Here is a 224,705-nt window from a genome sequence, read left to right as displayed (position 1 = left end):
AGCACGTGGGGGACGTAGCGTTCGAGCCGCCGTCCGTCGGCCAGGACGATGGCCACGCGCGCGGACTCGGTGCGCGGCTCGCCGGGCTGCGCCTCCTGAGCGGGGTCGTGGCGGATCTCGACCTTGTCCATCAGCGCGCGGGCGGCGGGGTCCTGCGCCATGCGCTGCAGGCTCTGGGCCCCGACGAAGTCCAGGCGGCCGTCCAGCAGGATGATGGCGGCGAGGTAGCGCAGGTTGAGGGCCGGCATCGCGGCGTCGCGGAAGGCCTGCCAGCGGCCGGGCATCTCGATCAGCACAGAGGCGACATCGGCGCCGGCGACGTCCGACGCCAGGTCCAGCAGCGCCTCGACCGCCGGCTGGGTCGGGCCGCCGACCGGGTAGCGCTTGAACGCGGTGTGCGGCAGTTCCGAGCGCCGGCCGAGGTCTTCGATCAGATAGGCGCGGTCGCCGCCCGAGAACAGCGGGCCGCGCATCCAGCCGCCGGGATTGTCCAGGCAATCGCGCACGCCGCGGAAGCCGGCCGCGACCATCAGGGCGGCGTGCAGTCCGTCGCGCGCGCCCATGCCGGCGAAGACGAAGGCCTTCTCGATGTGCTCGACGTCCAGCAGCCATTGCCAGGAGCCGGACGCCTGCTGGGCGCAGAAGCTGAAGACGTCGGCGATCTTGTCCTGCGGCAGGCGCAGCAAGGCGGCGGCGGTCACGGCCGCGCCGAACTGCGGTCCGATGCCGTGGTTGGCGATCCCGGCGCGGCGCAGGTTGTCGACGCCGAGCGCCTTGGGCATGCGCCCGGCCACTTCATACCCGGCGATGACGGCGGAAAGCAGTTCGGCGCCGGTGGCGCCTTTGACCTCAGCGACCGCGAGGCCGACGCTAAGCACTGCGGGGCCCGGCTGGACGAAAGCCGAGGGGATGAAGTCGTTGATCTCGGCGCCGTGGCCGGTCATGGCGCTGGCGAAGGCCGCATCGACAATCCCGGCGCGCTCGTCGGTCCCCAGGATGGTGGCGGCGTAGCGGCTGGTCCCGCCGCTGAGCGAGAGCGCATAGCCCCGCGCGAGGACCGCCGGCTCCAGGTCGCGGCAGGCGACGATCGAGGCCAGGGTGTCGAGGATGTGCAGGAGCCCGAGTTCGCGGTCAGAGGCCGACGGGCGGGAGTGGAGCGCACCGGCGACGTAGGCGGCGAGAGCGTCGCCCACGGGGCGCGCGTCTTGGGCTGGCTTGGTCATCGCTGGTCGAGGGCCTCGGTCATGCGGGCCCGCGTCTCGAGCAGGGCTTCGATCAGCGCATCGCGCTTGCGGGCGGTCAGGCGTTCGGTGGGCGCCGAGATGGACAGCGCCGCGTCAGGGGGTGCGCCTCCGGCTGCAACCGCGGCGCCGATGCTCGTGACGCCGGGGCTGTAGCCGGAGAGCGCGTAGCCCCGCTGACGGACCTGCGAGAGCTCCGTCATCAGTGCGGGGACATCCAGATTGCTGACGGCGGCGACGCGCTCGACCACGGAGCGGGCGTCGGGGCGGAAGGCGAGCATCGCCTTGCCGCTGGCGGTCAGCGGAGCGGGCGCCCGGCTGCCGACGCGCGTGTAGAAGCGCACCGGCCGGGCGGCCACGATCTTCTCAAGATAGACCACGTCGTCGCCGGACAGGATGGTCAGGCTGACGGTCTCGGCGGTGGTCCGATGCAGCGCCTGCAGGAAGCCGGCGGCCACGCGGTAGATGGGCATGGACGTGACCACGCCGGCGCCCAGTTCCCAGGCCCGCAGCGTCGGCCCGTAGCGGCCGGTCTCGTCCTGGCGGGCGTGGCCCAGCGCACAGAGCGTGCCGAGGATGCGGTGGACAGTGCTCTTCTGCAGGCCGGTCTCAGCGGCGATGTCCGACAGGCGCGACGGCTGCCGCGCCCGAGCCAGGCACTCCAGGATGTCGAAACTGCGGGAAACCGCCCGGTCCATCGTCGCCGCCCACCTCCGTCGTGCGCCAGCTATGACACAGATATTCGTGTTGTTCCAATATATGAAATGATGTTCCATTCTGCGGAACTAATCGGCCAAAAAAAGAGGCCGCCCCGGAGATTTCGAGGCGGCCGAAGTGGGCAGGAAAGGAAGGGTCAGAAACGCTTGGTGACGCTCAGCTTGAACGTGCGCCCCAACGGGTTGGCGGTGGCCGGGTCGTAGCTGAGGTCGCGGCGCGCGAACGGCGGATCGGCGTCGAACAGGTTGGTGATCGTGACGCTGGCCGTGGTGTCCCAGGGCAGCAGCACCCGGTAGGACGCATCGGCGGTGACGAAGGCGTCGAGCTTTGCACCCTGGGGCAGGATGTAGCCGAACACCGCGCCGTTCTGCCCGAAGATGTTCGTGCCCCCGAACCGCCCGTCGCGCACGTCGGCCATGCTGTCGATGTAGCGCAGGGTGAGGCGCAGGTTGTGCACGTCCCGGACGTACTCGGCATAGAGGTTGGCGCGGAGCTTGGGATAGGAGGTCCCGCCCGCCGTGCCGCCGTGGGTTCCGGCCAGTTCCTGGCCCGCCTCGACCTGGATGCCTTCGATGAAGGCCGGGCCGGTGTCGTACTTCAGCAGGTAGGAACCATCGAGGCCGAAGTTCATCGCCCCGCCCCAGACGCCGTCGGCGCGGAAGGTGGCCGAGAAATCGACGCCGGAGGTCTTCACGCCCGTGCCGTTGATGGTGGTCAGCTTGACGCGCTGGATCGCGCCAGGCGCGCAGACGCCGCCCTGGAACACGAAGCGGGCGACCAGCGGCGCGAGGGCCGGGTTGGCGCAACCGTTCGGCAGGGTGGTGGACGAGCCGTTGGGGAACACGGTGGAGAGCAGACCCGAGCCGGACTCCGCCTCGATGGTGTCCTGGAAGTCGAACGACCAGTAGTCGATGGTCGCCTTGAACGCGCCGAAGTCGACGATGGCGCCGATGTTCAGCGTGTCGGCGGTTTCGGGCTTCAGGTTCGGGTTGCCGGTCGTGTCGAAGGCCCGGTAGCCGCTGGTCTGGGTGATGAAGGCCTGGGTGGTGTTGGCGTCCGGCACCAGGTTCATGTCGGTCGGCGCGCGGAAGGTCGTGCCGGCCGAGGCGCGGAAGGCCAGCCAGTCGACGGCCTGCCAGCGAACCGCGAGCTTCGGGTTGGTCGTGGAGCCGACTTCGCCGCCGTAGTCCTCGTGCCGCACCGCGAGCTGGAACGAGAGGTTGTCGGTGATCGGGACCTGGGCCTCGCCGAACACCGCCCAGACGTCGCTGCCGAGATCCTGCTCCGAAAGCGGGCCGAGGAAGCCGAAGACGCCGTTGCCGCGTCCGGTCGTGCAGTTGGTGACGTTCTCCTCCGGGCACGGGTTCAGCGCGATGTTGTTGATGTCGTTCACCTCGCGGCTGAAGGTGTTGTCGCGGTACTGAGCGCCCGCCGCCCAGCCGATCGGGCCGCCGCCGAAGTCGAGGCTGGACTGGCCGTTGATCACCGCATCGACGACGGTCAGCGTGGTCTCGGACTGATAGCCGTACGGCTGGAACAGCCACTGGCCGATGGCGCGGCTGTTGGCGTTGGCGGCGGCGGAGCCGGCCACGTAGTTCGGGTTGGTTTCGCCGGAGGCGGCGTTGGCCGGGACGCCCGTCGAGAACGGATTGTAATAGAGGCATGAGCCGACGCCCGCGACGCCGCCCTGGACGCCCGGCGTCACCGGATCGGTGTCACAGCCCGGGCCGCCGAGGCCGTTGAGGGCGTAATGGAGCCGCGCGACGGGGATGTCGTAGGTGACGATGTCGCTGCGGTTGATCATGTGGGTGACGGCGACATCCCAGCCGACGCCGTTGTCGAACTCGCCATTGAGACCGGCCGAGACGCGGAAGCCCTCGAAGAACCGCTGGTCGGGTTTGGAATCGCCGGTCAGCGGGTTGCCGCCGACGCCATAGGGACGCCAGAGCAGGATGTTGGCGGCGGTGAAGCCGGCGGTGTTGACGGCGGTCTGCTGGGCGGGCGTCAGCTGCGGGAGAAGGCTGCCGGGCAGGCAGAGGGCGGCTCCGGCCGTGCCGCAGAGGCCGGGATTGGTCCGCGGAATGATGAAGGAGCCGGAGGCCGCACCGGGGCCGAACGCCTGGGTCGGGCCGTATGACGGCGAGGTGCCTTCATGCGGCACGTCGTGGCTGGCGTAGAGCGCCTCGGCGTGGAAGCGGGTCTTCTCGGTCAGGTCCCAGTTGAACTGACCGTAGACCTGATAGTGCTCCTCCTCCTCGACCAGGTTGTTGAAGCGGCCGAACTGGAAGTAGCAGCTCTGGGTCCCGGCTGCGGCGGTGACGATGGTGTTGCCGAGCGCGGTGCAGCCCGGGTCGATGAAGCGGGTCGTGCCCGAGATGTAGGTGCCGGGATTGCCGAAGCCGGACCAGCTGCCGTTGGGGTTTTCCAGGTAGCTGTTGACCGCCCAGTCGCGCTCCAGGGTGTCGAGCTCCGAGCGATGGCGGTAGCCCACCGAGATCAGGGCGTCGCCGCGGTCGCCGACCCAGCCGTAGTTGGCGCTGAGCGTGTAGTCGCCGTCCGATCCGTCGATCAGCGTATAGCTGCCGTTGAGCTCCAAGCCGTTGAGGTCGGTGCGGGTGATGAAGTTGACGACGCCGCCGATGGCGTCCGAGCCGTAGGTCGCGGCCGCGCCGTCCTTGAGGACCTCGATCCGGCCGACGGCCGCGCTCGGCAACAGGTTGGTGTCGACGCCGGAGCCGCCCGGCGAGCTGGTCAGGCGCCGGCCGTTGAGCAGGACCAGGGTCCGGACCGCGCCCAGACCGCGCAGGTTGACGTTGCCCGAGCCGGTCGTCGCCTGGCTGGCGAACTGGTTGGTTTCGCCGAGCACGCTCTGCACGCCGGGGATCGCCTTGATGATGTCGACCATCGCAGGAGCGCCCTGCTTCTGCAGATCCTGAGCCGACAGCACATCGACGGGCAGGGCGGCGTCTTCCGGGGTGCCGCGGATGAACGATCCGGTGACGATGACCTCGGCGACTTCGCCAGTCTTGTCCTGTGCGTGAGCGGTCGTGGCGAGCGCGGTCCCAAGCATGATCGCCAGGACCGAGACGCCGCAGAGGCGTTCGGACTTCAACATGGTTCCCCCTAATGCATTGGCCGACCGTCATTCGGTGACGGAAGTTATGCGCGAGGATATGCAGCGATCGGATCGTGCGTCTACATATTAGATCGTTGTTCCATTATGTGGAACAAATGCACGTTTCAATATTTGGAACGGATCAGCTAGGCTGCTGCAGTCGGAGGGGCGTGATGGATACCACGGTCGCGAAGGGCTTTGCGGTCCTGGAGGTTTTGGCGCGCGCCAAACGCCCCATGCGCCTGAGCGCCCTGACAGAGGCGTTGGGACTGCAGAAGTCCAACGTCCACAGGCTTTTGAGCACCCTTATCGAGCTCGGCTATGTCGAGAAGGACGCCGAGACGGCGCGGTACTTCGCCTCGCTGAAAGCCTGGGAACTAGGCGTGGCGATTATCTCGACCAACAGCCTGCGCCGGACCGTGTCGCCCCACCTTCAGAAGCTGCATCAGCAGACGCAGGACACTGTGCTGCTGGCGGTCCCGGTTGGACACGAAGTGCTGTTTCTGGATCGCGTCGCGCCGGCCCGCGCGCTTCGCTACACGCCGCTGAACGGCACGCGCGCGCCGATGGCCCTGACCGCGGCGGGGCGCGTGTTCATGAGCGCGATGCGTAGTCCGGCCGCCGCCGTCGCCCAGGGCCTGGCGGAGCCGCCGGCCGGACAGCCGTTCTCGCCCGAGGAGATCCTGGCGGACCTGCCGCTGGTGAAGCAGCGCGGGATGGCGGTCATCGAGGGCGGACTGATGGAAGGGACACGGTCGATCTCGGCGGCGATCCATGGCCCGGACGGCGCGCCCGTCGCTGCGATCACGATCTCGGCCATGGCGGCGCGCATGAGCGGCGAGCATCTGCGCGAGGCTTCCGACGCCTTGCTGGCGGCATGTGGCGAAATCGGCGAGCTCGCGCCGGTCTGAACTAATCCCGCCGCGCCGATCAATGTCGCCGGCCGTTCGGGCGGTTCTGAAAAATAGATCCCTCGGTCTGCTGCTGGAAGCTTGAATCGCTGCGTCTAGTCGACGAGCAGGTACGCCGCATGTGGCGGAAGCGATCCGCTGGGGGCGTCGTCATTCTCAAGTTGTCAGCCTTGGCTTGCGCCCTGGCCGCGTGCGCTGCGCCGGCCGTCGCGTCGGACGTCGACTTCCATTGGGACGGCCGCCAGTTCGTAACGCAGGACGGCGGGTTCAGCCTGCGTCCGAAGGGGCGTTTGCTGCTGGACGCCTCAAGCACCGAGGGCTCGGCGTTTTCGGAGCGCAACTTCTACGGCGACGAGGTCCGCGCCCTGCGTTTCGGGGTCGAGGGCATGGTGGGCGAGCACCTGTTCTACACCGCCGAAGGCGATTTCGCGGGAGACAAGGCGATCCTGCGCGGCACCTATCTGGCCTGGCGCGACCGTTGGGCCGGCAAGGATGTCGAGCTGGTGCTGGGCAACCGGCTGAGCGAGCGCGGCGTCGACGGCTCCAGCAGCTCGGACGGCACGCCGTTTCTGGAGCGCAACGCCGTGGCCTTGGCGGTGATCCCGCTCAAGGGCTTCTATGGCTGGGGCGGCATCGCCAAGGTCTATGGCGCGGATTGGCACGTGACGGCGCAGGTCGCCGGCGACGATCCGGGCAACAAGGGCGTGGCCAGGGACGTGACCTCCTACCTGGCGCGCGCGCACTGGAATCCGGTCAAGTCGGGGCAGGGGATAATCCACCTCGGGGCCTGGGGCTTCTACGAGGACTTTCCGGCCGACCTGGCGAGCCACGCGCGCAACACCTCCTGGGCCGGGCACATCAACAAGGAGGTGCAGGTGCCGCTCGGCGCCCTGCGCGACCCGCTGCATGGTGCGGGATACGGGCTGGAACTGGGCGCGGTGCGCGGCCCGCTGTGGGGGTTCGTCGAGGCCGGGCGGCGGGAGATCGACACCCGCAGCGACCATGTGGCCGTCGACGCCACCGCCTGGACTGCAGGCTGGATGATCACCGGCGAGAACGCGGCCTATTCAAGCCGGGGCGGGACGTTCGTGAAGATTGGGCCGCGATCGCCGGTGTCCAAGGGCGGGCCTGGCGCGTGGGAGGTGGCGGTGCGCTACCAGACGCTCGACAACACCGATGCGCCAATGGGCGGCAAGGGCAGCGAGGCCGAGGTCGGCCTCAACTGGCGGCTGGAGGATTGGCTGCGGCTGATGGTCAATCTCAGCCACTGGGAGGTCATGCACCGCGCCGGCCCGTATGCCGGCACCGATGAAGGCGACAGCCTGGCCGGCCGTCTGCAGATCGTGTTCTGAAGTGAAGGGGCCGCTGGCGCGGCCCCCTCAAGTCTCGATCAGAGCTTGGACGGGATGATCACCTTCAGCTCTTCGTAGCCCTTCACGAAGGACGACAGGACGCGCCGCGGCTCTTCCTGGACTTCGATGGAGGGGAAGCGTGCGATGATCTCTTCCCAGAGGATCTTGAGTTGCAGTTCGGCCAGACGGTTGCCCACGCAGCGGTGGATGCCGAAGCCGAAGGACATGTGGTTCCGAGGGCGCTCGCGGTCGATGATGTAGTCGTTCGGGCGGTCGATGACCTCTTCGTCGCGGTTGCCCGAGACGTACCACATGATGACCTTGTCACCCTTCTTCATCTGCTTGCCCTGGAACTCGAAGTCCCGGTTCAGGGTGCGGCGCATGTGGGCGAGCGGCGTCTGCCAGCGGATGGTCTCGGAGACCATCGAGGGGATCAGGGCCGGGTTCTCGTAGAGCTTCTTCTTCTGGTCGGGGTTCTGGTGCAGCGCCAGGACCGAGCCGGTCATGGTGTTGCGGGTGGTGTCGTTGCCGCCGACGATCAGCAGGATCAGGTTCCCCAGGTACTCCATGCGGTCCATGTTCCGCGTGGCTTCGCCATGGGCGAGCATGGAGATCAGGTCGCCCTTAGGCGGCTCGTTGACCCGCTCGTTCCAGAGTCGCGTGAAGTAGTCCACGCACTCGAACAGCTCCATCTTGCGTTCCTGGTCGGCGACCTCCGGATCGGTGGAGCTGAACAGGCCCGATTCCGGTCCGGCGGTGGCGACGTCCGACCAGCGGGTGAGCTTGCGGCGCTCTTCCCAAGGGAAATCGAACAGGGTGGCCAGCATCTGGGTGGTCAGTTCGATCGAGACCTTGTCGACCCAGTCGAACTCCTCGCCGATCGGCAGGCTGTCGAGGGTCTTGCAGATGCGCTCGCGGATCAGAGGCTCGAGCATGTGCAGGTTGGCCGGCGAGACGATCGGGCTGACGGTCTTGCGCTGGACGTCGTGCTTGGGCGGGTCCATCGCGATGAACATCGGAAGCTGGAAGTCTTCCTTGGGGTCGAAGATCGTGATCGACGGCTCCGACGAGAACACCTCGTGATTGGTGTCGACCGCCATGATGTCGTTGTACTTGGTCACCGACCAGTAGGGGCCATCCTCGTGCAGACCCTCCTTGTGGTAGTGGACCGGGTCCTCTTTCCGGAGGCGCTCGAAGTAGGGCCACATCGTATCGGAGCGGAACAGCTCCGGATCGGCCATGTTGAACTCGTCAAGCGGCAGGGCGTAGGCCTTGGCGCGAGCTTCAGACTTAAGATCGACGGCGCCGTCGCTCATCACATTTCCTCCGAGTCCGGCCTTGAGTGACCGCTGTTCACCTGACAATGGCGCCGGAATGGCTTCAGGGGAAGTTGCTGGTGTGCAACAGAAAATCTGAACTGACAAAACGACCGGTCGTGCGGTAATTCGAATTCTACGAACACTTGTTTGAAACCGGAGCGACCATGTCGGCCGACAGCCTCTTCAAGCCCTTTGAATTCAAGGGCCTGCGTCTTCCCAACCGTATCGTCATGGCCCCCATGACCCGCTCGTTCTCGCCCGATGGCGTGGCGACCGATGAGGTGGCGCAATATTACAAACGTCGGGCCGCGGCCCAGGTCGGGCTGATTGTTTCCGAAGGAACGGGCGTCGATCGGCCCGCCTCGCTCAACGACAAGAACGTTCCGCGCTTCCACGGCGAGAAGGAACTGGCCGCGTGGAAGCATGTGATCGACGAAGTGCACGCGGTCGGGGGCGTGATGGCGCCCCAGCTCTGGCACGTCGGCAATGTGCGCACCCGCGACCCCGAGTGGAGCCCGCCGGGCCCCTATGACAGCCCGTCAGGCCTGTCGCGTCCGGGCAAGGCGTTCGGCGCGCCGATGACCGAGGAAGAGGTGGCCGACGCGGTCCGCGCCTTCGCCGAGGCCGCCGCCAACGCCAAGGCCCTGGGCTTCGACGCCATCGAGCTGCACGGCGCCCATGGCTACCTGATCGACCAGTTCTTCTGGGACGGTACGAACCTCCGCGAGGATGCATACGGCGCCAAGGACCTGCCGGGCCGCGCACGGTTCGCCGCCGACATCCTGAAGGCCGTGCGCAAGGCGGTGGGGCCGGACTACCCGGTGATCATCCGCATCAGCCAGTGGAAGCAGCAGGACTACGACGTGAAGCTGGCCCAGGATCCGGCGGCGCTGGAGGCCTGGCTGGGCGCATTGGTCGATGCCGGCGCTGACATCCTGCACTGCTCGCAGCGCCGGTTCTGGGAGCCCGAGTTCGAGGGCTCGGACCTCAACTTCGCCGGCTGGGCGAAGAAGCTGACGGGCGTGCCGACGATCACGGTGGGCTCTGTGGGCCTGTCGGGCGAATTCATCGCCGCCTTCGCGGGCGAGGGCTCCAAGCCCGCGTCGCTGGAGGAGCTGGAGCGCCGACTGGACCGGGGCGACTTCGACCTGGTCGGCGTGGGCCGCGCCCTGCTGCAGGACCCGGACTGGGTGGTGAAGATCCGCGAGGGCCGCACCGCCGACCTGAAGAACTTCGAGCGCGAGGCGCTGGCGAAATTGTACTAGGGCGATCGCTTGATCCCTCCCCCGCGTGGGGGAGGGATGCAGGCGTCTAGGCGTTGAAGTTCAGCTTCAGGCCCGGCCGCGGCCAGGTGGTCTTGTAGAGCTTGCCGGTCGAGGAGGCGGTGATCCACGCCGTCTTCATGTCCGGGCCGCCGAAGCAGATGTTGGTCGTGATGAAGTCGGGCACGGGGTAGTGCTCGACCGTGCCGTTCGGGTCGAAGGCGGTGATGCCGCCGTTCAGGATGGTGGCGACGCAGACCTTGCCCGAGGCCTCGACCGCCAGGCTGTCGAGGAACTGGACGCCCGGCAGGTTGCAGACCGAGCGGCCGGGCGCGAAGCCGGCCGGCGGGGCCAGAACGCCGGGCTCGACCACGTCGAACGCCCAGAGGCGGCCGAGCTGAGTGTCGGCGAGATAGACCGTCTTCTCGTCCGGCGAGAGGCCGACGCCGTTCGGGGCGATCAGGTGGTCGCGCTGGCGGCTGACATGACTGCCGTCGATCTTGGCGTAGTAGAGGGCCCCGAAACGGCGGCCGTCGGGCGTGCTGGCTCCGTGATCGGAGAACCAGAAGCCGCCCTGCTTGTCGAACACCAGGTCGTTGGGGCCGACGAAGGGCCGACCCTCGCAGGAATCGTAGAGAGTCTTGAGCTGGCCCGTGACGAGATCGAAGCGTTGGATATAGCCGCCCTTGTGGGTGTCGGGCGTCGGGCCGGGAATGGTCAGGCCGTCCTGGGTCGGCCAGGTGAACGAGCCGCCGTTGTTGGTGATGTAGATGGCGCCGTCCGGGCCGATGGCCGCGCCGTTCGGGCCGCCGCCGGTTTCGACCACCGTTTCCTTGCGACCGTCGGGATAGACGCGGGTCAGGCGCTGGCCCTTGATTTCGGTGAGGATCACCGAGCCGTCGTTCATGGCGATGGGGCCCTCGGGAAACTCCAAGCCCTCGGCGACAAGCTGCATGTCCATGGTCGTCCCTCCTGCGGCTCGCCACTCGCATTGGTGGCGTTGAGGGGCCGACTATGACCGATCAGCGGCGTTCCAACACCCGAATTTTAAACGCGTGTTCGTCGCCCTCGCCGGCGGGGTGCGACGTGCTGCTGACCTCGGTCCAGCGGGCCTCGTCGATCGGCGAGAGGGTGACGTCGCCGGGGACCTCGGCGTCCACATCGGTGAGATAGATCCGCTGCGCGCGGGCCAGAGCCAGCTCGAACAGCGAAGCTCCGCCGATCACGCAGAACTCGCCCACGCCATCCTCGGCCGCCTGCTCGCGGGCGATGGAGACCGCCTCGCTGAAGTTGTCGCAGATCACTGCGCCGTGAGCCTCGAACGAGCCGTCGCGGGTGAGGATGATGTTGGTGCGGCCGGGCAGCGGCTTCTTGGGCAGGCTCTCCCAGGTCTTGCGGCCCATGATCACCGGCTTGCCCATGGTCACGGCGCGGAAGTTGGCGAGATCGGTCTTCAGCCGCCAGGGCAGGGCGCCGTCCTTGCCGATGACGCCATTGCGGTCCCGGGCGATGGGCCCGGCGGTTAGGATCGGGGTGCTCATGCGCCGGTCATACCAGAGTCTGGCAGGGTAAATCTGTAAGGTTGGCTAGACCGCGATCGGGGCGTCGATCTTGTCGTGCGCCTTGTAGCCGCGCAGCTTGAAGTCCTCGAACTCGAAGGCGAAGAGGTCGCGCTTGTCGGCGATCTCCATGACCGGCAGGGGCAACGGCTCGCGGGCCAGCTGCTCGCGGGCCTGGTCGAGGTGGTTCAGGTAGAGGTGCGCGTCGCCCAGCGTATGGACGAACTCGCCAGGCTCGAGCCCCGTGACCTTGGCGACCATCATGGTCAGCAAGGCGTAGGAGGCGATGTTGAACGGCACGCCCAGGAACACGTCGGCCGAGCGCTGGTAGAGCTGGCAGGACAGCTTTCCGCCCCCTTTGTCATTTGGCGCGACGAAGAACTGGAACAGGCAGTGGCAGGGCGGCAGGGCCATGTCGTCCACGTCGGCCGGGTTCCAGGCCGATACGATGTGGCGGCGCGAGTTGGGCATGGTCTTGAGCCCCTCGACCACATTGGCGATCTGGTCGATGACCCGGCCGTCCGGCGCGGTCCACGAGCGCCACTGCTTGCCGTAGACGGGGCCAAGCTCTCCGTCAGCGTCCGCCCATTCGTCCCAGATGCTGACGCCGCGCTCCTGCAGCCACTTCACATTGGTGTCGCCGCGCAGGAACCACAGCAGTTCGAGAATGATCGACTTGCGGTGCAGCTTCTTGGTGGTGAGGAGCGGAAAGCCCTTGGCCAGGTCGAAGCGCATCTGGCGGCCGAAGACGCCGAGCGTCCCGGTGCCGGTGCGGTCGCCGCGCTGCACGCCATTGGCCAGGATGTCGGCCAACAGGTCGAGGTACTGCCGCTCGGGATGGTCGGCGGCGGCTTCGGCGATGGCGACGTGAGCGTTCATCAGGCGGGACCGCTTGCTGTTCAGGACGTGATTCGGTGGTGATTCGGCTCTCGCGTGAACGCCTCGATCGCGCCTCGTCCACAAGCTGGACGCCAAATATCGGATAGCGCAGATTGGTGAAAGGAACCCCATCGTCGCGCCCTCGTCTGTCGCGACGTCTGCAGGACTAGCTCGATGTTCGTATCGCTCGCCTTCGCCGCCGTGCTGGCGGCGTCCAGCGCCGCCCCTGAGACCGCCCCGCCGCCGGCCGCGCCGCCCGCTTCGGCGCCCGCGCCCGAGCCGGCCAGGACGGCCGCCAAGGAGGAGAAAGTCATCTGCAAGTATGAGGCGGAAACCGGCAGCCGGTTCTCCAAGAAGGTCTGCATGACCCCTTCGCAGATGAAGGCCCGGCGGGACGAGGCTCGCAAGGCGGTGTCCGACATCCAGACCAACGGCGGGATCGCGCCCTAGCCGGCGAAGCCGCCGTCGCTGAGGAACGCCAGCTCGTCGCTGGTGGCGACGCGGCCCAGGCAGGCGTTGCGGTGCGGAAAGCGCCCGAACTTGACGATGATCTCGCGATGCAGGTCAGCCCAGCGCAGCGACTCCGCATCGCCGGTCTCGTCCTTCAGGCGCGAGAACAGGGCGATGGCCTCGTCCTGGTCGGCGATATCCTCCGAATGCTCGAAGGGCAGGTAGAAGAACTGCCGCAGCCCGGGATCGGTGGCGCGGTCATGGCCGGCGGCGATGGCGTTGCGCGCGACGTGGCGGGCCTTGGGGTCGGTGGCGAAGGCGTGCCCCGAGCCGCGGTAGAGATTGCGCGGGAACTGGTCGAGCAGCAGCAGCAGGGCCAGCGAGCCTTCGGCCGAGGCCATCCAGGCGTCGTACTCGCCGCGGGCCGCGGCGTGGTGGACCGGTTCGAACCGCAGGGCGATCGCCTCGTCGAACTTGGCGCTCTTGGCGAACCACTTCTCGGGTCCCGCCGACGTCCAGAAGCCGACCACGTCCTTGGGTGTCGCCGCCATGAAGTGCCCTCCGGTTAGGATCGTCTATGTCCGACAGCGGCGGTTTCGGTTCAAGCGCGACCGCTCAAGTTCGGTTTTTCCGGCGAAACGCCGCATCGCCGCGAGCTTCCCTTGACCTCCGCGCAAAATTCCCCTCCATAGCCCGGCCTTTGCTGCGGCGCCGTTGCGTGGAACCGTGGCTACCTTCGACTTCAGGAGAATGATCATGCGCGTCTACTATGACCGCGACGCCGACCTCGCCCGCATCCTGGACAAGAAGATTGCGATCGTAGGCTATGGTAGCCAAGGTCGCGCTCACGCGCTGAACCTTAAGGACTCCGGCGTCAAAGACGTAGTGGTGGCGCTTCGCCCCGGCTCGGCCACCGCCAAGAAGGTGGAAGCCGACGGCCTGAAAGTGATGACCGTGGCCGAGGCCTCGGCCTGGGCCGACGCGATCATGGTGCTGGCGCCCGACGAACTGCAGCGCGGCATCTACGCCAACGAAATCGCCCCCAACATCAAGGACGGCGCGGCGCTTCTGTTCGCGCACGGCCTGAACGTGCACTTCAACCTGATCGAGCCCAAGGACAGCATCGACGTCCTGATGATCGCGCCGAAGGGCCCGGGTCACACCGTGCGCGGCGAGTATCAGAAGGGCGGCGGCGTGCCGTGCCTGATCGCCATCCACCACAACTCGACGGGCAACGCGCTGGACTTCGGTCTGGCCTACGCCTCGGCGATCGGCGGCGGCCGTTCGGGCGTCATCGAGACGACCTTCCGTGAAGAGTGCGAGACCGACCTGTTCGGCGAACAGGCCGTGCTGTGCGGCGGCCTGGTGGAACTGATCCGCGCCGGCTTCGAAACTCTGGTCGAGGCGGGCTACGCGCCTGAAATGGCCTACTTCGAGTGCCTGCACGAGGTGAAGCTGATCGTGGACCTGATCTACGAAGGCGGCATCGCCAACATGAACTACTCGATCTCGAACACGGCCGAGTACGGCGAGTACGTCACCGGTCCGCGCGTCGTGACCGCCGACACCAAGGCGGAAATGAAGCGCGTGCTGGAAGACATCCAGTCGGGCCGCTTCGTGCGTGACTTCATGCTGGAGAACGAGGCCGGCCAGCCGAGCCTGAAGGCGACCCGTCGCCGCGCCAGCGAGCACCAGATCGAGGAAGTGGGTCAGCGCCTGCGCGCCATGATGCCCTGGATCACCAAGAACAAGCTGGTCGACCAAGCCCGCAACTAAAGGGCGCTCAGCTTTCTGAGACGAGGAAGGCCCGGACTCGCGTCCGGGCCTTTTTCATTTGTCCGGCTTGGTCGCGCCCCGGACGCCGTTCACCGCTGCGTCAGGCCGGTGGGCGCGATGATGGGTCAGGGTCGGGGAATGCTCATTCCTCTCTTGATGCTTCAGGCCGCGACGCCGGCCGCCGCGGTCAGCGACTGCTCGACCGCCGAACACCGCCAACTCGACTTCTGGCTTGGCAGCTGGGAGGTTCGCGACACTCGGACCGGGGCGCCGGCGGGCGAAAGCGAGATCGCGCCCGTCTTCAAGGGGTGCGGTCTGCGGGAGACCTTCAAGGGCGTCGACGGGTTCGAGGGCGGCAGCCTGAGCCTGTGGGATCGCGCGCGCCGCGAGTGGGTTCAGTTCGGGTCAGGTTCCACCGGCGCGCGGCGGCTGTTCGCGGGCCGCTGGGAAGGCGGCCGGATGAGCCTGTTGAGCGAGCAGGCGCGTCCAGACGCACCGGTGGTGTTGATCCGCATGCACCTGCAGCCGGCGGCGGACGGCGCGGTTCGCCAGTGGTCGGAGAGTTCGGGCGACTATGGCGTCAGTTGGCGGGTTCGATACGACTACACGTATCGCCGCAAGGACTAAGCGCCAAAGCGGGTGACGTAGCGCTCGGTCAGCACGGCGGTGGCGTCCATGCGCTTCTGGTTGGGGCCCATCAGTTCCATGTGGACGTGGTCGGTCATGCCGCCCGGGTAGTGGGCCTGGAGGCTATGCGCGGTGCCAATCTCCTGGCCCAGTCGCACGACGTCGCCCTCGGCCACGTCGGGGTCCACGTAGAAGACGCGCGCCACATAGCTGATGGCTGGGTTGGTGATCTCGACGAACTTCAGGCGCTTGTTGTCGGCATAGGCCATGCCGATCTTGGTGACATAGCCGGAGATCGGCGCGGCGACCGGTTGCCCGGCCTGGGCCATGAAATCGACGCCCTCGTGCTTGCGCGAGCCGCCGTCGCGCGACGCGCCGAACGCGCCAAAGCCATAGGCGTCGTGCGTACGCGGGGACTGGCCGGTCGGATTGACGAAGTCAGGCGCGCCGTCGCCGTCGATATCCTTGCCCTGCCAGGCGAGGACCTTGGTCACCGCGGCGGACGGGGCGGCTTCGAGCGCCAGGGCGAGCGGCTTGTTCCCGGGGGCGCTGGTGAAGTCGGCGCGGGCGGCGGCATGCGCGCCGGCCTGCAGGAAGCCGGCGGCCAGAACGGCGGCGCCCAAGGTCAGCCAGGTCTGGGTCATCCAGATGTGGAACTTGTCGGGGGCAGGCGTCGTCGTGGCGCGGAACATGCGTCTGTCGTTTCCTCTTCACATGGCGGCTGACCGGCGTTGGACGCCGGGCCCCGACTTGGCCCCTGGCCGTCCATATGGAGACTCTTGAAGCCTTGCAGCATGTGACCGGGTGTCGCTGGTCTCTCCGCCTAATGTCACGGTTGCGTGAGGGCGCGAGACGCATCGCTGAGATGTGGTACAAGACCAAAGCGAGTTGTTCGCAGTAACGTCCCCATTTTGACGTGGGCGTGCGGTCGGACCGCTAAGCGCGATCTGACGATATCAAGCCGTGTGCGTTAGATGTTCTGACCGCGGCGAAGGAATGTCTCAAATACTGTCTCTGAACACGAAATCTATACGTGCGGACGGCCGTCTGTTGATGGGGTGCGCGCGATGAGCCGGCTGATCGTGGTGTCCAATCGCGTGCAGCCCCCAGGCGACGGCGGCGAGGGCGCGGTCGGCGGCCTGGCCATGGCGCTGGCCGCGGCGCTACGCGAGCACAGCGGGGTCTGGTTCGGCTGGAGCGGCCAGACGGTCGAGGAGTACACCGGCCAGATCGCCATCCAGAAGGTCGGCGGGGTCACCGTGGCGACCGTCGATCTGGAGGAGCAGGACCGCCAGGAGTACTACAACGGCTACGCCAATCGCACGCTGTGGCCGCTGTTCCACTACCGCGTGGACCTCAGTTCCTATGAGCGTTCGTTCAGCGAGGGCTATGCGCGGGTGAACGCCCGTTTCGCCGATGCGCTGACGCCGTTGATCGGTCCGGACGACTTGATCTGGGTCCACGACTATCACCTGATCCCGCTGGCCCAGGAACTGCGCCGCCGGGGGGTGCGCAATCGTATCGGCTTCTTCCTGCACATCCCGTGGCCGGCGCGGCGGCTGCTGCTGACGCTGCCGGACCATGCGGCGCTGGTCGAGGCGTTGTTCGACTACGACCTGCTGGGCTTCCAGACCGAGGATTCGGCGAGCGCCTTCCGCGACTACGTCACCGCCGAGGTCGGCGGGACGGTCGATGACGAGGGCGTCGCTCATGCCTTCGATCGCTCGACGAAAATCGGCGCGTTCCCGATCGGCCTGGACCTAGAGAGCTTCGAGGCTGCTGCGTCGGGGGAGGTCGCCAGAGCGGAACTCGAGCGGATGCAGGCCAGCCAGAACGGCCGGGCGATGATCGTCGGGGTAGACAGGCTCGACTACTCCAAGGGGCTCGAGGAGCGCTTCCTGGCCTACGAACAGGTCCTGCTCGACCACGAGGAACTGCGCGAGCAGGTGTTCCTGCTGCAGATCGCGACGCCGAGCCGTGAGGAAGTGGGCGCCTACCAGGAGATCCGCGCCCGGCTGGATGCGGTGACCGGAAGGATCAATGGGGCGTTCGCCACCGTGGACTGGGTGCCGATCCGCTATGTGAACCGCGGCTATCGTCGCGACGAGCTGGCCGGCGTCTACCGAGCGGCCCGCATTGGGCTGGTGACGCCGCTGCGCGACGGTATGAACCTCGTCGCCAAGGAGTATGTCGCCGCCCAGGATCCGGAAGATCCTGGCGTGCTGGTGCTGTCCCAGTTCGCCGGCGCCAGCGAGCAGATGACGCAGGCCCTGATCGTCAATCCATTCAACCGCGAGGAGGTCGCCGAGGCTATCGTACGCGGACTGCGGATGGAGAAGGCCGAGCGGATCGAGCGCTGGAGCGCGCTGATGGACGGGCTGCGCCGCACGGACGTGGCGGCCTGGCGTGACGACTTCGTCGGCGCGCTGATGTCGCGCTGAGTCGTCAGACCGGCCAGACGCCCTGGTGCAGGACCACGCGATAGCCGTCGGGGTCCTCATAGGTTACGCCCTCCCTGTCCCAGTAGGGATTGAAGGACTCCACCGGCCGGTGTCCGCGGCGCTGCATCACGCCGATCATCCGGCTCCAGGCGCGCGGATCGGGCATGTAGATGACCAGCAGGTTGTCCTGCGTCGGCGCGCGCCCCGCCGCGTGGCCGTGGGCGGCGGTGAACTCCAGGTGATAGGGCGCGCCCGGATAGCCCAGGATCACGCCGTCGAAGCCGTCGTGGTCCGAGAAACGCGTGAGTTCCGGAAAGCCGAGGCCGTCCCGATAGAAGCTGACCACCGCCTCCATCTGATCCGTCGGCCGCGCCACCCGCAGGATGCAACCGGCCAGGGGCGGTCGTTCAAGGGTGATGGTCGACATCGCGGCCTCCTCATTTTGGAAAGGTAATGCTTTCCTAAAATGGCCGGCTAATTTTGTAAATCATTTGCTTTGCAAAATACGATAGCGTTTCAGGTTATCGACGTTCACGAGAAGGCCGGTCATGCTGCGCTCATGACCGAAGTCCTCACTGCTCTGCACCCGCTCGATGATGCTGTCCGTCTGGAGGCCACCGGCCTCGGCGCCTACCGCGGCGCCACCTCGGCAGCCTATTGGAACATGGCTGGGCCGTTCGGCGGGACGACCGCGGCGGTGATGATGAAAGCGGTGCTCGATCACCCCGAACGCCGTGGCCGGCCCGTCGCGCAGACGGTCAACTTCTGCGCCGCCATCGCCGAGGGCGAGTTCGAGGTCGTGGTGCGTCTGATCCGTGACGGCAGATCGACCCAGCACTGGCAGGTGGAGATGCGGCAGGCGGGTGTGGTCGTCACTACCGCCAGCACCGTCACCGGCCCAGATCGGGAAACCTGGACGCACGCGCCGGGCGCCCCGCCCAGCGTGCCCGCGGCGGCGCAGACGCCGGTGCTGGACACCGCCGGGCGCGCCGGCTGGCGCGGCCGCTACGAGTTCCGCTACGAGCGCGGCGCGCCGATCCCGGGCGCCGCCAGCGCAGAAACGCCGGCCTCGGCCCTGTCGCACAACTGGGTGCGCGACGAGCCGCCGAGGCCGCTGGACTACGTGTCCCTGGCGGCGATCTGCGACACCTTCGTGGTCAAGATCCTCCAGGTTCGCGGCGACGTCCCGCCGGTCGCCACGGTGTCGCTATCGAGCTACTTCATGGCCGATGAGGCCGCGTTGGCCCGCCAGGGGGCAAGGCCGCTGCTGGGCGTCGCCGACGCCCGCGTCTTTCGCCACGGCTTCAATGACCAGAGCGCCGAGCTCTGGTCCGACGACGGCGTGCTGCTGGCGGTCTCCCACCAGGTGGTGTGGTTCAAGGGCTAGGCCCAGCCCAGCGCCGCCTCGCCGCGCAGGATCGCCTCGGCCTCGTCGGTATGCTTGGCGCCTTCGCGGGGGTGCAGGACCAGCGCCGGCAGCAGCTGCAGCGGGGCCTTGCCGGTCTTGATGGCGCGGACCAGCACGCGCTTGGCGGGAGCGTCCGCGTGTGAGTGGATCGGCCTGATCTGGAACGATCCAGCCTTGGGCGACAGCAGCGCCAAGATGTCCGCCAGGCGGTCGGCGCGGTGAATCATGGTGATCGCGCCGCCCTCGCGCACGGCCTTCAGCAGGAACGCGCTCCAGGCCGCCAGGCCGCCGTCGGCCATCCAGGCGCCGAGCTTCTCCGGCGTCGGCGCACGCAGGGCGGTGGGATCATCGAAGAATGGCGGGTTGGCCATCGCCTGGTCGAACGGCTGCAGCTCGAGGCGTTTGAAGGGCAGGGCGACGTCACCCTCCACAATCTCGACGCGGGCCGCCAGCCCATTCGCCTCGGCGTTCTGCCGGGCGAGGCCCGCGGCGGCTCCGTCGCGCTCGACGCCGACGAAACGTGCGCCCGGCCGGCGGACCGCAGCCGTGAGCAGGGCGCCCCCCGCGCCGCAGCCGGCTTCCAGCACGCGCGCGCCGTCACCGGCGTCGCAGGCGGCGGCCAGCAGGGCCGCATCCATGCCTGCACGATAGCCGCGCACACCCTGGCGTAGCAGAACTCGCCCGCCGAGCAGCCGGTCCTCTGAAATTGCGGCGTCTGTCAGGTCTGACACTGGTTCCATTTGCGCTCGGAGACGGCTAAGCCCGCCTTGACCCTGGTCTATCCCGTGACCATTGTCGCCCGCAAACGCCGGCCCCCTTTCAAGCCGACGTTGAAAGCCTTGGAGTTACGGTATTTTGGACGCCGCCAGCGCCGCGATCGCCCGCGAAAAACCCGTCTCGATCGACGGGCTCCTGGAGCTCGCGAAGCCCGACATGGCCAAGGTCGACGCCCTGATCCGCGACCGCATGCAAAGTCCCGTTTCGGTGATACCGGCCCTGGCCGAGCATCTGATCGGCGGGTCGGCCAAGCGCCTGCGCCCGCTGCTGACGATCGCCGCAGCCCGCGTGGCCGGCGCGCAGGACGACGCCTGCCTGAAACTGGCGGCGGCGGTCGAGTTCATCCACACCGCGACCCTGCTGCACGACGACGTGGTCGATTCCTCGCAGCTGCGCCGCGGCAAGGTCGCCGCGCACCTGATCTGGGGCGCGCCGGCCAGCGTGCTGGTGGGCGATTTCCTGTTCGCCCGCGCGTTCGAGCTGATGGTCGAGGCCGGCTCCATGCAGGCGCTGGAGATCCTGGCCCGCGCCAGCCGCGTGATCGCCGAGGGCGAAGTGCTGCAACTGACCCGCGCCCACGACCTGAATTTGTCGCAGGATCTCTACCTGGAGATCATAAAGGCCAAGACCGCCGAACTGTTCGCCGCCGCCGCCGAGGCTGGTGCGGTGTCGGCCGGCGCCAGCCCCGAGCGCCGCGAGGCGCTGCGAAAGTTCGGGCAGGACCTGGGCCTGGCCTTTCAACTGGTCGATGACGCCCTCGACTACAGCGGCGACAGCGCGACCCTGGGCAAGAACGCAGGCGACGACTTCCGCGAAGGCAAGGCGACGCTGCCGCTGCTGCTGGCGATCGCGCGCACCGGCGCCGCCGAGAAGCCGTTCTGGGACCGGACGGTCGGCCGTCGCGAACAGACCGACGAGGATTTCGAGCGGGCCCGCGGACTGGTCGCCTCCACGGGCGCGGACGGGGCGACGCTGGCCCTGGCTGCAGACTACGCCGCCGCCGCCAAGGTTCAGCTGGTCGATTTCGCGACGAGCAACAGCTGGCGTCCGGCCCTGGAAGACCTGGCCGACTTCGCGGTTCAGCGGAAGGCATAGGCTTCCCGCCGCCGAGCTACAAAAAAAGGCCGCCCTCGGGCGGCCTTTTTCCGTTGATGGGGCGATGATCAGCCGGGGCTGATCATCTTTTCCGGACGCACCAGGGCGTCGAACTCTTCGTTCGTCACGTAGCCGCCGCCGACGGCCTCCTCGCGCAGGGTGGTGCCGTTCTTGTGCGCCGTCTTGGCGATCTTGGCGGCGTTGTCGTAGCCGATCTTGCCGTTCAGGGCGGTGACCAGCATCAGCGAGCGTTCGAGCGCGGCCCTGATGTTGTCCTCGCGGGCCTCGATGCCGACGACGCAGTTGTCGGTGAACGAGATCGAGGCGTCGGCCAGCAGGCGGCACGACTGCAGGAAGTTGTAGGCCATCACCGGGTTGAAGACGTTCAGCTCGAAATGGCCCGAAGCGCCGGCGAAGGTGAGCGTGGCGTTGTTCCCGAACACCTGGGTGCAGACCATGGTCAGGGCCTCGCACTGGGTCGGGTTGACCTTGCCCGGCATGATCGAGGAGCCCGGCTCGTTCTCCGGCAGGGCCAGTTCGCCCAGGCCCGAACGGGGCCCCGAGCCCAGGAAGCGGATGTCGTTGGCGATCTTGAACAGCGAGCCGGCCATGGTGTTGATCGCGCCGTGGCTGAAGACCATGGCGTCGTGGGCGGCCAGGGCCTCGAACTTGTTCGGGGCGGTCACGAACGGCAGGCGGGTGATGTCGGCGATCTTCTGGGCGACCAGTTCGGCGAAGCCGACCGGCGCGTTGAGCCCGGTGCCGACGGCGGTGCCGCCCTGGGCCAGTTCATAGAGGCCGGCGAGGGTGTCCTTGATCCGGCGCACGCCATTGGCGACCTGTTGCGAATAGCCGGAAAACTCCTGGCCGAGGGTCAGGGGCGTGGCGTCCTGGGTATGGGTGCGGCCGATCTTGATGATGTGGTCGAAGGCCTTGACCTTGACCTTCAGGGCCGCGTGCAGGTGCTCCAGCGCCGGCATCAGCTCCTTGGCCACCTGCTCGGCGCAGGCGATGTGCATCGCCGTCGGATAGGTGTCGTTGGACGACTGGCTCATGTTGACGTGGTCGTTCGGGTGCACCGGGCTCTTGGAGCCCATGACACCGCCCAGCATCTCGATGGCGCGGTTCGAGATCACCTCATTGGCGTTCATGTTCGACTGGGTGCCCGAGCCGGTCTGCCAGACCACCAGCGGGAAGTGGTCGTCCAGCTTGCCGTCGATGACTTCCTGGGCGGCGGCGACGATGGCCGCGCCAATCTTCGGGTCGAGCTTGCCGAGCTCCATGTTGGCTTCGGCGGCGGCGCGCTTGACGATGCCCAGGGCCCGGATCACCGGCTTGGGCTGCTTTTCCCAGCCGATCTTGAAGTTGCCGATCGAACGCTGCGACTGCGCGCCCCAATAGACGTTGGTCGCGACCTCGATGGGTCCGAAGGTGTCGGTCTCGGTGCGGGTCGCGGTCATGGTGTCTTCAGCTCCGGTGAGTTCGCAGCGCCGGTTTAGCGAACGCGCGCGAGACTGCAAGGCGCGCAGGCCCTAAGGAGGGGCATGGACGGCGATTGGATATCCCACGGGAAGGTACGCGCGCGCGAGGCCGAAGGCGTCGTGGAGGTGGTGGTCGACGGCCTGACCACCCAGGCGAAGTACTACAAGCCGCTGGTCTATGAGTTCTTCCGCAAGGCCTGGCGCGGTTCGCGTCCCAGCTGGGGCGAGTTCTCGGTCGACATCGTCATGGAGTATGTCGGCGATCCCCCCTGGATCGACCTCGACAACCTGGCCAAGGCGATCCTCGACGCGATCAAGGGCTACACCTTTCACGACGACGCCCAGGTGGCGCGGCTGCTGGTGGAGCGGCGGGCCGGGGAGCGCGAGCAGATCGTGGTGACGGTCCGCAAGCTGTCGGACGTCAACCTGCTGGGCGCCGCCTACCAGCGCTGAAAACGAAAGCGGCCGCGCCCTTTCGGAGCGCGGCCGCGGTTCGCTGATCCCGGAGGGGTCTCGGGATCAGCGGTACTGCTGCAGACGGGTGGTGCGCAGACCGGCGAGGCCATGGCGGTCGATCGACTTCTGCCAAGCGAGGAATTCCTCGTTGGTCAGCGAGTAGCGTTCGCACGCCTCGTCCAGCGTCAGCAGTCCACCGCGCACGGCGGCGACGACCTCGGCCTTGCGGCGGATCACCCAGCGGCCGGTATCGACCGGCGGCAGGTCCCTCAGCGTCAGAGGCGCGCCCGTCGGGCCGATCACGTACGCCTCGCCGCGGCTGTTCGTGCGCGTCTGCTGTTGTTGCAACATGGCTTTACGCCTTTCCGACCATCACTGTTCACGCAGAACGTAGCCGGTGGGCCATAACAGCCGGTGAATCACGATAGTAAACAAATCCTTATTCATGATTCGGCGTTGTCCATTTTTGGTACAGTGTAAGTTGTTAGACAATGTTAAGAGTGCTTAACGCCAAGCATTACCTCTTAATATTGATCAACTCCTCAAGCATCTGGTCTGCAGTCGTGATGATCTTCGAAGATGCTGAATAGGCTTTCTGCGTGGTGATCAATCCGGTGAACTCGGCGGAGAGGTCGACTGTGGAGGCTTCAAGCGTGCCGGCGGCGATTTCGCCCGCACCGCCGATGCCCGGCTGCTTGATCACGAACTCACCCGAAGGGATCGTCGCGCGATAGGCATTGCCGCTGACCGCCGCCAGGCCGTCAGGATTTGCGAAACTGGCCAAGCCGATCTTCGCAATCTGGCGAACTTCAGAGTTGTCGAAGATCGCCGAAACAACGCCGTCCTCGCTGACTTCCACACCGACCACGTTGCCGACGTTGGCGCCGTCGGAGTTGGCCGAGTTCAAGGTCGAAGGCGAGGCGTACTGGGTGACCTTGCTCCAATCCAGGGCGATGTCGGAGCCCTCGATGCCGAGGTTGTCGGCCCAGCGCGGCGTCGCCGCGCTGCCCGAGGCGCCGAGGTTCAGTGTGGCGGTCGGACCGAACAGGGTGGTGCCAGCCGCGGCGAGGTCCAACTGGCCATCGGCGGTGAAGGCGACGTTGCCAGAGGCGATGAGACCGTTGGGGGCGTTAACGTCGGTCGCCGGAACGGCGTACATTTCCGCCTTCCAGAGGTTCGGCGTGGTGTTGTCCTTGATGAAGGCCACGGCGACCTTGTGGGTGGCGCCCACGGAGTCGATGACGTTCATCTCGAAGGTGAAGTCGGGCTGGACGCCGGTGGCCGGGTCCTGGTTGACGGCCCAGTTGGCCATCGCGCCCGCGCCGAGCGTCGTATAGGTCGTGTTCTTCGCGGCGTCGGCGGTCAGGGTCTTGTTGAGGTTGGCGTTGACCACGATGTTGTCCGTGGCGCGCACCGCCGCGCCGAGGTTTTTCACGTTGATCGACTGCATCATGTTCAGGTCAGACGGGTTCGTGTTGAACGTCCCGTCATCGGCGACCGGCCAGCCCTGCAGGTACAGCTTGGCGTCGTTCACGAGGTAGCCGTCGGCGTCGACGCTGAACGAGCCCGAGCGGGTGAAGACGCGCTCATCGTTCGCGGTCAGCGTGCCGCCCTTGGTCGCCACGACGAAGAAGCCATCGCCCGAGATGCCGAGGTCGGTCGGCGAGGTGGCGCTCTGGATCAGGCCTTGCTGGCTGATGAACTGGCGGGTGACAGCCTGCACGCCGCCGGCCGAGTAGCGGCCTTTAACGGCCTGCGCGGTGACCACGTTGGCGAAGTTCACCTGGTTGCGCTTGTAGGCGGTGGTGTTGACGTTCGCGATGTTGTCGGAGATCGCCGCCAGGGCCGAGGAGTTGGAGATCAGCCCGGAAACGCCGGAGAGCATGGCGCTGTTGATGCTCATGGGGTGTCTACCTTTCTAAACGAATGCTGGGATCAGGCGCCGTCAGACGGCCTGCTGGGACGTCGTGTCTTCGTCGTCGTCCTGGTTGTCGGGGTCGGGAGTGTCGGTGGAGGCCGTCTTCGGCACCTCGGCGATGGAAGTGACTTTCTCCCAGCCGATCTGAACGCCGTTGACGGTGATGAAGGTCTTGCCGCTGCCCTGCTCGACGCCGGTCACGACGCCCTTGATGAAGTTGGTGACGCCGACGGTGGCGCCTGCAGAGTCCTTGGCGGTGATGCGGAGGGTGTAGGTTTCGCCGTTCGGCAGCTGGGCGCCGGTGCGGTCCTTGCCGTTCCAGGAGTAGGTGTGGTCGCCGGCTTTCAAGTCATCGCCGCTGGTCTTTTCGACCTGCACGACCTTGCCGAGGCTGTTGACGACCTCGATGGTGACGTCGGTGGCTTCGCGGTCCAGCTTGTAGGACCAGTCGGCCTTGCCGGCGGTGAGCTTGGCTTCGTTGTGCACGGCGCGGACTTCGCGGCCGAGCAGGCTGACCGAGGTCTGGATGCCCGATCCAGTGTTGGTGACCAGCTTTTCCAGCAGGTCATTGGTCAGCAGCTGCTGCTCCACGCCCGTCATCTGCACGAGCTGCTGGGTGAACTGCGTGGAGTCCATCGGCGACAGCGGATCCTGGTTTTTGATCTGCGCCGTCAGGAGGTTCATGAACGTCTCGTAGCTGTCGGCCAGGCGCGTGCGCCCGGTGTCGGCTACGCCGGGGGCGCCTGCAGCTGCGGTAGGATCGATCGCCATAGAGGCCCCCTAGATCCGGATATCGACGCCGGTCTCGGACCGGCGGGCGTATTGAAGTGCGGCGACGGCGGCGGACTCGGCGGCTTCACCGGCGGTGCCGAGCACCGCCTGGAAGGCGCGTCCGCGCGAGGCGCCGTCGTTCTGTTGCTGTTGCTGGGCAAGGCCGCGGCCGTCGCCGCCACGCTCGCCGTTGACATCGAAGGTCAGGCCGCCGGCCAGGTCGAAGCCGGCCTGTTCGAGCGCGCGCTGCAGCTCGTGGGAGCGGGCGCGCACCTCGGCGGCGGCTTGCGGAGAGTCGAAGGACATGGCCGCGGTCATCTTGCCGCTGGCGGCGATCTCGACGGCGATGCTGACGTGACCGAGGCCCCCGGGGGTCAGCTCAACGTCAAATTTCGTGACCCGGCCTTCCAGCTTCTTGCCGATCTGGGCGGTCAGGTTGGCGATGGTCTCGGACGTCGCGCGCACCGGGGCGGCGTGGGCCGGAGCATGAGCCTGGGCGGCGGCGGCCGCAGGGGCGGCCGGCTGGGCGTCCGGGGTGTCGGCGGCCGCGGCCTCGGCCTTCGCTTCCTTGGGCGCGAGCAGCGCCGGCTCGGATTCCAGGCTGGCGGCGGACTTGCCGGCGTCGCCGGCGTTGGACGCGGCGGTCACGGCCGTCGGCAGGGCGGCGTCATTGGCGGGGGCCGTGGCGCTCGGCGCGTTCGCTTCGCCGCCGCGGCGGCGAGCGCCGTCGGCGTGGCGGGTGGAGCGCGCGGGCTGGTGCGGCTCGAGCGGAGCGGCCTCGTCCTGGGCCGCTCCAGCGGCGGCCCCGGCCTGGGCCAGTTCAGCCTGGGCTGCAGTCTCCGGCGGGGCGACCAGGGCGGGCGCCTTGGGCTGCTGAACCTGAGCGGCCTGGACGTGCTGGGCAGGGGTCGGCGCCGGCTTGGCGTCGGCCTTGGGGGAGGTTTCGGCAGGGGCGGGCTTGGCTTGGGCGGCGACGGCCGGGGCGGAGGCGAGCGTCTCGGCCCCGGCGTCCGGTTGGGCGTTCTGCAGCGGAGCGTCGGCGGGGAGGTCGGCCGCAGCGGTCTTGGCCGCCGCGGCGGGCGGGGCGTCGGCCGCCGCCTGCTGAAGCTGCGGCATGAAGGGCGCGCTGGGCGCCGCCGACGGGGCGGGCGCCTCGGCGTCCTGCGGCGGCGCGGCGGTCGACGCCGGTTGCTGCGGCGCGGCCAGCATCGCCGCCAGGGTCATGGCGTCATTGGGGACGGTCGGAGCGAGCGCGGTCGGATCGCCGGCGGCGCCTTCGGCGGCGGGCTTGGTGTCGCCGTCCGCCTTGGCGTCGCTCTCGGACTGAGCGGCGAACAGGCCTTCGCCAGCCGCCTGGTCGGCAGGCGCGCCAAAGAACGCGGCGAGCAGCGCCTCGAACCCGCCCAACGCGCCCTGACCGCCGGACGCTGTGGCGGTGGACCCGGCGATCGGGTTCGTAATCGGCAAATTGAACAGGGGCGCTGTCATGGCTTCCGGTGAATCCGCCCGGGCGTCGCCTGGGCTTATCGGTGGGAGCGCTTCTGCGCCGCGTACATTCGACGCCTTCTGAGCAACCTTTGCGCCAACTCTTCAATGCTTTGAAATATAAGGTGAAAATGTGATTTCGATGGGCGCCTGATCGACCCGCTCAGGCGTTTTTTGCCGAGCCGAAGTTGTTCGATGGGTCGTCCCTGCCGCCCTGGAAGAAACGCCCTGCCGAGGAGGTGGTCTGCGACTGGCGCCGGTCTTGCGCCGTGTTTTGCAGGTTTGACGAGCTCCAAAATGGATTTCGTTGAAAAGATTGGATTTTTGCATGGCCCTCGCGCGGGCGTTCACCATCATCTCGGCAGATTTGGCCGGGTCGCGCGTCAGGCTTTGCCGGGCGGAGGGTAAACCGTGTCACTGACGGCTATGCTGAAGACGGCTTCGTCCGGGCTGAATGCAGCCCAGATGAACCTGCGCGTCACCTCGGACAACATCGCCAACGTCAACACGCCCGGCTACGTGCGCAAGCAGGTCGACCAGGCCCCTCTGGTCGTCGGCGGCCAGGGCATGGGCGTCGACATCCAGGGAGTGCGGCGGGTCACCGACCAGTATCTCCAGCTGGCCTCGCTGACGGCGTCCTCGGACGCCTCGCGCTGGGACGCCTTCTCGCAGTATCTGGACAACGCGCAGAGCCTGTTCGGCAATCCGGGCAAGGAGACGTTCTACTTCTCGCGCCTGGACCAGATCTTCAACGCCTTCGCGGCGGCGGCCGACGACCCCTCCTCGAGCCTGCTGCGCAGCCAGGGCATCTCGAAGGTCGAGGACTTTCTTACCGAGACCGGCCGCATCAACGCCCAAATCAATGAGCTGGGCGAGACCGTCGATGCGCGCATCTCCTCGAACGTGAACCGCATCAACGATCTGCTGCGGCAGATCAATCAGATGAACGCCGACATCAGCCGCGCCAAGCTGACCAGCGGCGACGCCTCGGGTTCGGAGAACATTCAGAGCCAGTTGGTCGACGAACTCTCGACCCTGATGAACGTGCAGGTCGCCCAGCGCACCAATGGCGGCGTGACGGTCAGATCGGCCGAGGGGCTGCTGCTGGCCGGCGACGGCAAGGCCGCGACGCTCAGCTACAATCGCACCGACGCGACCAAGGGCTACATCGCGGTCGAGCCGGAGGGCGGCGTCGGCTTCCCGCAGCCGATCCAGATCTCGGGCGGCGAGATCCGCGGCCTTATGGACCTGCGCGATACGACGCTTCCGGGCATGTCCGACCAACTGGGCGAGTTCATCTCGCGCACGGTCGAGCAGATCAACGCGGCTCACAACAAGACCACGGCCTCGCCGCCGCCCAAGGCGCTGAACGGCCGCGACACCGGACTCGACCTGCCGACCGCGGTCGGCGGCTTCACCGGCAGAACCACGGTCGCAATCCTTGACAAGGACGGCATCGTCCAGAGCCGCGTCGACATCGACTTCGACGCCGGCACCATGGTTCCTGGCGGGGCGTTCACGCCGGCCAGCTTCCTGACCAGCCTGAACACCGCGATGGGCGGGGCGGCGACGGCCAGCTTCACCGATGGCGCCTTGAGCCTGACGGGGACCGGCGACAACCGGATCGCCATCGAAGAGGGAACGTCGGCCAAGGCCGGCCGCGGCTTCTCGCACTTCTTCGGCCTCAACGACCTCGTCCGCTCCGGCGGGATGATGAGCTACGAGACCGGGCTGCGGGGCACGGACCCGCACGGTTTCACGCCGGGCCAGACGATCAGCTTCCGCCTGGCGCAGGCCGACGGCAAGCCGATCCGCGACATGACCTTCACGGTTCCGCCGGCTCCCGCCAACAGCATGAACGACCTGCTGACGGCGCTGAACGATCCGGTGACCGGCGTCGGCACCAACGGTCAGTTCAGCCTGGACTCCAAGGGCGCGCTCACCTTCAGCGGCTCGGCGCCGCAGAACGCCACGCTTTCGATCACCCAGGACCAGACCCAGCGCGGGGCGTCGGGCCCGTCCATGAGCCAGTTGTTCGGCCTGGGCGTCATCGAGCGCAACGGCCGCGCGAGCCGCTACGACATCGACGCGGCCATCTCGCAGGATCCGATGAAGCTCGGCCTGGCGACGCTCGACCTCTCGGTCGCGGCGGGCAAGCCGGCGGTCACCGCCGGCGACGGCCGCGGCGCAAGGCTGCTGGCCGCGGCGGGCGACGTGACCACCACCTTCTCGCCAGCGGGCACGCTGGGCACGGTCAGCATGACCCTGTCCCGGTATGCCGCCGAGTTTGGCGGCTCCATCGGCCGTCAGGCCGAGGCGGCGGAAAACCGCAAGAGCGCGGCGGAGTCGGTGTCCAACGAGGCCCAGGCGCGCCGCGAGGCGGTCGAGGGCGTGAACGTGGACGAGGAACTCGTCCGACTGACGACTTATCAACAGGCCTTCAACGCTTCCGCCCGCATGATCCAAGCGGCGAAGGAGCTGTTCGACGTCCTGACGAACATGGTTTAACGGAGCCTGACGATGTATCGCGTCACGACCGGCGGCAATTACAGCCTGGTTCTTCGGAACATCATGCTCGCCCAGCAGAAGCAGATGGCTGCGGGCGACAAGGTGGCGACCCAGGAGAACGGGGCGAACCTGAAGGATTACTCGCGCAACGCCGAAATGCTGACGGCGATGCGCTCGGTGGAGACCCGCGTCGGCGGCTATCTCGATCAGAACAAACTGATCGCCGACAAGCTGACCACCCAGGACTTCGCAATGGGCCAGCTGGGCGACGCCGCCGCCTCCACCAAGCAGGCGATCGAAGAGGCCATCGCCACCGGCCGCACCGACACGCTGATGCAGGAAATCGAGGCGCAGTTCCGCAACGCGGTCTCGGCCATGAACTCCCGCTACGGCGGCAAGTACCTGTTCGCCGGCGGCAAGATCGACACCATGCCGGTGACGGCCCAGGCGCTTTCCGACCTCACCAACCCGTTGACGCCGGCGATCGCGGACTTCTTCCAGAACGACGACTTCATCACCGAGCACAAGGTCGACGACGCCACCACGGTGAAGACCGGCATGCTGGCGGACGACCTCGGAACAGACATTCTGCAGGCATACAAGACGCTGCAGGCCTTCCACGAGGCGACACCGTTCGGCGGCACCATGACCGACGCCCAGCGGACGTTCCTGACCGCCGAACTCGCCAGCTGGGACACGGCCTCCAGCGACATCATCGACAAGACGGCTCGCAACGGGATGGTGCAGGCGCGCGTGGAAGACGTGAAGGTCGATCTGACGGCTCGCCAGAACAGCCTGAAGGGCATGATCGGCGACATCGTCGACGCCAACATGCCGCTCGCCTCGGTCGAGCTGGAAAAGGCCACCCTGGCGCTGCAGGCCTCGACCCAGGTGTTCATCACCCTGCGCGATTCTTCGCTGCTGAACGCCCTGCGGTAAGGCGCGATGACGGGGGCGCCCTCGCAAATCGGGGCGCCAACCGCTACATAGCCCGCCATGAACGCGCTTTTCGCAGACACAGCCGTGGAAGCTGCACGCGCCGCCGTGGGCCTGAAGCCCGGCGCGCGGGTGGTCGCGGCCATGTCCGGTGGAGTGGACTCCACGGTCACCGCCGCCCTGCTGGCGAGGGCCGGCTATAACGTCGTGGGCGTGACGCTGCAGCTCTACGACCACGGCGCGGCGATCCAGAAGAAGGGCGCCTGCTGCGCGGGCCAGGACATCCACGACGCGCGGACCGCCGCCGACGTCATCGGAATCCCGCACTACGTCCTCGACTATGAAAGCAAGTTCAAGCAGCAGGTCATCGAGGACTTCGCCGACGCTTACCTGCGCGGCGAGACGCCGATCCCCTGCATCCGCTGCAATCAGACAGTGAAGTTCCGTGACCTGCTGGACGTCGCCCGCGACCTGGGCGCCGAGGCCATGGCCACGGGGCATTACGTGCAGCGCGCCGAGGTTCCGGGCGGGGCGCAGTTGATGCGCGCGGCGGACCCGGCTCGCGACCAGAGCTACTTCCTGTTCGCGACCACGCGCGAGCAACTCGACTTCCTGCGCTTCCCGCTGGGCGGTCTGCCCAAGCCCGAGGTGCGGCGGGTGGCTGCGGAACTGGGACTGGCGGCGGCCGACAAGCCTGACAGTCAGGACATCTGCTTCGTGCCGGAAGGCCGATACACGACCATCATCGACCGCCTGCGCCCGCACGGCGCGGAGGCGGGCGAGGTCGTGCACATGGACGGCAGGGTGCTGGGACGCCACGAAGGCGTCACCCGCTACACGATCGGCCAGCGGCGCGGCCTCAACATCGCGGTCGGCGATCCGCTGTTCGTGGTGAAGATCGACGCCGACAAGCGCCAGGTTGTGGTTGGACCGCGCGAGGCGCTGCTGACCAGCGCGCTGACGCTGAAGGAAACCAACTGGCTGGGCGAGGGCGACGACATGGCCGCTGCGGCCGGCCGGCCGGTGCTGGCGCGCGTGCGCTCGACCCGTGAGCCGGTGGCCGGCAAGCTGTCGGTGCGTGGTGGAGACATCGCCGTGGAGCTCGACACGCCAGAAGAAGGCGTCGCGCCGGGGCAAGCCTGCGTACTCTACGCGCCGGAACAGCCGGACCGCGTGCTCGGCGGCGGGTTCATTTCCGGGACGGTGCGCGCCCTCGGCTGACAGCTGCGGGCCTGACGCTGCGGGAGCATTTCATTTCGCCAGGCGGAGAATTATATCGGCGGCATGACCCAATCCGCCGATCCCGTCGTCATCGCCGCCTATGCCCGCACCCCGATGGGGAGCTTCCAGGGCTCGCTGAGCGCGCTCAAGGCCACTGAACTGGGCGCCGCCGCCGTGCGTGCCGCGGTCGAACGGGCCGGGGTGTCGCCCGAGGCTGTCGAGCAGATCTTCATGGGCTGCGTGTTGCCGGCGGGGCTCGGCCAGGCGCCGGCGCGCCAGGCGGCGCTGGGCGCTGGCCTGCCGAAATCGGTCGAGGCGACGACCCTGAACAAGATGTGCGGATCGGGCATGCAGGCCGCGATCATGGCGCATGACGCCCTGGCGGCCGGCAGCGCCGACATCATCGTGGCCGGCGGCATGGAGAGCATGACCAACGCGCCGTACCTGCTGAACAAGCACCGCGGCGGCGCCCGGATCGGTCACGACACGGCGTTCGACCACATGTACCTGGACGGCCTGGAAGACGCCTACGAGCCTGGCCGGCTCATGGGCTCGTTCGCCGACGAGACGGCGCGCGCCTATCAGTTCACCCGCGAGGCGATGGACGAGTTCGCGATCTCGTCGCTGGCCCGCGCCCGGGCGGCGACCGAGAGCGGGGCCTTCGCCCGCGAAATCGCCCCGGTGCAGGTGACCACTCGCAAAGGGACCGAGACGGTCTCCACTGACGAGCAGCCATTGAAGGCCGACCCGGCCAAGATCCCGACCCTGAAGCCGGCTTTCGGCAAAGACGGGGCGATCACCGCGGCGAACGCCTCTTCGATTTCGGACGGCGCAGCGGCGTTGGTGATGACCAGGGCTTCGGTGGCCGAGAAGCTGGGCCTGAAGGTCGTGGCCAGGGTGGTGAGCCACGCGGCTCATGCTCATGAGCCGGGCTTGTTCACCACCGCTCCGGTCCCGGCGATGCAGAAGGCCCTCAAGAAGGCCGGATGGAGCGTCGAGGACGTCGATCTGTTCGAGGTCAACGAGGCGTTCGCGGTGGTGGCGATGATCGCCGAGCGCGATCTGGGCATCGACCGCGCCAAGCTGAACGTCAACGGCGGCGCCTGCGCCCTGGGCCACCCCATCGGCGCCAGCGGCGCGCGTATCCTGGCGACCCTGATCGCGGCGCTGGAGGCGCGCGGGGGCAGGCGCGGACTGGCCAGCCTCTGCATCGGCGGCGGCGAGGCGACGGCCATGGCGGTTGAACTGGTCTGACCGCGCGCTGAGGAGGTGGACCAATCCTCGGTTGGGGGCGTTAGGCTACGATGAGCAATGAACTCCGAGACAACGAAGCCGAGCAGCGCTTCGAGATGACCGAGCAGGGCATGACATCATGGGCCGACTACCGGCTCTCAGGGGATCGCCTGTTCATCGACCATGTCGAGAGCCCGGTTCCCTTGCGCGGTACCGGCGCGTCCGGTCGCCTGATGGCGGCGCTGGCCGCGAACGCGCGCGAGCGGGACTTGAAGATCGTGCCGATCTGCGGGTTCGCGGCCGCATGGCTGCGGCGCAGCCACGAGTTCCGCGGCCTGCTGGCCTAGCTGCGGCCGACGAGCGCGCGGATCGTATTGCCGTTGGCCTCGCAATCGGCGGCCATGCGGCGGGCGATCTCGCGAACCCCGACCGGATAGGCTTCGCCGCCGTCGGCGACCTCCGCAGACAACCGTTCGACCTCGGCGATCGCAGTTTCGAGCGCGATGATGTGCTCGCGGGCCAGGTTCTTGGCCTGGGCCTGCAATCGGCGAATCCTGTCCGCGACGCTCGGCGCCGCTGCGACGGCGGTTTGATTGTCGGCCACAACGCTGAGGGCCGTTGACGCACGCATCCGAGTAACCATCTGGCGCTCCCAAAGCTGCACAGTCTGTGACCTGTGCTGCATGAGAGGCGCCAAAGTCGGGTCAGGCGCGCGAGGAGATCGCCTCGAGGGTCTGGACCTTGGCTTCGCAGTCTTCCGCCATCCGCCGGGCGAGGTCGCGGACGCCGGCCGGATAGGCCTCGCCGCCCTCGGCGATCTCGGCGGACAGCCGCTCGACCTCGATCAAGGCGACGCCCAGCGCGTGGACATGCTCGCGCGCCAGCGACTTGGCCTCGGCCTGCAGCCGGCGAATGCGTTCTGATAGGTCACGGCCGGTAAGCGGCTTGGTCTTGTCGGCCGAGTTGTCGGCCACCACGGAAAGCGGAGGCGTCATGGGATCATCCCCAGGAAGAGCGTCATGCCCGCGGCCCCCGTCGGACCGCGTCGACAGCGCTCCCCATCCGACGGACTCTACGCGCGAAGCGGGGCCGTGGTTCCGGGCCTCCAGAAGTTAACGATATCGTCTTTCGTACTGTGGAGTTTGGGTTACAGGCGTGCGGTCAAGCCGGCGCCACGCTCGGTTGTTTTGGCAGTGGGAACAAGGGCTTATCCCTATTGCGGAGCTAGCGTTTCCCCTTGCGGAACCGCTCTTGGCTCTCGGCCCGCGCCTCGGCCCGGACCTTCTTGACCACCTCGCGATCGGCGGTCTCGCCCTCGCCGGTGAGGGCGTCGTTTGCGAATTCCAGGTCGAGCAGTTTGAGGCGCTTGATCTCGTCGCGCAGGCGCGCGGCGGTCTCGAACTCCAGGTCCGCGGCGGCCTGGCGCATCTTGGCCTCGAGGTCGCGGAGGGTGGCCTTGAAGTTGTCGCCGAGGAACGGCTTGCCGGCGTCCTCGGCCACGCCGACCGGGACCAGCACGCGATCCTTCTCGTACGGGCTGGCGAGGATTTCCTTGATCTGGCTCTTGACGCTCTCAGGCGTGATGCCGTGCTCGAGGTTGTACTGCTCCTGCTTCTCGCGGCGGCGCTGGGTCTCGGCCATGGCCCGTTCCATCGAGCCGGTGATGTGGTCAGCGTAGAGGATGACCTTGCCGTCCACGTTCCGCGCGGCGCGGCCGATGGTCTGGATCAGCGAGGTTTCCGAGCGCAGGAAGCCTTCCTTGTCGGCGTCGAGGATGGCGACCAATCCCACTTCGGGGATGTCGAGGCCCTCGCGCAGCAGGTTGATGCCGATCAGCACGTCGAAGGCGCCGAGCCGCAGGTCGCGGATGATCTCGATGCGCTCCATGGTGTCGATGTCGGAGTGCATGTAGCGCACGCGCAGGCCCTGCTCGTGCATGTACTCGCTGAGGTCCTCGGCCATCTTCTTGGTCAGGACGGTGATCAGGGTGCGGTAGCCCTTGGCGATGGTGTCGCGGGCCTCGGCGATGACGTCGTCGACCTGGCTGTGATTGTCCTTGGAGACCGGACGCACCTCGACCGGCGGATCGATCAGGCCGGTGGGCCGGATGACCTGCTCGGCGAAGACGCCGCCGGATCGCTCCAGCTCCCAGGCTGCGGGCGTCGCCGAGACGTTGACCGTCTGCGGCCGCATGGCGTCCCACTCTTCGAACTTGAGCGGGCGGTTGTCGAGGCAGGAGGGCAGGCGGAAGCCGTACTCGGCCAGGGTGAACTTGCGGCGATAGTCGCCCCGGTACATCGCGCCGATCTGCGGCACCGCCTGGTGGCTCTCGTCGATGAAGAGCAGGGCGTTCTCGGGAATGTACTCGAAGAAGGTCGGCGGCGGCTCGCCGGTGCGGCGGCCGGACAGGTAGCGGCTGTAGTTCTCGATGCCGGCGCACGAGCCGGTGGCCTGGATCATCTCCAGGTCGAAGGTGGTGCGCTGTTCCAGCCGCTGGGCTTCGAGCAGCTTGCCGTTGGCGACCAGCCAGTCCAGCCGTTCCTTCAACTCGTCGCGGATCTGGATGACCGCCTGGTTGAGCGTCGGCCGCGGCGTGACGTGGTGGCTGTTGGCGTAGATCTTGATGCCTTCGAGATCGGCGGTCTTCTTGCCGGTCAGCGGATCGAACTCGCTGATGGCCTCGACCTCGTCGCCGAAGAGCGAGATGCGCCAGGCGCGGTCCTCGTAGTGGGCGGGGAAGACCTCGATGGTGTCGCCGCGGCGGCGGAACGAGCCGCGCTCGAAGGCGGCGTCGTTGCGCTTGTATTGAAGGGCCACGAGGTCGGCCATCAGCTGCTTCTCGTCGAGCCGCTGGCCGGGCTCGACGGTGAAGGTCATGGCCGTATAGGTCTCGACCGAGCCGATACCGTAGATGCAGGAGACCGAGGCCACGACGATGACGTCGTCGCGCTCCAGGATCGCGCGGGTGGCCGAGTGGCGCATCCGGTCGATCTGCTCGTTAATCGACGAGTCCTTCTCGATGTAGGTGTCGGTCCGCGGCACGTAGGCCTCGGGCTGGTAGTAGTCGTAGTACGAGACGAAGAACTCGACGGCGTTCTCGGGGAAGAAGGCCTTGAATTCGGAATAGAGCTGGGCGGCCAGGGTCTTGTTGGGCGCGAGGATCAGCGCCGGGCGCTGGGTCTCCTCGATGACCTTGGCCATGGTGAAGGTCTTGCCCGAGCCGGTGACGCCCAGGAGCACCTGGTCCTGCTCGCGCCCCTCCAGGCCGGCCACGAGGTCGGCGATGGCGGTCGGCTGGTCGCCGGCGGGCTGGAAGTCGCTGACCAGCTTGAATCGCCTGCCGCCCTCCGACTTCGCGGGGCGCGCGGGCCGGTGCGGCTTCCACAGCATCGGCATGGCGGTTTCGTCGTAGTCGAAGCTCGCCGACATGTCGGCGACGCCAGGACCGGGATCGGCGGAGCGGGGCATGGACGTCAAGGTAGGATCGTTCATGGCCCGATGCTAGCCGGGCAGGGCGCCAGAAACTGTCAGCAGAGTGTCAGTCGGTCCGCAGAAGCGCCGGGAGGTTGGCCTTCAGCGTCGCCAGGAACGCGTCGGGCATCAGCAGGATGGCGTTGTGGCCTCCGCCGGGGATGATCGCCCAGCGTTTGGCGGGGGCCTGGATTTTCTCGAAATAGGCGGCCGCCAGCGTGGTCGGCGTCTGGATGTCCTCGTCCCCCTGGATGATCAGGACGGGAACGGGGATGGCGGGCGCCGGGGTGTCGTCGCTGTAGGCCATGAGCCCGTCGAGCATGTGCGTGGTCGTGTGGCGTCCGGCCCCGACCCAGTCGCCGAGCTGACGCAGGCTGTAGCCAGGTGCGAGCAGCAGGCGTGTCAGCATCTTCGGCATCATGCCGCGTTCGCTGGCGGGCGGATGCGCCATCAGGATCTTGCGTTCGGCCAGCAGCGTCTTGACGCCGGCGTAGGGGGGAGGGCCGAGGGCGCGCAGGCGGGCCAGGGCCTTGTGCGCGCCGCGGGCCTCCAGGCGCTCGGACAGGCCCTGATAGCCGACCGCCTCGTTGGCGGCCATGTCGACCACCTGTCCGGCCCCGATATAGGCCTGGAAGAGATCGGGACGGCGGCGGGCCATCTCCACGCCGAGCACCGAGCCCCAGGAGACGCCCAGCAGGATCGCGCTGTCCTGGCCAAGCTGGCGCAGGGCGTGCTCCACCACCGCGATCCCGTCACCGGCGATACGGCCCAGCGAGAGCTCACCGCCGCCCTTCTCCCCGTGGCGGCCGAAGGTGCGGCCTGCTCCGGGCTGATCCCACTGGACCACGGTGAAGTCGCGCTCCCAGGCGCGAAACGCATCATAGCCGAGCGGCAGGAACGACGTGCCAGGACCGCCGTGCAGCAGGACCAGCACAGGATTGGCAAGGCTTTCGCCGCGGATCGAGATCCACTGATCCATGCCGCCGATCGAGACGAAGCCCGCCTCGTCGATCCCGGGCGGGACGAGAATCGCCTGGCGGCGCCGGGCGCCGGCCCGCGCCTTGGCTAACCAGAGGGCGAAACCTGCGACAAGCACGACGAACAGCACGGCGATGGACGTCAAGGGAACCTCGCAAACGTCAACGCCAAGCTTGTACGACGAGACCGCCGCCGCTTCGAGACCCACGCGGATCATCCGATGCTCGACGACGGCGTGCGGCTGTGGCCATCGTGCGGCGATGACTGAGCTGTCCGACGTCTACATCACTGGCACGGGCGCGTTCCTGCCGGGCGCGCCGATCCCCGTCGCGCGCATGGAAGACCATCTGGGCCTGATCGGCGGCCGCGCCAGCCTGCTGGGGCGGCGGGCGCTGCGCTGGAACGGGGTGGAGACGCGGCACTACGCACTGGACGACCAGGGGCGTGCGACCCATTCCAACGCGGGCATGTGCGCCCTGGCCGTGCGCGCCGCGCTGGACGACGCCGGCCTGGGGCCCGAAGATCTGACCTATCTCGCGGCGGCGACGACGCAGGGCGACTACCTGGTGCCCGGCCATGCGGCCAACGTCCACGGCGAGCTCGGGGCCGGTCCCTTGGAGATCGCCAGCTTTCAGTCCGTGTGCGGCTCGTCGCTGATGGCGGCCAAGGCGGCGTGGCTGTCGGTGCGCGCGGGAGAGCATGCGGTGGCGGTCGCCGGAGCCAGCGAGTTCTCGTCGCGCTGGTTCCGCCCAAGCTTTTACGAAGGCACGGCGCTGGTGGACGAGAAGGGCCGGTTGCGGGCTGAGGCCGACTATCTGCGCTTCACTCTGTCCGACGGGGCCGGTGCGGTGGTGATGGAGCCTCGGCCGCGACCGGAGGGGCTGAGCCTGAGGGTGAAGTTCATCGATCTGGTCTCGCTGGCCGACCGGTTCGATCCCTGCATGTGGGCCGGCGCCTCAGTCGAGCGACGCACCGACCCGTTGGCGACCTGGTCGTTCGCGGGCCCCGCCGAGGCCCATGCTCAGGGCGCCGTGGCGCTACTGCAGGACTTCGAGCTGCTTAAGCGGGTGATCCGCGCCTGGGTCGGGGTCTACCTCGGCAAGGTGGACGACGGGCGGATCGTGCCGGGCGAAATCGACCATCTGCTGTGCCACTACTCGGCTCGGTCGCTGCGTGAGGAGATCGTCTCGCTGCTGGAGGCGACGGCCGGGATGGTTCCGGAGGCCAAGTGGTTCTCCAATCTGGCCAGCGTCGGCAACATCGGCTCGGCCTCGATCTGGGTCATGCTGGAGGAATTCATGCGGTCAGGGCGCCTGAAGCCGGGCGAGCAAGTGCTTTGCGTCGTGCCCGAGAGCGGCCGCGCCTTCGTGGGTTTCATGCTGCTGGAAGCGCTCGGATGAACGACGTCAGTGACGTGATGCGGCGGCTGGCGGTCGTCTTCACCGAGTTCGAGGGGCGGCTGGAGCAGACGCCGTTGATCCGCAGGCTCACGCGCGGACGGTTCGTCCTGGACGACTACCAGGCGTTCCTGAGCGGCCTTCGCCAGCAGGTGAAGGACGGGGCGCTCTGGATGTCGCGCGCGGCCTCCAATATCGACGAGGAGCACCTTGAGCTGCGTTCGATCCTGATGCGCCATGCGGTGACCGAGCATCGCGACTTCCGTCTGCTCGAAGCGGACTATGTCGCTTCCGGCGGCGAGCTCGCCGCAATCCAGGGCGCGGAGAAGAACATCGGTTCGGAGGCGCTGTCGGCCTGGATGTTCCACGAGGCGTCGAAGCCCAACCCGTTCGGCCTGCTGGGCGCAATGTGGATCATCGAGGGGCTGGGCTCGATCAAGGCGGCGGAGTGGGGCGCGCTGGCCCGAAAGACGCTCGACCTGCCCGAGCATGCCGTCCGCTTCCTGCTCTATCACGGTGAGAACGACGCCGAGCACATCAAGGAGTTCGAGGAGATGCTGGGGCTGGTCTTGCCGGACGCCGAGACCGCGGAGCGCATCGTCAAGACCGCCCGCGTGACGGCGCGGCTGTACGCGCTCCAGATCGAGGAGATCACGGCGTGAGCGCGGTCGACTTCGATCTGACCAAGTACGATCCGCGCGATCCCGATCCTTGGCTGGCGCTCTATCTGGACCAGGGCCTGCCCATCGCGCCCGAGGCCAAGTCGGCGCTGCTGCGCGGCAACCGCTCGTGGTCGCGGCGCTGGCTGTTTCCGATCACTCGGCCCGCTGTGTTCGCGTTCTTCATCCTGGTGAAGATCCTTCGGGGGCTCTCGCCGCACCATCCGAACATGAACGGGGCGCTGCACCGGCTGATCCACTGGGGGCTGCGGAACTTCGCGACGCCCGACGCCAATACGCTGATCCTGCGCCACTTCCACATCGGCACCGAACTGCTGGCCTTCATCAAGGCGAACGCTGGACCAGTCGAGGTGGAGACCGTCCCGCTGAGGCCGCGCACGTTGAAGGATCTGGAGGACAACGTCTTCCTGCAGCACGATCTCAACATCTTCAATTTCATCATCCAGCTCAGCGCCAGCCTGCGCGCGCAGGGGCGCGACCTGGCGCCGGTCGAGCGGCCCGACTTCTCGATGATCTCGGACGAACCGTTCGACCTCGCGCCGCTGCCGAAGGGGCGGTTCAACTTTGCCGACGTGCAGACGGCCATCGAGGCCTACACCCCGCTCTATGCGCTGCTGCTGCCGCGGGCCGACTTCGTGCGGGCGGCCCAGTCGCTGCAGTTGGACGAGACCATCGCGATCTACATCGGCAAGATCCTGGGCACCGACTACCACATGGCGTTCGTGAAGAACGGCCACCCGATGGTGCCGCTCTCAACCCTTACCGCTGGGCACAGACTGATGATGCACGGCCTCGACTGCGAGGCGTTCCATGGCTGGCTGCGGTTGCTGAAGCAGCGGCAAGCGATGGGGCTCAGCCTCGATCCGCGCAATCCGATCGGCGCGACGCCGGGCTAGCGTTCGGCGCGCTGAGCGCGGCGCTCAAGCGCCTCGCACTTGGCGGGAGTGACCTGCGGCCAGGGGCCTGGGTCTCCGCCGATTCTGCGGAACGCTTCTTCCTGGGTGATCCGGTCTTGCGCAGCCAACTGGTCGACAGCGCGGTCGGCGAAGGCGCGGCCGGACCGCATGGCGCTGTCGAACTGAGCCCGCGCGGCGGCGTCTTCACGGCGGGCGAGCGTCGTGCGCGCGCCGCTGGTCGAGACGCTGGTCGCATCACGGCCCCAGTTGGCGGTGGGGAAGGCGGGGGTGGCGCGCAGATAGCGTTGCATGGCGCAGGCTTGCTGCACGCGCCAGCTTGGCGCGGCGGCGGCGGGCGACGCTAGCCCGACCGTGATGGTCAGCAAGATGGCGTACTTCAACATCAGCGTCAGTTTGAGATCAGAAATGGGGCGCGTCCGTGGCGAACCTCGCCTTACGCGCAACGTGGCATGGGCCACGGCCGTTAACCAGACCCCCGTTCGCCGAACGGGAGCCGAAAACGGGCGCGCGCCGCGTCAGACAGGCTTGGCCCGCCCTCGCGGCGCGCAGGTGATCCAATCCGGGGGGAGAGGATCCTGTCGCTAGACTACTTGTCAGCCGCCTTGCTGACGGCGGTGCCGGCGGCGGCGCCAGCCACCGCTCCGACCGGGCCGCCGACCACGGCGCCGGCGGCGGCGCCGGTGGCGGCGCGCTGCTCGACGTTGTGGCCGCAGGCGGCCAGCGTCACGGCCAAGCCGGCCGCCGCTAGCAGGGTGAGGGTCTTGCGCATCAGCAGTACGTCTCCGCGTGTGAAAGCTTCGCAGCAGGAACGGCGGGACCTGTTCGCGGTTCCGTGCGCGGGCCTCCGTCGTTAACGAAACCTGAAAAAAATCCCATGGTGCGACGCAATAGCGCCTTGCGAATCCTCTCGGCGATGGTCATAAACCACCTCAACTTCGCCGTAGCCTGTCACTCCACGTGTAATCGACGGGCTCTTGGTCACACGCCGCCAGCATGAGCAGGGGCGATCGTGACGACGATGTCGGGGGGCGCTTACGCCCTCGCCACACGGGACACGATCTTCTTGAATTTAAACAGTAAGACTCGCGCCGATTGGCGTGCGTCGACATGCGCCGCATTGATCGGTTCAGGCATTGGCCTGGCCCTGGGCGCGACATACATGGCCGGCGGCATGGCCCGCACAGCCACGGACGACGCTCGCAACGCGCGTCTCGCTCAAGCCGCCGCCGGTGGTTTCTCCGAGGCCACGCTGAACACCGCGGCCATGGATCCGGGCGTCCTGCGGGTCGCCAGCCGCCATGACCCGCTGACCATCAGCGGTGCGGCCCAACGCGATCGTCAGAACGCCATTCTCGCTGCGCGCCTGGAAAAGGCGCCTCAAGCCGCGGCGACCATTCCGCTTCGCGGCGTCATCGACGCGGCGGCCCTGCCCACTGTGGCTCCGATGCGGCTCGTCGGGGCCCTGGAGACGTCGCGTGAGTTGGAGTGCCTGACCCAGGCGGTCTATTTCGAGGCCCGCGGCGAGACCCCTTCCGGACAGGCCGCCGTCGCTCAGGTAGTGCTTAACCGCGTACGCCATCCTTCGTTCCCGAGCAGCGTCTGCGGCGTCGTCTTCCAGGGCGCAGGCAAGCGTGTCGGGTGCCAGTTCAGCTTCGCCTGCGACGGCTCGATGCGTCGTGGCCGCGAGACTGCGGCCTGGACCCGGGCGCAGAAGGTCGCCTCGCGGGCCCTGTCGGGCTCGGTGATGGCTTCGATTGGCGACGCCACGCACTTCCACACCACCAACGTCGCCCCGAACTGGGGTCCGCGCCTCGTGCGCACGGCCCACGTGGGCATGCACGTCTTCTATCGTCTGGGACGCGGCGGCGGTTCGGCGCCGAAGGCGCAGGATCGCGTGCTCTACGCCAGCTACGCCGCCAGCCCGTCGCCGGCCTCGATCGAGGTGGCCGACGACATGCGCGCGGCGCTGTTGAAGACCGACCGCAAGACCGATACGGCCCCCACAGCCGAAAAGGCCGCAGAGCTGGTCAAGGACGCCGACAGCGCCAGGACCGCCCCGCAGGTGCTGCCCATCGCGGCCCATCCCGCCAACGTCCCGTCGCAACGGCCGGTAGCCGAGGCCGACGCCATGGTCGGCGACGACTGACCCGTCGCTGACACCAGCGTTCTCCTCGCGCTCGCCTTGAGTCATGCTCGCTTCGCCGCGGGCAGGGCCGGGGCGAGCGGGAGGTGACGAGATGACCGATGCGACGGCGCGAGACGAGCTGGCGCGTGGGCTGCTGAATTGCGCCTATGACGACCTCAATCCGGTCCAGAAGAGCGTCATCGACCTGATCGTCACCGAGACCCCTAGCCATGGGCCAGGGGCGACTCACGACGATGAGCGCCGCTTCGGCGAGCGCCTGGCTGACCGCGTGGCGGCGTTCGGGGGCTCCTGGGCCTTCATCGTCGGCTTCGGCGTCGCCCTGCTGCTGTGGATGGGATGGAATGTCGCCACCAGGTCGCTGCACCTGTCCTTCGACCCCTATCCCTTCATCTTCCTGAACCTCTTGCTCTCGACCCTGGCGGCCTTGCAGGCGCCGGTGATCATGATGAGCCAGAACCGGCAGGCGGTGACCGACCGCAAGGCAGCCGAGTACGACTATGTGGTCAACCTGCGCGCCGAGCTGGAAATCCTGCGCCTGCATGACAAGCTGGACACCCTGAACGGGCCTCAGTTGATGGCCCTCGTTGTCCAGCAGAACGACCGCCTTGAGCGGCTCACGCGCGAGGTTGCGGCGCTGTCAGGCGCGCGGCGCTAGGTTCGGGCTGTCCGCCGCAGCGCCTGCGGCGGCTGGCCGAAGGCGCGCAGGAAAGCCCGCCGCATGCGCTCGGGATCGCCGAAGCCGGTGAGATCGGCGACTCGATCGATCGGTTCGGCTGAGTTTTCCACTCGCTCGCGGGCGGTCTCCAGGCGCAGGCGCTCCACGGCCTTGGCCGGGGTCATGCCGGTCTCGGCCGCGAAGGCGCGGGCGAAGTGGCGCGGGCTCATGGCCGCCTGGTCGGCCAGCCGCTCGACGCTGAGCGGCTCGGCCAGCCGCTCGCGCATCCAGTCGAGCAGCGTAGCGAAGCGCCCGCCCTGGCCGCCCATTTCCAGCAAGGCTGAAAACTGGGACTGCCCGCCCGGCCGGCGGTGATAGACGACAAGTTGCTGGGCGACGGCGCGCGCGAGGTCTTCGCCCAGGTCCTCGGCGATCAGCGCTAGCGACAGGTCGATGCCGGCGGTGATCCCCGCCGAAGACCAGACGTTTCCGTCGCGGACGAAGATGCGATCGGGCTCCAGCCGCACCTTGGGGTAACGGCGCGCGAAGTCAGGGCAGCGCTGCCAGTGGGTGGTCGCGCGCCGATCGTCCAGCAATCCAGCCTCGGCCAGGATGTAGGCGCCGGAGCAGACGCTGGCAGTGCGTCGCGCCTGGCTGGAGGCCCGGCGCACCCAATCGAGGGTTCGGTCGCAGATCGCCGGTGTCCGTGTGCCTTCGCCGCCGACGACGACCAATGTATCCAGCGACTCTTCCGACAGGGGGGCGGCGATCACCTGCAGGCCCGAGCTCGACGCGACCGGTCCCGGATCACGCGCCATGATGCGCAACTCGTAGGCGCCGGGGACAAATCGGGCCGCGATCTCGAACGCAGCGATGGGGCCGGTGGCGTCGAGGACCTGGAAGTCCGGAAAGACCAGGAAGCCGATCGCGCGGGTCATGACGTAAAACGAGGGATGTTTGTCATTTCTGCCGCAGGCTATGGCGCGCACTATCGGTCGTCAATTCCTCTGGAGGCCGTCATGTCCAAGCTGCAGATCGTCATCGCGCTCTATCCGGGCGTCACCCACCTGGACTTCACCGGGCCGCATCAGGTCCTCTCGCGGTTGCCCAATGCGGACCTCGCCGTCGCCTCGATGGGGGGCATCGACATCGAGGCTGAGGGGCTGACCTTCACCAATCTGGCCGATCTTGCGGCCATCGAGCGTTGCGACGTGCTGTGCGTGCCGGGCGGGCTGGGTACGACCGACGCCATGCTGGACGAGGCGTTCATGGCGCAGATCCGCCGCCTGGGCGCTGGCGCGAAGTACCTGACCAGCGTCTGCACCGGCTCGCTGATCCTGGCCGCGGCAGGGTTCCTGAAGGGTAAGCGAGCGGCCTGCCACTGGGCCTGGCGCGACCTGCTGGTCCCGTTCGGCGTAATCGTCGATGACGGCCGCGTGGTGCGTGATGGCGACATCATCACCGGCGGCGGGGTCACCGCGGGCCTAGACTTCGCCTTCGTGCTGGTCGCCGAACTGGCGGGCGAGACCTTCGCCAAGTCGATCCAGTTGGGTTTGGAGTACGCCCCGTCGCCGCCGTTCGCCTCGGGCCGGCCTGAACTCGCCTCGCCGGAGATTCTGGCGGCGGTGAAGGCGCGGATGGAACCGTTCGCGCAGTCGCGACTGGCTGCGGTGCAGCAGGTCGCGGCGCGCCTTGAGGCGGCTCAGTGATGATCCGCATCTGGTTGGCGGCCGTGCTGGCGGCCTTCGCGCTGCCGGCGTCGGCGCGGCCGGTGGTGGCGATCCTGGTCGATCCGTCCGGCGTCGAGACGACCGATCTGACGGCGCCCTACGCGATCTTCAGCGCCTCCGGCGCGGTGGATGTGAAGGTGGTTTCCCCGACGATGGAACCGGCGCCGCTGATGCCTGGCGTCGCCTGGGTCAAGCCGCAGGAGACCCAGGCCGGCTTCGACCGCCGCTACCGGCAAGGGGCGGACATGATCATCGTGCCATTCCTAATGAACCCCAAGGATCCGGCGCGGGCGGCCTGGCTGCGGACCCAGGCGGGGCGGGGCGCTCGGATCGCCTCGATCTGCGACGGGGCGTTGGTTCTGGCCGAGGCCGGCCTGCTGGACGGACGTCAGGCGACGGCGCACTGGGCCTCGCAGGGCGCGCGCGAGCGACGCTTTCCTGCGGTCGTCTGGCGACGGGACGCCCGTTGGGTGACCGACGGCCAGATCACCACGACGGCGGGTGTCAGCGCCTCGGCGCCCGCCTCCCTTGTCCTGCTCGGAGAGTTGGCGGGCGAGGCGGTGATGCAGGACACCGCGCGCCGTCTGGGCCTGGCTGCGCCGATCCGTGCGCACGACGCTGCGCGCTACACGTTCAGCGGCGACGCTGTGAGCACGGCCGCTGGCAATGTCCTGGGTTTCTGGCGGCACGAGCGCGTGGCGGTGCAGTTGAGCGAAGGGTTCGACGAACTGGCGTTTGGGGCGGCGCTGGATGGCTGGACCCGAACCTATCGGGCCAAGGCCTATGCGGTGGCCCCGCCCGGCGGGGTGACGTCGCGTGGCGGCCTGACCGTCTTCGCCTCAGACCGTCTGCCGAGCTTCTCGCGCCAGGTCCGGCTGACCGGCCGGGCGTCGATCGAGGCGATGCTGGACGACGTCGAGGCGGCCTACGGCGCGCCGACCGCTAAGTTCGTGGCGCTACAACTGGAGCACCCGCGCTGGCTGGACCAGCCCTAAGCCGCCAGGGCCCGCACCAGCGCGGCGGGCTCGATGGGCTTGCTGATGTAGCCGTTGAAGCCGAGGGAGAGCAGGCGCTCGCGCTCGCCGGCCATAGCGTCGGCGGTGAGGGCCACGACCGGCAGCGCGGCCCGTCCGCCCGCGCGGATCGCGGCCAGGGTCTCGATGCCGTTCATGTCGGGCATGTGGATGTCCATCAGGACAATGTCGAACTCGGCCTCTTCCAGGGCGGCCAGGCCCTCGGGGCCGCTGGACGCCGTGCTGACCGTCGCCCCGACGGCTTCCAGGAGCGCGCGGGCGACTTCCTGGTTGGTGTGGTTGTCGTCGACGACGAGGACGCGGAGCGCGCCGTTGAGCTCGTCGGCGCCGTCGTCGAGGTCCTGTTGGGCCTCGGCTTCCTGCAGCGGAAGCTCGAGCGTGAAACGGGCGCCCTCGCCCAGACGGCTGTCGACGACCAGGTCGCCGCCCATCAGGCGGGCGAGTTCGCGCGAGATCGCCAGGCCAAGCCCGGTGCCGCCGAAGCGGCGCGATATGCTGCTGTCCGCCTGGGTAAAGCCCTTGAACAGCCGTGTCTGCGTCGCTTCGTCGAGGCCGGGGCCGGTGTCGGCGACCGTGAAGGCTAGTCCAGTCGGCGTGCGGCCGATCGACAGCCTGACCTCGCCGCTGGCGGTGAACTTCACGGCGTTGGAGAGCAGGTTTTGCAGGATCTGGCGCAGGCGGGCGTCGTCGCCCGCTGTCCAGCGCGGGATGTCGGCGGGCATGTCGCAGATCAGGGTCAGGCCTTTGTCCTCGGCCGGATGGACCCAGAGGTCGATGGTGCGCGCCACCGTCTGGTGCAGGTTGAACGGACGTGTCTCGATGTCGAACTTGCCGGCCTCGATCTTGGCCAGGTCGAGCACGTCGTTGAGAATGGTCATCAGCCCGCCGCCGGACCGGAGCAGCGTCTTCACGTACTGGGCCTGGCGGGCGTCGAGCTCGGTGCGGTCGAGCGCGTGCGCCATGCCGAGCACGCCGTTCATCGGGGTGCGTAGCTCATGGCTCATCATCGCCAGGAACGCGGACTTCGCCTCGCTCGCTGCCCGGGCTGCGCGGGTCTGTTCGGCCAAGTCATCCAGTGCGGCGGCGAGGCTGCGCGAGGCGTGCACGCCGCGGGCCGCCGAGATGATCGCATAGCCGACATAGACCATGACGCCGAGGGCGACGAACGCCTGCTGGGCGCCGCTAAAGCGGGGGACCAGGAGAGGGGCGAGCAGGATGCAGAGCCCGCTGGGCGTCCCGAACACCAGGGCGGCCAGAGGCGAGCGATAGGCGTGGCTCATGCCGTTGAGCAGCAGCGCCGACCAGACCAGCAGTGCGAAGTACTCCGCGCCTTGGAAGTCGGCCATCCAATAGGCGAGGCCCAGCCCGACCCAGACCAGGTTAACCGCCAGGGCCGAGCCCATATAGGAAATGCGCTGCCTGCGCGTCGGCACGCCGCGTGCGTGCGGCGCGGTCGCGGCCATCGTCCAGATTTCGGCGATTGCGAAGATGGCCACCCAGCCGGCGGCTATGGTCGGTGACAGGGTCCACCCGACGAGCAGCGCATACACCGCCACTGTGATCCAACGCGAGGGCGCCATCCGGCGCGCCGCACGCGCGACGCCGTCAAAGCCTTCGTCAAACTCGAAAACCGGAACCTTCATCACGCCGCCCGACCAACTGCGGCGCAAGTTGCACGTGAATGCGCAAAATACACTTAACGCCCTAAGGGTGGTCTTCGGGTAACGTTGCTATCTGAGGGTGAGTGGTCAGCGGTCCTGCGTGCGGGCGTGAACGGTGTCGACGTTCTGGTGGATGTTGCCCTGACGGCCTTGGCTCTTGAGGTTGAAGTCGTCGCCGTGGCCGGCCGAATGCACGCCGGTCTTGGCGTCGCGGCGGTCGCGGTCATCGCCCTGGATGTCGGGGCGTTGACCGCGGAAGGACCGTTGTTCCTTCGGGATCGGGGGCGCCTTGCTCATGGGGAGCTCCTTTCCTTGATCAGGAAGGAACAGCCCGGGGAGCGGCTTGTTCCCGGCTCAGACCGCGTCCAGGCCGATGTCGAGCACGCTGGCCGAGTGGGTGAGGGCGCCGACGCTGATCACCTGGACCCCGGTCTCGGCGATGCCGCGGACCGTCTGCAGATTCACCCCGCCCGAGGCTTCGAGGATGACGGCGCCGCCGGTCATGGCCACGGCCTTGCGCAGGTCGTCGAGGCTGAAATTGTCCAGCATAATGACGTCGGGCCGGTGGGGCAGGGCTTCCTCAAGCTGGCTGAGGCTGTCCACTTCGACCTCGATCTTCATCAGGTGGCCGGCGGCGGCGCGGGCGCGCGTCAGAGCCTCGCCGACCCCGCCGCAGGCCGCGACGTGGTTGTCCTTGATCAGGATGGCGTCATCCAGGCCGAAGCGGTGGTTGAGGCCGCCACCGCAGCGCACGGCGTACTTTTCCAGGTGACGCAGGCCCGGCGTGGTCTTGCGGGTGTCGGCGATCCGCGCCCCGGCGCCGGCGCCGGCGACCGCCTGCACATAGTCGCGGGTCAGGGTGGCGACGCCCGACAGCCGGCCGAGCAGATTGAGGGCCGTGCGCTCGGCCGAGAGCAGGGCGCGGGCGTTGGCCTCGACCTTGGCCAGCACGTCGCCAGGCTGGACCTCGTCGCCGTCGGCGACCATGGCCTCGAATGTGGCGCTCGGATCGAGAGCCATCACCGAGAGGCGGGCGCAAGCGAGGCCGGCCACAATCCCGTTCTGGCGGGCGGCGAACACCGCCGAGAGGCGCGCATGCGCCTCGATGCAGGCCTGGGCGGTCACGTCGCCGGCGCGGCCGAGGTCTTCGGCCAGGGCGGCGGACACCACCGGCTGGATGAGCAGGTCGGGAATCGGAGCGATCATTCGGCGGCGAGGCTGGCGGCCGGGGAGGCCAGGTTGATGAAGGTGCGGGCGCGGGCGGCGTCGGCCGGGCCGTCGGCCCGGAAGTGCGCGCCCAGGCTGGCTGGACGGTCGAGGGCGGCCTGGGCGACCAGGCGCGCGGCGACCAGGGGCGGCGCCTGGCCATGGGCGGCTTCGAGCTGGTCAAGGAGCGCGATCAGCCGCTGCAGGCTGTCGGCGTCGCGGACGACGCCGGCTTCGCGGCTCATGGCGGCGCGCAGTTGCGCCAGCGCCTTTGCGGGCAGGTCGGGCGCGGGTGAGCAGCGCAGCGGCCGCGTCTGCGGATCCTGTGCTGCTGCGGCGGCCCGGCCGGCGCGGGTTCCGAACACAGCTGCTTCCAGGAGCGAATTCGACGCCAGGCGGTTGGCGCCGTGCACGCCGGTGGAGGCGCACTCGCCGGCGGCGAAGAGGCCGGGAAGGCTGGTCGCGCCGTCCCCGTCGGTGACGATCCCGCCCATGTGATAGTGGCAGGCCGGTGCGACCGGGATCGGCTGGACCCGGGGATCGACCCCGCCGGAGAGGCAGGCGGCGAACACAGCCGGGAACTCGTCCGGGAAGTGAGCGCCCACGGCGGCGCGGGCGTCCAGGAACGCGCCGCGACCGGCTTCGCGCTCGGCGTGGATGGCGCGCGCCACCACGTCACGCGGCGCCAGCTCGGCGTCGGGGTGATAGCGGGCCATGAAGGCTTCGCCGTTCCCATCGATCAGCTTGGCGCCTTCGCCGCGCAGGGCCTCGGTGGCCAACGGGGCGGGATCGCGGCCGATGTCGATGGCGGTCGGGTGGAACTGCACGAACTCGGGGTCGGCGATGGTCGCGCCGGCCAGGGCCGCAAGCGCCAGGCCCTCGCCCTTGAGGTCGGGAGGCGTGGTGGTGACGCCGTAGAGGCCGCCGATGCCGCCGGTCGCCAGGATGGTGGCTGGGGCGACGAACTCGATCAGCTGGCCGTCCTCTTCGGCCAGCACGCCGCGGATGCGTCCCTCGGCGTCGCGCAGCAGGCCGCGCAGCCGGCAGCCGGCGCGCACCTTTACGTGGCGCGACGACAGGGTGGCGGCGATCACCGCGTCCATGATCGCGCGGCCGGCCTGGTCGCCCTTCACTCGCGCCACGCGCGAGCGCGAGTGCGCCGCTTCGAGGCTGGTGGCGAACTCGCCGTCGGCGCTGCGGTCAAAAGGTGCGCCGAGCTCGGCCAGGTGGCGCACGGCCTCGGGGCCTTCCTGCGCCAGGATCGTGGCCATGGCCTGATCCACGAGGCCGGCGCCCGCGGCGATGGTGTCGGCGGCGTGCAGTTCGGGCGTGTCCTCGCCGCTCAGCGCCGCAGCCATGCCGCCCTGCGCCCAAGCCGAGGAACAACCCTGGCTCAGCGGTGCGCCGGTCAGGACCAGGGCCTTTCGCGGCGCGGCGGCCAGGGCTGCGGACAGCCCGGCCAAGCCGGCGCCGACGATCAGCACGCCGTCGAGCTTGATCCTTTCCATGGTCAGATCAGCTCGACGTCCACGTGGTGGCGCGCCTTCACGAGGTCATAGCGGGCCGGAACCGCCGGCGGGGGCAGGTCGATCATGCGCTGGACGGCCAGGCGGGCGCGATCGGCGATCGCGGGATCGACGGTGACCTCGTAGCGGTTGTGGAGCAGGGCGTCGTAGATGTTCTGAAGGCTGATCTTCTTCATGTGCGGGCACAGGTTGCACGGGCGCACGAACTCGGTGAACGGCGCGTCGGCGGCGACGTTGTCGGCCATCGAGCACTCAGTGATCAGCACCACCTGCTTGGGCTTGCGCTGCAGGACGTAGTCGTTCATCGCCGCGGTCGAGCCGGCGAAGTCCGACACTTCCAGCACTTCGGCCGGGCACTCCGGGTGGGCCAGGATCTCGGCGTTCGGATAGGAAGCCTTGAGCTCCAGGATGTCGTCGGCCGTGAAGCGCTCATGCACCTCGCAGCGGCCCTTCCAGGCGATGATCTTGATGTCGGTCTGGCGCGCGACGTTGCGGGCCAGGAACTCGTCAGGGATCAGGATGACCTTGTCGACGCCCCACTCCTTGGCGACGTGCTCGACCACCTGCACCGCGTTGGCGCTGGTGCAGCAGACGTCGGTCTCGGCCTTCACGTCGGCCGTGGTGTTCACGTAGGTGACAACCGGCAGGCCCGGATAGCGCTGCTTGATCAGGCGCACGTCGGCGCCGGTGATCGAGGAGGCGAGGCTGCAGCCGGCGCTCAGGTCCGGGATCAGGATGGTCTTTTCAGGCGACAGGATCTTCGAGGTCTCGGCCATGAAGTGCACGCCGGCCTGGACGATGATCGCCGCGTCCGACTTGGCCGCTTCCTTGGCCAGGCCCAGGCTGTCGCCGACATAGTCGCCGACCCCGTGGAAGATTTCGGGCGTCATGTAGTTGTGCGCCAGGATGACCGCGTTCTTCTCGCGCTTCAGGCGATTGATCTCGGCGATCAGGGGCGCATGGAGGCGCCACTCCATCGGAGTGACGTGATGCTTCACCTTCTCCCACATGGGCGAGGTGGCGGCTTCGACAGCAGGCGTGAACGCGAATTGCGAACCGTCAGCCATTGTATCCCTCCTTATGCTCAAATTGAGCATTTCTTCGGCCTCAAAAAACGCCGCGGGATGTCTGCAGCGCCCCGTCGGCGTCTTGATTATGCTCAAAACGAGCAAAACCGATGACTGATGATATAGACCCGCGTTCGGACGCGCACAAGCCCACTTTATCTTGAAGCCCGTTCAGGCCGCTTGGCTTTGCGAATCCACGCTTTCGGCCAGCGCGCGGGCCAGGGCGTCGGCCGAGTAGGGCTTGCGCAGCAGCGGCCAGGGCGTTTCGGCGGCGATCGGCTGTGCTTCGCCGGCGTATCCGGATGAGAGGATGACCGGCAGGCCAGGATGGGTTTCGGCCACGCTCTTGGCGAGATCCAGACCCGAAAGACCGCCTGGCATGACCAGATCGGTCAGCAGGATGTCGAGATCCTGTCGGCGGGCCAGTTCCTCGAGCGCCTGGTCGACTCCCTCGGCGCGCACCACCGTGTGCCCAAGCTCGGTCAGCATGGCGGAGACCATTTCCCCGACCTCAGCATCGTCCTCGACCAGCAACACCGTCAGCTGGCGGGCGGACGCCGGCTGTTCCGGGGCGGGCGGGGCCGGCGGGGGGAGCGCCGCGGCCTCAGCCGAGCGGGGCAGGTAGAGACTGACCGTCGCGCCTTCATCGGGGGCCGTCTGGATCGTGACGCCGCCGCCGCTCTGGCGGGCGAAGCCATACGCCTGTGACAGGCCCAGGCCGGTGCCCTTGCCGATTTCCTTGGTGGTGAAGAAGGGTTCGAACACGCGCGCCAGCACGGCTGGCTCCATGCCGACGCCGTCGTCCCGCACCTCGACCCGCACATAGGCCCCGGCGGCGACGTCCTGCACCTCGCCGTCCGCCAGTTCGCAGGCCTCGGTCGCGACCGTGATGGCGCCGCCCTGGCTGACGGCGTCGCGGGCGTTGACCACCAGGTTCATGATCGCGGCGTCGAACTGGCCCTGATCGAGCATCGCAACGGCTTCTGGCGCGCCGGGCCGCAGCGTGAAATGCACGGCCTCGCCGACCGCCCGGCGCAGCAGCGGTTCGCTCTCGGCCAGCAGGTCGTCGATGCGCACCGCCTCCGGCTTCAGGGCCTGGCGGCGCGAGAAGGCCAACAGCTGGTGCGTCAGGCGCTCGCCGCGGCGGGCCGCGCCCAGCGCCGCCTCGATCATCCGATTGCGCCGCTCGACGTCGTCGGGCTTGCGCTGGATCAGATCCAGCGCTCCGGTGATCACGGTCAGCAGGTTGTTGAAGTCGTGCGCGACGCCGCCGGTCAACTGGCCGACCGCCTCCAGCTTCTGGGCGTGATGCAGGCGGGCCTGAGCCTCGTCGCGTTCGGCCAGGGCGGCGGCGACGCGTTCGGCCAGCAGGTCGTTGATGTCCTGCAAATCGTGTTCGGCTTCCTTGGCGTCGCTGATGTCGATGCCGATCCCGATGAAGCCGATGAAAGCGCCCTCGGGGCCATGCCGCGGCTGCGACACCGAGCGGATCCAGCGCCAGTCGCCGTTATGGTGCTTGTAGCGGGCCTCGAGGCGGAACGGCTTGCGCGAGGCTTCGCCAGCGACCTGTTCCTGGAGGATGCGCGGCAGGTCGTCGGGATGCAGCCGCTCGCGCCAGTCGAAGTTCAGGGCGGCCTCGTAGGGCAGGCCGAGATAGTCGACATAGGCCTGATTGACGAACTCCCGGCGGCCATCGCTCCGGGTCACCCAGAGGAGGGCCGGCGCGCTGTCGGCCAGAGCCCGGAACCGCTCTTCGCTTTCGCGAAGTTTATCAAAGGCATGGCGTCGGTCGGTGATGTCGATGTTGACCCCGACCGCGCGCACCGCGCGGCCCGCGCCGTTCAACAGCACCTCGCCGCGGGACAGCAGCCAGCGGACGTCGCCGTCCGGCCGGACGATGCGATACTCGCAGGGCTCCATGCTGCCCGACCGGATCGCGGCGATGTTGTTCTGGCGCACCCGTTCGCGATCGTCCGGGTGAACGACGTCCAGCAGCTTGCGCACGCCAGCCCGATGGGTGACCGGCAGGCCGAGGTTGCGATAGAGGGTCGGGGACCAATAGCCCTCGCCGGTCGAGGCGTCCCAGTCCCACAGCCCGACGTCGCCCGCGCTCTGCGCCATCTGGAGACGGGTCTCGCTGCGGTCCAGTGCGGCCTGGGCTTCGTCCAGCCGCAGCACGATCTCGCGCAGGGCGGCGGCGACGACGACGGTCACGGCGCCTGACAGGGCATAGAGGATGACGCCCGCCCGGGCGACAGGCTCCACGGGCAAACCGCCGCGCAGCAACAGCGACGTCGCCAAGGCCGCCGCCAGGCTGATCCAGCCCCAGCGCTGACCGGCGAACAGGGTGGCGACGATGAAGGCGGGAAAGTGCGTGACGGAGAGCGCGAAGGCCGTGTCCCAGCCTGCCAGCAGGCCGCGGATGGCGACCGCGGCGGCCATGGCGCCGACGCCGATGGCCAGGGCCGCGAGCAGGGGCGGCGAGCGCCGGGGAATGAAGCGCAGCGGGGAACTGAAGAACGTCATTTCAGCGAGCGTACCCAGACTCCGGCATATCACGGAACGATGGCGCGAGCATGCGAGCCCCGGTCCTGGCGTGCAACACTCGATCTTGGCGGGTTTGGCCCCTATCTTGCCAGCTTCCGGCTGCATGAAGCCGGGCCTGAAACAGATTGGGACTTCGCCGCTGCCTCTTTCGCAGATCCTCTCCCAGCGTGGCCTGATTGCGGCCCTGGCGACGACCTGCGGGTTGGCGGTGGTCCTGCTTGCCTGTGCGAACCCCCGTTACGTCGATGGCAGCGACGGCAAGTCGCAGGGTCTCGCCCAGGTGACGCGGAATTTTTCCAGCCGCGGTCTGGACCGGCTCACCGCCGACATGGACCCGGCGATGCTGGCCTTGGCCAAGCGCCATGACCCGCTGGGCCGTCAGGCCGATGCCTGGGGGCGGACGATCGGTTGGACCAGCCTCGACATCAGCAAGATCCCTGACCTGGGTCTGGACACTTCGCAGGCGGCGACCGCCGAGGAAGTCAATGCGCTGCGGGGCTTCTCGAAGCTGCCGATCCGGCCGATGCGGCCCTTCGTGCTGCACGCGGGCGGCCAGGACGCCAGCCGCGCCCAGAAATGCCTGGCGGAGGCCGTCTATTACGAGAGCGCCCGCGAACCGCAGCTGGGCCAGGAGGCCGTCGCCCAGGTGGTGCTGAACCGCGTGCGACACCCGGCCTATCCGAAGTCTGTCTGCGGGGTGGTCTATCAGGGCTCGGCGCGGACGACCGGCTGCCAGTTCAGCTTCACCTGCGACGGCTCGCTGCGCTATGCGCCGGAGCCCGGCCTGTGGCGCCGCGCCCAGGATGTGGCGCGCCGCGCGCTCTCGGGCCACGTCAACAAGTCGGTCGGTTCGGCCACGCACTATCACGCCAACTACGTGGCCCCTTACTGGGCGCCGACCTTGGTCAAGATGAAGCAGGTGGGTCTGCACATCTTCTATCGGTGGACCGGCCCCTGGGGCGAGCCGCCGGCCTTCACCGGCCGCTACGCCGGGCGCGAAGCCTTTATTTCGCCAGCCATCCTCGGTGGATTGGATGCGCGCACGAACGGCCTGCTGGATCCAGAAACCCAGGGCATCGGCGGCGGGCGCCAGGTGACGCTGGCCGTGGCCGGCGAGGTGCGCACCTACAATGTCGCCGATGCGGGCGCCACCGGCGGCGAGCGCACGCGGGTGCTCGGCACCCTCTATGCGCCCCGACGCAAGCCGACGGCCGACGAGGTCCGCGAGATCAACAAGTCGCTGGCGGCGATGGAAGGCCAGCAGGACGAGAAGGTCGCCGTCCCGGCCCCGCCGAACAAGGCCTCGCCGGACACGGGCGCGGACGCGCTCCAGGATTGAGCTGAGCGGCCCGCTAGGGGGCTAGCCGCCGAACGCGTCCGGATAGGCGACCAGCACCGGCGCATCGAGCGCCCCGTCCTCAAGCGCCAGCGCCATGAAGGCCGGGCTGCCGGAATAGGGCGATTTCACCTTGGCCGCGGCCTGCGGGCTGAATCCGAATTTCGGGTAGTACTCGGGGTGGCCGAGCACGATGACGGCGTGGGCGCCGAACTCCTTGGCGGTCTCGATCGAGGCGGCTGTCAGGCGCTTGCCGACCCCGCCGCGTTGGCGGTCGGGGCGCACGGCCAGCGGGGCCAGGGCGGCGTAGAGGTTCACGCTGTCGGCCCAGAGGCGGCTGTAGACGATGTGGCCGACGATCTCGCCGCCGTCCTCCTCGACCAGTTCGAACATCACGTCCCCGGCGGCGCGCAGGCGCTCGACGAGATCGGCCTCGTCAGCTTGCCCGAAGGCGGCGGCGACGATCTCGCGGATAGCGGCGTGATCGGTGGGGCGAGCGTGGCGGATCATGGCCCAAGCATAGGCGCGGTCCTATTCCGCGGCCAGAGCCAGGGCGTGCGGGATGACGGTCGCTGAACCACGGCCCGCCGCGCGCGTTTCCCTAGACCAGCGCAACTCGAGAGGGGCGACCATGTCCATCAACAACCGCCGCGAACTCAGCCTGCTCAACCATGAGGAGGGCGAACTCGTCCGGGCCTCGCACCATCCGGCGATCGCCCAGCTCGATTCCAAGGACCTGGCCGAGACCCGCAAGCGCCTGCGCGACATGCGCGACAAGGAGCGGACCCTCGCGCGCCAGAAGGTCCGGCAGGTCCGCGGCAAGGGCGAGCCGCGCGGCAGCGGCACCGCCGAGCACCTGCAGGAACGCAAGCAGGTGTTCGCCAGCGCCTTGAAGCGGGTGAACAAGCAGGCCCATCGGATGGCCGTCGAGGATGCTCGCGCCGCTCATATCGAGGCGTCGAAGAAGGCCCTGGCCATGCGCCGCGCGGCCGGCGCGTCGTCGCATCCGGCGCCTGGCAAGACCGCCGGCGAAGGGATGAACCCGGTGGCGAGCAAGAAGGCCCTGTCGAAGGTGTCGCCCGCCAAGATCGGCAGCGTTTCGCAGGCGACCAAGAACGCCCAGGCCAAGCGGGACAACTAGCGATCAGTCGCCGGCGACCCAGCTGACGTCGGCGCCCAGCGCGTTGAGGTTCTCGACGAACTTCGGGTGGGCGCGCTGGATCGGCGAGGCGTTGAGGATGGTGCTCTCGCCCTCGATGCTGGCGGCCAGCATGAAGAGGGCGATGGCGACGCGGATGATGTAGGGGCTCTCGACCGTCGCCGGGGTCAGCGGCTTGCCGCCCCAGGTGATCAGCCGGTGCGGGTCGCAGAGCAGGGCGTGGGCGCCGAACTTGCCCAGTTCGGAGTGCCAGCCGAGCGCGCCGTCATAGACCTTGTTCCAGAACATCACCTGGCCTTCGGCGCGCACGCCCAGGGCCACGAAGATCGGCAGCAGGTCGGCCGGCACATAGGGCCAGGGCGCGGCCTCGACCTTGGTCAGGATGTTCGAGGTGAAGGGCTCGCGCACCTTCAGCTTGCCGTCCACGCGGGCGCGGCTGAAGCCGTTCTCGTGGGTCACCTCGACGCCGAACTTGGCGAAGGTGCGGTCCAGCAGCGGGAACTGTTCAACCGAGCCGTTCTGCACGGCGATCTCACCGCCGGTGATCGCGCCCATGGCCAGGAACGTCGCCACCTCGTGGAAGTCGTCGGCGAAGGTGAACTCGACGCCGCCGAGGCTGTCGACGCCCGAGACGGTCAGGCGCGAGCCGCCGACGCCCTGGATGCGCGCGCCCATGCCGGCCAGGAACTCGCAGAACTCCTGGACGTGCGGCTCGCAGGCCGAGTTGGTGAGCCGCGACAGACCCTTGGCGGTGGCCGCGCAGAGCACGAAGTTCTCGGTCGTGGTGACGGAGGCGTAGTCCAGCCAGTGCTGGGTGGCGGTGAAGCCCTTGGGCGCGGCGATGACCGTGGCGCCCGGCTCGCTGGTCACCTCGGCGCCGAACGCCCTGAACACATCGATGTGCGGGTCGATCTCACGCGAGCCGAGGGTGCAGCCGGTGACGTCCTCCTCCAGGCTGGCGCGGCCGAAGCGGTGCAGCAGGGCCGGGATCAGCATGATCGAGGAGCGCATGCCCAGCGGCAGGTGCGCGGCCTTGGGGTCCAGGTCGCGGCCATGGTGCAGCCGCAGGGTCCCGGTGGCGTAGTCCATCTCCACCGACGAGCCGAGCTTTCCGAAGAAATCCAGCAGCTTGCGGACGTCGGTGATGTCCGGCACCCGGTGCAGGACGATCGGCTCGTCGCTGAGCAGGGTGGCGCAGAGCACCGGCAGGACGGCGTTCTTGTTGGCGGACGGCGTGATGGTCCCACGCAAGGCGCGGCCGCCTCGCACGATCAGGTTCGTCATGGCGGCGCGTGGCCTCGTCTCTTGGGCAGGGGCGGCGTGTCGCCGCCCGCTAAGTTGAAATCGTCGACGCTCTCAGAGGGTCACCAGGCGCCGATGCGCTGGGCCTCATGATGGCTGATCGGGTGCTTGGCCTTCTCGTGATCTTCTTCAGCCAGCAGTCTTACAGCTTCGAGCGCGGCCATGCAGCCCATGCCCGCCGCGGTGACGGCCTGGCGGTAGACGTCGTCGGTGACGTCGCCGGCGGCGTAGACGCCCTTGATCGCGGTCGCGGCGCTGCCAGGGACGACCTTGAGGTAGCCCGAGCCGTCCATCTCCAGCTGGCCCTTGAAGAGCTCGGAGGCCGGGGCGTGACCGATGGCGATGAAGACGCCGTCGGCGGCCACTTCGCGGACCTCGCCGGTGCCCATGTCCTTCAGCTTCACGCCGGTGACGCCCAGGGGATCGGTCGTGCCGACCACCTCGTCGATGGCGACGTTCCAGATCACCTCGATCTTGGGGTGGGCGAACAGGCGTTCCTGCAGGATCTTCTCGGCGCGGAACTCGTCGCGGCGGTGAACGACGGTGACCTTGGAGGCGAAGTTGGTCAGGAACAGCGCTTCCTCGACGGCGGTGTTGCCGCCGCCGACCACCACGACTTCCTTGCCGCGATAGAAGAAGCCGTCGCAGGTGGCGCAGGCCGACACGCCGAAGCCCTGGAACTTCTGCTCGGTGTCCAGGCCCAGCCACTTGGCCTGGGCGCCGGTGGCGATGACGAGGGTCTCCGCCAGCCAGACTTCGCCGCTGTCGCATTCCAGGCGGAACGGACGCTGGCTGAGGTCGGCCTTGATGACGATGTCGTTGATGATCTCGGTGCCGACATGGGCGGCCTGGGCCTGCATCTGCTCCATCAGCCAGGGACCCTGGATGACGTCGGCGAAGCCCGGATAGTTCTCGACATCGGTGGTGATGGTCAGCTGGCCGCCCGGCTGGATGCCGGCGATCAGCACAGGCTTGAGCAAGGCGCGCGCGGCGTAGATGGCGGCGGTGTAGCCGGCCGGGCCGGAACCCAGGATCAGGCAGCGGGTGGTGCGAGGAGCATTCTGCGACATGGCGTCTATGTAGGGGAGATTCTGAGCGGTTGCGACAGGCGCGGGGCGCGGTTGGTCAGCGCAGTTTCCGCGCCGGGGCCGCGGGGCGCTATTTCCGCCGGCCACCGCCGCCGTTCCGGGGGGCGGAGATCACCTCCAGCAGGGCGCTGGCGACGCGTTCGGCGCCCAGACCGTCGCAGAGCTCCAGGCTGGCTGAGATCAGGCGCGCGCGGGTCGCCGCGTCGTTCAGCAGTCGCACCGAGGCGCGGTCGAAGGCGGCCAGGAAGTCGTCGGCGGTGACGTCGACCACCAGGGCGGCGCCGCGTTCGGCCAGGGCGCGGGCGGACGGGCGCTGGTTTTCAGCCAGCACCACCAGCACCGAGGGCAGGCCCAGGGTGCAGCGCTCCCAGGTGGTGGAGCCGCCGGCCCCGATCGCCACGTCGGCGTTCAGCGTCAGTTCGGCCATGTCCTGGGCGTCCACGTGCAGGGCGACGCGGGAGTCGTGGGCCGCCACGCGCGTCAGGCCCGGCAGGCTGGGCGCGTTGGCCCCCAGCACCACGTCGAAGGCCAGGTGGCCGTTACGCTGGCGCATGCGGTCGACGATCCGTGCGGTGACGCCGCCGACGTCGGTCAGCCCCAGGGCGATCAGCACCCGATTCACCGGCCCGCCCCGGCGGGCTATGGCCGCCTCGCGCAGGGCGGCGAATTCCGGGCGCAGGGGGGCGTAGCGGGGGCCCAGCAGCAGTTGGGCGTCCCCGGCCAGCGAGGCGTAGTCGGCCTCGACGCGCGCCGGCCCCGAGTCCAGGACCAGGTCGGCGGCCAGGGGGCGATCGGCCAGATCGTCGATCACCAGCGTCGGCCGGCCTTGCGCGACGGTTTCATGGTCTTCGCGGCGAAGGTCGTAATGATCGAACACGACGGCGTCGAACTTGATGCCGGCGATGGCGTGCAGCAGGTCCGGCGCGGCGATGGAGGCGACCTCCTCGCGCCCCATGTCCGGGGCGAAGGCGTCAAGGATGCCGGCGACGACGGGCGGGGCGAGGAAGATGCACTCCGCGCCGTGTTCGCCGAGCGCCCGCGCCAGGCTGAGCGAGCGCATCACGTGGCCTCCGCCGACCGCCGGGCCGGCGTTGGCGATGAAGAGGATGCGAGGCCGCAGAATCATCTTGCAGCCATGGGACGCTCAAAGCCGCGGCTTGGAAAGGGCGCGCTGTTTTCAGCCCGGCAGTCGGACGAAGAACAGCTCCGGGTCGCCGGGATCCAGGTGGTCCACCTGACCGGCGGGCAGGTAGCCGCGCGCCGGCAGCAGGGCGCGCATGACGTCGTTCGACAGGTTGGTCGAGACGAAAAGCTTCTGATCGGCGTGCGCCCGTTCGATTTCGTCCAGCAATGCGCTGGCGACGCCCCGGCGCTGCAGGCGGTCTGCCGTGACGATCAGGTCGAGGAACGGGTTGCTGAAGAACCAGCCGACCACGGCCAAGCCGGCCGGTTCGCCGTCCAGATAAGCGAGCCTGGCGACGCGGCCGTGTTCACCGGCGAAGGCGCGGCGCAGCCACGACGCCCGGTGCGGGCTGATCTGGGCGCTCGGGTCCAGCTGCAGGGCGATGTCGGCGTCGTCGGCGCCTGCCAGGCGGATCGCGACGGCCATGATCAGACCTTCCGCGCGTCGAACCGGCGCAGCACCTCGTCGGCGGCGCGCTCGGTCTCGGCCAGGGGTTCGTAGGTCCAGCGGTGGAAGGCGCCGCCGAAGGGCCGGGCCGCCCCAAGGCGCTCCAGGTCCTCATGAAACAGACCGAACTTCAGGCTCTCGCCGTCCATCTTCATCACGAAGACAGGCTTGCCGGTCGAGGCCGCATCGGTGGCGAGGTTGGTCGAATCCTCGGTGACCAGGATGTAGTCGGCGGCGGCCAGGTAGGCGAAGTACGGGTTGTCGCCTTCACCATTCCAGATCACGCCGGGCAGGTGTTTCAGACGCGCTTCCAGGATGGCCTGAGCCGGCGCGGGCGTGCGGCGTGTGAAGCTGACCATCACCGAGCCGCCTTCCTCGGTGACCGGCAGCTCGATCTCGCGGGCCATGGCGGCGGCGCGCTCGGGCGAAATGTCGTGCGCCTTTGACTTGCCGCCGATGATCACCGCCACGCGCGGGCGGGGCAGGGCGTCGAGCTGGGCCTCGAACCGCTGCAGGTCGGCCGCCATGCGATCGGCGTTCACACGCCCGGGCGAGCCGGTGATCGGAAAGACGTTGTCGCCTTCCAGCCGGTCGTGCCTGGGCGGAATGACCAGGTCGAACAGGCGCGTGGGCATACGCGGGTCCTGGACCTGGACCACGTAGGTCTTGCGGCCCGACCAGCGTTTCACGCGAATCGAAAGCGGCAGGGTGGCGCGGCCCGCCGCGATCCAGATATCGGGCCACGGCGCGGTCAGGTCGCTCTCAGGCGTCAGAAACCGCCGCGGGAACGGCGTCAGCCACCACGGGAGGCGTCCGATCCAGCTCTTCCAGCCGATCTTCTTGACGACGATGCGGGCGGCGCGCTTGCGCGCGATCGCGTTGGCCAGGCCGACGACCTGTGCCTCGATGCCCGCACGCCCGTCGGACACCGCCCAGATGGTCAGCGGCCGTTCGACAGGCGTCGGTTGGGGGTCTGGCAAGCGGGTGAAGCTCCGGGCCGAGGGCCTAGAGCCACTCGACCTTGAGGATCTCGTAGGCCTTGCCGCCGCCGGGGGTGTTCACCTCGACGACGTCGCCGGTCTCCTTGCCGATCATGGCGCGGGCCAGGGGCGAGACGATGGAGATCTTGCCCTGCTTCACGTCGGCTTCGTGCTCGCCGACGATCTGGTAGCGAGCCTGTTCCTCGGTGTCTTCGTCCACCACCGAGACGGTGGCGCCGAACTTCACCTGGCTGCCGGAAAGCTTGGAGACGTCGATGACCTGCGCACGGGCCATACGGTCTTCGATCTCGGCGATCTGGCCTTCGATCCAGCCTTGCCGCTCTTTGGCGGCATGATACTCGGCGTTTTCCGAGAGGTCGCCGTGCGAGCGCGCTTCCGCGATCGCAGCGATCACAGCGGGACGCTCTGCGGTCTTCAAACGCTTCAGTTCATCGTCGAGAGCTTGCCAGCCCTCGGCGGTCATCGGGACTTTTTCCATCGTGGATGAGGACTCGGGTTCGCCCTTTTGGGAGTTCGTGGCCGGCCGCGGGCGCAGGCGTCCGGGGGGGTAGAGATTAGATGTCGCAGCGCAAAAACTCAAGGGGCGCGGTTCGACCGGCCCCCGGGCGGACATCTTTGACGGGGTCGTGAAGCGCCGCGACGCCTGTGGCGTCAGGCGCTTTCGGAGATGACGGCGCCCTGCAATTCGGCGGCGTCGGGGGCCTCATAGACGCCCTCGATGAACTCGAACATGTCGGGGGTGACCCCAATCGCGAAGGTTTCTCCGCGCACCTCGTTGCGCTCCAGCACGCGTGCGCGCCGGACGTCCTGGGGCGCGGTGACGAAATGGAACTGCAGCGGCAGTTCGACCGCCTGGGCGATCTCGGCCACGCGGGCGCGGTCGGACTTTCGCATGAGGCCAAGGTCCAGCACCACGGAGGTGCCGGCGGCGATCACGCCGGCCGCCGTGGACCAGATCTGCGCCTCGCAGCGCTCGACCCGCTCCATCATCCACTGGAACTCGATCGGCTCGGGCATGTCGGCCGCGAACAGCCGCGCCATCCAGTCGTCGATGGCGAAGTGGACGGCCGGCTCGCGGCGGGCCAGTTCCTTGGCGTAGGTGGACTTGCCGGCGCCCGAGGGGCCGAAGATCACGTGAAGCGTGGCGGTCATGCCCCGCCCGTAGAGCATTTCCGCCCGCGCGGAAACGCCCACGGGCGTCGCAGCGGCTATTTCACCGACAGGCCGCCGTCGATGACCAGTTCGGCGCCAGTCACGTAGCGGCTCTCGTCGGAGGCCAGCCACAGCACGCCATTGGCGATGTCCTCGGGATAGCCCTTCACGCCCAGGGGCACGCCCTCGGCGCTCATGGCGTCCAAAGCCGCGCCGCGCGGAGGACGGGCGTTGTCGCCGATCTCGCCGGTGCCGACGATGGTGTCCCAGATCGGGGTCTCGATGATGCCGGGGTGGACGGAGTTGACCCGCACCCCATCCTTGGCCGCCGCGCATTCCATGGCCACGGCCTTGGTGAACAGGCGCACGCCGCCCTTGGTGGCGCAGTAGCCGGCGAGGATGGCCGAGCCCTTCAGGCCCGCCACCGACGACATGTTGATGATCGAGCCGCCGCCGTTCTCGCGCATCAGCGGGATCGAGTGCTTCACGCCGAGAAAGACGCCGTCGAGGTTCACCGCGGTCTGCTTCTGGAAGTCCGCGAGGGTCATGGTCAGGACCGAACCGCCGATGCCGATGCCGGCGTTGTTGACCAGGATGTCGAGGCGGCCGTGTTGCGCCTTCACCGCGGCGATGGCGTCGATCCAGGCCTGCTCGGACGTGACGTCGTGGTGCAGGTAGCTGGCCTTGCCGCCCATCGCCTCGATGGCGGCGACGGTCTGGGCGCCCTTGTCGTCCTGCAGGTCGGTGACGACGATCGTCGCGCCTTCCTGCGCCAGGCGTTCTGCGCATCCGCGTCCGATGCCGCTCGCCCCGCCGGTGACCAGCGCAATCTTCCCCTCGACCCGACCGGCCATGTTCGCTTCTCCCTAAGTGATCGTTGTTTAGTTTGTCCTACGCCTAGCCTAGCTCGACCGTGGAGGCCAGCGTCCAGCGCGATCGGAGGTTCGGCGGCCAGGCTCGTACAGGCCGCCGGCTGTGGATGTCGGAGATGGAGGAAAGGGGAGCGGGTGGCGCACGGGACCGGGCTGGGCGCACGCGCCATGGCGTTCTTCGCCGCCAAGGCTATGCCGAGGCGGGCGTCCGCAGGTTCGCGTGGACGCCAACGAGTACGACGGCCCAGTCTTGGCTAGGGCCAGGCCGCCATACTCGGATTGAGTGGCGTCCTACCAGGTGACCTTGCCGTTTGCGGTCAACAGGCCGATCAGCATGGCCGCGCCTAGGGCGATGATCAGACCCACAATGATAAGGTCTGTATACCCCTCGAAGCGCTCTAGCAGATGCCTGTTCTTCTTGTGATGGTGGACCTCACCTTCGTGGTGTCCGGATTGCATGGCGTTTCCCTTCGCACACTGAGACAGAGGACACGTCCTCGCCAGACTGCGACAGGCGCCCATGCGGGCCGACCGGCTGGTCATCAGGGGCCGCCGGAACGCGCCCACTACGCGCCTGCCGAAGCAAGGCGACGCTCTCAAGTTGCGCCCGCGAATAGCGCCGGTCAATCGGCAATTTGCGGCTAAGTCTTTCACAAACTTGAGGTTGCGAGGCGCTCGCATGGCAGCGCCTTCGCGTTCTGATAGAAGTGCCTACGGCGGAGCGGCGAGGGCGATGGACCGGAAAACCTATCTGAGACTGCTGCGCGACGCCCGCAGGCGGACGCGCCGCCTGGGCGAGGAAGAGGACCTTCTGCAAACAGCCCTGCTCGCCGCCGTAGAGGCGCAGCGAGCGGACATGTCCTGCGGGGAGAACCGCCGCTGGCTGAGCGGGGTGCTGCGCAATCGCGCCCTGCATGAGGCGCGCACCGCCGGGCGCCGGCGTCGGCGGGAAGCCGACTACGCCTCCGGGATCGGTGCAAAGGGCGAGACGCCGGCGGGCTATCCCGATGAGTTCATCGCTACGCTTCCCCAGGCCCTGCGCACGACGGCGCTGCTCGTCGTCACCGGTCACACGAAGCCGGAGATCGCCTGGCTGCTCGGCGTGTCGGACGCGGCCATGCGCAAGCGGGTCAGCGAGATCAGGCGGCGCTGCATCCAGTCTGGACTTCGCGGTGGGGCGGCGGAGCGCACCTTGCAGGGCGATCTGCCGTTCGGCCTTTTGCGCCGGGCCCTCATCGGGGCGGTACGATCGGCCGACGTCGCGATCGGGACGCACGATCCCGACGGCCATTTGTTCGTGGTGTCCTCACAAACCGGAGACGCGCGGCAACTAAGGACGTCCAGCATCTGAAAGGGAGAGACACATGTTCGGCAAAGTGCGGATTGGAACGATCTGCTTCTACGTGACCGACATCGCGCGCACCGAGGCGTTCTACCGGGACGTTCTCGGGCTCGAAGTCACCAACATGGGGGACGACGGCGGCGGAAACGACTGGCTTTCGGCCAATACGGAGGGCGGGGTCGAGCTGATCTTCTTCAAGGCCGAGTGCACGCCCGGCAACTCGCCGATCATTGTCTTCGATCTCGCCAAGGGCGGCATCGACACCGTTGTCGCCGCGCTTGCCGAGAAGGGGGCGACGATCGTGACGCCGGTCAGCCACGCCCCCGGCGGATGGTCCGCAGAGATCTCAGACCCCGACGGGCACGTGCTCTCGATGTACCAAACCGAAGAGGCGCCCCGGGCGTAGGGCGGCGGCGCGAGAGGCGTCAGCCGCCTCTCGCGCGCCTTGTCAGGCGTAGCTTTGCAGCGGACGGACGTCGAGGGTGTCCTCGACGGTCGCCACGATGGCCTGGGCCGCGGCCAGAGCGCCGGCGGCGGTGGTGAAGTAGGGCGTCTTCATCATCAGCGCCGTGCGGCGGATTTCGAAGCTGTCGGCCAGCGACTGCTTGCCCTCGGTGGTGTTGAAGACCAGCTGGATCTCGCCGTTCTTCATGGCGTCGACGATGTGCGGACGGCCTTCGAGGACCTTCTTCACCTGCTCGACTTCCAGGCCCTGTTCGGCCAGGTAGCCGCCGGTGCCGGCAGTGGCGACGATCTTGAAGCCCTGGCTCAGCAGCAGCTTCACCGGCTCCAGGATCCAGGGCTTGTCGGCGTCCTTCACCGAGACGAACACCTTGCCGGTCTTGGGCAGCTTCACGCCGCCGCCGAGCTGGGCCTTGGCGAAAGCGCGGGCGAAGGCCGGGCCCGCGGTCTCGCCGGGGCGGATCCAGTCGAGGCCCATGACCTCGCCGGTCGAGCGCATTTCCGGGCCCAGAACCGTATCGACGCCGGCGAAGCGGGCGAACGGGAACACCGCTTCCTTCACCGCGACGTGGTCGTAGGCCTTTTCGACCAGGTTGAAGCTGGCGAGCTTCTCGCCGGCCATCAGCTTGGCGGCGATCGAGGCCAGCGGCTGGCCGATGGTCTTGGCGACGAACGGCACCGTGCGGCTGGCGCGCGGGTTCACTTCCAGCACGTAGATGCGCGGATTGTCGGAGTGCGGTTCCTCGATGGCGAACTGCACGTTCATCAGGCCGCGCACTTCCAGCGCCCGGGCCATGGCCTCGGTCTGGCGCTTCAGCTCGGCGATGGTTTCGGGCTTCAGCGAGAACGGCGGCAGCGAGCAGGCGCTGTCGCCCGAGTGCACGCCGGCTTCCTCGATGTGCTCCATCACGCCGGCGACGAACACCTGACCCGCGTCATCGCAGAGGGCGTCGACGTCCACCTCGGTGGCGCGGCTGAGGTACTGGTCGATCAGCACCGGGCTGTCGCCCGACACCTGAACGGCGGTGTTGACGTAGCGCTCGAGCTGCTCGTCGTCGCGGATGATCTCCATCGCGCGGCCGCCCAGCACGTAGGAGGGACGGATCACGATCGGATAGCCGACCTTGTGCGCGCCGGCGAAGGCCTCCTCGCGCGAGCGGGCGATGGCGTTGATCGGCTGGGCGATCTTCAGCTTGTGCAGGAGCTGCTGAAAGCGCTCGCGGTCCTCGGCCAGGTCGATGGCGTCGGGCGAGGTGCCCAGGATCGGGATGCCGGCGTCTTCCAGCGGCTTGGCCAGCTTCAGCGGGGTCTGGCCGCCGAACTGGACGATGACGCCCAGCAGCTCGCCGCGGGCCTGCTCGACGGCGATCAGCTCCAGCACGTCCTCGGCCGTCAGCGGCTCGAAGTACAGGCGGTCGGAGGTGTCGTAGTCGGTCGAGACGGTCTCGGGGTTGCAGTTGACCATGATCGACTCCACCCCGATGTCGTCGAGGGCGAAGGCGGCGTGGCAGCAGCAGTAGTCGAACTCGATGCCCTGGCCGATCCGGTTCGGACCGCCGCCGAGGATGATCGCCTTCTTGCGGTCGCTGGGCTCGCTCTCGCACTCGGGGATCTGGCCGAGCGCGCCGGTCTCGTAGGTCGAGTACATGTAAGGCGTGGCGGCGCGGAACTCGCCAGCGCAGCTGTCGATGCGCTTGAAAACCGGGCGCACGCCGTGGGCGCGGCGTTGCTCACGCACTTCGGCTTCGGTGGTGTGGGTCAGCTTGGCCAGGCGCGCGTCCGAGAAGCCCTGCGCCTTCACGGCGCGGAACTCGGCGGCGGTGGCGGGCAGGCCGCGGTCGCGGATCCCGGCCTCGACGGCGATCAGCGCCTCGATCTGGCGCAGGAACCACGGCTCGTAGGAGCAGGCGGCGTTGACCTCTTCGACGCTCAGGCCGTGACGGAACGCCTGGGCGATCACCAGCAGCCGGTCCGGCGTCGGCTGGCCCAGCGCGCGGATCACCGCAGCGCGGCCGGTCTCTGCGTCATGGGCGCCTTCGATCTCGACCTCGTCCAGGCCGGTCAGGCCGGTCTCGAGGCCGCGCAGGGCCTTTTGCAGGCTCTCGGAGAAGGTGCGGCCGATGGCCATGACCTCGCCCACCGACTTCATGGCGGTGGTCAGGGTCGGCTCCGAACCCGGATACTTTTCAAAGGCGAAGCGCGGGATCTTGGTGACGACGTAGTCGATGCTGGGCTCGAACGAGGCCGGGGTCGCGCCGGTGATGTCGTTCATCAGTTCGTCGAGCGTGTAGCCGACGGCCAGTCGCGCGGCGACCTTGGCGATCGGGAAGCCGGTGGCCTTGGAGGCCAGCGCCGACGAGCGCGACACCCGCGGGTTCATCTCGATGACGACCATACGGCCGTCGGCCGGGTTGACCGCGAACTGGACGTTGGAGCCGCCGGTCTCGACGCCGATCTCGCGCAGCACGGCGATCGAGGCCGCCCGCATCTGCTGGTATTCCTTGTCGGTCAGCGTCAGGGCCGGGGCGACGGTGATGGAGTCGCCGGTGTGGACGCCCATCGGGTCGATGTTCTCGATCGAGCAGACGATGATGCAGTTGTCCGCCTTGTCGCGGACGACCTCCATCTCGTACTCCTTCCAGCCCAGCACGCTTTCCTCGATGAGGACCTCGGTGGTGGGGGACAGGTCGAGACCGCGTTCGACGATCTCTTTGAATTCCTCGACATTGTAGGCGATGCCGCCGCCGGTGCCGGCCAGGGTGAAGGACGGGCGGATGATCGCGGGCAGACCCACGAACTCCAGGCCTTCCATGGCCTCGTCCATCGAATGGGCGGCCTTGGACTTGGGGCTCTCGAGCCCCAGCTTGTCCATGGCGTCGCGGAATTTCTGACGGTCTTCGGCCTTGTCGATGACGTCGGCCTTGGCGCCGATCATCTCGACGCCGTACTTGGCGAGCGCGCCGGAGGCTTCGAGGGCGAGGGCGGTGTTCAGCGCGGTCTGGCCGCCCATGGTCGGCAGCAGGGCGTCGGGGCGCTCCTTGGCGATGATCTTCTCGACCATCTCCGGGGTGATCGGCTCGATGTACGTGGCGTCGGCCACGTCCGGGTCGGTCATGATGGTGGCGGGGTTCGAGTTCACCAGCACGATGCGGTAGCCCTCGGCGCGAAGGGCCTTGCAGGCCTGGACGCCCGAATAGTCGAACTCGCAGGCCTGTCCGATCACAATCGGGCCGGCGCCGATAATCAGGATCGAGGAGATGTCTGTGCGTTTCGGCATGTCCACTCGCGCGCATGGGCGGTCGCACATTCTAGCGCGCCCGGTCCCGGTAAAACTGCAGGTTAAGGGGGCCGTTTAGAGACGGAGTCGCTCACGCGCAAGCGTCGATGGCGGCAATCTCGCCGCAGGCGTGCGCGGCATGGCGGGCGGGGGGCGCCCCAAAGAAAACGGGCCGGCGTTTCCGCCGGCCCGCAGCCGTTTCGATGCTAGGGCCAAAAGGCCTTTGCCGAAGGCTTTAGACTTGCAGGTTGCCGGCGGCCATTTTGCCGCTGCGACGGTCCTGCTCGAGATCGTAGGTGATCTTTTGGCCTTCGTTCAGGCTGCGGAGTCCGGCGCGTTCAACGGCCGAGATGTGAACGAAGATGTCCGCGCCGCCATCGTCGGGTTGGATGAAGCCATAGCCCTTGGTTCCGTTGAACCATTTAACAGTGCCGGTAGCCATAGAAGTGTCGTCCTTGGGGTAAGTCGTTCCGCAACCCAAGCCTTTTGGGTCACGCATCAAATTTCGGGAGGGTCGGAGAGCAGGTTCGGTGCGCCAGGAATGTGGAGCGTCGAAAATCAGCCGAACCATACGAGTTTGACCCTTTGAGCCTAGCGCGCTTCCAGAGGCCCCGCAAGGCGATCCATGGAGCGCTGCTCGGTAGCCCAGAAGGGATTTCGCCCTGGTTTGGCGCCTCCAATCGACAAGAAAAAACGGCGGTTCGCGGAAATGTCGAGAAAGCTGCGCGGCCCCCGACATCAGTGTTCGGCCAGTCGCCGGCGAGGTGTGAAAAGTAGAGCGCAAACCCGCTGCGAGGAGAGGCGGTGCGTTGGAGGGCCGAGCGCACCCATTCAAGGTTGTCGGCAGTGCGGCGTTCGCCTCGACCGGATTCTACATTTTTGTATATAAAACAATGGAATGCGTCGACGTCCCGTCGGTCTGAGAGCGCCTGCTCGTGTCGCTCATGCAACAGTGGTGGTTCGTTTCGGCTTGACGGGAACCGCACACCGGCGGGGCGATTACTGGCGCGCGCAGATTTCAGTGTTTTCCGCGTGGAAGAGTCAGCCGCCTGCGAACCTGGAAACGGCGTGGCGCTACTATGCGGTGCTGGTGCAGCGGCCGAGGGCCGTCGTCGACCCTTTCCTTGCGATCGGGAGTCAGGCAGCTTCACCCCCATTCAGGTTTGGGATGCCCGCGATCACCACGTCCGACCCCTTGGCCGTACTGCTGCCGCGCATTGCATCGGGCGACCGTGCGGCGATGCGTCAGCTCTATGATGCGACCTCCGCGAAGCTTTTTGGCGTCTGCCTTCGTATCCTTTCCGACAGAGAGGAGAGCGAGGACGTGCTGCAGGAGGTCTATCTCACGATCTGGCGCAGGGCCGACCGCTTTGATGCGGGGCGGGCCAGCGTCATGGCGTGGATATCGACCATCGCCCGCAATCGCGCCATCGACCGTCTGCGCGCCCGCGGGCCGCTGGCCTACGCCGATCCCGTTGACGACCTGCAGATCGAGGACGAGGCGCCCGGCGCCGAAGCCTTGCTGCAGTCGGCGCAGGACGGCGCGGCGCTGGGCCGGTGCCTGTCCGAGCTCGACGACCGCACTCAGGCGGCGATCCGCACGGCCTTTTTCGAAGGCGTGACCTATGAGGCCCTGGCGCGGCGGCTCGACGCCCCGCTCGGCACGGTGAAGAGCTGGATCCGCCGAGGCCTTCTGAAGCTGAAGGGGTGTCTGGAGCGATGAGCGACATCGGCCCCGAACTCCCCGAAGACGAAGCCCTGGCGGCGGAACACGCGCTGGGCGTGCTGACGGCGCGCGAGCGCGCGGCGGCCGAGCATCGCATGGCTCGCGATCCCGCCTTTGCGGCCGACGTGCAGACCTGGCGCGCCCGCCTGGCGCCGCTGACCGACGAGATCGCGCCGGTGACGGCGCCGGCGGGGCTGTGGGCGCGCATCGAGCGCATGCTGGCCTCGAACGACAACGCCCTGGGCGTCCTGCGTCGGCTGCGGTTCTGGCGCGCGGCGACAGTCGGCTCGCTGGCGATGACCGCGGCCAGCCTCGCGGCGGTGGTGTTCCTGGCGGCGCGGCCGCCGGAGATCGTCACCCAGCCGCGCGCGCCCATGGGTCCGATGATGGACGCCCGCCTCATGACCGACGGCGGCCAGCCGTTGTTCCTGGCGGCCTATGACCCTGAGCGGAAGTCGATGCTGGTGGCGTCGCTGGTGCCGCCCGGCGCCGACCCTGACCATAGCCATGAGCTCTGGCTGATCCCGTCCGACGGCAAGCCGCGCTCGCTGGGTCTGATCGACCCCGGGGCGTCCAAGGCGATGCCGATGAGCGAGCCGATGGCGGCGATGGCCACCGAGGGCGCGTCCCTGGCGGTGTCGGTGGAGCCGCTGGGCGGCTCCAAGCTGGAAGGTCCGTCGGGCCCGGTCGCCGCGGTCGGTAAACTTTCACGCCTCTAGCGAGCGATCCCTGGCGCGGGGCGCCCGAACCGCCGTAGCTTCGCGGCCTGGTTGTGAGGTGCCTGATGAAGTCCTGCCTGCTCGCCGCGACGCTCGCGGTTCTGTCCCTGTCCGCCAACAGCGCGCTCGCCGCCGAGCCGCATAAGGACGGCATGACGGTCAAGGAGATCCAGAGCTGGCTCATGGAGAGCGGCTACAAGGCCGAGATCGAGAAGGGCGACAGCGGCGAATACATCCGCAGCTCGTCCGACGGGGTGAGTTTCGAGGTCTATCCCAACGACTGCCGCAAGGACCGCTGCGCGTCCGTCCAACTCGTGGCCGCGTTCGACCTCGACGTGAAGATGACGGCCGACAAGGCCAACGCCTGGAACTCGGAGAAGCGCTACGTCGACTGCTACATCGACGACGAGGGCGATCCCTGGTTCACCTACGACATCAATGTCAGCCCGGGCGGCACGCGTGCGGCGCTCGATGACGACTTCGGCGTCTGGCTGAGCTTCCTGCCCGACATCAAGGCGCATATCGGCTGGTAGAACGAAAAAGGCCGGCGCTGGGCGCCGGCCTTTTGACTACTTCTTGGCCTGGTCCATGTAACCGGCGAAGCGCTCGAACAGGTAGAGCGAGTCCGTCGGACCGGGCGAGGCTTCCGGGTGGTGCTGGACGCTGAACACCGGCTTGTCCTTCAGGGCGATGCCGGCGTTGGTGCCGTCGAACAGCGAGACGTGGGTCTCGACCACCGGCTCGGGCAGGCTGTCGCGGTCGACCGTGAAGCCGTGGTTCATCGAGACGATCTCCACCTTGCCGGTGGTGATGTCCTTCACCGGGTGGTTCGCGCCGTGGTGGCCCTGTTCCATCTTCACGGTGGTGGCGCCCAGGGCGCGGGCCATCATCTGGTGGCCCAGGCAGATGCCGAACACCGGCACGCCGCTCTCGACCAGCTTCTTGATCTCCGGAACCGCATAGTCGCCGGTCGCGGCGGGGTCGCCCGGGCCGTTCGACAGCAGCACGCCGTCGGGCTTGCGGGCCAGGACTTCCTCGGCGGTGGTCTTGGCCGGCACCACGGTGACGCGGGCGCCGATCGAGGTGAGGGCGCGCAGGATGTTGCGCTTCACACCGTAGTCCAGGACCACGACTTCGTACTTCGGCTCGCCGGCCTTGGCGTAGCCTTCCGGCCAGGTCCACAGCCCCTCGTCATAGACGAACGGCTGCAGGCACGAGGCGTCCTTGGCCAGGTCCAGGCCCTCGAGGCCGGCCCAGGCCTTGGCCTTTTCCAGCAGCGCGGGAATGTCGAATTCGCCGGTCGGCGAGTGGGCGATGACGCCGTGCGGCATGCCGTTCTCGCGGATCGAGCGGGTGAGGGCGCGGGTGTCGACGCCGGCCAGGCCGATGACGCCGCGGCGCTTCATCCAGGTGTCCAGGTCGCCGTCGGCGCGCCAGTTGGCCGGCGCGGTCGGCACGTCGCGGAAGATCGCGCCGCGGGCCGCGGTCTCGGCGGAACCGGACATCTGCTCGATATCCTCGACGTTCACGCCGACATTGCCCATGTGCGGGAAGGTGAAGGCGACGATCTGCGACATGTAGGACGGGTCGGTCAGGATCTCCTGATAGCCGGTCATGGCGGTGTTGAAGCACACCTCGCCGACCGCATCGCCGGTCGCGCCGACGCCGATGCCTTGCAGGACGGTCCCGTTCGCCAGGACCAGAACGCCCGTCACACCTTGGAGAAGTTCTACAGTCATCTCGGCGTCTCCATCAGAGTGTGCATGCTCGCAAAAAGGCGGGCCGGGGTGAACCCCGCCCGTTCCTTGACTCGTCCGCTTGTTCGGCAAACGGCGGCTACCTAATGACTACCGGAGGCCGGGTCAATGCGGCGCGGAGGGATTCTGGCCGCAGGAACGGCGGCGCTCAGTCGGCCAGCACGCCCGAGATCGCCTCGAACAACGCCTCGGCCCTGACCGGCTTGCCGATGTGGCGGTCGGCGCCGGCCTCGGTGGAGGACTTCAGGTCGTCGGGCGAGGTGTTGGCGCTGATCACGATGATCGGCGCGCGCGGCAGGCCGGCGCCCTCGGCCTTGCGGATCGCGCGGATCGCGGTCAGGCCGTCCATCACCGGCATGCGCAGGTCCATCAGCACCAGGTCGAAGCCGCCGCGCCGCCAGGCCTCCACCGCCTCTTCGCCGTTCTCGACGCTGGTCACCTCGGCCCCGGCTGCGCCGAGCATCAGCTCCAGCACCTTGCGGTTGGTCGGGTTGTCGTCGGCCGCGAGGATGCGCAGGGGCGGGGCCTCGCCGTCCTGGATCGGCTGATGGGCGGCGTCGGCCTCGTGCGCGGCGTCTCCGTAGTCCAGCAGCCCGGCGACCAGCCGGTCGAGTTGGCGGGCGGAGTCCTGGATGTCGGCGACCAGCCCGCGTTGCTCGGCCGACAACTTCGTGCGTTCCAGCGCCCCGATCAGTCCGACGACGCCGTTCAGCGGCGTGCGCAGTTCGTGGCTCATGTCGGCGACGAACTCGGTCTTGGCGCGGCTGGCGACCTCGGCCCGGTGCAGGGCGTCCTCCAGGGCGGCGGCCTGGCGCTTCATCTCGGTGATGTCGACGCGCAGGCCGATGACGCCGCCGTCGCCGGTGCGGCGTTCCTCGATCATCAGCCATCGGCCGTCGGCCAGCCGCTGTTCGTGCCGTTCGCCGGTCGGGTTCTTCAGCTTGTCCAGCCGCGCGGCCAGCCACTCTTCCTCGCGGCCGATGGCGTCGGGATAGTCGCCGCGCCGCACGCCGGTGCGCAGGGTGTCGGCCAGGGTGACCTGTGAGGAAAATAGGTCGGCCGAGCGGTGGTAGATCTCGGCGTAGCGCTTGTTCCAGAGCAGGTAGCGCCCCTCGGCGTCCAGGAACACGATGCCTTCGGGAAGAAGGTCCAGCGCCTCGCGCAGCCGCTGGCCGGCGACGTCCGCCTGCGCCTGGGCGTGGGCGAGGGCGCGCCCTCCGCGCAGGCGACGAAGGCCACGCGCGAGCTGTCCGACCCAATCCCGAAGACCCGCCTTCGGCATCCGCCACCCCAACGAAACAGTTCGACATCTGATGGCCCGGCGGGGCTTGAAGGGTTCCTGCCGACTTCGCGTCCAGCGTGTGAAACTTGTCCGGCGCCTATCAATTGGGCGCCGCGTGCGCATCCGCCTGCGGCATAGGCTTAATTCGGCGGCGGCGGGGGCGGCGGTCGTGCTGACAGCACAGCCGGCGTTTTTCACGCCTCGTCGTCCGCCGTCTTCGCCAACCGGCGCAGGTCTGCTAGATGGCGCGCCTCCTCCAGCGCAAGAGGCGCGCAAGTGACGATTACGACGGTCGGCCTCGATGCCGACGACACGCTCTGGCACAACGAGACCATCTTCCGCCTGACCCATGATCGGTTCAGCGAACTGCTGTCCGACGTCACCGACAAGGCGACGCTGGAGAAACGTCTGGCCGAGGTGGAGAAGCGCAACCTGCGGCTCTATGGCTACGGTGTGAAGGGCTTCACGCTCTCGATGATCGAGACCGCGATGGAGATGACCGGCGGCGAGCCGCCCGGCCACGTCATCCGCGAAATCCTGGCGGCCGGCCGCGAGATGCTGAGCGAGCCGGTCGAACCGCTGCCCGGCGTCGACGACACCCTGGCCGAGCTCTCCAAGCACTACCGCCTGGTCCTGATCACCAAGGGCGATCTGCTGCACCAGGAGCAGAAGCTGGCGGCTTCCGGCCTCGGCGACCTGTTCGCAGCCGTCGAGATCGTCAGCGAGAAGGACGCCTCGACCTATGCGCGCGTCTTCGCCCGCCACGGCACCGGCGCGGAGGAGGCGGTGATGTGCGGCAACTCGATGCGTTCGGACATTCTGCCGGCCATCGAGGCTGGGGCCTACGGCGCCTACGTGCCCTATCCGCTGATCTGGGCGCATGAGATGGCCGACGCGCCCGAGGGCCACGCACGCTTCGCCGAGCTGGCCAGCATCCGTGACCTGCCGGCCTGGATCGCCACGCTCGGCTGACGATTTTCTGCGCGGCATGTCACAGCCGCCGCCTCCAAACCGTCCTGTCTGCGATGGTTCGGAGAAATCACATGTCGCGCATCCTGGCTGGCGCTCTCGCCGTGCTGCTGGGGCTCAACGCCCTAGCCATGCTGTTCGGGTCGTTCTGGTGGTACAACGCCGTCCCCGGCGTGATCGCCACGGGCCCCTATAATCCCCACTTCGTGCGCGACATCGGCGCGGCCTACCTGGTCGTGGCCGCAGGCCTGGCCTGGTTCGCATGGCGTCCGGCGCAGGGCTGGCCCGCGCTCGCAGCCGGCGCGACCTTCCTGACGCTGCATGCGGGCATCCACGTCTTCGACGCCAGCTGTTCGTCGGACCCGGTCGCCAACCTCATACGCGACCTGCCGGGCGTCTATGCGCCGGCCCTGATCGCCGCCGCCATCGCCGTCTTCCGCCGCCCCGTCTGAAAGGACCGCCTCATGCTGAAAGCCCTGCTCGCCCGCCAGATCGGCAAGATGGAACGCCAATGGGGCTATGACGCCAGCTACATGCGCCATGTCCTGGCCGCCAGCCCGGCCAGCCTGCTCCGCTTCGGGCTGGTCAGCTCCATGGCCGACGCCAAGGCCGCGCCTGCCGCGGCGATCGCCGCCGCCAAGCTGGTCGGAACCCTGGCCGAGGACTGCGGCCCGTGCACCCAGATCGTCGCCGACATGGCCGCCGCCGAAGGCGTCGCGCCGCAGATCCTGCGCGCGATCCTGGCGGGCGACGAGGCGGCGATGGGGCCGGACGCCGCGCTCGCCTGGCGCTTCGCCCGCGCCAGCCTGGCGCGCGACATGGCCGCCGCCGACCCGCTGCGCGACGAGGTGGTCGGCCGCTGGGGCGAGAAGGGCCTGGTGGCGCTCAGCCTGGCGCTCACCAGTTCGCGCATGTACCCGACGCTGAAATATGCGCTGGGCTACGGCAAGGCCTGTTCCAGGGTGGTCGTGGACGGCGTCGCCGCCCCCGTGGCCCACGCGCCGCTGGCGGCGTAGGGTTCGCGATCATGGCCGCAGACATCGACATCTTCGAAGCCCAGCGCCCGCGGCTGCTGCGCCTGGCCTACCGCATGCTGGGCTCGGTCGCGGAGGCCGAGGACGTGGTTCAGGACGCCTGGCTGCGCTGGACCCGCTCCGAAGACGAGATCCTCGACCCCGCCGGCTGGCTGGTGCGCGTGACCAGCCGGCTCTGCATCGACCGCCTGCGCTCGGCCAAGGCCCAGCGCGAGGCCTATCGCGGCCCCTGGCTGCCCGAGCCGTTGATCGAGGAACTGACCGTCGATCCGGTCGAGCGGGCCGAGGACGTCTCGGTCGCCTTCCTGCTGGCGCTGGAGCGGCTCTCGCCGCTGGAGCGCGCCGTCTTCCTGCTGCACGACGTGTTCGACGAGGACTACGCCTCGGTCGCCGAGACCCTGGGCCGCAACGAGGCCGCGGTGCGGCAGCTGGCCGCCCGGGCCCGCACCCACGTGAAGGACAACCGCCCGCGCTTCACGGTCAGCCAGGAGGACGCGGCCAAGCTCGCCGCCGCCTTCATGGCCGCCGCCGCCCAGGGCGACATGAAGGCCCTGTCCTCGGTGCTCGCCGAGGACGCGGTGCTGATCTCCGACGGGGGCGGCAAGCGCACGGCGGCGCTTCGGCCGATGACCGGGCGAGACGACATCATCCGACTGCTGGAAGGCATCGCGTGGCGGTCGGGCTACTCCCCGCTCTGGCCGCTCAGCTTCCGCGCGGTGCGGATCAACGGCTATCCCGGCGTGATCATGGAGCGCGAGGACGGCCCGATGACCGTCGCCTTCCAGCCCGGCGAGGACGGCAAGCTGGCGGCGATCTACCTGGTCCGCAATCCCGACAAGCTGGCGCGCCTGCCGAGCGTCTAGTGCGCGGCCTTGCGCTTGGGCAGGAAGTGCATGACCGCGGCGATGATCGCGCCGATGACGAAGCCGACCACCGCCGAACCGACGGCGAAGGTCAGCCAGCCGGTCACCGGACCGATCGCCGGAACCTGGCCGGCCCAGTGCGAGGCGCCCTCGACCCAGACTGGGATCGGCGTGAAGTGGAAGTGCTCCAGCCCGTGGACGATGATGCCGCCGCCGACCCACAGCATGGCGGCGGTGCCGACGACGGTCAGCCAGCTCATCACTACCGGCATGCCCTTGACCAGGCCGCGGCCCAGGGCCTTGCCGGACCGCGTCTTGCCCTTGGCCATGTGCAGGCCGATGTCGTCCATCTTCACGATCAGGCCGACCACGCCATAGACAACGAGGGTGATGGCCACGCCGACCAGCAGCAGGGCGCCGGCCTGGATGGCGAGGGGCCGGTCGGAGACGTCGGCGAGGGCGATGGCCATGATCTCGGCCGATAGAATGAAGTCCGTGCGGATCGCGCCGCTGACTTTCTGGTTCTCCAGGTCCTTGCCCGACAGGGCCAGTTCCTCGGGCTCGTCGCTCTCGTCGTGGCCGCTGAACGCCTCGATGATCTTCTCGGTGGCCTCTAAGCAGAGATAGGCGCCGCCCAGCATCAGCAGCGGCGTCACCGCCCACGGCGCAAAGGCGCTGAGCAGCAGCGCGCCGGGCAGCAGGAACAACAGCTTGTTGCGCAGCGATCCGATCGCGATGCGCAGCACGATCGGCAGTTCACGATCGGGGGTGAAGCCCATTGCATAGCCGGGGGTCACCGCGGTGTCGTCCACCACGACCCCGACGGCCTTCGCGCCCGCCTTGCCGGCCGCAGCGGTCACGTCGTCCAGCGACGCAGCCGCGATCTTGGCTATGCCCGCGACATCGTCCAGCAGCGCGACAAGACCGGAAGCCATCGGGAACCTCTGCTGATTGAAAGACTTGAGCCTATGCCGGTACGAGGTAACCGCACGAGCGTAAAGTCGCTTCAGTCGCAAACCACGGCCGGCCGTCGCCTTTGGATGGGATCGGGTCGAATGCACTGGCCCAGTGAGGAGCCGCCGCCGGCGACCTTCGTGTTCGCCGAGGGTCGCATGGCCCACTTGGTGCGCGCGTTCGATTGGGAGACGACGCCGCTGGGACCCGTCGCGGCCTGGCCTGTCGAACTCAAGACCCTGGTGAACTTCATTCTCGAATCGCGTTTTCCCGCCGCCGTGGTCTGGGGACCGGACATGATCGTCATCTACAACGACGCGTTCCTGCCGATCCTGGGGGAGAAGCATGAGGCGCTGGGGCGATCCTTCGCCGAGGTCTGGTCCGAGGTGTGGGACGAGATCAGGCCGATCGCCCGGCGGGCCTATGCAGGCGAGGCCACCTTCATTGAAGACTATCCCCTGACCATCAACCGCGCGGGCCAACCGGAGCAGGCCTGGTTCACCTTCTGCTATAGCCCGTTGAGGCTCGCTGACGGCTCCATCGGCGGGATCATGGACACGGTGATCGAGACCACCGAGACGGTCCGGGCGCACGCCGACATGGACACACTGGCCCAGGAGATGGGCCATCGGTTGAAGAACACCATGGCCACGGTTCAGGCGGTCGCAGCCCAATCCTTAAAGGAGGTCGCCGAGCGGGGCCTGGTCGAAGAGTTCCTCGATCGCGTGGTCAGCATGAGCCACGCCCATGACGCGCTGTTCCGGCGAAACTGGTCCGCGGTGGATTTGCGCGGCGTGATGGAGGGTACGCTCGCGCCCTTGGCCAGCCTGGGGCAGTTTCATCTGACGGGCCCGAACCTCAAGATCGGCCCGCGCACCACCATGGCCCTGTCGCTAGTGCTGCACGAACTTGCGACCAATGCGGCGAAGTACGGCGCGCTGTCGACGCCGGAGGGGCGGGTCGATCTTGACTGGTCCGTGGACGCCGAGACGTTTCGCCTGCTTTGGCGCGAGAGCGGCGGGCCGCCCGTGCGCCCCCCGACCGCCAGCGGCTTTGGCAGCCGCCTGATCGACCTGGGGCTTTCGCCCGAGGGGACCGTCGCCCGGCGCTATCGGCCAGGCGGCGTGGAGGTCGAACTGGAGACGCCGGTCTCCGGATTGATGGATCGTTGAGCCAGGGGCTACGCCTGGGCCGCGAGCGCTGTATCATTGTCGCCGTGCGCGTCGACGAACACTTCCTTGATGAGATCAAATCCCGCCTCCGCCCCTCCGATGTGATCGGGCGGACGGTGAAGCTGCGCAAGCAGGGGCGGGAGTATGTGGGCCTGTCGCCATTCAACAAGGAGAAGACCCCCTCCTTCTACGTGAACGACGAAAAGGGCCAGTTCTTCGACTTCTCGTCGGGCAAGAACGGCGATCTGATCACCTTCCTGCAGGAAACCGAGCGTCTCACCTTCATGGAGGCGGTCGAGCGGCTGGCGGCCGAAGCGGGCCTGACCATGCCCGAAGCCGATCCTCGCTCGGCCGAGCAGGAACGCCAGCGTCAGGGCTTGTCGGATTGGATGGACGCCGCCGCCCAATGGTTCGAGGGCGCGCTGCGCCGGCCGGAGGGCAAGGAGGCGCGGGCCTATCTGGAACGCCGCGGGCTGCCCGAGTCCGAGTGGGCCCGGTTCCGGCTGGGCTTCTCGCCGCCGGGGCGAACGGCGCTGAAGGACTATCTGGTCACCAAGGGCGCGCGACCGGGTGAACTGGTCGAGGCCGGGCTGCTGATCGCGCCGGAGGAGGGCGGCGCGCCCTATGACCGGTTCCGCGACCGGATCATCTTCCCGATCTCCGACCACCGCGGACGTATCCTGTCGTTCGGCGGCCGGGCGATGGACCCTCAGGCCCGCGCTAAGTACCTGAACGGCCCTGAAAGCCCGCTCTTCCACAAGGGGCGCACGCTCTACGGCATAGGCGAGGCGCGGAAGATCCTGGGCGCGGCGCCGAGCAACGAAACGCCGGCGCTGGTGGTGGTCGAAGGCTACATGGACGCCATCGCCTGTCAGCGGGCCGGCGTCGCCGCCGTCGCGCCGCTGGGCACCGCCCTCACCGAAGAGCAGATGGAGATGCTGTGGCGGCTGCACGGCGAGCCGACCCTGTCGTTCGACGGCGACCGGGCGGGCCGCCAGGCCGCTTCGCGCTCCATCGACCGCGCGCTGCCGCTGCTCAAGCCCGGCAAGAGCTTCAAGTTCGCCATCGTCGAGGGCGGCAAGGATCCGGACGAGGTGCTGCGCGAGCAGGGCGCGCCGGCCCTCCGCGCCCAGTTGTCGCAGACGACCGCCTTCGTCGACGCGCTGTTCACCCGCGAGCACGATCTGGAGCCCCTCGATACGCCCGAACGACGCGCCGGCTTCAAGAACCGGTTGCGCAACGCCGCCGGCCTGATCGCCGACAAGGATCTGCAGCAGGCCTATCGCGAGGCGCTGATGGAGCGCTTCGATGCGACGGGTCCCAAGGCGCGCTCGGTCTCCGAGCAGGGCGGCCGGCCGCAACGTGGAAACGCAGGCGGTTCAAGAGGTTGGCGCGGCGGCGGGCGCGAGTGGATAGATCCGGCGCCGACCGAGGCGGGGCGCGCTGCCGCCCAGAGGCTGGCGCTTTCAATCGATCCGGTGGCCGCCACTCTGGCCAAGTACGCGGTCGGCGATCCCAGCGTGCTGGACGAACATCTGGAGAACTCGTTCCTCGCCAAAGGCTTCGGTGTGCAAGCTCTGGCGAAGCTGATGACCGAGATCATCAGTTTCAGATTGGACGCTGATCATCTTGACACCGCGACTCTCGCACGCCATCTGGCGTCTTGCGGGTTTACTGCGCTGCTGACAGACATCGACCGGGCCGCCGCGAAATCGGGCGCGCCCATCATGAAACCGGATGTCTCCCTCGACGTCGCTAGATCCCAGTGGTCGCAAGCTTTTGCGGGCCTTTCACGGCTCGTGGCGCTCGACGAGGCTATTGCGTCCGCGAAGGGGAACCTTAGCGGTCGTTCCGACATGGAAGCACTCGAGCGTCTCAAAGGCGAGCGCGACACACTGAAACGCGCGATCAGAACGGGAACGATTTGGGCGGGAGAAGGGTCGTAAGAGAATACGACCGTCTGTTCGCTATTGAAGCATCTTCGGCCCAGCTCTTGCACGGGGCTTGGCCGAAATCCGGAGACCTAGATGAGCACGAACACGGCTGAAGCGGAAACCACTGAATCGACTGGCGGCGACGGCCCGCTGCTCGACCTTACCGACGCCGGCGTCAAGAAGTTCATCAAGCAGGCCAAGGCCCGCGGCTACGTCACGATGGACGAGCTGAACAAGGTCTTGCCCTCTGAGGAAGTCACTTCCGAGGCTATCGAAGACACGTTGGCGATGCTCTCCGAGATGGGCGTCAACGTCGTCGAGGCCGAAGAGGACGCCGAGGGCGGTGAAGTCGCTGTCCGTGAAGAGACCGCGGTGGTCGAGACCACCAAGGAGCCGGCCTACGACCGCACCGACGACCCGGTGCGCATGTACCTGCGCGAAATGGGCTCGGTCGAGCTGCTGTCGCGCGAGGGCGAAATCGCCATCGCCAAGCGCATCGAGGCCGGCCGCGACACGATGATCCGTGGTCTGTGCGAAAGCGCGCTGACCTTCGAAGCCATCATGGTGTGGCGTGAGGAACTCGGTTCGGGCCGCATCCTGCTGCGCGAGGTCATCGACCTCGAACAGACCTACGGCGGCGCCAACGCTGCGGCGGCCGAGCTGGCCGGCGCGGCCGAGGCTGAAGCCGAGGAGGAAGAGACCACCGAGGACGGGGAAGCTGTCGCCAAGGCCGAAGGCGCCGAGGACGACGACGACTTCGATGACGGCGCGGGACCGACCATCAGCGCCATGGAAGGCGAACTGCGCGAAGGGGTCATGGCGACCCTGGACGCCATCGCCTCGGAGTTCGACGCCTTCCGCGCCCTGCAGGAAAAGCTCGTCGGCAAGCGTCTGAAGGGCGAAGACCTCTCGGACGCCGACCGCAAGGCCTACACCACCGCCTCGCTGGCCATCGTTCAGCACCTGAAGACGCTGAAGCTGAACAACAACCGCATCGAGGCGCTGGTCGAGCAGCTCTACGCGATCAACAAGCGCCTGATGGGCCTTGAAGGCCGCCTGCTGCGCCTGGCCGACAGCTACGGCATCTCGCGCTCGGAATTCCTCAAGGCCTACTTCGGTCAGGAGCTGTCGCCGAACTGGACCGATCAGGTGAAGCCGCTGGGCGTTCGCTGGACCAAGTTCGTCGAGAACGACGCCGGCCAGATCGGCGACATCCGGGCCGAGGTCGCCGCGCTGGCGACCGAGACCGGCGTGCCGATCGACGACTATCGCCGCATCGTCCAGACCGTCCAGAAGGGCGAACGCGAAGCCCGTCAGGCCAAGAAGGAAATGGTCGAGGCCAACCTGCGCCTCGTGATCTCCATCGCCAAGAAGTACACCAACCGCGGCCTGCAGTTCCTGGACCTGATCCAGGAGGGCAACATCGGCCTGATGAAGGCGGTCGATAAGTTCGAGTATCGCCGCGGCTACAAGTTCTCGACCTACGCCACCTGGTGGATCCGGCAGGCGATCACCCGCTCGATCGCCGACCAGGCCCGGACCATCCGGATCCCGGTGCACATGATCGAGACGATCAACAAGATCGTCCGCACCAGCCGCCAGATGCTGCACGAGATCGGCCGCGAGCCGACCCCGGAAGAGCTGGCCGAAAAGCTGGCCATGCCGCTGGAAAAGGTCCGCAAGGTCCTGAAGATCGCCAAGGAGCCGATCTCCCTCGAAACCCCGATCGGGGATGAAGAGGACTCGCACCTGGGCGACTTCATCGAGGACAAGAACGCGATCCTGCCCATCGACGCGGCGATCCAGTCGAACCTGCGCGAGACCACCACCCGCGTGCTGGCGTCGCTGACGCCGCGCGAGGAACGCGTCCTGCGCATGCGCTTCGGGATCGGCATGAACACCGACCACACCCTCGAAGAGGTCGGCCAACAGTTCAGCGTCACCCGAGAACGGATCCGTCAGATCGAGGCCAAGGCGCTTCGCAAGCTGAAGCACCCGTCGCGCTCGCGGAAGCTGCGCAGCTTCCTCGACAGCTAGGACTATTCGGCGCTGGCAGCGCCTGGACGCCCTCGACTAAGCTCCGCGGAGGTTGGTCGAGGGCGTTTTCATGAGTCTTTTCGGAAATCTGGCGCGGATTCTGGTCTGCGCGGCCAGCGTTGCGGCCTTGTCGACCGCGGCCAGCGCCCAGCCCGACACGCGCTCTGCCGAGCGTATCAAGGCTCATGTCGCCTTCCTGGCCGACGACCTGTTGCAGGGGCGTGAGGCGGGCACGCCGGGCTTCGACATCGCCGCGGCCTATGTCGCCTCGCAGTTGGCCCAGATCGGCGTGAAGCCCGGGGCGGCGGACGGGACCTACTTCCAGCGCGTGCCGATGACCGCGGCGCGTCCGGCCGACGAGGGCAAGTTGGCCCTGACCTCAAAGGCGGGCGTCCAGCCTCTGGTGTTCGGCGAGGACTACCTGCCAGGCCGCAATCCCAACGCCCCGATCACCCATGTCGCCGCGCCCTTGGTGTTCGTCGGCTACGGCGTCCGCACGGGCCAGCGCGACGACTATGCCGGGCTCGACGTGAAGGGGAAGATCGTCGTCGCGCTCAGCGGCGCGCCCAGCAACCTGCAGACCGAGGAGCGGGCCTACTACGCCGGGACGCGCACCAAGCGCCTGGCGGCCGAGGCCAGGGGCGCGGTCGGCTTCATCACCATCATGGCGCCCTCGGATGAGACCCGGCGGCCCTTCGCCAACAGCGCACGGCAATGGCGCAACTGGGGCATGGCCTGGCGCACGCCAGCCGGCGCTGCCTTCGCGCCGGGCGCCGCGACGCCTGACCTCGGCACGCTGAGCGTCAAGGGCGCAGCCAAGCTGTTCGTCGGCGCGCGGCAGTCCTACGACCAGGTGGTCAAGGCGGCGGAGGAGGGCGCGGCCCCGCGCTTTGCGCTGCCCTTCGGCCTGGACGCGACGGTCAACACCGAGCTGAAGACCGTGGAGAGCGCCAATGTCGTCGGCCGGATCGACGGGACCGATCCGAAGCTGAAGGACGAGGTCGTCGTGCTCTCGGCGCATCTCGACCACATCGGCGTCACCCCGCCGGTCAACGGCGACTCGATCAACAACGGCGCGCTCGACAACGCAGGCGGCGTGGCGACGACGCTGGAGGTCGCCCGCGCCTTCGTCGAGGGCAAGCCGCCGCGCCGCACCCTGCTGTTCCTGCTCAACACCGCCGAGGAAAAGGGCCTGGTCGGCGCCGACTACTTCGCGCGCAATCCGCCGACGCGCGCGCCCATCGTCGCCAACATCAACCTCGACATGCCGATCCTCACCTACGACTTCATCGACGTGGTGGCGTTCGGGGCGGAGCGCTCGACGCTCGGGCCGGCCGTGCTGCGGGCGGCGACGCGCATGGGCGTCAAGCTGTCGCCCGATCCGCTGCCCGAAGAGGGGCTGTTCACCCGCAGCGACCACTTCCGGTTCGTGGAGCAGGGCGTGCCCTCGGTGTTCCTGATGACCGGCTTCGAGAACGGCGGCCGCGAGGCCTTCACCACGTTCCTGAAGGACCACTACCACAAGCCCAGCGACGACCTCTCGCTACCCATCGACTACGCCGCCGGGGCGAAGTTCGCCGCCATCAACTACGAGATCGCTCGCGAGGTCGCCGACGCCGATGCCCGGCCCGCCTGGAACTCGGGCGACTTCTTCGGGACCCTGTTCGGCAGGCGGTGACAGAACCTGGATATGCGAGCAGGCTGCGCTCTCAGGTCTGAGGCGAGGGCGACATGCACTGGATGATGATTGGCGCATTGGCGGCGGCTCTGGTCGTCTCCGGCCCCACCTATGCGCAGACGACAGCCAAGGCGCCCGCGCTAGCCAGCGTCCCGGCGGCTGACCGTACAGCGGCCCTGCGTGCGGCTGGTTTCGTTTCGCAGGGCGGCCGCTGGCTTGGCGGCGAGGGCAATTGCGAGGCGGTGATCGAGGCCAGCGACATCCGTGATCTCAATGGTGACGGGCGTCCGGAGGTCATCGTCACCGAGACCGGAACCTTCTGCTACGGAAACACGGGCCAGGGCTTCTACATCATGGAACGCACGGCCGCGGGCGGCTGGCGCACGCTGTTCCAGTCCCAGGGTATCCCCGAGTTCCTGCCGACCAAGGGCGTCGGCGGCTGGCCGGACATCGTGCTGGGCGGTCCGGGCTTCTGCTTTCCGGTGGTGCGTTTCAACGGCAAGACCTACGTCAATCACCGTCAGCAGGAAGAACAGCCCGGCGCCTGCGCCCGCCGCTAGCGCCAGGCGTAGTTGAAGCTCACAGAGATCCGCTCCTTGCGCGCGGCGTTGGCCGGCACCTCGTGCCGCAGCCAGCTTTCCCACATCAACACCGTGCCCGGCTCGGGCTGAAGGTAGATGAAGCTGCGCGCGTCCTCGGGCGCGTCGGCCTCGCGCGGCGGCGCGGCCATCATCAGCGGCAGGCGCGGGTCCTCGAGCTTCAGGGCGCTGGCGCCCTTCGGGATCGCGACATAGACCGTGCCCGACAGCACGCTATGCGGATGGATGTGGCCCGAATGCGCCGCGCCGGGCTTCAGGATGTTGACCCACAGGCTGTCCAGCTTCAGTCGGCGGCGGCCGAGGTCCAGGTGCAGCGCCTTGGCGTAGGCGCCCGCGTGCTTGTCCAGCTTGCGCTTGAGATCCTCGAAGATGCTGGCGCGCATCGGCAGGTCGTCCAGCGAGGCGTAGGAGGTGTAGCCGCCGTAGCCGTGGTCGCGGCACCAGGCCTGGCCGGCCATGTCCTCGTCCGCCAGCATGCGGCAGGCGTCTTCGAGTTCGGCGTTGAAGTCTGCAAAGCCGCGCTCGCCGGCGAGGCTGGCTTCATAGACCTGGGTGACGAAGAGGGGGCGCAGGCTCATGGCCCGGCGCTACCGGTCCGCGCGCCGGATGTCAAAGCTAGGCGAGAACGTCGAGGAGCTTGCCGGCCATGTCCTGGGCGCTGCGGATCACCGCGGCGTTGGCGGCGAAGGCGGTCTGGGCGGTGATCTGTTCGACGACCTCGGCCGGCAGGTCGACGCTCTGGCCCTCGACGCCCATGCGGGCGACGCGGCTGGCCGAAGCGTCAAAGCGGCGGCTGGCCGCAAGCATGCCGTACTGAGCGGTGGCGATCGGATCCATGGCGGGCCCCTTCCGCCTTGCAGCATGCACCCTTGCGGTTAAGCCTTTGCGCAGCCGTATGATGAAGACCGCGCTCACCATGCGGATCCTGAAACCTGCAAGGCTCGCCGGGTGTTATGGTCAAGTCGAACTGGAGGATTGCCCGATGATCCGCACCGCCCTGATCGCCGCCGCGGCGCTCGTCGCCTCCGCCGGCGCTGCATTGGCCCAGGCCCCGCTGTCGCAGAACCCGCCGACCCAGACGATCATCTGCCTGGACGTCAGCGGCCAGACCCTGCCCGTGTCGTGCACTGTGCCGGCCAGCCGCCTCGACAAGCGCGAGGACTTTTGCACCTGCCGGACCGGCACGCAGGTCGATATCGCGATCTGCCCGGACGGCGTCAGGCCGCCGGCCGAAAACCGGGCCTACGAGCGGGCGCGGAAGGCCGCCGTCAAGAACGGCAGCCTGCTTGGCGCGATGTTTGAGGGTCAGCCGATGTGCGTGGCCGGCCGCAACACCTTCTAGAGCGGCCTGCCGAGCGCGGCGTAGGTGAGTTTCTGGAACACCGGCAGCGCGGCGCGCCCGCCCATGCGCTGGCCGGTGGCCAGTTGCGAGGCGGCCTCCGGCTCCAGCGGGATCGAGTTCTGGATCAGGTAGATCATCACCATGTCCTCGACCGGATCGGCCTGCCACCAGGTGCCGAAGGCGCCGGGCCAGCCGAACGAACCCTCCGACCCCGCGCCCATCCAGGCCTGCTTCTCCGGGTCGGTGATCACCGAGACGCCCAGGCCGAAACCCTGGCCCAGCCAGAACGGGATGCCCATGAACGGCGCCTGGCGCTGCTCGGGCGTAAGGCGGTTCTCACGCATCAGCTCCAGCGTCTCGCGCTTGACGTAGCGCACGCCGTCCAGTTCGCCGCCGTTCAGCATCATGCGGGCGAAGCGCAGGTAATCGTCGGCCGTCGAGATCAGGCCGCCGCCGCCGGCGCAGAACTCCGGCGGACCGGGCAGGTGCGGGAAGGAGATGTCCTCCATCGCGTCGGTCTTCGGATTGATCCGGTAGAGCTTGGCCATCCGGTCGCGCTTCTCGGGCGGGCACCAGAAGTCGGTATCGTTCATGCCCAGCGGCTTCAGGATCCGCTCCATGATGAACTCGCGATAGCCCATGCCCGATACGCGGCCGACCAGGAAGCCGAGCACGTCGGTGGCGTGGCTGTAGTGGAAGCGATCTCCGGGCTGGTAGGAGAGGGGCAGTCCGCCCAGCGCCTTCAGCCACGCATCGGGGGACAGGTGACCGCCCAGCGGCGAGCCCAGCGCGGCCTCATGCGCCTGCGCGATCGGTCCCATCGAGGTGAAGGCGTAGGCCAGACCCGAGCGATGGGTCATCAGATCGTCGACGGTGATCTCGCGCGCGGCCGGAACCGCGTCGTCAACCGGGCCGTTGGCCGACTTCAGGACCTGCATGTCCTTGAACTCGGGCATCCACTTGGTGATCGGATCGTCGAGGCGAAGCTTGCCTTCCTCCATCAGCATCAGGACCGCGATCGAGGTGATCGGCTTGGTCATGGACGCGATGCGGAAGAGGGTGTCGCGGGTCATGGGCGCCTGCCCGGCCACGTCGCGATAGCCAAGCGTGTTGACCTGGGCGACCTCGCCCTTGCGCCAAAGCAGGGTCACGAAGCCTGACAGGTCGCCCGCATCGACGATCGGCTGCAGAGAGGCGGGGATCGCCGCCAGACCGTCGGAAGAAAAGCCGCCCAGAGCCAGATCGCCGTCCATGTCGCCTCGCCAGATGATCGGCCGCGGTCACTTCGCCGCAGCGTTTCCAGGGCTATGACCCGACTGACGTGGAGGGCGTCAACATACTTTTTCTTCGAACTATTGCCGGCTCGGCGCTTCGTAGGTGGCCATCATCTCGCCCTGGGCCACCGTGTGTCCCTTGAGGATGTTGAGGAGCTCGGTCAGCGGGGTGTCGGGCCCGACTTCCAGTCTCTGGTCGAGGGCGAAGACCTGGAAGTAGTAGCGATGCACGCCATGGCCGACCGGCGGGCGCGGGCCGAACCAGCCATAGTCGCCGGAGTCGTTGCGGCCCTGGATGATCGGGTGCGGCGGGTCGATGTACTGCGCCTGGGGCACGCCTTCGGGAAGGCCTCCAGCCTCGGCGGGAATGTTCCAGATCATCCAGTGGATGAAGGGCTTCTCCATCGGCGCATCCGGATCCTCGACGATGAGGGCATAGCTCTCGGCGCCTTCAACCTCCGTCCAGGTCAAGGGCGGGGAGAGGTTCTCGTGATAGGCCGAATGCCGGTCGGCGAGGCTGCCGTCGGGGGACTGCGAGGGCGACATCACGACCAGGCCGCTTCGATCGCGCGGTTCGACCTTGAAGATGGTGATGGTTTCACCGGAGTGGGCGGGCGTGGACATGGGAACTGCTCCTTGCGTCACCCGACAAAGCGCATCGCTCAGGCCTTGGTTGCGGCCGAAGGGAAAAGGCCCTAGCCCGTGAGGCATGGTCCGTAACGTCCGCCGCATGTCCGCATCGCTTCGTGTCGGCGTCGTCGCTCTGCTGGCGGCGGCCAGCGCCGCCTGCACGCCGCTGGGCGTGTTCGCGACCTTCACGCCGCGCGATCCGGCGCTCCTGACCGCCAGGAGCCAGTCGTATGGCGCGTTGGGGCGTCAGACCCTGGACGTCTACGCGCCGCGTCAGATCAGCGCTGCGCGCCCCGTGGCGGTGTTCCTCTATGGCGGCGGCTGGGAGCGGGGTCGCAAGTGGGACTACGGCTGGGTGGCGCAGGCGCTGGCCGCGCGCGGATTCGTCGTGGTCCTGCCGGACTACCGTCTCTATCCGCAGGTGCGGTTTCCCGAATTCCTGAACGACAGCGCCCAGGCCGTGCGCTGGGCGGTCGATCATGCCGGCGCCTATGGCGGCGACCCCTCGCGCATCGTCCTGCTGGGACACTCGGCCGGCGCCTACAACGCGGTCATGCTGGGTCTTGACCCCAGCTATCTGCGCCAGGCGGGCGTGGACCCGGCGCGGATCGCCGGGATCGTCGGCATCGCCGGCCCGTATGACTTCCTGCCGCTTGAGGGGCATATGGCCGACGTGTTCGGGGTCGGCGATCCGGCGGGCACTCAGCCCGTGCGGCTGGCGAACCCCAATGCGCCGCCCATGCTGCTGATCACCGGCGACGCCGACACCATCGTCGATCCGCGCGACACCGATGCGCTGGGCCAGGCCATGCGCGCGGCGGGCGGCAGGGTCGAGACCCGCAGCTATCCCGGCGTCGGACACAATGAGATCATGGCCGCGATATCGAGGCCGTTCCGCGACCGGGCGAGCGTGCTGGACGATATCTCCGGGTTCATGGAGCAGGCGGTTGACGCGCCGTCCGCTCACGCGTTTGTCACCAATCGAACGCCCTGATCTTCTGCGCGAATCGGCGCGGGTAAATGGCGGATTTCATTGGGTATATGTCATCCCAGAGAGCGTTGTTCGCCCGCGACATATTGCCGTTAGGTCAACCTTGCTGCGCCGCCGCAATTGTGGTGTTGGGCAATCGACGCTATATCCGGCGGCCCTTCGTTTTGGAGGGATTGTGCGCCGCACTTGGAAGGACCGCCTATGCTGGTGACCCTGATGAAGGCCAAGCTTCACCGCGCGACGGTGACTCAGGCCGATCTTGAGTATGAAGGCTCCATCGCGATCGACCGCGATCTGCTGGACGCATCAGGCATTCTTCCCCACGAACAAGTGGACGTTCTGAACATCACCACCGGCGCGCGGTTCACCACCTACGCCATCGAAGCGCCGCGCGGATCCAAGGTGATCGGCGTCAACGGCGCGGCCGCTCGCCTGGTGCAAAAGGGCGACAAGGTGATCGTCGTGACCTACGGCATGCTGCCGGCCGAAGAGGCCCGCAACTACTCGCCCAGCGTCGTGCTGCTGGATGACGGCAACGAGATCAAGCAGGCCGCGTGATGCGCCTGCTGGCCGCGCTTGGTCTGTCGGTCGCTGTCCTCAGCGGCTGCGCGCCGAGCGCCCCGGCGGGGATCAAGAAGTACGTGCTGGATCAGGCGGTGTCCGACGCCATCGGCGATCCAGGCACCTGCGTGCTGATCGCCGAGCAGGGCAAGGTCGTCTACCAGTACGGGACCCACGTGGTCTGCGGCCGCAAGCTCCCGGGCTGCGACGACCCCGGCGTTCGAACCGTTGAACAATTGCTTCGCGCCGCGCCGACGGCGGGCGCCGCGCAGACCGCGAGTTGCCGCAGCAACGCCGACGGTTCTCGGCTGGTCGCGTGGGCGGCCGGGCCGATCGAAGGCGGGGAGCTGACCTACGCCGCGGTCATGGAAGGCGACCTCGTGCCGCCGGGCGTGGTCATCGCCGACAAGCTGAAGACCGCCTTCGCAAGGGCTGGCCTCGGGGCGAAGTAGGCCCTCCCCCGAAGGGAAGGGCCCACGACTTAGCGCGACATTTCGTAGAGACCGGTGATGTCCACGCGGACGTTCAGTTCGCCGGCGGCGATCGGCGCGCCGCCGGAATCCTTTTCCATACGCGCATAGGCCATCATCGGCGCGGGCGGAGGCGAGGGCATGTAGCCGCCGCCTTCGCTGAGGTTCACCAGTCGGCTGATCCGATGGCCGGTGGCCTTGGCGTAGAGGTCGGCCTTGGCGGTCAGGGCCTTCACAGCGTCCTGACGGGCGGCGTTCTCGGCGGCCGTCGGGTCCTTCAGGCCAAAGGAGATCCCGTTGACTTGATTGGCGCCGGCCTTGACCGTGGCGTCGACGGCCACGCCCAGCTTGGCGAGGTCGTTGACGGTGATCGTCACCTGGTTGGAGGCTTGGTAGCCGCGCAGCTTCGGCGGTTCGTTCTGCACATAGTCGTACTGGGCGTTGAGGTTCAGGCCCGAGGTCTGGATGTCCTTCTCGGCGATGCCGGCCTTGCGCAGGGCGGCGATAACCGAGTTCATCTGCTCGTTGTTGGCGGCCAGCGCGCCGGCGGCGGTCGGCGCTTCGGTGACGACGCCGAGGTTGATGGTCGCCTTGTCCGGCGCCACGCGGGCTTCGCCGTAGGCCGACAGATTGAGCGTCGTGGTCTGGAACATCGAGTCTGCCGAGGTGCGAGCGGTTTGAGCGAAGGCGGCGGGCGCGGCGGCGGTGGCGAGCATCAGGGCCAAAGCGCCGGCGCGGACGAAGGTCTTCATCGAAATCTCCAGAAACGCCCGCCTGACGGGCGGGATTGAGGTCTCCGAACGCCGAGCGACGAGCGGAGGTTGCATGTTCTGACAAAGCCAAGCTGAACGGCAGCTTTAAGGCGCGTGCAGGTCATGGTAACCCGCAGCCCTGCGTCGCTGCAGGGGCCTGTAGCTCAATGGTTAGAGCCGACCGCTCATAACGGTCTGGTTGTAGGTTCGAGTCCTACCGGGCCCACCAGCGATGTGCGCGCGGAAGCGCCGAGGTCATCCGTCAGCCGGAACTAGGGTTTCTACCAATGGCGGCCGGGCCGCGTTGGGAAGACAACATCCGATCGATGTGGGCCGCATCGGCGGCCCCAAAGCTCGGGGACTGACGATGCGGATGCTCACCGCCCTGGCCACTGCCGTAGCGCTCTGCCTTGGAGCTGGGAGCGCGGCAGCGCAGGCGCCTCCCCCCACCGAAGTAGAAGAGGACGCGCTGAAGGCGCTGAAGCGCATGGGCGCTTACCTCGACACCCTCAAGACGTTCGGACTGACGGCCAATACGACCCTGGACCTGGTGACGGTCGATGGTCAGCGGCTGCAGCTGGACGGCGTGACTGACTACAAGGTCCGACGTCCCGACGGCTTCGTCATCGAGCTGAAGAGCGACATCAAGAACCGGAGGTTCGTCTACGACGGCAAGACGTTCACCGTCTCGGCCCCGGAGCTGAAGTACTACGCGACGGTCGACGCGCCGGCGACCAACGTCGCGACCCTGGACGCGATCCACGATCGGTACGGGATATCTCTGCCGCTCGAAGACCTGTTCCACTGGAACGGCGACAAGACGCGAGAAGACCAGCTGATTTCCGGCTTCGTCGTCGGCCCGGCGACCATCGATGGCGTCCCGACCGAACACTACGCCTTCCGCGAGAAGGACATGGATTGGCAGATCTGGATCCAGAAGGGCGATCGGCCGCTGCCCAAGAAGCTGGTCATCATCGACCGGACGGATCCGACCGGCCCGACCTATGTCGCGCGGTTGACCTGGACGGAGAACCCCAAGCTGACGCAGCAGGACTTCACCTTCACACCGGCAAGCGACGCCAAGCCGATCCGGCTGATGGCGCAGCGCTGAAGAGGCCAAGACCATGTCCAAGGCGCACATGTATCGGGCCACCCTAGGGGCGGCGATTGTCTCCATCGTCTGCATGGCGGCGTTCGACAGCTATGCGCGGGGGCGCGGCGGCGGCGGCGTCCGCGGCGGCGGCATGTCGAGCATGAGCCGGGGCTCTTCGATGAGCCGTGGCTCCATGGGGGGGAGCTCACGCAGCATGAGTGCGCCGCCCAGACAAAGCAGCGGCTCCATGGCCGGCAGGTCGAGCTCTGGCGGTAGCCGTACGCAAGGCGCCTATGCGGGCTCCAGGCCTTCAGGCGGCCAGGGAGCGTATGCGGGAAACCGGCCGGCGGCGGGGCAGGGCGCGTACGCCGGCAGTCGTCCCGCAGGCGGCTATGCTGGCAACCGGCCGAATGCGGGGCAGTTGCCCGCGCGCGCAGACGGTGGCCGAAACAACATAAATCGTGGCGATATCAACGTCGGAAACGACATCAATATCGATGGCGACAATGACTGGGGCTGGGGCGGCTGGGACGATCACCCAATCGGCGCGGGCATAGCCTTCGGAACGGCGGCGGCGGTCACGTCAGCGGCCGTCTATGGCTCGATGTACCATTCGCTGCCCTACGGCTGCTCGGCCTATTACTCGTCCTACTACTATTGCGGCGGCATGTATTACGAGCCGCGCTATCAGGGTGACACCGTGGTCTATGTGACGGTCCCGGATCCAGGCCAAGGGCAACCGCCGCCTTAGCGGGCGCTTAACGCGCCGCCGCCCCGACATTCGCCTTTTCCCAGGCCCGCACGCGAACGCGCGCGGTGTCGAATATGCGCGCATAGTTGCCTTTGAGAATTTTCTCGCGGGCCGTCGGGGTGAGTTTCGCCCAAAGCGGCTGGTACATCTCGTAGACCGACATGTACTTCTCGGTTGTCGTCGGCGCGACGACGTCGCTGCCGAACAGGAAACGGTCTGGATGCCGGTTTATGAGGTCGGCCGTGATCTGCGTGGCCTCTTCGCTGGCCACCACGTACTTGGCGACCTCGTCCCAAGAGATGTCGAAATAGACATGCTTGAGGGCCGGGTCATTGATCATCTCCTCAATGAGCGCGGCGTGGGACTTCACGGGCGTCACAATCCGGCCGAGACCCATGTGCGCCCAGATGATGGTGGTGCGCGGGTGCCGGGCGAGCAGGGCGCGCAGCTGCTCGAAATAGGGCCGCACCTTGTCGTCCTTGGTGAAGGGCATGACCAGGTCGTTGTGGAGGATCGCCACGAGCCCAACCTCGCCGCTGAAGTCCAGCAGGCGCGCCAGCGCAGGGTCGGTGAGCCCCGCTGGACCGCCGGCGATCTTCGGCGAGACAAACTCCTTGTGGATCGAAAACTCGCCGATGCCCGAGAAGACGCCCGGATAGGTCGTCAACACGCGACGCACGTGATCGGCGGCGTACATGTCCGCGGGATTGAAGCCAGTGATCATGGGGTCGAAGCGCGCACGGTCGGCTGGCGGCAAGGCGTTGTAGGCGGCGGCGATCGCGGCGTCGGTGAAGGAGTAATAGTAGAGGGGCGCGTCGCTCTCCAGGTAGTACGCCGGGGCGATGTCACCGCTGATATGATAGGCCCACTGTTGCTGCAGCGGGATTCCGAACAACGTCGAGCGGCATAGCTTGTCGCCCATGACCTTCAGGGCCTGGCCGGCGGTGGGGCCTTCCTGAATGTAGTTGGTGAGGTGAAAGTGGGAGTCGCTGAAAACGCAGCGCTCGGCCGCTTGCGCGCCTTGCGCGGCGGCCAAGGCTGAACATGCCGACAAGCCGACAGCCAGCATCCGAACGGCGCCAGCTATGCGCCGGGACAGCGCGTTGGACGCTTCGCCGTTCCGCATGGCTTCCTCCGATTAGACGGGCTGCACGGAGTAGGGGTTGCCGCCCAGTGTGTTGGATATCGAGGCGATGGCGCGCTGCCCCCGCACGCTGTTGCCCGCGGCGTCCAGAGGCGGGGCGAAGGTTCCGAGGCCGAACTTGCCGGGCGAAACCGCGATGAGGCCGCCGCCGACGCCGCTCTTGGCCGGCAAACCGGTGCGGAACAGCCACTTGCCGCTGTCGTCATAGAGGCCTGCCGTGGCCATGACGGCCAGCAGGCCCGGCACGTGGCGTGGGTCTATGACCTGCTTGCGGGTGACGGGGTTTCGGCCGCCGTTGGCCAGAGTTCCGGCCATGATGCTCAGATCCTTGGCGTTCACCGCGATCGCGCATTGGCGGGTGTACAGGTCAGTCGCCTGCGCCGGATCGCCTGGGAACCGCTCATAGGCCGACATCAGTTGCCCGATCGCCCGGTTGCGTTGGTTGGTGTCGGCTTCGGACTTGTAGACGACTTCATCGACGTCGAGCTGGCGTCCCGCGAAGTCGCTGTGAATGCCAAGGATCTTGCGCCAGACCTCGTCGGCGCTGGACCCCTTGACCATGCCGGTCGTGGCGATCGCGCCGGGGTTCACCAACGGGTTCATCTCCTTGCCGCGAAACTGTTCGACGGCGACGATCGAGTTGAAGACCTGGCCGGTGGCGTCCACGCCGATGCTGTTTTCAACCAGGTCCTGGCCAGATTCCTGGAACACCAGGGCGAGGGTGAAAACCTTGGAGATCGACTGAATGGAGAACTTCGGCTCGATGTCGCCGACGAAGGACGAGGCGCCGGTCGGCGTGACGAGCCCGATGCCGAAGTAGTGCGACGGGACCTGGGCGAGAGCCGGGATGTAGTCGGCGTTCTTGCCTTCGTTCAGGCTCTTGTACTGCGCGTGGGCCGCCTTGACCGCCGCGTCGATGTTCCCGGGAGCGGCGGCGCGGGGCTGGGCGAGGGCCGGCGTCGCCGCGGCGGCGCCCATGAAGGCGATGACCTTGGCGAGGTCGCGCCGCGAAGCGTTGTAGGTTGTCATCGGATTGCTCTCGATCAGCGGAAGTCGTTGCTGGAGAAGTTGTATTTGAACGAAACCTGGAGGCGGTAATCCTCGCCCTCCTCACCGTCCTTGTCTTCGCGCGTGCCCCAGAGGAATTCGCCGCCCATCATGATCTTGTCCGACGGCGTGTAGAGCAGGTTGACTGAGGCGTACTGCGCGGTCTGGAAGGCGGTGGGCTCCTGGAAGTTGGTGTTGTCGACCTGGGTGCGGCTGTAGCCGATGGAAGAGCTGAACTGATCGTTCCAGTAGTGGTCGTAGTAGGCCACCACGCCGAACAACGGCACGACGTCGCCGCGCAGTCCGATGGGCGGCAGACCGCCCGGGACCGGTGGGGGCGCGTTCAGTTGGTCGGCTTCCGGCGCCAGGTCGGTGCCGCCGTCGTTCATGTAGCTGGCGATCCCCTCGCCATAGACAGCCGCGAGGTGGATGACGTCCTTCTCCAGGACCTTGATGTTGGAGGTGACGTTGACGCCCCAGCCGGTCTTGCTGTCGGAGGGTTCGTTGTTGGGCGTGCCGGCGGTCTCGAAGCCGACCCGGCGCAGGATGCCGGCGACCTGGACGTGGCCCCAGTCGCCGTTGTAGCGCCAGTGCGCGGTCAGGTCGGGCAACTCTTCGTCGCCCTGCAGGCCGCTGGCGATGTCGGAGTCGATGAGCCGAACGTTGCCGGGATCGATGTCGTTGGATGGCTGCTCGACGGCGACTGCGAACTGGTGCGATCCGGTCTTGTACGTGTAGCGGATCTGCGGATTGCGCAGGAAGACCATGCCGTTCGGTCCCCAGTAGTCGATCGTGTTGGGGAAGCTGTCGCCGTCCATGAAGACGCTGTTGGTCTGGCCCGCGAGGATCGGGCCCCATTCGCCGTAGACGTGGCGCAGGCGGAAGGTGGTCTGCCCGGCGTCCCCGCCGACGCCGAAAAGGTCGAACTCGAAGCGCACGAACAGGTCGTTGCCGGCGACAGGCTGGCGGGCACGCACGCCGAGCCGCGATTGGCGGACGCTGATGACGCTCTGACCGTCGTCGCCGAAGAGGCCGTCGACCGTCGGGATCTTCGACGGACGAAGCGTGGAGTCCCAGTCTGGGTCGACGCGCTTGAAGTCCTGCACGTAGTCTACTTGCGCGAACCCGTAGATCTCAAAATTGGGTGCATCCTGAGCGTGCGCCGCGCCCGCGAACCCAAGACCGAGCGTTGCAACTGCGAAAGCCCCGTTCCGCACCGGGCGGTTCAAATACTGAACCATTACCAGCCCTCCATTTGCCGCTCAGTCGACGAGCGTGACCGCGACCTTGGCGAACAGGTGTCTGCGTGGCTATCAGGTGGAATACCGAGCAGCCGCAGCCGATGGCACGACTTAACGGAACAGCGTCGTGACGAAGGCTCCGGCCCCTGTCGCGAGCAGCAGGCTGGCGACCACGAAGGTGGAACGGATGCGGTAGCCGCCGACCCCGGCGGGAAGCGGAAATCGGCGCCGGACCACGGCCTGGTAGCGCGACTGGTTCCATAGGCCCCAGGCGAGGTTCAGCAGTCCCAAGGTGAGCAGCGCCAGGCCGATGCGCCGGGCCACCAGATCCAGATCGACGCCGATGGAGGCGCGGGCGTCGGCGTTCTGCAGGAAGGCGTGGATCGTGAAGCCGAAGCCGATCATCGAGATCGAGGTCTGCACGATCTGGATCATCGTGCGTTCGACGTCGCGCATCGCGACGTCCCTGGCGGTGATCGCAGCGGTCAACTCGGGCGAGGGGGAAGCTTCGGGCATCTGGTTCTCCTAAAACGAGTACCGAAAGCGAACGGCGAGGATGTCGAAGGTCTGGCCGATCTGCACACCCGGCGGCGGCGTGGCGGGCGGCGGGCCGAAGGGGTCCGGGTCGGCAAGGCCGGAGGGGTTCAGCCGGTCCACGTCGACGTGGAGATAGTTGGCCATCAGCCGCACGCGCGGTCGCGGATACCAGAGCAGGGCGGCGCCCAGGATCTGTTGGCGACCGCCGCGTACGCCGCCGGCCGGCGTGGGCTGGCCTGCTGCGCCCTCGCGGTCGTTGAGATCCATGGCGCTGAAGCGGAACGCCACCTCCAAGGCGCCCCAGCCGCCGCCGCCAATGGGCGCGAGCGGCTTGGGAAACGAGAAGGCGGCGAGCGATTGGTCGAAACGCCGGGTTTCGCCCGTCAGAATCCAACTGCCCTGAACGTAGAACCCCGAGAAGCGCGGGTCGCCCGGCTCGGGGCCGTGACGACTGACGCCGAACAGGAAGGCCTCGGCCTGGAGATAGAAGTTCTTCCTCTGGGCGGCGAATTCGAAGCCCAGAATCTGGGCCTGGTCGGCGTCGATCTCGCCGGTGTCGATGAGCGGCGTGTCGTCGACGTCGATTTCGGGCGTGCTGAGGAACCGGACGGGAAAGCGTTCGGGCCGGCCTGCGTCCTGCTGGCTGGCGGGCGTCAGGACGAGGGTCCCGTTCACGCCGAAGTGGAGGCGGTAGTCGGACCGCCATTTGTACGCCCGCGCATAGCGGCCAAGGATGGCGGCCCTTGGCGCGTAGTCCTCGCCGCTGTCGAGCTGCGGTCCGGTCAGGCTGACGGCGGCCATCGAGCCGGGCGCGACGCGCCGAACCGTCACGCCGATCCGGCCATCGCCACCGCCCAGCGAACGGGCCAGGTCTGCAGCGGTCGCCCGCTCCAGGAACAGCGTGCTGTCGGAACTCGTCGCGCCCTCCATGTTCGTCGGGGGCGAGAAGGCGCCGATGCGGATCGAATAGGGCCGCCAGTTGTAGCTTGCCCATACCTCGGCGATCCGCGCTTCGCCGGCCTCGTCGGCGTCGCCGAACTCGAACATGGCGCGATAGGCGATGCGCTCGCCGTGCGTGCCCTCCCAGCCCAGGCGCGCGCGGCGCAGGTAGGATCCGTCGTTGAGATTGCGCGCCCGTAGCGGATCGCCAAGGCCGATGCCACCGCGTCGGAAGTCGCTGTCGGGCGGGCCTTCGGCGTCCTGGTGGTACGCCGCGCCGTCGTACTGCAGGTAGCCGTGGAACTTCCAAGCGCCCAGCCGAAAGTCGAGGTCAAGCGAAGGCGCCTGGGGGCGCGAGGCGCGTTCCGCGGCTTCGTCGAGGCTTGCCTGAGGGGAGGGCGCGGAGAGTGAGCTTGGCGCCTGCGGCGGCGGCGCGGTCGCCGCCTCGCCGCCCGGGGCGGTCGCCGCCAGCAATGCGCTCGTCGTGGCAATGATGGTCACCGGCGCCGAGCTCCCGATGCGGCTCGCCGGACAACGACAAGCCTAGGCGCGCGATCCTTTCCCCTGGAGAACAAGGCGCCTATCGGGTCGATCCCGTAAGGTTAGCGGGTGGCGCCAGCAGGTCCGGCGCGGCTCGAGCGCGCCAGTCTATCTCTCTCGCCATCTTCGGCGGCCGCGCGCTCGGCGTGCAATGGATCCGACCGAGCTGGGGCGTGAGCCTCAGGTCATCACCTGAGGGACCCTAGGGTAGCAACGGAGTGTAGCACCGCTGGTCGCCTGCCATGACTTGGCTGGGCGCTATGGTCAAGGCAGCGCCCCACCTGAGGTCAATCGCATCTCGTGGCGGGGAGACGGAATGAGGCACGCGGCGAAAAATGCGGCTTCGGCGGGGCTTGTTGGCCTCGCCTTGGCGATGCTCAGCGCTCAACCCGCCAGGGCGGCGGACGCCGACGCTCCCCCCGTGACGACCGCGGATGCGCAGCGGGTGCGCATGGAGCAGCAGTTGCGCGAACTCCAAACCATGCGATCGGAGTTCGACCGGCGCATCCGGGCGATCGAAGTCGAGCTTCATGGGAGCGCCGCGCCGGCTGCGGAAACGCTCCCAGCGCCGCAGGCGGCCGTCCCCGTCGCTACGCAGCAGGTCAAGGAGAGTTCCCCGACGAAATGGGGCGGGTTCGAGCCGGGCAAAGGGCTCGTATTGATGAAGTCCGACATGGGGGAGGTCAATCTGGGCGTCGTGAGCTACATGCGATATCTGAACCAGGAAGGCCTTGAGGACGGCTACACCGACTCTTTCGGCCGCCAGTTTCCCGTGGATCCGCGGGAAGACTTTCAGCTGGCGAAGGTTCAGCTGACCTTCCGCGGTTGGCTCTTCGATCCCAGGTTCAACTACAACGCCTACTTCTGGACCTCGAACTCCAACCAGGGGCAGAGCGCGCAGGTCGTCGGCGCCGGGAATCTCTCGTTTATCTTCAACAGCGCCCTGCGGGTGTACGCAGGTGTCCACTCGGTGCCTTCGACACGCTCGACGAACCGGACGTTTCCGTACTGGCTGCGCAACGACAACCGACCGATCGCCGATGAGTTCTTCCGCGGTTCGTATACGCAAGGGCTGTGGGCTGAGGGCAAGCTGGCGCGTGGGCTCGAGTACCGCGCGATGATCGCAAACAATCTGAGCGCGCTGGGCGTCAACGCTGGCCAACTCGATGCAAAGCCGAACACGTTCTCGGCGGCCCTGACCTGGATGCCCACGACGGGCGAGTTCGGGCCAGCCGCCGGGTTTGGCGACTTCGAGGATCACCAGGAAGTCGCGACGCTTCTGAGCGCGCACTATACGCGCAGCACGGAGACGCCGCAGTCGCAGCCGGGCACGGAGTCGATTGAGAACACCCAACTCCGGCTTTCAGATGGGACCCTGCTATTCGGCGTGAACGCCTTCAACACGCCGGGCCGGATCACCGAAGCGCGTTATCAGATGATGGCCCTCAATGCGGGGCTGAAGTACCGGGGCTACTCTCTGGAGTTTGAGTACTACGCCAGGTGGCTCGATCAATTTCGAGTGGATGGCATCATCCCGGTATCCGACCTGTTCGACAGCGGCTTCCAATTGCAGGCGGGGGCCATGTTGATCCCGAAAACCCTGCAGCTGTACGTTTCGGGATCTCAAATATTCGGCGAGTACGGAAACCCCTATGACGTGGGGATCGGCGTCAACTGGTTTCCGTTCGAGCGCCGTGATGTGCGGATCAATATGATGGGCCTCTATGTAGACAAGTCGCCCGTCGGTTACAGCGCATACCCGGTTCCGGTCGGCGCAGAGGGTTTCACCTTCCTGACAGACTTTTCGCTGGCGTTCTGAGCCATCGCCTACGCCTGTCGCCGACGCGGGCGCGAGTTCGGCTGCGCCAGGCGCAGTCCGACATCCGTTCGCACCACGTCCATGAGTGTCATTGAGGCGGCGTATTCGACGCGTACTTGAGGCTTGTCGCGTAGACCAGGCGGACATCAAGGGCGCGCGCGAGCGTGCTTCGAAGGGGTGCACGGCTCGCCCCGAGCTCGTATAAGACGCGCCGCGACGCGCTGGTGTCGACGAGTATTGGCAGGAATGATGGCGTCGGGAGTTGTGCAGATGAGCAAGGTGCTTGTGATCGGCGCCGGTGGCGTCGGGTCGGTCGCCGTCCATAAGATGGCGATGAACCCTGACATCTTCACTGAAATCACACTGGCGAGCCGTCGCCGTTCCAAGTGTGACGCCATCGCCGCGTCAGTGAAGCAACGCACCGGCGTGACCATCCAGACGGCCGAACTGGACGCAGACGACATCGAAGCGACCGCCGCGCTGATCGACGCCGTTAAGCCGGAGCTCGTGGTCAACCTCGCCTTGCCCTACCAGGATCTGGCGATCATGGAGGCCTGCCTGAAGGCGGGTGCGAACTATCTCGATACGGCCAACTATGAGCCGCGCGACGAGGCAAAGTTCGAATACAGCTGGCAATGGGCGTACCAGGAGCGGTTCCGCGAGGCTGGCTTGATGGCCGTGCTCGGCTGCGGCTTTGATCCCGGCGCGACGTCGGTGTTCACCACCTATGCCCGCAAGCACCTGCTCGACCGGATCGACACGCTCGACATTCTCGACTGCAACGGCGGCGACCACGGCCACCCCTTCGCGACGAACTTCAATCCCGAGATCAACCTGCGCGAAGTCACCGCGCCCTCGCGCCATTGGGAGAATGGCCAGTGGGTGGAGGGACCGGCGCTGTCCCACAAGCAGGCGTTCGACTTCGCCGGGGTCGGCGAGCGGAACATGTACCTGATGTACCATGAGGAACTGGAGTCGCTGGCCCGGTTCTATCCGGAGATCAGGCGGATCCGGTTCTGGATGACCTTCGGCGACAGCTACCTGAAGCACCTGGAAGTGCTGGGCAATGTCGGCATGACACGCATCGACCCGGTGAAATTCCAGGGCGTGGACATCATCCCGCTGCAGTTTCTGAAGGCGCTGCTTCCTGAGCCCTCATCGTTGGGCGCGGTCACCCGCGGCAAGACCAACATCGGCGTCATCGCGACGGGCCAAAAGGACGGCAGCGACAAGACGGTCTACATCTACAACGTCTGCGACCACGAAGAGGCCTACGCCGAGACCGGCAACCAGGCGATCAGCTACACCACAGGCGTTCCGGCGATGATCGGCGCGGCGCTGATGCTGACCGGCGCCTGGCGCGGCGCCGGGGTGTTCAACATGGAGCAGCTCGACCCCGATCCGTTCATGGCGCAGATGAACCGGCAGGGCCTGCCGTGGCAGGTTCAAGACCTTCCCGCGCCGCTCGCTTTCTGATCGAGATGCAGACGCAAGCTGGGGGCCCCGGCGCCTTCGCCCGCTTTGATCTTGGCCGAGTTCCATCGCCTTGCTTCGTGGTTGATGAAACGGCGGTGCGCAGCAACCTCGCGGTGCTCAAGGATGTCGCCGACCGCGGCGGCGCCAAGGTGCTGCTTGCGCTCAAGGCCTTCTCGATGTGGGCGGTGGCCGATCTGGTCGGCGAGTACATGCACGGGGTGTGCGCTTCTGGGCTTTGGGAAGCCCGGCTGGCCCGTGAGCATTACAAGGGCGAGCTGACCACCTACGCTCCGGCCTATCGCGCCGAGGACCTGCCCGAGATCCTGCGCCTGTCCGACACGGTGATCTTCAACTCGCCGGCGCAGATCGCCCGGTTCGAGGGCCTCATCGCCCAGGCGCGCGCCGACGGCGAAGTCTTCGAGATCGGACTGCGCCTGAACCCCGAGAGCAGCGAGGCGGAGGTCGCCAAGTACGATCCGTGCTGCCCGGGATCACGTCTCGGCTTTCCGGTCTCGCAGCTGCGGCCCGAACACCTGCAAGGCGTAGATGGTCTGCACGTGCACGCCCTGTGCGAGCAGGGTTTCGAACCGCTGCGCCGGATCTGGGACGCGTTGGAGCCGCGCTTGGGCGGCCTGCTGGCGGGCCTGAAGTGGGTCAATCTCGGCGGGGGGCATCACATCACGCGCGCAGACTATGCACGCGAAGACCTCGTCGGCTTCCTGCGCGAGATTACCGAGCGCCACGGCGTCGAGGTCTATATCGAGCCAGGCGAAGCCATCGCGCTGGACGCCGGAATTCTGGTGGGCGAGATCCTCGACACCTTCGACAACGGCGTGCACGTCGCCATCACCGACATCTCCGCGACCTGTCACATGCCGGACGTCCTGGAAGCGCCCTACCGGCCGGCCATGCTGAACGAGGCTGAGCACGGCGCGCCAGTCCGCCTCGGTGGGCCGTCCTGCCTGGCTGGCGACATCATCGGCGACTACCTGTTCGACGAGGTTCCGGGGCCGGGCACGCGCATCGCGTTCCTGGACCAGGCGCACTATTCGATGGTCAAGACCACGACCTTCAACGGCGTGCCCCTGCCGGCCATCGCGCTTTGGAACAGTGAATCCGACGCGCTGCGTCTGGTCCGGCAGTTCGACTATCGCGACTTCCGCGACCGGTTGTCCTGATCTGACGCTCCGGGCCGGCGCAAAGCCGAAGTCCTCTCGCCTCAGTTGAACGGAGCGCGCGTTTCCGCGTTACGAACAAGCTGAGCAGCGGCATGAGGACTTGGTTCCATGGTGGCTAGCCCTTTGCCGAACGGCTTTCGTGCTCCGATCCTGGGCCTGGCCGCGATGCTTGCCCTGGCCGGATGCGGGCAAAGCGCTCCCCCCGCGGGCCAGGCGCCGCCCGTCGAGGTGGAGGCGATCACCGTCACGCCGAAGTCCGTGGACGAGGTCGTCGATTTGCCAGGCCGCGTCGAGGCGGTGCGCACCGCCGAAGTGCGTGCCCGCGTCGATGGCATTGTTCAGCGGCGGCTCTATTTGGAAGGGACCGACGTCAAGGCGGGCGCCCCACTCTTCGCCATTGACCCACGCGAGATGCGCGCGGCCGAGGCCAGCGCCCGGGCGGCGCTGCAGCGCGCTCAGGCGACCTTGACCAACGCCCGGCGAGACCGTGCGCGCTACACGCCGCTGGTGCAGCGCAAGGCGATCAGCGCCCAGGAGTTCGACGCGGCCGGCGCCGCCGTCAGCCAGGGGGAAGCGGACGTCGCCTCGGCGCAGGCGGCTCTCGACCGCGCCTCATTGAATCTGAGCTACACGACGGTGACCGCCCCGATCGCAGGGCGGGTGGGCCGCGCGGAGGTCACGGAGGGCGCACTGGTCAGCGCCGCCTCGGCGACGCTGATGACCCGCGTCGAGCAATTGAGCCCGACCTATGTCCGCTTCTCGTTGCCCAACGCCGAGATTCTGGAACTGCGCCGCCGCGCCACCGCCGGCAATTTCGACCTGCCTCGCCTCGACAGGGTCGAAGTCACCCTCGTGCTCGAGGACGGCACGACCTACGGCCATGTCGGCCATCTGAACTTCCTCGACCAGGCCGTCGATCCCTCGACCGGCGGGCTGTCGCTGCGGGCCGAGTTCCCGAACCCTGACCGCGTCCTGCTGCCGGGGCAGTTCGTCCGCGCGCATCTGACCGGCGCGCCGATCCCGAACGCCATCACGGTGCCGCAGCGGGCGATCCAGTTCTCCGGCGAGAAGGCCAGCGTCGTGGTCGTCGGGCCCGACGGAACGGCGGCCGCCCGCCCGGTGCAACTCGGCGCGATGATCGGCGACCGGTTCGTCATCAGCTCGGGCCTCAAGCCGGGAGAACGGGTCATCACCGACGGGCTGCAGAAGGTCAGGCCAGGGGCGAAGGTCACGATCGTTCAGGCGACGCCGGCGGCGCCCGCAGCCAAGCCTGGCGCGCAGTAGAGCGGGGGCCGGGGCATGAACAGCAGCTTCTTCGCCCACCGGCCGGTCTTCGCCTGGGTCATCGCGCTGGGCATCCTGCTGGCCGGGATCATCGCCCTGCGCAGCCTGCCGATCGAACAGTATCCGACCGTCGCGCCGCCCTCGCTGACGCTGTCGCTGACCTATCCGGGGGCCGACGCCGCGACCCTCGATCAGAACGTCACTTCGGTCATCGAGAAGGAGATGAACGGGGTGCCGGGCTTCCTCTACATGGAAGCGACCAGCCGCTCGAACGGCACCGCGCAGATCGCGGTCACCTTCGAGTCCGGGACCGACATCAACATCGCCCAGATGGAGGTGCAGAACCGCCTCAGCCGTGTGGAGCCACGTCTGCCGGAAGAGGTTCGGCGCCAGGGCGTGCAGGTCAACGCGGCGAATTCCGGCTTTCTGATGCTGGTCGCCCTGACCTCCAAGAGCGGCGCGACGAGCACGCTGGAGCTTGGCGACTTCGCCTCCAACAAGGTGGTCGACGAGCTCCGCCGCGTCTCGGGCGTCGGGGATGTACGACTGTTCGGCACCGAGTACGCCATGCGCATCTGGCTCGATCCGCAGAAGCTGGCCGGCTACGACCTGTCGGCCGCCGAGGTGCTGGCCGCCGTCCAGGAGCAGAACAGCCAGACCGCGGGCGGCAGCCTGGGCGACCAGCCGATCGCCAAGGACAGCCAGCTCAACGCCACCGTCATCACCCAGAACCGGTTCACGACGCCCGAAGAGTTCCGGCAGATCATCCTGCGCGCCAACGCGGACGGCTCGACCATCCACCTCGGCGACGTGGCGCGCGTCGAGCTCGGCGCCGATAGCTACCTGACCGGCTCGACGCTGAACGGCAAGACCATGGCCGGGATGGGCATCCAGCTCACCTCCGGCGCGAATGCGCTATCAACAGCGCAGGGGGTGCGCGCGCGCCTGGACGAACTCTCAAGGACCTTCCCGGAAGACATCGCCTGGACGACGCCCTACGACACCACGCCCTTCATCAGCGCGTCGGTCGAGGAGGTGATCAAGACCCTCGCCGAGGCCATGGCCCTGGTCTTCGTGGTCATGTTCCTGTTCCTGCAAAACTGGCGGGCCACGCTCATTCCGACCATCGTCGTGCCCGTCGCCCTGGCCGGGGCGTGCTTTGGCCTGCTGATCTTCGGCTACTCGATCAACATCCTCTCGCTGTTCGGCATGGTGGTGGCCATCGGCATCCTCGTCGATGACGCTATCGTCGTGGTCGAGAACGTCGAACGCATCATGGCGGAGGAGGGGCTGCCGCCCCGCGAGGCGACCGTGAAGGCCATGGGCCAGATCACCTCGGCCATCATCGGCATCACTCTGGTGCTGATGACCGTTTTCCTGCCGATGGCCTTCTTCCCCGGGACGTCGGGCGGGATCTACCGGCAGTTCTCGGTGACCCTGGCTATCTCCATAGGCTTTTCCGCCCTGCTGGCGCTCAGCCTGACGCCCGCGCTTTGCGCGACCCTGCTCAAGCCGCATCGCGCCCATTCCGACAGCGAGGCCAAGCCCCGAAACGCCGCCTTAGCCTTCGTCGACCGCTTTCTCGGGGGCTTCAATCGCGGCTTCAACCGCATGGCCGACCGCTATCAGGCGGGGGTGGGCCGAATGCTCACGACGCCGCTGCGTTGGCTCGCCGTCTTCCTCGTCGCCGTGCTGCTGACCGGGCTGCTCTATACGCGGCTGCCGGGCGGTTTCCTGCCGTCGGAAGACCAGGGCGTGCTGCTGGTCACGATCGATGCACCGCCCGGCGCCACCGCCGAGCGGACCCAGCTCGCCATCGACCAGACCCGCGCATTCTTCAAGGAGCAGCCCGAGGTCGCCAACATCGTCATGATCAGCGGCTTCAACTTCTTCGGCCAGGGGCAGAACGCCGCCATGGGCTTCATCTCCCTGCGCCCCTGGAGCGAGAGAGCCGGCGCAGCGCACAGCGCTGATGCGCTCAGCGGCCGCGCCATGGCCGCCCTGTCGCAGGTGAAGACCGCCAACATCTTCGCCCTCAACCCTCCGCCGATCCCGGCGCTCGGCACCTCCAGCGGCTTCAGCATGAAGATCCAGAACCGCAGCGGCGCCGACGCCGAGGCGCTGATCGCCGCGCGCGACCAGGTGCTGGCCGAGGCGGCCAAGAGTCCGCTGCTGGTGGGTGTGCGGGCGGAGGGGCAGCCCGACGCGCCTCAGCTGTACCTGGACATCGACCGGGTGCGCGCGCGGGCCTTGGGGGTGAACATCGGCGATATCAACGCGACGCTGTCGATCGCGCTGGCATCGTCCTACGCCAACGACTTCACCTATGGCGGCAATATCTCGCGGGTGCTGATCCAGGCGTCGGCCGAACAGCGCATGACTCCGGCCGACATCCTCAACCTGCAGGTCCGCAACGCCGGCGGGCAGATGGTGCCGTTCTCCGCGTTCAGCAGCACGTCGTGGACAGCCGGCGCGCCGCAACTCCAGCGATACAACGGCTACCCCGCCCTGACCGTGTCCGGGGCCGCCGCGCCCGGCCGCTCCAGCGGCGCGGCGTTGGACGAGATGGAGGCGATCGCCGATCGCATTCTCCCGACCGGCTTCGGCTACGAGTGGACCGGCATCGCCTTCGAGGAGCGACAGGCCGGCGCGCAGGTGGTGCTGCTGCTGGCGATCTCCCTGCTGATCGTCTTCCTGGTGCTTGCCGCGCTCTATGAGAGTTGGCCGATCCCGCTGTCGGTGCTGCTGGGAGTTCCCATCGGCGTGCTCGGGGCGGTCGTCTTCACGCTTCTGCGCGGGCTGTCGGCGGACATCTATTTCAACGTCGGCCTGATCACGATCATCGGCCTCTCGGCCAAGAACGCCATCCTGATCGTCGAATTCGCCATCGAGCAGGAGGAGGCGGGGAAGTCGACGTCCGAGGCGATCCTGCAGGCCGCGCGCTTGCGGCTGCGTCCGATCGTGATGACGTCGCTGGCCTTCGTGCTGGGCATGGTGCCGCTGTTCATCGCCACGGGCGCGGGCGCGGCCAGCCGCCAGGCCGTGGGCACTGGAGTTATCGGCGGCATGATCGCCGTCACCCTGCTGGGGGTGTTCCTGACCCCGGTCTTCTACCTCTCGGCCCGGCGCTGGTTGAGCCGCGGGAAGAGGTTGGGTTCGGAGGAGGCCCCGCATGCGTAGCTGGGCGATCCTTCTCGCGGCCGGTCTGGCGGGCTGCAGCATGGCGCCGCGCTATACGCAGCCGGTCCCTCCTGTGGCGCAGACGTTTCCGCTCTCCGAGCCGCCGCCTGGGGCCGTCCCGGCCAACCAGGTGTCCTGGCGTGACTTCTTCGAGGATCCGAGGCTCGAGATCGTCATAGAGACCGCCCTGGCCCGCAATCGCGACATGGCGGTGGCGGTGGCGCAGATCGAGGTGGCGCGCGCGCAGTATCGCATCCGGCAGTCGGCCCGGCTGCCGAATGTCGACCTTGGCGCCTCGGGCGGGCGGGCTCGGCAGCCGGCGGACATCACCGGCCTTGGCGCAGCGGTCACCGCCGAGACCTACGACATCGACGTCGGCATCAGCGCCTTCGAACTCGACTTCTGGGGCCGTGTTCGCAGCCTCTCCGACGCCGCGCGCTTCGATTACCTTGCGACGGTGGAGGCCCAACGCGCGTTCCGGCTTTCGCTCATTCGCCAGGTCGCCATCGCCTACATGACGCTGCGCGAGAATGAGGAGCGCATCGCCCTGGCCGAGCGCACGCTTGTCGCCCGCCGCGAGAGCCTTGAGATCGCCCAGCTGCGCCTGGACGCCGGCGTCACCTCGTCGGCCGACTACGATCAGGCCGTCACCCTGTTGACGGACGCTCAGGGCCAGCTGGCCGAGTTGCATCGGACCCGCGCGCTCGCCGAGGACCTGCTGACCGTTCTCGTCGGGGGACCTGTAGATGTGTCGGCCCTGCCGCCGCCTCGGCCGCTCGCTCAGCAGCAGATGTTCAATCGGCTCGACGCGGGCCTGCCGTCCGACCTGTTGGTCAACCGCCCCGATGTCATTCAGGCCGAGAACCAGTTGCGGGCCGCCAACGCCAATATCGGCGCGGCGCGGGCCGCCTTCTTCCCGCGGATCTCGCTGACAGGCGCTACGGGCTATGCTTCCCGCGACCTCGACAGCCTGGTGGGCGTCGATCGCAGCGCCTGGAACTACGGCGCCGGCGTCGTCTTGCCGCTGCTCGACTGGGGCGCGCGCCGTGGCGACCTCGACGCCGCCAAGGCCCAGCGCGATATCGCCGTTGCGACCTATCAAAAGACGGTCCAGACCGCCTTCCAGGACGTGGCCGACGCCTTGGCCGGGCGCAAGTACATCGCAGACCAGATCGTGGCGCAGGAGCGCGCCGTGGCGGCCCAGGAGCGGTTGGCCGAGACCGCCCGCCTGCGCTACGCCAACGGCATCGCCATCTATCTTGAGGTGCTCGACGCCGAACGGAACCTGTTCTCCGCCCAGCAGGCGCTGCTGCAGCTGCGGGGGGCCAATCTGCGCAACCAGATCGCGCTCTATGTCGCCCTGGGCGGTGGTCTGACCGAATAGCCGGTCAGGCCCGGCCCCCTGACTTAGGCGGAGAGAAGCGCCTTGGCGGCCACAGCCTTGAGGCGCAGGGCGGGTGTTTCGCTGAACGCCAGATCCGAGACGCCGAAGTATTCGGCCTGGTTCATGGCGTTCCAGTCGGTGGTGGCGATGCGGACGGTGTCGCCCCCAGTTGGGGTGACGACTTCGGCATAGAGGAAGTCGCCATTGCGCTGGTCCAGCGGCATGGGACGGTCCTGATTGGCGCGGGCCAGGAACTCGGCAAGCCGTTTTCGCGGAACTTCGGCGACCATCAGCTTGCCCTCGAAGCGCACCACGGCGTCGAAGGCGTGATGCGAGACCGGGCCTCTTGGCAGACCTGTCCCGAGTGTGGTGTGGCCGATGAAACCGGCATCGGCCCCCGCGGCGCGCGCCATGGCCGCCGCCACGGCGCGGCCGGTTTCGCCCAGCGAGAGCGCCTTGGGCGAGGTTCCGAGGATGGCGCGCTCCTCCTCGGTGATCGAGGTCGCCAGGACCGAGGGGATCAGCGTGGCGAGACGCGGCGACACCGGGCCATCAAGCGCAATGGCCTTGGAGACGGCGTCGGAAGGGCCGGCCGCCCCCAGGGTGACCACGGTGTAGGCGTTGCTCCATGAGCCCGTGTGCACATAGAGACTGCGCCCCTGGCGGTGCTGGAAAAGCAGGTGGTTGTGGCCGCCGATCATCAGCGCCCCGTCGGGCAGCAGGGGCAGGATCTCGCGGTCGGGGGCGACGCCCGCATGGCTCATGACCATGGCTAGGTCAGCGCCGGCCAGCGCCGCTGCGAGGTTGGCGCGCGCCCAGTCTCCGGGAACCGGGATCTGCAGCGCGGGGCGACTGGCGGCCGGATAGGTCTTCAGCGAGTCAGTGGCCACGCCGACGACCCGCAAGGTGCGCCGACCCAGCGGCAGGTCGATCTGGGCCGGGGCGTAGGGCGCGCCGGTTCGAGCGTCGACGACGTTGGAGACCACCGCGACGCCCAGTCCGCGCAGGCGCACAACGACGTCCGCGAGGTCAGGCGTGATGTCGTTGTCGTGGTTGCCAAGGTTGACGACCGTGGGTGCGATCTTCGGCAATTCGGCCAGGAAGGCCCAGTCGATGGCGCCGTTCGAGCGCACCGCCGCGACGTTGCCGTGTTCGAAGATGTCGCCGTCGATGGCGATCACATGTGGGACCTTGTGCGCCGCGACCTCAGCCTCGAGGGCGGCGAGCAACTGGCCGGTGCGCTCATAGGCCGAATGCAGGTCCGACATCGCCAACACCCGGCCTAGGGGCGGCGGTCCGAACCCCGCCAGCAGGGGAGCGGCGGCGAAGGCGCTCATGCCGGCAAGGAGCTGGCGTCGATCGGCAGAAGGAACACGGTGAGGCACGAGCGCCTGATTTCACCAATTGGGCGCTCAGGCAATGCGCGCGCGGCGCCGCAATGCGTGATTGTCGCCACGTTGTGAAAAATTCACGGAATGAACGCCGTTTTTGAGTTGGCGCTTTGTGCACTGCAACGTAGGGCGGCGCCTACATCTACTCCTCGGGGATAAACTGAATGTCACGTCGTTTCGGCGCGCTGGCCTGCACGGTCAGCGGTCTGGCTCTTCTCGTCTCAACGCCCGCCCTCTCGCAGACGGCGGACACCTCTGAAGCCGCCTTCACCGTCGAGGACGTTGTCGTCACCGCCCAGCGTCGCAGCGAAAACATCCGTGACGTGCCGTTCGCGGTGACCGCGGTGACCGAGCAGAAGCTGGCCGAAGTGGCCGCCGGCGGCGGCGACATCCTGTCGATGTCGGCTCGCGTGCCCAGCCTGCAGGTCGAAAGCTCGAACGGCCGTTACGCTCCGCGCTTCTACATCCGCGGCCTCGGCAATGTGGACTTTGACTTCAACGCCTCGCAGCCGGTTTCGGTCGTGCTCGACGACGTGGTGCTGGAGAACGTCTTCCTGAAGGGCTTCCCGCTGTTCGACGTCCAGCAGCTGGAAGTGCTGCGCGGCCCGCAGGGCACGCTGTTCGGCCGCAACACGCCGGCCGGCGTGGTGAAGATCGACACCGTCAAGCCGGGCCATGAGTTCGGCGGCTTCGGCTCGCTGGCCATGGGCAACCTGGGCTCGGTGCGCGCGGAGACCGGCGTGACCATCCCTGTCAGCGACACTCTGCAGGTCCGCGTCGCCGGCCTGTGGAACCATCGCGACGATTGGGTCGACAACATGTACAGCCCCGCCTTCGCTGACCCGAACGGCAAGGACCTGGGCAACTTCGACGACCGCGCCGGCCGCGTGCATGTCGCCTGGCAGCCCACCGAGCGGCTGTCGGCCCTGCTGACCCTGCAGGCTCGCGACTACGAAGGCACCGGCACGATGAACCGCGCCAATGTGCTGACCAAGGGCTCCAACGAGCTGAACGTCAATTTCAACCGCGAGCGCGTCTATTACGACGGCGGCCGCAACAACTTCCAGAAGCAGGAAACCCGCTCGGGCTCGCTGCAGGTCGCCTATGACTTCGGCCCGGCGACCCTGACCGGCGTGGTCGCCCGCTATTGGGGCGCCTCGGCGGGTAACGGCGACATCGACGGCGGCGTGGCCTCGGCTCCGGCCGGCGCGCCCTGGAAGACGCCGTTCAACTCCGAGACCGGCACCCTGGACAGCGACCTGACGCAGGACACCTACGAGCTGCGCCTGGCCTCGAACGGCGACGGGCCGTTCGGCTGGCAGGTCGGCGCCTTCTACTGGGACGAGCGCTTCAACCTCATCTCGGCGACCTTCAACGGCGTCGGCGGCCTTGCGCCGACCATCGTCACCGACATCGTGCAGGAGTCGGACTCCTGGTCGGTCTTCGGCCAAGGCCACTATCAGGTCACCGACGCCCTGAAGCTGACGGCCGGCCTGCGCTACACCGACGACAGCCGCGACTTCCGTGGCCGCCGCACCCTGGGCGCGCCGCTGGACGTGACCAAGCAGGTCGGCGACGAGCAGGTGAGCTGGGACGTCAGCGCCCTCTATGAACTGAACAGCGACGTGAACCTCTTCGCCCGCGTGGCCAACGGCTATCGTGGCCCGTCCATCCAGGGCCGGATCGCCACCTCGAACGTGGTGACCACCGCCAACTCGGAAACGGTGATGTCCTATGAAGCCGGCGTGAAGTCGCGCCTGTGGGACGGCCGTGCTCGCCTCAACGCGACCGCGTACATCTATGAAGTGACCGACCCGCAGTTCACGGCGATTGGCGGCGAGGGCAACTTCAACCAGCTGATCAACGCCGACAAGGGCGAGGGCTACGGCGTCGAAATCGACGGCGACGTCTATCTCGGTTCGGGCCTGACGCTGACCGGCGGCTTCGCCTGGAACCACACCGAGATCAAGGACAGCGACCTGCTGGTGGCCTTCTGCGGCGCCAACTGCACCGTCACCGACCCGATCGTGAACGTCGGCACGACCCGCCGCGCGAGCATCAACGGCAACCCGTTCCCACAGGCGCCGGAGTACACCGCGAACATCGCGCTGGACTACGTCCGTACGCTGGCCAACGGCGCGCAAATCTTCGCCTCGACCGACTGGGTCATGCAGAAGAACTTCAACCTGTTCCTCTACGAGTCGGTCGAGTTCCAGCAGGACACCTCGTTCGAGGGCGGCGCCCGCGTCGGCTGGCGTGCGCCGGAACTCGGTCTGGAAGCGGCGGTCTACGTCCGCAACATGACCGACGAGGCGAATGTCATCGGCGCCATCGACTTCAACAACCTGACCGCCTTCGTCAACGAGCCCCGGACCTTCGGGATCCAGGTGACGAAGCGCTTCTAACGCTGATCGCCCCGGCGAAGCCTTTCGGTTTCGCCGGGGCGCCTATCTGGCGTCCCAGAGATAAATCAGAGCTGCGATTTGACGCAGATTGCTGGGGTGATCGCCTCGACCGGCGTCTTCATAACGACGTCGAAGCAATCGAGGGCGCGGCAACGCGGGACATGACGCAAACCAGCAGCGTCGAAATGGACGAGATGGCGCGTCGCTACGCGGTTCCGCTGGCGCGCTACTTCCGTGCGCGCGTGCGCTCGGCGGCCGACATCGATGACATGGTGCAGGAGGTGTTCCTGCGCCTGGCGTCGCGGCGCGAAGGCGGGGCGCTCGATGCGCCCGAGAACTACCTGTTCACGGTCGCGGCCAGCGTGCTCAACGACAGTTTCCGTCGGGCGGCGCGGCGCGGCGGCGCGCATCAGCTGTTCGACGAACGGCTGCATGCCGAAGAGGACTTCTCGCCGGAGCGGCTCTACCTGGGCCAGGAGCAGCTTCGGGTGGTGGAGACGGCGCTGCATGAACTGCCGGAGCGCACGCGGGTGGTCTTCGTCCTGCATCGCTACGAGGAAATGAGCTATTCGCAGATCGCGCGGCGGCTTGAGGTGTCGGTGAGCGCAATCGAGAAACACATGAGCAAGGCGCTGGCGCATCTGTCCAAACGGGGAAGGCTGCAATGAGCCCGATCCCTGTGAGCCCTGATCCCGATGAAATCGCCGCCGACCTGTTCCTTCGCCGCCGCTCGGGCGACTGGAGCGAGGCCGACGCCCGCGATCTCGCAGCCTGGCTGGACGCCGCGCCGCTGCACCGCGAGTGCTTCGAGAGCGTCGAGCGCATGTGGGGGGCGGCCGGAGACGTCGCCGGAAGTCCTGCCGTGAGGACGCTGCGCGCCGAAGCTCTGGCTGCACGGCCGCGAGGCGGGCGCTGGAGCAGGCGCCGTTTTGCGGCCATGGCTGCATCCTTGGCCGTGGTGGTCGTGGCGGGCGGCGTTGGCCTGATGACCCAGCGCGACGGCGGTCTGGCGCCGGCCATGGAACGTCGCGCCCAGGTCTATCGAACCGCCGTGGGCGAGCGCGCGACGGTGACGCTGGCCGATGGCTCGCGGCTGCTGCTCAACACCTCCAGCGAGGTGAAGGTCGACTATTCCGGGAAGCGTCGGGGGCTGGAGCTGGTCTCCGGAGAAGCCTGGTTCGACGTCGCCAAGGATCCCTCGCGGCCCTTCGTAGTCAGCGCCGGCCGTCACACGGTGACAGCCGTTGGAACGTCATTCGATGTCCGTCTGGAGCAAGCGGGCCTGCGCGTCGCGGTGGTCGAGGGCCGGGTCGCGGTGGACGCCGTGGGCCGGGGCAGGGTGTCCGATGTCCGTGCGGGTGAACGCATCGACGTCGATGGCGAGACCGCGGTGCTGCGGCCGTCCGGCCCGGTGGCCGGCGACTGGCGCGAAGGCCGCATCGAGTTCGCCTCGGCGACGCTGTCGGAGGCCGCCGCGGAGATGAACCGTTATCGCCGCGTGCCGATCGTGGTCACCGACCCGGTCGTCGCGAAGATGCGGGTGAGCGGCGTGTTTTATTCTGGCGAGAATAGCGGATTCCTCGATGCGCTGCCGCTGACGCATCCGGTCTCGGTTCAGACTTTCGACGACGCGATCCGCATCGGACCGGCCGGCGCCAAAAAAACTTCATCTTCGAGGTGAGGCGCCGGCGCGCCCTGGCGTCTTCGCCTGGAAGCCCGCAAGTCGCGGGTCGGGGATAGAAGGGGGCGCTCATGCAGTTTCATCATCTCAAGGTCATGGCGCTGGCGAGTTCGGCGGCCGTGGCTCTGGTCGGCTCGGCAGCGTGGGCGCAAGCCCCGGCGCGAGCCCAGTTCGACATTCCGGCCCAGGACCTGGGCGCCGCGCTGCGCAGCCTGGGCGTCCAGGCCGGGCGCGAAGTGCTGTTCGACCCGGCGCTGGTCGATGGCCGTCGCGCTCCGGCGGTCCGCGGCGACATGCCGGTGTCCTCGGCGGTCGAGCGGTTGCTGATCGGCCAATCCCTGCGCTCGCGCGAGAGCGGCCGCACCATCATCATCGAGCGCGCGCCGGCGGCGGCGAGCGTGAGCAAGGCTTCGGCGACCGGCCCGCTGGTCGCGGCGAGCGAGCCGGTGGAGGCGGCCGAGGTCGAGGAGATCGTCGTCGTCGGCTCCAACATCGCGGGCGTCACCGAGCGCGGCCTGCTGCCGGTCTCCGTGATCGACCGGCGCGAACTGGAAATGAGCGGCGCGGTGACGGCGGGCGAAATGATCGCCGCCCTGCCGCAGTCGGGCGGTCAGGCGTTCAACAACGAGCAACAAGGCCCCAACCAGGCGCGCGGCGACGTCGCCTCGGCCAACCTGCGCGGCCTTGGTTCGGGCAACACCCTGGTGCTGCTCGACGGTCGCCGGATGGTAGGGCACCCCGGCACCCAGCAAGAGGGCTCCGTCCCCGTCCAGGTCGTCAACCTGAACACCATCCCCGCCACCGCCCTGAAGCGCGTCGAGGTGCTGCGTGACGGCGGCGCTGCGCTCTATGGCTCCGATGCCGTGGCCGGGGTGCTGAACAACGTCCTGGACGACAACTATGTCGGCGCGCAGATCGTGGCCCGGTACGGCGGCTCGGAAGGCACGAGCCTGACCGAGACCTCGCTCGGCGCGAAATGGGGCCGTGACTTCAACGACGGCGCCACCCACGTGGCCCTGTTCGGCGAGTACTTCGACCGGACCGATATGCCGGCCAGCGACCGCGACTATGCGGCCACCGACAACCTCGGCAGCCGCGTGCCCGCGCAGTACGCCGGCAGCTTCGACAACCGCTCCAGCCTGACGCCCTGGCTGACCGGCCGGGTCGGGAGCGCGGTGACCAACTTCGGCCCGTCGTTCACCGCCTTCCACATGCAGCCGTGCTCCTACACCGGCTCGGACGCCCAGGTCGGCGGCGGCGTCTGCATCGACGGCGGCTCGGCGACGCTCGACACCTCCTTGCGCACGGACGAGGCGCCGGAACGCACGATGTCGCCGAGCTCGGAGCGCTACAGCCTGATGGCCGTGGCCAGCCACGACTTCGGTGAAGTCGAGTGGTTCGGGCAGGCGCTGTACTACGGCGCGACCTCCAGCTCGGTCCGTGGCGGCACGACCAACCTGACCTCCGCCCCGCTGACCATCGGCGCCAACAATCCCTACAACCCGTTCGGCTCCGGCGCCGGTCGCCTCGCGGGCTACACCGGCCCGGCCCAGGCGATAACCGTCGTCGGTCTGCGCGTGGACGATGTCGGCCGCCGCCGGATCGATGTCGACTCCGACGCCTATCGGTTGCTGAGCGGCCTGCGCGGGGACCTGGGCGACTGGTCGTGGGAGAGCGCGCTCCTCTACTCGCATGCGCGGACCAAGGACGTCGAAAGCAACCGCGTCAGCAACACCGCCCTGCAGGCGGCGCTGAACAGCAGCGATCCGACCCGCGCCTACAACCCCTTCAACGGCGGCGACCTCGCCAATGTCGGCGGCTTCGACGCAACCTCGAACCCCGCCTCGGTCGTCGATCCGCTGCGGGTGAGCATCTCGCGCGACGGCACCACCAGCCTGGCCCTGTGGGACGCCAAGATCAGCAACCCGAACGCCTTCAGCGTTCTGGACCGCAATGTCGGCCTGGCCTTCGGCGCCGAGTGGCGGCGTGAGACCTTCAAGGACGACCGCGATCCGCTCATCGACGGCACGGTCACTTTCGCAACCGCCGGCGGCCCGACCAGCGACGCCATGGGCTCCAGCCCGACCCCGGACACATCCGGCTCGCGCAAGGTGTTCTCGGCCTTCGCCGAACTGCAGACTTCGCTGATCCCCGAGGACGCCGATATCCCGTTCGTCCGCAGCCTCGACCTGCAGCTGGCCGCCCGCTTCGAGGACTACTCGGACATCAACGAGCAGGTCCTGAAGCCGAAGGTGGCCCTCGGCTGGCGTCTGAACGACTATTTCCTGGTTCGCGCCGCCTACTCGCAGGGCTTCCGTGCGCCGAACCTGGAGACGGTCAACGCCTCCGAGATCCGCCGCGTTCAGGAGAACCTGACCGACTACTACAACTGCGCGGTCGCCCAGGGCGTGACCCAGTTCTCGGCCCTGAACCGCTCGGCCTGCTCGGCCTACCGCTACAACGTCGAGGACGTGCGGGCCGGCAACAAGGACCTGAAGTCCGAGACCAGCGACAACTTCAGCGCCGGCGTGGTGTTTACCCCGACCCCGGACCTGATGTTCTCCATCGACTGGTGGCGCATCGAGCAGGATGGCGTGGTCGGCGTGTTCGAGTCGCAGGACCACCTGAACCTGGAAGCCATCGGCCGTCTGGGCGGCTCGGGGCCGAACCCGGCCCTGACCCGCAACACGCTGGGTGAGCCGATCCGGATCGCCAACCAGTTCCTGAACCTCGACTCGCGCACCATCGAGGGGATCGACCTGGGCGCCACCTGGCGGATCGACGGCACGCAGTTCGGCGACTTCCGCCTCGGCCTGGACGTCGCGCTGCTGCAGAAGTTCGACCAGACGCCGTCTTCGGAGTCCGCGGCCCTGCTGGCGGCCGGTCTGCCGGCCAGCGCCGGCGGCTCGCTGATCGAACAGGACGACAATCCGCGCACCCGCGGCCAGGCCCATGTCACCTGGACGTCGGGCCCGTGGGAGGTCTCCGGCTACGCCCGATACGTCGGCGCGGTGAAGGATAGCTCGGCCCTGCTCTACAAGGGCGACGACTGGCTGACCTTCAACACCGCGATCGGCTATGTGCCGGAGGAGGGCGTCCTCTCCGGCATGGCGTTCCGCGTCGGCGTGAACAACATCGCCGACAAGGATCCGCCGTTGGCCGACGAGACGTTCGGCTACTTCACGAAGCTGTACAGCAACCGCGGCCGCTACTGGTTCGCCCAGGTCAGCAAGAGCTTCTAACTTTCAGTACCGGCCCGCGGCGTTTCAGAGCGCCGCGGGCCTTCGGCTTTTCCGGAGACCCCATGCGCCTGACCGCGACCCTCGCCGCCATCCTGGCGGCCGCAAGCCTCGCCGCGCCTCACGCGGCCCAGGCCCAGGCCGCCAAAGGCGCCGCCGAGTACATCCTCGACTACGATGCGATCCATCACCCGGTGATGGGCCGCAAGGGGATGGTGGTCAGCCAGAGCGAGATCGCCTCGAAGATCGGCGCCGACGTCTTGCGCCAGGGCGGCAACGCCGTGGACGCGGCGGTCGCCACCGGCCTGGCCCTGGCCGTCACGCTGCCGCGGGCGGGGAACCTCGGCGGGGGCGGCTTCATGCTGATCCACCTGGCCAAGGAGAAGAAGACCCTCGCCGTCGACTATTATGGCCAGGCGCCGGCCGCGACCGACGCCGCGCTGCTGGCCGGCGCCAACGGCAAGATGGACCCCGCCAAGCGCTACTCCCACCGCGCGGTGGCCGTCCCTGGCACGGTGAAGGGCCTCTACGAGGTGCATCGCCAGTACGGAAAACTGCCCTGGAAGAAGCTGGTCGAGCCGGCCGTGAAGCTGGCGGCGGACGGGCTGATCCTGACCGACGACATGACCTATGCGCTGGACGTCTATCGCGACGGCCTGCTGACCGACGCGCCGTCGGCCAAGGCGCTCTACAAGGCCGGCGGGGCGACCTATGCGCCGGGTGAGCGACTGAAGCAGCCGGACCTGGCGTGGTCGCTGCGCCAGATCCGCGACGGCGGCGCCGACGCGTTCTATCGCGGCGAGCTTGGCCGGCGCGTGGTGGCGGGCGTCCAGGCCGGCGGCGGGGTGCTGACGCAAGCCGACCTGGCCGGTTATCAGATCCGCATCTCAGAGCCGTTGTGGTGCGATTATCGCGGAACGCCGGTGGCCTACATGCCGCCGCCCGCCGCGGGCGTGCTCCTCTGCGAGCTGATGAACATCGTCGAGCGCTATCCGATGGCCGACTACGGCCAGAACAGCGTCCAGTCGCTGCACGTCACGGCGGAGGCGATGAAGCTGGTGTTCGCCGACCGCGCCAAGTTCATGGGCGGCTGGCCGCAGTACGAGCCGCCGGTGGGCGGTCTTTCCAGCAAGGCCTACGCGGCCGAGCGCGCAAAGCTGATCGATCTCGACAAGGCGATGGACCAGAAGGTCTCGCCGGGCGACCCGCTGCTGTTCGAGAGCCGCGACACCACCCACTATTCGGTCGCCGACGCCGAGGGGAACGTCGTCAGCAACACGTTCACGCTGGGTTCTTCGTTCGGCGCGCACGTGATGGCGGCGGGGACGGGCTTCTTCCTCAACGACGCCATGGCCAACTTCGCCTGGGGCGGCGACGAGCCCGCCAATGCGCCTGAGCCTGGGAAGCGGGTGATCTCGACCATCACGCCGCTGATCGCCTTCAAGAACGACAAGCCCTGGCTGGTCGCCGGCACGCCGGGCGGCACGCGGATCATCCCGGCCATGGCCCAGCTGCTGAGCAACGTCGTCGACCACAAGCTCAACATCGCCGAGGCGACCAATCGGCCGCGCATCTTCCAGGCCGCCAGCGACACCCCGGTCGAGTTCGAACCGGGCTTCCCGATCGACATTCTGAAGTTGATGGAGGCCAAGGGGCATAAGGCCCGCACCAGCCTGACCATGGGTTCGACCCAGTCGATCATGATCGAGGACGGGGTGTTCGAGGGCGGCGCCGATGGCCGCCGGCCCGACGCGGCCGCCGTCGCGGTCGACTAGCGAGCGCCAGCTCTACAAGGGGTTGTCCTTCGGTCGATATAATGGCACGCTTCGTGTCAATATAAGATCGGGAGGCGACGATGAAGCGGCGTTGGAAGTTGCTGGGCGCGTCGGTGTTGGTGCTGGCGGCGAGCGCTGCGCTTGTCGCCGCCAATCGCACGACGGTTCTGTCCATGATCGCCCGTGCGCGCATGCCGCCGGTCGAGCCGAACAAGCCGGTGACCTGGGCGCAGGGGCCTGAGGCCCAAGCCGCTGGCGCGCAACCGCCGAACGTCGTGTTCATCCTGGCTGACGACCTCGGCTACAACGACATCACCATCAATGGCGGCGGCGTCGCGAACGGCGCCGTGCCGACCCCCAACATCGATTCCATCGGCCAGGAGGGCGTGGTGTTCGCGGCGGGCTATGCCGGCAACGCCACCTGCGCACCCTCGCGGGCCGCTATCCTGACCGGCCGTTATCCGACCCGTTTCGGCTTCGAGTTCACACCGGCGCCGGTGACATTCGCACGCATGGTGGGCACCGAGGCCGAGCCCGGTGCGATCGTGAAGCCCAAGTTCTTCGCCGACCGGATCAAGGACATGCCGCCGGGCAGCGCCGTGCGCTCGCCGACGGCGGTGAATGAACTCAGCATGCCCTCCAGCGAGATCACCATCGCCGAGGTGCTGAAGTCCAAGGGCTATCACACGGTCCATCTCGGCAAGTGGCACCTGGGCGGCAAGAAGGGCTCGCGGCCCGAGGACCAGGGCTTCGACGAAAGTCTCGGCTTCATCGCCGGCGGTGCGATGTTCCTGCCGGAGAAGGACCCCAACGTCGTCAATTCGAAGCAGTCCTGGGACGCCATCGACCGCTTCCTGTGGCCGAACCTGCCCTATGCCGTGCAGTACAACGGATCGTCGCTGTTCAAGCCCAAGGGCTACATGACCGACTATCTGACCGACGAAGCGGTGAAGACGATCAAGGCCAACCGCAACCGGCCGTTCTTCCTCTACTTCGCGCCCAACGCCATCCACACGCCGCTGCAGGCGACCAAGGCCGACTACGACGCGCTGCCGCAGATCAAGGACCACCGGACCCGCGTCTACGGCGCCATGGCGCGCAACCTCGACGCCAACGTCGGGCGTATTCTGCAAGCGCTGAAGGACGAGGGGCTGGACCAGAACACGCTGGTGATCTTCTCCAGCGACAACGGCGGGGCCGGCTATGTCGGGCTGCCGGACGTCAACAAGCCCTACCGCGGGTTCAAGTCGACCTTCTTCGAGGGCGGGGTGCGCACGCCATTTTTCATGCGCTGGCCGGGCGCGATCCCAGCGGGATCGACCTACGGCTATCCGGTCGGTCACATCGACATCTTCACGACCGCGGCGGCGGCTGGCGGCGCCGCGCTGCCGACCGACCGACCGATCGACGGGGTAGACCTGCTGCCGCACGTCCAGGGCAAGAATCCGGCCCGGCCGCACCAGACGCTGTTCTGGCGCTCGGGGCAGTACAAGGCGGTGCTGGACGGTGACTGGAAGCTTCAGGTCAACGGCGCGCGCGACAAGGTCTGGCTCTACGACCTAGCCAGTGACCCGACCGAGCAGCGCGACCTGTCGCAGCTTCAGCCGGAGAAGGTGAAGGCGCTTCGGGGCCTGCTCGCCGCCCAGGACGCCCAGAGCGTCAAGCCGATCTGGCCCTCGCTGCTGCAAGGGCCGGTGTTCATCGACAAGCCCGGCGGCGTCGCCCAGAAGCCGGGCGACGAATACATCCTCTGGGACAACTAGGGCGCTCTAGCCGCGGCGGGCGATGAGCCCGCCGATCACCTCGACGATGGCGTCCGGGCAATCTTCCTGAAGGAAGTGACCGCCAGACAACGTCAAGTGCGGCTGGCCCTGGGCGCCGGGCACGCGGGCCTGGAACGGGGCCTCGCCGCCCTTGGTGATCGGGTCTGCGTCGCTGAACGCGGTGACCAGCGGGCGATCGAAGCGCTCCAGCACCTTCCACGCCTCCACGTTCTCGGCGACAGAGGCATGCTCGGGGGTGACAGGCACCAGAGCCGGAAACTGCCGTGCGCCTTCCTTGAAGCTCTCGTCCGGAAACGGCGCGTCGTAGGCGGCGACTTCTTCAGGCGACAGGTCGCGGACAGTGCCGCCGTTGATCAGCATGCCGATCGGCATCTGCGGCACGGACTGGCTGAAGTTGAGCCAGGCCTTGAAGCCGTCGGTCATGCCGCCGCCAGTCGGCAGCCCGGTATTGGCGACGACGACGCCGGCGAAACGCTCGGGGAAGGCGGCCACCAGGCGAAGGCCGATCAAGCCGCCCCAGTCCTGGCAGAACAGGGTGAGGCCCGTCAGGTCTAGGTCGGTCAACCATCGGCTCATCCAGCTCACGTGCCGCTCATAGGTGTAGTCGGCCCGGTCGGCAGGCTTGTCGGAACGGCCAAAGCCGATGAGGTCGGGGGCGATCACCCGGCACCCCTTGGCCGCCAGACCTGCGATGACCTTGCGATAAAGGTAGGCCCAGGAGGGCTCGCCGTGCAGCAGCAGCACCGGCGCGCCGTCGCGAGGGCCCTCGTCCACATAGTGCAGGCGCAAGGCCGTCCCGTCGGCGTCGGTCAGCTCGTGATAGCGCGGCGCGTACGGCCAGTCGGGCAGGGCGGCGAAACGCTCGTCAGGGGTGCGAAGGATCTGCATCGGGTCCTGGGGGCTGGTCAGTGTCCAAAACTAATGACATTATGCGTGTCATTATATTCCAAGACGGTCAAGCCGCGGGAGGGAAGCACATGGCGCGTGGATGGAAGATCGGGCTGGCCGTGATCGGCGCTGTCGCGGTCGTCGGGGCGGGCGTCTGGCTGGCGCGCGAGCCGATCGCCCTGGCGGCGATGGAGCGCATCTACGACAAGGCCATGGACCCGGACGCCTTCGCCGACTTGCCCGACGGCCTGCACGTGGGGCTGTGCGGCTCCGGCTCGCCGATGCCTGATCCGGGCCGGGCGGGACCCTGCACGGTGGTGCTCGCCGGCCGCCAGTTGTTCGTGATCGACGCCGGGGCTGGCGGGACGAAGAACCTCAGCCTGATGAACCTGCCGCCTGCGAAGGTGGACGCGATCTTCGTAACCCACGTCCATTCCGACCACATCGACGACCTGGGCGAGCTGATGCTGCAACGCTGGGCCAGCGGCGCGCGGACCGCGCCTGTTCCGATCTATGGCCCAAGCGGCGTCGAGAAGGTCGTGGCGGGATTTCAGGACGCCTATCTGATCGACCGCGGTTTCCGTGTCGCCCACCACGGCGAGAAGGTGACGCCGCCCTCAGGCTTCGGCGGACTGGCTCGCCCGTTCGATGCGCCGCGTTCCGGGGAGGACGTCATGCTGATCGATACGCCGGACCTGAAGGTGAGCGCCTTCCCGGTCGAGCATGCGCCCGTCGACCCGGCTGTCGGCTACAAGTTCGTCTACAAGGGCCGCAGCGTCGTGATCAGCGGCGACACCGCCGCCTCCCAGAGGGTCGAGGCGGCGGCAAAGGGCGCCGACGTCCTGGTTCACGAAGGCCTGGCGCCCAATCTGGTCGCCATGCAGAACAGGGCCGCCACGGCTCATGGCCGCTCGAACCTGGCCGCCATCACCCACGACATCCTCTCGTATCACACCGCCCCTGAGGACGCGGCGCTCATCGCCGAACGGGCCGGGGTCCGCTACCTGCTGTTCACCCACATCATTCCGCCCCTGCCGATGCGGGCGCTTGAAGGTCCGTTCCTGGGGGATTCCCGACAGCTGTACTCGGGCCAGATCCGCGTCGGCCACGACGGCGACCTGATCACCCTTCCGGCTGGAACCGACGAGATCGGCTACAGTAATCGCCTGGCGATCTTCCGATAGGAGGCGTTCGACATGAAGGACCCCATTGCGCTCTCGGGCGCGCCCGGTTCGCCCTACACCCGCAAGATGCTGGCGGTGCTGCGTTACCGGCGAATTCCCTACCGCTTCCTGCCGCCGTCGGGACCTGCGCTGGCGGGCCTGCCGCAGCCGAAGGTCTCGCTGTTGCCGACCTTCTATCTTCCCGACGAGAACGGTGAACTGACCGCCGTCACCGACTCCAGCCCCATTATCCGACGGTTGGAGCGGGAACACGGGGGCCGCAGCCTGATCCCCGATGATCCGGCCTTGGCGTTCCTCGATGAGTTGATCGAAGACTATGCGGACGAGTGGCTGACCAAGGCCATGTTCCACTACCGCTGGGCCTATGAAGCCGACATCGCCAAGTCGGCTGCGATCCTGCCGTGCTGGCGCGGCTTCTGCGTGCCCGACGAGGAACTGGCCGAGCGTGGCCGCCACTTCGCCGAACGCCAGATCGGGCGGCTGCGCTACGTGGGCTCGAACCCGACCACGGGCCCGGTGATCGAGGCCAGCTATCGCCGCTTCCTGGAGGCGTTCGAAGCGCACCTGCGCCATTGGCCCTATCTGCTGGGGCGCCGACCGGGAGCCGGCGACTTCGCGATCTACGGCCAGCTGACCCAGTTGGCGGCGTTCGATCCGACGCCGATGGCGGTGACGCTGCAGGCCGCGCCCCGGGTCAGCGCCTGGGTCGGGCTGATGGAAGACCTCTCGGGTCTCGAGCCCGATGGCGCCGACTGGATCGATCCGGCTCATCCGCCGCCGACCCTCAAGCCGTTGCTGACCGAGATCGGTCGCGCCTATGCGCCGGTCATGCTGGCCAATGCGCGGGCGGTGATGGCGGGCGATGCCGAGGTGCAGGCGTCGGTCGACGGCCAGCCGTGGACCCAGCAGCCGTTCCCCTACCAGGCCAAGTGCCTGCGCTGGCTGCGGGACTCGCATGCTGGGCTGGCGGGCGAGGCACGCGTCGCCGTCGATGCTCTGTTGGCCGGCACGGGCTGCGAGACCCTGTTCGCCCCTGGAGCTTGAGCCCGTCTGGCCTTAGTCAGGACCCAAGACGAGTTTTTGGGGCGGGGCGTGAAACAGGAGAAGTCCGAGGACGGACGGCGGCGAAGGGGGCAGGACAACCGCGCCCGGATCGTCTCGGCCATGCTGGAGATCATTCAGGGCGGAGAGGTCTCGCCTGGCGCCGAGCAGGTGGCCGAGCGCGCCGAGGTCGGCCTGCGCACGGTGTTCAGGCACTTCAGCGACATGGACAGCCTCTACTCGGAAATGTCCGAGGTGATCGAGGCGGAGATGCGCGCGGTGGTCGACCAGCCGTTCAAGGCCGCCGACGCGCGAGGTCGCGTAATCGAACTGATCGAGCGGCGGGGGGCCGTGTTCGAGAAGATCGGCCCGTTCAAGCGCGCCTCGGAGGCCCTTCGTCACCGTTCGCGGTTCCTGGACGGCGACAGCGATCGTCTGGCGGCGGCGCTGCGCCAGATCCTCAAGCGCGAGTTGCCGGAGGACGTCGCCAGCGACCCGCTGAAGGTCGAGGCCCTGGACCTGCTGTTGAGCTGGGAGAGCTGGGCGCGGCTGAGGCGCGAGCAGGGGCTGAGCCCCGCCCGCGCCCGCAAGGTCCTGGAAGCGGCGGTAAAGACGCTGCTGGGCTAGGGCCGCGAACGCTGCGCCAGGAAGGCGCGCAGGTCGGCGCCGAGCACGCGGGCGCTGTCATCGCCCAGATAGGGCATGTGGCCTGAAGCATAGACCTTCATCGTCAGGCGATCGCGCGCCAGGCCGGAGTGGCGCGCGACGGTCTCGGCCGCGCCGAAGGTGGTGACGAGGTCGTAGTAGCCCGAGCCGATGAACACCCCCAGCGACGGATTGCGCCGCATGGCGGTGGCCAGGTCGTCGGCATAGTTCCGCGGCCCGCCCGGACCCCAGTTCCAGCGCGAGTTGACGTCGGCGAAGGCGATGGATTGGTACTGCGAGGGCGCCTTCACCTTCAACTCGCGCTCGACGTACTGATTGAAGCCGGCGACGAAGGCCGGCGTGTACTGGCCCATGGCCGGATCGTCGGCGACGGGATCGCCGCCGCTGGCGGCCAGCGGCAGGGTGTAGCGTCCGTCATAGGCGCCGATCTGCAGACCCTGGTCCTTCAACAGCATCTGACCGAACTGGGAGAGCGAGAGACGCAGGTCTGCGTCCAGCCAGTCCTGGGCCGACAGGCCGGTCAGCTTGGCGAGGCCCTCAGCAACCGTCGCGCGCTCGCCGGCGGGGAGTTCTTCGCCCGAATAGAGGGCGGGCAGATAGACCTCACGGGCGAACTTTCGAGCGTCCTCGGCGGCGCTCTCGGGCGTGCGTCCGGCGCGCTCGACCTTGCCGTGGACCCAGGCGGTGGCGGCCATGGTGGGCAGACTGGAGAGGGCGGCGCGATCGTCGCCGGCGCCGCCGCCTCGGTTCATGTCGAACGCCGGACCCAGGATGATCACGCCGTTCAGGGTGGTGGCGCCGAGCGCCCCGGCCGGCGACATCGGGCCGCCCATCAGGGTGGTGGCGACGACCGAAGCGCGGACCGTGCCGTAGCTTTCGCCCATCAGGAACTTGGGCGAGTTCCAGCGGCCGTTGGCGGTGAGCCAGCCCTGGATGAATTCCGAGGTCGCGCGCGCATCCTGGGTGACGCCGTAGAAGTCCTCCGCCTTGCCGCCCGGCAGCAGGCGGCTGAAGCCGGTGCCGACAGGATCGATGAACACCAGATCGGCGACGTCGAGCAGCGAGAGCGGGTTGTCCTCGAGCGCGAAGGGCGGAACGGTCGGCGGCTTGACCGGATCGGCGAAGGCGACGCGGCGCGGACCCAGCATGCCCATGTGCAGCCAGATCGAGGACGAGCCCGGTCCGCCGTTGAACACGAACACGACCGGGCGGTCGGCCTTCGCGCCCTTGGCGACATAGGAGAAGCTGAAGAGGCTGGCCGCGGGCTGGCCCTTCGGGTCCTTCAGGATCGTCTCTTGCAGGGTCGTGCGATAGGCGACCTTCTTGCCCATGAAGACGCCGGCGTGGTCGCTCGCGAAGACGCGCGGTGCGCCGGCGAAGGCCGGGGGCATGTCTTGAGCCGCCTGGGCGAGCGGCGCGGTCGACGCCAGCAGCAGGACCGCGAGGCCGGCCGAAATCAGATGGCGCATTTGCTGTCCGGAACTTGAGTGACGCGCGCCCAGCGATAGCCGTCCTGGGCTTTGCCGCGCGGCAGGTAGGTGATCGAGAGGTCTTGGCCCTGGCGGCGGATCTTGAGCGTAATCGTCTGCTCGGGCTTGGCCTGGACGGCGTCCAGCACCACCGCCTCGGTGATCTCGTCGCCGTCGCGAACGCCCGCCGCGGCGGCCTGGGAACCGGCGACAAGGCCCTTCACGATGCGCGGATTCGTCGTCAGCGAGGCGCTGTCGAAGCCCAGTTCGAAACTTCGGAACTGCGCGGCCTCGCGCTGGAAGCAGGGGCCGTACGCATCCGACGCCGGAACCAGCAGCTTGCCCGCCATCATGGCTTCGAACTCGGTCTTGGCCTGTGGGCCGAGCTCCTTGGTGAGCAGTTCGAGCCACGCGGCAGTGTCGTGCGGCTGGCCGGCCTCGCGCCGTGCGATCATCGCCTTGGTGATGTCGTCCAGCCGACGCTGGCCGCCGGATTTTGCACGGATCTGGGCGTCGACGATGGCCATGTAGAAGGCCCCGCGGTCGTAGGGCAGCTTGCGGACCCGGGTGTCGCTCCAGAACTTGGCGGCGATCTCTTCGGCCGGGGCGGTGTTGACCGGATTGCCGTAGTAGCTCTGGGCGCGCTCGTTGACCTGGGCCAGGAAGTCATCGGTGGAGATCAGCCCCGCGCGCCAGGGAATGGTCGCCGAGTAGAACTCGGCCATGCCCTCGCCGTACCAGGAGACGATGCCGTTCGGCCCATCCAGGCTGCCTGGCCAGTTGTGGACGATCTCGTGCGCCAAGTGGTGGCGCATGCCGTCCACGGTAGGGGCTGGGTCATCGCCGAAGCCCGACATGAATGAGTTGATCAGGCCCGCGCCGCCTGTGCCTGGATAGGGGTTGTGGCGGAAGAACACGCGATAGGGCTTGTCGGGCTGGCCGAAGAAAGCGGCGATGGCGGTGCGGGCCTTCTCGGTCCACTCGGCGACCGCCGGCACGTCGAAGGGGGGCGTTCCGAGCCAGTAGATGGCGAAGGGCTGGCCCTTCGACGTCTCCGGATAGCTCTTCATCGGGCCGGCCATGTAGAAGGTGTTGGCAAGCAGATCGACCGGGCCGACCAGCTTCAGTTCGCCTTCGCCCAGGCTTTGCGCGCCGCGCGAGCCGGCGGGCATGGCCGAGAGATCCCAGCCCAGGCTGAGGCTGTAGGGTCTGCTGTTGTCGGGCAGGGCGAGGAAGGTCACGCCGGCGCCGTTCAGGCCGCCGGCTTCCGGGCGCAGGTCAAAGGGCGGGCCGGAGCCGAGCTTGGGCCGGAACGTGCTGGCCGCCGCCTTGTAGCGGACGATGACGTCGCCTTCCGTCGGCCGCGCGACCTGCCAACGGCGGAAGTAGATGAAGTTGGCCGTGTCGGCCGCGTCGTCCTTCTGCACCAGCGGCACGGCGCCCTTGGCGTCGACGACCTCGATCTGCGCGGCCTCGTACTGCTGGGTCTTCACCGAGGCGAAGACCATCGGCAGGCGCAGGAAGGGCTCGCCCGGCTTGGCGTTCGGCGCCTGAAGATTCAACGTTACGCCGACCTGGTCGACCGCGCCCGCGGTCTGATGCGGGGTCAGGGTGAGGGCGAGCGTCGGGGGCGCGCCCTGGGCGACGGCGCTTGTGGCCAGCGCCAGGGCGGCCGCAGTCGCGGCCAGCAGGGGGGTGAGTTTCATCAGGCGGGCGGGGTCCTGGGCAGCGCCGACAGCAGGCGGTCGACGTCGTTCATGTCGTTGAACACCGCCAGCGAGACCCGGAAGCGGTTCTGCGAGACGGTCATGCGGATGTTGGCGGCCTTTATCAGCTCGCCCAGCTTGGCGCGGGCGTCCTTCAGCGCGAAGGCGACGAGGGCGGTCTGCGAGTCCAGCGGCGTCATCGGTTGGTAGCCGCGACCCCGCAGTTCGGTCTGCACCGCCTTGATCAGCGGCTGGCGCGCGGCCTCGATGGCCGGCACGCCGAGGTCCTGGATGAAGCCCAGCGAGTGGTCCAGTTGGACGACGCCCGTCCATGAGGTGGTGCCCATGGCGAACTTTCCGGCGGCGTCGGGCGAGACGCCATAGGTCGCCGCGCCGGGGCCGGGCTCGTCGTACGGGAAGACGTGAGACTTGAAGGCGTTGACCTGATGATAGCCCCACCAGGGCCGCTTCACCTTGTCCTGGATCTCCTTGCGGACATAGAGGAACCCCAGGCCGAAATCGCCCATCAGCCACTTGTAGGAAGAGGCCGCGGCGAAATCGACGCCGGCCGCGCGCAGGTCGATCGGCGTCACGCCGACCGCGTGGACCATGTCGACATAGACATAGGCGCCGTGAGCGTGGGCCAGGTCGCAGACCTTCTTCAGGTCATGCGCGAAGCCGTTGGTGGTCGAGACGGCGCTGATCGAGACGAGCTTGGTCTTGTCGTTCACCGCCGCCGCCATCTGGCCCATGTCGATGCGGCCGTCCTTCGTGATCGGCAGGGTCACGACGTCCATCCCGGCCTTGGCCAGTTCGCCGTAGGTGTAGAAGGAGCCGAAGAAGTGCAGCGCGTCGGTGACGATCCGGCCGCCGCTCTCTGGGATCCCCAGCGCGCGGATCACCAGGTTCTCGCCCATGGTGGTCGACTGGATGAGCGAGAGTTCGTCGGGCGCCGCGCCGACCAGTTCGGCGAACTTGGCGATCATCGCCGTTTCCTTGGCGCCGACGCTGTAGTTCGTGACCGTGCCGTCCTGGGTCTTGTAGCGGAGATACTCCTCGAGCGCCGCGCGGGCGCCCAGCGGCATCGGGTGCGTGGAGCCAGCGTCCAGGTGCGTGAACGGCATCTTGGCGAATGCGTCCTTGGCCGGCAGCCGGGGAAGGGCGGCCAGCGCCTGGGCCGCGCCAGGCGCCGCCTGGACCAGCGCGCCGCTCGTGGCGGCGGCGGCGACGAGGGCTCGGCGCGTCAGCTTCATGGTGATCTCGCACTCTTGAGGCCCGATCCGGGCTTGCTGGAAACGCTAGGGGCGGACCGGCGGATTTTCTTGTCGTTCTCCACGGCGAAGGTCGCCGCGCGGGAGCGGTTTATGCGGCGGCGGGCCTTGCCTCTGCATTAGTCATGCGCCCTTGCCGCGATCAGCGGAATTTGCGCGCGCGCATCGGGATGGCGGTGGTGCTCTTGGACTCGGTCAGGGTCACGATCGAGCGGACGTCGACCACGCCGGGCAGCTTCAGCAGCGTCGAGAAGATGAAGTCCTGATACCAGATCACGTCCGGCGCCAGGATCTTCAGCATCGCGTCCATTTCTCCGAAAACCGTATAGCATTCAAGGATTTCGGGAATGTCGTTGATCGACTTGTGGAACTTTGCGCGATCCTCTTCGCTCAGGGTCGTCATCTTCACCTGGGCGAAGATCTGCATCTTGAAGCCCAGTTTCTCGCGATCGACGATCACCACCTGGGCCTTGATGTAGCCCTCCTCGCGCATGCGCTGAATACGCCGCCAGCAGGGCGACTGGGACAGCCCCACCCGTTCGGCCAGTTCAGCGGTGGAGAGCGATGCATCGCGCTGCATCAGCTCCAGGATTTTCATGTCGATAGCGTCGAGCTCGGCGGGCATATCTTATGTCCTTGGTTCGATTTGCGCGCATAGCGGATGCGGCGAATGGCTGTGTCAAGGCCGAGTAAGGCAAGATAATCCCGACTGGTGGAATAGGCTCACTTCACGATCAGCAACTGTCTCCGCACAGGCGGCGGCGGCGCCTTGGGGGCGACGAAGTGAATATGCCGAGTAAGTCGCCCAAGCCTGCGGGGCCGCACGTGCCGCCGCCGGAGGACTATTCCCACTGGGTGCGGGCGGCGATGCGCAACATCGCGCAGACCCCGGACGCCGCCGTCCTGTTCGACTCCACGATCAAGGAACCTACCGAATTGCTGGCGCAGGTCGTGCGCGGCGCTTTCGGGGGCGAGATCACCGACCGCTATGAAAGCGTCTTCGCCAACGGCAACCGCTTCGTCGCCGCCGCGGTGGCCGAGCGCTACGGCGTGCAGCCGCAGAACGTGCTCTGCACCACCGGCGCGACCAGTGCGATGTCGATGGCGATCCGCGCCTTCGTGCAGCCCGGCGACCACGTGATCGTCGAGACGCCCTGTTTCGACCTGCTGCCGGGGCTGGCTGCTGCGGCCGGCGCGACCATCAGCTATCTGCCGCGTCGCGCGCCGGACTTCAGCATCGACACCGTCGAGCTGGAAAGCCTCATCCAGCCCGAGACCCGCCTGGTCCTGTTGACGGACCTGCATAATCCTTCCGGTTCCGGGCTGGGCCAGGGCGCGTTGCTGGCGCTGGCGGCCCTGGCCGGCAAGAGCGGCGTGCGGATCGTTATCGACGAGGTCTATGGCGACTTCGCAGGTCCCCATGCCGCAGCCGCCACCTATTCGCCGGACATCATCAGCGTCGGCAGCCTCACCAAGGTCCAGGGCCTGTTCGCGCTCAAGTGCGGTTGGGCGATCGCCGCGCCGGACAAGATCGCGCGCATCCTGGCGGCCAGCGAGCAAGGCGACCTCGGCGTCTCCAAGCTCTCGCATGCGATCGCCGCGCGGGTGCTGGAGGACATGGCGCCTTTCGATGCGCACTGGCGCGATCTGCTGGCCCGCTCGCGGCCGGTGCTGGAGCGGCACGCCGCCGTCATGATCGGGGAAGGGCTGCTGGCCGGCGACCTCCCGGCCCAGGGCTGCATGTATTTCCCGCGCGTAGTCGGGGTCGCCGACACCTACGCCCTGGCCGACTGGCTCTGGCGTGAGCATCGCGTCGTCGTCGCGCCGGGCGAGTTCTTCGGGCTGCCGGGCCATGTGCGGATCGGTTTCGGCGGCGACGCCGAGCAACTGGACAGGGCGCTTGGCCGCTTCGCCGACGCGCTGCGGCGCTACCCGGCTTCGTGACGACCTTGTGCGCCTCGTCACACGCAGCCGCATCGCCAATGCAGAGCGCGTGCGCGGTGCGCATAAACAATCTGAGACGCTTCTGCGTCGCTTTGAAGAACGAAAAGAAAAACCGCGTTCCGGCGCCTAGCCTTTTCCACAGGCGCCAAAGCGCAATTGCGGACTTTGCGGCCCGCCCTGAACGGGGAGCGGCGGGACGCGTCGGAGCCGAAGGGCTCCGCGACAGAAGGGGGATATAAATATGGTTCAGTCGGTTCGCGGGCGTATGCTCGCCACTAGCATGATGGGCGGTCTGGCGATTGCGGCGGCGATGGCCGTGCAGCCTGCCTTCGCCCAGGACGAGGTCGCGATCGAAGAGATCGTGGTCACCGGTTCGCGTATTCGCCGGGTCGAGACAGAGACCTCGGCGCCGGTTTCGGTGGTCACCGAGCAGACCCTGACCGACCGCGGCGTGGTCCAGGTCGGCGACATGCTGAACCAGATCAGCTCCAACGTCCCTTCGTTCGCGATCGCGGACGGCACTGGGAACGAGGCCGGCAGCGGCCAGACCTTCCCGAACCTGTTCGGCCTGGGCGCCGGCCGCACGCTGACCCTGGTCAACGGCCGCCGGATGGTGACCACCTCGCAGTCGCGGGCGGTCAGCGGCGTCGATGGTCTGGGCGACCGCGTGGTCGACACCAACATCATTCCGACCGGCCTGATCGAGCGCATCGACGTGGTCCAGGCCGGCGGCGCGGCGGTCTACGGTTCGGACGCCATCGCCGGCGTGGTGAACTACGTCCTGAAGGACAGCTTCGAGGGCCTTGAGCTCGACGCGCAGTACGGCATTTCTTCGCGAGACGACTATCCGACCCAGGCCCTGCGCGCGACCGCGGGCAAGAACTTCCTCGACGGCCGGGCCAACATCGCGGCGAACCTGGAGTGGTCGAAGACCGACTCGCTCCTCGACTATGACCGCCCGCGCACCAACCTCGGCCGCGTGACCGTGTCGAACCCGGCCAACCGCACGCCGACCGACGGGATTCCGTCGCTGGTCGAGAACCTCAACACACGGTTCGTGACCTTCAACGCCAACGGCGTGATCTCGCGCGCCGGCCCGCCCTTCGCCAGCCAGATCGGCGCCGTCGCCGGCCAGCCGATCCAGAGCAACGCCACGGGCGACGCCTTCATCCCCTACAATGTCGGCACGCTGGTCAACCCGAACGTCCCGCCGTTCACCAGCGGCGGCGACGGCCTGCCGTACCAGGAACTGGCCGCCCTGCAGGTCGGCATCGAGCGCTGGGTCGGCAACGTCGTCGGTCACGTCGATCTGACCGACCGCATCCGCCTGTCGGGCGAGTTCATGTACGCCAAGGTCGAGGGCCGCGATCCCTACGGCCAGCAAGCCAGCAACACGGTGCTGAACAACGCCGCGTCCGGCGCCGGCGCCATCTCACTGTCGCGCACCAATCCGTTCCTGACGCCGGCCATGTCCGCGGCGCTGGGCGCGGGCGGTCCGCCGCTGTTCGTGTCCAAGTTCTGGACCGACCTGCTGCCGACGCGTGAAAACGTCAGCACCACGAACACGGCCCGCGCGGTCGTCTCGCTGGACGGCGACTTCGACTTCGCCGAGCGCAACTTCTACTGGAGCCTGTCGGCCAGCCGTGCGGAGACCGACGGCGAGAGCACCGGCTGGGGCGTGATCACCTCGCGCTTCAACAAGGCGGTCAACGCGGTCCGCAACAGCTCGGGCGCCATCGTCTGCGCCGTCAACGCCAACGCCACGACGGCCGATGACGACGCGGCCTGCACCCCGCTGAACCCGTTCGGCGTCGGCAACGTCACCCAGGCCAACCGCCTGTACCTGACCGCGCCGATCGGCCAGGACTACCTGAACACCCAGGACGATTATCTGGCGACCATCGGCGGCGACATCTTCAACCTGCCGGCCGGCGCGGTGAAGTTCAGCGCCGCCTACGAGCACCGCCGCGAAGAGGCCAAGTACACGCCCTTCGTCGCCAACCAGCAGGGCATCGTCGGCTCTCAGGTTGCGAGCGCCGCCACCAAGGCCGCCTACAACACCGACGAGTTCTCGGGCGAGCTGCTGGTGCCGATCTTCGGCGGCGACTTCACCCTGCCGGGCGTCCGCTCGCTGGAGTTCGACGGCGCCTATCGCCGCGTGAAGCATTCGATCGCGGGCTCGGAGAACATCTGGGGCGCGGGCCTGCGCTGGGAAGTCTTCGAAGGCCTGACCATCCGTGGTTCGCGCAGCCGCAACTTCCGTGCGCCGACCCTGGATCAACTGGCCGCGCCCTCGCGCACCGACCTGTCCAACGCGGGCTGGGACCCCTGCGACGCGGACCGCATCAACTCGGGCCCGAACCCGGCGATCCGCCTGGCCAACTGTCAGGCCCTGTTCGCCGCCAATCCGAGCTTCGGCCCGCTGGCGACGTTCCAGAACCCGTCCGAGAACTTCTCGAACACCCTGGTCACCTCGGGCGGCAATCCGAACCTGCGGAACGAACTCTCCGACACGCGGACCATCGGGTTCATCTATCAGCCGACCTTCGTGCCCGGCCTGACCATCGTGGTCGACCGCATCGACGTGGACCTGACGGACGGCCTCTCGCCGTTCACGCCCCAGGACTTCATGGCGGCCTGCTACGACTCCAGCAGCCCGTCGGCCGAGATCTGCGGCACCTTCACGCGTGATCCCACCGGCGCCATCGCCACCGCGATGTCGACGACCTTCAACGCCGGCACGGTGGCGTTCCGGGGCGAGACCTACAACGTCAACTACCGCTTCCCGATCGGCCGCTTCTTCAACGATGCGGACTACGGCGATCTGGAACTGGCGGTCGATGCGACCCACACCACCCGCTACGAGCAGTCGGTTACCGGCTTTGACGTGAACCGCTACGACGGCACGACCCGCCAGCCCGACTGGGTGGTCGACTTCGACGCGACCTACTCGCGCGGTCCGCTGCGTCTGTACTACTCGATGCACTATCTGCCGGAAGCCAAGATCAACAGCTTCGACACCATCGAGAGCACGCCGACGCCGGAGATCAAGGAAAACTACCGCCACAACATCTCGGCGCAGTACAACTTCGGCAAGTACACGGTGCGCGGCGGGGTCATCAATCTGACCGACGAACAGCCGTCGTTCCCGACCCGGAACTACGGCGACATCCTGGGCCGCCGGTACTATGTCGGCCTGAACGCGCGGTTCTAAGCGTCCGTCGCGCGGAACGCTCTCGTCCGCGCGCGGTGGGCGGCGTCGGTCTTACCCACGGACCGGCGCCGTCACGCATATCGGGGTGCAGGACATGAGCGTGGCGAAGAACGATCTTGGCGACCTGGTCGTCATTGGCGCCGGCGAGGTCCGCTCCCGCCTGACCTATGACGCCGCGATTCCGGTTGTCCGCGAGGCGATGATCGCCTTGTCGGACGGCCGCGTCCGGCAGCAGCTGCGCAGCTTCATTCCGGTGGGCGAGGGCCGGACCTTCGCGATCATGCCGGCCGCGATGTCCGAGCGCGGCGTGTTTGGGGCCAAACTGGTCAGCGTCTTCAAGCGACCGGACGGCGCCAAGGCCCATGAGGGCGTGGTGCTGCTGTTCGATCCCGAAACCGGCGCGCCGGTCTGCCTGGCCGACGCCGGCGAGGTCACCGCCATCCGCACCGCCGCCGCCAGCGCGGCCGCGACCGACGCCCTGGCGCGCCCTGAAGCCGATGTCCTCGCCCTGCTCGGGACCGGGCGGCAGGCGCAGGCTCACGCCCTGGCGATCTCCAAGGTTCGGACGCTGCGGCAGATCCGCGTCTGGGGCCGCTCGCCTGAGCGAGCAGCTGCCTTCGCCGCCGAGATCGCATCGCAATCCGGCGTTGAGGCCCTGGCCGCCTCCGTGGATGACGCCGTGGCCGGTGCGGACATCGTCTGCACGGTGACGGCCGCGGTCAATCCGATCCTGACCGCGGCGCAGGTCGCGCCCGGAACCCACATCAACGTCGTCGGCTCCAGTGGGCCGGCCCAGGCGGAGATCGCGAGCGACCTCGTTGTCGCCGGCCGCTTCATCGTCGATCACCGCGAGCACGTCCTGGCGCACGGTGGCGAGTTCCTGCGCGCCAAGGCCGCCGGCCTGATCGAAGACGGCCACATCGCCGGCGAGATCGGCGAGGTTCTCGCCGGTGCGCGAGCGGGCCGCACCGCCGCCGACGACATCACGATCTACAAATCACTCGGCCATGCCGCCCAGGATCTGGCGGCTGCGGCCTGGCTCTATCGCGACGCTACCGGGAAGCCCCTATGACCGATCAGACCGCCCACCTGCACAAGGGCGTCGACCTTTGGGCCGTGGTCGCCCTAGGCCTGGGGACCGCCGTCGGCGTCGCCATCTTCTCGGTCATCGCGCCGGCCACGGCCCTGGCGGGGCCCGGCATGCTGCTGGCCGTCGTCGTCGCCGCCGTGCCGATGTTCGTCATCGCCATGACCTACGCCTTCATGGGTTCTGCGCTGCCGACCTCGGGCGCTTCGTTCGAGTGGTCGCGGCGGTTCGTGCATCCATTCGTCGGCTACCTGATCGCCTGGATGCGCATCGTCTCCAACGTCGGGGCCATGTTGATCCTGGCCCTGGTCATGGTGCGCTATCTGTCGATGGTGATCCCGCTGCCGACCAAGCCCACGATGCTGGCGGCGTTCGTGATCTTCTTCATGGCCAACTACTTCGGCGTCGGCCTGGCCGCGCGGCTGCAGGTGATCCTGATGGGCGCCCTGGTGGTGTTGTTCATCGTGTTCTCGGCCTGGGGCGCGCCGCATGTGCAGGCTGCGCAATTCGAGCCGTTCCTGCCCAACGGGACGGCCGGGATGCTGGCGGCGATCCCGCTGCTGATCGGTCTGTTCTTCGGCATCGAGGCGGCGACCGAGATCGGCGACGAGGTCAAGGACAGCAAGAAGACCATTCCGCTGGGCATCGGCCTGTCGATCCTGACGGCGGTGGTGCTCTATCTGATGGTCGGTGCGGTCGCGATGGGCGTCATCGGCCCCGAGGCCCTGGCCAAGAGCGAGACCCCGCTGCTCGACGCAGCCACGCCGTTCATGGGCCCCGTCGCCAAGCCGCTGATCGTCTGCGCGGCGGTGATCGCCATCGCCAAGTCGATCAACTCCCTCTACCTCGGCTTCTCGCGCAGCCTGTTCGCCATGGCCCGCGAGGGCATGCTGCCGGCCGCCTTGGCCAAGGTGCACGAGAAGCATGGCACGCCGCACATGGCGTTGCTGACCATCCTCGGCGCGGCGAGCCTGGGCCTGCTGGCCCCGATGAACCTGACCAGCCTGTTCCTGGCGGTGAACATCCCCACGCTGCTGAAGTACGCGGCGACCTGCATCGCCGCGACCGTGGTCGTGCGCAAGCACCCGGACATCTACGAGGGCGCGCGCTTCAAGCTGTCCAAGCGCGCGACCGTCGGCTGGGCCTATGCAGGCTGCGCCGCCTCGCTGGTGGTGGCCGTGCTTGGCTTCTCGGCCGACTGGACGCCCTATGCGGCGCTGGCGGTCTGGGCCGCGATCGGCATCGCCTACTATGCGGTCTCCAGCCGTCGCCGGGCGCGGGCCTGATGCGCGTCATCGACCGCCGGGAGGTCGCCGAGCGGCTGACCTACGAGCTCGCCATTCCGATCGTGCGCGAGGCGATGATCGCCTTCTCGACCGGCCAGACGCGCCAGCTGCTGCGTTCGATCATCCCGCTGGCCGAGGGGCGGATGTTCGGCCTGATGCCGGGAGCCATGGGCGAGGACGCGCCGTTCGGGGCCAAGGTCATCAGCGTCTATCCCGAGAACTTCGCCAAGGGCCGCCAGTCGCACCAGGGGCTGATCGTGCTGTTCGACCCGGCGACCGGGGCGCCGGCCTGCGTGGTCCATGCCGGCGAGGTGACGGCGATCCGCACCGCCGCCGCCAGCGCCGCCGCCACCGACGCGCTGGCCCGCCCTGAGGCGCGCCGCCTGGCGCTACTGGGCTATGGCGAGCAGGCCGCCACCCACGCCCGTGCCATCGCCAAGGTGCGGCCGCTGGAACAGGTCGCCGTGTGGGGCCGCTCGCTCGACCGCGCCCAGGCGTTCGCCGCGGCGATGGCGGCCGAACTGGGCGTTCCGGCGACCGCCTTCGTCCACGCCAAGGATGCGGTCGCCGAAGCCGACATCATCTGCACCGTCAGCGCCGCCAAGGAGCCGATCCTCAACGGCGCCTGGGTCGCGCCGGGGACCCACGTCAATGTGGTCGGCTCCAGCTATGCGGGGCCGGTGGAGATCGACGACGACCTGGTGGTCCGCGCCCGGTTTATCGCCGACAGCCGCGAGGGCGTGCTGGCCCAGGGCGCGGAGTACCTGAAGGCCAGGGACGCCGGGCTGATCGACGAGCGGCACGTGGTCGGCGAGATCGGCCAGGTCTTCGCCGGCGAGCTCGAGGGCCGTCAGAGCCCCTCCCAGGTCACGATTTACAAGTCCCTCGGCCACGTGGTGCAGGATCTGGCCAGCGCCTGGGCTCTCTTCAAGCAATCGGAAAACGCCTGATGCGCATGTGCTTCGCCGCCGCTCTCCTGGCCACGGTCAGCCTGGCCTCCGTGGCGCAGGCGCAGGCGCGGTTCGAGGTCGTCCTCGCGCCCGGGCCGCTGGCCGCCGACGCCGAGCAGGGACATCTGGACGTCACCCTGAAGCTGTCGGGGGTGGATGCTCCGGCCGGCCGGCCGGTGCTGACCCTGCCTGTCGTGATCGCCAACACCGCCACCGTCGCCACGACGCTGCAGAACCTGCGCGCCACGGACGCCGCGGGCGAGGTGCCCTTGACCTTCAAGGACGATCCGGTGGCCATCGCCTATGCGCGGCATTGGATTCCGGGCCGCGCGGTGAAGGGCGATCTGACGGTCAGCTATCGCGCGCCGATCGACAACACCCCGCCCAAGCGCGGCTCGGGTCCGCCCTATCAGCTGCGCACCGAGGGCGGCGGGCTGTCGGGGGTGGGCAACACCTTCATCCTGATCCCGGAGGGCAAGCAGGCCTACGACGTCAGTCTGCGCTGGGACCTGAAGCAGCTGCCGGGGGCGGCGGCGACGTCGAGCTATGGCGACGGCGACGTCTCGTTGGGCGTCGGGCCGGCGGGGCGGCTGATGTCGACGGTGTTCATGGCCGGGCCGATGCATCGCTATCCGCAGGTTCCTAAGGGTGGTTTCTCGGCGGTCTGGCTGGGGACCCCGCCTTTCGAGCCGGGGCCGGTGATGGACTGGACCCAGCAGCTGCACAGCTGGATGATCAAGTTCTTCCGCGATCCCAGCGAACCGCCGTACCGGGTGTTCCTGCGCTACAACCCGATCAACGCCGGGGGCGGGGCGGCGCTGACCAACTCGTTCCTGACCACCTACGGCAAGACTGGTTCGGGCGAGGCGCTGAAGGGCACCCTGGCGCACGAGATGATCCACACCTGGACGGCCGTGGATGGCCCGGGTCAGTGGTTCGGCGAGGGGAATGCTGTCTTTTATCAAGCACTTCTGCCGATGCGTGCGGGCCTGATCACGCCGGACGACTACCTGGCGGACATCAACGAGACGGCCCGGCGCTACTACTCCAATCCGCTGAACGACACGCCCAATGACCAGATCGCCCCGCGCTTCTGGGAGGACACCCGCGTGCGCGTGCTGCCCTATGACCGGGGCGCGATGTACTTCGCGGTACTGGACGGCCAGATCCGCAAGGCCTCGGGCGGCAAGCGCTCGGTGGACGACCTGGTCCTTGAGATGGTCGAGCGCGAGCGCCGCGGCCAGACGACGGGCGAGGCCGACTGGCTGGCGCTGCTGGACAAGGAGCTGGGCGCCGCAGGGGCCAAGATCCACGCGGACATGCTGAAGGGCGCGCTGATGCTGCCCGAGGCCGACGGGTTCGGGCCATGCTTCACGCGCACGACCGGCAAGGTGCGCCGCTTCGAGCTGGGCTTCGAGCCCAAGTCCCTGGTCGGCGACGTCAAGACGATCCGCGACCTGCAGCCGGGCAGCGAGGCGGCCAAGGCCGGCCTGCGCAACGGCGACGTGGTCACCTACAGCCAGGCCCTGGACGGGGTGCAGGGTGATCCGGACAGGCAGTTGATCCTGCAGATCACGCGCGACGGAAAGACCTTCCCAATCAGCTACTTGCCGCGGGCAGATGAAGTCGAAATCTACCAGTGGAAGCGCGTGCCCGGCGTGCCGGACACGGCCTGCGGACGGGGCGCCTAGCGCCCCGTCACGAACGCCCGCACGTCGTTGCTGAACGCCTTGAGGGCGTCCTCGTTGGTGTAGGCCATGTGGCCGCCTTCGTAGTCGTGGAGCACCACGCGCTCGGCGGGCAGCGCGCCGCGGGCCTTGAGATAGCGGGCAGGGCCGATGGTGGTCGTGGTGTCGTAATAGCCGGCGCCGATCATCAGCCGGAAGGTCGGCTTGGCCTTCAGCGCCAGGCCGAAATTGGCTTGATAATCAAAGTCGTTGAACGGACCGCCGATGCCGCTGGTGGGCGACCAGCCCCAGCCCAGGGTCTCGGGTGCGAAGGACCGGTACTCGGCCATCGGCCAGGTCACCTTGAGCTGCTCGGTCATGTAGGCGTCGAAGCTCGGGCGGACCATGTCCATGACCTTGCCGAACGGGTCGACCTGGCGGGCGCCAGGGGCGGCGACCGGCGCGCTGTAGCGGGCGTCGTACACCCCCACGACCCGGCCCTCGTCCTTGAGCAGCTCGCTGACGAAGTCGACCTTGGAGATGATCAGGTCGTGGGCCAGGTAGTAGTCGGCGCTGATGCCGGTGAAGGCCTGGAGCTTGCGGGCGATGGCCTCGCGCTCGGCGGCGGGAAGGTCCTGGCCCTTCACCAGAGCGGCGAGATACTCATTCATTCCAAAGGCATAGGCGTCGTCGACGAAGGCGGCGACGGTCTTGCCGCCGGTGTCGGCGCGGCCGTGATAGGCGGCGACGGCGGCCAGGGCGGTGATGTTGGTCGCGTAGGAGATCGCGTTGCCCGGACGCTGGCTGGTCTCCATCATGTTGACTGCCTGGCCCATCAGGATGACGCCGTCGAGCGGGGTGGTCTTGGCCAGCTGGCCGGCCATCACCGCGGCGCGGAGCGTGCCGTAGCTCTCGCCGAGCACGTACTTGGGGGAAGCTTCGCGGCCATTGGCCTTGAGCCAGGCTTCGACGAAGCCCGAGACCGACTTGGCGTCGCCGTCCACCTGGTAGAAGTCGGCGCGCTTGGCGGCCGGCTGCACGCGGGTGAAGCCGGTCTCGGCCGGATCGATGAACACCAGGTCGGCGACGTCGAGCAGCGAGTAGGCGTTGTCCACGACCTTGTAAGGCTTGGGGATTTCGGCGTTCACGTCCTGCGGCGGGGAGATCCGGCGCGGGCCGAAGGCGCCCATGTGCAGCCATGTCGATGCCGAGCTGGGGCCGCCGTTGAACAGGAAGATCACCGGCCGCACCGCCTGATCCTTCGCGCCGTCGCGGACATAGGAGGTGGTGACGAAGCGGATGGTCGGCGCGCCTTGCGCATCGCGCAGCACGGTCTCGCCGACCGTGGCGACGTACTTCACCTTCTGGCCGTTGAAGGTCCCTGTGTGACGGGTGACGAAGCTCTCGGCCGCGGGCGCGGCGACGGCGGCCGGGGCCTGGGCGAAGGCCTGCGGAGCGGCGGCGCAGAGGAGGAAGAGGGCGAGGGAGGCGGGCTTCACGCTTGTAGGTCTCCAGTCGGTTTCTACCGGCAGGTTAAGCAGCGGAGACCGCATTATCTTGCCGATGTTGGCGGGCGGCCCTGATCTGCGCGACGGCTTTATGCAATGAGGCGACCGCGCCGTGCATGGTCCATGCGGCCATTTCGCGCCGCGAGGTCGAACCTATCCAAGCCCAAAGAGCCCATCGGCAGCTATCGGCATGCGGCATAAGCTATTCGGCGCGCTTGCAGAAACCTGACTAGCCTATGTGCGGCCTGGTGTCCGGGGCGCGCAGTTCGAAAAGAAATTCTGCCGGGCGCGGCTATCGTATGTCGAGACCATCGGGGGAACGAATATGCGTGCGAGCCTGCGGGCGCTGCTATTGGGAGCCTGCCTCACCGCGATGACGGCGGGCGGCGCCGTGGCCGCGCAGCCAGCGCCGGCGATCGCTGGCCGCGCCCCCGTGGTGGCCGAGACCCGTCACGTCGGGACGTTCAACGGCCAGAAGGTCGCCTACAAGGCCATCGTCGCCGAGACCATCCTGACCGACGCCGCCGGTGCGCCGACCGGATCGCTGGTGACCACGTCCTACATCCGCGAGGGCGGCAAGGACGCCGGCCGTCCGGTGCTGTTCCTGTTCAACGGCGGGCCGGGCGCCTCGACCACGCCGCTGCACTTCGGGGCGTTCGGCCCCAAGAAGCGCACCGACGACGGGCCGGACCAGCGGATGGTCGACAATCCCGACAGCATTCTCGACGCCGCCGACCTGGTGTTCATCGATCCGATCGGCACCGGTTACAGCCGCCCGTTCCCGGGCGTCGACGGCAAGCTGTTCTGGAGCCGCGACGGCGACGCCGCCTCGGTCAAGACGGTGATGAGCCAGTGGCTGAAGGCGAACGGCCGCGAGGCCTCGCCGCGCTACATGCTGGGCCAGAGCTATGGCACGACCCGCGCGGCGCTGGTCGCCGACATCGGGGCGGACCTGAAGCTGGACGGCATCCTGCTGTTCGCCCTGGTCGGCTACCCGCCGGGGCGCGAGATGCCCTATGTGACGACGCTGCCGACCTTTGCGACCACAGCCTGGTATCACCGCAAGGTCGACCGGGCCGGACGCAGCGTGCAGCAGGTGCACGACGAGGCCGTCGAGTTCGCCCGCACCCAGTATGTCACCGCCCTGATCAAGGGCGCGAGCCTGCCGGCGGCGGAGAAGCGCCAGGTCGCCGAGAAGATGGCCGAGATGATCGGTCTGCCGGCCGATTTCATCCTGGCCAAGGACCTGCGGCTGAGCCGCGAGGACTTCATGTTCAACCTGCTGAAGGACCAGGGGCTGCGCACCGGCCAGCTGGACGGGCGGGCCACGGCGCGCCTCGACGCCCCGGCCAAGCGGCCGCCCTATGACGATCCGGGCATGGGCTTCGCCGAACCGCGGCCGCCGGGGCCCAAGCCGACCGGGATGCTGCCGGTGGCGGCGGGCAAGCCGGCGCTGGAGTCCTATTTCAAGGACACGCTGAAGTTCCGCACAGCCGAGACCTATAACTCGCTGAACCTCGACGTGAATTCGGCCTGGGACCACCAGGGCATGACCGACGTCAACGGACTGCTCGGCAAGGCCATGCAGGCCAGTCCGAAGCTGCGACTGTTCTGGGCGGCCGGCTACTTCGACGTCACCACGCCCCCCTATGGCGCGCGCTACGCCCTCGATCAGGCCGGCGTGCCCGGCGAGCGGCTGACCGCGGCCTATTTCGACGGCGGCCACTCGGTGTTCACCGATCCCGGCAACCACGCGGCGCTGAGCGCCGCCGTGCGCAAGTTCGTGGCGCCCTAGGCGTGGCCGAGCCCGTGCATCAGCTTTCTTCTCCCCGTCGGGGAGAAGGTGGCCCGCGCAGCGGGTCGGATGAGGGGCAAGGGCCTCTCGTCAGCACGGCGCTCGCCAGGCGCGCCGCATCCCCTCATCCGGCGGGCTTGGCCCGCCACCTTCTCCCCTTAGGGGCGAAGGAAGTCGTTGCTCGTCAGAAGAAGTCCCCCCCGATGTTCTCAGCTCGCGTCTCGTTCCTCGCCCTCAGCCTGGCCGCCGGTCTCGCCGGTCCGGCCGCCGCGCAGGTGCAAAGCTTCGTGGTCATCGCCAACGGCGAGAAGGTCGGCCACCTGACCGCCGACGTGCAGGGCCGCAAGGTCGCCGTCGACTATGCGGTCAGCAACAACGGCCGCGGCCCCAAGGCCAAGGAGACCATCGAACTGGACGCCTCGGGCGTGCCGACGACCTGGTCGATCGACGGCTCGTCGCTGTTCGGCAGCCCGGTGCAGGAGCGCTTCGCCTGGAGCGCGGGCAAGGCCGAATGGACCAGCCAGGCCGACAAGGGGCAGATCGCCGCCGCCAAGCCGATCCTCTATGCCGCCAACGACGCGAGCCCGTGGATGCTGGGCGTCTATGTGAAGGCGCTGCTGAAGGCGCCGAACAACACCCTGCCGCTGGCGCCGTCGGGCGAGATGCGCCTGAAGGAAGTGCGCAAGCTGACCTTGGGCGAGGGCAAGGCCGCGGTCCCGGTCACCGTCTATGAACTGTCGGGCATCGACCTGTCGCCGAGCTATGTGCTGATCGACAGGAAGGGCGAACTGTTCGGGACGCTGGACGGCGGCCTGATCCGCGAGGGGGCCGAGGCCGCCATCCCGCAACTGCAGAAGGTGAGCCGCGAGGTCGACCTGCAGGCGGCGGTCGACGCCCAGGCCAAGCTGGCCCACCGCTTCGACACCCCGGTGCGCATCCGCAACGTCAAGGTGTTCGATCCCAAGACCATGAAGGTCGGCGGGCTTTCGACCGTGACGGTGTTCAAGGACCAGATCACCAGCGTCGAGCCTGAGGACGCGAGCCGCCCGGTCCCCAAGGGCGAGACGGCGATCGACGGACAGGGCGGGACGCTGGTGCCCGGCCTGCACGACATGCACTCGCACACGACCTTGCAGTCGAACCTGTTCAACCTGGCGGCCGGGGTGACCTCGGTCCGCGACCAGGGCAACTACAACGAAGAGCTGCTGGGCTGGATCGATGGGCTGGAGACCGGCAAGCTGGCCGGGCCGCGCATCGTCCGCAACGGCTTCCTGGAAGGCCGCAGCCCCTATTCGGCCCGGCACGGCTTCATCGCCGACAGCCTGGAGGGGGCGCTGAGGGACGTGCGCTGGTACGCCGACCACGGCTACTGGCAGATCAAGATCTACAACTCGATGAACCCCGACTGGGTGGCGCCGATCGCCGCCGAGGCGCATCGCCTGGGCATGGGCGTGACCGGTCACGTGCCGGCGTTCTCGTCGCCCGACCGGGTGATCAAGGACGGCTACAACGACATCGCGCACATCAACCAGCTGATGCTGGGCTGGATCCTCGATCCCAAGGAAGACACCCGCACGCCGCTGCGCCTGACCGGCATGGCCCGCGCCAAGGACCTGGACCTGAACGCCCCGCGCGTGCAGGCGACGCTGGCGCTGATGAAGGAAAAGGGCGTGGCGCTGGACACCACGGCGATGATCCTCGAGCGGCTGATGCTGTCGCGCTCGGGCCAAGTGCAGGAGGGCGACGCCGCCTATATCGACCATGTGCCGGTCGGCTATCAGCGCTACCGCAAGCGCAACTTCGTCACCATCGCCGATCCGCAGCAGGACGCCGACTACCATGCCGGCTACGCCAAGGTGCTGGAGACCCTGAAGCTGCTCGACGACCGCGGGATCCAGCTGTTGCCGGGCACCGACGACGGCACCGGCTTCTCGCTGCTGCGCGAACTGGAGATCTACGTGCAGGCCGGGATCGCGCCGGGCAAGGCGCTGCGGCTGGCGACGCTGGACTCCGAGACCTACTTCGGGCGCGACCACCAGCTGGGCTCGATCGAGCGTGGCAAGCTGGCCGACTTCTTCCTGGTCGAGGGCGACCCCACCGCCGACATCAGCAACATCCGCAAGATCCGCATGACCATGCGCGGGGGCGTGGCCTACTACCCGGCCGAGATCTACGAGCACCTGAACGTCAAGCCGTTCAGCGCCCCGCCGAGCGTGAGCGTGGCGAAGTAGGGGCGCCCGGCCGCGACGATCGCGGAAGGCGCGCGAGCGTCAGCCGAGAACCGGTCAGGGCCTGAGGGTTTCACCTCATAGGCGGGCTCTGGCGGCCCCGCTTACCTTGGGGCGATGAAGCACGCGAACTTTCTTCGCCGGTGGGCGCATGGCGGGGCCGCGGCGGCGCTGGCGGCTGCACTCGGCGGTCATGCGCAAGCCCAAGAGCTTCGGGTCGGCGTGGGCTACTCGCCCCACGAACCGGAGGTGGGGAGCTCGGTGATTGTCGAGTACCTGTTCCCGCCGGCGTCGGCGCTGAAGGCCATCGGCGCGCCGCGGCCGTTCGTCAGCACGCAGCTGAGCCTGGACGGCTACACCAACTATGCGCAGGGCGGGCTGATCTGGCGTTTCGAGCGCCAGAAGACCTATCTCGACCTGGGTGCGGGCGTGGCGGTGCACGACGGGTCGCTCTATCTGCCGAGGCCGGAGGCGGGGGTTTCCCACGAGGAGAACCTGCGCCGCCGCGCCGCCCGCGACGAGTACATAGAGTTCGACAAGCGCTGGGTGTTTCACGCCACCTTTGCGGTCGGCTACCGGCTGAACGAGCGCTGGGCCGTCGAGCTGGAGGGCCAGCACTGGAGTAACGGCCAGTTCAGCAGCGACACCCACGACGGCGCCGACAGCCTGGGACTGCGCGCGGCCTACAGGTTCTGAGCGCGCCCGCGCGCAAGCGGCGCTGGACGAGGCGCGGCGGCGTGGTCCAAGACAGGCGGCGCTGGGAGGAAACTAGCCATGAAGACAAGGTTCGCGGCGCTGGCCGCGTTGGCGGCGTTGTCGGTCGGGACGGCCTGCGGCGCGCAGCTGCTGCCCAAGGACACCGAGGTCTGGACGCCGCAGCCGCCTATAGTCGCGGCGGGCGGCGAGGCGGGCGCGGCGCCGGCCGATGCGGTGGTGCTGTTCGGCGGCCAGGACCTCTCCGAATGGGTGGCGACCAAGGACAAGGGACCCGCCGGCTGGACGGTGGACGCCGGCGCGCTGACCGTGAACAAGGCGGCCGGCAACATCGAGACCAAGCGCAGCTTCGGCGACTATCAACTGCACATCGAGTGGCGCATCCCGGCGGACATCACCGGCGAGGGCCAGGCGCGCGGCAACAGCGGGCTGTTCCTGGCGTCGACCGGCGGCGGCGACGCCGGCTACGAGCTGCAGATCCTCGATTCCTATCAGAACCCGACCTATGTGAACGGCCAGGCCGCCAGCCTCTACAAACAGCACGCGCCGCTGGCCAACGCCAGCCGCAAGCCCGGCGAATGGCAGAGCTATGACGTCATCTGGCGGGCGCCGACGTTCGGCGCGGACGGGGCGCTGGTCACGCCGGCGCGGGCAACGGTGCTGCACAACGGCGTGCTGGTGCAGGACGGCGCCGTGCTGGCCGGGGAGACCGTGTTCATCGGCAAGCCCAAGTACAAGGCGCACGGCAAGTCGCCCATCAAGCTGCAGGCGCACCGCGACCCGAGCGAGCCGATCAGCTTCCGAAACATCTGGGTGCGGGAGCTGGCGCCGGCGCAGTGAGGGAGGCGACGCGTACCGTGCGGATCGCGGCCGCCCAGACGCCGGAGTTCCTGGACGACGTTCCGGGCGCGTTCGCCTGCCTGCTGCAGGTCGCCGAGCAGGCGCGCGCCAGGGGCGCGGCGCTGCTGTGTTTTCCCGAGGGTTTTCTGCAGGGCTATCTGACCGAGGCGGACGACGCGCGACGCGTCGCCTTCGACCTCGGCGGGCCGCGGTTCGCGGACCTGCTCAGCCAAATGCCCGAGCACGCGCCGATGATCGTCGTCGGGCTGATCGAGGCCGACGGCGAGGACCTCTACAACACGGCGGCCGTCATCCACCGGAGGGCGGTGGTCGGGCGTTATCGCAAGCGCCACCTGCTGGGGCGCGAGCGCTGCTTTCGGGCTGGGGAGGAGGCTGCGACCTACGTCGTCGAGGGCCTGCGCTTCGGCATCAACATCTGCTTCGACACCAATTTCGCCAGCGCCGCCAGGAGCGTGGCCGAGCAGGGCGCCTCGCTGCTGCTCTGCCCGGCCAACAACATGCTGCCGACGCCCGCCGCCATCGCGTGGCGCGACAGGCACAATGAAGTGCGCGGCGAGCGGTGCCGCGAGACCGGCCTGTGGCTGATGTCGGCCGATGTGACGGGCGCACGGGACGGGCTGGTCGGCTGGGGCCCGACCGCCGTCCTGACCCCGGACGGCGAGGTCGCGGCGCAACTGCCGCTCGACGCGCCGGGGCTGCTGGTCTTCGATTTGCCGGCGGTGGCGCTCCGCGCCTAGCCTACTGCGGCAGGGCGAAGGCCACGACCTGGTCTCCGCGCTTGGTGTCGCCCTTGGCGTGGCCGCCGGCGGCGATGACGACGTATTGGCGGCCCTTCCAGACGTAGGTCATCGGGGTGGCCTGGCCGCCGGCCGGGAGGCGGCCCTTCCAGAGTTCCTGGCCGGACTTCGCGTCGAAGGCGCGCAGGTAGTTGTCCATGGCCGCGCCGATGAAGACGAGGCCCGAGGCGGTGGCGATCGGGCCGCCCATGTTCGGCGTGCCGACTCCGCGGACGAAGAACTGCGAGCCGGGCGCCAGGTCGCGGGTCGTGCCCAGCGGCGTGCGCCACAGCACCTTGCCGGTGGTCATATCGACGGCGGTGAGCAGGCCCCAGGGCGGCGGGTTGCAGGGCAGGCCGAGCGGCGAGACCAGCAGTTCGCGACGCATGCCGTAGGGGGCGCCGGCCTGGGGGCTGATCTCCATGTCGGGGTTGGCCTGCCTGGCGGCGGCGACCTCCGCGGCCGGGATCAGGGTCACCTTGTGCAGGGCCGAGGAGGTGTTGAGGAAGGCGACGCCGCGGCGGGCGTCGAAGGCCAGCCCGCCCCAGTTCGAGCCGCCGCCCGTGAACGGGTAGACGATCGTCCCCTTGGTGCCGGGCGGGGTGTAGAGCCCCTCGTTGCGGGCGCCGGCGATGAGCTTGCGGCAGGCGTCGCGGTCCCAGGGGGTCAGGCCGAAGGCGTCGTCGGGGGCGATGCGGCTGGGGGCCAAGGGCTCCGGCGCGACGGGGAAGGGCTGGGTCGGGGAGAGCACCTCGCCGACCTCGCCGCCCTGGGGCACGGGGCGCTCCTCGACCGGGATGATCGGCTGGCCGGTCTCGCGGTCGAGGGTGAAGACCAGGCCCTGTTTGGTCGTCTGGATCACCGCGGGCCGGACCGGGCCGCCGCGATAGCTGAGCATGGCGAGGGTGGGCTGGGCCGGGACGTCATAGTCCCAGACGTCGTGGTGGGTGGTCTGGAAGGCCCATGCCACCTCGCCGGTGGCGGCCCTGACCGCGACGACGGAGTTGGCGTGGGCGGCGTCGCCCGGTCGCGCCGTGCCGTAGAAGTCCGGGCTGGGGCTGGAGGTGGGCAGGAAGACCAAGCCGCGGGCCGGGTCGGTGGACATCGGCGCCCAGACGTTGGCCGCGCCGGCGACGACGCCGGGGCCAGCCCCCTGCAGTGGGTCGTAGGTCCAGCGCAGGGCGCCGGTGCGGCCATCGAAGGCGCGCACCGCACCGGGCGTCTCGCGGACCCGCTGGTTGTCGTCGATGGACGAGCCGACGACCACGATCCCGTCGATGACCACCGGGGCCGAGGTGATCTGGGCGCCGCCGGGCCGGGCCAGTTGGGCGCCGGGCATGGCGTCGACCTGTCCGCCCTGGCCGAAGCCCGCGCAGGCCTGGCCGGTGGCGGCGTCGAGCGAGAACAGCCGCCGGTCGTTGGTGGCCATGAAGATGCGCTCGGCGCAGGGGGCGTTCGCCGGGGCGGCGGGGTCGCGCCAGTAGGCGACGCCGCGGCAGTTGAAGCTGTTGGGATAGCGCAGGGCGGCGTCGATCTTGGGATCGAAGGTCCAGAGCGCCTTGCCCGTGCCGGGGTCGTGGGCGCTGGCGACGTTGAACGGGCTGCAGAGGAAGAGCCGGCCGCCGGCCAGGATGGGGGTGGCCTGGAACGCCGCGCGCCGCACCGCGTCGGCGTGCGTCTGCATGTGGCCGGTGGAGTAGGTCCAGGCGACCTTCAGCCCCTTGACGTTGGCGGGCGTGATCTGGGCGGCGGGCGAGAACCGCTGGCCGCCCGCGTCGCCGCCGTAATAGGGCCAGTCGGCGTCGGGCGCGGGCGCAGGCGGAGCCGCCGCCGGGGCGCAGGCGGAGAGGGCGAGGACGGAAAGGGCGAAGGCGGCGAGGCGCTGAATCATGGCCCGATGTTCCCGCCGGACCGCCTTGAGAAAAGCGCCCTGGGACGAGCGGCGAGCGGGGCGGGGCGAGCGGTGAGGCTACTCGGGCGAGACGGCTGGGGTCTGGCGGTACCAGGCCAGCTGCTCGCTGGTGGCCAGCAGGCGTCCGTCGCGCGACCAGTAGCTGGAGCGCTCGTCCGAAGCGCCGCCGCCGCCGACGCGGCCTTCGCACTCGATCAGGATGTAGTCGTCGCCGATCGCGGCCAGTTCGTCTTCGCGCGCGTGCAGGTAGGCGGTCAGCGACAGGGTCGTCGTCATCACCCGGTCGAGGGCGTACATGGCCCGCGGCGCGGAGTTGTCGGTGACCATGGCCAGCAGCGCCTTGTCCCAGGCCCCGTTGCGGGGGCGCACCCAGGCCAGCGAGCGGGAGTCGCCGCCGGGCCGGGGCGGGAAGCCGTCCAGGGTCCGCCGCTCGAAGGCCGAGGCGCCGAAGTGCATCGGGCCGGCCGGGTGATCGGGGGTGGGCAGGTCCTCGGGCGCGGGGGCTTGCGGCAGGCTGGCGAAGGCGAACGGCGGGGTGGGCGGCCGGCGCGCCATGGTGACCATGCCGTGGACGCCGACATCCTCGACGCCCTGCGGCCGCAATTCGACCTCCCAGACGCCGATCGAGCCGCCCTGGCGCAGGCGGCGGGTGCGCACGTCAAGCTCGCCCGGGGGCAGGCCGGCGGCGTAGGTGAGGGTCATGGAGAGGACTTCGCCGCTCGCCTCGGGCTCGGCTTGCAGCGTCCTGACGCAGAGGCCGAGCGCGTAGCCGCCCCAGAGCCCGCCGCCGGGATTGCGCCATTCGGGCGCGGCGTGGGTCGTCCATCGCCCCGGGGCGGCGGCGTGCAGGGCGATGTCGTAGGCGGGATTGGTGGACGTCGTGGACATGCCGACGTTCTACCGAGTGGACGCGTCGGCGCAAGACGCGCCGGCCGCCGGAAGGTCCGGCGGCCGGCTCTGGATCAGAACGTGTGGCGCAGGGTGAGGCGCGCGTTGCGCGGCTCGGCGTAAACGAAGCCCGCGAACCAGGCGTTGTTGCTGTAGTAGGTCTCGTCGAACACGTTGTTGACGTTGAGCTGGACGGTCGTCTGGTCGGTCAGGTCGTACTGCGCGAGCAGGTTGACCACCACGTAGGACGGCTGGCCGACGGCTTCGACGAGGTTCGTGCCGGGATTGACCGCGGTCTGCGGCGGGCGGCTTTCCCAGCGCAGCGAACCGCCGAGGCTGAGGCGGTCGAGGGCGCCCGAGAGCTCATACTTGGTCGAGAGACGCAGCACTTTGCGCGGATGGTGGGCCTGGACGTGCACGCCGTCGCCGTCCTTGGCCGTGAACTGGCTCCAGCCGACGCTGATGTCCCAGTCGGGCAGGGGGCGGCCGGCGAGCTCGAGCTCGTAGCCTTCAGAGACTGTGCCCTGGGCCGGGCGATAGGCCGGATCGATCGTTCCGGGCACGAAGTAGCCGTCGTCGACGACCGGGAAATTGTTCTGCTCGACGCGGAAGATGGCGCCCGAGGCGCGCAGGGTGCCGTCCAGCAGGTCGGCCTTCAGGCCGGCCTCGTAGTTGTCGCCTTCCAGCGGGTCGAGATAGTCGCCGTTGCGGTCGCGGTAGTTCTGCGGATCGAAGATGCTGGTGTAGCTGACATAGGCCGACAGGGTGTCGTTGATGTCGTAGATCAGGCCCAGATAGGGCGTGAAGACATTGCTCTCCTTCAAGGTGAAGGCGGCCGGCGTGTACATGGCCACCTCCTCCTCGCGCTTCCAGTTGCTCAGGCGGCCGCCGGCGATGAGCTTGAGGTTGTCGAGGATCTGGAAGCGGGTCGCCGCGTAGATGGCGCTCTGCTCGGTCGTGCCGATGCCGGACATGTCGTAGCGCGGGCCCCAGGCGGGCTCGGGGTAGCTGCCGTCCCAGAGGCGGAAGTCGCCGGAGTCGGCCACCGGCCCGACCGGGTCCTGGTTGCTCCAGCCGCCCGAGAGGCGGTTGTACATGCCCCCGACGATCAGCTCGTGCTGGCGGCCGAACAGTTCGTAGTCGCCCTTGACCGAGAGGCTGGCGTTCCACTGCTCGGGCGCGGCGTTGTACCAGTAGGGCCAGGCGCTCATGCCCTGGCCGGTCTGGCGGTCGAGGTCGCCCCACATCCAGAGCAGCTTCGAGTCCTCGACCTGGCGGTGGTAGCTGACGTCGCCGCGGATCGACCAGGTGGGGCTGAGGGCGTGCTCGATCGTCACGAAGGCGGTCTGCTCGGTGGTGTCCCACTGGTTCCACTTGGCGGCGCTGGTCTTGGAGCGCGGCCAGCTGGTGCGCGTGCCGTCGGTGTACCAGTAGGGCAGCTGGCCCCAGAGGACGCCGCTGCGCTCGTCGACCTGCTGGCTGGCGCCGACGCTGAGCCGGGTGTTGGAGCCGAGGTCGGCGTCGATCACGCCATAGAGGGTGTAGCCCTTGGAGCTTTCGAGATCGACGAAGGCGTCCTTGTCATAGATCTGGGCCACGAAGCGACCGCGAACCGCGCCGTCCTGGGTGAACGGCACGGTGACGTCGGCGGTGGCGGCGAAGGTGTTCCAGGAACCGGCTTCCAGGGTGAGCTCGCCGGTGAACTCGCGCGCGTCGGCGTGCTTGCGGATCAGGTTGATGGAAGCCGACGGCTCGCCCGCGCCCTGCAGCAGGCCGGTGGCGCCGCGCACCACCTCGACCCGCTCGTAGATCGCGGTGCTGGTTTCCTCTAGCCCGACATTGCCGTTCTCGAACGGGACGCCGTCGATCTGGAAGTTGCTGATCTCGAAGCCGCGCGCCGAGAGCTGGTTGCGGCCCCGGTCGACGGCCTTCAGCGAGATGCCGGTGGTGTAGGCCAGCACGTCGGTCACCTTGAAGGCGCCCTGATCCTCGATCTGCTGGCGGGTGATGATGCTGAGCGACTGGGGCGTCTGGCGCGGGGTGAGGTCCAGGCCGGTCGCGGTGGTGTTCGCCGTGGCGCCGCGGCCATAGACGACCAGGGCCTCGACTTCCTTCTTTTCGTCGGCCGCCTCTTCCGCCGTGGCGGCGACGGGGACGAGCATGGCGGCGGCCAAGACCAGCAGCGACGCCGAGCGCCGGCTGGCGACGACCGAATGATGTAGCTTGAGCATTCGAAATTCCGCCCCGATGTCTGACAATCAGGTCCGGTTATTGCAATTGCGATGCGTTTTCAAGTTTGGTTCGCCGAACGGCGTGCGCCCTCTGGTCGCGGCGGCTGAGGTCGGCGATGTAGCTTTTGAGCCTAGGTCAGGGTTTCGCCGCGCTGGAAGGCTTCGACGCGGGAGGTGTGATAGGCGCTGACGACGTCGTTGCGCGGGGTGGCCTGGACGTAGACGTCGATCTCGGCGAGGAGGGCGTCCCAGGCCGCGGCCAGTTGCGGCGTGAAGGCCGGGCCGAGCACGTCGCGGACCGCGTCGCGGACGACCGTGAAGAAGGTGGCGAACACCTCGCGCGGGACGTCGTAGCCCTCGTGGGTGATGATCTCGGTCTCGATCATGTGGTCGGCGTAGCGGCGCTCGCCGATGAAATCGAGGATCGCGGCGAAGGTACGCGACAGCATCTCGCCCTTGATGGCGTTGGTGGTGTCGCGCCAGAAATAGGGCTCCATGTGGGGCTGGAGCTCAAACAGCCGCTTGTAGACGATCGGCGTCGGATCCTCGCAAAGCTCGGCCAACAGTTCGAGGCTGCTCTCGATTTCAACCGCGTGCGCGAATGCAGGAACCATGACTGACGCTTCTCCCAACGGTCTCTTAGGACCCTGAAAGGGAGCCTAGTCGCGTCGCGACCGCCCCGAAAGCGGCGATGTTGGGGAAGGCGGGCGGAGGGGCGACCGAGGGCGTTGCGCCCTGGTCGCCGTTTTGCGCCCTACTTGGAGGGGCTGGTGTCCGGAGTGTTGGCCGTGGTCGCGCCGCCGTCGGCGTTGCCGGCCTGTTGTTCGACCGCGTCGGCCTGGGCGTTGAGTTGCTTCTCGACCGCTTCGTTCGGGGTGGCGGCGGCCTGCGCTTCGAGCGCGTCGGCTTGCTTCTCCGCAGCCTGATCCTGCGGGCTGTTGCAGGCGGTGAGCATCAGGGCAGCGGCGCCGGCCGTGATAAGCATCAGATTTCGCACGTCAGTTACCTCTCAATTCCGTTACCCAGGGATAGCGCCGAGCGAGCGCAAAGGTTCACTCGAACGTGAGAGTCGCTTGTGGATGACCGTGCGCGGCCTTGTTCTGCCTGGGTCTAGAGCTTGCGCCCGAGGTACTTTTCGACCTGCCGCCGTTCCCAGGCCCCGTCGAGGAACGGGACGGCGCCGAACACCGAGGCGCCGTGAGCGGCGACCCCGAGACCCCAGCCGAGCGCCGGCCAGACGAACCACAGGTAGCTTGAGTAGCTGACCAGGTTGATGGCCGCGAGGATGGGGATGACGATCAGGTATTGGGTGAGGTGGACGTAGAACCCTTTGACCTTGCGCACGTGGGCGAGGGCGAGGGCCTCGTCGGGCCTCACGTCGGATTGCGGCGAATCCATGGACGGCTCCTTCAAGCGGTCGAGGTCTGTTTCAAAGACCGCCGCGAGGGCGTTCATCGACTCCAGGCTGCCGGGTTGGCCGCGCTCGAGCCGTTGAATGGTGCGGACGCTGAGGCCCGATACTTCCGCGAGCTGTTCCTGGGACCAGCCCTTTTGCAGCCGCAGCTTCTGGATCAGCATGTCCAAAGTCCTCGTCGGAGATCGCCCCGACCGTGAAGGAAGCGGCATTGGGCCTCCACGCCACGGGCCCGTCAACCACCCGCCAGCGACCTGACGAACGCCCGACGCGGAAGCGACAGCGGCGCGGATTTCGGGGCGGCGGCCTCTAAACCGCTGAGGGCGGGGCGGTGCTGGAGCGGACGATGAGGCGGTGGGGGAGGGTCACCTGCTGGAGCGTGGTGGCGCGGCCGGAGAGGATGTCGAGCAGCAGGCGCACGACCTCGTGGCCGATCTCGTCCATTGGCTGGCTGACGGTGGTGAGCTGGGGGGCGAGGTACTCGGCGAAGCGGATGTCGTCGAAACCGACCAGAGAGACGTCACGCGGGCAGTTGAGGTCGCGGCGGCGGATCGCCTCCAGCGCGCCCATGGCCATCTCGTCGCTGAAGCAGAAGATCGCGGTCGGGCGGCGGGGCTTGTTGAGCAGGGCGCCGGCCTGGCGCAGGCCGGACTCGATGGTGAAGTCGCCGGTGACCACCTGCAGCGCCCCGGCGTGGCCGTGGCGCTCGGCGGCGGCGCGGACACCGGCCAGGCGGTCGGCGCTGAGCGGGCTGGCGAGCGGGCCGGTGATGACGCCGACGCGGGTGTGACCCAGGCCATAGAGGTGATCCATCACCTCGCTGGCCGCGCCGCTGTTGTCGATGTGGGCGCTGGCGACGCCGAGGTCGGGGGCGAACTCGCAGCCGTTGACGATGGGCGTGCGCAGCCCCATCGCCGCGACCATGTCGACCAGGGTGTCGGGCAGGCGATGGCCCAGGAAGATCAGGCCGTCGGCCTCCTTGCGGCGGAGCATGGTGGCGTACTGCTCCTCGCGCTCCTCCTGGTGGCGGGTGTCGCCGAGCAGCACCGAGTAGCCGGCGGCGTGGGCGGCCTCCTCGACGCCGCGGATGACCCGTGAAAAGAACGGGTTCGAGATGTCCGGCACGGTGACCAGGATCTTCTCGGTGCGCAGGGTACGCAGGCTCTTGGCCGCGAAGTTCGGCTCGTAGCCGAGGCGGTTGACCGCCTCCATCACCTTCTGCCGGGTGCCTTCCAGAACGAGTTCGGGGGCGCTGAACACCCTGGAGACCGTCGCGGTGGAGACCCCCGCGTCGCGGGCGACATCTTGAATGGTAGGCATCGGCGCGACACTGGCGAGAAGCCGACCTCATTTCAAGGCGCAGGTTGGCCAGGGAGGCCCGCACATTGCAGTTGCCGCACGATAGGGCGGCTGTTATCGATGATTTCGATTACATCAGCGCGAGCGGCGGCCGATTCAGGGCCGTAAACGCCGCCGTGAGAGCCGGTCGGGGAGGGCCAGGAAGATGACCACCAACGTGCGGCTGTTCCTGATGATGGTGCTGCAGCTCGCCATCTGGGGCGCGTGGGCGCCCAAGCTGTTCCCCTACATGACCATGCTGGGCTTCGAGCCCTGGCAGCAGTCGCTGGTCGGCAGTTCCTGGGGCGTGGCGGCCCTGGTCGGGATCTTCTTCTCCAACCAGTTCGCGGACCGCAATTTCTCGGCCGAGCGGTTCCTGGCGGCGAGCCACCTGATCGGCGGCCTGGCCCTGGTGGGCGTGGCGTTCTCGACCAGCTTCTGGCCGTTCTTCGCCTGCTACCTGATCTACAGCCTGCTCTATGTGCCGACGCTGTCGGTTTCGAACTCGATCGCCTTCGCCAACCTGCGCGATCCGGCGGCTGACTTCGGGGCCGTGCGGATGGGCGGCACGGTCGGCTGGGTGATGGTCAGTTGGCCGTTCGTGTTCCTGCTGGGCGCGCATGCGACCGCAGATCAGGTGCGCTGGATCTTCCTGGTGGCGGCGGCCGTCTCCTTCGTCGCCGCGGCCTACTCCCTGACCCTGCCGCACACGCCGCCGCGCAAGGATGCGCCGGGGATCGATAAGCTGGCCTGGCGCCGGGCGCTGACCCTGCTGGGAACGCCGTTCGTGCTGGTGCTGTTCATCGTCACCTTCATCGATTCCGTGATCCACAACGGCTACTTCGTGGTCTCGGACGCCTTCCTCACGGACCGCGTCGGCATCGCCGGCAACCTGTCGATGGTGGTGCTGAGCCTGGGCCAGGTGGCCGAGATCCTGACCATGTTCCTGCTGGGCCGGGTGCTGATCCGGCTGGGCTGGAAGGTGACGATGATCGTCGGCATCCTGGGCCATGCGGCGAGGTTCGCGGTGTTCGCCTTCTTCGCCGACAGCATCCCGGTGATCGTGGCCGTGCAGCTGCTGCACGGGATCTGCTACGCCTTCTTCTTCGCCACCGTGTACATCTTCGTCGATGCGGTGTTCCCCAAGGACGTGCGCTCGAGCGCCCAGGGGCTGTTCAACCTGCTGATCCTGGGGGTCGGCAATGTGGTGGCGAGCTTCCTGTTCCCGGCGCTGATGGGCCGCCTGACGACCAGCGTCACCGGCGCCGACGGCGTGGCGCGCACGGGGGTCGATTATCCGGCCCTGTTCATGGTGCCGACGGGTCTGGCGCTGGCGGCGGTGGTGCTGCTGGCCCTGTTCTTCCGTCCGCCGACCCGCGGACCGGTCGCCGCCGAGCCGGCCGGCGACCAGCCCCTGACAACCAGCATCGCCGCGCCGCACTGACGGCTGCGCGAGAAGGAGACCGAGATGACACAAGGATTTCAGCGGCGCAGTGTGCTGGCGGGACTGGCAGGAATGGGAGCGGTCATGACTGGATATGCGACGAGTGCGAACGCGGCGGCAGGCCCGTTCTTCAAGCGCCACGACCTGCCGATCGGGCTGCAGCTCTATACGCTGGGCCCGGACGCGGCGAAGGACCTGGACGGCACCCTGGCCCAGGTGGCCAAGATCGGTTACCGCGACATCGAGCTGGCCGGTCTGCTGGGCAGGACCGCGGCGGACATGAAGGCGGCGATGGATCGCGCCGGGCTGACCACCAGCAGCGCCCACATCCAGGGGCGGGCGATGGGCGCGCAGAGCTTCAGCGGCGACCTGGCCAAGCTGGCCGACGACCTTAATGTGCTGGGCGTCAAGTCGGCGGTGATGCCGCTGTTCTACATTCCCGACCGCTTCGAGCTGAAGCCGAACGAGGGCGAGAACGGCGCGGCGTTCCTGAGCCGGATGGCCGGCCAGATGACCGTCGACGACTGGAAGTGGAACGCCGACTTCCTGAACAAGAAGGGCGAGGCGCTGAAGAGCGCCGGCATCGCCGTCGGCTATCACAACCACAACAACGAGTTCGCGCCGGTCGGCGGGACGACCGGCATGGACATCCTGCTGAAGGAGACCGACCCGGCGCTGGTGACGTTCGAGATGGACGCCGGCTGGGTCATGGCCGCCGGGTACGACCCGTTCGCGCTGCTGAAGCAGCACAAGGGCCGCTTCACCCTGATGCATGTGAAGGACATCAAGGCGAGCACCACGGCGAACTTCGCGCTGAAGCAGGACCCGACCGAGGTCGGCAGCGGCATGATCGACTGGAAGAAGCTGCTGCCGGCGGCCTATGACTCGGGCGTGCGCCACTTCTTCGTCGAGCAGGAGGCGCCGTTCGCCCATCCGCGCATCGAGTCCACGAAGATCAGCCACGACTACCTGGCGAGCGTGGTCGCTTGATGACGCATGGAGTTCCCCTGCGGCTGGCGATGGTCGGCGGCGGTCCCGGCTCGTTCATCGGCCCGGTGCACCGCATGGCCGCCGAGCTGGACGGCGCGATCGCGCTGACCGCAGGGGTGTTCAGCCGCGATGCGGGCAAGAGCGCCCAGGCCGCCCAGGCCTGGGGCGTGGCGCCGGACCGGGTCTATGGCGACTATCGCCAGATGCTGGAGGCCGAGGCCGCCCGCCCCGACGGGGCGCAGCTGGTGGCGGTCGTGACGCCCAACCACCTGCACTTCGAGGTGGCGGCCGCGGCGCTGCGGGCCGGGATGCATGTGATCAGCGACAAGCCGGCGACCCTGAACCTTGCGCAGGCGCAGGACCTGGCGGGCGTGGTGGCGGCGTCGGGCCGGCTGTACGGCCTGACCTTTGTCTACACCGGCTATCCGATGGTCCGCGAGGCGCGCGAGATCGTCGCCCGCGGCGACCTGGGCGCGGTGCGCAAGATCATCGTCGAGTACTCGCAGGGCTGGCTGTCGCGGCCGATCGAACGCGAGGGCGACAAGCAGGCCGGCTGGAGGGCCGACCCGGCCCAGGCCGGGGTGGGCGGGGCGATTGGCGACATCGGCGTGCACGCGTTCAACCTGGCCGAGTTCGTGAGCGGGGCGCGGGTCGAGCGGCTGTGCGCCGATCTCGCCGCCGTGGTGCCGGGCCGGACGCTGGACGACGACTGCAACGTGCTGCTGCGCTTTGGCGGCGGGGCGCGCGGGGTGCTGATCGCCTCGCAGATCTCGGCGGGCGCGCGCAACGGCCTGACCATCAAGGTCTATGGCGAGAAGGGCGGCCTGACCTGGTCGCACGAGCGCCACACCGAGCTGGTCGTCGACTGGCTGGACGGGCCGACCCAGATCCTGCACGCGGCCTCGGGTTACCTGGGGCAGGCGGCGCAGGCCGGCTCGCGCATCCCGACCGGACATCCCGAAGGCTTCATCGAGGCCTTCGCCAACATCTATCGTGACTTCGCGGGCGCCGTCGCCGCCGGGGCGCCGGGCGCGGGTCTGGTCCCGGACATCGGCGAGGGCGTGCGCAGCATGGCCTTCGTCGAGCGCGCGGTGAGCGCCAGCGCCGCCGGCCAGGGCTGGGTCGCGCTGTCAGGAGACGCCGCATGAAGACGCTCAAAGGTCCCGGGATCTTCCTGGCCCAGTTCATCGGCGCCGAGCCGCCGTTCGACAAGCTGGACACGATGGCCAAGTGGGTCGCGTCGATGGGCTATGTCGGCGTGCAGATGCCGACCGGCGGGGCGGACTCGTTCTTCGACCTGGCGCGGGCCGCCGAGAGCCAGACCTATTGCGACGAGGTCGCCGGGGTGCTGGCCGAGCACGGCCTGGTGATCACCGAGCTGTCGACCCACCTGCAGGGCCAGCTGGTCGCCGTGCATCCGGCCTATGATGAGCTGTTCGACGGCTTCGCGCCGCCGGAGCTGCGCGGCAAGCCGGCCGAGCGGCAGGCCTGGGCGGTGGGGCAGGTCAAGGCCGGGGCGATCGCCAGCCGGCGGCTGGGGCTGAAGGCGCATGCGACGTTCTCGGGCGCGTTGGCCTGGCCGTACTTCTATCCGTGGCCGCAGCGGCCGGCGGGCCTGGTGGAGGAAGCCTTCGCCGAGCTGGGCCGCCGCTGGCGCCCGATCCTCGACGCCTACGAGGAACAGGGCGTCGACGTCTGCTACGAGATCCATCCGGGCGAGGACCTGCACGACGGGGCGACCTTCGAGCGGTTCCTGGACGAGGTGGGCGGGCACGCGCGGGCCAATATCCTCTATGACCCGAGCCACCTGCTGCTGCAGCAGCTGGATTATCTGGGCTACATCGACCGCTATCACGAGCGCATCCGCGCCTTCCACGTGAAGGACGCCGAGTTCCGGCCGGACGCGCGCTCGGGCGTCTATGGCGGCTACCAGGGCTGGGTCGAGCGGCCGGGCCGGTTCCGCTCGCTGGGCGACGGGCAGATCGACTTCAAGGCGATCTTCTCGAAGATGGCGCAGTACGACTATGACGGCTGGGCGGTGCTGGAGTGGGAGTGCGCGCTGAAGCACCCCGAGGACGGCGCGCGCGAGGGCGCCAAGTTCATTCGCGACCACATCATCCGCGTCACCGAGCGGGCGTTCGACGACTTCGCCGGCAGCGCCCCCGACGGCGATCGCAACCGGCGGCTGCTCGGCCTGTAAGCCTGGAGTTTTCAGCATGAGATTGGCGATCATCCTGGCCGCGAGCCTGGCGGCGGGCGCGGCGTCGGCCGCGCCTTCGGGCGAGGCGGTGTTCAAGCAACGCTGCGCGGTCTGCCATTCGATCGCACCGGCGCCGGGCAAGATGGGGCCGCCGCTGGCCGGCGTCGCCGGGCGCAAGGCTGGGACGCTGCCCGGCTATGCCTACAGCGCGGCGATGAAGAGCTCGAAGCTGGTCTGGAACGCGGCCACGCTCGACGCTTACCTGAAGGCGCCGGCCAAAAGCGTGCCTGGCACCAAGATGCTGGTCGGCGCGCCGGACGCCGTCCAGCGCGCGGCGCTGGTCGAGTATCTGGGCGCGATGAAGAACTGACGGGCGGGCCATCGCCTGCTGTCGTCCGGTCTTCGGCCGGTGGCCGAAACCGGATGACATTGGAGTCAGCGCAGCTCCTGCACCTCGATGTCCTTGAACTCGATGGGGTGGCCCTCGCTCTGCAGGGCGATGTAGCCCTCGGTCTTGGCGTGGTCGGCGAAGTAGGGGCGGGCGACGGCGGCGAAGCTGTCGGTCGGGTCGAGGGCGACGTCGGCGTACTGGTGGACCACGGCGCCGTCGATCTTCTGGGTGACCTGGCCGCTCGGCAGCACCTCGAGCTCGAGGCTGGTCCAGGTCCCGTTGGCGATGGTGGGCGCGGTCTTGGAGGGAACGCAGTGTTCCTTGGCCTTCACGCCGTCGAAGGCGATGCTGGTCCCGGGCGTGCAGACCGCGCCGGTGGGGCGGTGGCCTTCGCCGTCGCGTCCAAGGATCTGGAACTCGACCGACATGGGGAAGGGCTGGGCCAGGCTCATGCTCTGCGGGCTCTGGCTGGCGAACATCACGCCGCTGTTGCTGCGCGCCCAGGCCGGGGTGTCGGGCAGGGCCGGATCGAGCACCCGGTAGTTCAGCCGCAGGCGGTAGGCGCTGAACGGGGTCTTGTAGAACAGATGGCCGAAGCGGCCGCCGAATTTGCCGTCATAGCCGGCGTACGAGACGCGTATGGCGCCGTCCTGGACGACGAAGGTCTGAGCGAAGTTCTCGCCCACGGGAAAGCCGGCGATCTTGGGCGTCCAGCCATCGAGCGTGCGGCCGTCGAAGATCGGGCGCCACGCCGCCTTGTCCTGCGCCTGAGATTGGCCCGCGAACGACAGGGCGGTCACAAGACAGCATAGCGCGGTCAGGCGGCGTAAGTGCATGGGGTTCCCTCCCGATGGATGTGGACGCGCGTTCCGGCGTTCCCTTGTCTGCTTGCAATGTAACCCATTTCATGGAACCTGGGAGCCTGAAAAGGCGCAGTCGGGCCGCGAAGCGATTCATCGTGGACGGGTGCGCAATAAGCCGGGCGGATCGCGCCGCCGGGCGTGTGCTAGGGGGGAGACATGGCCAATCTGAGCGGCCGTTCGCGCCAGGAAAACACCTATGACGCCATCGTCGTCGGCAGCGGCATCACCGGCGGCTGGGCCGCCAAGGAGCTGACGGAAAAGGGTCTGAAGACCCTGGTCCTGGAGCGCGGGCCGATGGTCCGGCACCTGGAGGACTATCCGACGGCGATGACCGATCCGTGGGACACCAAGTACCCGCAGGGCAAGCTGCCGGCCTCGCAGTTGAAGGCCACCTATCCCGTCCAGTCGCGGACCGGCTACACGATCACCGAGTACACCAAGCACTTCTTCGTCCGCGACGACGAGAACCCGTACACCGAAGAAGCGCCGTTCGACTGGATCCGCAGCTATCAGGTGGGGGGGCGATCGCTGACCTGGGGCCGGCAGAGCTATCGCCACAGTCCGATGGACTTCGAGGCCAACGCCCGTGACGGGATCGCGGTCGACTGGCCGATCCGCTACGAGGACCTGGCTCCCTGGTACGACTATGTGGAGCGCTTCATCGGCGTCTCGGGCGCCAAGGAGGGGCTGGCGCATCTGCCGGACGGCCAGTTCCAGCCGCCGATGGAGATGAACTGCGTCGAGACCGCCTTCAAGTCGCGGGTCGAGGGCCGGTTCGCCGAGCGGCGGATCACCATGGGGCGCACGGCGCACCTGACCGAGCCGACCGAAGAGCAGCTGAGCCTGGGGCGCAGCAAGTGCCAGCACCGCAACATGTGCATGCGCGGCTGCCCGTTCGGCGGCTACTTCAGCTCGAACTCGGCGACGCTGGTGGCGGCCGAGCGCACGGGCAATCTGAACCTGCGGCCGAACTCGATCGTGACGTCGCTGATCTATGACGCCAAGGCCGGCAAGGCGAGCGGGGTGCGGATCCTCGACGCCGAGACCCTGAAGGAAGAGGAGTTCTACGCGGAGGTGATCTTCCTCTGCGCCTCGGCTCTGAACTCGACGTGGATCCTGATGAACTCGACGAGTTCGCGGTTCGAGAACGGCTTTGGCAACGGCAGCGACCAGCTCGGCCGCAACGTGATGGATCACCACTTCCGGGTCGGCGCCAAGGCCGACGTCGAGGAGTTCGCCGACAAGTACTATTCGGGCCGGCGGCCGAACGGGATCTATGTGCCGCGCTTCCGCAACCTGGGCGATGCGGCGACCGCGCGGAAGGACTTCATCCGCGGCTATGGCTACCAGGGCGGCGCCTCGCGGCCGACCTGGGACCGCGACCTCGGCGGCGAGGGCTTCGGCGCGAGCCGCAAGGCCGCGCTGACCCAGCCGGGGCCGTGGATCATGTCGCTGGGGGCCTTCGGCGAGATGCTGCCCTATGCGGACAACCGCGTGACGCTGAACCAGGCGGTGAAGGACAAGTACGGCCTGCCGACCTTGTCGGCGAAGGTGACGATCCGCGACAACGAAAAGGCCATGCGTAAGGACATGCAGGCGGCCGCGGTCGAGATGCTGGAGGCCGCCGGATTCAAGAACGTGCAGGCCGCCGACATGGGCTATTCGCCGGGTCTGGGCATTCACGAAATGGGTACGGCGCGGATGGGCCGCGATCCGAAGACCTCGGTGCTGAACGCGCACAACCAGGTCCACGAGTGCAAGAACGTCTACGTCACCGACGGCGCGGCGATGACCTCGGCCTCGTGCGTGAACCCGTCGCTGACCTACATGGCGCTGACCGCCCGGGCGGTCGATCACGCGGTGCAGGCCAAGCGGAAGGGAGAGCTGTGATGCTGAATCGACGCGACGCTTTCCGGGGCCTGGCCCTGACCATGGGCATGGTGTCGGTCGGCTTCGCCGGCCCGGTGGCCGCGGCCCTGCCGCCGCTGGCCTGGACGCCCACGGCGCTCGACGCCGAGCAGGCGCGCGCGCTGGACGCCATCGCCGAACTGATCGTGCCCAAGACCGACACGCCGGGCGCCCGCGAGGCGAAGGTTCCGCAGTTCGTCGACCGCACCATCGCCACCTACCTGCCGCCCGCGCAGGCCGACCTGTTGAAGGCCGGGCTGACGCAGGTGGACGCCGACGCGCGGGCCGCGCACGGCGTTGTGTTCGCGGCGCTGAAGCCGGAGCAGCAGGCGCAGATCCTGACGCGGTACGACCAGGAGGCCGCCGCCGCCCGCAAGGCGTGGAAGCCGCGGCACTTCTTCTCGGTGCTGAAGGAGTACGTGACGATCGGCTACTTCACGTCCGAGCCAGGGGCGACGCTGGCGCTGAACTACGACCCGGTGCCGGGCGAGTATCGCGGCTGCGTGCCGCTGGCGGAGATCGGCCGCGCCTGGGCGCAGTAGCCGCTAGCGTGCAGCCGTCGGGTTGTCCGGGATCGGCGACATGGCCTTCAGTTCGGCCATGGCCTCAATGCTGATCTTGGCCCAGCGCTGGAACAGCTCGGTGAAGTCGGCGCGGTTGGTGACGCTGTTGCGCATGAACGGCCCGGTGTCGCCGGCGATGCGGGAGTCGACCGCGCGGCCGAGAAGGGCGCCGGTCTCGGAGTCGCGCACTTCGATCACGACGGTGGCCGAGCCCGCCTCGTCGCTGAAGGTGCGCGAGCGCCCGGCGGTGGGGCGGTCAGGCGCGGCGACGTAGAGGTTGGCGACGCCCGTGCGCACGCGCAGGACGTCGGGACCCGGGGCCGTGACGACCTGATAGCCGGCGTCGTTGTAGGCCTTGATGAACACCTTCTCGAAGCCCGTGCGGGCCGCATCGAGCATCTTCTGGGCGTCGTCCTTGTCGATGCGCTGGGAGAGGTCCATCGCTTCGTTGTTGTAGTCGCGGACCCAGTTCTTGCGGAACGCGACCTCGGTCGGGTCCATCATGACCTTGGTGTAGACGCGGAAATCCGAGCCCGGCAGCACGTAGGCCGCATCGAACCGCTTGGATTTCACGTTGCTGAGGCCGTCCCAGGTGGCGGGCGGCGAGGCGGCGAGCGCCTGGGGAACTGCGCTCCCGAGCAGGCAAAGGGCGGCGAGCGCGGTGACGACGACACGGCGGGTCATGGTGGGGGCTCCCTGACGAAAGTTCAGCGTCACAATGCGCCCGGCGCCCGGAGGCCGATATCAGTGCAAACCCGCAATGGGCCGTAGGCGAACCGCGAGGGCTCAGGCCGGGCGCGCGGCCGGATAGCGGTGCTTGAACCAGACTGCGTAGAACGCCCCGAGGATCATGCTGACCAGCAGGTAGAGCAGCACGGCGGCGGTGACGCGTTTGTCGTCGAAGGCGGTGTTGGCGATCAGCATGGCGATGCCGGGATGGCGGACGGAACTGGCCACCGCGAGGGTCCCGCGGTCGTAGTCGGCAGGGCCGCCGAGCAGATGGCCGCCGATCAGGGTGATCAGGGTGAGCGCCGCCATCGCCACCATGGCCCCGTCGCCGATCAATTGCCGAAGCGCCGGCCAGATCGCCGCGAGAATGGGCGCGAAGACCAGCACGACCAGCAGCATGCTCAGCCTGTAGACCCAGGGAGCGGCGCGCTCGGCGAAGTCTGGGGCGATGCGCCGGACGATCATGCCCAGGGCCAGGGGGACCAGGACGCCGGTCGCGACGGTGGAGGCGATGAGGTGGAACGGCAGCATCCTGCCGTGGCCGAAGATGCGCGCGGCCAGGTCGAAGACCAGCGGCACCGCGACGATGGTCAGCAGCGCCATGGCGACATAGACGCCGTAGGCGTACTCCTTGCGCGCGCCGATCTTGAGCTCCTTGCCCGGCACCAGCGGCGGGACGGGCGATATCGCCATCAGCATGAGCCCGGCTTTCACCACCGGTTCGAGCGGCAGGAGCCAGACCAAGGCGGCGGCGGCGAGCGGCGGGATGATCATGACCGCCAGAACGGCCTTGGCCAGCAGGGCCGGCCGCCGGATCACATAGAGGAGGTCGCTCACCCGGGCCTTGAGGCCGACTGTCAGCACCAGGCCGGCGAGGCTGAGGGTGAGCAGGAGGGGCAGGATCTGCTTGATGGCTTCCATGGTCCAGCCGCCTCCGCGGCCTACAGGGGGAACGAGGTCAGGTCAGGGAAGGCTTCTGACCATGTCGGTGAAGATGGCGCTGACCCCGGCCTGGTTGGCGTCGCTCTGATCGAGCCGCTTCTGCGAGGTGGCGCGCCAGGCGAGCTTGCCGCTGGCCCGGTCTATGAGGTCCAGCATCACGGTGCCTTCGACGTAGTTGATGTTGCGGACATCGACGTCCATCGGCGGGCCGTACATGCCCCAGCCGAAGCCGCCGATGCAGCCGCGGATGCCGCAGGCGGCGGGGCCGCGGGTCGGACCGCCGAAGGTGTCCACCCGCGTCTCGGTCCGGTTCTGCAGGCCGATATGGTACTGAACCAGTAAGGCCGCGGACGCGGGATCAGAGACCTGACGATAGCCCCGGGCCGCCAGCGCGCCCTCGACGGCGGCCTTGACCCGGTTCTGAATGATGTCGTTGTCGATCCGTGGATCGCCTGATCCTGGCTGCGCGCCCGGCGCCCAGGCCCAGCTCGAGCCAGGCACGACGGCGACCGCGTCGCTCTTGAGAACGGAAACCTGGCCGCCGGGGCTTTCGCACGCCGCCAGGGTCAGGGAGGCGGCCGCGAGGCTCGCGCTGAGGGCCAGGGATTTCAGGACGCCGCTACGCATTGGAGCTTTCCCATCTGTCGATCCGAACCGAGGCCTCGCCTCGTTGCGGAAATGTCCGACCCCGGCCCGCAGGCGCCAATCAGGTCAAACCCTCGGCTGAGCTTAAGGGGCGGCTGACGCCCCGCGCCGGAAGGCGGGAGAGGCCAGCGCCCTACTTCTCGATCTCGGGGGCGGCTTCTTGCCGGGTGAAGGCTTCCAGGTCGCGTTCGAGGAAATAGTTGAGTGCGGTCCGAATGACCGCGATGGCGGCGAGCTGGCCGATGTCGTCCCAGGTCGGGGCGATTGCGGTGCGGGCGATGTCGGCGGCGAGGGCGAACTCCAGCGCCAGGATGATCCAGCGCGCGAAGCGGGTCCAAACCTGCCGTCGCGTGACGGCGGGCGAGGCCGAGGACGAGGACGCAACCATGTAGCGCCCCGCCAGGTAGACGCCCTCAAGCACGCCGATGGCGATGCAGAGCACGCAGACCATCTCGGCGATCAGCGCGACGTAGGTGGCCAGTTCTTGGAGGACGGCTTCCATGGGGGCAACCAAGCCGAGGTCGGCGAGGCCGACCATCGGGGAAACCCTGACACCGCGGTCCTAGGCGCCGGACGCCTCCGCGCCGTCCGAGGGGACGTGCGACCCGCTTGATGCGCCAAACCCGCGCCCGCTGTCAGGGTTGGACCCGATAGCCGGGGGGGGCGAGCGCGGGTGAAACCGTCAGGCGACATGACGGAGGGCTGTTTGATGCTGGCGAGAGCGACCCCATGAGCGGCAAGTCCCTCAATATCGGCCGCTATCTGCTGGTCGGCGCGGCCTTGGCCTGCATCGCACACCCGGCGGAGGGCCGGACGAGCCTGGGCGCCTCCGGGGTTCGTCACATAGACACCGTCAGCAGCACGCCCGGCGGCGCTACCGCGGGCGGCATGCTCCGGCTGGGGAGAGCGCCGGCATGAAGTTCATCGCAATGATGGGAGCGGCCGTGATGGCCGCGCCCGGCCTGGCCGCCGCCCAGGATTCCGACGCCGATCTGGCCAAGAAGCTGGCCAACCCGGTGGCGGACCTCGTCAGCCTGCCGTTCCAGTTCAACTATGACTGCTGCTACGGCCCCGCGGACGGCGAGCGGGTGACGCTGAACATCCAGCCGGTGGTTCCCATTCACCTGACCGAGGACTGGAACCTGATCGTTCGGACGATCGTGCCGATCGTCTCGCAGACGCAGACGACGCCGGCCGGGGGCGATGCGCTGGGGTTCGGCGACACCCTGCAGACCTTCTTCTTCTCGCCGAAGACGCAGGGGACGACGGTAGGCTTCGGTCCGGCGGTATTCTACCCGACGGGGACCGACGGGCTCGGGTCGGGCCAATGGGCGGCGGGACCGGCGGGTCTGGTTCTCAAGCAGGACGGCCACATGACCTATGGCGTCCTGGCGACGCAGCTCTGGTCGCTGAGCGATGCGGAAAGCAACGAAGAGACCAACTCCACCCTGCTTCAGCCGTTCTTCAACTACACGTTCCCGAGCACTACAGGCATCGTGTTCAATCTGGAGAGCACCTACGACTGGACGCGCGAGCAGTGGACCGTGCCGCTGAACGTCGGCGTGACCCACATGTACAAGCTGGGCGAACAGCGCATCCAGGCGGGGATCTTCGGCCGCTACTATGTCGAGAAGCCCGATGGCGGGCCCGACTGGGGCCTGCGCTTCGTGGTGACCTATCTCATCCCGTCCTAGGGGCGGACGATGCAGCGGAAGCCGACGTGGCTGGTCGAGGTGTCCACCGGCTGAGCGTGGCGCGCCGCCGGGCGGTAACGCCGGCAGTAGGAGGGCGCGCAGAGGTGGGAGCCGCCCTTGAGCACCTTGCGCGGGATGCGGATGTCCGGCTGGTTGGGATCATAGCTGGCTTCCAGGGCGGCCTGTGAGCGGCTGGTCGCGCAGCAACCCTTCACCGGCTCGGTCGAATGGGTCGACCACCAGTCGGAGGTCCACTCCCAGGTGTTGCCGATCATGTCGAGCAGGCCATAGCCGTTGGGCGGATAGGAGCCGACCGGCGAGGTTCGGGGCCAGCCGGTCTTGTCCAGGTTCTCGAAGGGGAACTTGCCTTGCCAGGTCTTGGCCATCGGCCGCCCGCCCGGTTCGAAGGCGTCGCCCCAGGCGTAGACCTTGCCGTCGAGCCCGCCGCGGGCGGCGAACTCCCATTCGGCCTCGGTGGGCAGCTCGGCCTGGCGCCATTGGGCGAAGGCCTCGACGTCGGCCCAGGCGACGTGGACCACGGGGTGGTCATCGAGGCCCTCGAGCGAGCTGTCTGGGCCATAGGGATGGCGCCAGTCGGCGCCGGGGGTGTAGCGCCACCAGGCGCGGATGTCGTTCAGCGGCACCGGGCCGGCCGATGGCGTGAACAGCAGCGAGGAGGGGGCGAGCATCGCCGGGTCGGCGCCGGGATAGTCGGCGGGATCGGCGGGGCGCTCGGCGATCGTCACCCAGCCTGTAGCCTCGACGAAGGCCGCGAAGTCGCGATTGGTCACGGGGCGCTCGTCGATCCAGAAGCCGTCCACCTCGACCTGGCGGGTCGGAGCCTCCTCGGCGTAGTGGACGTCAGAGCCCATGCGAAAGGCTCCGCCCGGTATCCAGACCATGCCCGGCCGGGGAGCGTGGCGCGGGCGCGCCTGAGCCTTTCGCTGCATTTGGGGCATTCGGCGGATCCTTGCTGGGGAAGCGGTAGAACGCGATCTCACCATCGGGAACAGCGGTTGGCGATCCGGCGAAACCCTGACAATGCGCCGACGAAAGATAGGCCCCGCGCCTTGGCGCGGGGCCCTGTCCAGGAGGCCGGGCGCCAGGCCCGACTGACGGATCGTTCCCCGGGGGGAGGGGAAGGAGCGTTCCGACAAGGCCATCACACCACTGCGCGATCACCGCCGTGATCAGGTCGGCGCCTCATGTGCGCCGTGGATTACCCGGAGGTCAGAAGGCTTCGCCGATGTAGAAGTAGAAGGCCTGGGAGTCCTCGGCGAAGGCGACGTCGAAGCTGGCGTTGACGCGGTGGGTCTTGGAGGCCTTGAAGCGCAGTCCTACGCCGGCGGCGGGCAGCAGCTTGCCGAGCTTGTCGAATGAGGGGGCGACGCCGCCGACGCCGGCGAAGGCGACCGCGCCGAACCGCCAGAAGAGGTCGCGCCGATACTCGACCTGGACGGAGGCCAGCGTGTGGTCACGGTAGCGGCCTGGATCGTAGCCGCGCAGGTCGTTGTTCTGGCCGAACATGCAGAGATCGTAGAACGGCGCGCCGTCCCCGGAGTCGCAGAGCGCCAGCCGTCCGGCGACGACCGCCTTGTCGGAGAGGGCGTGGTAGGCGTTGGCGGCCAGCTCGAACCGGTTGTAGTCGAAGTCGCTGCCGAGGGTCTTGGACGCGACCAGGAACTGGGCCGTGGCGTAGGCCCCCTTGCGAGGGCCGAACTCGCTGTCGCGGCTGTCGTACTCGGCGGCCAGGCCGAGCGAGGACAGGGCGCTGTCGAGTTCGAACTTCGGCAATTGCAGGTCTGGGAAGGGGATCTCGGAGAGCTCCAACGTCGTCTTGACCGCGACGCCTCGGTAGCGAACCCCGACATAGGTGTGCGGCCGGACCTGAAACAGCGCTTCGGCCAGCAAGCCTGCGGCCTGCTGCTCGATCGGAATGGCGCGGTTGCGCGCGCCCGCGCCGGCGCCGACGCCGTAGAAGTCGAGATGGAAGTCGCCGCCGCCGCCGCCGAGGGTGAGGCGGACGGTGTCGTTGCGGAGGTTGGCTTGCTGGCCGACCGCGACGGCCCAGCTGTGGGTGTCGCTGTACATGCCCCCGACCGCGGTGATCCAGGGCGGGTCGGCCTGGTCGCGCGTGTAGATCCCGAGGGCGGCGACCGCCAGGCCGTTGCCGATCGCCGGATTGGAGACCGGGATGGGCATGGCCACGACGCTGAACGGCTTGGGCGGCTTGGTGGCGAGCGCCTCCTCAGCCAGGGCTGGGGAGGCCAGCGCCAGACAACACGCCAGTACTGTGATGCGCACGGATGCTAGCCGGGACGGTCGACGACCACGTAGACCACGGTGTCGCCTTCGTAACGGGGCGCGTAATAGGTCCCGCCGCACGAGTAGTAGGTGTAGCCGGAGTAGGGGTAGGGCGAGCAGGCCGGCGGCAGCGAGTAGTAGCGCGAGCCGAGCGCGGCGGACGTGACGGCCGCGGCGGTTCCGAAAGCCACGCCGGCGGCGACGGGATGGTAGTCGCGGTCATCCCAGCCCCAGCCGTTGTCGTGGTCGACATTGACGTTGACGTTGTTGCCGACATTGACGTTGCCGGTGTTCACCCGGTTGTTGCCGCCGCGGTTCACATTGCCGGACCGGTTGACGTTGCCGGAGCGGTTCACGTTTCCGGCCGCCGCACGATTGGACGCCGCCGCCCGGTTCGCGCTGGCGTTGGGACGCTGGGCTGGCGCGCGCGCCGCCGCCGGCTTGGCGCCGTGAACGCTGGTCCGCGCCGAGCCGCGCACCTGGTGGCCGCCGCCTCCGCCGCCCGGACGGGCCTCGGCCAGGACGGGGAAAAGCGCCGCAGCCATCACCGCGGCGGCGAGCGAGGTTTTGCCGAACTTTGACATGGCGGATCTCTCCCTATTGGTTCAGCGCGGTGAGACGGATGGGCATCGCGCCTGCCGGCGCCTTGAAGGCGAAGGTCTGGGCGTCGAACGTCGGCTTGAAGTTCCACGTCATGGTGGTGACGAACTGCGGCGAGCTCGGATCGGTGCGGTCGGTGATGACGACCTTGCGCGGGACCGGGGCAGGGCCTTGGGCGATCCAGATCTGCCAATCGAGGTCCGCCTCGCGGAAGGCGTAGTGGTCGGTCGGCGTGCCGGCGATGTTCGCTGGGCCGACGTAGATCGCCTCTTTCACCTCGTCGATGCGACCGCCGCCGGGTTCGCTCCAGCGGAAAAGGTCGGTCAGCGGAAGCTCGATGCCGTAGCGGTCCTTGGCCACGGCGAGAGTCTCGCGGATGGTGGGGGGCGCGTCGACCTGGGCGTAGTACGAGGTGCGCGGCGAGGAGACGGTGAGCTGCTTGCCGTCATAGGTGAACCGGCGGTCCTTGTAGTCGCCGACCCGCTCGATGACGAAGCCGTTCGGCGCGCGAACCTTGTAGGTCGAGCGTTCACCGAACTGCAGGCGCTGCCCATCGTCGAGGACCACGTCGATGGAGCCGTCGGAGACCAGTTCGAAGGCGGTCTGCGTGCCGAGGTAGGCGCTCATGCGCTTGAGGGCTTCGATCGCCTGGGGATCGATGGGGTTGTCGTCATCAGTGGTCGCGGCCTGAGCGGCCGGCGCTGCGCCGGTCGTCTGCTGCGCGAGAGCCGGCGAGGCAAGCAGCGCGCCCGCGGCAAGGGCTGAGAGCCAGGGGAAGTACTTCATTGGGGGGACTCCCGGTTTTCAGGTTTGGAAGAAGGTGTTCGGCGCACGCCGCCGATGCGCTCTGGTGCGGGCGGCGACCAACTCCCGTCGAGAGCCGTGGCCTTTGGCCAGTAGAGCTTGAGGCGCAGCCGCAGGCGCCCCGGCGGCGCGGGCAGCCAGTTCGACTGCGGCGGCTGGGGCTGATGCTCGACGCGGATGGTCAGTGCGCCGTCCGGATCGAGGACCAGGTCGTTGCGGCTGTCGAGATAGTGACGGTCGGGCCGCAGGGCGCCGCTGGGCGCGCGGCTGGCTAGGGTCAGGGTCCAGAAGCCGTCGGTCGGCGGGGTTTCGCCGCGCGGAAAACGCAGGATGTAAGGCTCCGAGCCCATGAGCGGGCGTCCGTCGCTGTCCACGTCGCAGATCCAATGCTGGATGTCCTCTGGCGCGGCGGCGCCCAGGCAAGCCAGGATCGCGGTCGCCGCATCGTCCGCGCCGGGCGTGGCGCGTCTCCAGCCGGCCGTCTCGGACGGCGTATCGGAATGGATCACCCGGCCAAAGCCGTCTGCGACACCGAGAGTCAGCGCATCGCGCAGGGCCTGCTCTTCAGGCAGGTGAAAGGCCAGCCCCGGGGTCATGCCGATTGCGGTCAACGGGGCCGTGTCGCGTCCCTCGTCGGCGGGATAGCGGTCCAGCAGCCGCGCCAGGTGGTGAAACAGCCGGTGGGGACTGAGCGAGGTCAGGGCGTCCAGCGCCGACTGCAGCGGCGCGTCGACCCGGCCGTGCAGCCTGTGCGGGGCTTGCGCGTCGTCCTCCGAGGCGGCGATGGCGAGCTTGGACAGCAGGGCGCGGGCGGCCTCGAGATCGGCGGCGTCGCGCGCGGCGACGCGGATCACCGCCCAGACCAGGTCTGTGTGGGACCGCCGCGCGACAACATCCTCGGGGGCCTCGCCGCGCCACTTCGGTCCGGCCAGCGCCAGGGTGACGCCGCCGCGATGCGTGCGCGGATCGACCCGCGCGATGCGCTCTCCCCAGGCGTCGAACAGCGAGATCGCCCAATGCCGCCCGCCCAGGTCGGGCAGTGACAGCAGGATCGGACCAGCGCTGAGATCGATCCAGGCGCTGGCGCGCACGATCAATTCGTCATCGTCCGCGAGGCCGGGCGCGATGGCGCTGCAATCGTCGGGCAGGGCGAGAATCTGATTCATGCCGACGGGATGCGTGCGGCGCACCGCATCGACCAGCAGCAGCGGAAATCCGAGAACGACGCCATCGGCGGCGGCGCGCCGGACGTCGAATGGATTGGTTTCGAAGTGCGACGCCATGAGTGTGGACGCCTCCTTGTTGAGAGGAAGCGTCCCAGCGCCCGCCCGCCGCCGCCATCGGGTCAAACCCGATGTCAGGCTCCGCCGGTATGGGACCTAAGGCTGGATCAGGTTGTGTTTGATCCCGAAGCGGACGAACTCGGCCGCAGTCCGCACGCCGGCCTTGCGCATCGCTGCGGCGCGGTGGCTCTCCACCGTCTTGACGCTGATCAGCAACTGGCGGGCGATCTGCTTGTTGGAGTTGCCCTCGGCGATGAGCTGGGCGACCTCCAGTTCGCGCATGGTGAAGCTCTCCAGCCGGGAGCGTTTGCGCTCGCTGACTGCCGCCTCAAGCAGCAATTCGGAGACCGAAGAGGAGAAATACGGGCGATTTGCCCCCAGTGCGGAGATCGCCGCCTCAAGGTGCTGTTCGCTCTCGCTCTTCAGGAGGTAGCCGCGAGCCCCCGCGGCCAAGCCGCCGCTGACGGTCTCGTCATCGTCATGCATGGTGAAAAGCAGGACGTTGGTCTGTGGCGAGTCCTGCCGCAGACGCCGTGTAACGGCCAGGCCGTTCATCAGTGGCAACGACACGTCGACAACCGCGACATCGGGCTGGTGGGCGACCGCAAGCTCCACGGCGTGCTGCCCATCTGATGCTTCTCCGCACACCTCCCACCCGGGGTGGCTCTCAACAATATCCCTTATGCCGCGCCGGACGATCTCGTGATCGTCAGCGATCAGAATCCTCAGCATTGAACACCCCAGGTGATAGTGCCTAGGGAATACACCCATTGGATTAGTTAGTGCATCCGTAAGATCACCCATATACGACTGCTCCTGGGCATGTATTTTAGCGAGTGTTTTTTTGTCGGGGGAATGGGCGCCGCAGTTTGGGACTTCCTGAAGCCTATGGGCCAAGGGAAGCGGGAGACGGACGATGGCGTTACCCCAGAACGACGCGGCTGCGGCCGCGTTACAGCGCCCGCGGGCGCGTGACAAAATAAGAGCGGGCGTTGCGCTGGCCGAGCTCCGAAACGGCCAGGCGCAACTGATTTCCGCAAATCCAGACTTTCGTCAAAGCGCCGGCATGGCGGGCGCCTCAGCTCGGGGGCGGCGGCTTAGCGAGGTGTTCGGGGACGCCGACGGCCGCCGGCTGCAATCCTTGATCGAAGACTGCGTGCAGGCCGGCCGCGCGGGTCGGATCGAGCATGTCCGGCGCACGGCCGACTGTCCGGAGGGACGCCGCGTCTGGGCCCACCCGGTGGAGTGGGCCGAGGACGGGGTCGAGCAGGTGATCCTGACGATCGCCCCGCCGGGCCGCTCGCACCAGTTGACCACGCACAGCGAGACCCTGTTCGATCACCTGGGGCCGATCAGCACGGGGATGCTCTACGTGTACGACGTCGGCCAGCGGCGGACGCGGTACATTCATCCGGAGTTGGCTGAGAGCCTGGGCCTGTCGCCGGCCGGAGCTGGTCTGGGCGACGTGCAGCACCGGCTGCATCCAAGCGACTTGCCGGTGTTGGAGCGGCATCTGAGCGAAATGGCGATGCTGGGGAACCAGCAGGTCACCGAGGCGCAGTTCCGGATGCGCGGCAAGGACGGGAACTGGATCACTGTCCGGTCGCGGGCGCGGGTGTTTTCGCGCACGCCGGACGGCGGCGTGCGGCGGGTCATCGGCGTGGCGTCGGACGTCACGGCGGCCGAGGTGCAGGCGATCGAACTGGCGAAGGCCAGGGAGGACATCATTCGCGCCGAGCAGGATGAGCGCCGCCGGATCGGGCGTGAACTGCACGACTCCACGGCCCAGCACCTGGTGGCCATCGGCCTGTCGCTGAAGGCCCTGGAGAGGCGGGTCGTGTTCGACGAGAGCCACCAGGATATCCTGCGCGACATCCGCAACTCGATCGCCGCGGCGCACGCGGAGATCCGCAGCTTCTCGTTCATGCTGCATCCGCCCAAGGAGGAGCAGCGCGACTTGATCGACAAGCTGCGCGGGTTCGCAGACGGGTTCGGTCGCCGCGCCTCGCTGCGGATCTCGGTCGACATGGTGGGCGAGCCCAAGCAGACCTCGCCGGCCATGGAGACGGCGCTGTTCCGGATCTTCCAGGAAGCGCTGATGAACGTTCATCGGCACACGACAGCCCACAAGGTGCATGCGGTGCTGGACTATGCGGGCGCGCAGATCTCGCTGATGGTCGAGGACGATGGCGGCAAGCCCAAGAGCGGCCGACTGCCGAGCGCCGACGACGACACCGGGGTCGGCATCAGCGGCATGCGCGGCCGGCTGATCGAACTGGGCGGCCGCCTGGACCTGGAGCCAGGCAAGGGCGGCCTTCGGGTGAGGGCGCAGCTTCCGCTGCAGCGCCAGCCCGGGAAGGTCGCCGATCAGCTGTCGACCTATCTGGGCAGGCTGGTGGCGCCGGAGGAACGCTCGTTCGCGCCGCGACGTCGGCTGGTCGACCGGAGCCCGCCGCCACTGGCTTGATGCTAGCGGGCGGTGAGCACGACGCCCAGCAGCACCGCGGCCCAATGAACGCCGGCCCCGGCCACGACGTGGCCGTGCCAGATCGCGCGGGCGTAGCGGAGCTGCTTGTTGAGGTAGAAGGCGACGCCGCTGGAATAGAGCAGGCCCCCGATCGCCAGCAGCAGGATGGTCAGGCTGGTGGCGTTGGCGATCAGCGGCTTGAAGGCCACGAGCACGATCCAGCCGAGCAGCAGGTAGGCCGCGACCCACACGCGCCGACCTATGCCGGGCAGCAGCACCTTGCCCAGCGCCCCGAAGGCGGCGACCGACCACACGGCCGCCGTCATGCCCCAGGACCACGCGCCGGTGAGGGTCTGGGTGGTGAAGGGCGTGTACGAGCCGGCGATCATCAGGAAGATGCCGGCATGGTCGAGCCGTCGCAGGGTCGGGCGATACCGCGGCTTGGCGAAGTTGTAGGCCGTCGAGAAGCCGAGCATGGCCAGCAGGCCGGCGGCGTAGATGCCGACCGCCAGCGCCATGCTGAGCGAGTGGGCTTTCACCGCCAGGGTCAGGAGCACGATCCCGCCGATGAGAGCGAGGGTCAGGCCGACGACGTGCACGACAAGGTCGGCGCACTTTGCGCTGGGCGTCGGGTAGTGGCGCGGCGGAATGGCGGGTGAGCTCATGGGCGCTCCTGGTGCGGGAGTTGGCCGAAGATAGCAGGTTCGTGGAGCCTGGCAGCAGGAACTGCATCGGAACGGGCGGCGCGTTCGTCAGGCGCCCATTCGCGCGGCAGGCCGAGAACTATTCACCATCTGAAGAATTCTAGTCTCGGCGGGCGGCCTCGAACGCCGCCATGCTGACCAATGGAGTGGAAGCGCCTCGGTCCAACAGACGAGGTTCCGACATGATCTGGCAATCGATGGAGAACGCGCCGCAGGACGGTCGCGAGATACTGGCCCTGGTGGAGGGCGCAACGCCCATGGTGGTCTACTGGTCCGAGTGGCTGGAAGGGCACTGGCAACCCTTGGGGCATCCCTGGCGCGAAACCAGCCCGACCCGCTGGGCCCCCTTGCCGCCGCCGCCCTGAGCGGACGAGCGCAGGCGTCAAGCTTCACAAGAAGCTTAGCGGATCTGCATTTATGTGCTTACGATCATTGAAGTAATCGATGCTTACCGCCGGTAACAGCGCAAGGATGTGTCCATGTCGCGCGTGCACCTGGATGTGGAGCGTCCTGCAGGCGTGCGCCTCATAGGGGCTGCATACCTCGCAGCCTTTCTGCTTGTCTTGATCGTGGCGGCCGGGGTCGATCTGGCCCTGATCGGCGAGTATCGGCTGGAACGGTTCAGCGCCGTGCTGCTGGCTGCCGTGCTGGTTGTCGCCACGGCGCTGGGCCTGCTCTACGGCCTGGCCGTGGGCGGGCTGGCGCTGGCCGGCATGCATGTCGTGGCCCGCGCGCCGTTGCTGCCGCACGGCTGGCTGTCGGAGGACGGCCTGTTGTTCGGCCTGCTCTGCGCGGCGGTGGTGTCGGCGGGGCTCTACGCGGATTTCGCCCGCCGGCGCGAGAGCGCCGCGCGCGCGCTGTTGGCGGCCGGGGAGCGGTTGTCGGTCCACGTGTCCGACACGGCGCTTGGCCAATTCATGCGCAGCGGCGGCGCCGACGGGCTCAGCCGCTCGGAGATGCTTGAGAACGCCGGCCGCACCATGGCCTGCGTTCTGGTCGTCGGCGCCGGCCTGGCGCTGGCCCACGTCGTCGGCGCCGGGCTGGGGCCTAGCGCGCCGACGGTCATCATGATCGGTTCGGTGCTGGCGGCGGGCGGCGCCTTGGGGGCGAGCCTGGGGCTGTCGGGCGGAATACTGGCGGTGCTGGCGCTGCTGGCGTTTCCGGCGACGGATCAGTTCGTGGCCGCGCCGCAGGTGGTCGCCTTCGATCTGCTGATGTTCGCCGCCTTCGGCTGGGCGGTCGGCAGGCTGGCCGACCGGCTGCAACAGGAACGGCGGGCCATTCAGGGCCTGACCGCGGCGAGCCGGGAGCTGGCCGCGGGCGCCGACGAGGCCGCCGTCCGGCAGATCCTGCTCGAGAGCCTGGTGAAGGTGACCGGCGGCGGCGCTGTCGAATTGGTCGACGAGGCCGGGGAGGGACGGCTGGCCTCGGTTGCGGAGGGGCGGGGCAAGCCCTCGCCAGGGACAGGCGGGCCTTGGCGCGAGCGCGAACTCGCCTCGGACGGCCGGGTCGTCGGTACGGTCCGCTGGCTGCCGGGGCGGCGCGCTGAACGCAGAGGCGAAGGCGACGATGTGGCCGCCTCTGTGATCGACCTTGGCGCTTCGGCCATCGTGCGGGCGCGGCTGGGGGTCGAGAAGGCGGAGATGGAGTTCCGGGCGCGGACCGAGCATCTGCGGACCATTCTGCTGGACGCCGTTTCGCATCACTTCCGCTCGCCGCTGGCGGGGATTCTGGGATCGGCCACGAGCATCCTGAGCCTGCCGGAGCAACACGACCGCGAGGCTCGGCGCGAGCTGCTGCTGATCATCAAGGAGCAGGCCAACCGGCTGAACCGCTATGTCGAGAACTTCCTCAGCGTGGCGCGGCTGGAGTCTGGGGCGATCGACGTCAACCTGACCGAGGTCGCGCTGGAGCCGCTGATCTACGACGTCTGGGAGACGTTCGGCGAGGCGGGCGGCGCGCGGCGCTTCCTGCATGCGCAGGTGGGCGAGGCGGCGGTGATCGCCGACCGCAGCCTGCTGGCCCAGGTGTTCGGCAACATTCTGGAAAACGCGATCAAGTTCAGCGCCGAAGGCTCGATGGTCGGCATCCGCTGTCGCCGCGAAGGCGAGGAGCTGGTGATCGAATTCACCGATCAGGGGAGCGGCGTGGCGCCGGCCAACGAAGACCGCATCTTCGACAGGTTCTTCCGGAGCCAGTCGACCCAGGCGCCCGGCTTGGGGCTTGGCCTCTACATCACGCGAAGCCTGGTCGAGATGCTGAACGGATCGGTCGGGGCGACCAATCGAACGGACGGCGAGAGCGGGCTGGTGGTCTTTGTCCGCCTGCCGGCGGCGGGGGGCTGAATGAGCGCGTCGAGCATTCTGATCGTCGAGGACGAGGAGCAGCTGCAGCGGATGCTGCGCTCGGCCCTGACCCAAGCGGGCTATCTGGTCGTCACGGCCAAGTCGGGGCTGGAGGCGCTGGAGCAGCTGGTGCGCAACGAGTTCGGCGTGGTGCTGCTGGACCTCGGACTGCCCGACATGGACGGCAAGGAGGTGATCGCCCAGGCGCGCGTGATCTCCCGGGCGCCGATTCTGGTGGTGTCGGCCCGAGGCTCGGAGCGCGAGAAGATCGCGGCCCTCGACCTGGGCGCAAACGACTACGTGGCCAAGCCCTTCGACATGGGCGAGCTGCTGGCGCGGATCCGCGTGGCGCTGCGCGCGCCGCAGGCTGGAGCGCCGGCGCCCAGGCCGGCGGCCAAGGGGCTGCATGTCGACGTCGCCGTGCGGCGCGCGACCGTGGACGGCGCCTCGGTGCGGCTCTCGCGCAAGGAAACCGAGCTGCTGCAACTGCTGATCGAGGCGGGGGGCGAGGTCGTGTCCCACGAAGCGATCAACGAGGGCATCTGGGGGCGGGGGACCGAGGCCGACTTCATGAACGTGCGGGTGCTGGCCTGGCAGGTGCGGCGCAAGATCGAGCCGGACGTGACGGCTCCGAGATTTCTGATCGCCGAGGCCGGCCTGGGCTATCGCCTTAGCGTGGATTGACGGTTGGGGTTCGTAATTCAGGGTTGTGAGGCCTTGGGGCCGTGTCTAGCGAAGTAAATGTTCCGCGAGATTTGTGTGTTAAGGAATGTGTTAAGAAAAAATCGTTCGCTCTATGTTTGATATCGCCTGCCAAATTCGCGTAACAAGAGTCGCGCTATTGAAAAGGCGATGAACTTGGATCTCTAATGAAGTCGGGCGCAAGATAGGTGCGCCTGTCAGCTGGTGGACTGTCTGTCATGGGCGGGGTCTGCAAGAGATCTGAACGGTCGCGGCCCGGACTTCTGCGGCGAATGTTCGCCTTCGGGCGTGACGGCCGCGGGAGCGTCAGCCCGATGCTGACCCTCATGCTCATTCCCATCATCGGCATGCTGGGCATGGCCACCGAGGCCTCGAGCTGGTTCTTCGCCCAGCGTTCGATGCAGGCGGCGGCGGACGCCGCGGCCATGGCGGCGGCGACCAACGGCTGCGCCTCTACGATCCCAGGCTGCGTGAGCGCCCTGACGCCCTATTACGATGTCGAGGCCAAGTCGGTGGCGACCAAGTTCGGCTTCACGGACGGGGCTGCCGCCACCACGGTCTTTGCGACCAACACGGCGACCTGTCCGGCGCCGGCGACCAGCAGCGATTGCTACCGCGTGACGATCACCCGGCTGATGCCGCTGAACCTGACGCGGATCGTCGGTTTCGACGGCGACGTGGACTTGAACGGTGGACGTGCGCAGAGGGTGCAGGCGACCGCGATCGCCGCGCCCAGGGTCAAGGACACCTATTGCCTGCTGGCGCTGGCGTCGGGCGGGGCGAACGTCGAGGGCATCCGCTGCAACGGCTGCAGCAGCGCGGACCTGTCGGGCTGCCGCGTCGGCACCAACGGCAGGGCGCGTTGCAACGGGGGCAATCTCAACGCCGACGGCTCGGATGCGGGCGGCAACCAGAGCAATTGCGCGGCCGGTGGCACAGGCACGACCGGCGTCCCGTACATCGCCGATCCCTATTCGGGTCTGGCGGCCAACATCCCTGCGAACGACTGCAGCAGCTATTCGCCGGAGACTTGGAACAGCAATCGCACGCTCGGATCGGTAGTGAAGCGGTGCGGGCCTCTCAACATCACCGACAATGTGACGCTCACCACCCCGCCTGGCGGCACGGTCTTGGTGGTCAGGAGAGGGGCGGTGACGATCTCGGGCGGGAAGACGCTTAAGACCGCTGCTGGCTCGGCGCTGACCGTTGTCTTCGCCGGCCCCTCGGCGGGCGGGGTCAATCACATCCTGGCCGGGGGCGGCACGGCGGACATCGCCGCGCCGACCTATGGGACGTGGTCGGGTGTAGCCGTCTATCAGGACCCGGCCCTGACGTCCGGCATCGACTGGTCGGCGGCGGGCAACAGCCCGACCTGGAACATCACGGGCCTGATCTATCTGCCGAAGGCCGAGGTCCAGGTCAGCGGCATCGTCAACAAGGCCAGCAACGGCCACAACTGCTTTGCCCTGGTGGTCGATACGTTCCGGTCCAACGGCACGACGACATTCCTGGAGAAGCAGACCGAGTGCCCGCAGGCGGGCTTGAAGCCCCCGACCGGCGCCAACGCCACGCGCACGGTGCTGGTCCAATGAGCGCGCGCTTCATCCGCGAGACCAAGGGCGCGGCGGCGGTCGAGTTCGTGCTGTGGCTGGCGGTGCTGGTGCTGCCGTTGCTCAACGCCGTGGACCTGGGGATCTACGTCTTCCAGAAGATGCAGCTGCAGATGGCGGCGCAGGCGGCGAGCCACGCGGTCTGGAAATCCTGCGACAGGTCCGCCAAGCTGCCGGCGGTGACGAATTGCTCGGGTCTGGCGACGACGATCCTGACGGCCGCGCAATCGACGACGCTGGGAACAGCCGTAACGGTCGTCTCCGGCAGTCCGACCGAGGGCTATTACTGCGTCAACAGCGCAGGCGCGCTCGTGGCGGTGGGGACGACGGGAACGCTCGGTTCGGCGCCGACCAAGCCAAGCCCGTTCACCTGCGCGACCCAGGTTTCGGGCAGCACGACAGCGCCGGGCGACTACGTGCAGGTCACGGTGTCGTATCCCTACGAGCCGGTGTTCGGGAACGTCTCGATGGCCAGCCTGCTGACGACGCCGATCACCAAGACCACCTGGATGCGGATGAACTGAAATGCCGACCTTGCGCAGGCTGATCAGGCGGTTCTGGCGCGAGGAGCGAGGCGCGGCGGCCGCGGAGTTCGTGCTGATCCTGGCGCCGATGATCATCCTGACCATCGGCGCGATCAATCTGAGCCTGATGATCTATACGGTCTCGACCCTGAACTACGCCGCCGAGGATGCGGCCCGCTGCGCAAGCGTGAAGACCACGATCTGCACCAACCAGACGACGACCGATGCCTATGCGAAGAGCCGCTACAAAGGTCCGGTCGCCCCGACGTTCACGAGGACTAGCGCGGCCTGCGGCAACAGGGTGGTCGGCACCGCCAACTATACGTTCTCGACGGGGTTCACCTCGACAATCATCCCGCTCTCGGCCACCGCCTGCTATCCGGCGGCCTGAGGCCTCGTCAGGCCAGGTTGAGGCCGAGCTGGGCGGTGATGGTCGGCAGAAGCAGCAGGTATTGCACCAGGGCGATCGCGTAGAGCCCGCCCAGCACCGGCCGTCCCTCGCGGAAATTGATCACCACGCCGGCCAGCAGCGGCCCGCTGATCGGGCCGACGATGAAGTAGGGCGCCAGTCTTTTGAAGCGGGACATGTCGCCCCTCCAGGCACACGGTGACCCGACAAAGATGAGCGCAATCAACGTCGTTAGCAAAAGATTAATCGCAGCAAGGGAAGGCTCGCTCCATGCATGCTGCGCCCGATGCCCTGCGCGTGGAGTCGCTCGCCAAGCGCTTTGCTGGCGGGGGAGGCGTCGTCGACGTTTCCATGCAACTCGCGGCCGGAAGCATCACCGGCTTCATCGGTGTGAACGGCGCGGGCAAGAGCACGACGCTTCGCTGCATTCTCGGCCTGCTGACGCCCGACGCCGGACGTATCGAGCTGTTCGGCCGGGCGGCCGACCATACGGCGCGGCGGCGGGTCGGCTTTCTGCCTGAGGAGCGCGGGCTGTTTCCGCGCGAGCGGGCGCGCGACGTCATCGCCTTTCATGCGCGGCTCAAGGGGGTGGCGAAGGCGGACGCCTACCGCGCCGCCGACCGCCTGCTGGAGCGGATCGGCCTGGCCGAGCGGCGGCGCGCGCGGGTCGGCGAGCTGTCGAAGGGCAACGCCCAGCGCGTGCAACTGCTGTGCGCGCTGGCGCACCAGCCCGACCTGTTGATCCTGGACGAGCCGTTCTCGGGCCTCGACCCGATCGCGCAGAGCGAGGTCCATTCGCTGTTCTTCGAATTCCGCGCCGGCGGCGGCGCGATCCTGTTCTCGACCCATTCGATGGCGTCGGCCGAAAGCCTCTGCGACCGGATCGTGATCCTGGCGCGGGGGCGGACCGTGTTCGAGGGGCGGACCGACGAGGCCGCAGCGTCCTCGCCGCATGGCGCGGTGGTGGTTACGCCGGACGACCTGGGCCTGGCGCGGGCGGCGGCGGCGGTCGGAGGGACCCTGGCGCCGATGGCCGCGCGCATGGGCGAGGCGGCGCGCTGGCGCGTGACCTTGCCTCAGGACGTCACCCATCCGGCCCTGATGCGGGCCCTGGCCGATCACGCCGTGCCGATCTTCGCGTTCGAACCGATCAAGGCCGACTTGGAAGGCGCCTTCTGGGGCCTGGCCTCCGAGGCGGCGCCCGAGCGGCGGGTGGCATGACCTCTCCGTCGTGGCTCATCGCGACGCGCGAGTTTCGCGCCTACGCCACGACGGGCAGCTTCTGGCTGGCCCTGGCGATCGGGCCGCTGTTGACCGGCGGCGGAATGCTGTTGGCCCGAACGCCGCCGGCGCCGCAGGCGGAGTTGGTGCTGACCGGCGAGGTCGACGGCGGCTTCGAGGCCCGCTTCAGCGCGGACTTTCCGCTGTCCGAAGCGGGAAGGGCGCGGGTCGTCGAGGTGTTGCGCAGCGAGGGCGGCCTGGTCCGCGCCGCGCCTGTGCAGGTGAAGGCCGCCGACCCGGAGGGCGCCTCGCGGTTCCTGGTGGTCATGCTGCTCTGGGTGACGCTGATCGGCTCGCTGGGAATGTTGCTGCAGGCGGTGGTCCGCGAGCGCGCCAACAGGGCGCTGGAGATCCTGCTGTCGGCCGCGCGGCCGTTCGACATCGTGCTGGGCAAGGTCCTGGGCGTCGGCGCCGTCTCGGTGCTGGTGGTGGCGACTTGGCTCGCCGCGCCGGCGGCGGTGGCGACCTTCGCGCCATCTGCGGCCGGCTCCCTGGCTGGAGTCCTCCAGGCTTTCACAGAGCCGCTGATGCTGGCGCGAGCGGGCGTGATCTATCTGCTGACCTTCGGCTTCTACGGCTTCCTCACGGTCATGGTCGGCGCCTTGGCCCGCGACAGCGCCGACGCCCAGAACCTGGCGCGGCCGATGTTTGCTGTGCTGTTGGTGTCGCTGTTCGTCGCCATGACCGCCGCATCCGGCGGCGCGACATTCGGCTGGCTGATCTACGTGCCGCTGTTCACGCCGTTCCTGCTGCTGGCGTCGCCCCCGGCCGGGGCTGTCGAGGTCTTTGTGACCCTCGAATTGCTGGCGGCGACGGGGCTGGCCGCCTGGGGCGCAGGCCAGATCGTGCGTCGATCGGTGTCGCCGATGACTTTTCGCCTGCGTCGTTCAAGTCGTCAGCGGCCCGCCGCCAGCGATTACTGAATTTACGTACATACCTCTGGGTTGCGCTGCGAACGATTACCGACAGCACCGATAAGTTGAGGTGTTCGCTTGGCGCGAAGTGCGGGGGCGAGCCCAATACCCCTTGTGAGCGAAAAGCGTGCTGGCGGCTGGTCAGGTCATGATCCAGGTCTGAGAACTTTAACATTCAATAACATTAGAAGTCTGACCTTGAGTTGTGCGCCGAGCGCACGAATTCAATAATGAATTCTTCGAGTTGGCGACTGTTAACCATGTATTTAGGTTTACAGTTGGTTAAGCCTGTGGATTAAATTGCCTCAAGGTAGAAGCGATTGGGGGGTTCCCAGCACTTCAGCCCTAGATCCGCCGTTAGCCATGGTGGCGCGGCCTGTCGTCCATTTGGTGGGAGCTACACATGTCCAAGTTTGTTGCATTCCTCAAAGACGAGTCCGGCGCCTCGGCTGCCGAGTATGTTCTGATCCTGGCCATCATCGGCAGCGGCATCGCCGTCGCTGCCGGCGCGTTTGGGACCGCCATCTCCGACGCGCTGGGAGATGCCGGCACCGCGATCACTGGCGTCGTCTGGCCGTAACAGGGCCCCGTCGTTCGGCGCGCCGCCTCTCCGTGACAGGGCGGCGCGCCGGGCGGTTCGCACAATCGATCCGCGGCGCTCGCTGAGCCCGCCCCCCCGATAGAGCAGCTATCTACGGAAGGCCGTCGATGTCTTTGCGTACGCTTGCCTCATTCGCCCTGGCCATCTTCCTGGGCCTGATCGCCGTCCTGCTGGTGCGGGGCGTGCTCAACTCCCAGAAGACGGCGCCCGTCCAGGCCGCCGCCATGACCCCGGTCGTCGTCGCCATGACCCCCATCGAGCGGGGCGTGGAGTTGAAGCCGATCATGCTGAAGACGGTCAACTATCCCAGCGGGGCGGTGCCGGCCGGGTCGTTCCAGTCGGCGGACCTGTTGGTCGGCAAGAACCTGCCCGCCAGGACGGCGGTGCGGTCGCTGGCGGTGAACGAGCCGATCCTGGCTTCCAAGCTCAGCGGCGCCGACAACAAGACCAACCTTTCGGGCTCGCTGGCCCAAGGCATGCGTGCGGTGAGCATTCCTTCGAGCGATGTCGTCGCCGTCGGCGGGTTCGCCCTGCCGGGCGACCATGTCGACATCCTGCTGACCCGCAAGGTCGGCAAGGGGGACAACGAGACCACTGTCACCCAGGTTCTGGCCGAGAACAGCCGGGTGCTGGGCGTCGACCAGATGAGCGACCAGGAGGCCGACAAGCCGCTGGTCTCCAAGGCGGTCACCGTCGAGGTGACGCCCGACCAGGCGCAGGCGATCTCGCTCGGCCAGTCGGTCGGGGAGGTGTCTCTGATGCTGCGATCTTCGGCCGACGTCGGCGCGCTGAGCCGCAAGCTGACCACGGTCTCGGACCTGGCCGGGCCGGGCGCTCGCAAGGCCGCGCCGGTGCGGCGGGCTCCGCGCGTCGCCTCGCCGATGAATTCGGGCCTGACCGAGGTCAAGGTCACGCGCGGGGTCGAGACCTCGGGCTACTCGGTTCGGGCCTTCTAGAGACGGGACTTTCGGAAATCCCGGCCGCGCGGCGGCCCCAGGGGGGAACGAAAATGAACACCAAAGCAAAGCTCCTGAGCGCAGCGCTCATGGCCGCCAGCATGGTCTTGGCCATCGCTCCACCGGCGTCAGCGCAGGCCCCGGCGGCAGGCGCCTATGACAGCATGGTCGAGATCGAGGTGCCCGCCGGCAAGTCGCAGGTGATCGAGCTGCCAGCGCCCTACAGCGACGTGATGGTGGCCAATCCCGAGATCGCCGACGTGCTGCCGCTCAGCACCCGCTCGATCTACGTCGTCGGCAAGAAGCCCGGCGCCACGGGCCTGACCATCTACGGTCCCGGCAAGCGACTGATCTCTGCGGCCAATGTCGTGGTCTCGGCGGACATAGACAGCCTCAAGCGCCGGCTGCATGACCTGCTGCCGAACGAGCGCGATGTGGCGGTGCGGCCGGCCAACCAGTCGGTGGTGGTGTCGGGGACGGTCAGCAGCCCGGCGGCGCTGCAGCAGGTCCTGGCGCTGGCGGAATCCTACGCCCCAACCAAGGTGGTCAACATGCTGGGCGTCGAAGGCACGCAGCAGATCATGCTGTCGGTGCGCTTCGTGGAGATGAACCGCACGACCGCCAAGGGCCTGAAGCTCAACGTCAATCGCAGCGACTGGGACCCGACCAGCGGCGCCAGCCGGTCGGGCGACGACCCCTTCCTGGCGGTGTTCACCGGCGACACGATCGTGAAGAACGGCGGCCAGCTGATCGACAGCTTCGGCGCCGTGGCCGCGCTCTACAACGGCAATCTCGAGATCCTGCTGGACGCGCTGGAGACCAAGGGCCTGACCAAGACCCTGGCCGAGCCGAACCTGGTGGCGATGTCTGGCGATACGGCCAGCTTCCTGGCCGGCGGCGAGTTCCCGATCCCGGTCGCCCAGACGACGGGCACAGGCGACGTCGCGCCGACGATCACCGTGGAATTCAAGCAGTTCGGGGTGGCGCTGGCCTTCACGCCGACCCTGCTGAAGGACGGGCTGATCAACCTGGTGGTCAATCCCGAGGTGTCGAGCATCGACCCGACGGTCTCGGTCGACCTGGGCCTGATCAAGATCCCCGGGATCAAGGTCCGCCGCGCCAAGACTACGGTCGAGCTGAGGGACGGGGAGTCCTTCATGGTCGCCGGGCTGCTGAAGGAAGACTACCAGAACCAGATCCGCCAGTTCCCCTTCGTCGGCGACATGCCAGTGCTGGGCGCGCTGTTCCGCTCGAGCGGCTACCAGCGCGAGGAGACCGAGCTGGTCATCGTCGTGACCCCGCATCTGGTGACCCCGCGCCGGGGCAAGATCGTTGGGCCCGGCGACGCCTACGTCCCGCCGTCGGACTTCGAGCTCTTCCTGTTCGGCGCCCAGCAGGCCTCGGGGCCGCGGGTGCGTCCGGAAGACCGCGCCCTGATGTCGGCCGATCCGACCCGCGGCGGCGTCGAAGGCCCCCACGGCCATGTCCTCTACTAGGAAAGCCAAGATGAGCGTCTTGAAGACAGTCGTCCTCGTCGCCCTGGCCTCCAGCCTCTCAGGCTGCGTCTACAGCCAGAAGCACCTCAGCTCCGACTTCGGCTACGCCGTGAGGCAGGCCGCCGTGGCCCAGATCACCAACCCCGACGCCGTCTACTCGGCCGTGCCCCAGCCGCCGTCTGACGGCGCGCGCGCGGCCGGAGCCCAGGAGCGCTACCGAACCGGCAAGGTCATCCAGCCGACGGGTCTCGCCTCGAGCATCAGTTCGGCCGCCTCGGTGGGCGGAGAGACCAACTAACGCGGCCTGCGTCGCCGCGGAGGGATCTGACCCAGATGGTTGACATGCCAAAGATGCTCCAAGGTTTCATCGCAAACGGCGGCGGTCGCGACGGCGGCGCCAGGGGGCGGCGGATCGGCCTGGCCGAGAACGCCATCGGCGGCGCCGAGCGGTTCGCTTCGATCGCCGCCTTGTTCCCGCATGTCGTGTTCGAGCCGCTGGCCGGCAGTTGGCCAGAGCCGCCGGCCGGCCTGGACGTGCTGGTGGTGAGCCTGGAGGGCGCGGCCGCCGAAGCGGTGGAAGCCGCGGTCCGCCGGCTGTCGGCGACCAGCTCGGCCACCGCCATCGTGGTGGCGTTGCACGACGCCGACGTCACCACCACGCGCCGCCTGGTGCGGGCCGGCGCCGCGGACGTGCTGACCTATCCGATCAGCGAGCCGGCCTTGGCGCTGAGCCTGGAGCGGTTGCTGGCCGACCAGCGCAGCACCGCCGACCCGGGGCGGCCCAAGGGCGAGGTGATCGCGTTCCTCAAGGCCGGCGGCGGGGTGGGCGCGACGGCCCTTGGCGTGCAAGCCGCCGCCTGCATCGCCGCGCGCGGGACGGTTGAGGTCTGTCTCGCCGACCTGGACCTGCAGTTCGGCGCCGCGGCGCTCTATTTCGACCTTCCCGAGGCGATCACCCTGGCGGACTGCCTCAGCTCGGGCGCCAACCTGGCCGATACGCCTTTTGCGACGGCCTTGGCCAGGCATCGTTCGGGCGCGCGCGTCCTGGCCGCGCCGCGCGAGATCGTGGCGCTGGAGATGCTGTCGCCCGATCAGATCGAGGCGCTGCTGAACGGGCTGCGGCGGGACTTCCCCCTGGTCATCGTCGATCTGCCGTCGGTGTGGACGGCCTGGACCAACCAGGTGCTGCACCAGGCCGACCGCATCGTGCTGGTGACCCAGCTGACCGTGCCGCACGTGCAGCTGGTCAAGCGCCAGTTGCGGGTGCTGAGCGCGCAGGGACTGGAGGGCCGGCCGCTCACCCTGGTGTGCAACGGCATGAACAGCGATCAGGCCGGTCTGGTGTCGTTGAAGGCCGCCGAACGGGCCATCGGGCGCGAGTTCGACGTGGTCATCCCCGAGGACCGCAAGACGATGACCGCGGCCATCAACGAGGGCATCGAGCTCTCGGCGGTGCGCAAGGGCACGAAGCTCGAGAAGGGCGTCGCCGAGCTGGCCGGCAAGCTGGCCGCCCTGGCGCCGCAGGCCGCCGCCGGCTGGCTGCGAGGCTGACGAACATGCTCTGGAAACCCGCCGCATCGTCCAGCGACACCGTCCCGCCCATCGGCCCCGCGCAGCCGACGCCGATCGAGGGCGCGACGGCGCTGAAGGTCCGTATCCACCAGCGCCTGATCGAACTGCTGAACCTCAGCCTGCTGGACAAGACGCCGCGCGAAAGCCTGCGGCTGGAGATCCGCGGCGCGGTCAGCGCCCTGCTGGCCGACGAGAAGCGGATCCTGAACCTCAGCCAGACCGACCAGCTGATCGAGGACGTGCTGGACGAACTGCTGGGCCTGGGGCCGCTGGAGCCGCTGCTGAAGGACGAGAGCGTCAGCGACATCCTGATCAACACCCATAGTGTCGTCTATGTGGAGCGGTTCGGGCGGCTGGAGCGGACCGACGTCCAGTTCCAGGACACGCGCCATCTGGTCCGAATCATCAACAAGATCGTCGCCGCCGTTGGGCGCAGGGTCGATGAATCCCAGCCGATGGTCGATGCGCGGCTGGCCGACGGCAGCCGGGTCAATGCGATCATCCCGCCCCTGGCGGTCGATGGTCCGCTGGTCTCGATCCGGAAGTTCGCCAAGAGCCCGATCCACATGGCCCGGCTGATGGAGCTGGGCAGCATCTCGAACGAGATGTCCCATCTGCTGAAGGCCATCGTCCAGTCGCACCGCAACGTACTGATCTCGGGCGGCACCGGGTCGGGGAAGACGACGCTGCTCAATGCGCTGTCGGCCTTCATCGCCGACGACGAGCGGATCGTGACCATCGAGGACTCCGCCGAACTGCAGCTGCAGCAGCCGCACGTCGGCCGCCTGGAGACGCGGCCGGCCAACATCGAGGGCAAGGGCGAGATCGCCCAGCGCGACCTGGTGCGCAACGCCCTGCGGATGCGTCCTGACCGGATCATCGTCGGCGAAGTGCGGGCCGGCGAGGCCTTCGACATGCTGCAGGCGATGAACACCGGTCACGACGGGTCGATGACCACGGTTCACGCCAACAGCCCGCGCGACGCGCTTTCACGGGTCGAGCAGATGATCGGCATGGCGGGGCTCGAGATTTCGCCGCGCTCGATCCGCCAGCAGATCGCCTCGGCCATCAATGTCGTGATCCAGGCCGAGCGCATGGACGACGGCCGCCGCCGGGTGGTGTCGATCAGCGAGGTGGTCGGCATGGAGGAGGACGTGATCTCGCTTCAGGAGATCTTCCGCTTCCGCCGCCAGGGCCGCGGCTCCAGCGGCGGGATCGCCGGCGAGTTCGAGACGACGGGCGTGCGGCCGCGGTTCATCGACGTGCTGACGGCGCGTGGGATCGAGCTGCCGCACATCGATTTCTCGGCGGGCAGGAGGTCGGTCTAGGTCATGGCGAACCCGATCATCTACGTCCTGGCCTTCGTGGCCGTCGTCGTCCTGGTGCAACTGATCGCGCGGCTGGTGTTCGCGAGCGGGGACCGGACGCGGCGCGTGAACCGCAGACTGACGATGCTGGATTCCGGCATGAGTCGGGAGGACATCTTCAGCGCTCTGGTTCGCCGCCCGCCAGGTGGGGGCCGCGGCCGGTTCTATTCGATCTATGACCAGGGCGAGATGTACATGCGGCAGGCCGGGCTGCTGATGTCGCCCGCGCGTCTGGCGGCGATGACCGCCGGCGTGGCGGGCGCGCTGTGGTTGGCCGGCCTCAGCGTCGCGACCTCAGGCGCGGGGCCGGGCGTCCTGGCCAGCGGGATGATGTCGCTGATCGGGGCCAGCGTGCTCGCGGTGGTCGGCGTGGGCCTGTGGGTCCGCCACCTGCGCAACCGGCGGATCAAGAAGATCGAGGAGCAGCTGCCGCTGGCGCTGGACGTGGTCAACCGCGCGGTGCGCGCGGGCCATCCGGTGATCTCGGCGGTGCAGCTGGCGGCCGATGAAATGGGCGATCCGGTCGGGTCCGAGTTCGGCCTGATCGTCGACGAGACCACCTATGGCGTCGAGTTCAAGGAGGCGCTGGCCAACTTCGCGCGCCGGACCGGATCGGCCGACGGGCACTTCTTCGCCGTGGCGGTCAGCATCCAGTCCGAGACGGGCGGCAATCTGGCCGAGATCCTTGAAGGTCTAGCCTCGGTCATGCGCGGCCGCCAGTCGCTGGGCAAGCGGGTGAAGTCGCTGGCGAGCGAGGGGCGGGCTTCGGCGGTGCTGCTGAGCGTGCTGCCGGTGCTGCTGATCTGCGGGCAGATGGTGTTCCGGCCGACCGTGTATTCCGAGAAGTTCTCCGACCCGATCTTCTGGCCCGTCGTGATGGCGACGGCGGTCGTCTACTTCGGCGGCTGGCTGATGGTGCATCGCATCATCAACTTCAAATATTGAGGCCGATGATGATCCAGTGGTTCGATCTGGCCATCCAAGTCTTCACCTTCCTGGCCGTGGCCGCGATGGTCCACCTGACACAGCGCGCCGTCGCCGCCCAGTTGGCCGTGCGGCGGCGGCTCGGCCGTCAGGACGTCTCGGTCGCGCAGGCTGAGGGATCGGTGCTGAGGGCCGACAAGGTCAGCAACCCGTTCCTGCTGTGGGTGCAGTCGGCGACCGCCGGCGGCCAGGCCAAGGAAACCCAGAAGCTCCGCAAGGACCTGTCTCTGGCCGGCTTCGACCAGCCGTCTGCGCCGATCTGGTACGTGATCGTCCGGTTCTCGCTGGCGATCGGCCTGCCGATGCTGCTGATCGGCGGGCTGGGCCTGGCCGGTCGGCCGCTGACCGGGCTGGCGGCGTTCATGTTCCCCCTGGTCCTGTGCGGCACGGGTCTGATCGCGCCGAAGGCGATCCTCGACAACCGCATCAACGCGCGGCGCGAGCAGCTGGAACACGAGTTTCCCGACGCCCTGGACCTGATGGTGGTCTGCGTAGAGGCGGGCCTGGGTCTGGAGGCGGCCTTCATTCGGGTCGCCCTGGAAGTGAAGGAGTCGCACCCGCGCATCGCCGAGGAGTTCGGCCGCCTGTCTGACGAGCTGAGCGCCGGGCGCGGGCGCGCCGAGGCGCTGCGGGCGCTGGCCGAACGGGTGAACGTCGACAGCATCCGGTCGTTCGTGGCGCTGCTGATCCAGACGGACCTGCTGGGGGTCAGCATCGCCCAGAGCCTGCGGACCTACTCCGGTGAGATGCGCGAGAGCCGGTTCATGAAGGCCGAAGAGAAGGCGATGCGCATCCCGGTGCTGATGACCATGCCGATCGTGGCCTGCTTCATGCCGGTGATCATCGTGGCCCTGCTGCTGCCGCCGGCGATCGACGTGATCCGTACGCTGGTGCCCGCCCTGACCGGGCAATGACGGACATGGAGGTCTCGATGCACAGCCTGGTCGCTCGCAATCTCTTCCTCCTGGCGCTGACGCCCGCGCTCGCAGGGTGCGCGCTCTTTCCTAGGGCGGCCGAGTGGGTGGATTTCAAGTCCGTCCAGAAGGCCAGCGAGACGCCTCCGTTCAGCCGCGAGGATGGCTACTACGCCAGCGCCACCACGGCGATCACGCGCCGGGACTATGCCGGCGCGCTGGAGCTGCTGCAGAGCGCCCGCGCCCACAAGCCGGACGACGTGCGGGTGCTGAACGCCTTCGCCGTCGTCTACGACAAGCTGGGCCGTTTCGATCTCAGCGCCCGTTACTACGAACAGGCCGAGCGGCTCGACCCCGGATCGCCGGTCCTGGCCCGGAACATGGTCTATTCGGCCAGCTTGCAGAGCCGGCTGGCCGCACCGGCCCCCGTGCTCGCCCAGGCGCCTGAACGCTCAGCTCCCGCGTTGGCGGCCCGGCCGGCCGTGGTGCGGCTGGCGCTGGCCCAGCCGGTCATGGTCGCCAAGGCGGCGCCCGGACAGGTGGGGCGTCCGCTGGAACTGGCCGATCTCTCGGGACGCGCAGGCGGGGCCGAAGCCGCCCGCTCTGCGCTGCGGCGGCTGGGATGGTCGGTCGGTCAGGTCTCGGCCGGCGACCGTCAGGCGCGAACGACGATCACCTACGGCGAGCGCAACGCGCTGGTCGCCCAGGCCCTGCAGCGGACGCTGCCCGGCCAGGCCAGTCTGATCAAATGTAACGACGACTGCCAAGGCATTCGACTGGCTATCGGCGCCGACGCCGCCGGCTGGTCGTGGCCGAGCCGTGACCTGACCCTGAGAGGAGATTGAGATGCGCACGCTGACAATCACCGCCTTTGCGCTCGCGCTTGTCGCAACGCCTGCGGCCGCCGGCATATTCGGCGGCGGCGAGAAGCCCGCCGCTGCGATCAGCGATGTCGCGGTCGTCGAGATCCAGCGGGCGCTGGACGAGCAGCGGCTGCTCGATGCGGGGCGGATGCTCGACCGGGCCCAGGTCGCCGGCGTCCAGGATCCACGGCTGCTGGTGCTGGGCGGCGATCTCAACCTGCGCCGCGGCCGGCTGAACGCGGCGCTGGCGAGCTACCGCGCCGCCGAAGCCGACCCAGGCGTGCGGACCAAGGCGCTGCAGGGGCAGGGGATCACGCTCTCGTTGCAGGGGAGGTCGGACGAGGCGTTCGCGGTCCTGCAGCGGGCGGTCGAGGCTGACCCTGGCGCCTGGCGGGCCTGGAACGCGCTGGGCCGCGAGTACGACAATCGCACCCAATGGAGCCAGGCCGAGGCCGCCTATGGCCAGGCGATGGCGGCGTCGGGCGGCGATGCCTTGGTGCTGAACAATCGAGGCTATTCGCGCCTGCTGCAGCACCGGCGTGACGAGGCGGTGGCCGACTTCGTCGCAGCCCTGGCCAAGCGGCCGTCGTTCACCGAGGCGCGGACCAACCTGCGCCTGGCGCTGGCGATGCGCGGCGACTACGACCGGGCTCTGGCCGGCGGCGCTCCTGACGATCAGGCGGCGCTGCTGAACAATGCCGGCTTCGCGGCGGGAATGCGCGGCGACTTCGTCAAGGCCGAGCTGCTGCTGGGGCAGGCGCTGGAACTGAAGAGCGAGTACTACGCGCGGGCGTCGGAGAACCTGAAGGTGGTGCGCGCCCTCGCGGCGCAGAACGTTGCGGATCCCAATGTGGTCCGTTGAAAACGTCCACAACGTCCTGGCCGCGCTGCTCTCGGGCATTCTCATCTGCGTCGCCGCAAGCGACGTGATCAACCGGCGGATCCCCAACGCGGCGGTCGTCGCGCTGGTCGGGCTGTTTGCGCTGTGGGCGCTGGCCGATCGAGGGGCGAGCCTGTCGACAGGCGTGGCCGCGGCGTCAGTCGGCTTCGTCGTCGGCTATGTCTTGTACATGTTCCGGATCATGGGCGCCGGTGACGTGAAGCTGTTCGCAGCGGTCGCCTTGTTCACCGGGCTCAGCTACCTGCATCTTTTCGCCCTGGCGACCGTGCTGGCCGGCGGGGTCATCGCGGTGTTCACCTTGGCCGCACGGCCCCGGCGCGCGCTGGCGCTGCTCACGCTGAAGGGCAAAGGCGATTTCGGGCGCGGCATTCCCTATGGCGTGGCCATCGCGGTCGGCGGGCTGATCGCCGTCTGGGGCGCGCTGACCGGCGCCTTGCCGGCGGACATTCTCAGCCGGGCCTAGGGCTCATGAAAAAGCGCGCCGACCGGGAGGCCGACGCGCTTCTCATGGAGACCGGAGCCTAGTCGCGCAGGCTGGCCGGGACGACGCCGCCGTTCTTGGCCAGCGCATCCCAGACCGCCTTCTGCAAGGCGATGTTCTGCTCGGCGCTGCCGTGCGGGCCGGCGTTGACGCCCAACTCGGCCGCGAGCTCCTTGCGCGCGTCGAGACTGGAGTCGAGTTCGAGCAGCTTCAGCAGATCGACGATCGACGTGCGCCAGTTGCCGCCGCCGCCCTTCAGTTCGGCGATCTGAACCAGCACCGCCTCGACGTTCACCGGCTCAGGCGGCGGAGGAGGCGGCGCGGCCGCAGCCGCCGGCGCTGCTGCCGCCGGAGCGGGAGCAGGCGCGGGGGCCTCGGGCCTCTTGCGGTGAAATACCTTGTCCATGATCGAGCTGAAGATGCCCATGACGCCGGTCTCCCTTTTGGATGGCATCGATATAAAGCTCGACTATGACGACAGTTCCCGGTCAGAAACCTTTGGTGATCGAGATCCCGTAGAGGCGGGGATCGAGCAGGAAGACGCTACGCGTCGCCCCCAGATTCTCGTCGTTGATGTCGAAGCCGACGATGGTGTCTTCATCGAGCATGTTCTTCACGAAGAGCTGCACGGAGAGGTCGATGTCGGGATTGGCGACGATCAGGCTGGCGTTGATGTTTTCCCACGCCTCGATGTTGTCGAAGAAAGCGTTGTTGTAGCGCATGTAGCTCTCGGACTGGCGGTAGTAGTCGCCGCGCAGGGTGGCGTTCCAGCCGTTGGGGAGTTCCCAGCGATACTGCGCGCCGAGCGAGACCGTCCATTCCGGCGCGTTGGGAAGGTCGTTGCCAGACAGGTCCTGGATCACGCCTTCACCCGCGCCGTTGCCGAACAGCGAGACGCCGGGGCCGTAGTTGTAGACCCCGTTGGTCAGGGCGTTGGCGGTCGCCGCCGGCACGCCCGCCGCCAGCAGTCGGCCACGGATGGTCGACGTCCCCGAGCCGGTCCCGCCGCAGGCGAAGTTGGCCAGCAGGGTCGAGCCGCCCGGAACCTGCAGCAGATTGGCCACGCCCTGTGCGTTCAGGATGCAGCCGCCGTTGGTCGAGTTGGCGTAGATGTAGGCCGAGTTGTCCTGGGTGCGGTTGAAGGTGTCGACCACCAGGCCCTGTTCGATCTCGGTGTTCAGGTAGCCGATGTTGGCGTTGAACCGCAGATTGTCGATCGGTTCCCAGATCGACTCGAGCTCGAGCCCCCAGATCTTGGCGTCGATGTTCTCGTTGTAGACCGAGCGGTTCACGCTGCGGCCGATCTGATAGCCCTGATAGTCGTAGTAGAAGCCGGTCAGGTTCAGCAGCAGCCGCCCATCGGCCAGGGTGTTCTTTGTCCCGATCTCGTAGGCGTTGACGAACTCGGGGTCGTAGGTGGGGTTGAGGCCCAGGGCGACGACGCCCGGCGGGTTGAAGCCGCCGCCTTTGTAGCCCTTCGAGTAGGACGCATAGATCAGCGTTTGGTCGGTGAACGAGAGGTCGGGCGACCAGTCGACGTTCAGGCGGCCGGTGGTTTCCTGGAATTCGACGCTCTGAGGCGTGGTGAAGGTGGGGCCGCGCCCAGGGGTGAACAGGGTCGAGCCGCTGCCGCGCGTCCACTTCTCGTCGTCGGTGTAGCGCAGACCGAGCGTGAACTTGAGGTCTTCGGTCGCCTGCCAGTAGACCTCGCCGAAGGCGGCCTTGGACTTCAGTTCATATTCGCTGAGGCTGATGAAGTAGTTGTGGCCCGTGAAGTCGGGTTCGCGCAGCGGGTCGACATAGGCCAGCGGCTGCACGACGCGGACCGCCGCGGTGGCGGCGTTGGTGGCGACATAGGTGATGCTGGTCGCCTTGTAGTCGAGATAGATGCCGCCGACGTTGAAGTTGATCGGCCCGTCGAAATTGGACTGCAGGCGCAGTTCCTGGGTCCACTGCTCGTTGTGGCTGGTGCCGCCCGACTCGCTCATCAGCCGGTCGGTGACGCCGAACTGCGGGTCGTTGAGCACGCCGGTCGGCGTGAAGGGCGTGATCCCGAACGGCACCGAGGAGAAGCCGCCGGTGGAGTCGCCGCGGGTGTAGTTCTCGTTCTCGTTATAGGTCGTCAGCGAGGTGGCGGTGAGTTCAGGAGTGACGTCCCACTCCAGGTTAAATTGGTAGAGGTCGGTCCGCGGCCGGTAGGTCGGGCGGCCATAGACTTCGATTTCACGCAGGTCGCGCGAGATGGTCTTGCCGGCGAAGGCGTCGGTGGTCTGCAGGCCGATCTGCCGGGCGATGATGCCGGTGAAGGTCGAGAGCTGGTTGGTCGTGCCATAGACGTTGCCGGCGTAGACCGAGGCCGGCAGGCAGCCTTGGGTGAACGCCGCCTGGGCCGCGCCGGTGGGCACGCCCAGGACGCTGGTGAGGCCCAGGTCCTTCTGGCAGAGCTGTTTGCGCGCGCCGCGGCTGTCGTCCTCCGAGAAGCTGTCCCACAGCAGGAAGCCGCGGATGTTGTCGGTCGGGGTGAAGCCGAGGGTGACGCGGCCGGCCCAGATCTGACGGTCGTCGATGTCCTGGCCGTTCAGCGTGTTCTTCGTGTAGCCGTCGCGCTGCAGGGCGAAGCCGGCGGCGCGGAGCTGGAACATGTCGCCCAGGGGCAGATTGATGAAGCCCTGGTATTTCAGGCTGTTGAAGTTGCCGAACTCCGCCGAAATCGAAGCGCTGAAGCTGTCGGTCGGCTTGTTGGTGATGACGTTGACCACGCCGCCGGTGGCGTTGCGGCCATAGAGCGTGCCCTGCGGCCCGCGCAGAACCTCGACGCGCTCGACGTCGTAGAATTCGGCGTCGGCCAGGCGGTTGGAGGTGAGGGGCGCGTTGTTCTGGTGGACGCCGACCCCGTCGTCGCCGCCGGTCGAGACCAATTGGGCGCCGACGCCGCGGATCTGGAAGTTCGTGCGCAGGGCGCGGCGGGTGAAGGTGAGGTTCGGGACCGACTGAACCAGGTTGCCGGCGCCGTCGATGCCCTGGGCCTTGAGCGCCTGCTCGCTGAAGGCCGAAACGGCGATGGGCACGTCCTGGACGGACTCCTCCCGTTTCTGGGCGGTGACGATCAGCTCTTCGATGACGTTGCCGGTTCGCGGAGCCTGGGCCCAGACGGGCGTGGACCAGACAAGCGCGATCGCAGACGCAGAAGCCAGCAAGGCTTTGCTCATTCTTCCCTCCCTAGCCCCCAGTTTGATGGCGGGGGTCATCTTATCGACGGCCATCGTCGAGCGTGGCCGTTCAGACCTGCGAGCTAAGGCCCTAAATTCCGTAGCGTCAAACGACTTACGATTACATGGGTGCTCGGAGGGGTTGTGGTTCGAATGCTGACCTTCAGCCGAACGGCTTCTCTAGGCTGGGTTGCGGCTCGGTGAACCAGGCCGCGCCATCGGCGGTGACGTGGAAGTGGTCTTCCAGCCGCACGCCGAAGGAGTCGGGGATGACGATCATCGGCTCGTTGGAGAAGCACATGCCGGGCGCGAGGGGGGTCTTGTCGCCGCGCACCAGATAAGGCGCCTCGTGGATCGAGAGGCCGATGCCGTGGCCGGTGCGGTGGGGGAGGCCCGGCAGTTCGTAGTCGGGGCTGAGGCCGGCGGCCGCCAGCACGCGGCGGGCGACGGCGTCGATCTCCTCGCAGGGGACGCCGGGCTTCACGGCGGCGAAGGCGGCGGCCTGGGCCTGCTTCTCGAGGTCCCACACCCGGCGCTGCTCGGCCGAGGGCTGACCGAAGACGTAGGTGCGGGTGATGTCCGAGTGATAGCCCTGGACCTGGCAACCGGTGTCGATGAGGACGATCTGGCCTTCTTCCAGCGCCTGCTCGCCGGGCAGGCCGTGAGGATAGGCGCTGGCCTGGCCGAACTGCACCGCACAGAAGTACGAACCGTTGTCGGCGCCCAGCGCGCGGTGGGCCTGGTCGATGAAGCGGCGGACCTCGCCGGTGGTGACGCCGGGGCGCAGCATCCGCGCCGCCCGGCGGTGGACCTCCAGGGTCATGGCCTTGGCCTGGGACATCAGGGCCAGTTCGGCCGGCGACTTGATCATCCTGCAACCGTCGACGACCGGCGCGCCGTCCAGCAGCTTCAGGCTCGGAGCCGCCTTGGCGACGCCGTTGAACACGAAGAAGGGCAGGGCGGGATCGATGGCCAGGGATTGCGCGCCGTCGAGGCCGCGGACCGTCAGTTCATAGGGGCTCTCGTGCTCCTCCCACAGCAGCAGTTCGGCGTTGACGCCGAGCGCGGCCTCCAGGGAGCCGAGCTCGAAGCGCGGGCAGATCATCCGCAACTGGCCTTCCAGCGGCAGGATCATCGCCACCAGGCGCTCGGTGGCGCCCCACGCGACCCCGGTGAAGTAGCGCAGGCTGGGGCCGGCCCCGATGATCAGCGCCTCCGCGCCGATCTGCGCCATGAGTTCGCGGGCGCGGGCGATCCGGGCCAGCCGTTCCTGGCGCGTGATGGCGGGGGCCCGATTGGGCCAGGGCGCAAGCTCGGCCAGTTCTGCTTGCGCCGTCGAGCCGCCGATGCCGCTGGTCATGTTACGCTCCAGTACAGAAGGAAAGCCGCGTGCTGGCGGCGAAGCAGGCGCGCCCGTATATAGCCGCCCATGGCCGAAGCCTTCAACGAACTGACCCTTCCCGCCGCCAAGGCCGAGCGCTACGCCGTCCTGGCCGAGGAGATCGCCTCCGTCCTGGCCGGCGAGCCCAATCGCACCGCGCGGATGGCGACGCTGGCCTCGATGCTGGCGGCGACATTCGACACCTTCTTCTGGACCGGCTTCTACGTGGTCGATCCGGACAAGGAGCGCGAGCTGGTGGTCGGGCCCTATCAGGGCACGCTGGGCTGTCTGCGTATCGCCTTCGGGCGCGGCGTCTGCGGGGCGGCCGCGGCCAGCGGACAGACACAACTGGTGCCGGACGTGCACGCCTTCCCGGGCCATATCGCCTGCGACGGCCGCTCGCAGAGCGAGGTGGTGGTTCCGGTGTTCGACCCCGCCGGCGCGCTGATCGCGGTGCTGGACGTCGACTCAGACCAGTTGGCCGCCTTCGACGACGTCGATGTCGAATGGCTCGAAAAGATCGTGCGGGACACCTTCGCGACCTGAGACAGGCGCCGGACTTGCAGCCACGGATGCACCATTCCCTAACCGGGAGACGCTACCGTGTTCGAGATGCTGCGCTTGGAAGTCATTCGCCCCGCCGAGCTCTCAGACGCCGACATCGGCGCCTGGCGGACGCTCTGCGCTTCGCGCCCTGAATTCAGGAGCCCTCTGCTTGGCCCCGACTTCACGCTAGCCGTCGGCGCCGTGCGCGACGACGCCCGGGTCGCGATCTGGCGCGAGGGCGAGAGGGCCATCGGCTTTCTGGCCTATCACCATCGGCCCGGCGGCATGGCCCGCCCGATCGGCGCGCCGCTGTCGGACTATCACGGCCTGATCGCCGACCGGCCGCTGGACATCCACCAGGACCTGGCCGAGTTCGGACTGTCGGCCTTCCGCTTCACCGGACTGGTCGATCCGCAGGGCGACTTCAGCCAGGCGGTGGCCGACGAGAAAGAGGCCTATGTGATCCAGCTGGACCGCTCGGCCGAGGCCTATCTGGAGGTCCTGCGGGCGGCGAGCGCCAAGCGCTTCAAGAACTACCGCCGGCTGGACGGCAAGCTCGACCGCGAGGTCGGCGCCCTGACCCTGCGCGCGCCGGACCACGACCGCGCCGCCTTCGACCAGCTATTGGCCTGGAAGCGTGAGCAGCTGATCCGCACCGGCGCCCACGACTTCCTGGCCCCGGACTGGACGCGCGAGCTGCTGGCGTCATTCCTGGAGATGCGCGAGGGCTGCTTCCAGGGGCTGATGATCAACCTCTACTGCGGCGACAAGCTGCTGGCTGGGCACATCGGCGTGCGGGTCGGCGACGTCTATCACCCGTGGATCGCCTCGACGGACCCGGCGATGGGGGCTTGGTCGCCCGGACAGCTGTTCCTGCTGCGCGCCATCGCCGCGATGCCGGAACTGGGCCTGAAGACCTACGACCTCGGCCCCGGCCACGACCACTACAAGCGGCCCTATGCCCTGACCACCAAGATGATCGGCGAGGGCATGATGGCCGCCGCCGGCCCGCGCGGCCGGGCGGCCGGCGCATCGGAGAAGGTCTGGAGCCTGGCGGGCGCACATCGCGCCGGTCCGGTCGGCCGCCTTCGCCGCCGCCTCGACATGATCGCCACCACTGAACTCTCGCTCTCGGGCCGTGCCAAGGGCCTGGCCGGAGCCATCGCCGCGCGCGCCCTGCGTCCGGGGGCGTCCTCGGCGGAGGCCGCCTGAGCATGGCCGCGCCGCGCGTCAGCCTGGTGATCCCGACCCAGCGCCGGCTGGACGGCCTGGCCGTCGCCGCGCGCTCGACCTTTCGCCAGCAAGGCATTGATTCCGCTGGGCTGGAGCTGGTGATCGTGGACAACGACCAGAGCCCCTCGGCCCAGCCCCTGACCCAGGCCCTGGCCGCCGAAGCGCCGTTCCCGGTGATCTACGTCCACGAGCCGGAGCCCGGCGTCGCCAACGCCCGGAACGCCGCGCTGGAGCAGGCGAGCGGCGACTTCATCGCCTTCCTCGACGACGACGAAGAGGCCCCGGAGGGTTGGCTTCGCGCGTTGCTGGACGCGCAGGCGCGGTTCAACGCCGACGTGGTGTTCGGCCCCGTGCGCGGTCGCGCGCCGTCCGGGGTGCAACGCCACCGCAGCTATCTGGAGCGTTTCTTCTCTCGCGAAGGACCGGCCGAGGCCGGCGTGCTCGACCACTACTACGGCTGTGGCGACAGCCTGATCCGCCGCGCGGCGCTGCCGGATCCGCGGCGTCCGTTCTCGCCGATCCGTAACCACATCGGCGGCGAGGACGACCTGCTGTTCGGCCAGATGCGCGTGGCCGGCGCGGTCTTCGCCTGGGAGCCGGCGGCCTGGGTCTGGGAAGACCCGGTCCCCTCGCGGTTGACCCTGCGCTACACGATCCCGCGCGCCTTCGCCTATGGCCAGGGGCCGTCCGCCGCCTGCGCCGCCGCCAGCCCGCCCGACCGCGTGGGCCTGGCCAAGTGGATGACCCAGGGCCTGGTGCAGGCCGGGGTCTTCGGGCTGCTGGCGGGCTTCAAGTGGCTGGTCCGGGCGCCGGACTTCGCATTCACGCTCGACCGCGCCGCGCGCGGCCTGGGCAAGACCCTCTGGTGGGGGCCGTTCAAGATCCAGTTCTACGGGTTGAGGGCAGGGGCATGAGCATCATCGGCGACTGGACGCCCGACAAGGCGCGCAAGTTCACCAAGCAGAACCTGGTCTTCAAGCACGGCCTGCACGAGCGGCCGATGTTCGACGACGCGGGCCTCGAAGAGCTGCTGGACCGCTATCCGCGCGACAAGCTGGGCGTCTTCACCATGGGCGAGGACCCAGTCGCCTGGACCACCTGGCGCAAGGGTTCGGCCGGGACGCTGAGCGGCTCGAAGCTGCTGGAGGCGGCGCAGGCCGGGCGCATCTGGCTGAACCTGCGGGCGACCAACGACCACCTGCCGGAGTACGCGGCGCTGGGCGACGAGATCTTCGCCGAGAAGCAGGCGCAGACCGGCGTGCGGACGCTGAAGCGCGACCTCGGAATGCTGATCTCCTCGGCCAATGCGCAGGTGTTCTATCACCTCGACGTGCCGCTGGTGTCGCTGTGGCAGCTGCGGGGCCAGAAGAAGGTCTGGGTCTATCCGGTCGACGATCCCTATGTGGGCCAGGAGGTGCTGGAGCGCATCGTCCTGAAGGAGACCGCCGAGCAGTTCACCTTCGACCCCAGCTGGGATCGCGGCGCACAGATGTACGACCTGACCCCGGGGACCATGGTCACCTGGGCCCAGAACGCGCCGCACCGGATCGAGAACGGGCCGATGCTGAACGTCTCGCTATCGATCGAATTCATGACGCCCCAGGCGCTGATGCGCGCCAATGTGATCTACGCCAACGGCGTCATGCGCCGTCGGCTGGGCGCGCGGCCCAAGGTGCAGGACGGCTTCACGCCGGTCGCCTTGAGCAAGATCGCCGTGGCGCGGGCCGCCAAGGCGATGAAGCTGCAGACGCCGCACGAGCGGGTGCTGCCGGTGACCTTCAAGCTGGACGCCGGCCGTCCGGGGATGCTGCTGCCGGCCTAGGATGAACCGCGCGCCAACGACGGCCTGGCCGCCTACCTGTGGGCGTGACGGCTTAGGGGCGTGCGCGCGGCGGAACGACGTCGCTGAAGATGGAAAAGCTCTTCCAGGCCGGCTCGACCGGCGCCTCGTCCAGCCGCGGCGTGTAGGGCGAGGGGGCCTTGAGCTCCAGCTCGGGGATGTAGCGCGGGCAGTTGGGGAAGATGTCGGTCGGCGTCACCTCGACCAGCAACTGGGCGCCGGGCCAGGTTTGCATGGCGGGGTCGTCTCGCAGAACCCTGGCCACGCCGTTGACCCGCAGCCGCGCGGGCTTGGGGCCGACGCCGAGGAAGAGCAGGCCGACATGCGCGTTGACCTGCACGTTGCCGAGACTGCGGAACATGCCGTTGCCGTCGTAGTCGGGAAAGACCAGCCGGTCCGGCCCGGCGATGCGCACAAAGCCCGGATCGCCGCCCTTGTAGGAGCAGTCGGGCCTCCCTTCCGCATCGGCGGTCGCCAGGAAGAAGAACGGCAGGCTCTCGATGAAGGCCTTGTCGGCCTCGGTGAACCGCTCGTGACGCAGGCGCTCGTAGAGACGATCGGCCAGCGGCGCGCTGCCGAAGCTGTCCTGCAGTTCCCGTTGGCCTGAATGGTACATGTCGCCCCCCGTTTCGAAGAGGCTAGCACGGAAACGCCGCCGGCCTCTGGGCCGACGGCGTCTGTCGTCTCGTCAGCGCCGCCGTATCAGGCCACGGCGAGCGCGGCCTTGCGGCTGCGCAGGGCGGCGCCGGCCAGGCCGAAGCCCATGATCATCATCGCCCAGGTGGCGGGTTCGGGAACCGCCGAGGGCACGTCCAGCATGACCCGGCCGCCGGTGACCGCACGCGCGCCGCCGGTGTTCTGGTACTCGTAGGCCGTGGTCAGGATGTTGGCCCCGGTCGCCGTCAGCGGGAAGAAGTCCAGGCGCAGTTGCTGCGCGTAGCCGGCGGTCGAGATCCGGAAGCCCTGCGTGGGCAGGGAGACCCAGTCCGCCAGGCTGGCGTTGTTGTAGGTGAAGGTCGAGAACACGCCCGGGCCGAACGTGCCCGACGAGGCGGTGATGTTCACCGAGAGCAGCGAGGAGAGGGCGTCGTCGGTGGTGAAGCTGCCGGTCAGCGAGCCGCCGCCTTGCAGCGTCACATTGTCGAGCACGAAGGTCTTGGCGGCCCAGGCCGGGGCGGCGGCGGCAAGTGCGGCGACAGCGGCGGCGATGGCGACGAGGCGTTTCATTTCGGCTCCCAGGCAGGCAATTCCAGTCAGCAGAGGCAATGCCCGTGCCAGTTGCGGGGCTCGCCTTGGGGCCGCGTCGGAGGGGCCGGGAGGGCGCACTTCACGTGCGCGTAAAGCCCATTGGCTTACGTCACGTCGCGCTCCTAAATGACTCCCCGAAGCGCGAAGGACGCGCATTTATCGGGAGCGGAACAATGGGCGAAGCCTATATCGTCGCAGCGACGCGGACGGCCGGCGGACGCAAGGGCGGCAAGCTGAAGGATTGGCATCCGGTCGATCTGGGCGCCGTGGTGCTCAACGACATCATCGCGCGCACCGGCGCCGATCCGGCCCTGGTCGAAGACGTGGTCATGGGCTGCGTCGGTCAGGTCGGCGAGCAGGCGATCAACGTCGCGCGCAACGCCGTGCTCGCCTCGAAGCTCCCGGAAAGCGTGCCGGCCACCAGCGTCGACCGTCAGTGCGGCTCCTCGCAACAGGCCCTGCAATTCGCCGCCCAGGCCGTGATGAGCGGCACCATGGACGTGGTGATCGCGGCAGGCGTGGAAAGCATGACCCGCGTGCCGATGGGCCTGTCGGCCGCGCTGCCGGCTCAGAACGGCTTCGGCAACTACATGAGCCCGCGGATGAAGGAGCGTTATCCGAACATCCAGTTCAGCCAGTTCATGGGCGCCGAGATGGTCGCCAAGAAGTACGGCCTGAACAAGGACGAGATCGACCAGTACAGCTTCGAGTCGCACCAGCGCGCGATCGCCGCGACGCAAGCGGGCCACTTCAAGAACGAGATCGTCGGCGTGGAAGTCGTCGACGCCGAGGGCAACACGGTCCTGCACACGGTCGATGAAGGCATTCGCTTCGACGCCAGCCTCGACGGCATCCGCGGCGTGAAGCTGCTGGCCGAAGGCGGCGCCCTGACCGCCGCCTCGTCCAGCCAGATCTGCGACGGCGCCTCGGCGGTGATGGTCGTGTCGGAAAAGGGCCTGAAGGAACTGGGCGTGAAGCCGCTGGCCCGCATCCATCACCTGTCGCTGCTGGGCCACGATCCGGTGATCATGCTGGAAGCCCCGCTGCCGGCCTCGGAACGTGCGCTGAAGCGCGCGGGCATGACTGTCGACGACATCGACCTGTTCGAAGTCAACGAAGCCTTCGGTTCGGTCCCGGTCGCCTTCATGAAGCAGCTGGGCGTCGGTCGCGACAAGATCAACGTCAACGGCGGCGCGATCGCCCTGGGTCACCCGCTCGGCGCCTCGGGCACCAAGCTGATGGCGACCCTGCTCAACGCTCTCGAACAACGCGGCGGCCGCTACGGCCTGCAGACGATGTGCGAAGGCGGTGGTATGGCGAACGTCACCATCGTTGAGCGACTCTAGAGCCCGTCCCGGTTCCGGACGGAGCCGGGTCGCAGCTTAAGGAGCCCCCCATGGCCGGACGCGTCTTTGCAATCACGGGCGCGTTCGGCGTGCTGGGTTCGGCCGTGGCGCGCGCCGCTGCGGCCAAGGGCGCTCTGGTCGCCCTGATCGACTACGCGCCGATCCCGCCCGAGGGCCTGGGGGACGAATGCGGTCCCGATGGCATGATCCTGGGCGGGGTCGACCTCACCGACGCGGTCGCCGCGGCCACGGCCATCGACGCCGTCGCCAAGCATTTCGGGCGGCTCGACGCCCTGATCAACGTCGCCGGCGGCTTTCGCTGGGAGACGCTGGAAGAAGGCTCCTGGGAAACCTGGCACAGCCTGTTCCGGATGAACGTGCTGACCGCCACCAACGCCAGCCGCGCCGCCATCCCGCACCTGAAGCGCAGCGGCAGCGGCCGCATCGTCAATGTCGGGGCCAATGGCGCGCTGAAGGCCTCGATGGGCATGGGCGCCTACGCGGCCTCCAAGGCCGGGGTCCACAAGCTGACCGAGGCCCTGGCTGAGGAACTGAAGGCCGACGGCGTGACGGTCAACGCAGTGCTGCCCTCGATCATCGACACCCCGACCAACCGCGCGGACATGCCCAAGGCCGACTTCGGCGCCTGGGTCACCCCGCAGGACCTGGCGTCCGCCATCCTGTTCCTGGCCTCGGAAGAGGCGAGGGCGGTGACCGGCGCGCTGCTGCCGGTGACCGGGCGGGTTTAGGCCCGCAACCCGGCCAAGCTTCATACCCACGTCATGGATGTCCCCTACCCGCCGGGGTAGCGCGCCGCTCCCAGGCGCCAGGGGATAGTCATGCTTAAGTTCACGACGCGGCTGCTGGCCGCGGCGAGCGCCTTGGCGCTCACGGGCGGCGCCGCCTTCGCGCAGGACGCCGCGACCATCGAGGAGATCGTCGTCACCGCCCAGAAGCGCGAGCAGCAGGCGCTGGACGTGCCGATGTCGCTCAGTGCGTACTCGGCCCAGCGGCTGGAGAACCTTGGCGTCCAGGACTTCGCGGATCTGGCGTTGTTCACGCCCGGCTTCGAGGTCCAGGAGCAGTCGCCGAACAACCCCGGCTTCGTGGTGCGCGGCATCACCTCGGACGAAACCAACGCCTATTCGGAAGCCCGGGTCTCCGTATTCCAGGACGGCGTGTCGATCTCCAAGGCACAGGGCTCCTATGTGGAGCTGTTCGACCTGGAGCGCGTCGAGGTGGCCAAGGGGCCGCAGTCGACCCTGTTCGGGCGCGGCGCCCTGATCGGGGGCGTCAACATCATCCAGAAGAAGGCCGACACCAGCGGGTTCGGCGGTTACCTCAAGGCCGAGGCCGGGGACTTCGGCTACTTGATGGGCGAGGGCGCGGTGAACCTGCCGATCAGCGAGGCCTTCGCGCTGCGGGTCTCGGGCCGCATCCGCCAGCGCGACGGCTATGTCGAGAACGCCCTGGGGGGCGACGCCTTCCAGTCGGTCGACAGCTGGGCGGGGCGGATCGCCGCTCACTTCGAGCCCAACGAGCGCCTGCGCTCGGACTTCATCGTCAACTACCAGCACGACGAGCCCACGGGCACGGCCTTCAAGTCCGGCGGCTTCTCGCCGACGGACCCTGCGACCGGGCGCGTTCTGGCGGGGCGCGGCGCGAGCGACCCGGCGGCGCTGGTCGCCCCGGCGGATTTCCAGGGGGGCCGCAGCCTTGGCGTCGACCGCACGGTGTGGAGTGCGACGGCGCTGGTCGATTACGACCTGACCGACGCGCTGACCTTGGCCTCGATCAGCGCCGTGCGCCGCTTCAATAGCGACGAAGTGTTTGATCCCGATGGCATTTCCCTGCCGATCCTGACGGGCCTGAACAGCGCCGTCGGCAAGCAGTGGAGCCAGGAACTACGCCTGAACTACGACGCCGGCGGTCGAGTGCGCGGCTTCGTCGGCGCGGGCTACTTCCATGAGAGCGGCCGTCAGCGCACGCCGATCCAGTTCGACGAGCGCATGGCCCTGGCCCAGGTCGCCGGGCAGCTCAACGGCGCGGCGGCCGGGCTGGGCTTGCCGGCGACGACGCCGGCGCACGCGGCGCTGTTCGCCAACACGGCCTTCACCGGCGCGCTGGTCCGCGGGCTGGTCGCCCAGACCAGCGGCAACCGCATCGTTCTCAGCGCCGCACAAGCGAGCTCCATCGCCGCCAATTTGCGCTCCAACCACGTCGAGGAATCGACCAACACCAGCGAACTCGACTCCATCGACCTGTTTGGCGATGTGTCGTTCGACGTGACCGACAGGCTGGAAGTCTCCGCGGGCTTGCGGTGGACCCGGGACGAGAAGACCACCGGCTTCGGCACGCGCGTGGTCGGCGGCCGCAGCGTGATCGGCGGCGCGATCGGCGCGGCCGGTCTGGCCGCCAGCGGCACGCCGCAGGGCCTGGCCCAGGCCAACGCCATCCTCGCGGCGCTGCAGAGCCCGCAGGTGCAACTGATCCCCGACACGCTGCTTCCGATGTTCGGCGTGACCTTCCAGCCGACCTCGGCCGACGGTCGGCTGGCCACTCAGGACCTGGAGGACTCAGGTTTCACTTGGCGTTTGGTCGGGCGCTACAGCTTCACCGACGACGCCAATCTCTACGCCTCGTACGCGCGGGGACGCCTGCCGGAGGTGCTGGCCGCCAGCGCGCCGGGGACGCCCTATGGCGCAGCGCGCTTCGCCAGCGTCGAGGCCGAGACCGTCGACAGCTATGAGGTCGGCGCCAAGGCCGCGCTGCTGGACCGCCGGCTGCGCCTGGACGGCGCGGTTTACTTCTACGACTACGACAACTTCCAGACCGTCGAGCAGCAGGGCACGCTGTTCGTCGTCACCAACGCAGGCAAGGCCAAGGCCTACGGGTTCGAGGGGCAGGCCGAACTGGCGGTGGCTTCCGGTCTCGACCTCTATGCGACCTACGCCTACAGCCACGCGCGGTTCGAGGACGGCGCCTATGATGGCAACCGCTTCCGGCTGTCGCCGGACCACAGCGTCTCGCTGGCGGCCAACTGGAGCTTCGACGCCATCGGCGGGCGGGTCTCGGTGCGGCCGAGCTACACGTGGCAGAGCAAGGTGTTCTTCGGAAACGACAACGACCGGGCGGTCTTCCAGCAGCCGCCGGCGTCGCTGGTGGCCGACAACATCCAGGACGAGTTCCAGGACGGCTACGGGCTCGCCAACCTGCGGGTTTCGTGGACGGCCAGCAGCGCGCCGCTGATCCTGGAGGCCTTCGTCAACAACATCGCCGACGAGCAGTATCTGATCGACGCCGGCAACACCGGCGACTCGCTGGGGCTGCCGACCTTCATCGCCGGGCAGCCGCGCATGTGGGGCGTCGGCCTTACCTGGAAGTTCCAGTAGCGGGCGCTCCGGCGGCGGCGGGCGCGACCCGCCAGACCGCCTTGCCGACGTCGTCGGCGACCAGCAGGGCTCCGGTCTTGTCGACGGCGACGCCGACGGGCCGGCCCTGCGCCTCGTCGCGGGCGTTCAGGAAACCGGTGAGGAAGGCTTGCGGCGGGCCGATGGGCTTGCCGCCGGCGAACGGGATGAACACCACGCGGTAGCCGCTCGGCGGCTTGCGGTTCCAGGATCCGTGCTGGCCGATGAAGGCTCCACCCTTGTACTGCGCGGGGAACAGGTCGCCGCGGTAGAACGTCAGGCCGAGCGAGGCCGTATGCGGGCCAAGGGCGTAGTCGGGGACGATCGCCTTGGCGACCAGATCCGGGCGCGGCGGCTTGACCCTCTCGTCCACGTGCTGGCCGAAGTAGCTGTAGGGCCAGCCGTAGAAGCCGCCGTCCTGCAGGCTGGTCATGTAGTCGGGGACGAGATCGTCGCCCAGCATGTCGCGCTCGTTGACCGCGGTCCACAGCGTCCCGGTGGTCGGTTCGAAATCCAGGCCGTTGGGATTGCGCAGGCCCGAGGCGAAGACACGGGCCGGTCCGGCGGGGAGGGGATACTCGATCACCGCGGCGCGGTTGGTCTCGTTCTCCATGCCGTTCTCGCCGATGTTCGAGTTCGAGCCGACGGTGGCGTAGAGCTTTGCGCCGTCGGGACTGGCGATGACGTTCTTGGTCCAGTGGTGATTGATCGGCCCGCCAGGCAGGTCGAAGACCTTTTCACCCACGCCGATGATCTGGGTCTGCCCGTCGGTGTAGGGAAAGGCGACCACGGCGTCGTCATTGGCGACGTAGAGCTTGCCGCCGGTCAGGGTCATTCCGAACGGACGGCGCAGGCCCTCGGCGAAGGTGGTGCGCACCTCGGCGACGCCGTCGCCGTCCGCGTCGCGCAGCAGGGTGATGCGGTTGGGGCTCTTCATCGTGGCGCCGGCCTTGTCCTGCAGGCGGTTGGCGATGGAGGCGGTGATCCCCTTGGCCTTCGAGGGCTCGGACGAGGCCTCCGACACCAGCACGTCGCCATTGGGCAGGACCAGCAGCCAGCGAGGATGCGCCAGGCCGTCGGCGTAGCGGGTGACCGTGAACCCGGCGGGCGCGATGGGCGCGGCGCCCTCCGGCCAGCCCACCGCCTGGCGGGCGTTGAGGGTCGGGATCAAGCTGGTCTTCGGCGACGGCAGCTGCGGTTTGGGGCCAAAGCCCGCGAACGGATCGGTCGAACCCTGGCCGCAGGCGACGAGGGCTAGGGCGGCGAGGGGCGCGGCGGCGCGTCGAAGAGCAGACTTCATAGGAGGCGCAGCCCTTTGATTGAACGCGGGTATTTGATCACTTGCCGGGCCGGTGCGCCAGCTTTGCCGTAAGAGCGATTGACAACGTTATCAGTAGCGGTGAACCTTCCGGCCCCAGAAGCACAAAAACAGCGGCCTCAGGCCGAACGGGAGGACGGCATGATCGGCAAAGCAGGCGCGCTCGGCGCTGCCTTGGCGCTGGGTCTTACGGGAGCGGCCGCGGCCGCCGACATCGTCAAGGTCGAGAGCGGCCGACTGCAGGGCGTGGTCCAGGACGGCGTGGTCGCCTTCAAGGGCGTGCCGTTCGCCGCGCCGCCCATCGGCGACCTGCGCTGGCGTCCGCCGCAGCCGGCCGCGAAATGGAGCGGCGTCCGCCCGGCCGCCGCCTACGGCCACGACTGCGCCCAGAAGCCGTTCCCCAGCGATGCCGCGCCGCTCGGAACCGAACCGGCCGAGGACTGCCTTGTGCTGAACGTCTGGCGGCCGCAGGGCGCGCCGGCGAACGCCAAGCTGCCGGTGATGGTCTGGATCTACGGCGGCGGCTTCGTGAACGGCGGCTCCTCGCCCGACGTCTATTCCGGCCACCAGATCGCCCGGCAGGGCGTGGTGCTGGTCAGCTTCAACTACCGCGTCGGCCGCTTCGGATTCTTCGCCCACCCGGCCCTGACCAAGGAAAGCCCAGGCGGCCCGCTCGGCAACTACGGCTTCATGGACCAGATCGCGGCGCTGAAGTGGGTGCAGCGGAACATCGGCGCGTTCGGCGGCGACCCCGGCAACGTGACGATCTTCGGCGAGTCGGCCGGCGGCTTCTCGATCCACACCCTGATGACCACGCCGGCGGCCAAGGGCCTGTTCCACAAGGCGATCGTCCAGTCGGGCGGCGGGCGCGGCAACATCAATCCCGGGCGCAGGGTCAGCGGCCAGGCGCCCGGCGGCCCGCCGTCCGGCGAGCAGGTCGGCCTGGCCTTCGCCAAGAGCGTCGGCGTCGAGGGCGAGGACGCCGCGGCCCTGGCGGCGCTGCGCGGGCTGCCGGCCGACAAGGTGGTCTCCGGCCTGAACATGATGACGATGTTCACCCCCACCTACGCCGGGCCGATGGTCGACGGCCAGATCGTGGTGGGCGAGCCGGGGGCGATCTATGCGGCCGGCGGCGGGGCGGACGTGCCGCTGATCGTCGGGGCCAACAGCATGGACATCGGCTTCTCGACGGCCAAGACCCTGGACGAGGTCTACGCCCCGTTCGGGCCTGAGCAACGCACCGCCGCGCAAGCCGCCTTCGATCCCGGCGCGACCGGCGACGTCCGCAAGGTGGGAACCGTGGTCGCCAGCGACACCATGATGGTGGAGCCGGCCCGCTTCGTGGCCAAGACGTGGTCCAAGGCGGGCCGGCCCGTCTATGCGTTCCGGTTCAGCTACGTGGCCGACTCCATGCGCCAGCAGTGGCCAGGCGCCCCGCACGCCACCGAGATCCCCTATGTCTTCGACACGGTGAAGGCCAAGTACGGCGAGGCGCTGAGCGCGTCCGACGCGGCGACCGCGCAGGCGGCCAGCGCCTACTGGGTCGCCTTCGCCAAGAGCGGCGATCCCAATGGCGCCGGGCGCCCGGCCTGGCCGCGCTACGACGCCCAGGGCGACCAGATCCTCGACTTCACGAACGACGGGGCCAAGGCGGGCGCCGATCCGTGGAAGGCGCGGCTCGACCTCGTGGAAGGGGCGGCCGACGCGAAGAGGCCCTGAGGCGCGAGAATCCGCGTTATATCTGCGCGGATGAAGGACGCCCGGGCGTGACGACGACGATCAAGGACGTAGCGGCCCGCGCGGGATTGTCGGTCATGACCGTCTCGCGCGTGCTGAACGGCGAGCGCCACGTCAGCGCCGCCGCGCGCGAGAAGGTGCAGGAGGCGATCGACGCGCTGGGCTATCGGCGCAACGTGTTCGCCCGCGGCCTGCCAGGCTCGCGCTCGTTTCTGATCTGCATGCCGATCCCGGAGATGATCCCGGACTACATCGCCGAGTTCCAGCAGGGCGCGGTCGAGCGGTGCCGTGCGGAAGGCTACCACTTGGTCGTCCAGCCCTATGACGGCCAGAGCGCCATGACTGGCGAGCCAGTCGCGGCGACCATCGCTTCGCTGCGGCCGGACGGTTTCCTGCTGCTGCCGCCGATGAGCGACAACCTGGCGGTGCTCGACACCCTGGACCAGGCCGGCGTGCCCTATGCCCGGCTGGCGCCCAGTGTCGAGCCGGGGCGCGGCGCCTGCGTCTGCGTGGACGAGGTCGAGGCTGCGCGCGCGATGACCGCCGCCCTCTTGGATCTTGGCCACCGCCGGATCGGCTTCATCGGCGGGCCGCCCGACCACGGCGCCTCGGCCTGGCGGCTGGAAGGCTATCGCAAGGCGTTGGCCGAACGCGGCGTTGCGGCGGATCGGGCGCTGGAGGCCGACGGGGATTTCCTGTTCGACAGCGGCGACGTCGCCGGCGAGCGTCTGCTGAGCCAACCTGATCGGCCCAGCGCCATCTTCGCGGGCAACGACGACATGGCGCTCGGCGTCATGGCCGCCGCCCGCCGCCTTGGCCTGTCGGTTCCAGGCGACGTCTCGCTGGCCGGCTTCGACGATGGCGAGATCGCCTCCCTGGCCTGGCCGCAGTTGACCACCGTTCGCCAGCCGGTGCAGGCCATGGCCTCGGCGGCGGAGGCGGTGATCGCGATGGTGGAGTCCGGCGAGCGGGCCGCCAGTTCCCGCCGGCTGGACTTCGCGCTCGTGTTCCGCGGCTCGACGGCGCCCCCGGCCTAGACGCTTTGCGGTTCAGCGGCCGGCGCGGCGGTGGAGCCGCGCGCGCGGATTTCGAACGGCAGCTGCAGGGCCGGGTCGTCCAGAGCCTCGTTCGCGGCCAGGGTGATCAGCATGTCGGCCGCGGCCTGGCACATGATGTCGACTGGCTGGCGCACCGTGGTGAGCTGCGGCGAGCTGATCTGCGCGGCGCGGGTGTCATCGAACCCGGCGATGGAGATCTGCTCCGGCGCCGAGAGACCCAGCTCGCGCGCCGCGGCCATGACGCCCAACGCCATCTTGTCGTTGGCGGCGAAGACCGCGGTCGGCCGATCGGGCGCGTCGAGCAGGGCGCGTCCCGCCGACATCCCGGATTCGAAAGTGAAGTAGCCCTGGACCATGTGGGCGGGCCGTGTCGTCAGGCCCGCTTGCGCCATCGCGCGTTCGAACCCGGCCTGACGCAGATGCGAAGCACCGTGGTCCGGGTGGCCCTGCACGAAGCCGATGGTGCTGTGCCCCAGGCCGATCAGGTGCCGGGTGAGGGCGAACGCGGCGGCTTCGTCGTCGATGAAGACGCAAGGGCCTTTGTCGCGACCGGCTTCGGGGGCGATGCGCACATGCGCGACGCCAAGGCGATCCAGCACCGCCAGCGCGCCGGGGTCGTCCGAGATCGGCGGGGTCAGGATCACGCCGTCGAGCCGCAGGCTGGAGATGATCTGCTCGATCTGGCGGGGAACGTCGCCTCGGGAATCGACGGGTTCGACGGCGAGGTGATAGCCGGCCTCTCGGCAGCGGAGCAGGGCCCCGATCTCCGCCTCGGTGACATAGCTGTAGTTCGGGTTGTCATAGAGAAAGCCGATCAGCCGCGAGCGGCCGCCGATCAGCCCGCGGGCGGCGATGTTGGGGCGGTAGTCAAGCGCGGCGGCCGCGGCCAGTACGCGTTCGCGCACCTCCTTGCGGACGTGGGGCTCGCCGTTGAGCACCCGCGAGACGGTCTTGAAGGACACCTCCGCCTTGGAGGCGACGTCTTTGATCGTCGGTTGCCGGGACAAGCCAATCTCCAGCCGCACGGAGTGAAAGCTCTCGCGCGCTTCGCTTCCGCCCGCAAGTGCCTGCCGCCGCGAAACATCTTCCGCCATCGCCCAATGCGCATCCCTGACCGGGCGTTCGCAACAATGCTTCAAGGCTGATCAGATAACGTTGTCAGATTCGAATTGACAACGTTATCTGATCGCGTCCACCTTCACCTTGGCCGGCCCGCAGAGACGGGGCGGGAAGCAGGATGGCCGGACGCTCGATACCGGCCACGCAGGGGGAAACGACGATGACCAGCACGATTCTGGCCGTGAGCACGGCTGCGCCCAGCACGAGGCCTGGGGACCGCTAGGGGCCGTCCGCCCGCACGCGACGACGACCAATCAAGAACAGACGGCCAGAGCCATGACGCCGGGCCGCACTCAGGGAGAACGCGAATGAACAAGCTCATGTGGCTGGCCGGAGCCGCGACCTTGGCCCTGGCCGGAACGGCCCAGGCGCAGTCCGACGTCCAGGTCGAGGAGGTCGTGGTCACCGCCCAGAAGCGCGAAGGCACGGTCCAGGCGACGCCGCTGGCGGTCAGCGCCATCAGCGGCGACGTCCTGCAGCAGCAGAACGTCGTCGACGCCGGCGACCTGACCGGCAAGGTGCCGAACCTCAACATCGGCCAGGCCGGCAACGAGGTGATCATCAGCATCCGCGGCGTCAGCTCGGCCGGCGTCGTGCCGCAACGCGACCCCTCGGTCGCCTTCCACCTGGACGGCGTCTACCTGCCCCGGCCTTCGGGCGCGAACTCGGTGTTCTACGATCTTGAGCGGGTGGAGGTGCTGCGCGGGCCGCAGGGCACGCTCTGGGGTCGCAACGCCACGGCCGGCAGCCTGAACATCATCACCCGCAAGCCGGTCATGAACACCGGTCAGGCGGCGGGCGAAATCCTGGTCGGCGCCTACGGCCGCTTCACCGCTCAGGGCATGTACAATTTCCCGATCGTCGACGACACGCTGGCGGCGCGCGCGGCGTTCATCATCAACCGCCGCGACGGCTATCAGGAGAACGTCGCTCCGGGCATGCCCGACCTGGGCGACGCCAAGGAGGAGGCGGGACGCGTCCACCTGCTGTTCACGCCGGGCGAGCGGCTGCGGCTGCTGCTCTCGGCCGACTACTATCACGCGGGCGGCGCGGGGACCGGCAACGTCCTGATCGGCAACGGGGCGGTCAGCTACATCGCCTCCGGACGCAGCGCCCCATATCGCGCCGAGACCAATACGGCGGGCCGGATCAACAACAAGATCTGGGGCGTGGCGGCCGAGGCGACCTATGCGCTGGACGCATTGGATATCGTTTCGGTGACCGCCTATCGCGCCGACGATCAGGACGTGACGAGCGACGGCGACGCCACGGCGACGGGCACGCAGACGATCTCTTACTTCAATTATAACAAGACGTTCTCTCAGGAACTTCGTCTTGCGTCGTCGGGCGACGGGGCGCTGAAGTACATCCTTGGCGCCTTCTACATCAAGGAAACCAACGACGATAACCTCTACCAGTACACCAACCTCGCGCGCACGACGGGGGTGGTGCTGCAGCGGCCCGAGCGGTTCGCCGAATCCTGGGCGGTTTTCGGCCAGGCCGACTACGATCTCACCGACACCTTCACGGTCTTCGCCGGTGTCCGCTACTCGGAGGACCGCAAGGGCAACCCGGTCGGCTTGACCCGGCCGCTGGGAACCACCGTCAACACCTTCCGGCCCGACTCCGGCTCCTGGGCCAAGACCACCTGGCGGCTGGGCGCCGACTGGGAGATCACGCCCGACAACATGGTCTATGGCAGCGTCTCGACCGGCTACAAGGCGGGCGGCTTCTCCAGCAACCGAAACTTCGGTCCCGAGACCCTGACCGCCTATGAGGCCGGCTCGAAGAACTACTTCCTGGATCGCCGCCTGCTCGCGAACTTCTCGGCCTTCTATTACGACTACAAGGACCTGCAGGTGGTCTCCGTGGCGCCTGACGAGAACGGGGTCGTGCGGGCGCTGACCACCAACGCAGGGGTCTCGAGCGTCTGGGGGATCGAGTTCGAGGGCCGCGCGCGGATCACCGAGGCGCTGAGCGTCGACGCCTCGCTGGGCTACCTCGACGCCAAGTTCGATCGCTACGTCGGCGCCATCGATCCGCTCTATGGGACGGTCCTGGACCTCTCGGGGAACACCCTGCCGCGTGCGCCGCGCTGGAACGGCAATATCGGCGTGGCCTACGCCATTCCGATGGCCTCCGGACAACTGACCGCCCGCATCAGCACCCGCTACCAGTCCGAGGTGTTCTTCACCGAGTTCAACGACCGGCGCATCACCGTCGCGGGCGTGAGCCTCAATCCCTACGGTCAGGCCAGTCAGGACGCCTACACCGCGACCGACATCAGCCTGCGTTATGACGACGATGGCGGTTGGTACGCCGAGGCCTTCGCCGACAACCTCGAGGACGAGGCGGTCCTGCTGTCGGTCAGCACGGACTCGGCGCGGAATTTCTTCGGCAGCTACGGCGCGCCGCGGACCTTCGGCGTGAAGGCCGGCTTCAAGTTCAACTGATCCTCCCACACAGCTTTGAGAGAACCATCATGAAGGACAAGCGCAGGCCCCTGCGCGCCGGGCTGGTCGCCGCCGGGATTTCGATCCTGGCCGGCGCCGCCCTCGCGGGCTCCGAGCCGGTCAAGTTCCCGACCCTGCCCAAGGGCTACCTGGCGCCGGGCGCCCTGAACGCCGCGCACATCGTGCCCCCGGCGCCCACCGACGGCGATCCGCGTGACCAGGTCGACCGCCAGGTCTTCCAGTCCACGCGAGGCCTGAAGGACAGTGAGCGCTGGAAGCTGGCCACGCGAGACGTCGACATGATGCCGTCGGGCATGATGGAGGCGTTCTCCTGTGCGGTCGGGGTGAAGATGACCCCGACCAACGCGCCCAAGCTGAACGGCGTCATGCTTCGGGTGCTGGGCGACGCGATGATCGCCAACGAGAGCGCCAAGCATCACTTCAAGCGCCTGCGTCCGTTCCAGGTCGCGCAGGGCGAGATCTGCCAGCCGACGGCGCAGGTCGCCAGCAGCTTCGACTATCCATCGGGTCACACCGTCTGGGGTTGGTCCTGGGCGCTGGTCCTGGCCGAGTTGGCGCCTGACCGTGCGACCGAGATTCTGGCGCGGGGGCGCGCCTACGGGCAGAGCCGTGCGGTCTGCGGGGCGCACAACGCCAGCGCAGTGGAAGCCGGAGCGGTCGTGGCCAGCGCCACCTTCGCGACCCTGCATGGCTCGCCCGAGTTCAGGACCGATATGGACGCCGCGCGCGCCGAACTGGCCAAGCTCCGCACGGACGGCGAGAAGCCGCCCTCCTGCGAGGCGGAAGCCACGCTCATTGCTCAGTCCCCGTACTGACGGGCCGCCATGCGGAGAGATGCGAGTTTCGCCCTGGTCGGCGACGTCGGCGGCACGAATGCGCGGTTCGCGGTCGCCGACCTGCAGGGTGCGCGTCCGTCGATCGTCCTGACCGGCAATGTGCTTTGCAAGGACCACCCCAGCCTGGCCTCGGCGGCGGAGGCCTTCCTGGGTTCAGCCGACCTGGCCGCGCTGCCGGCGACCGCCACCATCGCGGTGGCGGGCCCGGTCGCCGACGGGGCGGCGCGACTGACCAACGCCCCCTGGGACGCGTCCGAGGTCGAGATGATGGGGCTCGGCTTTTCGCGAGCCCGGCTGGTCAATGACTTCGAGGCGCTGGCCACGGGGGTCGCCATACTGGCGCCAGAGGACAGTCTGGCGATCGGACCGGAACTGCCGGGGCTCACCCGGGCGCCGCTGGTGGTCGCCGGCGCCGGCACTGGATTTGGCCTGGCCGCGTTGGTCTGGCGCGCGGAAGGGCCGGCTCAAGTGCTGCCCAGCGAGGGCGGCCACGCCGCATTCGCGCCGACCGACGAGCTTGAGATCGAGGTGTGGCGGGCGCTGACCCGGCGCCATGGCCGCGTGTCGATCGAACGCCTGCTGTCGGGGCCGGGTCTCCAGGCGCTGCATGCGATCCTGGCTGAGATCGGCGGGGAGACTGCACCCGTGGCGCTGTCGTCAGAAGACATCGTGGCGCGCGCCTGCACCGGTGTCGATGCGCGCTGCACGGCGGCGGTCGAACTGTTCTGTGCGGTGTTCGGCTCCGTCTGCGGCGACGCCGCCCTGACCTTCGGCGCGAGGGGAGGGGTCTATCTGGCCGGCGGCCTGCTGGAGGGCGTTGAGAGGTTCTTGACGGGCGGTGTGTTCCGCGAGCGCTTCGAGGCCAAGGGACGGCTCTCCAGCCTCGTCGAAACCGTGCCGACTCGCCTCGTCGTACAGCCGCACACGGCGCTGTTGGGGGCTGCAAGGATTGCTCGTCGCCTTTCGCCGCAGGCGTTTCAAATGAGCGATTGACAACGTTATCAGTTGCGTGTGGTTTGGCCTCGCGCCAACCCGCGCGGAACTGGCGGGTCCCGGATGCCCCCGGGGCCCGCCGCACTTTGCGGTTGGAAGAAGAACAAGAATTGGGAGGGGATGATGGCTGGCTGGCGTTATGCCTGGATGGCGCTTGGAGTGTTGGCTGCAGGGCCGGCCTTGGCTGCGCAGCAGCCCGAACTTGGCGCTCGCACCGCGCCGCGCCTTACGATGGACGGACTGGTTTTCAAGGACCTCAACCGGAACGGCAAGCTTGAGCCCTATGAGGACTGGCGGCTGTCGGCTGACGTGCGGGCTGCGGACCTGACGCAACGCATGACGCTTGAAGAAAAGGCCGGGACCATGATGCACGGCACGCTGCCGGCGCCGGGAAACACCTTCGGTTCAGGCGCGGCCTACGACCTGACCGGCGCCGCCCGGCTGATCGAGGATAAGCGTGTCTCCAGTTTCATCACCCGACTGAGCGGCCCGGGCGCGGCGTTGGCCGAAGAGAACAACAAGGTCCAGGCTCTGGCCGAGCAGAGCCGCCTGGGCGTTCCGGCGACCATCAGCACCGATCCGCGCAACCACTTCCAGCACACGGCGGGCGCCGGCGTGGACTCGGCGGGATTTTCGCAGTGGCCCGAGAGCCTGGGCTTTGCGGCCATCGGCGACGCGGCCTTGATGCAGCGGTTCGGCGAGGTGGCGCGGGCGGAGTATCGGGCCGTCGGAATCCATGTGGCGCTGTCGCCCCAGGCCGACCTGGCGACCGAACCGCGCTGGTCGCGGATCACCGGCACTTTCGGCGAGGACGCCGATCTCGCCTCGCGCATGGTCAGGGCCTATGTCGCCGGCTTCCAGGCCGGCGAGACCGGGCTGAACAAGGACAGCGTCGTCGCGGTGGTGAAGCACTGGGTCGGCTATGGCGCGGCCAAGGACGGCTGGGACAGCCACAGCCCCTATGGCCGCTACGCCACCTTCCCGGGCGGAGACTTCGCCTATCACGTCAAACCGTTCGAAGGCGCCTTCGCGGCCCAGGCGGCGGGCGTCATGCCGACCTATTCGATCCTCGAGAACCTCAGCATCGACGGCAAGCCGGTCGAACAGGTGGGCGCCGGGTTCAACAAGTTTCTGCTGACCGACCTGCTGCGTGGGACCTACGGTTTCAAGGGCGTGATCGTCTCGGACTGGGCGATCACCAACGACTGTCCAGCGGTCTGCCAGGGCGGCTGGAAGCCGGGCGAACCGCCGGTCATCGGCATGCCCTGGGGCGTCGACGATCTCACGGAGACACAACGTTTCGCCAAGGCGCTGGACGCCGGCGTTGATCAGTTCGGCGGCACGGAGAACAGCGAACTGGTGGTCGGCATCGTCAAGGCCGGCCAGGCCAGCGAGGCGCGGCTGGACCAGTCGGTGCGGCGCATCCTGGTTCAGAAGTTCGAGCAGGGGCTGTTCGAGAATCCCTTTGTCGATCCTGCGGCCGCGGGCCGGCTCGTCGGCTCGGCCGCCTTCCAGGCCGAAGGCCGCGCCGCTCAGAGCCGATCGTTGGTGTTTCTGGAACGTCGGGCCGAAAACCTGCCGCTGAAAGCCGGCGCCAAGGTCTATCTGAAAGGCGTCGATCGGACCGCCGCGCAAGCCGCCGGCCTGGTGGCGGTCGATGCGCCCGAGCAGGCCGACGTCGCCATCGTCCGCACCGGCGCGCCGCACCAGGTGCTGCACCCCAACTACCTGTTCGGCCTGATGCAGCACGAGGGCGACCTCGACTTCAAGGACGGAGATCCGGAGTTCGAAGCGATCAAGGCGATCAGCGCCAAGGTCCCGACCATCGTCAGCGTCTTCCTCGACCGGCCCGCGATCCTGACCGGCCTGAAGGGCAAGGCCGCCGTGCTGATTGGCGACTTCGGGGTCAGCGACGGCGCGCTGCTGGACGTGCTGACCGGCAAGGCCAAGGCCGAGGGGCGGTTGCCCTTCGAACTCCCGTCCTCCATGGCGGCGGTCAAGGCCCAGGCGAGCGACAAACCCCATGACAGCGCCGATCCGCTCTATCGGTTCGGCTATCGGCTGGAGCCCTGAAGATGGTCACCATAGGAAGCAGCGTGAGGGCGGGCGCGGCGGCGGGACGGGTCGTGGCCCTGGTAGTGTCGCTGTTCTTCGCCTGGGGGTTCGCGACGGTCCTGATCGACACCCTGATCCCCAAGCTCAAAGGGCTGTTCCAGCTCAACTACGCCGAGGCGATGCTGACGCAGTTCGCCTTCTTCCTCGGCTATCTGGTGTTTTCGATTCCGGCCTCGATCCTGCTGGCGCGCATCGGGTACTTCCGCCAGATCGTGCTGGGGTTGGGTGTCATGGCGACCGGCTGCCTGATGTTCGCCCCGGCCGCGCAGCTGGGGATCTATCCGGCCTTCCTGCTGGCGCTGTTCGTGATGGCTGCGGGGATCACGACCCTGCAGGTGGCGGCCAATCCGCTGATCGCGCTGCTCGGCAAGCCGGAGCTGGCGCACTCGCGTCTCAACCTCGCCCAAGCGTTCAATTCGTTGGGCACGACCGTCGGCCCGCTTGTCGGCGCAGCGCTGATCCTGAAGGGCGGCGTCGAGCACCCTGACGCCGCCAGCCTGACGCCGCAGGCGCTGGAGGTCTATCGCAAGGCCGAGGCTCATGCGGTCCAGGCGCCGTTCCTGGGCATTGCCGCGGTCCTGGCGGTCCTCGCCCTGGTGTTCTGGTTCCTGCGCCGCTCGCCGGCCGCGCCGTCGGCGGCGGGCGAGGCGAGCGGCGGCTTCAAGCCGGCGTTGCTGAAGCGTCCGCGGCTGGCGCTCGGGGCTCTTTCTATCTTCCTCTATGTCGGCGCCGAGGTGGCGATCGGCTCGCTGCTGGTGAGCTACCTGATGGAGGATAAGACCCTTGGCGCTGTCGCAGCCACCGCTGGCCAGCTGGTGGCGCTCTACTGGGGCGGGGCGATGGTCGGGCGGTTCATAGGTTCGGTGGTGATGCGCAAGGTTCCGGCTGGCCTCGTACTCATGGCCTGCGCCATCGGGGCCGGCCTGCTGGCCTGCATCTCGGCGGGCACGGTCGGCCTGGTCTCCGCCGTGGCGGTGCTGGCCATCGGGCTCTGCAATTCGGTGATGTTCCCGACCATCTTCACCCTGGGCATCGAGGGCCTGGGCGAGCACACGCCTCAAGGCTCCGGCCTACTGTGCCTGGCGATCGTCGGCGGGGCGGTGGTGCCGGTGCTGACCGGCATGGTCGCGGACCGTGCCGGTCTGAGCGTGGCGCTGCTTGCGCCCGCGCTCTGCTACGTTTGGATCGCGGTCTACGGCTTCATCTGCCGCCGGCCGCCCGTGGAGACCTAGGCCATCCCCATCACGTCGGCCTGGGCGAGGTCGACGCGCTGGCGCGGCTCGCCCATGGTCATGGGCCGCAGGCCAAGGTCGGCCATGAGAGCGGCGTCGGTGTCCTTGTCGGGGTTGGCGGTGGTCAGCAGCCGTCCGCCGATGAACATCGAGTTGGCGCCGGCCATGAAGCAGAGCGCCTGAAGTTCGCGGCTCATGTGCTCGCGGCCGGCCGAGAGCCGGACCACGGTCTTGGGGCAGAGGATGCGGGCGACGGCGATCATGCGCACGAACTCCAGCGGGTCGACGGCCTTGGAGTCGCCCAGCGGGGTGCCGGGGATCGGCATCAGGTCGTTGATCGGCAGCGAGTTCGGATGCTCGGGCAGGGTGGCCAGGGCGTGCAGCAGGCCGGCGCGGTCGGTGCGCGTCTCGCCCATGCCGACGATGCCGCCGCAGCAGGTCGACATGCCGACGCTGCGCACCGCCTCCAGGGTGTCGAGCCGGTCCTGGTAGGTGCGGGTGGTGACGACCTTGTCGTAATAGTCCGGGCCGGTGTCGAGGTTGTGGTTGTAGTAGTCCAGGCCCGCGTCCTTCAGCGACTGGGCCTGATCCTTGGTCAGCATGCCCAGCGTGGCGCAGGTCTCCAGGCCCAGNCCGCCGGCCTTGGCGTCCATCGCCGCGGCGATGACGCTGGCGGCGTCCATCAGCTTGGAGGCCTTCACCCCGGTCTCGAAGTGCTGGCTCTGGCTGCAATAGCCGCAGTTCTCGGCGCAGCCGCCGGTCTTGACGCTGAGCAGCTGCGAGAGCTGCACCTCGCTGGGATCGAACCAGGCCCGGTGCACCGCCGCGGCCTGGAACACCAGCTGCATGAACGGCAGCTCGAACAGGGCCTCGACCTCGGGCAGCGTCCAGTCGTGACGCGGCTCTGCGGGATCGATCATCATGCCCGCAGCTCCATAATCGCCGGCCAGGGCGCGGCCTGGCGATGGCCGAGGAGGGCGCTCAGCGCGGCTTCGGCCTCGCGGCGCTCCTGATCGAGCACCTTGAGGCGCTCGGACAGGCGCGACACGGCGTAGTCGATGTGCGCGCAGTGGTCGCCGCCGGCGTCCTGACGGCTGAGGATGCTGCTGATGTCGTCGAGCGACAGGCCGGCGCGCCGGAATTCTGCGATGGCCGCCAGCCGCGAGACGGCGTCCTCGTCATAGCGGCGCCGGTTGAGCTGGTCGCGACGGGCTCGAACCAGGCCGAGTTCCTCGTAGTAGCGGATCGCCCTGGCCGTCAGGTCGAGGCGGCGCATGACCTCGCCGAGCGTGATGTTTCCGGCGTCGCTGGGGGATGTCGTCTGCATTTATGCGAACTCCACGAGCACTTCGTCGGCGGCGACGGAGTCGCCGGCCTTGGGACCGACGGTTTTGACGACGCCCTCGCGTTCGGCCCGGATGATGTTCTGCATCTTCATGGCCTCGACGACGGCGACGGCTTGACCAGCCTGGACGGATTGGCCGGGTTCGACGTCAAGGCTGACGACGAGACCCGGCATAGGCGAGAGGATCAGCTTGGAGGTGTCCGCCGCCTGCTTGGGCGGCAGTTTCTGGTGCAGTTCGGCCGAGCGGGGCGTGAGCACCAGGACGTGGGCGAGGGCGGCGCGGTGGCGGATCTGGAAGCCTTCGGCCGCCGGTTTGACGCTGGCGGTGAACGGTTTGCCGTCCAGCTTGGCCTTGAACAGCGGCAGGCCGGGGCGCCAATCGATCTCGGTCAGGTGAAGGGGGCGGCCATCCTCGAAAGTGACCGCAAAGCGCTCGCCGCCATTGGTTACGCGCACCAGGCGCTGATCGTGGCCGGCGATCACCACTCACTCGTCGCGGACGAGCTGGGGCGCTGAGCGCGCCGTCAGGCGACGGTGCATCGCGCAGGCGGCAGCGGCCATCAGGTCGCGCTGGAATGGCGTGGGCTCGACGCCGTGGAAGCCGTCGGGGAACTCGTCCTTGATGTAGTTGGTCGAGAGCTTTCCGGAGACGAAGCGTTCCTGGTCCATGACCGCGGCCAGGAATGGGATGTTCTGGCCCAGGCCCTCAATGTGGAAGTCCTCGAGCGCGCGGCCCATGGCGGCGATGGCGCTGGTGCGGTCCGGCCCCCAGGTCGAGAGCTTGGAGATCATCGGATCGTAGAACATCGAGATCTCGTCGCCTTCGCGCACGCCCGCGTCGTTGCGGATCTTGGCGGCGCCGGCGTCGCCTTCGTGCGGCGGCGAGTAGCGGACCAGGCGGCCGATCGAGGGCAGGAAGCCGCGATAGGGGTCCTCGGCGTAGATGCGGCTCTCGATCGCCCAACCGTTGATCGACAGGTCCGACTGCTGGAAGCCCAGCTTCTCGCCGTAGGCGACGCGGATCATCTGTTCGACCAGGTCGACGCCGGTGATCAGTTCGGTGACCGGGTGCTCGACCTGCAGCCGGGTGTTCATTTCCAGGAAGTAGAAGCTCTTGTCCTGACCGGCGACGAACTCGACGGTGCCGGCGCTGTCGTAGTCGACCGCCTGGGCGAGAGCGACGGCCTGGGCGCCCATGGCCGCACGGGTGGCTTCGTCCAGCAGCGGGGAGGGGGCCTCCTCGATGACCTTCTGGTTACGGCGCTGGATCGAGCATTCGCGCTCGAACAGGTGGACCACGTGGCCGTGCTTGTCGCCCAGCACCTGGATCTCGATGTGACGCGGGCTCTCGATGAACTTCTCGATGAAGATGCGGTCGTCGCCGAAGCTGGCCTTGGCCTCGGCGCGGACGGCCGGAAAGCCTTCCTCGACGTCCTTCTCGTTCCAGGCGACCCGGATGCCCTTGCCGCCGCCGCCGGCGCTGGCCTTGATCATCACCGGGTAGCCGACCTCGCCGGCGATCTTCAGGGCGTGGGGGACGTCGTCGATCTCGCCGACATGCCCCGGCACCGTGGAGACGCCGGCCTTGGCGGCGAATTTCTTGCTCTCGATCTTGTCGCCCATGGCCTCGATGGCCCTGGGGTTGGGGCCGATGAAGACGATGCCCTCGTCGGCCAACCGCTTGGCGAAGCCGGCGTTCTCCGACAGGAAGCCGAAGCCGGGATGCACGGCCTGTGCGCCGGTTGCGCGGCAGGCGGCGACGATCTTGTCGGCGACCAGATAGCTCTCGGCTGCGGGCGCGCCACCGATGAAGACGCTCTCGTCGGCCATCTCCACGGCCATCGAGTCCGCGTCGGCCTCGGAGTAGACGACGACTGTCGCGATACCCATCCGGCGGCAGGTCTTGATGATGCGAACCGCGATCTCGCCGCGGTTGGCGATCAGGATTTTGGAGAACATTAAGCGCGACCTACAGCGGGATGTTGTCGTGTTTTTTCCAGGGATTGGAGAGCTGTTTTCCCTGGAGGTTCTTGAGCGCGTTGGCGATGCGCCGTCGGGTGGAGTGGGGCATGATGACATCGTCGATGTAGCCGCGGGAAGCGGCGACGAACGGATTGGCGAAGCGCTGCTTGTACTCGGCCTCTCTGGCGGCGATGGCCTCGGGATCGCCGATCTCGGAGCGGAAGATGATCTCGACGGCGCCCTTGGAGCCCATCACCGCGATCTCGGCCGAGGGCCAGGCGTAGTTCCGCCCTGCTCCTGCTTGGTGCCGGGCATGAAGCCGGGCACGTCGACGAAGGTCACCAGCGGGATCTCGAAGGCGTCGCAGAAGCGCACGAAGCGCGCGGCCTTCCGCGATGAGTCGATATCCAGCACCCCGGCCAGCACCTGCGGCTGGTTGGCGACGATGCCGACGCTGGCCCCGTCGATGCGGCCGAAGCCGCAGATGATGTTCTTGGCGAAGTCCGGGCTGATCTCGAAGAAGTCGGCCTCGTCGACGACTTTGAGGATCAGTTCCTTCATGTCGTAGGGCTTGTTGGGATTGGCCGGCACCAGGCTGTCGAGCGAGG

203 protein-coding genes, 1 tRNA gene and 4 pseudogenes (1 of these 208 running past the window's edge) are annotated in these 224,705 nt (G+C 68.2%); 114 read left to right on the top strand and 94 right to left on the bottom strand.

All coding sequences use genetic code 11. From position 1 onward, the window contains the following. The 3 genes from ASC79_RS10580 to ASC79_RS10570 all read right to left on the bottom strand — a co-directional run. Positions 1–1,193, bottom strand: partial view of an MmgE/PrpD family protein gene (locus tag ASC79_RS10580; RefSeq protein ID WP_162244281.1) — the 5' portion only. It extends 169 nt beyond the left edge of the window; the window shows 1,193 of its 1,362 coding nt (coding positions 1–1,193); the start codon lies at positions 1,191–1,193; its stop codon lies beyond the left edge, outside the window. Between the two features lie 26 nt (positions 1,194–1,219). After that, positions 1,220–1,939 (bottom strand): IclR family transcriptional regulator, encoded by a 720-nt coding sequence (locus ASC79_RS10575; RefSeq protein WP_056025716.1) that lies wholly within the window; start codon positions 1,937–1,939, stop codon positions 1,220–1,222. Between the two features lie 155 nt (positions 1,940–2,094). Then, complete coding sequence (locus tag ASC79_RS10570) at positions 2,095–5,073, bottom strand: TonB-dependent receptor (protein WP_056025714.1); 2,979 nt, start codon at positions 5,071–5,073, stop codon at positions 2,095–2,097. 173 nt (positions 5,074–5,246) lie between these two features. Here ASC79_RS10570 and ASC79_RS10565 point away from each other — a divergent pair, with 173 nt between their 5' ends. Then, positions 5,247–5,984, top strand: a complete 738-nt coding sequence (locus tag ASC79_RS10565) for an IclR family transcriptional regulator (protein ID WP_056025712.1) — start codon at positions 5,247–5,249, stop codon at positions 5,982–5,984. A gap of 161 nt (positions 5,985–6,145) precedes the next feature. Continuing rightward, complete coding sequence (locus ASC79_RS10560) at positions 6,146–7,336, top strand: OprO/OprP family phosphate-selective porin (protein ID WP_162244280.1); 1,191 nt, start codon at positions 6,146–6,148, stop codon at positions 7,334–7,336. Positions 7,337–7,374: 38 nt separating this feature from the next. Here ASC79_RS10560 and ASC79_RS10555 read toward each other — a convergent pair whose 3' ends face one another. Next, the gene (locus ASC79_RS10555; protein WP_056025706.1) at positions 7,375–8,652 is read right to left on the bottom strand and encodes a cytochrome P450; all 1,278 of its coding nucleotides are present in this window, start codon (positions 8,650–8,652) and stop codon (positions 7,375–7,377) included. A 167-nt stretch (positions 8,653–8,819) separates the two neighbouring features. Here ASC79_RS10555 and ASC79_RS10550 point away from each other — a divergent pair, with 167 nt between their 5' ends. Beyond that, entirely contained in the window at positions 8,820–9,920 is a 1,101-nt protein-coding gene (locus ASC79_RS10550; protein ID WP_056025703.1) for an NADH:flavin oxidoreductase, read from the top strand. A 46-nt stretch (positions 9,921–9,966) separates the two neighbouring features. Here the strand turns inward: ASC79_RS10550 and ASC79_RS10545 are convergent, their stop codons facing one another. From ASC79_RS10545 to ASC79_RS10535, 3 genes are all read right to left on the bottom strand, one after another. Next, entirely contained in the window at positions 9,967–10,878 is a 912-nt protein-coding gene (locus ASC79_RS10545; protein ID WP_056025700.1) for an SMP-30/gluconolactonase/LRE family protein, read from the bottom strand. A gap of 61 nt (positions 10,879–10,939) precedes the next feature. Next, positions 10,940–11,458: a dihydrofolate reductase gene (locus ASC79_RS10540; protein WP_056025697.1), complete on the bottom strand. Its 519-nt coding sequence runs from the start codon at positions 11,456–11,458 to the stop codon at positions 10,940–10,942. Between the two features lie 45 nt (positions 11,459–11,503). After that, a complete protein-coding gene (locus tag ASC79_RS10535; protein WP_056025694.1) occupies positions 11,504–12,355 on the bottom strand; it encodes a thymidylate synthase in 852 nt (283 codons plus the stop codon). 174 nt (positions 12,356–12,529) lie between these two features. Between ASC79_RS10535 and ASC79_RS10530 the strand changes: the two genes are divergently transcribed. Further along, a complete protein-coding gene (locus tag ASC79_RS10530; RefSeq protein ID WP_056025690.1) occupies positions 12,530–12,805 on the top strand; it encodes a hypothetical protein in 276 nt (91 codons plus the stop codon). Here ASC79_RS10530 and ASC79_RS10525 read toward each other — a convergent pair. After that, positions 12,802–13,356 carry a DUF924 family protein gene (locus ASC79_RS10525; protein ID WP_056025687.1) on the bottom strand — a complete coding sequence of 185 codons (555 nt, stop codon included), beginning with the start codon at positions 13,354–13,356 and terminating at the stop codon, positions 12,802–12,804. The genes ASC79_RS10530 and ASC79_RS10525 overlap by 4 nt on opposite strands. 205 nt (positions 13,357–13,561) lie before the next feature. On the opposite strand from ASC79_RS10525, the gene ilvC reads away from it, so the two are divergent. Beyond that, positions 13,562–14,581 carry a ketol-acid reductoisomerase gene (gene ilvC, locus ASC79_RS10520; protein ID WP_056025800.1) on the top strand — a complete coding sequence of 340 codons (1,020 nt, stop codon included), beginning with the start codon at positions 13,562–13,564 and terminating at the stop codon, positions 14,579–14,581. Between the two features lie 138 nt (positions 14,582–14,719). Beyond that, positions 14,720–15,208 carry a hypothetical protein gene (locus ASC79_RS10515; protein WP_056025683.1) on the top strand — a complete coding sequence of 163 codons (489 nt, stop codon included), beginning with the start codon at positions 14,720–14,722 and terminating at the stop codon, positions 15,206–15,208. Here the strand turns inward: ASC79_RS10515 and ASC79_RS10510 are convergent. Then, positions 15,205–15,900, bottom strand: coding sequence for a M23 family metallopeptidase (locus tag ASC79_RS10510; protein ID WP_056025680.1), 696 nt, complete (start codon positions 15,898–15,900; stop codon positions 15,205–15,207). The genes ASC79_RS10515 and ASC79_RS10510 overlap by 4 nt on opposite strands. Positions 15,901–16,275: 375 nt before the next feature. Here ASC79_RS10510 and otsA point away from each other — a divergent pair, with 375 nt between their 5' ends. Further along, the gene (gene otsA / locus ASC79_RS10505; protein WP_056025677.1) at positions 16,276–17,649 is read left to right on the top strand and encodes an alpha,alpha-trehalose-phosphate synthase (UDP-forming); all 1,374 of its coding nucleotides are present in this window, start codon (positions 16,276–16,278) and stop codon (positions 17,647–17,649) included. 4 nt (positions 17,650–17,653) lie between these two features. Here the strand turns inward: otsA and ASC79_RS10500 are convergent, their stop codons facing one another. Next, the gene (locus ASC79_RS10500; protein WP_056025674.1) at positions 17,654–18,076 is read right to left on the bottom strand and encodes a VOC family protein; all 423 of its coding nucleotides are present in this window, start codon (positions 18,074–18,076) and stop codon (positions 17,654–17,656) included. A 132-nt stretch (positions 18,077–18,208) separates the two neighbouring features. Between ASC79_RS10500 and ASC79_RS10495 the strand changes: the two genes are divergently transcribed. Then, positions 18,209–19,036: an acyl-CoA thioesterase II gene (locus tag ASC79_RS10495; RefSeq protein WP_056025671.1), complete on the top strand. Its 828-nt coding sequence runs from the start codon at positions 18,209–18,211 to the stop codon at positions 19,034–19,036. Here ASC79_RS10495 and ASC79_RS10490 read toward each other — a convergent pair. Next, positions 19,033–19,797 (bottom strand): methyltransferase, encoded by a 765-nt coding sequence (locus ASC79_RS10490; protein ID WP_156378474.1) that lies wholly within the window; start codon positions 19,795–19,797, stop codon positions 19,033–19,035. The two genes, ASC79_RS10495 and ASC79_RS10490, sit on opposite strands and share 4 nt — an antisense overlap. 115 nt (positions 19,798–19,912) lie before the next feature. On the opposite strand from ASC79_RS10490, the gene ASC79_RS10485 reads away from it, so the two are divergent. Beyond that, a complete protein-coding gene (locus ASC79_RS10485; RefSeq protein ID WP_235528812.1) occupies positions 19,913–20,929 on the top strand; it encodes a polyprenyl synthetase family protein in 1,017 nt (338 codons plus the stop codon). 68 nt (positions 20,930–20,997) lie between these two features. On the opposite strand, the gene fumC is transcribed toward ASC79_RS10485, so the two are convergent. Further along, a complete protein-coding gene (fumC, locus tag ASC79_RS10480) occupies positions 20,998–22,389 on the bottom strand; it encodes a class II fumarate hydratase (RefSeq protein ID WP_056025668.1) in 1,392 nt (463 codons plus the stop codon). Between the two features lie 84 nt (positions 22,390–22,473). Here fumC and ASC79_RS10475 point away from each other — a divergent pair, with 84 nt between their 5' ends. Beyond that, entirely contained in the window at positions 22,474–22,863 is a 390-nt protein-coding gene (locus ASC79_RS10475) for a RusA family crossover junction endodeoxyribonuclease (RefSeq protein WP_056025665.1), read from the top strand. Between the two features lie 66 nt (positions 22,864–22,929). Here ASC79_RS10475 and ASC79_RS10470 read toward each other — a convergent pair whose 3' ends face one another. The 4 genes from ASC79_RS10470 to ASC79_RS10455 form a co-directional block, all read right to left on the bottom strand. Continuing rightward, positions 22,930–23,217 carry a DUF1153 domain-containing protein gene (locus ASC79_RS10470; RefSeq protein WP_056025662.1) on the bottom strand — a complete coding sequence of 96 codons (288 nt, stop codon included), beginning with the start codon at positions 23,215–23,217 and terminating at the stop codon, positions 22,930–22,932. Positions 23,218–23,383: 166 nt separating this feature from the next. Continuing rightward, positions 23,384–24,769 (bottom strand): flagellar hook protein FlgE, encoded by a 1,386-nt coding sequence (locus tag ASC79_RS10465; protein WP_056025659.1) that lies wholly within the window; start codon positions 24,767–24,769, stop codon positions 23,384–23,386. Between the two features lie 42 nt (positions 24,770–24,811). After that, complete coding sequence (locus tag ASC79_RS10460) at positions 24,812–25,555, bottom strand: flagellar hook assembly protein FlgD (RefSeq protein WP_056025656.1); 744 nt, start codon at positions 25,553–25,555, stop codon at positions 24,812–24,814. Between the two features lie 9 nt (positions 25,556–25,564). After that, positions 25,565–27,043, bottom strand: a complete 1,479-nt coding sequence (locus ASC79_RS10455) for a flagellar hook-length control protein FliK (protein WP_056025653.1) — start codon at positions 27,041–27,043, stop codon at positions 25,565–25,567. Positions 27,044–27,451: 408 nt separating this feature from the next. Between ASC79_RS10455 and flgK the strand changes: the two genes are divergently transcribed. From flgK to ASC79_RS10430, 5 genes are all read left to right on the top strand, one after another. Beyond that, positions 27,452–29,548 carry a flagellar hook-associated protein FlgK gene (gene flgK / locus ASC79_RS10450; RefSeq protein WP_056025650.1) on the top strand — a complete coding sequence of 699 codons (2,097 nt, stop codon included), beginning with the start codon at positions 27,452–27,454 and terminating at the stop codon, positions 29,546–29,548. 12 nt (positions 29,549–29,560) lie between these two features. Continuing rightward, positions 29,561–30,487 carry a flagellin gene (locus ASC79_RS10445; RefSeq protein ID WP_056025647.1) on the top strand — a complete coding sequence of 309 codons (927 nt, stop codon included), beginning with the start codon at positions 29,561–29,563 and terminating at the stop codon, positions 30,485–30,487. Positions 30,488–30,544: 57 nt separating this feature from the next. Then, positions 30,545–31,705, top strand: a complete 1,161-nt coding sequence (mnmA, locus tag ASC79_RS10440) for a tRNA 2-thiouridine(34) synthase MnmA (RefSeq protein WP_056025644.1) — start codon at positions 30,545–30,547, stop codon at positions 31,703–31,705. Between the two features lie 63 nt (positions 31,706–31,768). Next, positions 31,769–32,959 (top strand): acetyl-CoA C-acyltransferase, encoded by a 1,191-nt coding sequence (locus ASC79_RS10435; RefSeq protein WP_056025641.1) that lies wholly within the window; start codon positions 31,769–31,771, stop codon positions 32,957–32,959. A gap of 50 nt (positions 32,960–33,009) precedes the next feature. After that, positions 33,010–33,285 carry a GNAT family N-acetyltransferase gene (locus ASC79_RS10430; RefSeq protein WP_056025638.1) on the top strand — a complete coding sequence of 92 codons (276 nt, stop codon included), beginning with the start codon at positions 33,010–33,012 and terminating at the stop codon, positions 33,283–33,285. On the opposite strand, the gene ASC79_RS10425 is transcribed toward ASC79_RS10430, so the two are convergent. The 4 genes from ASC79_RS10425 to ASC79_RS10410 form a co-directional block, all read right to left on the bottom strand. Beyond that, complete coding sequence (locus ASC79_RS10425; protein WP_156680005.1) at positions 33,282–33,602, bottom strand: hypothetical protein; 321 nt, start codon at positions 33,600–33,602, stop codon at positions 33,282–33,284. The genes ASC79_RS10430 and ASC79_RS10425 overlap by 4 nt on opposite strands. 40 nt (positions 33,603–33,642) lie before the next feature. After that, on the bottom strand, positions 33,643–33,933 hold the full coding sequence (locus tag ASC79_RS10420) for a hypothetical protein (protein WP_056025632.1): 291 nt from the start codon (positions 33,931–33,933) through the stop codon (positions 33,643–33,645). Positions 33,934–34,162: 229 nt separating this feature from the next. After that, on the bottom strand, positions 34,163–36,406 hold the full coding sequence (uvrB, locus tag ASC79_RS10415) for an excinuclease ABC subunit UvrB (protein WP_056025795.1): 2,244 nt from the start codon (positions 36,404–36,406) through the stop codon (positions 34,163–34,165). Positions 36,407–36,476: 70 nt separating this feature from the next. Continuing rightward, complete coding sequence (locus ASC79_RS10410) at positions 36,477–37,604, bottom strand: alpha/beta fold hydrolase (protein ID WP_056025629.1); 1,128 nt, start codon at positions 37,602–37,604, stop codon at positions 36,477–36,479. A gap of 43 nt (positions 37,605–37,647) precedes the next feature. Between ASC79_RS10410 and ASC79_RS10405 the strand changes: the two genes are divergently transcribed. Genes ASC79_RS10405 through ASC79_RS10395 form a run of 3 tightly spaced genes read left to right on the top strand, consistent with a single transcriptional unit; the run spans position 37,648 to position 40,360 of the window. Beyond that, positions 37,648–38,787: a beta-ketoacyl-ACP synthase III gene (locus ASC79_RS10405; RefSeq protein ID WP_056025626.1), complete on the top strand. Its 1,140-nt coding sequence runs from the start codon at positions 37,648–37,650 to the stop codon at positions 38,785–38,787. Next, entirely contained in the window at positions 38,724–39,446 is a 723-nt protein-coding gene (locus tag ASC79_RS10400) for an iron-containing redox enzyme family protein (protein ID WP_056025622.1), read from the top strand. The genes ASC79_RS10405 and ASC79_RS10400 overlap by 64 nt, the downstream gene beginning before the upstream one ends. After that, entirely contained in the window at positions 39,443–40,360 is a 918-nt protein-coding gene (locus ASC79_RS10395) for a hypothetical protein (protein WP_056025619.1), read from the top strand. Before ASC79_RS10400 ends, ASC79_RS10395 begins: the two co-directional genes overlap by 4 nt. Here the strand turns inward: ASC79_RS10395 and ASC79_RS10390 are convergent. Next, positions 40,357–40,764, bottom strand: coding sequence for a hypothetical protein (locus ASC79_RS10390; RefSeq protein WP_056025616.1), 408 nt, complete (start codon positions 40,762–40,764; stop codon positions 40,357–40,359). The two genes, ASC79_RS10395 and ASC79_RS10390, sit on opposite strands and share 4 nt — an antisense overlap. A 203-nt stretch (positions 40,765–40,967) precedes the next feature. Further along, positions 40,968–41,150 carry a hypothetical protein gene (locus ASC79_RS10385; RefSeq protein WP_056025613.1) on the bottom strand — a complete coding sequence of 61 codons (183 nt, stop codon included), beginning with the start codon at positions 41,148–41,150 and terminating at the stop codon, positions 40,968–40,970. 348 nt (positions 41,151–41,498) lie between these two features. Between ASC79_RS10385 and ASC79_RS10380 the strand changes: the two genes are divergently transcribed. Together ASC79_RS10380 and ASC79_RS10375 are read left to right on the top strand one after the other, a co-directional pair. Next, positions 41,499–42,527, top strand: a complete 1,029-nt coding sequence (locus ASC79_RS10380; RefSeq protein WP_056025609.1) for a cell wall hydrolase — start codon at positions 41,499–41,501, stop codon at positions 42,525–42,527. A 91-nt stretch (positions 42,528–42,618) separates the two neighbouring features. Beyond that, positions 42,619–43,182 (top strand): DUF1003 domain-containing protein, encoded by a 564-nt coding sequence (locus tag ASC79_RS10375; protein WP_056025606.1) that lies wholly within the window; start codon positions 42,619–42,621, stop codon positions 43,180–43,182. Here the strand turns inward: ASC79_RS10375 and ASC79_RS10370 are convergent. Further along, entirely contained in the window at positions 43,179–44,120 is a 942-nt protein-coding gene (locus tag ASC79_RS10370) for a GlxA family transcriptional regulator (RefSeq protein WP_056025603.1), read from the bottom strand. The genes ASC79_RS10375 and ASC79_RS10370 overlap by 4 nt on opposite strands. An 81-nt stretch (positions 44,121–44,201) precedes the next feature. Here ASC79_RS10370 and ASC79_RS10365 point away from each other — a divergent pair, with 81 nt between their 5' ends. Both ASC79_RS10365 and ASC79_RS10360 read left to right on the top strand, forming a co-directional pair. Then, positions 44,202–44,891 carry a DJ-1/PfpI family protein gene (locus tag ASC79_RS10365; RefSeq protein WP_056025600.1) on the top strand — a complete coding sequence of 230 codons (690 nt, stop codon included), beginning with the start codon at positions 44,202–44,204 and terminating at the stop codon, positions 44,889–44,891. Next, positions 44,891–45,907 carry a DJ-1/PfpI family protein gene (locus ASC79_RS10360; protein WP_056025595.1) on the top strand — a complete coding sequence of 339 codons (1,017 nt, stop codon included), beginning with the start codon at positions 44,891–44,893 and terminating at the stop codon, positions 45,905–45,907. Before ASC79_RS10365 ends, ASC79_RS10360 begins: the two co-directional genes overlap by 1 nt. Here ASC79_RS10360 and ASC79_RS10355 read toward each other — a convergent pair. The 6 genes from ASC79_RS10355 to ASC79_RS10330 all read right to left on the bottom strand — a co-directional run bounded on the left by ASC79_RS10355 (position 45,904) and on the right by ASC79_RS10330 (position 53,932). Then, complete coding sequence (locus tag ASC79_RS10355) at positions 45,904–47,589, bottom strand: ATP-binding protein (RefSeq protein ID WP_056025592.1); 1,686 nt, start codon at positions 47,587–47,589, stop codon at positions 45,904–45,906. The genes ASC79_RS10360 and ASC79_RS10355 overlap by 4 nt on opposite strands. Positions 47,590–47,694: 105 nt before the next feature. After that, positions 47,695–47,904 (bottom strand): hypothetical protein, encoded by a 210-nt coding sequence (locus ASC79_RS10350; RefSeq protein WP_056025589.1) that lies wholly within the window; start codon positions 47,902–47,904, stop codon positions 47,695–47,697. Between the two features lie 57 nt (positions 47,905–47,961). Beyond that, complete coding sequence (nadC, locus tag ASC79_RS10345) at positions 47,962–48,813, bottom strand: carboxylating nicotinate-nucleotide diphosphorylase (protein WP_056025586.1); 852 nt, start codon at positions 48,811–48,813, stop codon at positions 47,962–47,964. Continuing rightward, on the bottom strand, positions 48,810–50,327 hold the full coding sequence (locus ASC79_RS10340) for an L-aspartate oxidase (RefSeq protein WP_056025584.1): 1,518 nt from the start codon (positions 50,325–50,327) through the stop codon (positions 48,810–48,812). The genes nadC and ASC79_RS10340 overlap by 4 nt, the downstream gene beginning before the upstream one ends. Continuing rightward, entirely contained in the window at positions 50,324–51,436 is a 1,113-nt protein-coding gene (gene nadA, locus ASC79_RS10335) for a quinolinate synthase NadA (protein WP_082532065.1), read from the bottom strand. Before nadA ends, ASC79_RS10340 begins: the two co-directional genes overlap by 4 nt. Positions 51,437–51,577: 141 nt before the next feature. Next, a complete protein-coding gene (locus ASC79_RS10330; protein ID WP_056025578.1) occupies positions 51,578–53,932 on the bottom strand; it encodes a PAS domain-containing protein in 2,355 nt (784 codons plus the stop codon). A 124-nt stretch (positions 53,933–54,056) separates the two neighbouring features. Here ASC79_RS10330 and ASC79_RS10325 point away from each other — a divergent pair, with 124 nt between their 5' ends. Then, positions 54,057–55,292 carry a cell wall hydrolase gene (locus ASC79_RS10325; RefSeq protein WP_056025575.1) on the top strand — a complete coding sequence of 412 codons (1,236 nt, stop codon included), beginning with the start codon at positions 54,057–54,059 and terminating at the stop codon, positions 55,290–55,292. A 21-nt stretch (positions 55,293–55,313) separates the two neighbouring features. Here ASC79_RS10325 and ASC79_RS10320 read toward each other — a convergent pair whose 3' ends face one another. Further along, positions 55,314–55,799 (bottom strand): GNAT family N-acetyltransferase, encoded by a 486-nt coding sequence (locus ASC79_RS10320; protein ID WP_056025573.1) that lies wholly within the window; start codon positions 55,797–55,799, stop codon positions 55,314–55,316. A gap of 121 nt (positions 55,800–55,920) precedes the next feature. On the opposite strand from ASC79_RS10320, the gene ASC79_RS10315 reads away from it, so the two are divergent. Continuing rightward, positions 55,921–56,430, top strand: coding sequence for a hypothetical protein (locus ASC79_RS10315; protein WP_056025570.1), 510 nt, complete (start codon positions 55,921–55,923; stop codon positions 56,428–56,430). A gap of 3 nt (positions 56,431–56,433) precedes the next feature. Here ASC79_RS10315 and ASC79_RS10310 read toward each other — a convergent pair whose 3' ends face one another. The 9 genes from ASC79_RS10310 to ASC79_RS21065 all read right to left on the bottom strand — a co-directional run bounded on the left by ASC79_RS10310 (position 56,434) and on the right by ASC79_RS21065 (position 63,952). Continuing rightward, positions 56,434–57,732 (bottom strand): UDP-N-acetylglucosamine 1-carboxyvinyltransferase, encoded by a 1,299-nt coding sequence (locus ASC79_RS10310; RefSeq protein ID WP_056025567.1) that lies wholly within the window; start codon positions 57,730–57,732, stop codon positions 56,434–56,436. Positions 57,733–57,812: 80 nt separating this feature from the next. Then, the gene (gene trxB / locus ASC79_RS10305; protein ID WP_056025565.1) at positions 57,813–58,820 is read right to left on the bottom strand and encodes a thioredoxin-disulfide reductase; all 1,008 of its coding nucleotides are present in this window, start codon (positions 58,818–58,820) and stop codon (positions 57,813–57,815) included. A gap of 88 nt (positions 58,821–58,908) precedes the next feature. Beyond that, positions 58,909–59,964 (bottom strand): UDP-2,4-diacetamido-2,4,6-trideoxy-beta-L-altropyranose hydrolase, encoded by a 1,056-nt coding sequence (gene pseG / locus ASC79_RS10300; protein ID WP_056025562.1) that lies wholly within the window; start codon positions 59,962–59,964, stop codon positions 58,909–58,911. A 51-nt stretch (positions 59,965–60,015) separates the two neighbouring features. Then, entirely contained in the window at positions 60,016–60,447 is a 432-nt protein-coding gene (locus tag ASC79_RS21070) for a GNAT family N-acetyltransferase (protein WP_056025559.1), read from the bottom strand. A 2-nt stretch (positions 60,448–60,449) separates the two neighbouring features. Then, positions 60,450–61,448, bottom strand: coding sequence for a mitochondrial fission ELM1 family protein (locus tag ASC79_RS10290; RefSeq protein WP_056025557.1), 999 nt, complete (start codon positions 61,446–61,448; stop codon positions 60,450–60,452). Positions 61,449–61,473: 25 nt separating this feature from the next. Continuing rightward, positions 61,474–61,947 (bottom strand): transcription elongation factor GreA, encoded by a 474-nt coding sequence (gene greA / locus ASC79_RS10285; RefSeq protein ID WP_056025554.1) that lies wholly within the window; start codon positions 61,945–61,947, stop codon positions 61,474–61,476. Between the two features lie 173 nt (positions 61,948–62,120). Beyond that, positions 62,121–62,621, bottom strand: coding sequence for an ATP-binding protein (locus ASC79_RS10280; protein ID WP_056106260.1), 501 nt, complete (start codon positions 62,619–62,621; stop codon positions 62,121–62,123). Positions 62,622–62,677: 56 nt separating this feature from the next. Beyond that, a complete protein-coding gene (locus tag ASC79_RS10275; RefSeq protein ID WP_056025548.1) occupies positions 62,678–63,475 on the bottom strand; it encodes an SDR family NAD(P)-dependent oxidoreductase in 798 nt (265 codons plus the stop codon). 309 nt (positions 63,476–63,784) lie between these two features. Further along, positions 63,785–63,952 (bottom strand): hypothetical protein, encoded by a 168-nt coding sequence (locus ASC79_RS21065; RefSeq protein WP_156378469.1) that lies wholly within the window; start codon positions 63,950–63,952, stop codon positions 63,785–63,787. 274 nt (positions 63,953–64,226) lie between these two features. Here ASC79_RS21065 and ASC79_RS10270 point away from each other — a divergent pair, with 274 nt between their 5' ends. Together ASC79_RS10270 and ASC79_RS10265 are read left to right on the top strand one after the other, a co-directional pair. Beyond that, the gene (locus ASC79_RS10270) at positions 64,227–64,844 is read left to right on the top strand and encodes an RNA polymerase sigma factor (RefSeq protein WP_056025545.1); all 618 of its coding nucleotides are present in this window, start codon (positions 64,227–64,229) and stop codon (positions 64,842–64,844) included. Positions 64,845–64,857: 13 nt separating this feature from the next. Beyond that, positions 64,858–65,241: a VOC family protein gene (locus ASC79_RS10265; protein WP_056025542.1), complete on the top strand. Its 384-nt coding sequence runs from the start codon at positions 64,858–64,860 to the stop codon at positions 65,239–65,241. Between the two features lie 42 nt (positions 65,242–65,283). Here the strand turns inward: ASC79_RS10265 and carB are convergent, their stop codons facing one another. Both carB and ASC79_RS10255 read right to left on the bottom strand, forming a co-directional pair. Next, complete coding sequence (carB, locus tag ASC79_RS10260; RefSeq protein ID WP_056025539.1) at positions 65,284–68,574, bottom strand: carbamoyl-phosphate synthase large subunit; 3,291 nt, start codon at positions 68,572–68,574, stop codon at positions 65,284–65,286. A gap of 235 nt (positions 68,575–68,809) precedes the next feature. Next, positions 68,810–69,016 carry a cold-shock protein gene (locus ASC79_RS10255; protein ID WP_056025536.1) on the bottom strand — a complete coding sequence of 69 codons (207 nt, stop codon included), beginning with the start codon at positions 69,014–69,016 and terminating at the stop codon, positions 68,810–68,812. A 726-nt stretch (positions 69,017–69,742) separates the two neighbouring features. Here ASC79_RS10255 and ASC79_RS10250 point away from each other — a divergent pair. The 3 genes from ASC79_RS10250 to ASC79_RS10240 all read left to right on the top strand — a co-directional run bounded on the left by ASC79_RS10250 (position 69,743) and on the right by ASC79_RS10240 (position 71,552). Next, positions 69,743–70,297 carry a sigma-70 family RNA polymerase sigma factor gene (locus ASC79_RS10250; protein ID WP_056025533.1) on the top strand — a complete coding sequence of 185 codons (555 nt, stop codon included), beginning with the start codon at positions 69,743–69,745 and terminating at the stop codon, positions 70,295–70,297. Further along, on the top strand, positions 70,294–71,019 hold the full coding sequence (locus tag ASC79_RS10245; RefSeq protein WP_056025530.1) for an anti-sigma factor domain-containing protein: 726 nt from the start codon (positions 70,294–70,296) through the stop codon (positions 71,017–71,019). The genes ASC79_RS10250 and ASC79_RS10245 overlap by 4 nt, the downstream gene beginning before the upstream one ends. A 65-nt stretch (positions 71,020–71,084) precedes the next feature. Next, entirely contained in the window at positions 71,085–71,552 is a 468-nt protein-coding gene (locus ASC79_RS10240) for a YbjN domain-containing protein (RefSeq protein ID WP_056025527.1), read from the top strand. 36 nt (positions 71,553–71,588) lie between these two features. On the opposite strand, the gene carA is transcribed toward ASC79_RS10240, so the two are convergent. After that, positions 71,589–72,758: a glutamine-hydrolyzing carbamoyl-phosphate synthase small subunit gene (gene carA / locus ASC79_RS10235; RefSeq protein ID WP_056025524.1), complete on the bottom strand. Its 1,170-nt coding sequence runs from the start codon at positions 72,756–72,758 to the stop codon at positions 71,589–71,591. Positions 72,759–72,924: 166 nt separating this feature from the next. Beyond that, positions 72,925–74,058: a response regulator gene (locus ASC79_RS10230; RefSeq protein ID WP_056025521.1), complete on the bottom strand. Its 1,134-nt coding sequence runs from the start codon at positions 74,056–74,058 to the stop codon at positions 72,925–72,927. A 276-nt stretch (positions 74,059–74,334) separates the two neighbouring features. On the opposite strand from ASC79_RS10230, the gene ASC79_RS10225 reads away from it, so the two are divergent. The 4 genes from ASC79_RS10225 to ASC79_RS10210 all read left to right on the top strand — a co-directional run bounded on the left by ASC79_RS10225 (position 74,335) and on the right by ASC79_RS10210 (position 76,924). Next, complete coding sequence (locus ASC79_RS10225; RefSeq protein WP_056025518.1) at positions 74,335–75,030, top strand: HAD family hydrolase; 696 nt, start codon at positions 74,335–74,337, stop codon at positions 75,028–75,030. A gap of 71 nt (positions 75,031–75,101) precedes the next feature. After that, complete coding sequence (locus ASC79_RS10220; protein WP_056025515.1) at positions 75,102–75,479, top strand: hypothetical protein; 378 nt, start codon at positions 75,102–75,104, stop codon at positions 75,477–75,479. 12 nt (positions 75,480–75,491) lie between these two features. Then, positions 75,492–76,043: a hypothetical protein gene (locus tag ASC79_RS10215; protein ID WP_056025512.1), complete on the top strand. Its 552-nt coding sequence runs from the start codon at positions 75,492–75,494 to the stop codon at positions 76,041–76,043. A gap of 11 nt (positions 76,044–76,054) precedes the next feature. After that, a complete protein-coding gene (locus ASC79_RS10210; protein WP_056025510.1) occupies positions 76,055–76,924 on the top strand; it encodes a sigma-70 family RNA polymerase sigma factor in 870 nt (289 codons plus the stop codon). On the opposite strand, the gene ASC79_RS10205 is transcribed toward ASC79_RS10210, so the two are convergent. Continuing rightward, entirely contained in the window at positions 76,921–77,859 is a 939-nt protein-coding gene (locus ASC79_RS10205) for a DUF808 domain-containing protein (RefSeq protein ID WP_056025508.1), read from the bottom strand. The genes ASC79_RS10210 and ASC79_RS10205 overlap by 4 nt on opposite strands. Positions 77,860–77,979: 120 nt before the next feature. Between ASC79_RS10205 and ASC79_RS10200 the strand changes: the two genes are divergently transcribed. The 5 genes from ASC79_RS10200 (at position 77,980) to ASC79_RS10180 (ending at position 85,259) form a co-directional block, all read left to right on the top strand. After that, on the top strand, positions 77,980–79,050 hold the full coding sequence (locus tag ASC79_RS10200) for a sensor histidine kinase (protein ID WP_056025504.1): 1,071 nt from the start codon (positions 77,980–77,982) through the stop codon (positions 79,048–79,050). 44 nt (positions 79,051–79,094) lie between these two features. Further along, positions 79,095–80,996 carry a DNA primase gene (gene dnaG / locus ASC79_RS10195; RefSeq protein WP_056025792.1) on the top strand — a complete coding sequence of 634 codons (1,902 nt, stop codon included), beginning with the start codon at positions 79,095–79,097 and terminating at the stop codon, positions 80,994–80,996. Positions 80,997–81,077: 81 nt separating this feature from the next. Further along, entirely contained in the window at positions 81,078–83,021 is a 1,944-nt protein-coding gene (rpoD, locus tag ASC79_RS10190) for an RNA polymerase sigma factor RpoD (RefSeq protein WP_056025503.1), read from the top strand. 70 nt (positions 83,022–83,091) lie between these two features. Continuing rightward, positions 83,092–84,699, top strand: coding sequence for a M28 family metallopeptidase (locus tag ASC79_RS10185; RefSeq protein ID WP_056025499.1), 1,608 nt, complete (start codon positions 83,092–83,094; stop codon positions 84,697–84,699). A gap of 53 nt (positions 84,700–84,752) precedes the next feature. Further along, entirely contained in the window at positions 84,753–85,259 is a 507-nt protein-coding gene (locus ASC79_RS10180) for a hypothetical protein (protein WP_200937157.1), read from the top strand. Here the strand turns inward: ASC79_RS10180 and ASC79_RS10175 are convergent. Both ASC79_RS10175 and ASC79_RS10170 read right to left on the bottom strand, forming a co-directional pair. Next, the gene (locus ASC79_RS10175; protein ID WP_056025496.1) at positions 85,256–85,876 is read right to left on the bottom strand and encodes a TIGR02466 family protein; all 621 of its coding nucleotides are present in this window, start codon (positions 85,874–85,876) and stop codon (positions 85,256–85,258) included. The two genes, ASC79_RS10180 and ASC79_RS10175, sit on opposite strands and share 4 nt — an antisense overlap. Before the next feature lie 37 nt (positions 85,877–85,913). Continuing rightward, complete coding sequence (locus ASC79_RS10170) at positions 85,914–86,135, bottom strand: flagellar basal body rod C-terminal domain-containing protein (RefSeq protein WP_056025494.1); 222 nt, start codon at positions 86,133–86,135, stop codon at positions 85,914–85,916. A gap of 145 nt (positions 86,136–86,280) precedes the next feature. Here ASC79_RS10170 and ASC79_RS10165 point away from each other — a divergent pair, with 145 nt between their 5' ends. Then, positions 86,281–86,640: a hypothetical protein gene (locus ASC79_RS10165; protein WP_056025490.1), complete on the top strand. Its 360-nt coding sequence runs from the start codon at positions 86,281–86,283 to the stop codon at positions 86,638–86,640. Here ASC79_RS10165 and ASC79_RS10160 read toward each other — a convergent pair. Both ASC79_RS10160 and ASC79_RS10155 read right to left on the bottom strand, forming a co-directional pair. Continuing rightward, positions 86,637–87,893 carry a serine hydrolase gene (locus ASC79_RS10160; RefSeq protein ID WP_056025487.1) on the bottom strand — a complete coding sequence of 419 codons (1,257 nt, stop codon included), beginning with the start codon at positions 87,891–87,893 and terminating at the stop codon, positions 86,637–86,639. The genes ASC79_RS10165 and ASC79_RS10160 overlap by 4 nt on opposite strands. Positions 87,894–87,992: 99 nt before the next feature. Further along, a complete protein-coding gene (locus ASC79_RS10155; protein WP_056025484.1) occupies positions 87,993–88,538 on the bottom strand; it encodes a YbhB/YbcL family Raf kinase inhibitor-like protein in 546 nt (181 codons plus the stop codon). A gap of 106 nt (positions 88,539–88,644) precedes the next feature. On the opposite strand from ASC79_RS10155, the gene ASC79_RS10150 reads away from it, so the two are divergent. From ASC79_RS10150 to ASC79_RS10140, 3 genes are all read left to right on the top strand, one after another. Further along, positions 88,645–89,538 (top strand): alpha/beta hydrolase, encoded by an 894-nt coding sequence (locus tag ASC79_RS10150; RefSeq protein ID WP_082532126.1) that lies wholly within the window; start codon positions 88,645–88,647, stop codon positions 89,536–89,538. Positions 89,539–89,736: 198 nt separating this feature from the next. Further along, the gene (gene panD / locus ASC79_RS10145; RefSeq protein WP_056025476.1) at positions 89,737–90,093 is read left to right on the top strand and encodes an aspartate 1-decarboxylase; all 357 of its coding nucleotides are present in this window, start codon (positions 89,737–89,739) and stop codon (positions 90,091–90,093) included. Beyond that, positions 90,093–90,548, top strand: coding sequence for a hypothetical protein (locus ASC79_RS10140; RefSeq protein ID WP_056025473.1), 456 nt, complete (start codon positions 90,093–90,095; stop codon positions 90,546–90,548). Before panD ends, ASC79_RS10140 begins: the two co-directional genes overlap by 1 nt. 29 nt (positions 90,549–90,577) lie before the next feature. Here the strand turns inward: ASC79_RS10140 and ASC79_RS10135 are convergent, their stop codons facing one another. Next, positions 90,578–91,318, bottom strand: a complete 741-nt coding sequence (locus tag ASC79_RS10135; RefSeq protein ID WP_056025470.1) for an SIMPL domain-containing protein — start codon at positions 91,316–91,318, stop codon at positions 90,578–90,580. A gap of 153 nt (positions 91,319–91,471) precedes the next feature. Here ASC79_RS10135 and ASC79_RS10130 point away from each other — a divergent pair. The 3 genes from ASC79_RS10130 to ASC79_RS21060 all read left to right on the top strand — a co-directional run bounded on the left by ASC79_RS10130 (position 91,472) and on the right by ASC79_RS21060 (position 93,162). Continuing rightward, positions 91,472–91,547 (top strand) — tRNA-Ile (locus tag ASC79_RS10130). Between the two features lie 138 nt (positions 91,548–91,685). Next, on the top strand, positions 91,686–92,429 hold the full coding sequence (locus ASC79_RS10125; protein WP_056025467.1) for a DUF2092 domain-containing protein: 744 nt from the start codon (positions 91,686–91,688) through the stop codon (positions 92,427–92,429). Between the two features lie 13 nt (positions 92,430–92,442). Further along, positions 92,443–93,162: a hypothetical protein gene (locus ASC79_RS21060; protein WP_156378468.1), complete on the top strand. Its 720-nt coding sequence runs from the start codon at positions 92,443–92,445 to the stop codon at positions 93,160–93,162. 7 nt (positions 93,163–93,169) lie between these two features. Here the strand turns inward: ASC79_RS21060 and ASC79_RS10115 are convergent, their stop codons facing one another. The 5 genes from ASC79_RS10115 to ASC79_RS10095 form a co-directional block, all read right to left on the bottom strand. Further along, positions 93,170–94,288, bottom strand: a complete 1,119-nt coding sequence (locus ASC79_RS10115) for an amidohydrolase family protein (RefSeq protein WP_200937155.1) — start codon at positions 94,286–94,288, stop codon at positions 93,170–93,172. Between the two features lie 12 nt (positions 94,289–94,300). Continuing rightward, complete coding sequence (gene glsA / locus ASC79_RS10110; RefSeq protein ID WP_082532060.1) at positions 94,301–95,335, bottom strand: glutaminase A; 1,035 nt, start codon at positions 95,333–95,335, stop codon at positions 94,301–94,303. A 14-nt stretch (positions 95,336–95,349) separates the two neighbouring features. Next, a complete protein-coding gene (locus tag ASC79_RS10105) occupies positions 95,350–96,594 on the bottom strand; it encodes a DcaP family trimeric outer membrane transporter (RefSeq protein WP_156378467.1) in 1,245 nt (414 codons plus the stop codon). A gap of 111 nt (positions 96,595–96,705) precedes the next feature. Then, on the bottom strand, positions 96,706–97,110 hold the full coding sequence (locus ASC79_RS10100) for a DUF202 domain-containing protein (RefSeq protein ID WP_056025461.1): 405 nt from the start codon (positions 97,108–97,110) through the stop codon (positions 96,706–96,708). A 9-nt stretch (positions 97,111–97,119) separates the two neighbouring features. After that, positions 97,120–98,571, bottom strand: coding sequence for an OprO/OprP family phosphate-selective porin (locus tag ASC79_RS10095; protein WP_162244278.1), 1,452 nt, complete (start codon positions 98,569–98,571; stop codon positions 97,120–97,122). Between the two features lie 355 nt (positions 98,572–98,926). Here ASC79_RS10095 and ASC79_RS10090 point away from each other — a divergent pair, with 355 nt between their 5' ends. From ASC79_RS10090 to ASC79_RS10065, 6 genes are all read left to right on the top strand, one after another. Beyond that, complete coding sequence (locus tag ASC79_RS10090; protein ID WP_082532058.1) at positions 98,927–100,429, top strand: hypothetical protein; 1,503 nt, start codon at positions 98,927–98,929, stop codon at positions 100,427–100,429. Positions 100,430–100,699: 270 nt separating this feature from the next. Then, positions 100,700–101,905: a saccharopine dehydrogenase family protein gene (locus tag ASC79_RS10085; protein WP_056025455.1), complete on the top strand. Its 1,206-nt coding sequence runs from the start codon at positions 100,700–100,702 to the stop codon at positions 101,903–101,905. A gap of 95 nt (positions 101,906–102,000) precedes the next feature. After that, positions 102,001–103,083 (top strand): carboxynorspermidine decarboxylase, encoded by a 1,083-nt coding sequence (locus ASC79_RS10080; RefSeq protein ID WP_235528811.1) that lies wholly within the window; start codon positions 102,001–102,003, stop codon positions 103,081–103,083. Between the two features lie 108 nt (positions 103,084–103,191). Next, positions 103,192–104,367 (top strand): efflux RND transporter periplasmic adaptor subunit, encoded by a 1,176-nt coding sequence (locus ASC79_RS10075; protein WP_056025450.1) that lies wholly within the window; start codon positions 103,192–103,194, stop codon positions 104,365–104,367. A gap of 15 nt (positions 104,368–104,382) precedes the next feature. Beyond that, positions 104,383–107,547, top strand: a complete 3,165-nt coding sequence (locus tag ASC79_RS10070) for an efflux RND transporter permease subunit (RefSeq protein WP_056025447.1) — start codon at positions 104,383–104,385, stop codon at positions 107,545–107,547. Beyond that, positions 107,540–108,931 carry an efflux transporter outer membrane subunit gene (locus tag ASC79_RS10065; protein ID WP_056025444.1) on the top strand — a complete coding sequence of 464 codons (1,392 nt, stop codon included), beginning with the start codon at positions 107,540–107,542 and terminating at the stop codon, positions 108,929–108,931. Before ASC79_RS10070 ends, ASC79_RS10065 begins: the two co-directional genes overlap by 8 nt. A gap of 23 nt (positions 108,932–108,954) precedes the next feature. Here ASC79_RS10065 and ASC79_RS10060 read toward each other — a convergent pair whose 3' ends face one another. Next, complete coding sequence (locus ASC79_RS10060; protein ID WP_056025442.1) at positions 108,955–110,268, bottom strand: metallophosphoesterase; 1,314 nt, start codon at positions 110,266–110,268, stop codon at positions 108,955–108,957. Between the two features lie 218 nt (positions 110,269–110,486). On the opposite strand from ASC79_RS10060, the gene ASC79_RS10055 reads away from it, so the two are divergent. The 6 genes from ASC79_RS10055 (at position 110,487) to ASC79_RS10030 (ending at position 121,185) form a co-directional block, all read left to right on the top strand. Then, positions 110,487–112,727: a TonB-dependent receptor gene (locus tag ASC79_RS10055; protein ID WP_056025438.1), complete on the top strand. Its 2,241-nt coding sequence runs from the start codon at positions 110,487–110,489 to the stop codon at positions 112,725–112,727. A 185-nt stretch (positions 112,728–112,912) separates the two neighbouring features. After that, on the top strand, positions 112,913–113,395 hold the full coding sequence (locus tag ASC79_RS10050) for an RNA polymerase sigma factor (protein WP_162244277.1): 483 nt from the start codon (positions 112,913–112,915) through the stop codon (positions 113,393–113,395). Then, complete coding sequence (locus tag ASC79_RS10045) at positions 113,392–114,408, top strand: FecR domain-containing protein (protein WP_056025432.1); 1,017 nt, start codon at positions 113,392–113,394, stop codon at positions 114,406–114,408. The genes ASC79_RS10050 and ASC79_RS10045 overlap by 4 nt, the downstream gene beginning before the upstream one ends. A gap of 71 nt (positions 114,409–114,479) precedes the next feature. Continuing rightward, positions 114,480–117,650, top strand: coding sequence for a TonB-dependent receptor (locus ASC79_RS10040; protein ID WP_056025429.1), 3,171 nt, complete (start codon positions 114,480–114,482; stop codon positions 117,648–117,650). 62 nt (positions 117,651–117,712) lie between these two features. After that, positions 117,713–119,422 carry a gamma-glutamyltransferase gene (gene ggt / locus ASC79_RS10035; protein WP_056025426.1) on the top strand — a complete coding sequence of 570 codons (1,710 nt, stop codon included), beginning with the start codon at positions 117,713–117,715 and terminating at the stop codon, positions 119,420–119,422. A gap of 80 nt (positions 119,423–119,502) precedes the next feature. Further along, positions 119,503–121,185: a sulfatase-like hydrolase/transferase gene (locus tag ASC79_RS10030; protein ID WP_056025423.1), complete on the top strand. Its 1,683-nt coding sequence runs from the start codon at positions 119,503–119,505 to the stop codon at positions 121,183–121,185. A gap of 6 nt (positions 121,186–121,191) precedes the next feature. Here ASC79_RS10030 and ASC79_RS10025 read toward each other — a convergent pair whose 3' ends face one another. Then, positions 121,192–122,094, bottom strand: a complete 903-nt coding sequence (locus tag ASC79_RS10025) for a haloalkane dehalogenase (RefSeq protein ID WP_056025421.1) — start codon at positions 122,092–122,094, stop codon at positions 121,192–121,194. An 89-nt stretch (positions 122,095–122,183) separates the two neighbouring features. On the opposite strand from ASC79_RS10025, the gene ASC79_RS10020 reads away from it, so the two are divergent. The 3 genes from ASC79_RS10020 to ASC79_RS10010 are packed head-to-tail and all read left to right on the top strand — an operon-like array spanning position 122,184 to position 124,946. After that, a complete protein-coding gene (locus ASC79_RS10020) occupies positions 122,184–123,278 on the top strand; it encodes an MBL fold metallo-hydrolase (RefSeq protein ID WP_056025418.1) in 1,095 nt (364 codons plus the stop codon). Positions 123,279–123,290: 12 nt separating this feature from the next. Beyond that, positions 123,291–124,322: a glutathione S-transferase family protein gene (locus ASC79_RS10015; RefSeq protein WP_056025415.1), complete on the top strand. Its 1,032-nt coding sequence runs from the start codon at positions 123,291–123,293 to the stop codon at positions 124,320–124,322. A 48-nt stretch (positions 124,323–124,370) separates the two neighbouring features. Then, positions 124,371–124,946 (top strand): TetR/AcrR family transcriptional regulator, encoded by a 576-nt coding sequence (locus tag ASC79_RS10010; RefSeq protein WP_235528810.1) that lies wholly within the window; start codon positions 124,371–124,373, stop codon positions 124,944–124,946. Here the strand turns inward: ASC79_RS10010 and ASC79_RS10005 are convergent. The 4 genes from ASC79_RS10005 to ASC79_RS09990 form a co-directional block, all read right to left on the bottom strand. Beyond that, the gene (locus ASC79_RS10005; RefSeq protein WP_056025409.1) at positions 124,943–126,454 is read right to left on the bottom strand and encodes a S10 family peptidase; all 1,512 of its coding nucleotides are present in this window, start codon (positions 126,452–126,454) and stop codon (positions 124,943–124,945) included. The genes ASC79_RS10010 and ASC79_RS10005 overlap by 4 nt on opposite strands. After that, positions 126,442–128,160 carry a hypothetical protein gene (locus tag ASC79_RS10000; RefSeq protein WP_056025406.1) on the bottom strand — a complete coding sequence of 573 codons (1,719 nt, stop codon included), beginning with the start codon at positions 128,158–128,160 and terminating at the stop codon, positions 126,442–126,444. The genes ASC79_RS10005 and ASC79_RS10000 overlap by 13 nt, the downstream gene beginning before the upstream one ends. Beyond that, complete coding sequence (locus ASC79_RS09995; protein WP_056025403.1) at positions 128,160–129,413, bottom strand: aminotransferase class V-fold PLP-dependent enzyme; 1,254 nt, start codon at positions 129,411–129,413, stop codon at positions 128,160–128,162. Before ASC79_RS09995 ends, ASC79_RS10000 begins: the two co-directional genes overlap by 1 nt. 160 nt (positions 129,414–129,573) lie before the next feature. Beyond that, complete coding sequence (locus ASC79_RS09990; protein WP_056025396.1) at positions 129,574–130,056, bottom strand: Lrp/AsnC family transcriptional regulator; 483 nt, start codon at positions 130,054–130,056, stop codon at positions 129,574–129,576. A 164-nt stretch (positions 130,057–130,220) separates the two neighbouring features. Between ASC79_RS09990 and ASC79_RS09985 the strand changes: the two genes are divergently transcribed. The 6 genes from ASC79_RS09985 (at position 130,221) to ASC79_RS09960 (ending at position 139,603) form a co-directional block, all read left to right on the top strand. Beyond that, a complete protein-coding gene (locus tag ASC79_RS09985; RefSeq protein WP_082532057.1) occupies positions 130,221–131,375 on the top strand; it encodes a pyridoxal phosphate-dependent aminotransferase in 1,155 nt (384 codons plus the stop codon). A gap of 241 nt (positions 131,376–131,616) precedes the next feature. Continuing rightward, a complete protein-coding gene (locus ASC79_RS09980) occupies positions 131,617–134,589 on the top strand; it encodes a TonB-dependent receptor domain-containing protein (protein ID WP_056025390.1) in 2,973 nt (990 codons plus the stop codon). A gap of 100 nt (positions 134,590–134,689) precedes the next feature. Beyond that, a complete protein-coding gene (locus ASC79_RS09975) occupies positions 134,690–135,661 on the top strand; it encodes an ornithine cyclodeaminase family protein (RefSeq protein ID WP_200937153.1) in 972 nt (323 codons plus the stop codon). Further along, positions 135,658–136,962 carry an APC family permease gene (locus ASC79_RS09970; protein ID WP_056025387.1) on the top strand — a complete coding sequence of 435 codons (1,305 nt, stop codon included), beginning with the start codon at positions 135,658–135,660 and terminating at the stop codon, positions 136,960–136,962. The genes ASC79_RS09975 and ASC79_RS09970 overlap by 4 nt, the downstream gene beginning before the upstream one ends. After that, complete coding sequence (locus ASC79_RS09965) at positions 136,962–137,912, top strand: ornithine cyclodeaminase family protein (RefSeq protein WP_056025384.1); 951 nt, start codon at positions 136,962–136,964, stop codon at positions 137,910–137,912. Before ASC79_RS09970 ends, ASC79_RS09965 begins: the two co-directional genes overlap by 1 nt. Beyond that, positions 137,912–139,603, top strand: a complete 1,692-nt coding sequence (locus ASC79_RS09960; RefSeq protein WP_056025381.1) for a hypothetical protein — start codon at positions 137,912–137,914, stop codon at positions 139,601–139,603. Before ASC79_RS09965 ends, ASC79_RS09960 begins: the two co-directional genes overlap by 1 nt. Here the strand turns inward: ASC79_RS09960 and ASC79_RS09955 are convergent. Next, entirely contained in the window at positions 139,600–141,078 is a 1,479-nt protein-coding gene (locus tag ASC79_RS09955; protein ID WP_056025378.1) for a S10 family peptidase, read from the bottom strand. The genes ASC79_RS09960 and ASC79_RS09955 overlap by 4 nt on opposite strands. A gap of 334 nt (positions 141,079–141,412) precedes the next feature. Between ASC79_RS09955 and ASC79_RS09950 the strand changes: the two genes are divergently transcribed. From ASC79_RS09950 to ASC79_RS09930, 5 genes are all read left to right on the top strand, one after another. Further along, positions 141,413–142,882, top strand: a complete 1,470-nt coding sequence (locus tag ASC79_RS09950; protein ID WP_156378464.1) for a S10 family peptidase — start codon at positions 141,413–141,415, stop codon at positions 142,880–142,882. A gap of 203 nt (positions 142,883–143,085) precedes the next feature. Continuing rightward, a complete protein-coding gene (locus tag ASC79_RS09945) occupies positions 143,086–145,113 on the top strand; it encodes an amidohydrolase family protein (protein ID WP_056025372.1) in 2,028 nt (675 codons plus the stop codon). Positions 145,114–145,227: 114 nt separating this feature from the next. Continuing rightward, positions 145,228–145,806 carry an acyloxyacyl hydrolase gene (locus ASC79_RS09940; RefSeq protein ID WP_056025369.1) on the top strand — a complete coding sequence of 193 codons (579 nt, stop codon included), beginning with the start codon at positions 145,228–145,230 and terminating at the stop codon, positions 145,804–145,806. A gap of 78 nt (positions 145,807–145,884) precedes the next feature. Continuing rightward, positions 145,885–146,664, top strand: a complete 780-nt coding sequence (locus ASC79_RS09935; protein ID WP_056025366.1) for a DUF1080 domain-containing protein — start codon at positions 145,885–145,887, stop codon at positions 146,662–146,664. Positions 146,665–146,681: 17 nt separating this feature from the next. After that, positions 146,682–147,422: a carbon-nitrogen hydrolase family protein gene (locus ASC79_RS09930; RefSeq protein ID WP_082532056.1), complete on the top strand. Its 741-nt coding sequence runs from the start codon at positions 146,682–146,684 to the stop codon at positions 147,420–147,422. Between the two features lies 1 nt (position 147,423). Here ASC79_RS09930 and ASC79_RS09925 read toward each other — a convergent pair whose 3' ends face one another. From ASC79_RS09925 to ASC79_RS09895, 7 genes are all read right to left on the bottom strand, one after another. Beyond that, entirely contained in the window at positions 147,424–149,352 is a 1,929-nt protein-coding gene (locus ASC79_RS09925; protein WP_200937152.1) for a pyrroloquinoline quinone-dependent dehydrogenase, read from the bottom strand. 78 nt (positions 149,353–149,430) lie between these two features. Next, positions 149,431–150,261, bottom strand: coding sequence for a thioesterase family protein (locus ASC79_RS09920; protein ID WP_056025360.1), 831 nt, complete (start codon positions 150,259–150,261; stop codon positions 149,431–149,433). A gap of 74 nt (positions 150,262–150,335) precedes the next feature. Continuing rightward, a complete protein-coding gene (locus ASC79_RS09915) occupies positions 150,336–152,492 on the bottom strand; it encodes a TonB-dependent siderophore receptor (protein WP_056025357.1) in 2,157 nt (718 codons plus the stop codon). Positions 152,493–152,623: 131 nt separating this feature from the next. After that, positions 152,624–153,106: a globin gene (locus ASC79_RS09910; protein WP_056025354.1), complete on the bottom strand. Its 483-nt coding sequence runs from the start codon at positions 153,104–153,106 to the stop codon at positions 152,624–152,626. Positions 153,107–153,246: 140 nt separating this feature from the next. Next, a complete protein-coding gene (locus ASC79_RS09905; protein WP_082532055.1) occupies positions 153,247–153,477 on the bottom strand; it encodes a hypothetical protein in 231 nt (76 codons plus the stop codon). 125 nt (positions 153,478–153,602) lie between these two features. Then, positions 153,603–154,070 (bottom strand): 2TM domain-containing protein, encoded by a 468-nt coding sequence (locus ASC79_RS09900; RefSeq protein ID WP_056025348.1) that lies wholly within the window; start codon positions 154,068–154,070, stop codon positions 153,603–153,605. Between the two features lie 145 nt (positions 154,071–154,215). Then, positions 154,216–155,226 (bottom strand): LacI family DNA-binding transcriptional regulator, encoded by a 1,011-nt coding sequence (locus tag ASC79_RS09895; RefSeq protein ID WP_056025345.1) that lies wholly within the window; start codon positions 155,224–155,226, stop codon positions 154,216–154,218. A 184-nt stretch (positions 155,227–155,410) separates the two neighbouring features. On the opposite strand from ASC79_RS09895, the gene ASC79_RS09890 reads away from it, so the two are divergent. The 5 genes from ASC79_RS09890 to ASC79_RS09870 all read left to right on the top strand — a co-directional run bounded on the left by ASC79_RS09890 (position 155,411) and on the right by ASC79_RS09870 (position 160,248). Further along, positions 155,411–156,688, top strand: coding sequence for an MFS transporter (locus ASC79_RS09890; protein ID WP_056025342.1), 1,278 nt, complete (start codon positions 155,411–155,413; stop codon positions 156,686–156,688). An 84-nt stretch (positions 156,689–156,772) separates the two neighbouring features. After that, complete coding sequence (locus tag ASC79_RS09885; RefSeq protein ID WP_235528809.1) at positions 156,773–157,678, top strand: sugar phosphate isomerase/epimerase; 906 nt, start codon at positions 156,773–156,775, stop codon at positions 157,676–157,678. Beyond that, the gene (locus ASC79_RS09880) at positions 157,678–158,826 is read left to right on the top strand and encodes a Gfo/Idh/MocA family protein (RefSeq protein WP_056025337.1); all 1,149 of its coding nucleotides are present in this window, start codon (positions 157,678–157,680) and stop codon (positions 158,824–158,826) included. The genes ASC79_RS09885 and ASC79_RS09880 overlap by 1 nt, the downstream gene beginning before the upstream one ends. After that, on the top strand, positions 158,823–159,878 hold the full coding sequence (locus ASC79_RS09875) for a sugar phosphate isomerase/epimerase (protein WP_056025333.1): 1,056 nt from the start codon (positions 158,823–158,825) through the stop codon (positions 159,876–159,878). Before ASC79_RS09880 ends, ASC79_RS09875 begins: the two co-directional genes overlap by 4 nt. A gap of 16 nt (positions 159,879–159,894) precedes the next feature. Continuing rightward, a complete protein-coding gene (locus ASC79_RS09870; RefSeq protein ID WP_056025330.1) occupies positions 159,895–160,248 on the top strand; it encodes a cytochrome c family protein in 354 nt (117 codons plus the stop codon). A gap of 65 nt (positions 160,249–160,313) precedes the next feature. On the opposite strand, the gene ASC79_RS09865 is transcribed toward ASC79_RS09870, so the two are convergent. Continuing rightward, positions 160,314–161,105: a DUF1080 domain-containing protein gene (locus ASC79_RS09865; RefSeq protein ID WP_056025327.1), complete on the bottom strand. Its 792-nt coding sequence runs from the start codon at positions 161,103–161,105 to the stop codon at positions 160,314–160,316. A gap of 183 nt (positions 161,106–161,288) precedes the next feature. Here ASC79_RS09865 and ASC79_RS09860 point away from each other — a divergent pair, with 183 nt between their 5' ends. Together ASC79_RS09860 and ASC79_RS09855 are read left to right on the top strand one after the other, a co-directional pair. Beyond that, entirely contained in the window at positions 161,289–163,022 is a 1,734-nt protein-coding gene (locus tag ASC79_RS09860) for a GMC oxidoreductase (RefSeq protein ID WP_056025324.1), read from the top strand. Further along, positions 163,022–163,582: a gluconate 2-dehydrogenase subunit 3 family protein gene (locus tag ASC79_RS09855; protein ID WP_056025321.1), complete on the top strand. Its 561-nt coding sequence runs from the start codon at positions 163,022–163,024 to the stop codon at positions 163,580–163,582. Before ASC79_RS09860 ends, ASC79_RS09855 begins: the two co-directional genes overlap by 1 nt. A gap of 3 nt (positions 163,583–163,585) precedes the next feature. Here the strand turns inward: ASC79_RS09855 and ASC79_RS09850 are convergent, their stop codons facing one another. The 4 genes from ASC79_RS09850 to ASC79_RS09835 form a co-directional block, all read right to left on the bottom strand. Then, positions 163,586–164,287, bottom strand: a complete 702-nt coding sequence (locus ASC79_RS09850; RefSeq protein ID WP_056025318.1) for a DUF3313 family protein — start codon at positions 164,285–164,287, stop codon at positions 163,586–163,588. Positions 164,288–164,389: 102 nt separating this feature from the next. After that, complete coding sequence (locus ASC79_RS09845) at positions 164,390–165,253, bottom strand: bile acid:sodium symporter family protein (protein WP_056025315.1); 864 nt, start codon at positions 165,251–165,253, stop codon at positions 164,390–164,392. Positions 165,254–165,295: 42 nt separating this feature from the next. Continuing rightward, positions 165,296–165,901, bottom strand: coding sequence for a DUF4136 domain-containing protein (locus tag ASC79_RS09840; RefSeq protein WP_056025312.1), 606 nt, complete (start codon positions 165,899–165,901; stop codon positions 165,296–165,298). A gap of 151 nt (positions 165,902–166,052) precedes the next feature. Further along, positions 166,053–166,421, bottom strand: coding sequence for a DUF1622 domain-containing protein (locus tag ASC79_RS09835; protein ID WP_056025774.1), 369 nt, complete (start codon positions 166,419–166,421; stop codon positions 166,053–166,055). 227 nt (positions 166,422–166,648) lie between these two features. Between ASC79_RS09835 and ASC79_RS09830 the strand changes: the two genes are divergently transcribed. After that, the gene (locus ASC79_RS09830; protein WP_056025309.1) at positions 166,649–166,837 is read left to right on the top strand and encodes a hypothetical protein; all 189 of its coding nucleotides are present in this window, start codon (positions 166,649–166,651) and stop codon (positions 166,835–166,837) included. Beyond that, positions 166,834–167,613, top strand: a complete 780-nt coding sequence (locus ASC79_RS09825) for a hypothetical protein (RefSeq protein WP_056025307.1) — start codon at positions 166,834–166,836, stop codon at positions 167,611–167,613. Before ASC79_RS09830 ends, ASC79_RS09825 begins: the two co-directional genes overlap by 4 nt. Here the strand turns inward: ASC79_RS09825 and ASC79_RS09820 are convergent. The 6 genes from ASC79_RS09820 to ASC79_RS09795 all read right to left on the bottom strand — a co-directional run bounded on the left by ASC79_RS09820 (position 167,610) and on the right by ASC79_RS09795 (position 173,336). After that, complete coding sequence (locus ASC79_RS09820) at positions 167,610–168,515, bottom strand: formylglycine-generating enzyme family protein (protein WP_056025304.1); 906 nt, start codon at positions 168,513–168,515, stop codon at positions 167,610–167,612. The genes ASC79_RS09825 and ASC79_RS09820 overlap by 4 nt on opposite strands. A 328-nt stretch (positions 168,516–168,843) precedes the next feature. Then, complete coding sequence (locus tag ASC79_RS09815; protein WP_056025301.1) at positions 168,844–169,917, bottom strand: BamA/TamA family outer membrane protein; 1,074 nt, start codon at positions 169,915–169,917, stop codon at positions 168,844–168,846. Positions 169,918–169,922: 5 nt separating this feature from the next. After that, positions 169,923–170,501, bottom strand: a complete 579-nt coding sequence (locus tag ASC79_RS09810) for a hypothetical protein (protein ID WP_056025298.1) — start codon at positions 170,499–170,501, stop codon at positions 169,923–169,925. Between the two features lie 13 nt (positions 170,502–170,514). Further along, a complete protein-coding gene (locus ASC79_RS09805; RefSeq protein WP_056025295.1) occupies positions 170,515–171,303 on the bottom strand; it encodes a DUF2092 domain-containing protein in 789 nt (262 codons plus the stop codon). Further along, on the bottom strand, positions 171,300–172,604 hold the full coding sequence (locus ASC79_RS09800; RefSeq protein ID WP_056025292.1) for a DUF1254 domain-containing protein: 1,305 nt from the start codon (positions 172,602–172,604) through the stop codon (positions 171,300–171,302). Before ASC79_RS09800 ends, ASC79_RS09805 begins: the two co-directional genes overlap by 4 nt. Positions 172,605–172,700: 96 nt before the next feature. Continuing rightward, a complete protein-coding gene (locus ASC79_RS09795) occupies positions 172,701–173,336 on the bottom strand; it encodes a response regulator transcription factor (RefSeq protein ID WP_056025289.1) in 636 nt (211 codons plus the stop codon). Between the two features lie 184 nt (positions 173,337–173,520). On the opposite strand from ASC79_RS09795, the gene ASC79_RS09790 reads away from it, so the two are divergent. Further along, entirely contained in the window at positions 173,521–175,071 is a 1,551-nt protein-coding gene (locus ASC79_RS09790) for a histidine kinase (protein ID WP_082532054.1), read from the top strand. A gap of 2 nt (positions 175,072–175,073) precedes the next feature. On the opposite strand, the gene ASC79_RS09785 is transcribed toward ASC79_RS09790, so the two are convergent. Next, the gene (locus ASC79_RS09785) at positions 175,074–175,736 is read right to left on the bottom strand and encodes a hemolysin III family protein (RefSeq protein ID WP_056025282.1); all 663 of its coding nucleotides are present in this window, start codon (positions 175,734–175,736) and stop codon (positions 175,074–175,076) included. A gap of 221 nt (positions 175,737–175,957) precedes the next feature. On the opposite strand from ASC79_RS09785, the gene ASC79_RS09780 reads away from it, so the two are divergent. From ASC79_RS09780 to ASC79_RS09755, 6 genes are all read left to right on the top strand, one after another. After that, positions 175,958–176,140 (top strand): hypothetical protein, encoded by a 183-nt coding sequence (locus tag ASC79_RS09780; protein ID WP_056025279.1) that lies wholly within the window; start codon positions 175,958–175,960, stop codon positions 176,138–176,140. Between the two features lie 114 nt (positions 176,141–176,254). After that, the gene (locus ASC79_RS09775) at positions 176,255–178,120 is read left to right on the top strand and encodes an ATP-binding protein (protein WP_156378463.1); all 1,866 of its coding nucleotides are present in this window, start codon (positions 176,255–176,257) and stop codon (positions 178,118–178,120) included. Next, entirely contained in the window at positions 178,121–178,804 is a 684-nt protein-coding gene (locus tag ASC79_RS21695; RefSeq protein WP_056025273.1) for a response regulator transcription factor, read from the top strand. Positions 178,805–179,040: 236 nt separating this feature from the next. Then, on the top strand, positions 179,041–180,414 hold the full coding sequence (locus tag ASC79_RS09765) for a pilus assembly protein TadG-related protein (RefSeq protein WP_082532053.1): 1,374 nt from the start codon (positions 179,041–179,043) through the stop codon (positions 180,412–180,414). Beyond that, positions 180,411–180,956 (top strand): TadE/TadG family type IV pilus assembly protein, encoded by a 546-nt coding sequence (locus tag ASC79_RS09760; protein WP_056025267.1) that lies wholly within the window; start codon positions 180,411–180,413, stop codon positions 180,954–180,956. Before ASC79_RS09765 ends, ASC79_RS09760 begins: the two co-directional genes overlap by 4 nt. Before the next feature lies 1 nt (position 180,957). Next, complete coding sequence (locus tag ASC79_RS09755) at positions 180,958–181,347, top strand: TadE/TadG family type IV pilus assembly protein (RefSeq protein WP_056025264.1); 390 nt, start codon at positions 180,958–180,960, stop codon at positions 181,345–181,347. A 7-nt stretch (positions 181,348–181,354) separates the two neighbouring features. On the opposite strand, the gene ASC79_RS09750 is transcribed toward ASC79_RS09755, so the two are convergent. After that, positions 181,355–181,543: a hypothetical protein gene (locus tag ASC79_RS09750; RefSeq protein WP_056025261.1), complete on the bottom strand. Its 189-nt coding sequence runs from the start codon at positions 181,541–181,543 to the stop codon at positions 181,355–181,357. A 92-nt stretch (positions 181,544–181,635) separates the two neighbouring features. Here ASC79_RS09750 and ASC79_RS09745 point away from each other — a divergent pair, with 92 nt between their 5' ends. From ASC79_RS09745 to ASC79_RS09690, 13 genes are all read left to right on the top strand, one after another. Then, a complete protein-coding gene (locus tag ASC79_RS09745) occupies positions 181,636–182,586 on the top strand; it encodes an ABC transporter ATP-binding protein (RefSeq protein WP_056025259.1) in 951 nt (316 codons plus the stop codon). Then, entirely contained in the window at positions 182,583–183,569 is a 987-nt protein-coding gene (locus ASC79_RS09740) for an ABC transporter permease (RefSeq protein WP_056025256.1), read from the top strand. The genes ASC79_RS09745 and ASC79_RS09740 overlap by 4 nt, the downstream gene beginning before the upstream one ends. Positions 183,570–183,963: 394 nt before the next feature. Then, positions 183,964–184,140: a Flp family type IVb pilin gene (locus tag ASC79_RS20770; protein ID WP_082532052.1), complete on the top strand. Its 177-nt coding sequence runs from the start codon at positions 183,964–183,966 to the stop codon at positions 184,138–184,140. Between the two features lie 128 nt (positions 184,141–184,268). Then, a complete protein-coding gene (gene cpaB / locus ASC79_RS09735) occupies positions 184,269–185,117 on the top strand; it encodes a Flp pilus assembly protein CpaB (protein WP_056025253.1) in 849 nt (282 codons plus the stop codon). A 53-nt stretch (positions 185,118–185,170) separates the two neighbouring features. Beyond that, positions 185,171–186,613: a type II and III secretion system protein family protein gene (locus ASC79_RS09730; protein ID WP_056025250.1), complete on the top strand. Its 1,443-nt coding sequence runs from the start codon at positions 185,171–185,173 to the stop codon at positions 186,611–186,613. 10 nt (positions 186,614–186,623) lie between these two features. Then, positions 186,624–186,911, top strand: a complete 288-nt coding sequence (locus ASC79_RS09725) for a hypothetical protein (RefSeq protein WP_056025247.1) — start codon at positions 186,624–186,626, stop codon at positions 186,909–186,911. Between the two features lie 44 nt (positions 186,912–186,955). Beyond that, positions 186,956–188,164 carry an AAA family ATPase gene (locus tag ASC79_RS09720; RefSeq protein ID WP_162244275.1) on the top strand — a complete coding sequence of 403 codons (1,209 nt, stop codon included), beginning with the start codon at positions 186,956–186,958 and terminating at the stop codon, positions 188,162–188,164. A gap of 5 nt (positions 188,165–188,169) precedes the next feature. After that, positions 188,170–189,513: a CpaF family protein gene (locus ASC79_RS09715; protein ID WP_082532051.1), complete on the top strand. Its 1,344-nt coding sequence runs from the start codon at positions 188,170–188,172 to the stop codon at positions 189,511–189,513. Between the two features lie 3 nt (positions 189,514–189,516). After that, complete coding sequence (locus ASC79_RS09710; RefSeq protein ID WP_056025240.1) at positions 189,517–190,497, top strand: type II secretion system F family protein; 981 nt, start codon at positions 189,517–189,519, stop codon at positions 190,495–190,497. An 8-nt stretch (positions 190,498–190,505) separates the two neighbouring features. Further along, positions 190,506–191,450 carry a type II secretion system F family protein gene (locus ASC79_RS09705; protein WP_162244274.1) on the top strand — a complete coding sequence of 315 codons (945 nt, stop codon included), beginning with the start codon at positions 190,506–190,508 and terminating at the stop codon, positions 191,448–191,450. 17 nt (positions 191,451–191,467) lie between these two features. Next, complete coding sequence (locus ASC79_RS09700; protein WP_156378461.1) at positions 191,468–192,295, top strand: LytR C-terminal domain-containing protein; 828 nt, start codon at positions 191,468–191,470, stop codon at positions 192,293–192,295. A gap of 1 nt (position 192,296) precedes the next feature. Further along, on the top strand, positions 192,297–193,175 hold the full coding sequence (locus tag ASC79_RS09695; RefSeq protein WP_056025232.1) for a tetratricopeptide repeat protein: 879 nt from the start codon (positions 192,297–192,299) through the stop codon (positions 193,173–193,175). After that, positions 193,162–193,677, top strand: coding sequence for a prepilin peptidase (locus ASC79_RS09690; protein ID WP_056025229.1), 516 nt, complete (start codon positions 193,162–193,164; stop codon positions 193,675–193,677). Before ASC79_RS09695 ends, ASC79_RS09690 begins: the two co-directional genes overlap by 14 nt. Positions 193,678–193,735: 58 nt before the next feature. On the opposite strand, the gene ASC79_RS09685 is transcribed toward ASC79_RS09690, so the two are convergent. The 3 genes from ASC79_RS09685 to ASC79_RS09675 all read right to left on the bottom strand — a co-directional run bounded on the left by ASC79_RS09685 (position 193,736) and on the right by ASC79_RS09675 (position 198,264). Then, complete coding sequence (locus ASC79_RS09685) at positions 193,736–194,122, bottom strand: DUF3597 domain-containing protein (protein WP_056025226.1); 387 nt, start codon at positions 194,120–194,122, stop codon at positions 193,736–193,738. 61 nt (positions 194,123–194,183) lie between these two features. Further along, the gene (locus ASC79_RS09680) at positions 194,184–196,904 is read right to left on the bottom strand and encodes a TonB-dependent receptor (protein ID WP_056025223.1); all 2,721 of its coding nucleotides are present in this window, start codon (positions 196,902–196,904) and stop codon (positions 194,184–194,186) included. 163 nt (positions 196,905–197,067) lie between these two features. Next, positions 197,068–198,264: a Xaa-Pro peptidase family protein gene (locus ASC79_RS09675; RefSeq protein ID WP_056025220.1), complete on the bottom strand. Its 1,197-nt coding sequence runs from the start codon at positions 198,262–198,264 to the stop codon at positions 197,068–197,070. A 69-nt stretch (positions 198,265–198,333) separates the two neighbouring features. On the opposite strand from ASC79_RS09675, the gene ASC79_RS09670 reads away from it, so the two are divergent. From ASC79_RS09670 to ASC79_RS09655, 4 genes are all read left to right on the top strand, one after another. Beyond that, positions 198,334–198,831: a GAF domain-containing protein gene (locus ASC79_RS09670; protein WP_056025217.1), complete on the top strand. Its 498-nt coding sequence runs from the start codon at positions 198,334–198,336 to the stop codon at positions 198,829–198,831. A gap of 66 nt (positions 198,832–198,897) precedes the next feature. Then, on the top strand, positions 198,898–200,043 hold the full coding sequence (locus ASC79_RS09665; protein WP_056025771.1) for a GNAT family N-acetyltransferase: 1,146 nt from the start codon (positions 198,898–198,900) through the stop codon (positions 200,041–200,043). A gap of 2 nt (positions 200,044–200,045) precedes the next feature. Continuing rightward, positions 200,046–200,978 (top strand): glycosyltransferase family 2 protein, encoded by a 933-nt coding sequence (locus tag ASC79_RS09660; RefSeq protein ID WP_056025214.1) that lies wholly within the window; start codon positions 200,046–200,048, stop codon positions 200,976–200,978. Beyond that, positions 200,975–201,886, top strand: a complete 912-nt coding sequence (locus ASC79_RS09655) for a hypothetical protein (protein WP_056025211.1) — start codon at positions 200,975–200,977, stop codon at positions 201,884–201,886. Before ASC79_RS09660 ends, ASC79_RS09655 begins: the two co-directional genes overlap by 4 nt. Positions 201,887–201,938: 52 nt before the next feature. Here ASC79_RS09655 and ASC79_RS09650 read toward each other — a convergent pair whose 3' ends face one another. Further along, positions 201,939–202,520, bottom strand: coding sequence for a pyridoxamine 5'-phosphate oxidase family protein (locus ASC79_RS09650; protein WP_056025208.1), 582 nt, complete (start codon positions 202,518–202,520; stop codon positions 201,939–201,941). An 86-nt stretch (positions 202,521–202,606) separates the two neighbouring features. Further along, on the bottom strand, positions 202,607–203,131 hold the full coding sequence (locus tag ASC79_RS21055) for a PEPxxWA-CTERM sorting domain-containing protein (RefSeq protein ID WP_056025205.1): 525 nt from the start codon (positions 203,129–203,131) through the stop codon (positions 202,607–202,609). A 194-nt stretch (positions 203,132–203,325) separates the two neighbouring features. Here ASC79_RS21055 and ASC79_RS09640 point away from each other — a divergent pair, with 194 nt between their 5' ends. The 3 genes from ASC79_RS09640 (at position 203,326) to ASC79_RS09630 (ending at position 207,890) form a co-directional block, all read left to right on the top strand. After that, positions 203,326–204,498: an acetyl-CoA C-acetyltransferase gene (locus ASC79_RS09640; protein ID WP_056025202.1), complete on the top strand. Its 1,173-nt coding sequence runs from the start codon at positions 203,326–203,328 to the stop codon at positions 204,496–204,498. A 50-nt stretch (positions 204,499–204,548) separates the two neighbouring features. Next, entirely contained in the window at positions 204,549–205,247 is a 699-nt protein-coding gene (locus ASC79_RS09635; protein WP_056025199.1) for an SDR family NAD(P)-dependent oxidoreductase, read from the top strand. Positions 205,248–205,337: 90 nt separating this feature from the next. Next, positions 205,338–207,890: a TonB-dependent receptor gene (locus tag ASC79_RS09630; protein WP_056025195.1), complete on the top strand. Its 2,553-nt coding sequence runs from the start codon at positions 205,338–205,340 to the stop codon at positions 207,888–207,890. On the opposite strand, the gene ASC79_RS09625 is transcribed toward ASC79_RS09630, so the two are convergent. Next, the gene (locus ASC79_RS09625; RefSeq protein WP_056025192.1) at positions 207,871–209,208 is read right to left on the bottom strand and encodes a sorbosone dehydrogenase family protein; all 1,338 of its coding nucleotides are present in this window, start codon (positions 209,206–209,208) and stop codon (positions 207,871–207,873) included. The genes ASC79_RS09630 and ASC79_RS09625 overlap by 20 nt on opposite strands. Positions 209,209–209,367: 159 nt before the next feature. On the opposite strand from ASC79_RS09625, the gene ASC79_RS09620 reads away from it, so the two are divergent. Next, a complete protein-coding gene (locus ASC79_RS09620; protein WP_056106257.1) occupies positions 209,368–210,945 on the top strand; it encodes a carboxylesterase/lipase family protein in 1,578 nt (525 codons plus the stop codon). A 47-nt stretch (positions 210,946–210,992) separates the two neighbouring features. Beyond that, positions 210,993–212,000: a LacI family DNA-binding transcriptional regulator gene (locus ASC79_RS09615; RefSeq protein ID WP_235528872.1), complete on the top strand. Its 1,008-nt coding sequence runs from the start codon at positions 210,993–210,995 to the stop codon at positions 211,998–212,000. Here the strand turns inward: ASC79_RS09615 and ASC79_RS09610 are convergent. Further along, positions 211,997–213,028, bottom strand: coding sequence for a LacI family DNA-binding transcriptional regulator (locus tag ASC79_RS09610; protein ID WP_056025185.1), 1,032 nt, complete (start codon positions 213,026–213,028; stop codon positions 211,997–211,999). The genes ASC79_RS09615 and ASC79_RS09610 overlap by 4 nt on opposite strands. Before the next feature lie 420 nt (positions 213,029–213,448). Between ASC79_RS09610 and ASC79_RS09605 the strand changes: the two genes are divergently transcribed. The 5 genes from ASC79_RS09605 (at position 213,449) to ASC79_RS09585 (ending at position 220,790) form a co-directional block, all read left to right on the top strand. Continuing rightward, positions 213,449–215,593 (top strand): TonB-dependent receptor, encoded by a 2,145-nt coding sequence (locus tag ASC79_RS09605; protein WP_056025182.1) that lies wholly within the window; start codon positions 213,449–213,451, stop codon positions 215,591–215,593. A 29-nt stretch (positions 215,594–215,622) separates the two neighbouring features. Beyond that, entirely contained in the window at positions 215,623–216,429 is an 807-nt protein-coding gene (locus ASC79_RS09600; protein WP_056025179.1) for a phosphatase PAP2 family protein, read from the top strand. Positions 216,430–216,438: 9 nt separating this feature from the next. Next, positions 216,439–217,443, top strand: a complete 1,005-nt coding sequence (gene glk, locus ASC79_RS09595; RefSeq protein ID WP_056025176.1) for a glucokinase — start codon at positions 216,439–216,441, stop codon at positions 217,441–217,443. 123 nt (positions 217,444–217,566) lie between these two features. Next, entirely contained in the window at positions 217,567–219,516 is a 1,950-nt protein-coding gene (locus ASC79_RS09590; protein WP_056025766.1) for a glycoside hydrolase family 3 protein, read from the top strand. 2 nt (positions 219,517–219,518) lie between these two features. Next, positions 219,519–220,790 carry a sugar MFS transporter gene (locus ASC79_RS09585; RefSeq protein ID WP_056025172.1) on the top strand — a complete coding sequence of 424 codons (1,272 nt, stop codon included), beginning with the start codon at positions 219,519–219,521 and terminating at the stop codon, positions 220,788–220,790. Here the strand turns inward: ASC79_RS09585 and bioB are convergent. From bioB to ASC79_RS20760, 6 genes and pseudogenes are all read right to left on the bottom strand, one after another. Further along, positions 220,787–221,422: pseudogene (gene bioB / locus ASC79_RS09580) on the bottom strand (biotin synthase BioB); the annotation flags it as partial. The gene ASC79_RS09585 and the pseudogene bioB sit on opposite strands and share 4 nt — an antisense overlap. A 1-nt stretch (position 221,423) precedes the next feature. After that, positions 221,424–221,713 (bottom strand): annotated as a pseudogene (locus tag ASC79_RS21480) (biotin synthase); the annotation flags it as partial. Further along, positions 221,710–222,117, bottom strand: coding sequence for a MerR family transcriptional regulator (locus ASC79_RS09575; RefSeq protein WP_056018065.1), 408 nt, complete (start codon positions 222,115–222,117; stop codon positions 221,710–221,712). The gene ASC79_RS09575 and the pseudogene ASC79_RS21480, both read right to left, overlap by 4 nt. After that, positions 222,118–222,618: a biotin/lipoyl-containing protein gene (locus ASC79_RS21775; protein WP_369817455.1), complete on the bottom strand. Its 501-nt coding sequence runs from the start codon at positions 222,616–222,618 to the stop codon at positions 222,118–222,120. 86 nt (positions 222,619–222,704) lie between these two features. Continuing rightward, positions 222,705–224,094 (bottom strand): annotated as a pseudogene (locus ASC79_RS09570) (acetyl/propionyl/methylcrotonyl-CoA carboxylase subunit alpha); the annotation flags it as partial. A gap of 10 nt (positions 224,095–224,104) precedes the next feature. Next, positions 224,105–224,705, bottom strand: a pseudogene (locus ASC79_RS20760) (carboxyl transferase domain-containing protein); the annotation flags it as partial.

Origin of the sequence: Phenylobacterium sp. Root1290 (assembly GCF_001425305.1) — a bacterium.
Lineage (GTDB): Bacteria > Pseudomonadota > Alphaproteobacteria > Caulobacterales > Caulobacteraceae > Phenylobacterium.
Note: the sequence above shows the minus strand (reverse complement) of the source record. Positions and strands in the feature narration are given on the sequence as shown.

What these genes read in the sequence shown, in the direction of transcription:
- ASC79_RS10575 (WP_056025716.1), bottom strand. Translation starts at nt 1,939, where the DNA reads ATGGACCGGGCGGTTTCCCGCAGTTTCGACATCCTGGAGTGCCTGGCT.
- ASC79_RS10570 (WP_056025714.1), bottom strand. Translation starts at nt 5,073, where the DNA reads ATGTTGAAGTCCGAACGCCTCTGCGGCGTCTCGGTCCTGGCGATCATG.
- ASC79_RS10565 (WP_056025712.1), top strand. Translation starts at nt 5,247, where the DNA reads ATGGATACCACGGTCGCGAAGGGCTTTGCGGTCCTGGAGGTTTTGGCG.
- ASC79_RS10555 (WP_056025706.1), bottom strand. Translation starts at nt 8,652, where the DNA reads ATGAGCGACGGCGCCGTCGATCTTAAGTCTGAAGCTCGCGCCAAGGCC.
- ASC79_RS10550 (WP_056025703.1), top strand. Translation starts at nt 8,820, where the DNA reads ATGTCGGCCGACAGCCTCTTCAAGCCCTTTGAATTCAAGGGCCTGCGT.
- ASC79_RS10545 (WP_056025700.1), bottom strand. Translation starts at nt 10,878, where the DNA reads ATGGACATGCAGCTTGTCGCCGAGGGCTTGGAGTTTCCCGAGGGCCCC.
- ASC79_RS10540 (WP_056025697.1), bottom strand. Translation starts at nt 11,458, where the DNA reads ATGAGCACCCCGATCCTAACCGCCGGGCCCATCGCCCGGGACCGCAAT.
- ASC79_RS10535 (WP_056025694.1), bottom strand. Translation starts at nt 12,355, where the DNA reads ATGAACGCTCACGTCGCCATCGCCGAAGCCGCCGCCGACCATCCCGAG.
- ASC79_RS10530 (WP_056025690.1), top strand. Translation starts at nt 12,530, where the DNA reads ATGTTCGTATCGCTCGCCTTCGCCGCCGTGCTGGCGGCGTCCAGCGCC.
- ASC79_RS10525 (WP_056025687.1), bottom strand. Translation starts at nt 13,356, where the DNA reads ATGGCGGCGACACCCAAGGACGTGGTCGGCTTCTGGACGTCGGCGGGA.
- ilvC (WP_056025800.1), top strand. Translation starts at nt 13,562, where the DNA reads ATGCGCGTCTACTATGACCGCGACGCCGACCTCGCCCGCATCCTGGAC.
- ASC79_RS10515 (WP_056025683.1), top strand. Translation starts at nt 14,720, where the DNA reads ATGCTCATTCCTCTCTTGATGCTTCAGGCCGCGACGCCGGCCGCCGCG.
- ASC79_RS10510 (WP_056025680.1), bottom strand. Translation starts at nt 15,900, where the DNA reads ATGTTCCGCGCCACGACGACGCCTGCCCCCGACAAGTTCCACATCTGG.
- otsA (WP_056025677.1), top strand. Translation starts at nt 16,276, where the DNA reads ATGAGCCGGCTGATCGTGGTGTCCAATCGCGTGCAGCCCCCAGGCGAC.
- ASC79_RS10500 (WP_056025674.1), bottom strand. Translation starts at nt 18,076, where the DNA reads ATGTCGACCATCACCCTTGAACGACCGCCCCTGGCCGGTTGCATCCTG.
- ASC79_RS10495 (WP_056025671.1), top strand. Translation starts at nt 18,209, where the DNA reads ATGACCGAAGTCCTCACTGCTCTGCACCCGCTCGATGATGCTGTCCGT.
- ASC79_RS10490 (WP_156378474.1), bottom strand. Translation starts at nt 19,797, where the DNA reads ATGGAACCAGTGTCAGACCTGACAGACGCCGCAATTTCAGAGGACCGG.
- fumC (WP_056025668.1), bottom strand. Translation starts at nt 22,389, where the DNA reads ATGACCGCGACCCGCACCGAGACCGACACCTTCGGACCCATCGAGGTC.
- ASC79_RS10475 (WP_056025665.1), top strand. Translation starts at nt 22,474, where the DNA reads ATGGACGGCGATTGGATATCCCACGGGAAGGTACGCGCGCGCGAGGCC.
- ASC79_RS10470 (WP_056025662.1), bottom strand. Translation starts at nt 23,217, where the DNA reads ATGTTGCAACAACAGCAGACGCGCACGAACAGCCGCGGCGAGGCGTAC.
- ASC79_RS10465 (WP_056025659.1), bottom strand. Translation starts at nt 24,769, where the DNA reads ATGAGCATCAACAGCGCCATGCTCTCCGGCGTTTCCGGGCTGATCTCC.
- ASC79_RS10460 (WP_056025656.1), bottom strand. Translation starts at nt 25,555, where the DNA reads ATGGCGATCGATCCTACCGCAGCTGCAGGCGCCCCCGGCGTAGCCGAC.
- ASC79_RS10455 (WP_056025653.1), bottom strand. Translation starts at nt 27,043, where the DNA reads ATGACAGCGCCCCTGTTCAATTTGCCGATTACGAACCCGATCGCCGGG.
- ASC79_RS10445 (WP_056025647.1), top strand. Translation starts at nt 29,561, where the DNA reads ATGTATCGCGTCACGACCGGCGGCAATTACAGCCTGGTTCTTCGGAAC.
- mnmA (WP_056025644.1), top strand. Translation starts at nt 30,545, where the DNA reads ATGAACGCGCTTTTCGCAGACACAGCCGTGGAAGCTGCACGCGCCGCC.
- ASC79_RS10435 (WP_056025641.1), top strand. Translation starts at nt 31,769, where the DNA reads ATGACCCAATCCGCCGATCCCGTCGTCATCGCCGCCTATGCCCGCACC.
- ASC79_RS10430 (WP_056025638.1), top strand. Translation starts at nt 33,010, where the DNA reads ATGAGCAATGAACTCCGAGACAACGAAGCCGAGCAGCGCTTCGAGATG.
- ASC79_RS10420 (WP_056025632.1), bottom strand. Translation starts at nt 33,933, where the DNA reads ATGACGCCTCCGCTTTCCGTGGTGGCCGACAACTCGGCCGACAAGACC.
- uvrB (WP_056025795.1), bottom strand. Translation starts at nt 36,406, where the DNA reads ATGCCCCGCTCCGCCGATCCCGGTCCTGGCGTCGCCGACATGTCGGCG.
- ASC79_RS10410 (WP_056025629.1), bottom strand. Translation starts at nt 37,604, where the DNA reads ATGATCCGCGTGGGTCTCGAAGCGGCGGCGGTCTCGTCGTACAAGCTT.
- ASC79_RS10405 (WP_056025626.1), top strand. Translation starts at nt 37,648, where the DNA reads ATGACTGAGCTGTCCGACGTCTACATCACTGGCACGGGCGCGTTCCTG.
- ASC79_RS10390 (WP_056025616.1), bottom strand. Translation starts at nt 40,764, where the DNA reads ATGTTGAAGTACGCCATCTTGCTGACCATCACGGTCGGGCTAGCGTCG.
- ASC79_RS10385 (WP_056025613.1), bottom strand. Translation starts at nt 41,150, where the DNA reads ATGCGCAAGACCCTCACCCTGCTAGCGGCGGCCGGCTTGGCCGTGACG.
- ASC79_RS10375 (WP_056025606.1), top strand. Translation starts at nt 42,619, where the DNA reads ATGACCGATGCGACGGCGCGAGACGAGCTGGCGCGTGGGCTGCTGAAT.
- ASC79_RS10370 (WP_056025603.1), bottom strand. Translation starts at nt 44,120, where the DNA reads ATGACCCGCGCGATCGGCTTCCTGGTCTTTCCGGACTTCCAGGTCCTC.
- ASC79_RS10365 (WP_056025600.1), top strand. Translation starts at nt 44,202, where the DNA reads ATGTCCAAGCTGCAGATCGTCATCGCGCTCTATCCGGGCGTCACCCAC.
- ASC79_RS10360 (WP_056025595.1), top strand. Translation starts at nt 44,891, where the DNA reads ATGATCCGCATCTGGTTGGCGGCCGTGCTGGCGGCCTTCGCGCTGCCG.
- ASC79_RS10355 (WP_056025592.1), bottom strand. Translation starts at nt 47,589, where the DNA reads ATGAAGGTTCCGGTTTTCGAGTTTGACGAAGGCTTTGACGGCGTCGCG.
- ASC79_RS10350 (WP_056025589.1), bottom strand. Translation starts at nt 47,904, where the DNA reads ATGAGCAAGGCGCCCCCGATCCCGAAGGAACAACGGTCCTTCCGCGGT.
- nadC (WP_056025586.1), bottom strand. Translation starts at nt 48,813, where the DNA reads ATGATCGCTCCGATTCCCGACCTGCTCATCCAGCCGGTGGTGTCCGCC.
- nadA (WP_082532065.1), bottom strand. Translation starts at nt 51,436, where the DNA reads ATGCTCAATTTGAGCATAAGGAGGGATACAATGGCTGACGGTTCGCAA.
- ASC79_RS10330 (WP_056025578.1), bottom strand. Translation starts at nt 53,932, where the DNA reads ATGACGTTCTTCAGTTCCCCGCTGCGCTTCATTCCCCGGCGCTCGCCG.
- ASC79_RS10325 (WP_056025575.1), top strand. Translation starts at nt 54,057, where the DNA reads ATGAAGCCGGGCCTGAAACAGATTGGGACTTCGCCGCTGCCTCTTTCG.
- ASC79_RS10320 (WP_056025573.1), bottom strand. Translation starts at nt 55,799, where the DNA reads ATGATCCGCCACGCTCGCCCCACCGATCACGCCGCTATCCGCGAGATC.
- ASC79_RS10315 (WP_056025570.1), top strand. Translation starts at nt 55,921, where the DNA reads ATGTCCATCAACAACCGCCGCGAACTCAGCCTGCTCAACCATGAGGAG.
- ASC79_RS10310 (WP_056025567.1), bottom strand. Translation starts at nt 57,732, where the DNA reads ATGACGAACCTGATCGTGCGAGGCGGCCGCGCCTTGCGTGGGACCATC.
- trxB (WP_056025565.1), bottom strand. Translation starts at nt 58,820, where the DNA reads ATGTCGCAGAATGCTCCTCGCACCACCCGCTGCCTGATCCTGGGTTCC.
- pseG (WP_056025562.1), bottom strand. Translation starts at nt 59,964, where the DNA reads ATGATTCTGCGGCCTCGCATCCTCTTCATCGCCAACGCCGGCCCGGCG.
- ASC79_RS21070 (WP_056025559.1), bottom strand. Translation starts at nt 60,447, where the DNA reads ATGGCCGTCGCGATCCGCCTGGCAGGCGCCGACGACGCCGACATCGCC.
- greA (WP_056025554.1), bottom strand. Translation starts at nt 61,947, where the DNA reads ATGGAAAAAGTCCCGATGACCGCCGAGGGCTGGCAAGCTCTCGACGAT.
- ASC79_RS10280 (WP_056106260.1), bottom strand. Translation starts at nt 62,621, where the DNA reads ATGACCGCCACGCTTCACGTGATCTTCGGCCCCTCGGGCGCCGGCAAG.
- ASC79_RS10275 (WP_056025548.1), bottom strand. Translation starts at nt 63,475, where the DNA reads ATGGCCGGTCGGGTCGAGGGGAAGATTGCGCTGGTCACCGGCGGGGCG.
- ASC79_RS21065 (WP_156378469.1), bottom strand. Translation starts at nt 63,952, where the DNA reads ATGCAATCCGGACACCACGAAGGTGAGGTCCACCATCACAAGAAGAAC.
- ASC79_RS10270 (WP_056025545.1), top strand. Translation starts at nt 64,227, where the DNA reads ATGGACCGGAAAACCTATCTGAGACTGCTGCGCGACGCCCGCAGGCGG.
- ASC79_RS10265 (WP_056025542.1), top strand. Translation starts at nt 64,858, where the DNA reads ATGTTCGGCAAAGTGCGGATTGGAACGATCTGCTTCTACGTGACCGAC.
- carB (WP_056025539.1), bottom strand. Translation starts at nt 68,574, where the DNA reads ATGCCGAAACGCACAGACATCTCCTCGATCCTGATTATCGGCGCCGGC.
- ASC79_RS10255 (WP_056025536.1), bottom strand. Translation starts at nt 69,016, where the DNA reads ATGGCTACCGGCACTGTTAAATGGTTCAACGGAACCAAGGGCTATGGC.
- ASC79_RS10250 (WP_056025533.1), top strand. Translation starts at nt 69,743, where the DNA reads ATGCCCGCGATCACCACGTCCGACCCCTTGGCCGTACTGCTGCCGCGC.
- ASC79_RS10245 (WP_056025530.1), top strand. Translation starts at nt 70,294, where the DNA reads ATGAGCGACATCGGCCCCGAACTCCCCGAAGACGAAGCCCTGGCGGCG.
- ASC79_RS10240 (WP_056025527.1), top strand. Translation starts at nt 71,085, where the DNA reads ATGAAGTCCTGCCTGCTCGCCGCGACGCTCGCGGTTCTGTCCCTGTCC.
- carA (WP_056025524.1), bottom strand. Translation starts at nt 72,758, where the DNA reads ATGACTGTAGAACTTCTCCAAGGTGTGACGGGCGTTCTGGTCCTGGCG.
- ASC79_RS10230 (WP_056025521.1), bottom strand. Translation starts at nt 74,058, where the DNA reads ATGCCGAAGGCGGGTCTTCGGGATTGGGTCGGACAGCTCGCGCGTGGC.
- ASC79_RS10220 (WP_056025515.1), top strand. Translation starts at nt 75,102, where the DNA reads ATGTCGCGCATCCTGGCTGGCGCTCTCGCCGTGCTGCTGGGGCTCAAC.
- ASC79_RS10215 (WP_056025512.1), top strand. Translation starts at nt 75,492, where the DNA reads ATGCTGAAAGCCCTGCTCGCCCGCCAGATCGGCAAGATGGAACGCCAA.
- ASC79_RS10210 (WP_056025510.1), top strand. Translation starts at nt 76,055, where the DNA reads ATGGCCGCAGACATCGACATCTTCGAAGCCCAGCGCCCGCGGCTGCTG.
- ASC79_RS10205 (WP_056025508.1), bottom strand. Translation starts at nt 77,859, where the DNA reads ATGGCTTCCGGTCTTGTCGCGCTGCTGGACGATGTCGCGGGCATAGCC.
- ASC79_RS10200 (WP_056025504.1), top strand. Translation starts at nt 77,980, where the DNA reads ATGCACTGGCCCAGTGAGGAGCCGCCGCCGGCGACCTTCGTGTTCGCC.
- rpoD (WP_056025503.1), top strand. Translation starts at nt 81,078, where the DNA reads ATGAGCACGAACACGGCTGAAGCGGAAACCACTGAATCGACTGGCGGC.
- ASC79_RS10185 (WP_056025499.1), top strand. Translation starts at nt 83,092, where the DNA reads ATGAGTCTTTTCGGAAATCTGGCGCGGATTCTGGTCTGCGCGGCCAGC.
- ASC79_RS10180 (WP_200937157.1), top strand. Translation starts at nt 84,753, where the DNA reads ATGCACTGGATGATGATTGGCGCATTGGCGGCGGCTCTGGTCGTCTCC.
- ASC79_RS10175 (WP_056025496.1), bottom strand. Translation starts at nt 85,876, where the DNA reads ATGAGCCTGCGCCCCCTCTTCGTCACCCAGGTCTATGAAGCCAGCCTC.
- ASC79_RS10170 (WP_056025494.1), bottom strand. Translation starts at nt 86,135, where the DNA reads ATGGATCCGATCGCCACCGCTCAGTACGGCATGCTTGCGGCCAGCCGC.
- ASC79_RS10165 (WP_056025490.1), top strand. Translation starts at nt 86,281, where the DNA reads ATGATCCGCACCGCCCTGATCGCCGCCGCGGCGCTCGTCGCCTCCGCC.
- ASC79_RS10160 (WP_056025487.1), bottom strand. Translation starts at nt 87,893, where the DNA reads ATGGACGGCGATCTGGCTCTGGGCGGCTTTTCTTCCGACGGTCTGGCG.
- ASC79_RS10155 (WP_056025484.1), bottom strand. Translation starts at nt 88,538, where the DNA reads ATGTCCACGCCCGCCCACTCCGGTGAAACCATCACCATCTTCAAGGTC.
- ASC79_RS10150 (WP_082532126.1), top strand. Translation starts at nt 88,645, where the DNA reads ATGTCCGCATCGCTTCGTGTCGGCGTCGTCGCTCTGCTGGCGGCGGCC.
- panD (WP_056025476.1), top strand. Translation starts at nt 89,737, where the DNA reads ATGCTGGTGACCCTGATGAAGGCCAAGCTTCACCGCGCGACGGTGACT.
- ASC79_RS10140 (WP_056025473.1), top strand. Translation starts at nt 90,093, where the DNA reads ATGCGCCTGCTGGCCGCGCTTGGTCTGTCGGTCGCTGTCCTCAGCGGC.
- ASC79_RS10135 (WP_056025470.1), bottom strand. Translation starts at nt 91,318, where the DNA reads ATGAAGACCTTCGTCCGCGCCGGCGCTTTGGCCCTGATGCTCGCCACC.
- ASC79_RS10125 (WP_056025467.1), top strand. Translation starts at nt 91,686, where the DNA reads ATGCGGATGCTCACCGCCCTGGCCACTGCCGTAGCGCTCTGCCTTGGA.
- ASC79_RS21060 (WP_156378468.1), top strand. Translation starts at nt 92,443, where the DNA reads ATGTCCAAGGCGCACATGTATCGGGCCACCCTAGGGGCGGCGATTGTC.
- ASC79_RS10115 (WP_200937155.1), bottom strand. Translation starts at nt 94,288, where the DNA reads ATGCGGAACGGCGAAGCGTCCAACGCGCTGTCCCGGCGCATAGCTGGC.
- glsA (WP_082532060.1), bottom strand. Translation starts at nt 95,335, where the DNA reads ATGACAACCTACAACGCTTCGCGGCGCGACCTCGCCAAGGTCATCGCC.
- ASC79_RS10105 (WP_156378467.1), bottom strand. Translation starts at nt 96,594, where the DNA reads ATGGTTCAGTATTTGAACCGCCCGGTGCGGAACGGGGCTTTCGCAGTT.
- ASC79_RS10100 (WP_056025461.1), bottom strand. Translation starts at nt 97,110, where the DNA reads ATGCCCGAAGCTTCCCCCTCGCCCGAGTTGACCGCTGCGATCACCGCC.
- ASC79_RS10090 (WP_082532058.1), top strand. Translation starts at nt 98,927, where the DNA reads ATGAGGCACGCGGCGAAAAATGCGGCTTCGGCGGGGCTTGTTGGCCTC.
- ASC79_RS10085 (WP_056025455.1), top strand. Translation starts at nt 100,700, where the DNA reads ATGAGCAAGGTGCTTGTGATCGGCGCCGGTGGCGTCGGGTCGGTCGCC.
- ASC79_RS10075 (WP_056025450.1), top strand. Translation starts at nt 103,192, where the DNA reads ATGGTGGCTAGCCCTTTGCCGAACGGCTTTCGTGCTCCGATCCTGGGC.
- ASC79_RS10070 (WP_056025447.1), top strand. Translation starts at nt 104,383, where the DNA reads ATGAACAGCAGCTTCTTCGCCCACCGGCCGGTCTTCGCCTGGGTCATC.
- ASC79_RS10065 (WP_056025444.1), top strand. Translation starts at nt 107,540, where the DNA reads ATGCGTAGCTGGGCGATCCTTCTCGCGGCCGGTCTGGCGGGCTGCAGC.
- ASC79_RS10060 (WP_056025442.1), bottom strand. Translation starts at nt 110,268, where the DNA reads ATGAGCGCCTTCGCCGCCGCTCCCCTGCTGGCGGGGTTCGGACCGCCG.
- ASC79_RS10055 (WP_056025438.1), top strand. Translation starts at nt 110,487, where the DNA reads ATGTCACGTCGTTTCGGCGCGCTGGCCTGCACGGTCAGCGGTCTGGCT.
- ASC79_RS10050 (WP_162244277.1), top strand. Translation starts at nt 112,913, where the DNA reads ATGGACGAGATGGCGCGTCGCTACGCGGTTCCGCTGGCGCGCTACTTC.
- ASC79_RS10045 (WP_056025432.1), top strand. Translation starts at nt 113,392, where the DNA reads ATGAGCCCGATCCCTGTGAGCCCTGATCCCGATGAAATCGCCGCCGAC.
- ASC79_RS10040 (WP_056025429.1), top strand. Translation starts at nt 114,480, where the DNA reads ATGCAGTTTCATCATCTCAAGGTCATGGCGCTGGCGAGTTCGGCGGCC.
- ggt (WP_056025426.1), top strand. Translation starts at nt 117,713, where the DNA reads ATGCGCCTGACCGCGACCCTCGCCGCCATCCTGGCGGCCGCAAGCCTC.
- ASC79_RS10030 (WP_056025423.1), top strand. Translation starts at nt 119,503, where the DNA reads ATGAAGCGGCGTTGGAAGTTGCTGGGCGCGTCGGTGTTGGTGCTGGCG.
- ASC79_RS10025 (WP_056025421.1), bottom strand. Translation starts at nt 122,094, where the DNA reads ATGCAGATCCTTCGCACCCCTGACGAGCGTTTCGCCGCCCTGCCCGAC.
- ASC79_RS10020 (WP_056025418.1), top strand. Translation starts at nt 122,184, where the DNA reads ATGGCGCGTGGATGGAAGATCGGGCTGGCCGTGATCGGCGCTGTCGCG.
- ASC79_RS10015 (WP_056025415.1), top strand. Translation starts at nt 123,291, where the DNA reads ATGAAGGACCCCATTGCGCTCTCGGGCGCGCCCGGTTCGCCCTACACC.
- ASC79_RS10005 (WP_056025409.1), bottom strand. Translation starts at nt 126,454, where the DNA reads ATGCGCCATCTGATTTCGGCCGGCCTCGCGGTCCTGCTGCTGGCGTCG.
- ASC79_RS10000 (WP_056025406.1), bottom strand. Translation starts at nt 128,160, where the DNA reads ATGAAACTCACCCCCCTGCTGGCCGCGACTGCGGCCGCCCTGGCGCTG.
- ASC79_RS09995 (WP_056025403.1), bottom strand. Translation starts at nt 129,413, where the DNA reads ATGAAGCTGACGCGCCGAGCCCTCGTCGCCGCCGCCGCCACGAGCGGC.
- ASC79_RS09990 (WP_056025396.1), bottom strand. Translation starts at nt 130,056, where the DNA reads ATGCCCGCCGAGCTCGACGCTATCGACATGAAAATCCTGGAGCTGATG.
- ASC79_RS09985 (WP_082532057.1), top strand. Translation starts at nt 130,221, where the DNA reads ATGCCGAGTAAGTCGCCCAAGCCTGCGGGGCCGCACGTGCCGCCGCCG.
- ASC79_RS09980 (WP_056025390.1), top strand. Translation starts at nt 131,617, where the DNA reads ATGGTTCAGTCGGTTCGCGGGCGTATGCTCGCCACTAGCATGATGGGC.
- ASC79_RS09970 (WP_056025387.1), top strand. Translation starts at nt 135,658, where the DNA reads ATGACCGATCAGACCGCCCACCTGCACAAGGGCGTCGACCTTTGGGCC.
- ASC79_RS09965 (WP_056025384.1), top strand. Translation starts at nt 136,962, where the DNA reads ATGCGCGTCATCGACCGCCGGGAGGTCGCCGAGCGGCTGACCTACGAG.
- ASC79_RS09960 (WP_056025381.1), top strand. Translation starts at nt 137,912, where the DNA reads ATGCGCATGTGCTTCGCCGCCGCTCTCCTGGCCACGGTCAGCCTGGCC.
- ASC79_RS09950 (WP_156378464.1), top strand. Translation starts at nt 141,413, where the DNA reads ATGCGTGCGAGCCTGCGGGCGCTGCTATTGGGAGCCTGCCTCACCGCG.
- ASC79_RS09945 (WP_056025372.1), top strand. Translation starts at nt 143,086, where the DNA reads ATGTTCTCAGCTCGCGTCTCGTTCCTCGCCCTCAGCCTGGCCGCCGGT.
- ASC79_RS09940 (WP_056025369.1), top strand. Translation starts at nt 145,228, where the DNA reads ATGAAGCACGCGAACTTTCTTCGCCGGTGGGCGCATGGCGGGGCCGCG.
- ASC79_RS09935 (WP_056025366.1), top strand. Translation starts at nt 145,885, where the DNA reads ATGAAGACAAGGTTCGCGGCGCTGGCCGCGTTGGCGGCGTTGTCGGTC.
- ASC79_RS09925 (WP_200937152.1), bottom strand. Translation starts at nt 149,352, where the DNA reads ATGATTCAGCGCCTCGCCGCCTTCGCCCTTTCCGTCCTCGCCCTCTCC.
- ASC79_RS09920 (WP_056025360.1), bottom strand. Translation starts at nt 150,261, where the DNA reads ATGTCCACGACGTCCACCAATCCCGCCTACGACATCGCCCTGCACGCC.
- ASC79_RS09915 (WP_056025357.1), bottom strand. Translation starts at nt 152,492, where the DNA reads ATGCTCAAGCTACATCATTCGGTCGTCGCCAGCCGGCGCTCGGCGTCG.
- ASC79_RS09910 (WP_056025354.1), bottom strand. Translation starts at nt 153,106, where the DNA reads ATGGTTCCTGCATTCGCGCACGCGGTTGAAATCGAGAGCAGCCTCGAA.
- ASC79_RS09905 (WP_082532055.1), bottom strand. Translation starts at nt 153,477, where the DNA reads ATGCTTATCACGGCCGGCGCCGCTGCCCTGATGCTCACCGCCTGCAAC.
- ASC79_RS09900 (WP_056025348.1), bottom strand. Translation starts at nt 154,070, where the DNA reads ATGCTGATCCAGAAGCTGCGGCTGCAAAAGGGCTGGTCCCAGGAACAG.
- ASC79_RS09895 (WP_056025345.1), bottom strand. Translation starts at nt 155,226, where the DNA reads ATGCCTACCATTCAAGATGTCGCCCGCGACGCGGGGGTCTCCACCGCG.
- ASC79_RS09890 (WP_056025342.1), top strand. Translation starts at nt 155,411, where the DNA reads ATGACCACCAACGTGCGGCTGTTCCTGATGATGGTGCTGCAGCTCGCC.
- ASC79_RS09885 (WP_235528809.1), top strand. Translation starts at nt 156,773, where the DNA reads ATGACTGGATATGCGACGAGTGCGAACGCGGCGGCAGGCCCGTTCTTC.
- ASC79_RS09880 (WP_056025337.1), top strand. Translation starts at nt 157,678, where the DNA reads ATGACGCATGGAGTTCCCCTGCGGCTGGCGATGGTCGGCGGCGGTCCC.
- ASC79_RS09875 (WP_056025333.1), top strand. Translation starts at nt 158,823, where the DNA reads ATGAAGACGCTCAAAGGTCCCGGGATCTTCCTGGCCCAGTTCATCGGC.
- ASC79_RS09870 (WP_056025330.1), top strand. Translation starts at nt 159,895, where the DNA reads ATGAGATTGGCGATCATCCTGGCCGCGAGCCTGGCGGCGGGCGCGGCG.
- ASC79_RS09865 (WP_056025327.1), bottom strand. Translation starts at nt 161,105, where the DNA reads ATGCACTTACGCCGCCTGACCGCGCTATGCTGTCTTGTGACCGCCCTG.
- ASC79_RS09860 (WP_056025324.1), top strand. Translation starts at nt 161,289, where the DNA reads ATGGCCAATCTGAGCGGCCGTTCGCGCCAGGAAAACACCTATGACGCC.
- ASC79_RS09855 (WP_056025321.1), top strand. Translation starts at nt 163,022, where the DNA reads ATGCTGAATCGACGCGACGCTTTCCGGGGCCTGGCCCTGACCATGGGC.
- ASC79_RS09850 (WP_056025318.1), bottom strand. Translation starts at nt 164,287, where the DNA reads ATGACCCGCCGTGTCGTCGTCACCGCGCTCGCCGCCCTTTGCCTGCTC.
- ASC79_RS09845 (WP_056025315.1), bottom strand. Translation starts at nt 165,253, where the DNA reads ATGGAAGCCATCAAGCAGATCCTGCCCCTCCTGCTCACCCTCAGCCTC.
- ASC79_RS09840 (WP_056025312.1), bottom strand. Translation starts at nt 165,901, where the DNA reads ATGCGTAGCGGCGTCCTGAAATCCCTGGCCCTCAGCGCGAGCCTCGCG.
- ASC79_RS09835 (WP_056025774.1), bottom strand. Translation starts at nt 166,421, where the DNA reads ATGGAAGCCGTCCTCCAAGAACTGGCCACCTACGTCGCGCTGATCGCC.
- ASC79_RS09830 (WP_056025309.1), top strand. Translation starts at nt 166,649, where the DNA reads ATGAGCGGCAAGTCCCTCAATATCGGCCGCTATCTGCTGGTCGGCGCG.
- ASC79_RS09825 (WP_056025307.1), top strand. Translation starts at nt 166,834, where the DNA reads ATGAAGTTCATCGCAATGATGGGAGCGGCCGTGATGGCCGCGCCCGGC.
- ASC79_RS09820 (WP_056025304.1), bottom strand. Translation starts at nt 168,515, where the DNA reads ATGGTCTGGATACCGGGCGGAGCCTTTCGCATGGGCTCTGACGTCCAC.
- ASC79_RS09810 (WP_056025298.1), bottom strand. Translation starts at nt 170,501, where the DNA reads ATGTCAAAGTTCGGCAAAACCTCGCTCGCCGCCGCGGTGATGGCTGCG.
- ASC79_RS09805 (WP_056025295.1), bottom strand. Translation starts at nt 171,303, where the DNA reads ATGAAGTACTTCCCCTGGCTCTCAGCCCTTGCCGCGGGCGCGCTGCTT.
- ASC79_RS09800 (WP_056025292.1), bottom strand. Translation starts at nt 172,604, where the DNA reads ATGGCGTCGCACTTCGAAACCAATCCATTCGACGTCCGGCGCGCCGCC.
- ASC79_RS09795 (WP_056025289.1), bottom strand. Translation starts at nt 173,336, where the DNA reads ATGCTGAGGATTCTGATCGCTGACGATCACGAGATCGTCCGGCGCGGC.
- ASC79_RS09790 (WP_082532054.1), top strand. Translation starts at nt 173,521, where the DNA reads ATGGCGTTACCCCAGAACGACGCGGCTGCGGCCGCGTTACAGCGCCCG.
- ASC79_RS09785 (WP_056025282.1), bottom strand. Translation starts at nt 175,736, where the DNA reads ATGAGCTCACCCGCCATTCCGCCGCGCCACTACCCGACGCCCAGCGCA.
- ASC79_RS09780 (WP_056025279.1), top strand. Translation starts at nt 175,958, where the DNA reads ATGATCTGGCAATCGATGGAGAACGCGCCGCAGGACGGTCGCGAGATA.
- ASC79_RS09775 (WP_156378463.1), top strand. Translation starts at nt 176,255, where the DNA reads ATGTCGCGCGTGCACCTGGATGTGGAGCGTCCTGCAGGCGTGCGCCTC.
- ASC79_RS21695 (WP_056025273.1), top strand. Translation starts at nt 178,121, where the DNA reads ATGAGCGCGTCGAGCATTCTGATCGTCGAGGACGAGGAGCAGCTGCAG.
- ASC79_RS09765 (WP_082532053.1), top strand. Translation starts at nt 179,041, where the DNA reads ATGGGCGGGGTCTGCAAGAGATCTGAACGGTCGCGGCCCGGACTTCTG.
- ASC79_RS09760 (WP_056025267.1), top strand. Translation starts at nt 180,411, where the DNA reads ATGAGCGCGCGCTTCATCCGCGAGACCAAGGGCGCGGCGGCGGTCGAG.
- ASC79_RS09755 (WP_056025264.1), top strand. Translation starts at nt 180,958, where the DNA reads ATGCCGACCTTGCGCAGGCTGATCAGGCGGTTCTGGCGCGAGGAGCGA.
- ASC79_RS09750 (WP_056025261.1), bottom strand. Translation starts at nt 181,543, where the DNA reads ATGTCCCGCTTCAAAAGACTGGCGCCCTACTTCATCGTCGGCCCGATC.
- ASC79_RS09745 (WP_056025259.1), top strand. Translation starts at nt 181,636, where the DNA reads ATGCATGCTGCGCCCGATGCCCTGCGCGTGGAGTCGCTCGCCAAGCGC.
- ASC79_RS09740 (WP_056025256.1), top strand. Translation starts at nt 182,583, where the DNA reads ATGACCTCTCCGTCGTGGCTCATCGCGACGCGCGAGTTTCGCGCCTAC.
- ASC79_RS20770 (WP_082532052.1), top strand. Translation starts at nt 183,964, where the DNA reads ATGTCCAAGTTTGTTGCATTCCTCAAAGACGAGTCCGGCGCCTCGGCT.
- cpaB (WP_056025253.1), top strand. Translation starts at nt 184,269, where the DNA reads ATGTCTTTGCGTACGCTTGCCTCATTCGCCCTGGCCATCTTCCTGGGC.
- ASC79_RS09730 (WP_056025250.1), top strand. Translation starts at nt 185,171, where the DNA reads ATGAACACCAAAGCAAAGCTCCTGAGCGCAGCGCTCATGGCCGCCAGC.
- ASC79_RS09725 (WP_056025247.1), top strand. Translation starts at nt 186,624, where the DNA reads ATGAGCGTCTTGAAGACAGTCGTCCTCGTCGCCCTGGCCTCCAGCCTC.
- ASC79_RS09720 (WP_162244275.1), top strand. Translation starts at nt 186,956, where the DNA reads ATGCCAAAGATGCTCCAAGGTTTCATCGCAAACGGCGGCGGTCGCGAC.
- ASC79_RS09715 (WP_082532051.1), top strand. Translation starts at nt 188,170, where the DNA reads ATGCTCTGGAAACCCGCCGCATCGTCCAGCGACACCGTCCCGCCCATC.
- ASC79_RS09710 (WP_056025240.1), top strand. Translation starts at nt 189,517, where the DNA reads ATGGCGAACCCGATCATCTACGTCCTGGCCTTCGTGGCCGTCGTCGTC.
- ASC79_RS09705 (WP_162244274.1), top strand. Translation starts at nt 190,506, where the DNA reads ATGATCCAGTGGTTCGATCTGGCCATCCAAGTCTTCACCTTCCTGGCC.
- ASC79_RS09700 (WP_156378461.1), top strand. Translation starts at nt 191,468, where the DNA reads ATGCACAGCCTGGTCGCTCGCAATCTCTTCCTCCTGGCGCTGACGCCC.
- ASC79_RS09695 (WP_056025232.1), top strand. Translation starts at nt 192,297, where the DNA reads ATGCGCACGCTGACAATCACCGCCTTTGCGCTCGCGCTTGTCGCAACG.
- ASC79_RS09690 (WP_056025229.1), top strand. Translation starts at nt 193,162, where the DNA reads ATGTGGTCCGTTGAAAACGTCCACAACGTCCTGGCCGCGCTGCTCTCG.
- ASC79_RS09685 (WP_056025226.1), bottom strand. Translation starts at nt 194,122, where the DNA reads ATGGGCATCTTCAGCTCGATCATGGACAAGGTATTTCACCGCAAGAGG.
- ASC79_RS09680 (WP_056025223.1), bottom strand. Translation starts at nt 196,904, where the DNA reads ATGAGCAAAGCCTTGCTGGCTTCTGCGTCTGCGATCGCGCTTGTCTGG.
- ASC79_RS09675 (WP_056025220.1), bottom strand. Translation starts at nt 198,264, where the DNA reads ATGACCAGCGGCATCGGCGGCTCGACGGCGCAAGCAGAACTGGCCGAG.
- ASC79_RS09670 (WP_056025217.1), top strand. Translation starts at nt 198,334, where the DNA reads ATGGCCGAAGCCTTCAACGAACTGACCCTTCCCGCCGCCAAGGCCGAG.
- ASC79_RS09665 (WP_056025771.1), top strand. Translation starts at nt 198,898, where the DNA reads ATGCTGCGCTTGGAAGTCATTCGCCCCGCCGAGCTCTCAGACGCCGAC.
- ASC79_RS09660 (WP_056025214.1), top strand. Translation starts at nt 200,046, where the DNA reads ATGGCCGCGCCGCGCGTCAGCCTGGTGATCCCGACCCAGCGCCGGCTG.
- ASC79_RS09655 (WP_056025211.1), top strand. Translation starts at nt 200,975, where the DNA reads ATGAGCATCATCGGCGACTGGACGCCCGACAAGGCGCGCAAGTTCACC.
- ASC79_RS09650 (WP_056025208.1), bottom strand. Translation starts at nt 202,520, where the DNA reads ATGTACCATTCAGGCCAACGGGAACTGCAGGACAGCTTCGGCAGCGCG.
- ASC79_RS21055 (WP_056025205.1), bottom strand. Translation starts at nt 203,131, where the DNA reads ATGAAACGCCTCGTCGCCATCGCCGCCGCTGTCGCCGCACTTGCCGCC.
- ASC79_RS09640 (WP_056025202.1), top strand. Translation starts at nt 203,326, where the DNA reads ATGGGCGAAGCCTATATCGTCGCAGCGACGCGGACGGCCGGCGGACGC.
- ASC79_RS09635 (WP_056025199.1), top strand. Translation starts at nt 204,549, where the DNA reads ATGGCCGGACGCGTCTTTGCAATCACGGGCGCGTTCGGCGTGCTGGGT.
- ASC79_RS09630 (WP_056025195.1), top strand. Translation starts at nt 205,338, where the DNA reads ATGCTTAAGTTCACGACGCGGCTGCTGGCCGCGGCGAGCGCCTTGGCG.
- ASC79_RS09625 (WP_056025192.1), bottom strand. Translation starts at nt 209,208, where the DNA reads ATGAAGTCTGCTCTTCGACGCGCCGCCGCGCCCCTCGCCGCCCTAGCC.
- ASC79_RS09620 (WP_056106257.1), top strand. Translation starts at nt 209,368, where the DNA reads ATGATCGGCAAAGCAGGCGCGCTCGGCGCTGCCTTGGCGCTGGGTCTT.
- ASC79_RS09605 (WP_056025182.1), top strand. Translation starts at nt 213,449, where the DNA reads ATGAACAAGCTCATGTGGCTGGCCGGAGCCGCGACCTTGGCCCTGGCC.
- ASC79_RS09600 (WP_056025179.1), top strand. Translation starts at nt 215,623, where the DNA reads ATGAAGGACAAGCGCAGGCCCCTGCGCGCCGGGCTGGTCGCCGCCGGG.
- glk (WP_056025176.1), top strand. Translation starts at nt 216,439, where the DNA reads ATGCGGAGAGATGCGAGTTTCGCCCTGGTCGGCGACGTCGGCGGCACG.
- ASC79_RS09590 (WP_056025766.1), top strand. Translation starts at nt 217,567, where the DNA reads ATGGCTGGCTGGCGTTATGCCTGGATGGCGCTTGGAGTGTTGGCTGCA.
- ASC79_RS09585 (WP_056025172.1), top strand. Translation starts at nt 219,519, where the DNA reads ATGGTCACCATAGGAAGCAGCGTGAGGGCGGGCGCGGCGGCGGGACGG.
- ASC79_RS09575 (WP_056018065.1), bottom strand. Translation starts at nt 222,117, where the DNA reads ATGCAGACGACATCCCCCAGCGACGCCGGAAACATCACGCTCGGCGAG.